Below are 219,916 nucleotides of genomic sequence, written 5' to 3'. Positions count from 1 at the left end.
CGGGTCGAGCCCGGCGTCGGCCAGGAGTTGGGCGAGCGCGGGGTCGAGCCCGCACTCCAGGTACTCCGCGTCGCCGTCCGCGCCGCAGGCACAGCCGTCGCCGCAGCCTCCGGAGGAGGCGAGGGGAAGGTCTTCGGTGCTCACTACTGTCACTGCTCCTGAAGGGGCTGCCGGGTCGGGGGGAAGTCTGCGGTATCGGTGGTGTGTACGGCGAGGGTCCGGTCGGGATTCAGCCGTACGACGATGTGGCGCCGCCACGCCGTGTCGTTCCGGTCGGGCTCGTCCTCGCGCCAGTGGCAGCCGCGCGTCTCCTCGCGCAGCTGGGCCGCGGCCACCAGGACGCGGGCCACGGACAGGAGGTTGGTGGCCTCCCAGGTGTCGACGCCGGGTTCGGCCGTCTTGCCGTTCTCCTCGAGGGCGTCGCGGGCGTCGGCGTCCAGCGCGTGCAGGGTGTCCGCCGCGCCGGCCAGGGACCGGGCGGAGCGCAGCACGCCCGCGCCCAGGGTCATGGTCCGCTGGATCGCGAACCGGGCCTCGGGTGCGAGCAGGGGATGCGCAGGCTTCGCGGGGTGCTCGACGGGTGCGGGCACGCGCGCGTGGAGGCCGTCGCCCGCATGGCTCGCCATGATGTCGGCGGCGATGCGCTCGGCGTAGACCAGGCCCTCCAGGAGGGAGTTGGAGGCGAGCCGGTTCGCGCCGTGCACGCCCGTGCAGGCCACTTCGCCGCACGCGTACAGACCGGGGACGGTCGTACGGCCCCGGGAGTCGGTGCGGACGCCCCCGGAGGCGTAGTGGGCGGCCGGTGCGATCGGGATGGGCTCGGTCACCGGGTCGATGCCGTGGGCGCGGCAGGCGGCGAGAATCGTCGGGAAGCGGTGCTCCCACATGTCCGCGCCGAAGTGCCGGGCGTCGAGGAACATGTGCTCGGCGTCCTGCTCCTGCATGCGGCGCGTGATGCCCTTGGCGACGATGTCCCTCGGCGCGAGTTCGGCCAGTTCGTGCTGTCCGACCATGAAGCGCACGCCGTCGGCGTCGACCAGGTGGGCTCCTTCGCCGCGCACGGCCTCGGAGACGAGGGGCTGCTGGCCCTCCGCGTCCGAGCCCAGGAACAGCACGGTGGGGTGGAACTGCACGAATTCCAGGTCGCTGACCTCGGCGCCCGCGCGCAGGGCGAGCGCCACGCCGTCGCCCGTCGACACGGAGGGGTTGGTGGTCGCGGAGAACACCTGGCCCATGCCGCCGGTCGCGAGGACGACCGTGGGGGCGTGGACGGCGCCCACGCCGTCGTGCTGGCCCTCGCCCATGACGTGCAGGGTGACGCCCGCCGTGCGGCCGTCGGCGTCCGTCAGCAGGTCCAGGACGAGCGCGTTCTCGATGGTGCGCAGCCCCCGCGCGCGGACGGCCTCGACGAGCGCCCGGGAGATCTCCGCGCCGGTCGCGTCGCCGCCCGCGTGGGCGATACGGCGGCGGTGGTGGCCGCCCTCGCGGGTCAGCTCCAGGTCGCCCGCTTCGGACTCGTCGAAGTGTGCTCCGGTCGCGATCAGGCGGCGTACGGCGTCCGGGCCCTCGGTGACGAGGATCCGGACGGCCTCCTCGTCGCACAGGCCCACGCCCGCGACCAGCGTGTCGTCCAGGTGCTGTTCGGGGGTGTCGCCCTCGCCGAGGGCCGCGGCGATGCCGCCCTGCGCCCAGCGGGTGGAGCCGTCGTCGAGGCGGGCCTTGGTGACGACGACGGTCCTGAGTCCCTCGGCCTCGCAGCGCAGGGCCGCGGTGAGGCCGGCGACACCGGAGCCGACGACCACGACGTCCGCGGTGATGGACCACCCAGGCGCGGGCGCGTGCAGGTGGAGGTGAGCGCGAGGCGCTCCCGTTCCAGGGTGGTCGGCGACGGGCGGGCGTATGCCTGTGCTGGTCACGAGGCGGCTCCGAAGGTCAGGGGGATGTTGTCGATCAGCCGGGTCGTCCCTACCCGGGCGGCGACGGCGAGGACGGCCTCGCCGGTGAAGTCGTCCTCGATGTCGCCGAAGTCGCGGGGGTCGACGAGCGCGAGGTAGTCCAGGGCGAGCGGGGGGTCCTGGCGCGCGGCGTCGTCCAGGACCAGGCGGGCGGCCGCGCGGACGGCCGTGGGGCCGCCCGGGGACGCCTGGGCGACCGCGTGGGTGTCGGCGGCCGCGCGGGACTCGCCGAGGGCGCTCAGGGCCTCGGCACGCGCGTGCGAGGCGGGCACTTCGCGGGCTCGCGCGCGCAGCGCCTCCTGCGCCGCGTGCCGGTCGCGGCCCGCGAACAGGGCGCGGGACAGGGCGAGCGCGGTGCGTCGCTCCTGTGGCTTCAGATAGCGGTTGCGGCTGGAGAGGGCCAGGCCGTCGTCCTCGCGCACGGTGGGCACGCCGACGATCTCGACGCCGAAGTTCAGGTCGCGTGCCATCCGGCGGATCAGGGCGAGCTGCTGGGCGTCCTTCTGGCCGTAGAGGGCGATGTCGGGGCGGGTGAGGTGCAGCAGCTTGGCGACGACGGTGAGCATGCCGTCGAAGTGGCCGGGGCGTGAGGCGCCCTCCAGTCGCTCCCCCATCGGGCCCGCGCTGACGCGGACCTGGGGTTCGCCGCCCGGGTAGACCTCGTCGACGGAGGGCGCGAAGACGGCGTCGGCGCCGGCGTCCTCGGCGATCTTGAGGTCGGCGTCCAGGGTGCGCGGGTAGCGGTCGAGGTCCTCGCCCGCGCCGAACTGGAGGGGGTTCACGAAGACGGTGACGACGACTTCGCCGTCCGGTCCCGCGATCTCGCGCGCGGTGCGGACGAGGGTGGCGTGGCCCTCGTGCAGGGCGCCCATGGTCATCACGACGGCCCGGCGGCCCGCACGCGTGCGTGCGTACAGTTCGTCGGCGGTGCGCAGCAGAGCGGTCGTCATCGGGCGTCTCCCTCGGAGCCGTGGATCCCGTCGGAACCGTCGGGGCCTTCGGCACCGCTCGCGAGCACTCCGAGGAGGTCCTCGGCGAGCTCCGGCTTCAGCAGTCCGTGGGCTAGCGCGCGGTCGGCGGTCGCGCGGGCCATGGCCAGATACCCGGAGACGGTCTGCGGTGCGTATTTGCGCAGCTCCGTGACGTGTGCGGCGACCGTGCCGGCGTCCCCGCGCGCAACGGGGCCGGTGAGGGCCGCGTCGCCGGAGCGCAGGGCGTTGTCGAGGGCGGCGCCGAGCAGGGGGCCGAGCATGTGGTCCGGGGCCTCGACGCCTGCCGTACGCAGCAGTTCCATGGCCTGGGCGACCAGGGTGACCAGGTGGTTGGCGCCGAGGGCGAGGGCCGCGTGGTAGAGCGGCCGCATCTCCTCGTCGATCCACTCGGGCTCGCCGCCCATCTCGATGACGAGGGCCTCGGCGGCGAGCCGCAGCTGGTCGGGGGCGGTGACGCCGAAGGAGCAGCCCGCGAGGCGCTGGACGTCCACGGGGGTGCCGGTGAAGGTCATCGCGGGGTGCAGCGCGAGCGGCAGCGCGCCGGCGCGCAGGGCGGGGTCCAGGACCTTCGTGCCGTACCGCCCGGAGGTGTGCACGAGCAGCTGGCCCGGCCGCACCGCCCCGGTCTCCGCGAGGCCCTCGACCAGCCCGGGCAGGGTGTCGTCGGGGACGGTCAGCAGCACCAGGTCGGCGCTCTGCAGGACGTCCGCGGGGCTGACGAGGGGAACGTCCGGGAGCATCAGCTCGGCCCGCCGCCGCGAGGCGTCGGAGACACCGGAGACGGCCACCGGACGGTGCCCGGCGAGCTGGAGGGACGCGGCGAGCGCGGGGCCCACCCGGCCGGCGCCGACGACGCCGACGGTGAGCCGCGCGGGGCGGTCCTTGCTGTCTGGCTGTTGGACTGTACTCACGCGACAACGGCCTTCCCGTTCCAGTCCGCATCTGGGTACCGGACGATTTCTCGTCATGTTAACGCGATCGGTTCGGGGGGCGTCCGGTTGTCCACAGGCTGTGGGAAAAGCGGGTGCACCCGCGAGCGGGCGCGAGGCATGATCCGGCCATGACGGATACGGCGGAGCAGGGCCCCGGACAGAGCGAGCACTTCACGGAGGAGGAGCGGCTCAAGCGCCGCTTCGCACGGCGCACACGCGTAGGCCGGAGTGCGGAACGTGTCCTCGCGCGCCCCGGTTCCCAGGGCACGCTCCGGGAGCGCCTGGCGGTGCTGGACGACGCGCACGAGCTGTACGACCTGGACGAGAACGCCGACCTGTACGGCAACGGCGTCGTCGAGGCGCTGGAGGAGCGGACGGCCGCCCTGCTCGGCATGGAGGCGGCCGCCTTCTTCCCGACCGGCACGATGGCCCAGCAGGTGGCCCTGCGCTGCTGGGCGGGCCGCACCGGCAATCCCACGGTCGCCCTGCACGCGCTCGCCCACCCCGAAGTGCACGAACGCCAGGCGTTCAGCCGGGTCAGCGGCCTGCGACCGGTTCGGATCACCAGCGAGCCGCGCCTGCCGACCGCCGACGAGGTGCGCGCGTTCCCCGAGCCCTTCGGGGCTCTGATGCTCGAACTCCCCCTCAGGGACGCCGGTTTCGTGCTGCCCACCTGGGAGGAGCTCGGCGAGGTCGTGGCGGCGGCACGCGAGCGCGACGCGGTGGTGCACTTCGACGGCGCGCGCCTGTGGGAGAGCACCGTCCACTTCGGCCGTTCCCTGGACGAGATCGCGGGCCTGGCGGACAGCGTCTACGTGTCGTACTACAAGTCCCTCGACGGCTACGGCGGCGCGGCCCTCGTCGGTCCGGGGACGCTCGTGGAGGAGGCCAAGGTCTGGCGGCACCGCTACGGCGGCACGGTGTTCCAGCAGTTCCCCACGGTGCTGTCGGCGCTCGCCGGGCTGGAGCGGGAGCTGCCCCGGCTGCCCTCGTACGTCGGCCACGCGCGCGTGGTCGCGGACGCGCTGCGCGAGGGGTTCGAGGCCGCCGGGCTGCCGTGGTCGCGGATCCACCCCGAGCGGCCGCACACCAACGAATTCCAGGTGTGGCTGCCGTACGGGGTCGACGTCCTCACGGAGGCCTCCCTGCGGCAGGGCGAGGAGACGAAGACGCTGCTGTTCGCTCGCCCCTGGGACGAGGTGGGCCCGGGCCTGTCGCGCACCGAGGTGGACGTCCGGGCCGCGGGGCTGGACTGGACGGCGCAGGAGGTGCGGGCCGCCGTGGCGGCCTTCGCGCTGCTCCTGGCCGAAGAAGCCGACGGTACGAGGACGGCCGCCGGGGGCAGCGCCGGGTGATGCTCACGCCCCGGGCGACGGCATCGCGCAGGGAGGGCTGTTGTAAGCAGGGGAGTGCGACACCGGCCGGGCCGGCACAGGCTCGCCGGTACGAGGAGGAGGCCTTCGCCCTGCGTCGCCGTCCGGCCCTCCCTGCGCTGTCGACCGTGACCCGCCCGGCAGCCTCGCCGAGCGAGACCGCGCGGGACACCGCGACCTGCATCCCGGCCGGGCCCCGCGACGGAGAGCGGCCGTGAGCGCCCGACCGGGACCGGTCTCACCCGCGAGGCGCTCCCCGGACGCTCATCCCTGGCCGCCCGCGCGGACCAGCCCCGTCTCGTAGGCGAGGACCACCACCTGCACCCGGTCCCGGAGGCCCAGCTTGGTCAGGATGCGGCCCACGTGGGTCTTCACGGTGGCCTCGGACAGGACCAGCCGGGCCGCGATCTCGCCGTTGGACAGCCCCTGGGCGACCAGCACCATGACCTCGCGCTCGCGGTCGGTGAGCCGCTCCAGTTCCTTGTACTGGGGTTCCTTGCCGGTGGTGGGCAGCATCGGCGCGAACCGGTCGAGCAGTCGCCGGGTCGTCGAGGGGGCGACCACGGCGTCGCCGCTGTGCACCGAGCGGATCGCGGTGAGCAGTTCGCCGGGCGGCACGTCCTTGAGCATGAAGCCGGAGGCGCCCGCCTTGAGCCCGGAGAAGGCGTACTCGTCGAGGTCGAAGGTGGTCAGGATCAGCACCTTCGGCGGGTCGGGCTCCGAGCAGATGCGGCGGGTGGTCTCCACGCCGTCGAGCTTCGGCATGCGGACGTCCATCAGGACGACGTCGACTGAGGTCGAGCGCAGCACCTGGAGGGCTTCCACCCCGTCCCCCGCCTCCGCGACGACGTCCATGTCCGGCTGGGCTGCGAGCACCATCCGGAACCCGGTGCGCAGCAGCACCTGGTCGTCGACGAGCATCACGCGGATCGTCATCGGTCCTCTTCCGTTTCCTCGGGGTCGTACGGGGTGGTCATCAGGGGGCGTGACAGGTGTCAACGAGGGGCGTGCGTCGGCGTCAATGCGCTGGTTTGAGCGGCAGCAGAGCACTGATGCGGAATCCTCCGCCGGGGCGGGGGCCCGCGTCCAGGGTGCCGCCGACCATACCGACCCGCTCGCGCATGCCGATCAGGCCGTGGCCCGCCCCGTCGGCGCCGCCCTCTTCGTACAGCTCGTGCGGGGCGCCCTTGCCGTCGTCCTCGACGAGCAGGCCCAGTCCGTCGTCGAAGTAGACCAGGCGCACGCTGGCGCCCGTGTTGGGGCCGCCGTGCTTGCGCGTGTTGGTGAGGGCCTCCTGCACGATGCGGTACGCGGTGAGCTCGACGCCGCTGGGCAGCTGACGCGGGGTGCCCTCGATCTTGAAGTCGACGGGGAGCCCGGAACCGCGGCACTGCTCGACGAGGTCCTCGATCTGCTCGACGTCCGGCTGCGGTACGTACTCGCCGCCCTCCTGGTGCTCGCCGGTGCGCAGCACGCCCAGCAGGCGGCGCATTTCGGCGAGGGCCTGACGGCCGGTGGAGGAGATGGTCTCCAGGGCCTTCCTCGCCTGGTCGGGCGCGGCGTCGAGGACGTAGGCGGCGCCGTCGGCCTGGACGACCATGACGGACACGTTGTGCGCGACGACGTCGTGCAGTTCGCGGGCGATCCGGGCGCGCTCGGCGGCGACCGCGACCTTCGACTGCGCCTCGCGCTCCTTCTCCAGACGCGCGGCCCGCTCCTCCAGCTGCGCGAAGTAGGCGCGGCGGGTGCGGATCGAGTCGCCGAGCACCCAGGCCAGGGCGAACGGAATCGTCAGGAAGATCACCTGGGCGAGGTTGCCCAGCGCGCTCGAGTGTTCGTTCGGCCACCGCAGCTGCGCCAGCGGAGCGGCGCAGAGACCGCTCGCCAGTGCCAGCCAGGAGGCCCAGCGGGTGCCTGTCGTCGCCACCGTGTAGACGATCACCAGGAAGGCGAAGTCGGCCGCCTTGACCTCGACGTCCAGCGCGAGCTGCGCCACGCCCAGCCCGATGGCCAGCAGCAGCATCTTCTCCGGCATGCGCCGGCGCAACGCGATCACCAGGCACAGCAGCAGGATCACCGGAATGATCACCGCCGGGGACCCGGTGCCCTGGGACTCCCCCTGGGCGGATTCGCTCGCGAGCGAGATCCCGAACAGGAAGACGGCCCAGAAGGCGTCGACCCCTGTCGGGTGTCTGCGGAGGAAGTCATAGAGGCGTTGCACGTAACCCAGCGTAGGGATGCGCGATGCGTGCAGGGGTCAACCGGAGGATCGATCCGTACCGCCCACGCGTACTCCCCAAGGTGGAGGCCCCGTTCCCCTGTACGCCTAGCCTGACGGCGTGACCGATGACACCCCGGACCGAGCGACGGGCGACTGGAGCGGGTGGCGGGCCGCCGCGGAGGCTGCCCTGTACGGGCCGGACGGCTTCTACCGCAGGCCGGAGGGGCCCGCCGGGCACTTCCGTACCTCCGTGCACGCCTCCCCGCTGTTCGCCGAGGCCGTGGCCCGCCTGCTGTGCCGGGTCGACGGGGCACTGGGCCGTCCCGCACGGCTCGACTTCGTCGACATGGCCGCGGGGCGCGGCGAGTTGGCCGCCGGCGTCCTCGCCGCCCTGCCGGACGACGTGGCCGCCCGCACACGCGTGTGCGCTGTCGAACTCGCCGCCCGGCCTCCCGGCCTCGATCACCGGATCGAGTGGCTGCCCGCCTCCCCGGAGGGCGTCACCGGGCTGCTGTTCGCCAACGAATGGCTGGACAACGTACCCGTGGACATCGCCGAGACGGACTCCTCGGGCGTCCCGCGACGGGTTCTCGTGCGACGGGACGGGCGGGAACGTCTCGGGGAACCGGTGGGCGGTGCGGAAGCCGAGTGGCTGAGCCGATGGTGGCCGCTGCCGGCCGAGGAGGGCCTGCGGGCCGAGATCGGCCTGCCCCGCGACCAGGCGTGGGCGTCGGCGGTCGCGCCCGTCGAACGGGGGCTCGCGGTCGCCGCCGACTACGCGCACACGGCATCCACGCGCCCCCTGTTCGGAACGCTCACCGCCTTCCGCGAGGGACGCGAGACGGCACCCGTACCGGACGGGTCGTGCGACCTCACGGCCCATGTGGCGCTGGACGCGTGCGCGCTGCCGGGAGGGCGGGTACTGCCCCAGCGCGACGCTCTGCGCGCCCTGGGCATCACGGGCGCACGCCCCGCGCTCGCACTCGCCTCCACCCACCCCGCCCAGTACGTACGCGCCCTCGCGCGCGCCGGAGAGGCCGCCGAGCTCACTGCGGCGGGCGGACTCGGCGACTTCGGCTGGCTGCTCCAGCCGGTCGGCGTGTCCGCCGAAGCCGTGGACGCACCCCTCGCCGGCCTACTTGTCGATGTCCCCGACCACGAAGAACAGTGACCCCAGGATCGCCACCATGTCCGCGACCAGCGTCCCCGGCAGCAGCTCGGCCAGGGCCTGGATGTTGTTGTACGAGGCCGAGCGCAGCTTCAGCCGGTACGGGGTTTTCTCGCCCTTGCTGACGAGGTAGTAGCCGTTGATGCCGAGCGGGTTCTCGGTCCACGCGTACGTGTGCCCCTCGGGCGCCTTCAGGACCTTCGGGAGCCGCTGGTTGATCGGCCCGGGCGGGAGTCCGGCGACCCGGTCGAGACAGGCGTCGGCCAGATCGAGGGCGTTGTGGGTCTGCTCCAGGAGGACCTCGAAGCGGGCGAGACAGTCGCCCTCCTCGCGGGTCACCACCCTCAGGGTGTCCTGGAGCTCGCCATAGGCCAGGTACGGCTCGTCGCGGCGCAGGTCGAAGTCGACGCCCGAGGCACGCGCGACGGGCCCGCTGACGCCGTACGCGTGCACGGTCTCCGGCGCGAGGACGCCCACGTCCCGGGTACGCCCCCGGAAGATCTCGTTGCCGAGCACCAGGTCGTCGAAGCGGTCCATGCGCGAGCGCACGGCGGACACAGCGGCACGCGCGCGTGCGGTCCAGCCGGCCGGCAGGTCCTCCTTGAGGCCGCCGACACGGTTGAACATGTAGTGCATCCGGCCGCCGGAGACCTCCTCCATGACGTTCTGGAGCACCTCCCGCTCCCGGAACGCGTAGAAGACCGGGGTGATGCCGCCGAGCTCCAGCGGGTACGAGCCGAGGAACATCAGGTGGTTCAGCACCCGGTTCAGCTCGGCGAGCAGCGTGCGCGTCCACACCGCCCGCTCCGGGACCTCCATGCCGAGCATGCGCTCCACGGCGAGGACCACACCCAGCTCGTTGGAGAAGGCCGACAGCCAGTCGTGGCGGTTGGCGAGCATGATGATCTGGCGGTAGTCGCGCGCCTCGAAGAGCTTCTCCGCGCCCCGGTGCATGTAGCCGATCACCGGCTCCGCGCTCACGATGCGCTCACCGTCCAGGACCAGCCTCAGACGCAGCACGCCATGGGTGGACGGGTGCTGCGGTCCGATGTTGAGCACCATGTCGGTGCTCTCCGCGGCGCCGCCGATGCCGACCGTGGTCTCCGTCGTGGGAGTCATGAACACAGTCTCCCCTACGTACGCTGGCTCCATGGAGACGGGGAGCGGGCAGGACACAGAGGTCACCGGCCACGAGCCGGTGTGGACCGGGCTGCCGCCCGGACTGCTTCGGATGCGGCGACTGTTGCTGGTGGTGTGGCTGGGGCTGCTCGCCGTGGGCGTGGGGCTGCTGCTCGGGCTGCTCTGCGGTCCGGCCTGGGCGGCCTTCGCCCTGCTGCCGCTCGCCCTCGCCGGGTGGGGCTGGGCGATGATCGGCCGCAACTGGCGTTCCTGGCGCTACGCCGAGCGCGCCGACGACCTGCTGATCAGCCGGGGCGTGCTGTGGCGCGAGGAGACCGTGGTGCCGTACGGCCGCATGCAGCTGGTGGAGGTCACCTCCGGGCCCGTGGAGCGCCACTTCGGGCTGGCCAGCGTGCAACTGCACACGGCGGCCGCGGCGACCGACGCGACCATCCCGGGCCTCGTCCCGGCCGAGGCGGAGCGGCTGCGCGACCGGCTCACCGAACTCGGCGAAGCCCGATCGGCGGGCCTGTGACGGCGCACGGCGTCGACGACGCCGTACAGGAGAAGCGGGTGAGGGAACCCGTCACCGAGCGGCGGCTGCATCCCATAACGCCGCTCAGGCGGGCCTGGGCGCCGGTCGCCGTCATCATCGGGTGGGCCGTGCACGACCCCGACCAGGCGCAGCGCCAGCTGACCCGGCTGACGACCACCACGCTGCTGATCGCACTCGCCGTCATCGTCCCGGCCGCCGCCCTGTACGGCTTTCTCACCTGGTGGTACACCCACTTCGCGGTGACCGACTCCGAACTGCGCATCCGGACCGGCCTGTTGTTCCGGCGCACCGCGCACATCCGGCTGGAGCGCATCCAGGCGATCGACGTCACACAGCCGCTCCTCGCGCGCGTGGCGGGCGTCGCGAAGCTGCGGCTCGACGTCGTCGGCACCGACAAGAAGGACGAGCTCGCCTTCCTCGGGGAGCGCGAGGCGCGTGCGCTGCGCGCGGAACTCCTCGCGCGCGCCGCCGGGTTCGCCCCCGAGACCGCGCACGAGGTCGGCGAGGCACCAGCGCGCGAACTGATGCGCACGCCCCCGCGCGACCTCGCGCTCTCCCTTGTGCTGACGGGCGCAACCTGGGGAACCCTGGTCGCCACCGCCGTCGTACCGACCCTGCTCTGGCTGGCCACCCACAGCGTGTGGACGGTCCTGGCGACCGCCCTGCCCCTGCTCGGCGCGGCGGGCGCGAGCAGCGTGGGACGGTTCGTCACCGAGTACGACTGGACGGTGGGCGAGTCCCCGGACGGGCTGCGCATCGACCACGGTCTCCTGGACCGCACGCACGAGACGGTGCCGCCGGGGCGGGTACAGACCGTGCGGATCGTGGAGCCGCTGCTGTGGCGGCGGCGCGGCTGGGTGCGGGTCGAGCTGGACGTGGCCGGGTCGTCCAACTCGGTGCTGGTGCCGGTCGCTCCGCGCGAGGTCGCCGAGGCGGTCGTCGCGCGCGTGCTGCCCGGAGTCGTCGTGCCGCCGCTGTCGGAGCTGTCACGGCCCCCGCGGCGGGCCGGACGATGTGTGCCGGTGTGGTGGCGCGGCCACGGACTCGCCGTCACCGACGCGGTGTTCGCGGCACGGCAGGGACTGCTGCGGCGCAGCCTGGCACTCGTCCCGCACGCGAAGGTCCAGAGCGTACGGCTCACCCAAGGGCCCTGGAAGCGGCTGTGGCGCCTCGCCGACGTGCACGTGGACACCGGAGCGAACAAGACCGTCACCGCCCGTCTGAGGGACGCTCAGGAGGCCGCGGCGCTGCTCGGGGCGCAGGCGGAGAGGTCACGGACGGGACGGAAAGGGGCACGGCCCGACCGTTGGATGGTCTGACCGTGCCCCTGGTGCGCCCTTGCCGGTGCGCGTGAGTGCCCGTGCGTCCGTCAGGAGACCGCGCTGCGCAGTCCCTGCAGGTTGATCTGTTCCGTCTCGTCGTGGGCCGTCAGGTCGATGACCTGGCCCACGCCCCGCGACTCCTCGTCGGCCGGCTTGAACGCCGCCTCCGACTCGGCCTTGTGCAGGGCCAGGGCCTCCTGGCCGACGACGTCGGCGAGGTCCTCGTTCTGCACGGCCTCCATGGCGTCCCGCGAGGCACCCGGCTTCGTACCGAAGAAGTCGAACCCGCCCTGGACCCGCGGGCGCCGCTCGGGAGCCGCGGGCACGACGGCCACCGCGGTCGGAGCGATGAAGTGCCCGGCGGGCTGCTGCGGCGGCTGGGCGGCTCTCACCGTGGTGGTGGCGGCCGCGCGCTCATGCCCGTCGGCCGCCTCGGACTTCCCCCGCGCCTCGTCCTCCTGTGCGGCCTCCGCCTCGGTGCCGCCCGCGTCCGCCGCGCCGGCACCCGCGTTCACCGGCTGCCCGTCGAGGTCGGCGGCGGCTCCTTCGGAGACGTCCGCGGAGCGTTCGGGGCCGGTCGCGGGCCCGCTCTTCGCGCCGCCCCCGGCATCGGCCCTCATGCCGGTCCGGGAAGCGGGCCCGGAGTCCGCCCGGGTCTCCGTGTCGGCCTCTTCCTCGGGTTCCGCCTCGGACTCCCCGGCTTCCGCCTCCGTGGGCTCCGCCTCCGTGGGCTCCGCCTCCGTCGCGGTGACCTCGTCGCCGTCCTCGTCGAGCCGCTTCAGCGCCGCGTTCGCCCGCAGGAACAGCTGCGAACCCTCCGGGGAGAAGATCGTGGGCCGCTCCGGCCCCTCCGCCCCGGCCGCCACATCGGCATCGGTCCCGTCCTCCGCCGGGGCAGCCACCGCCACGGCCTCCTCGTCGGCCTCCTCCGCCGACGGCAGCGCCCGCGCCGGGGCGGCCTCTATCTCCAGCAGCCGACGGCCCTCCAGGGCGCTCGCCCGCTCGGTCTCCGCCGTGGCGTACCGCCGCAGCAGCGCCGCGTGTTCGTTGCGCAGGGCCGCCAGCTCCGTGCGCTTGGCCCGCAGCCGCTGCTCCAGCTTGACGCGCAGCTCCCGCGACTCCTCGAGATCGGTCTCGAGTTCGGCGACCCGCTCCTCGTGCCGCCACTCGTCGCTGGCCCGCGCGCGCGTGAGATCGGCGACCTGCCTGCCCGCCTGCCCGTCCCAGCGGCGCATGACGGCCGCCCCCACGACCGCGACCGCCGCGGCGATGGCGGCTATCACACGCAGCACTGCCTGCTGCGAGAAAACCCAGGGGCCGAAGGCGCAGACGAGGGAGACGCCTGCGATCGCCGACGGAGGCAGCAGCCTGTGCAAGGGCGGGGAATGGCGGTGACGTCCACGTGGCATGGCCAGAAACTTACCGCGCGTAGGCGAATCTTGGTGCCCCGCCCCGTAAAAACACAGCCACCCCGCAGCCTTCACCCGACATCAGGAATCGGAAGGGCCGCCGAATTCGGCGTATTGATCACTCATCGATCACTCAACCGCCCACTGATCCACTCCAGCGTCGCCGGGATCTCCCGCCGCCAGGTGTTGAAGTTGTGCCCCCCGCTTTCCAGGATGATCGACGAGATCCGGGTCGTTCCCGTGTCCTTCACCCGCTCTATGAACCGCAGCGTGTCCTTGTAGTTCGTCTCGCCCACCTTGCTGCTGGTGACGAGCAGTGAGGTATCGGGCGCGGGCAGGTGTTTGAGGCACCACCACAGGTTGGCGCGGTTGCGCAGCGCCTTGTCGCCGTGGAAGAGATCGCCCGTGGTGGGGTCGACGGGCGCCTTGTAGTACGGGGACAGGCCCGCCCCCGCGGCGTACACCCCGGGATGGTGCATGGCGATCTTCAGCGCGCAGTAGCCGCCCGTGGAGTCCCCGATGATCCCCCAGCTCCCCGGCTCCCTGCCCACCCGGTAGTGCGCGGTCACCGCCTCCGGCAGGTCCTTCCCGAAGAACGACTCGGTCTGCGGACCGTGCGGAACGTCCGCGCACTCGGTGTCCCGCGGCGGCGCCACCGTCGGCCGCATCATCACCAGGATCATCGGCTGCATACGGCCGTCCTTGGTGAGTTCGAGCGCCGTGCGCGGGTAGTGGAGTTTGTCCACCAGCGCTCTCGCGGTACCCGGATATCCGGTCAGGACGACGGCCGCGGGGAACGTACGTCCGCGATAGCGGGCCTGGAAATACTCCGGCGGCAGATAGATGTACGCGGGCGAGACGATGTGTGACGTACGGCCGACGATGTCGACCTTCTGGACCTGCCCGGCCGACGACGGCCGAAAGCCGCCCCTGCCCGGCACGTCCCCTATCTCGGTCACCCGCAGCGGCCCGCCCGAACGGCCGCCCAGGGTGTGATCGACCACCACGCCCTGGTCCGTCTCCTGACCGAACAGGTCGGCCCAGGAGGCGTAGAACCCGTAAGCGTGGTTGGCGGCGAGCCCCAGCGACACGAACAGGAGGAGCTGCGTCGCGAACAGCAGCCCTATACGGCCGCTGACGGACCGCCAGCCCCGCCGCGCCAGCCGTGGCCAGAGCCACACCGTGCCGGCGAACAGCGCCACGGCGGCCAGCACCGCCACCACCAGCGTGTTGTTGCTCGTGAGACCCATTGCTTGCTTTCGCTTTCCTCGGCCTTTGAAACGGCTTTGAGAAGATGAGTGAACCTCTTCTCACCAGACACCGTCCTAGAGGGCGCAATGTCGCCGGATGCCCGAATCGGGGCTCCGGATCCAGAGTCACTCGCAGAACCATGGGATGCGATGTCTGTCAGGACAGATGAGGAAATGTCGGGCGGGGTTCCGATCCGATCAACACGGCTACCGCGTGCACTGCACGGACCGCGCCCCGAGGCCGTCCCCGTCGTCGTCGCCAGAGCCTGCGCACTCGTAGGCCTTCTGGACATCGCCGCCGGCGTCTTCCCACGCTTCCGGCACAGCCGTATGCACACCATGGCCGAGGTACTGCCCGGCGCGCTCGGCCCGTTCGCGGCCGCGCTCTCCCTCAGCACCGGCGTCCTCCTGCTGCTGCTCGCCCACGGCCTCAGGCGCCGCAAGCGCCGGGCCTGGCGAGCCGCCGTGGCACTGCTGCCCGCGGGCGCGCTGGCACAGTTCACCTACCGCCACTCGCTCCTCGGAGTGATCATCTCGTTCGCCCTGCTCGCCCCGCTGCTGCGCCACCGCGACCAGTTCAAGGCACTGCCCGACCCGCGCAGCCGCTGGCGGGCACTCGCCAACTTCGTGCTCATGGGCGCCGGTTCCCTCGTCCTCGGACTGGTCATCGTCAGCGTCCACCCGAACCGCATGGTCGGCGACCCGAGCCTGGCCGATCGCATCACGCACGTCCTGTACGGCCTCTTCGGCTTCGAGGGGCCCGTCGACTACCAGGGCGACACCTCATGGACCGTCGGCGTCTCCCTGGGCGCCCTGGGCCTGCTCACCGCCATCACGACGATCTACCTCGCCTTCCGCCCCGAACATCCCGCCGCCCGCCTCACCGAGGAGGACGAGTCCCGCCTCAGGGCCCTCCTGGTCAAGCACGGCGGGCGCGACTCCCTCGGCCACTTCGCGCTCCGCCGCGACAAGGCCGTCGTGTTCTCCCCCAGCGGCAAGGCAGCCGTCACCTACCGCGTCGTCTCCGGCGTGATGCTCGCCAGCGGCGACCCCATCGGTGATGTCGAGGCCTGGCCGGGCGCCATCGAACGCTTCATGGACGAGGCCACGGCACACTCCTGGACCCCCGCCGTCATGGGCTGCTCGGAGACCGGGGGCGAGGTGTGGACCCGGGAGACCGGACTGGACGCCCTCGAACTGGGCGACGAGGCGGTGGTGGACGTCGCGGATTTCTCCCTGGCCGGCCGCGCGATGCGCAACGTGCGCCAAATGGTCAAGCGCATCGAACGCGCCGGTTACGAGACCCGGGTCCGGCGCGTCCGTGACGTCGGAGAGACCGAACTGGAGCGCATCCGCCAGGCCGCCGACGACTGGCGCGGCACCGACACCGAACGCGGCTTCTCCATGGCCCTGGGCCGCATCGGCGACCTCTCCGACGGCGACTGCCTCATCGCCACCGCCCACAAGGCGGACGACCACCCCGGCCCCTACGGCGACCTCAAGGCGATCCTGCACTTCGTGCCCTGGGGCACCGACGGTGCCTCCCTCGACCTCATGCGACGCGACCGCTCGGCCGACCCCGGCATGAACGAACTGCTCATCGTGGCCGCCCTCCAGGCAGCCCCGAAGTTCGACATCACACGCGTCTCACTGAACTTCGCGATGTTCCGCTCGGCACTCGCCCGCGGCGAGAAGATCGGCGCGGGACCCGTGCTGCGCGCCTGGCGCGGCCTGCTGGTCTTCCTGTCCCGCTGGTTCCAGATCGAATCCCTGTACAAGTTCAACGCGAAGTTCCAGCCCCGCTGGGAACCCCGCTTCGTCGTCTACCGCGCCTCCGGGGACCTCCCGCGCATCGGCTTCGCCGCCATGCAGGCGGAGGGCTTCGTCACCCTCGCCCTGCCCCTGCCGCGCTTCCTGCGCCGCCGCACACGCATCGCACGCACGTGTGCCCACGCGGTCGCCGAGCGGGACGTACGAGCGGCTTGACCCGCCGGGCCCGGAGCCCCCGCGACCGGCCCGAACGGAAGCCCCGCCCCCTCCTCCGGCCCGGGGGCCTCCGTTCGGGCCACGCGGTCGCACGCCTCCACGCTGGGCCTAGGCTGAACGCATGAGCAAGCAGAGCGGACGCGGGCGCGTCGCCGGCCTTCCGGAATGGGACCGCTGCGCGGTGATGGGAGTCGTGAACGTCACCCCCGACTCCTTCTCGGACGGCGGCCGCTGGTTCGACACCACCGCCGCCGTCAAACACGGCCTCGCCCTCGTCGAGGAGGGCGCCGACCTCGTGGACGTCGGCGGCGAGTCCACCCGCCCCGGCGCCACCCGCGTCGACGAGGCCGAGGAACTCCGGCGCGTCGTCCCCGTCGTCCGCGGCCTCGCCGCCGAAGGCGTCACCGTCTCCGTCGACACCGTGCGGGCCTCCGTCGCCGAACAGGCGCTCGCCGCCGGCGCCGCCCTCGTCAACGACGTCAGCGGCGGCCTCGCCGACCCCGCGATGATCCCGGTCGTCGCCGCCGCCGGCGCCCCCTTCGTCGTCATGCACTGGCGCGGCTTCCTGACAGGCGGCAACACCAAGGGCGTCTACGCCGACGTCGTCGCCGAGGTCGTCGACGAACTCCACGCACGCGTGGACGCCGTCCTCGCGGGCGGCATCGCCCCCGACCGCGTGATCGTCGACCCCGGTCTCGGCTTCTCCAAGGACGCCGAACACGACCTGGTCCTCCTCTCCCACCTCGACCGCCTGCTCCGCCTCGGCCACCCCCTCCTCGTCGCCGCCTCCCGCAAACGCTTCCTCGGCCGCGTCCTCGCCGGCCCGGAGGCCGCCCCACCGCCCGCACGCGAGCGGGACGCCGCCACAGCCGCCGTGTCCGCCCTCGCGGCGCACGCCGGCGCATGGGCCGTACGCGTGCACGAGGTCCGCGCGACCGCGGACGCCGTACGGGTCGCCCGCGCCGTGGAAGGAGCCCGGTGAGCGCCCCCCACACCGACGTGGAACAGGTCGAAGCCGCCAATACGGCCTTCTACGAGGCACTGGAGCGCGGCGACTTCGACGAGCTGTCGTCGTTCTGGCTCACCCCGGCCGACCTGGGCGTCGACGAGGAGTACCACGACCCGGCCGACTCCGGCGTGGTCTCCTGCGTACACCCCGGCTGGCCCGTGCTGACCGGCCGCGGCGAGGTCCTCAGGTCGTACGCGCTGATCATGGCGAACGCCAAGACGCGGACATAGCGTACGTCTGGGCGGGTGGTTCCTCCGCCTCCTCGGCGCGGCTCGGACCCTCCTGCGACGCCCCGACTGACGCTGGTCCCAGGAGGGAAGCCATGGTCACGGACGTCGCCAACCGGCACAGGATCAGCACCAAGAACCAGATCAAAATTCGGGCCTGGAGCCGGGCACAGCTCGGCAAGGAGACGCTGCGCGGAGTCATTTATGTCCGTGTCAGCATGGGGCGCCAGAAAATGGAAAGCCCCGAAATTCAGGTGAGTACCGGCAAGGCCGCCGCGCAGATTCGCGGTGTCGAGCTGGTGGGCCCCGAGGTCATCTACGACGTGGATGAGTCCGGCCGCAGCTTCCATGAGCGCAAAGTCATGGAAATCATCGAGATGATCCGGCGCGGCGAGATCAACTGCATCATCGTGCTGGAGACTAGCCGGTGGGGCCGAAACCTCGAAGAGTCTCGCGCTCATGTTCGCGAGCTGTACTCGGCCGGCGGCGTCCTCATTTCCGCCACTCAGCCCATTGACCCGACGACCGCCGACGGTCTCATGATCATGAACCACTTCATGAACATGGACGAGCACGCGAGTATGAAAATCGGTGAGGGGTGGGCCAGAGCAGCACAGAACCGGCACGACCGAAACCGCCCCCACTTCGGCCGTCCCGTTCTCGGTTACGACCGATGCCCCGACTGTCGGCGGAGCGAAACGAACGAGCGCTCCTACGAGCACTGCAAAACGTGCGAAGGCATCCTCCAGCCCCACTCGAAGTTCGCCAAGCTGTACGCCGAGGCGTACAGGCTCTACGTCAAGGGCGTGAACTTCCCGACGCTTGCCAAGCAGCTCGCCGCCAAGGGCCTGCGCTCCATCTACGGGAACCGGATCACCGCTACGAGTCTGCGGCAGTCCATGGACTCCGGATTTGCTGCGGGACTTCTCCGGATCAACGCCTACGATGCCGACCAGCGTGGGCCCTGGGATTGGATGTCCTGGAAGCGCGGTGCCCACAAGCGAATCATCTCGCTGGGCACGTGGATGCGTTACGTCCAGCGTCGCCGGAAGCAGTCGAAGGCCGAAACTCGTACGACCACACCCAAGTGGTCCCTTTCGTCGCTCATGCGGTGCGGCCGGGACCGTGAGAAGCGGCAGAAGGACGGCTCCATGAAGATGGCGCGCTGTCTCGCGTCCATGGGGGCGATGGTGGGCGGTAACCCCCCTGCGGTCACTTTCCGCTGCCAGTGTGAGAACCAGACCCAAGAGTGCGAGGGCGTCACGATTCGGCTCTCCATGGCGGAGAAGCAAGTACTGAAGTGGGTGACTGCTCGGGCCAAGGGCGAAGAACAAGCGGCATTGGCGATGCAGCGGCAAGCGCGAGTGACCGTGGACGCTCAGACACTGGCCGATCTGGAGAAGCAGAAGAAGAAGCTCAAGTCTGACTTGGAGAAGCTGGCGGATGCACTCCTCGAAGGCGTGCTCACGAAGGAGGCAGTGAAGAAGAAGACTGAGGAGAAGCAGGGCGATCTCCGGATCATCGAGCAGCGGCTTCTCCTGCTGCAAGATTCCGTCGCCAGTAACAGCGTGCCCCCGAAGGAAGCGTTTCAGGGCTTCCTCAAGGTCTGGGGCAAGATGACTCACCAGGAGCGCCGTAAGGCACTCGGCGTCATCATCGACCACATCGTGGTTATCAAGACGCCGGGGAAGCAGCGCAACAAGCTGGAGATCGTCCCGAAGTGGGCGCCCGTCTCAGAGAAGCTCGTCCCCGGCCGGCGCGTCGACTGGGACCGGATCATCGAGGAGCAAGCCGCCGAGGCCGTCGCCGCGTGACTCCTCGCGCCAGATCCGGTACGCCGCCTCGCCGATGACTTCCCAGAACCCGGCCCAGCACTCCTCTTCCGTGGGGTGCTGGGCCGTCCGGCTTTGAAAGGCGTGTCCGCTGGGTGCCATACCGGCACATTAGGGGCGATATTTTCCGAGCAATTATACAAACGTGCGGCGTCAACCAAACAGACCCGCGTCACCCCTCGAATGGTGGAAGCAGCATTTTCCGTCCAAAATTGTTATGGCGTCACACGAATGGGCGATCGGCACGGGGGTGGGGGGCGCAGTTAGGGTCGCCCCATGCGTGACGAACCAGCTCTGACGAAACTGTACGAGTCGCTGCCCGCTATCAACTGCGCCGGTAAATGCTGGGGCTCGTGCGGCGGAAACGTGGGCGCGACCCCCGTCGATATCCGGCGCACCCAGAGGGCCGGCCTGCGCCTCCAGGAGGGGCATCTCGTCACGGGGCCGGACGGCCGACCGTACGGGACGGTGTGCAACGTGCTGGACCAGGAGACCAAGCGCTGCCGCGTCTACGACGCACGGCCGATTCTGTGTCGGCTGTGGGGGCTCTTCCCGGAGATGGCCTGCCCCTGGGGGTGCGAGCCCGAGGGCGGCCTGATGGACACCGTGGAGGCCCTACGGGCTCTGTCGCTCGCTCAGTGGTACGGCGGAGCACCCGGCGCCATGCCGCCGGCCCAAATCGACGAGGTGCTCTCCAGCCCGGAGCACGTTGCCCTGGTGCGGCTGCAACTGTCGGCCGGCACGCCGGTGCGGGAGGAGCCGCACATCGAGACGCGGCTGGGCACGCCCGTGATCCTCAGTCGGCCGTCTCGCTGACGCACGCGGAAGCCCCCGGCGGCAGTTCTGGGCTGGCCGGGGGCTTTCGTAAGGGGGACGGATTATGCGGCGGACTGGCGGCGCATTGCTGCTGCGTCCTTGGCTTCCGTGGTGGCCTGGGGCCAGTCCTTCGACTTGTTGATGTGGGCCCTGAGCCCCGCCTCGCTGGTGAAGCCGTAGCCGCCGTTTTCGGCACACACCTGGTGATCAGTGCAGAAGTGGGTGAAGACGGCTTCCTCCTGGAGCACGAAGGCGATGTCCGGGCCGTCGTAGGGATCGCCGTTCCCTTTCTTGTGGCTCTTGGCGTGGGCCGTCCGGTTGCGGATGTCGACCCAGTATTTGCGGGGGCTGCCGGCCCGGTGCGGGAGGGGGCAGCGGACTTGCACCTCCTCGTCCTTCCAGACCCCCCGCTTCGGCACCTTCCGCTTGCTGTCAGCGGCTTTCGCAGGAGCTGTGGCCGCTACGGGGGCTGTTTCCGCCAACGACTCCTCCTGGGCGAGGGAGAGTTGTGCGGGGGCGCGGCGGTTCGGCTGCTCTCTGCGCGCTGAGCGGTGGAAGGCGTCCAGAACCTCGGCCTGGAGCATGGGGAGGATCTCCGAGCGCCGGGTGTAGAACACGTCGAAGAACCAGGCGCATGGGTCGCACAGGTCGACCTTGCCGCCGCCTTCGAGAAGTCGTTCGTTCTGCGCTGCAACCTTGGGCTTCTCGGGGAGTGCGGCGTGCCAGTCGCAGGTGATGACGTCGAGGAGAGCCTTGGCCATCAGGCGGCGCCCCGGGCGGACTTGGTGCTCTTCACGCTGCGCAGGGGGATGGGTGCTTCGGCGATGCCCGCCCAGAGCTTGTTGATGCCCAGCTCGCGGCGGACGCTGATGCCGGTCTTGCTGATGCCCTGGGGGCTGACGAGCGCAGGGTGGCGGTTGCTGTAGCTCCACCCCGTCCGGTCGATGGGTCCGCGCCGGCCGATGGTCAGGGTGGCGTGTCGCAGCTCGTCGCACCGGTCGCAGCGCTGGGTGACGTTGATGGACACAGCGTTGTTCGGGTTGCGAACGGGCCGGCCGTTGGCGTTCTCGCCGTGCCAGTCGTATGCGACCCATGTGTGGCGGTCTGCGAGGCAGTCGACGAGTTCCTGCGGGATCGACTCGACGTGGGCGTAGACCTCTTCGTCACTCACGGGCTTGAGTTCCACCGGTCACTCCTTGTGGCGGGCCAATTTCGTTCCGAACAAACTAACCGGCAAAGTCTTCTGTCTGGAACGCCCTTGAAAGAAATGTTTAGGCACCACTCGAACGGGTGAATGTTCGTGCGATCCAGAAGTAGCCCGCAGTCGTCTGACTACGGGCTTCACTACTCATCCACATTCAGTCCGCACAGCACACACACGCCATGTGGTCTGCGAGCCACGCGCCTTGTGCGAGTTGCGGCCGAACTAAGTGATCTTGCAACCCAGTTCGCCTCCCCTGTTCCGCTCGATGAACTCGACGTTCTCCAACTGGGCCGCCGATGCGCCCAGTTGGCTGAGCTTCTTGCCGCTATTCGCCTCTCCAATGTCCGCGAGCTGTCCCGGGATGGTGCCGGTCCTGTCACTGCGGGCTACTCGCCCATGCTGTGCAGCTCGTGGGCGTACCTGCCGAAGTCGGTGATGGACCAGCCGTAGGGGGACTCGGGGTCCTGGACGATGACTTCGAGGTTCTCCAGTCGCTCGACGGAGGACTTCAGGTAGCTGATCTTGCCGGGCCCGTCGGGGGCGATGAGGCCGGCCAGCTTGGCGAGCAGGGTGACGTTCCTCGGGGTGAGGATCTCGATGCGTTCGACCAAGGTCATTTTCGCAACCTTGTCGGTGCGGTCCAGGCCGCCTGCCGTGCGTCGCTCCCAGTACCCCTCGGCCGAAGCGCGGTCGCTGAGCAGGCCGGCCTCCTTCAGGTCGGTGTAGTGCTCGCGAGCCTTGGCCTCGTCCCCGTCCTCGGCGGACGGGCCGCTGTCCTCACTCTCCTCCACAGCGGCAGGCTCCGGGACCCTCAGAGCCCTGCGCGGACGCGGTTCCGCCTCCCTGGTGACGACGGCGTTGGCTGCCCTCAGCGCGGGGTCGGAGGCAGGCCGGAGGGTACCGGGGGTGAAGTCGAGAGCCCGACGAAGGGCGCGAAGTTCGTTCAGGGGGGCGCTGTCGTGCGCCTGGAAGGCGTCGTATGCCTGAGTGACGGAGGTCGGGACCTTCCCACGCTGGCCCGCCTTCATCACGCCCTGCTCAACAGCCCAAGCGCGGATGGTAGTTGTGCGGGTGTCCTTGGTCTTGCTGGTGCCGGAGGTCGTGGTCACGGGCTGCGAAGCGTGCTTGCCGGAGGACTTGACGGCTCGACCGCACTGAATGAAATCCTTGAGCCTGGCTCGTAGGACGTGCGCGTTCTCGCTGCTGAGGTCGATCTCGTAGGCGACACCGTCGAGGGCGAAGGGCACGGTCTCGTCGGCCAGGGTTTGACCGGTGGAGTCGAGGTCGTCGATGAGGGTGATGACGGTCTTCTGCATGGTGGGCTCCTGTTTCTGGGCATGACGAAAACCCCACCGAGCGCGGTGGGGTCATGGCGGCTTTCGTTTGGGGAGTGGGGCCCGCATGGGGGGCGGATGCGGGCTCCGAGGTCAGGCGGTCAGTGCTGCTTCGTGGAGTCGTACCCAGGTGCGTCCTACCTCGGAGATGCTGTAGGTGTCCTGGGTCTCTCGGCGCATGCAGCCACGCCTGACGAGAGCGTCGTAGCTGCTGCGGTCGGCGGGGTTCGACGCTGCGGCCGTGCCGCTTCCTTCGCAGGCTGCGCGGAGGCGGGTCTCCTGCGGTTCGGACAGCTTGCCGACGGCACGTGCCATGCGTTCCAGGTGGTCTTCAACGGAGACCCGCCCCTTGGCGAAGGGGACGACTCTGTCGGGCTCCTGTTCTGCCGGCGCATCCGGATCGATGCCGGCCTTGGCCAGGAGCTGGTCGAGCAGGCTGCTGTCGCCGTGGCGGGTGTGCTGCTCCCAGGCTTTGCGCGTCATCGCTGGGATACGGCCGAGCTTGTTGACCGGCAGGTGGTTCTTCTCGCACCAGGCGCGGATGGCCACGCCCTCTTCGCGCTGCTGTGCCTGTGTCAACGTCGGAGCAGGGGCACCCTTCACCGCGATGTTGCCGGTCTTAGCTGGGCGGCTTGCCTCCATCCACGGCTGCATGATCTGCCGGAATTTCGCAGCATTTTCGTGAGACAGTTCGATTTCTCGGGGCTTGCCATCAAAAGTGAAGCTCACAGTCTCCTGAGCTTCACCCCCGTCGATGTCATCTACGAGGCGGACCCGGAAGGTCTGCGCCATGTCTCTTCCTCCAAGGCGGAACGACACTGTGCCTGGGGCCGCACTGTAGTGGGCAGCCCCAAGGAGGTCTTTAGCTTGATGCAATTTTGAGTAGTAGTTAACAGGTAGTGCGTAAACGGCAGCACAGGAGCACTAAACTGCATATGCCGCGCCCCCGCGTGCGCCGCCCCCCGCAGTGTGGCCTATTTCTTGCGGCAGCCTTCAACAGGCGCGATGCCAATGAACGCCCCCGTCACCCATTCGGATGACGGCATCACCATTCCTCCATCACTCAGAGCGATGTAAGCGGTTGCGGTGCTCAGCCTGACCAGCAGCTCTTGCGTCAGGACCGCTCGCGCCACTTTCGGAGGACATTCTTGCCAACGTCATTCAAGTGCAGAATGCGCCAGCCTCCCTCGTGGTCTTCGTCGCCGGGCTCCAGCCACTCGACGTCCCACAAACCCCGCTCTTCCAGCGTGCGGACCTCGTGACTGTCCCACAGCTCGCCCGTTTCCTTCTTGATCTGAAATCGGCCCCGGGGCGCATGCTCGGCGATGTACGCGAGCCGGGTGACGGAGCGCTCGCTGATCTTTTGCTCCTTCATCGCGCCATCGACGTACTTCATGCGGTAGCCCGTGGCGGCCACGTGTCCTCCTAGGGGTTCAGTGCTGCCGATGACCAGGTCCGACCTTGTCGGGTGGTGCTTTCGGCTGGACGTTGCTGCTGTGTCCGGGGGTTAGCCATCCTTCCATCGGCGGCGGACAGCGGGAACGCAAGTGGTCCGGCCCCTGGCTTTCGTAGCCAGGGACCGGACCGGAACGGGAGGCGTTACTGCGGTGGCGCCCCGGCGGGCTGGCGCCGCATGACGACACCCGTGGCGGGGACCGGAGTCACCTGGGCCGGCTGGTCGGCCGGCCGGTGCACCGCAGGGTCGCTCGTGGAGACCATGTCGGCCCTGGCCGGGTCGTAGTTCAGCCGCCACTCCACGCCCTCCCGACTGACCGCCCCTCCCACCACGTAGCCGTCGGCGTTGATGTGCGCGGCAGGCGCGAGCTTGCTCATGGCCTCGGCGAAGCTGGCCGCCTGCACCGTGCCGGAGATCCGCGCGACAAACGCCACCGTGTACGCGAACAGCTCGGGCCCCTCGGCACCCCCGCCCGACCGCGCCTCCTGAAGCGGCTGCACCTGCGGCGGCTGGCGGTGCGCCTTGAGGGCCTCCTTCCACTCCACCAGGGCACTGGCGTATTCGCGGACCCTGGTCTGCTGGTCGGCGTTGGTGATCAGGCCCACGGTGATCCACTCGTCGGGCCTCGACGGGTCGTCTGAGCGGGTCTTGTAGACCACATCCGGCGGGGCACCCTCGGCCTCGGCCTGCTTGCAGACCCTCTCGATGAAGTCGCGGCTGAGGCTGCCCCCGATGGCGTGAAAGGCCCACGCGTACGGGTGGCCGTGCCACTGCGCGGGACTCTGCGGCTGAGACATGGCGCCGCCCTCCGGCGTCTTGAGCTGGGGCGGTTCGGTACTGATGCTGGTCATGTCGGTGTCACTCTCCGTCGTGGATGGGGTGGATGTCGCAGACCGGAATGCCGGCCATCTCCCGCATGAGGGCCGCGTGGACGTCGACCAGGCCCTCCTCCCACGCGCCCTTGCGGTGGTCCCAGGTGTCCTGGTCCTTGATCGCACCGTCGGAGATACCGCCGCGCAGGGCGAGGTCGGTGGCCTCCCACTCCAGGTCGTAGGCGAGCGCGCGGGCGTAGGCCGGCCGGGGCGTCTTGTCCAGGGAGCGGATGAACGCGGTGCCCCCGATGTGGAACTGCTCGATGCCACGAAGGCGGGGCTGGAAGATCTCGGCGTAGTGACCCTCGACGCGCACGAGAATCCCGGCGTAGCCGTAGGTGCCGCGAATCGCCTGGAAGTAGTGACCGGCGTAACGGGACAGTTCCTTGGGTCCTACGCCGCGCATGATGTCGATGCGCAGATCCGGTTCACTCTTGCTGGGCATGGGGGTCTCCTTGTCCGGGTCGGAATGTTGTGGTTGCGTCCGGCGGTCCACCGCCGCGCCCCGCCGGGGCGCCACGGAAGCGGCCGGGTCAGCGCAGGGCGTTGAAGAAGTCGCCGTCGTTGATCAGGGGCGGATCGCCCTTGAAGACCGCGCTCACCCGCAGGAGCGGGTCGGTCTCGTTCAGGCCGAACCACCAGTCGCGCTCGATGTCCTCGGCGTAGAGCTGCTCGACGCTGGCGCCGAAGTGGGCCTGGAGCAGATCGGAGGCCGCTTCGATGGCTGCCTCGTGGGTGGTCGCCTTCACCGTGATCACGACGGGCCGTAGGTCGACGCAGGTGGTCTCACCGTCGTCGCCCACGGCGTTTTCCCAGTCGGCGACGATCGTCATGAACGTGTCCTGGGTGCCGCAGAAGCAGCCGTCGTTGACGGTGCAGTCCGCGCAGCGTCGCTTGGCGTAGCCGTCCTCGTCCGGGGTCTCGCCCTCGTCGGGCTCGATGCACCTGTCGTTGCAGCCCGCGCACTTCAGCAGTCCGTACATCACGTGCTCCTTCTCGAACATGCGAAGGGCCCCCTCGTCGTGGTCAACGAGCGGGCCCGGAATTGGAAAGGTCACCCATTCGAGTGACGGCATAACAGTTCTTTGGAAAGCGCTGTGCCTACTCCAGCGCTAAGTCGGCCTGAATTGCTGGATTTACGCCGCCTCGGCGTACAAGGTGTGGCCGTGGACCTGCGGGTACTGCTCCGCCAGGTACTGCCGCAGCAGGCTCGGCCAGTCGACGTCCAACAGCTCGCCCCACACGGCCGCCGACACGAGCGGGGAAAAGATGTCGCCGAGTTGGCGGCACTGGGAGGAGCGGGAGGTGGGGGCCGTACGCGTCCCCTGTACCGGGTAGTTGGGAGGCAAGCCGAGCAGCTTGCACACCTCTTCGATCGTGAAGCGGCGCTCCGGATCGTCCGCGTCGTACCAGCCTCGGATTTTTGACGTGATGCCCGGGATGGTGCGCCCCAGCTTGAACTCGTTCCCGCCGGACGTCTTCCTGACCCCACGCGTGTTGATCCAGGTCTCCGGGTCCCAGCCGATGGCGTCCGACGCCCAGGTGGTGATGCCGGGCGCCTTGACCGCGTCCAGCGGGTTCTCCCGCGACGCCATCATGATCGCCCTGCGCCTGGCGGACGGGCTTCCGAACTCTCCCGCGTCAAGAGTGTCCCAGCGAACGCCGTGCCACCCCGCGACGATGAACTCAATCCCGATCGCTGCTTTCACCTCTTCGGGGAGCGTCCATGCCTGCTCGACGATCACGGATTCAAGCGGGGCTCCTGCCGCGAGCAGGCCCATGCCGACCAGGACCGGCGAGAGCATGAGCCCGGCCGTCATCTTGTCCGCCGTGATCTCGTTCACCCACGACCACATCTCGGCCACAGTGGTTCCGTCGTGGGGGTTGCCGAACTCGGCCGTGGAAACGTCTCCGTGATGGCCACCGGAGCGCCACACGTTGCCGTACGCCTCGGCCACGTCGGAGATCGCGTCGAGCAGGATGAGGAGGTTCTCCGGCCGGCGACCGAGACGCTTGCCCGCAACGCTCCAGTCCGGGCACGGCATGGTGAACACCGCGCGCCGAGTACAGCGGAGCGCAGGATGGCGGGGGTCGACCTCGCGCACGTCCATGCAGATCGCGTTGCATCCGGCGGCCCGCGCTGTTGCGGTGGCGTCCTTGGAGGTGTCGACGCAGACCATGTCCAGCTCGATGCCCAGCACCAGCCGCAGCCCCGCGCAGCCTCCACCACAGCCACCGCACACGTTGATCCCGCGCTCCGGCTCCCCCTCTTTCCAGGGGTACAGCCACCTGACCGGCCACGGCCCGGCAGCCTCCTGCCGCTCGCTCTCGGTGAGGCTGTCGAGGTAGGCCACCAGGGCTTCCCCGTCCAGCTCCAGGCCCTCCAGCGGGCGTTCAATGCTTTCGGGCGACCAGCACTCACACGGGCCGCAGCACTCCTCGCACCATTGGTCAGGCATGCCGACCGCCTCCTTTCGGGCATGAAAAAAGCGGCCCATCACAGGCCGCGCGGAATTTCTGCGGTGTCCTCGGCTGGATTAGTCGTGTCAGCCGGTCATTTCGCGCATGAGGAATTCCCGGTCCCACTCCTTGGTCCGACCGCCGGCCACGGTGATCGCGGCGTACAGCTTGACCTCGTCCCGGCCGACCACGTCCTCGTGGAACATGACCGCGATTACGGCGGCCAGCTCCCCACCATGCTCGCGGGAGTCGATCTCGTCGAAATCGTTCTCCTCGGCGATCTCCAGCGCCTGGCGCCACTCCGCCTCGGTGTACTTCAGACGGTGGGTGGCGCATCGGTCGGTGCCCTCGACGGTCGTCTCGGTGCAGTAGCGGGGCTCGTCGGTGATGCCGATCGGATGGCCGCAGATGAACGAGCCCTTGGTGGGCTCCTCGGTGAGGTGTTCCACCGGCTCGATGTACTCGGTGCCCATCTCGCGGTACCAGCCATGCGGGCGCCTGTACCAGTCGCCCAGGTGCCGGGGGTCGAGGGTTTCCACGGCGGTGATCCCGACGGGCCGTCCCTTGTCGTTGCGGCGGTGGTACTTGATGCGGCCGTAGTAGTACTCGGGCTGGGTGGAGTCAGTCCACACACGGACGAACTGGCCGTCGGGGAGTGCGGAGTAGGGGTAGCGCTTGCGGTGTGTCATGTCTGACGTCCTTTCTGCTGAAGAAGCCGACCCTTCATGCGACGCTGCGCAGCGAGGGGCGGAGGTCGAGAGCGGCGCACAGGACTTGCTCGGCCATGCGCGGCGGGAAGGCGTTGCCGATCTGCGTCAGGATCTGGGTGGTCGAGCCGCGCCACGGGTGGCCGTCTTCGAATGACTGGAGGAGGGCTGCGTCTTGTGCGTATACGCGGATCTGGTCCTTGCGTCCGCCCTTGTATGCGGGAAGAGCGTCAGCGGACATCAGACGGTTGAACGCAACCCATCGTCCCGAGTCCCGCTCGCCGTAGAGCGTGGCACGGGCTCCGGACCCGCCGACGCATGAGGGGTCCGCTCCCCCGCTGCCGGTGCCCACCGTGACGGTCAGTCCGGGACGGTGGGTCATGCCCCACCCGATCCCCTCGGCCATGGACACCCACGGCCTGAGCGACTGGTCGCCGTCCTCCTGGGCCACGGCCTTGCGGTATTTGCGGTGGGTGGGCGCGGGCAGCTTGGCCTCACCGTGTAGACGCGCAACGAAAATCGCGCGGACGCGGGTCTGCGGAACGCCGTACTCCTCCGCGCTCAACTTACCGGTGGCGACGCTGTATCCCTCGGCACGCAGGATGATGGCCAGCGCCTCCCATACCGGCAGCACGGTAGGGACCTGCTCCAGCGTGATCGCCTCGTAGGGCCGCTTCTGGTCGATGGCCTGCAACGCCCAGCGCAGCGGTTCGAGCACCAGGCCGATCCGCTCGTCCTCGAACGCGGCCAGGTCGCGGGAGATGTCCTCCCGGTTGGCCATCCGCCTGGCGAGGGCCAAGACGTTGTCCAGTGCTGCGCGTCCCTTGCCCAGCCCGTTGATGGCGTACGGCTGGCACGGCGGCGAACCGATTTTGAGGTAGCGGGCCGCAGGGAAGTCGCCCGGCCCGTAGTCACGTACATCGCCTTCAACGGTGCCCAAGCCCGCTGCCCGGCGCGTCTCGCACGCGGCGTGGTCTTTTTCGATACCGGTCACGGTTATGCCGAGGCTCTGGGCGGCCCAGTCCCAGCCGCCGGGGCCGCCGAAAAGGTCAACGGCGTCCGCGTTGCTGACATCCATCGCGTGGTCTCCTGGCCCTGCCGGGCATGAAAAAGGCGGCCCTCGACAGGCCGCGCGGGTTTTTGTTGTGTCCCTGGCTCAGATCTCGACGCGCTCGCCGTCCACCAGCTCGAACGGCTTGGACAGGCCCGTCTCGCCGACCTCGGTCCAGAAGGTGGTGTAGCCCTCGGCGGCCCACAGCCGCATCGTGGCCTCACCGATTTCGACGGTGTCGCACCGCTTCTGTCGTCGGCTGCTGGAGCTGCCGCCGATACGGGCGATGACGAGCATGGATTCGGGGGCGATAGGTCGGGGCACTGTCAGTCCTTCCCGAGCACCTTGGAGACGTTGAACACGTAGCGGAACCCGGTCGAACCGTCGTCGGCGACCCGCTCGTACTCACGCAAGGCGTACTTGGTGCCGAAGGTGAACAGGTCGCCGATCTCCTCGATCGGGAACCCGGGCCACTTCGCGAGGATGTAGCCCGTGGCACGCTGCTCCATGCCCTCGTGATCCTGGTTGTGGCCGTTGAGGACGGTGCCGAGGAGATCCCGGTCGAATTCCTCAGCCAGGCTCCTGGCCACGGTGATCGCGGCGTACAGCAGGCCCTCGTCGTTGCCGGCCTCCGCCCCATGCAGCTCGGCGACCACGCCGGCCAGCTCGCCAGCACTCTCGCGGGAGTCGATTTCGCAGAATTCGGCGTCGTCGGCCTGGTTGAACGCGGCCTCCCAGTCCTCGCCGGTGTACTTCAGCAGCTCTGTCATTTCACGGTCTCCTCGTCCTTCGTCTGGCGGATTGGTGTCAGGATGCGTAGGCGCTCAGGACCGCGTACGCCTGCGCGACGGTGGCCCCCCGCAGCCACACACCGGCCCACGCTCGGCTGTGGTTCTGCTCGTCCACCCGGTTCACGACCATTGCGTGCCGAATGGTGAGTACGCCGTCCGGGTCGATCAGGTCGTCGTAACGGGGCATGCCGCTGACGACGTGCTTCGCGGTCATGCCCGGGAACGTCACGCCGAGCTGGTAGCGGTACTCCTCCGGCAGGTTCTCGATCCCCTCCATGGGAGTGGAAAGGCTCGGCCTGAGTGCCCTGGTGATGCGCGCGGCTTCATTCACGGGCAGGAAGGGGATGCGGATTTCCACGCGGGTGTCGTCGTTGCCGGTGGAAGTGATGATCACCCCGAGCGGGCGGCGCTCGCCCTCCTCGAACTCGGCCACCGAGGCGCCGAGCAGGTGCGGCTTGTACTCGATGTACGTCTTCGAGCTGCTGCCCTGAGCGACTGCCGGAATTCCGGCTGCCCGCAGGGGGAGGGAGAGCACGCGCAGGCCGGCCACGGCGTCCTCACGTGCGAAGTGAGGCAGGATCTGCGTGCGGATGGTCTCGACCGTCCGGCGCACGGTGACGGCCCGGTCCTCGTCGGTGGCGGCGTACGCCTGCACGGTCTCCAGCGACCGGGTCGGCTCCGGGCTGACCGACACGTGCGCGGTCAACTGGACCCCGTCGGTGCCGTCGTCCAGGCAAATGCGGAAGCCGATGGGGTGTACGACGATCGCGGAACTCAGCATGGCCTCAACTCGCCAGTCAGGGCCGAGAGTTGTGGCTGTGTCCTCTGCGATAAGGCGGAGCGGTTCCGCCACGTGTCGGAAGTCGGTGTACATCGAGTCGGGCACGGTGGCTCCTACTGGTAGATGCGGGTCTGGAGCTGCGGCTGAGTGTTCATGGCGCCGGAGCGCCTCCCAGTTGGAAGGCCGCCCCGGCACCATGACCGCTCAGACTCAGACACCGGCCAGCAGGCCCAGCGTGGCGTTGTCGGCCGTCTCCCACTTGCCGGTCAGGGTGTAGCCCATGTTCCGCTCGGCGCGGTTGTTGCCCCGGACCTTGCTCTCCTGCTGCTGGAAGGTGTTCACAGCCTGGTAGGCACCGAACTTGGTGCCCCGCCACGGCGCCACCCGCTCGTCGTGGCGCCACATGCGCAGGTACCCGCCCCGCTTCTCCCGGGCGTTGTTCTGTGTGCGGATGCTGTCGCTGCTCTCCACGGGCACGAGCTGCTCACGCACCAGGCGCTCGAACTCCCGGTCGGTGAACTGCTCGGCGCACAGCCTGGCCACCGCAGCGCTGAACTCGTCGCCGACCGTGTGGACGATCGCGAGCGCCTCCCGCGCCTTGGTGATGCGGCCCATCGACTTGGAGCTGTGCTTGACCTTGAACTGCTGGCCGTCCTCGCCCAGGCCCGCATTCATGGTGTTGTCGCACACCACGTTGGTCACGATCCGCTTATAGGTCGTGGCGAGACTGCCGTCGAAGGACGTTGCCGCGATCAGGTTGGGCCGGAACTCCACGCCCTCCGGCGTCTTGATGGTGTCCGGGACCTCGACCGACACCCACGCTTGCGCGCCGCCGCGCAGCAGACCGGCGGAGCCGATGGCCAGCTCGTCATCCAGGATCATGGACACGTTGTCGAGCAGCCACTGCTTCGGCTGGTGGGGCTGATAGCCGTCCTTGAAGATGCCCATGACCAGGCCGGTGTCGCTGCGCACGATGGCCTTACGGTCCTCGACGGACACCTTCCTCAGCTCCGGCTCGACCAGGCCCGCCGCGATCAGCTCGCGGTTGCCGGTCTCCAGCTCGACGAACAGCGGGCGCTCCTCGGCCGTCCAGGAGAACAGCCGGCGCTCCACCTCCTCGATCGGCACGGCGCCGGTGAAGTGGTTGTCATGGCCTGCGCGGTGGTGCCACGCCTTGCCTCGCTTGTCGGTGAAGCCGATCAGGGTGTTCTCGTTCAGCCACTTCAGCGTTTCCCGGCTCATGATTGAAATCCTTTCAGGCGCGAAAAATGCGACCCACCGCCGAATGGGCCGCATTAAATGGGCATGAAAAAAACGACCCGCAATGTGCGAGCCGTTCGGCGTTACTGCTGTGTACTTGCCTGCTGTGTTACCGGTTCTTGGGTCGGAATCCGACTCCGGCAAGGCGCTCCGTGTGCGCGACCCAAGTGACGGCCTGCACCACGCTGGGGATCTCTTTCAGTCGCAGAGCTGCCTCGCGGTAGCAGTGCGCGAGAAGCGCGTACCGCTGCTTCGATTCCAGGCCCCGCTCACTGTTGCCGAAGATCTCACCGACGGCGATGTCATGGGCGTGCCGGTCGATGCAGACCGGGTCCCAGTCTTCCGGGTCGAGGATGCACCGGAAGAAATGGCCGGTCTTCGCGGACATCGGCAAGACGTCTTCCGGGTCTTCGCCCAGCATGATCCGCTCGACCTTGCGGATGTTGTCCCGGGTATGCCCGGATGGCTCGCCGGTGTAGGCGCCGCGCGCCAGCCGCTCGTTCTCCCGCCAGGACTTGTTGGCCGACAACGCAGCGATCACGCCCGCGCCTTCCCGCACGTTCCCGTCCGAGATCATGTTCGCCAGGTCGTGGGCCGTCCGGTACCACACCCGGCCCCGCTGCTTCTGGTCTTCGGTCGCCCGGCCGAAGGCGTCAAGGACGTTGCGGACGTATCCCTCGCGCGTTTCCTCGTCCACCTTGAACGGGATCACCTTCCGACTCGACTTCGTGCCTTCGGGCACAGCCTAGTCACCTCCTCGTCATGTGCTGTGGCACTTGGTGCCGATGAATCCGGCGCGGTGTGTGGTCAGGCCGCACCGACGGCAGGCGTAGGCGAACGCCTTGCCCTTGTCGAAGTAGTCGACGACCTCACGGGTGTTGATCAGCCGGTGCTCGTTGAAGCAGAGCAAGCCGTCTTCACGTCTGGCGTACTCGTCCACGCGCGGCATGCGCACCGTGACGTGACCCGACTTCCAGAACTCGAAGTCGGCCAGCCACGCCTCGTACGTGCCCGGGTCGCGCTGTTGCAGCTCGGCCGCCAGGCGCTCGAAGTTGTGCCTGCGTTGGGCCGCCTCCTCCTCGGTGATCGGCCGCAGGAATTCACCGTGCGGTCCTTCACCGTTGGGCCCGTAGTCCTTGACCAGCGCCCCCGGCGTCGAGTCGTACGCCGCCGCCTGAAGGTTCAGCATCACGACCTGCAATGACTTGCGCATGTCAACCTTTCGCGGTGATCGGCGTCAACTCGTGCAGCGGAAGCCGTTGCGGATTGCGGATTGTCTGGCTCGGAGTTGGATCTGTTCGTCGGCACATGGCGTAGCCGGTGAGCCAGCCCTGTTCGGCGTGCTCCCGGTCGACGTCTTCCAGGTGCTCGATGATGTGGATGCGCCCGGCGTGCCGGACCGTCATGCCGGGGCGGAGCCCGAACTGGTGAGACCACATGTCCGCGCCGAGCTGCCGGGCGTAGGGGTGGTGGATGTGCTCGGGATGGGCGTAGACACCGGTCAGGTCCCGCTTGCCGACGAAGTTGTGAAGGACGTCGAGCGGTTCAGCCGGCCGGTTCTGCATCTTGCGGCGGACCGCGATTTCGAGGAGCACGGCTTTGCCCGCTCGAATTGCTGCTGCGTCCCTTTCGTCGAGATCGTCGAGCCGGTAGCGGTCGTCGTGATACGCGCCGGTCGTCGGCTGCTGCAAGGAGATACGGATGTCGAGTTTCATCGCAGCTTCCACACGTTGTCCACGCGCACCAACTTCGTGGCGCAGTTCTCGCACTCGATCTCCTGCACCCATCCGACCTTCTTGTCGGGCATCTCTCCGCAGCTCGGGCACAGGAACGGGTTCGGGCTGTGGATGCCGTCCTGTGCGTCGGGGCAGGTCGTCTCGATCTCGGTCACGACCTTGCGGCAGAAGTTGCACACGTTGGCCCTGGTCCGCTTCTCGTCGTCCTTCAGACCCCAGAACTCCCGCACGAAGTACCAGGCGTTGTACCCGCGCGGCGCCCAGTGCGCGGGTTTGAGGTGCTCCTCGTCCCGGGCCCGGACCTCCGCCTTGAACTCGTTGGCGTCCTCGTCCAGCCACAGAATGAGGCGGCCTTCCCAGCGCTCGTTGGTGATCTCGAACGCGGGACGATCGGCGGACACCTTGAACGGCACGTCGAAGTTCTTCAGCTCGTCGGCCAACTCGGCGAAGCTGTTCTTCGGACGCGGGGGGAAACGACGGGGCATTAAAAGCACCTCCGGAATTACGCGGTATGGATGAGTGAGTGACCGGCGCGGGACAGCATGATCACTGCGGTACCTCGAACACGGTCACGCCGTCGATCTCCTGTGGCGGCTTGCCCTCACGCATCAGGCAGCCGGGGCAGGTGAGCCGGTCCAACGAGTGGATCGTGATGTAGGAGCTGTGGCCCTGTTCCCACAGCTTCACGCCGCCGGTCGTCTCCAGCAGCACGCCGCACATCGTGGACTGCCACGTCCGGCGGTCGTCGTCGTGCTTCCCGTTGTCGAACCCGGTCGCGGACACCGAGTGCTTGGCGTCCTCCGGCATCTCCCACACCGCGAGCCGCTTCGAGCCGTTGGCCAGCTCGCACGCGCACAGGTTCGAGATGAAGCAGACGACGTCCTCGTGCATCCGCATGTAGATCCGGAAGTGATCCGGCCTGTTGCAGATCGGGTTGTAGGGGAGGTTCGGCTGCTCACCGTCCAGCACAAATTCCGCGTGCCACTTGTCCCGGTGGTTCACGGCGCGCGGGTCGAACAGCGACACCCGCTGGCCCGGCTTGATTCCCCGCAGGAAATCGGTCGCCTCCTCGATCGTCGGCATGTCAGCCCTCCTCCTGCTTGGTCTGGGTGGTGAAGGGGCGCCACTGCCCGGCCTTGAACGCCTTGTTCCACTCGTCGAACTCGACCCAGCCGCCCGTGCCGGCCACCTGGAAGCCTTTGTGCCGGACCACGCCGGCCTCGATGTCGACCAGGCGGCGGATGCCGATCACGTCGCCGAACCACTCCCGCCTCGCTACGTCCTCCAGGAACGCGGCCTCGTCGGGCTGGGGCAGCGCGGCCTCCAGGTGCTCGTTGAACACCTTGAACAGCGCGGTCATCGACTCCACCGGCTCGGACTCCCACTGCCCGCAGCCGCATTCGGCCTTGAAGCCCTCGTACGAGGGGAGCCGGAAGAACTCGTGGACCCCGTCCTCACCGATGGCGGCGCCCATGTTCTGCTGGTGCCGAAGCGCCTGCGAAACCTGCATGCTGGGCAGTCGGTCGTCCAGGCCCAGCTCCGGAATTCGCGTCATGCCTTTTCCCTCCTTGAATTACGGCTGACAGTCGGCAGCCCGGGGCGCGGCGTTGCTGCTGCGTCCTGGACTGCCGTTAGCTCAGTCGCTGGATTTCGCCGATGTAGTGAATCGAATAGGGCGCCCCATAGGAGACGGCTTCCAAGGCGAAGAGACGAGCAGCGGCCATCGCGCTGTCCTCGCTCGCACCCCAGACGACATGACGCAGCTCGTCGGGAAGCAGGATGTCGCAGTCAACCGTGACGTCGGTTTTCTCCGACTTTTCCCCGCACTTTTTATGGGCGTGGTCGGCGGTAACGCTGACTTCGTGCACGCCTTCCGCTTCCGGCGCCCACTGGACATAGGCCCAATGCACTATGTGTATCCCTTCCCACCTCGGCCGGACTCCCGGGGCCGTTTGGATGACGTCCCTACAGTTCATTTGGCAGCGAAAAGGGAGCCGACCGGCGCAACACGCACGCGCCGAGGCTCCCTCTTCACTCGCCTGCTTCAGTTGTCGTACCGGCCGATCACTTACCGCCGGATTCACCGGTGGGCGGCTCCCACTCCGGGGCTGCGAGCCGCTCCCAAATCGGCTCCCACACCTCCAGCGTCTTCCCCTCACACTGAGACTTCTTCAGCAACCAGTCTCCGTGCACGGGCCGATCCATCACGTCGCCGTGCTGCATACGGAAGTCGGCCCGCTGCTTGTACGCGCTGTTCGGTGTTTCCCGCACGGCCAGCACGATCGCGGGCCCCAGCACGGTGCCGGACGCTCCGCCGTTGTAGGTCAAGCCGACCTTTTCACCGATCCTGACGCGCATTCACGCTCCTCTTTCATTCGGGAAGTAACCGGGACGGGTGAGCGACAGTTCGGCGTTCCTGCCGTCGCCCCAAAACGTCGGGGAGAGCAGGTTGGGATGTGTTGTGGTGTGGGTCAGGCGTCCACCCGCGTCGTGGTGCTGAATGCGTACCTGCCCGACCGGCCTACGCGCCGCCGCCCTACAGTTCCTGATTTCCGGGTTGGTCACGCGGGCACCTCTCGGTCGATCATGCGGATGGACAGCTTGGCCGTGCGCGTGAAATCGGCACGCTTACGGCCGTGCTTTGTCTTGCCGTACAGGGGGCACAACAGGTTCAGCCGGGGCGTTTCCTGACCCGGAATGCGAACGGAGAGCGGAACGGAGGGGCACGAGCGCATTTGATGGTCTTCTCTTTCAGTCACGTAACCGGCGACGCAATTTCGGGCATGCAAAAGGCGCCACCCGTGACGACGTATCGCCCGAGTGGCGCCCTGCTGTGTTGCTCAGGTGGAGGTGATGGGGGTGGTGGAGTACCGGACCGTCGCGCCGTGCTTGCGCACCCAGACGCACACGCGCCCGGTCTCACGCTCCATCGCGGCGAACGGGCGCCATCCGCCGGTCGTGTCCGACTGCATGATCCGCTTGGCTTCGGCCTTCAACTCCTTGGCCAGCTCGGCCGCTTTGATCGGCTCGTGCACCACGGCCACCGGCTCCGCCACCGGCACCGGCGCGGCGTCACCCGTGGCGGCCTGCCAGATGGAGCGGCGCGGCATGTCGGACGGCTTGGGGGCCCGCTCCGCCGGAGTGTGGGGGAGTTCGGCCGGAGACAACTTGGCCGTGAACGCTGCGCTTACGGTCTCGCGTGCCTTGACGAGATTGTCAGCGGCGAGCATCCCCAGGGAGGAATGCGCACCCGTGGCGGAGAATTCTGCACCGCGCATGTGGTCGAGAAACGCCATGCTGCTACGGCGCTTGTTGGCGGTACGTGCGCGCCTACGGGCGCGGGTGGCGGAACGGCTCATGATCCCTTGTGCTCCTTTTCCAGAGTGCGAACGATCCGGCGGAGTTCCCGAACCTTTTGGGCGTACGTGTCCCGCGCGATTCCCGTTGCGGAGCGCTGCTGTGTCAGCGCGTAGTCACGGGCAGCGCGCATGTCTGCGATTGCACGGCGGTCGTACGTGGGCGAGTCAGCGTCAACGCGTACGAGGAATTCGTACCCGCTGTTTTCGTCATGGCCCATGCCACGTGCGTACGATCCGGGCGCGTAGGTAGGGGAGTTCCCCAATTCCTTGGGAGCGTCCGAAACGATGTGCCGCTTAGGCGTACGGAGGTTTTTACCCGTGTGCCGCTTGTGCGGAGCATTGACCGTTGCGCCCGTACGGTCACCGCGAAGATTAATCTTCCCCCGGTAGTCCACACGGTGAGTCTTGGCTTTGTGGCTACGCGTGTCGGGAGTGCTGGAAGAACGGGGAAGGGGAGGACCAAAAGAAACCGTGGGTGCGCCGTAGTAGCTACCGCTCATATTCGCCCCCTCCTTTCAGGTGAGTTCAGTTCGTTGTCAGTTGAGTACGCGCGCTAGGTCTTGCGCCTAGTCAGATCACCCGAGAGTTCCGAGCGTCAGAGCTAATATTCGCGCGTGTCCAATTTCCTTTTTGGTTTGTGTTCGCTTAGGCATCCACCCATGACCCCGCATCCACGGTCGACCATTGGGGGAGGGAATCCGAGCACGTGTGACACTCCCCCTGCCACAAGGGGTGTCTACGCGGTAGCGGTTCAATTCGGGGAGTTTCCGGCACCAGTCACCCTTTTACAGGCCACTGTTTTAACGGGCATTGACGTCATCCGGGGGAACCCAAATCATGCTCCCTGGAGACTTTGCCTCTAGGACAAAATCCCACATCCGAGTTAGCCGTAATCAGCCACCTACTAGCGCACGCGCTAGCGGTTTGGGTCTGCCATCCCGTGTTACCGGTCTCCCTGCCGTTGCACGTTTCCGCGCACGGCTCAAGATTCCGTTGTAAATGTCTCGCAATTCCGAAAGTTCATGGGCACGGCGAACCGTGCGAGCGAAATTGCGGGTGAGACACTCACGTCCCTACACAACTACCTCTCGTGTCAGGAAAACGCCGCTCAACTTCCAACCCCTTTCAGGGCTTAACCGAACCGTGGCCGGATACCCACGCTTCACAGCGTTAGTACGCGACTGACAGAACGGCCGTCCGGAGGAATCGCCCCCGCATGGGGAATGTGTGCACTGGCGTGCGCAGGGGCGAAACGATGGGACGGGAAATTGGCAACCGAGACCGTAAAGGCTTACATGAAGCCTCACGCACCTATGGGAGCGCTTGTGAAGCGTTAGCCACGGTCACGCATAGCGAGGAAATTCGCGCTATGGGTGCCAGGAACCGGGATAGAACCGGCGTCACACCCGCTAAGCACACGGGTGCCATAGGGCACGTGCGAGGGAATTTCCCCCGCCCCTCTCACCTCCTTTTCTCTGCCCCCGCCGCGCCCCCGGTTTTGGCGGCGTCTCCGTTGCGGTGACAAGGAAGACACTACGGGACACCCCCCGTGGGGGTAGCCCCTTTCCTGTAATCAACCGTGCGCATGGCGTAGTAATTGCAGGTCAAAGGGGGTTTTAGGGGGTCAAAAGATCTTGGAAATAGCTGGAAAATCTCAGCATATGGACAATCTTGGTGTCCAGATTGCACGGGAAAATAGGCTCATGACATGCCATGCCGCCTAGTTCCTTACGAGATACGCCGTATCCGTATCTAACCGGGCATAACGGGCGTCAAGATCACGACTTTACCTTTAGGTCAAGGATGGACAAAAAAGAGCCTCTGACCTGCACCAATAGGCTTTACCTGACATGCCGTCAGGAATGCCGGAGAGTGCCCACCACGGGCGCCGAAAACACGCAGCGTGACGAAATTCGCCGAAATTCGGGGAAGTTTGACGCTACGTAACCGCGCCCCTGTGTGCCTGCCTACGGGGCGCACTCGCCCCCGGGGTCCGATGCTCCGGCCACTCCCCACGGGGCCCGTACGCGTCCGGCCACGGTGCCGCACGGTGCCAGCATGACCGGGCACCCCCCGCGCAACGGCACCCCCCGGGGGTCCACGTGAGCGCGTGAGCGACTGTCACGCGTCGGGGGTCGCTCGGTACCGTCCGGGGGTCGGGCGCGTCAGAATGGCGCTCAGCGCTTCGCCTCTACATACCAGGGCATGACGGACACGCCCCATAAATGCGCGGGCGCGAAAATTCGGGGGGTCTAGGGCATCCGCCCTTGTGTCTCCCTGTATGAGTAGGGATGCCCCGGGATGTCCACTTGAGGCGGGCGGCGACGTGCGAGCAACTCGCCCATGCCCTGGAAATGGCTTATGCCAGGGGTGCCGGGTATGTGGCGATAAAATACATTTAGGCAGTACCTCGCGCTTGCCCCGCTACCTGCGCACTTGCGGCATACACACGCAATGCGCATTATGCCGGTATTCACTGAGCAAAGCGGAGCAAACGCTCCACTAATATCACGGTACGCGCCGGTAACGTCACGGTCCGCCTACCATTACTGCCCGTAAGGTATCTTACGCGCAGTAATCGCCTCGGGGGCCGGTCGGCACCCCCCGCCCCGGAGGGACAGAACGGGGCATGTCCCCCATCACGCCATTTACCCCAAATACCCTGTCATGTGCTACATATGGGGCATGGGTGCCGTATCCCTGCAAAGCGCGACATAGGCGGACCCCCCACCATTAAACGGCCAAAGCGGACAAATGGGTGCCTGGGCTTCCTGACGCATTTCGACGTTCAGCCCAGAGGCAGTGTCCCCGCCGCCGGCAGTGGCCGGAAGCCAATATTCCGTTTTATTGCCGACGGCCGTGGGCCCGGGGCCGGGGCGCCAGCGGCCTCAACGAGTCGTCACTGAAAGGCCGCCAGCGCAGGCGACTCTAGCAAAATGCGCGGGCAGAAAATGGCGGGGGTGCTAACTCCCCGGGCCGCCGGCCGGCAGCTCCTGCCCCATGCGGATCGCGTCCGCCGTCACGCCGCTGACGCCCTCGGGGAACTCCAGCGCCATCTTGAGGCCGGCCGCAGCAAGCGCCTGGGGCAGGAGCTGGTGCTGGGCGTAGTCGCTGAGACCCGAGTACCGGCTGTCGAGGTACCAGTCGGCCGGCAGCTCGGTGTCGTGGGCGTACTCCTGGGAGCCCGGGAAGGACAGCATCAGGCGTACGGGGGTGGGTTGCACGTCGCTCATGACGAGAGCGTACGACGTGGGGCGTCGTCGGCCGGAACGCAGCGATTTAGCTCGGAAAATAGCTGGGCGTCTAAGGCCCCGGCGTCAGGAATTCGCCTTTTCGTAGGCTTCCTTCACCTCGGCCGAGACTCGGCCTCGGTCGTTGACCTCGTAGCCGTTCTCCTTGGCCCAGGCGCGAATCTGCGCGGTGTCCCCGCTGCCGGCCGTTGCTGCACCTCGGCGCTTACCTCTCGAACCTGCCGCCGCGATGCCTCCGCGTACGCGGCGGGCACCCGCAGCGCTCAGGTAGGGGTGCAGGATCTCCAGCAGGCGATCGTGGCTCGCACCGGAGAGGTCGATTTCGACCCCGGCACCGTCAATGAGGATGGTGTGCGTGGTGATGTCTTCGGCTTCCTCACCGGTGACATCGTCTGTGTAGGTGATGACCTTCTTCTGAACCATGCGGGGATTGTAGGGCTGCGCCGAGTGGCCCGGTTCACGAAGCGGGCGTTGCGTGCAACTGCGCGAGGAGCGTGAACGATGTCTGGGCCATGCCGACGGCCAGCGCCGGGGTGATCGTGGCGTGGGTGAGGTCTCCGTGGGCGAACTTGTTTCGGATCGGGCGGCCGACGGTGTCGAGGAGGTCGTATTGCTCCTCGTTGAGCGTGCCGTCGGCGTGGGCCTTCTTGAGGTGGTCGGCGAGGCTGCCTTTGCCGTAGCGGGCGGTGAGCGCGGTCTCGATGGCGATGATGGACATCGCGACGCCGAGCATCATGAACTCGTACCGGTAGAAGGCCATACGGATTAGCTCGCGCGCCGTGGTCAGGACGCTAACGGCGGCCTGGGGCAGGCCGGGCGGGATGACGAGGTCGCGGACCACGTCGTGCATGTCGGCGAACTGGCTGGCCATCAAGAGTTGGGAACGTTCGTCGGGTACCGGCCACGGCAGCTCGGGGGTTTCGCTCATGCCCCGGATTCTGGCAGCTCAGCCCAGTGCGGGCAGCCAAATAACGGTCATGGGCTGAGCCGGCCGTCATTTGGCTGCGGACAGGCGCTCTCAACTCCCGGTCCTGCGGAGACGACGCTGGAACTCGGGGCGTGTCTGCCAAGTGGGCAGCTCGGGGCAGGTCTCGCGCAGCAGGGCGACGATTTCTTCGTGCTTGGCTTTCGCCTCGGCGTCGGTGCAGGGCCAGTGGGAGTGCCACACGGTGGTCCATTCGTTGGCCCAGCGGATGCCAGTGACGTACATGAAACCGATCTCGACGGTGTCGGCGACGCCTTCCCACTGGGTCTGGACGATGGTGTCGAGGTGCTCGGTCCTGTCGACGACACGGTATTCGCGGTCCTCGCGGTGGCAGGCCCACTCGATCGTCTTCAGGGTCTGCCCGTCGCGGCCGACGAAGGCCGTCTCACCGGGCGCTAGCTCCAGCGTGCTCAACTCGCCCTCCTGGCTCGGATTTTTGCGTCGCGTCGCCTGCGGGGGCAGGCTCCGCCGGCCGCTATGTTGCCGAACTTACTCGGGTCGGTGGCCGAGCTGTTTCAACTTCCGCCGGCCGGCCTCGATGTGTTGCCGGGCGGTCGCGAGGAAGCCGCGCGCCTGGTGCAGTGCTTCTCGCGTCTGCTTCGCTACCGCGTCCTCGGTGGGCGCCGGATACGTGGCCTGTACGAGTGGCAGTACCGCCGCGAGCAGGGCGTTGACCGCCGGACCCGTGGGAAATGCGCCTGGTCGGGCTTCCCAGGTCATGTGCAGGTCCAGGGCAGTTCGCGCGAGTCGTTCGTCGAGCATTCGCGTCCACGCTTCCTGGTACGCGCGCTCGGCGTCGGACTCCAGCATGGGGACGGCGCGTACGGCTGACCACACGCCGCCCATGTACCCAGCGCGCGTGAATTCCCTGCCGATCGGGTCGTTCTCGACGATCAGGGCGCCCTCGACGGTGAACAGCAGATGCCCGAGCGCCTGGGCCCGGTTCATCGGCTGGGGGTCATCGGCTAGTGCCGGCACACGCGTCCCGAGGGCCTGTAGGGCAGCGTAGACCTGTTCCAGGGTAATTCCCGGCTCGTCGGCGGGGGTTGGTGCGCTCATAGCAGCCAGAGTAGCCATGCGTACGCAGTTGCGTGCGTAGTTGCGTACGCAGAGATGTTCGGTAGTGTCCTGCCATCGCCGCGCCACGAGATCGGCGATGAGCATGTGCGAAGCCATGCGCCCAGAGGGATGCCCCGCCGTAGGAGCCCGCCGTGTAGGCACATGGGCGACCGCAAGGCGGGGCATCTTCGCGTTGAGGTCAGTTACCACTCACATCCGCAGTCTCCGCACCGATACCTCGCACCGTCCGGCGTCTCACCGGCCGGCACGTCTTGCACGTTGCTGCTCCCGCAGGAACAGGTGGTCGCGGTCGGGACACCCTCGGTCGGCGGCTTGCTCCAGTCGCGGTGGTAGTGCCAGGGCTCGCCAGCGTTCTCGCACTCGTCGGAGGGGTAGTAGTAGGGCTCCTCCGCGTCGGTGCGGGGACGCTCCTTATGGCACAGGCCGCATGCGACCGCGCCGTTGGCGTCGAGGCGGGTGCAGATGGCGGCGGCCAGGCGGTTGCGGGACTCCTGGTAGCGCTGGGCCTCCTCCTCGGGGGTGAGCTGCGGTAGGGAGGCGCGGTACGCCTTACCCCAATTCGTCAGCAACTCGTCGATGCTCAGGGTCTGTTGAGTCATGAGGGCACAGTAGTGCGTACGCAGTTGCGTGCGTAGTTGCGTACGCACGAATGTGCGCTAGATTCCTCTCCCGAAGGCCAGACCAACAGGTTTGGTGGGCTTCGAGATTGTGAGGGTGTCCCGCCGTAGGAGCCTGCCCGCCACAGGGCACAAGGTGACCGCAAGGCGGGGCACCCTCGGGCGTTTTCGCCGGTACCTGGGGCTCCTATCTCGTGTGGACACACCGGCAGTCGCGAGAGGGGTTTGATGAAGCAGTACGGCGAGGACGTGGTTCGGCTCGGGTTCTCGAACCTGGAGCATGACGGCGGTCCGGAGGAGCGGCCGGGGCAATTACCGGGGAAGTGGACGCGGGCTCATCACGAGATCCTGGCGCCACGGCAGTTCGACTGGCTCGGTCGGGCGGAGATGACGTACTCCCAGGTCCAGCCGCTGAATCCGGATGCGGGTGCGGAGGAGCTAGCCGCCTGGGAGATGGCGAAGGAGGCCGCTGACCGGCGTTTCGGCGCCGCTCAGACGCTGCTCGGCATGAAGGGCTTCCGGGCGCCTACGGGACAGGGCAGGAATCCCACGGGCATGTTCGTGCGGGAGAGCACATTCGAGGTCGTCTCACGGCACGACCAGCTCAGGGTGTGGCGTACGCCGCCGACGAACGTAGTTCTCCGGCTCCGGGGTGAAAACGCACCGCCAACGCCGATCGTGACGGTGGCCTGGCACAACTCCTTCTGCTCCCCGAGCGGGCGAGAGGCGGAGGCGGAAGAATTGTCCTCGCTGGTGGACAAGGTGCAGGCAAAGTACGGCAACGACCCGGAAAGGCGCTGGTCAGCGTTCTGGGGATTTGGTGACTGCAACGAGTACCCCGTGCCGGTCGGCGAGACGGTGCCGCCCATCGACTGGAATTCACCGGAGATCACAGATCTCGTGCACCGCCGACACCGCGCGCGCAGGCAGCCGGACGGCTCGTGGAAATCGTGCACCTACCTCGACGAGCTGCTGCTGGACTGCGGGATGTGGGACCCGGCCCGGTACGCCGCGCAGCAGCTCGGACAGATTCGGGCCCTGGACGCGACGGCCGGCCATGCCGCTGATGGGCAAGGCGGAGGCCGGCGGATCGACCGGGGCTCCTTTGACCCGTGGACTGTGCAAGCGGTCCTGGAGGTCAACGTCATCGACATGACCGGCGTTAGCGACCATCACGGCCTGGAGGTGATCCTGTCCCGCCGGAAGCTCGTCGAGGCCCTGCGCCGTGAGTTCGATCCGATGCCGGCGTGGTCGGCGCTCGCCTACAGCACGGTGGGGGGCCAGCCTGGATGAGGTGCAGAACGAGGGACAGGGCTGTGCTGGCTGCGGCACCACCAAGGGCGGGTGCCAGGACCCGAACCGGCACGGCCTGATGTAGGGGCCGCGTGAGCGGAGTTGGAGCGAAGGGCCCGTCTTTGGGGAGATGGGCCCTTCGTGTTGCTCGTAGTGCTACGGCGTTGCGTCACCTCTTGAAATGCTGGCGGGGGGCCGGGACGTAGCCAGTCCCGACCCCCCTGGGGGTTACTCGTTCCTAAAACGAGCCCTAAGTAGGGTTGTCCACCCATCAGCTCACGCCGGCACATTTAAGGCTCCGAGTCGTATTGAGATCGCCGCGCCCTGCCATTGGACCACCCCGGCATGAAGCGCCAGGGAAGGGACTCGAACCCTTATCTCGATGATGTTGCTCGGGCCGGTCGATCCGGCGTTTGGTGGCGTGTTGAAACTGGGAGCGAGAAATTGAGCTTTCGGGGCCGGCCTGCCTCTACCAATTGGGCTACTCCGGCATGAATGCCGGGGGAAGGGCTCGAACCTTCACTGGGGCCAACCCGTTGCCAAATTTCAGGCGTTGAGTTTCAGTTTGCGCTCCTGCGCGCCCGTCGCACGCCGGCGACGGGAGTCTGTGTTGTTGTCTGCGGGGTACCCCTCCCGCTCCCGAGCGCAGTCACGCAATCCTGACTGTTACCCATGTGCCTTACCGGCATACAGATGCTCGGCCCTCTGTGAGTTACGCGGCGAAGAGGTAATTCATCACTGCCGCACCGGGCCGCTGGTTGGTGACCTCGGTCGCGTTGGCCTCTTCGCGGGCGAACTTGACGGCGTCGCGGAGGGCCTGGAGGCGGTCCAGGATGGCCTGCCGTCGTGTGGCCGGCGCCGCTCCGGAGTACTTCACCGTGGTCCAGGTGCCTACCGGGACGTCTTCGAAGTACACCTCGACCTGGGCCGGGTGCCGTTCGGTGGCTTCGGCCTTGACGTGGTTGCGGGGGACCTTCTTGGAGCGGACGGTGTCGTAGGCACGCGTGCGCCAGATGCCAGTCGACTCGTCCCAGGTCCACTCCTCGGCGGGGTCGAGAACGGGGAGTTTCTCGACGAAGGTGTGGAGGCTGGTGAGCTGCTTTTCGAGGAAAAGCAGGTAGGTGACGGGCGCGTTGGCGACTAGTACGCGTTCGCCGACCTTGACGTCCGCGCGGGCGTTGCAGTTACCCCAGTCCTTGGTTGCCGTGACGTCGAAGAAAGGCACAAGCCCGTTGACCGCGTCTCGGATTGCTCCGTCAACGGTGAGCTGAACGCGGGTCGATTCTGCGGGGAGCTGTTCGCCCTCTTCGTCGCGGGGGCGGTATGTGCGGGAGATGCCGGTCAGCAGCGGGGATTTCTGGACCTGGTGGTGGGCGGCGGTCAGTGCGCCGTACGCCTCTGTTTTACGGGTCTTCTCCACTGCTACGACCTGGCTAAGTCGCGTCGTCATGGGTGAGACGTTATGCACCGGCGCCCGTTGAGGCAATTCGCGTGTGGGCCGTTTGGGTGAGGGTTCGACAGTTTCTTTTTCTTATTGCTGGTGGCGGGTTTGGCGGGTGGGCTGGCTTTGGGGCCGGTTCGGCGATGTTGCGTACGCAGTTGCGTACGCAGGCGTATGGTGCGGGCCGAAGGGGGCGCGGCGGGTGCGTCCGGGGAGGAGTGGGTGATGGATCTGCATCTTGAGACGTCGCAGCCGCGCGAGGACGTGCTGGTGATCAGCATCGAGGGCGAGGTGGATGTCTACACCGCGCCACAGCTCCGGGACTGTTTTCGGGAGCAGTTGCAGGTCGGCGGGACGTGGGGGCACGTGGTGCTGGAGTGCTCGAAGGTGAGCTTCTTCGATTCGACGGCTATCGGGGTGTCGGTCTTCATCCTCAAGTCGCTGCGGCGCCGCAGCCCGGACGGTCAACTCGCGGTCGTCGTGGCGGCTGGCGGGAAGATCGAAAAGATCATGCGGATCACGGGGCTGAGCAAGGTCTATCGAGTGTTTGAGTCGATGGACTCCTGCTTGGCAGGGCTCACTCCGGCGAGTGTGGAGACACCGGCCGCGTAACGGCATATGCCAAATCGCCGAGGTGCGTACGCAGTTGCGTGCGCAGCCAGTACCGTCGTGACCCACGGCATACCGCCCTCCACGGACTGTCACTCGTTCGGGTGAGTGGGTCGGTTGGAAGGTGCGGGAGCGGCTCTGCGGGTACGTGCGGGTCGTGGGATCGGCAGGAGGCGTCGGATGAATGCGGTGGCTCGGTTTCAGAAGCTGCTCGGCGTGATCAACCGCGCGGAGGGCTATGACCCGAGGGCGCAGAAACTGCCGCTCGTGGTGCCGTACTGCAAGGTCCACCGCCGGCACTTCGAGCAGGGGATGTTCAAGCTCCTGCTCTGCCCGGGGTGTGTGCGCGGTATCGACTGGGATCGAATCAAGGGGACGGAAGATGAGCGAGAGGGAGGCTCCGACGGCGATGTCCTGGGAGGACGCGCGTCGGCTGCTGAAGGAGAAGCCGGGCGCTGTGGTGTCGAGCCTCTCGTGGCAGCAGGCGGGGAAGTGCATCTTCCGGGCCAAGGTGTTCGTGTTCATGCCGGAGGCCACGTTGGCGGCCGACGTCCAGGAGGCGGAGCAGGAGAGCATCCCGGCGCTCTGGTTCCGTGACCATGAAGGGCGTGTGGGCCCGTATCTCGGGTCGGCGTTCGGTGACGAGCGTGACGACTGGATCGAAGGTCCCTCTGCCGGGAAGCCGGACGCGGCGTAGATCGCACCGGCCCGATAGCTGGCCCCGCAGGAGTGCTGCATTCCCCCGTCAGCACATCTGCGGGGCCTTTTCGTGCTCTTTTTCGTGATGCGACGATGGTGGAAATGCGTCCCGCGAAGGAGATTCCGATATGGCCGCGAAGCGTTCTGCGACAACCACGACTTTGGCGGCTGCGGAAAGCGTGGGTGCGCTCGCGGTGGAAGTGCCGGCGGATGTGTCGACCGAGGTTCTTTCGGACACGAGCGTTCGCGTGTCCTGGTCGAGTGCGGAAGATCCGCTGGCCTTCGTCGTGGCCTGGTCGGTCGCCGGCAGCGGCTCGTGGCCGGAGACGTCCGTAGCGGGGGGTGCGCGCAGTCTGATCGTGGCTGGCCTGCGGCCGGGGACGCAGTACGCGTTCAGGGTCCAGGCGGAGTCGGAGTGGAGTGCGGAGGCCGACGCGGAGACGACGGGCTCTGCGCTGGAGGCGCCGACGCTGGCGGTGACGGGCATCCTGGACCGCAATGCCACGGTGAACGTCCTTACGCCGGCCTTGGCCGGCCAGGCGCGGGTCATCGAGGCGCAGGTGAAGGACACGAGGACTGACAGCCCCTGGTATTCCATCTCGGACGTGCCGTGGAACCTGCCGGCGATGGGGTTGTACGACGGGTCGTTCGGGCTGAAGGGGCTGTCGACGGGGGCGCCGTACGCGGTGCGGGCCCGGGTGACTGCCGGCGAGGTGACGTCGGAGTGGTCTGCGGAGACGCGGTTCACCACGACGGGCACGAAGGGCGCGAAGCCGTCGGTCAGTGTGGTTTCGGACTCCGCAACGTACAGCTCGGTGAAGCTGGCGTGGGGAACCTCGGTGAAGGCCACGGTGCGGGTTTACCGGTGGACCAGGTCGACGTCGCCGGGTTCGCCGTTCCTGTCCCAGCAGGTGGCGTACTCCACGGATCTGACGGGCGTGTTCGAGGACACGGGGCTGTCGTCGGGTACGGAGTACTGGTACACGGTCGAGTGGGCGCGGGATTCTCGGACGGTTAGCGTCTCGAACCCTGTCGCGGCCAGGACGCGGGGGTAGCGGAGTTTCGTTACGTAAGTGCGGTCAACTTTGCCGGTTTCGCAGTGAGTAATTCCGAACTGGTTGTTTGTCGCTGGGTAGTTCGGCAGCGTCTCCGTCATGAGCGTTGTACTTGAGCTGAGTTGCTCCGGCTATCGCTGCGATGCGCAGGGTCGGTTCGTTGCACCGACGGCGCCGGCCGTGGTGGGCAGGTCTCGGGAAGCCGGATGGTGTGCGGCTCGTGGGGACGATCGTCAGATGACGACGTTCTGTCCGGCATGTGCTCAGGATTTCCTCCCGCAGCCGGAGCAAAAGTGCCACCAGAGGCCCCCGTGCCGACTGCCGGTGGCGGACCTGGTGGGACATGACGCGGTGGGGCACACCCTTTCCCGACGGCTTGCGCGTGAGGGATACGGGACGGTCCGGCAGGTGATGGACCTGGCCGACGAGGGAGCGCTGGACCTGTTCCTGGGCAAGAAGGCGTGCGAACGTGTCGAAGCGGTGCTTCGCTCCTGAGAAATTGTCGCTTCGCCACACTTCTTTGGGTCCCTCGGATGGGTGCTGGCGGTGGCAGTGGTGAGGACCCCGCCGCCGGGGTGTGCGTTACTCAGTGTGTGCGTACTCGCTGGTAGTCCCACGATGTGGGCGGATATAACGAGCATCTCGGACATCACCGCAGGCGGGCATATGCGCAGCGGGTAGTTGGCTCAACCGCAAGACCGCCGTCACCCATTAGAGTGACAGGCTCACAATTTTTCTTTTCTGCCGTGACTCCTGGGGCGGTCTGTGGGTTGATGGTTTTGCGGTGCACACGACGGGCCTCCGGGCCTCTTCCATTGCTCTCGGGGGTTCGTCGTCCACCCAAGTCCGGTCCGGTACAGAGGCCGCGCAGCAAACCCCCCCTTGCCTGCGCCCGCCTCTGTGCCGGGCCTTCCGCTTTGAAGGGAGAATTCGAAGTGTCAGTCAGCGAGTTGGCCTCCGTCGCGCTGGGACCTTCGGGGGTGCCTTTCTCTTACGGCCCTGATGGCAAACCCGTTTCCCCGTCCGAGGCGGCACATCTCATCGCCGACGTCGAGCGGCGCACGCTGTACAAGTCCGACCTCAAGCTGGCCACCGGTGAGATGGTCACGGTGCGCACGCTGTGCCTGGTCTTCGACCCCGACGCGCGGGCCGGTGAGTGGGTCACGGTGAATTTCCGGCCCCGGGTGTGGGGCACGGCCCTGTACACGCCGGCCCCGGAGAACGCGCTCCTGGAAGTGCTCGTCACCTACGACGATCCGGCCGAGGCGGTCGAGGAGCACAAGCAGGCCATGACCATGGTGGTGGTCGGCACCAACGAGCCGGCCAATGAACCGGGTTGGGCGGCCGAACTCTCGTGGACGGGGCCGGGACAGTGACCCTGCCCATGCTGTTTGTCCCGTCGGTACCGGCCGGCGACCAGGGCCTGGTCCTGCGTGTCAACGGCGTCACGCCTGAACCGCACGGCAGCCGCTGGTACGTCCTGACGACAGAAGGCGACGCCTACGGCCTGCCCCGCACGCTGTGGCCCTGGGCCATGGAGCTGGACGCCCAGACCAGGAGACGGGAGCTGCGGATGCCAGCGGCGTTCGCCTTCCGCCGCGTCGGCGAAACGGTGGCCGTGGAGAAGATCTCCGCCTGATCGCGAGAGGGAGACAGAGTGCAGACACCCTTCACCGGCGTGAACCTGACGCGGCAGCTCAACGAGGTGCGAGCGATGCGGGAGTTCCGCATCGACGAGGGATACACCCGTCGAAGAACCGAGCTGAAGTCGGTGTACGCCGACGAGAGCAGCGGGCTCGCGTGGGTCGAGGCCCACAACGGCCCCTGGCGCCTGCCCCGCGTATGTCTTCAGTGGGCTCTGGAGGTCGACGAGCGCGCCGAAGCCGTTCTCGGCCACGGCGAGGCGTTCCCCTGTGCCGCCATTTTCGAGCGGATGCCGGATGGCTCATGGGAAGTGGAGATATTCCCCGATGTTCTCGGAAGGACGTGACGCGAGAATGCCGCACCCCGGGACTCTGGAGTGCGGCATTCTCATGCGTGGACTTCCTCAATCCGTGGGTCAGTCTGGCATGCGCCGACAATTCGGCCATCCGCCGTTCGAGGGAGCGCGGTCTCGATGTCGGCCGGCTGGTTACTCCAGCGCCATCGGGCCCCGTCCCACACGACGAGCTGCGCGTGGGTCGGGCAGACGCAGCAGCTCCCCGGCCGGGTCTCGGGGTCCACGGCGAGGACGGCCAGGGCCTCGACGATGCAGCGGCACGCGGTGGGCCCGCTCATGCCGGCGGCTTCTCGTCGCAGGTCGCCTTCGCCCAGTGCCAGTAACCGCAGGGGCACAGACGCATCCCGTGCAGCTCGTTCCTGAGCTGGTACACGCAGGGCACGCTCTCGCCGGCCGTCCAGGGTGCCGGTTGGTACACGGCCCAGGCCCGCAAGGATGCGCCGCAGCAGCGCATCCACCCCCCGCCCATGATGCGCGGCGGCGTGAACGCGTCCGGGGCCTCGTCGAAGTCCGCCTGCGCGGCGTAGAAGTCGCGGCATTCCCCGCAGTACCCATACGCCATTTGGGTGGCACCCATTTCATTGTTGCACTCGGGACACACAGTCCGGCGTTCGCGCCTTGAATTCATACGGGGACAGTAATGGCTACGATGCGCAACATGCCGGAAGCAACGAGTGTCGGGACCGACTGGCGCCTACTCGGGTGTGCCTACGTCCAGTTCTTCGTCAACAACGACAGGACCAACCAACGGCTCCTGGAATCTCACCCCTTCGACCTTTCCGCCAGCCTCGGCCGACTGGCCTTCACCGTCACCGAAGAAGTCTTCTTCCCCAGTGTGTTCGGGGTGGAGACCCACAGTTCCTACCGGGTCGTCGACCAACTCCGCCGGCGTGACCCGGACTTTGGCGCGGCGTGGGTCCGACGGGTCCGCTACCGCCGTCAGGGCCTTGGCCTGACGGCACGGCCTATCCGCAGGTCACGGCATGTCGCGGCCGATATCGCCCGCATGCTCTGTGCCTCCTGGGCACACCAGCACAATGCCGACGAGCCTGCCGTGCAGGTGTGCGACATCGTCCCCGCGATGCTTGAAGACCTTCGCTCGGCGCTATGCCATCAGAGTGAGCACCCAACAGATCCGTAACCAAATTGGGGACCCCCCGTTTATGTCTCTGTACGGTATCTGTTTGGGTAGTCGGCCCTACCTCGTCGGCCGGTTTTCCCATCAGACGTCTGTGCACGGGAGCCCCCTGTTGCCTGATCCCGGCAGGGGGCTCTCCGCTTATGCACACCCAGCAGCACGAGCGAATGAGGTGTCATGACCGAGAAAATGCAGGCGCTGCGCGCACTGTCCGCCCACGGGGAGTGCACTGTCCTTCAGATCGCGGACGCCACAGGAATCCAATCCGGTCGCGTCTTCGCTGCGCTCCAAGCCCTTGTCCGCGAGCAGTGCGCCGTCAGCGCCAAGCGGGAAGGCGACGCCTTCTTCAGCGTCACCGACGCGGGCCGCCAGATGGTCGAGTCCTGGGAACTCGCCCCCAAGCAGGAGGAGATGGGCCGTGCCTGAAGCCACCGACATCGACATGCCTCTCAGCGAGGCCGCCAAGCTGCTGCACGGCCTGATGGAGGTGCTCTACCTCTCCACCGCCTGTGCCCTCGGACACCACACCATGTGCCGAGGCGTGGACGAGTTCCGCTCCCTGGTGTGCTGCTGCGTCGAGTGCGAGCACGCCGACGTACGGACGGTCGGGCCGACCTCTGCCGGCGTTCCCCTGCTGCACCTGGCGAACACGGAAGCCGACCGGCTCGACAGCCACGTCTACACCGACGGCGAAGCCCTGGGCGTCCGGGCCGACCTCGTACACGCCCTGGAGAAGACTCTCGACGAGACCGGCCGCAGAACGAGGGAGGCAAAGCGCCGACGGCTCGCCGTGCAGCTCGGCATCGCCGCCTGCCTCACGTTCGCCCCCAGGAGCCTGTGATGTTCGGGCTGCTCGCCTTCCCCCGCGATTTCGAACCCGAGGACCACGGCTGGGCCGTCGTCGAGCCGATGGTGCCCCACCAGCGGCTCCAGGCCGCCATGCAGGAGCTGCACCTGGTCGGGTTCGTGTCGACCCACTGGCAGCGCTGGGAGGTCCCCTACCGCTGGCCGGCCGGCCTCGTCCGCATGGGCTACGACAAGGACCGGGACTGCTTCTACGGGATGTACATGCCGCCATTCGAGCGAGACAGAAACAGTTTCACGGTCGCCGAGATTCACCGGGAAATGCGCTTCGGCGTAGGGGGCGGAGTCGTTTCACTCGGTCGGCCGTCCGTGTCGCTGACAACAGTTTCCACCGCGTAGTGAATATAGGCGTCAACCCAGATCAGAAAGGGCCACCCTGATGACTGAATTGACGCCCGTACGCCTGGCCGGCCCGACCCGAACCGTCGTGGCTGGCCTCCTCCTGAACCACACCCGGAACGTCGAAATGGTCCTGCGCATGGGGTGGGAGACCACGCGCGACGGCCAGGTGCTCCCCGTGCCCCTCGTGGCGGTGCGCCGTGCACAGTGAGCTGGAATCCGGGATGACGCTCTACCGCCAACGCGCCTACCTCCTGGGCGGCTACGTCGGAATGTTCGGCGGAGTGTTCTCCCACACCGACCTCCAGGCCCCGGAGTACCCGGTCCTGTACATCGAGACGCCCAAGGGCCAGATGTCGTGGCACATCCACCCCGATGACAAGGACTGCTTCGACGGCCTCAAGGTGCCGACCGTCGAGGACTACCCGTGGGACGGCCACACCACGGAAGAGAAGTACATGCGCGCTCAGGCGCTCAACCTGCTGATCCCGAAAATGACCTACGCGAAGCCGGAATACGGAAACCCCTGACCGGCCCACGAACAGAGGCCCGCGACCTGATTTCCCCGAGCCAGGTCGCGGGCCTCACCCCTGCCCACGATTACCGCGCACAATTTTCCGCCCGCCACCGTGGATTACGCCCCATCCGAGAAGAGGTGACCGTCATGCCCCTCGTCCGGCGGCCAAACCCGTCCTGGCAGGCATTCCAGGAGGTGCTCCCCGGCACTCCTACAGGCGGCCCTCGCAGCTCCCTCGCGGCCGGCTGGCCCACAGAGCTGCCCGACCCCCGACCCGGCGCTACGCCAGCGCTCCAGGCCGCGTCCCTGCCGCGCCTGACCGCGCAGCCGGGCACCGCACCCGTGCGCGGCCGGCCGACCCGCCCACAGCTCGGCCTCGGCGCCGCCCCCACGGGCGCCCCGTCGACCACCAACGGCCGCAGCAGCATCTTCTCCATGCCCACGTACTGACCCGGAGGTCCCCATGTCCAGCAGCCTCGACCTGTTCGTCTCCCTCACCGTCCAGCTCGGCCTTTTCCTCGGCCTCTAGGCCGGCATGACGAAGGCCCGCCCTCCCCGACCTGAACGGGGTGAGCGGGCCTTTGCCGTGGGCGCTGGGCTTACAGGCCGCTGGCGACGATGCTCTCCTGGCTGGCCTGGATTCCCTTGCAGTAAGCGACGTACTCGCCTTCAGTCAGCGGGATCACATGATCCGTGAGGATCGAGTGGCGCAGCAGGTAGCCCTTGCCCGGGACCTTGGCGACCTCAAGGCAGTCACCGGAACCGCCAGCGGACTCGTAGGACTTGTCGAACGTGAGCGTGGTCGGGTCGATGGCCAGCAGCTCCTCCAGCGTGGCCATCTTGGCGGTGCGGGCTTCTTCAGTCACTCGACATCTCTTTTCTGACCTTCCCGATACGGTCCAAGGACTTTTCCGGAGACAGGGACAAGTCCTTCAGGTCCCCGATGAAGTCCCGCAGCCCACGGACATCCTTGGGCGTGTCTTTGATGGCCATGCCCGTCATGACGTCAAACGCCGCGATGGGTTTTTCCCCTTCTCCGAACTCGAACAGGTGGAAGGGGTACGCAAGGGCAGCATTGGCCTCGAACGGAATGACGCGGAAGATGACACCGCGCTTCTTGGCGTCCTCAACCAGCGCGTCGAGCTGGCGTGCCATGACCAAGGCTCCGCCGACTCGTTGATGGAGAGCGCCCTCTCCGATGATGGCTTCCACGGTCGGCGGGTTCGGTCGCTCGAAGACCTTGCGTCGGTTCTGCCGCAGCTCGACTGACCGCTCCACGACCCGTTGCGTCATCGTGGATTTGCCGAGGTAGCTGGTGAGTGTGCGGCCGTAGTCGGGGGTCTGGAACAGCCCCGGGATGATGCTGCCGGCGCATGTGATGATCTTGTTGGCGATCTGCTCGTTGGTCACGAACTGGATGAGGCTGGGGTCTGTTTCGTCCGCGAACTCGTTCCACCATGCGCTCTCGACGATGGCCAGGCCCTCGGACCGCATGGTCTCCAGACGCACGCGAGTGACGTCGTCCATCTCCAGAAAATCGCAGATGACAGCCCACTCTTTGTCCTTGGGCCACGTCTCGCCCCGCTCGATGCGCGAGTACCGGTGGTAGGACTTGTGCCCCAGCGCACGGGCCACCTGGACCTGCTTCACCGGGGTGCCGTTTACCCGGGCGGCAAGGCGGACCTCCTGTAGCGCAGCGCCGAAGCGCTCCCGCGCTGAATTCGCGACTGGGTTGAGCGCCATGATCATCCTCCCCTCTCCGGCCGTGGTCTTTGCCCAGAGCGTAGCGCGTGACGCCATGTGGACGGCACTTCTGGGGGTAATTCCGGCGGTGGGGTTGCGTACGCAGTTGCGTACGCACCACACTCGTCCTTACGCACCGGACGGGCCACGTCGCGGTGTGTGATCGTTCTGCGTGGCTGGCCGCAGCCGCGCTGGAGGCTGCCATGAGCTTGACCGATCAAGTCCCGAGCCAGATCCAAGCGACGAGAACTTTCGACCGCGAGGCCGACACCGTCCCCACGGCGCGTAGTTGGACTACAGGAATTTACACGGAACTGGGTGCCACTGAAGACCTGTTAGACGCATGTGCACTACTGATCAGCGAGGTTGTCACCAACGCCGTCCTGCACGGCGCGGGCACCGAGTACACCGTGGTCATTAAGTCGGATCTGTGGATCTCGGTCTGGGACGCATCACCGGTGCTGCCCCGTCACCGGGAGCACGCGCTGACGTCGGAAGGAGGCCGGGGTCTTGAGCTGCTGGAGATGCTCGCCCCGGGCTACACGGTCGAGGAAGACGCGACCCGTGGCGGAAAGTGCGTGTGCTTCCAGCCGAAGGGGTGGACGTGATGCCCTTCCGACTCGTACCTCTGGCTGAACAAGCCCTGCAAGACGACGAGTTGCGTGACCTGCCCCTCCAACTGATGGTGCAGGGGCGGTACTTGACTCCGGTCGACGGCATCACTGAGGCCGAGGTGGAGGTGCGCTTCAGCTCCGCCGAGTTGGTCGATCTGCTGGAACAGGCCAGGGCAGCGCAACTGACGCTCGCCCAGCGCGCCACCCAGCGCGCCCGGCGGGACGCCGAAGCGATCACGGAGGCCACTCAGCTTGTGTCTGAGGGCGGAACGGTGGCGCGCAACGACCCCGGGACACTCCGACGCGTCGCCGGCGCTCTGCATGAGCTGGCGGTCACCGAGTCGGACACGGACTTGCCTGGGCGGGGCGGCCCCCGCCCCGGCGAGGACGCGAACGGGGGGCCCTTGGGGGGTACCGAAGTTCGCGAACACGGCTGGAGCGCTGATGAGGCTCAGCCGTTCAAGCCACCCTTGCCGAGCCGCCAGCGCGGCGAGGGTGGTTAAAAGCTGCGGCGGACGGGGTGAAGCGCGGCAAGAGCGTTTTCACTTCGACTTTCCGGGATGTGCGCCCTGGAGGAAGTCCCCGTCCGCCGCCCCTGACGACCCGGCCGGTGTTTTGCGCCGTGCCGGCCGGGTCTTTCCTTCGAGGAGATCCGCAGCGATGAGTAGGTCGACGTCCGTGAATTCCGGCACAGCGGTTTGCGCCCTCGCCCTGATTTTCGGCACGACGATACTCACCGGTCTTTTCTCGATGATGCTCGCGGTGGCCCGGCATCCGCAGTGGTGCCCCTGCCAGGCCGAGGCCGACGACTTCGACTATCTGGAGGCCGAGGACGGCCCCCTTCCTGGACGCACCGCGTCTTGAGCGCTGATGGCGCAAAGCCCGCAGATTTTCCGAATTCGCGACCTGAAAGGAAGGGCGACACATGACCTCCATGACTGCCGGCACCCCGGAGAAGATCTGGGAGCAGCTCGGCGACATCAAGCGGTGGATCGACCAGCAGAGCCCGGTCGACGAAGCGACGGCGCTGACCATGCGCGTCATGAAGATCGGCGAGGAGTACGGCGAAGCCTGTGAGGCCCTGCTCGCCCCGGGCCCCCAGAACAAGCCGGAGTTGGTGAAGGAGCTGTGCGACGTCATCCTGACCGCTGCGGTGGCTCTGTACACGGCCGATGACAAAGCGCGCAAGCAGCTCCTGGCGGCCCTCTCGCGGTTCGACGGCTTCAGCGAGGTGCCGATCAGCAAACTCATGCTGAAGATCGGCCAGGACTTCGGCGCCGCCTGCCAGGCCCTCATCGGTGTGCGTGCCTACAACCCGCGCAAGGGCGCCAGCCACACCCTCGAAGATCTCGTGGCCTGCCTGTGCGACGTCATCCGCAGCTCCATGATCGCGCTGGACGACGTGGAGCCGGAGCCGGAGAGGACCCTCGCAGCCAACCTGGAGCGCGTACACGACCGTTCCCTCGGGGTGACGCGGCTGCCGACCGAGGCTCCGCATTCCTGAACCTCTGCCCGCTTGCTCCTTGGCGGGCAGGCCGGGGGCGCCCTGCTTTCTGTGAGGGTGGGCGGGGCGCCCTCCTAGCACTGCATTTCCGTTCAGATCGTCTGGCGGAAGGAGGTGGTTACGGGAAAGAATTCAAATACTCATTTCGCACGTTCGAATCCCTGAGCTGATCTCACGTTCCGTCTCCCTGTAGAGGCCAGCTCGGGGTATTCACCTGCCCACTTTCCGGGTTGCCGGCATTGGCATCTCCGGCCTTTTGGCATGCCCGAATTCAGGGGCTAGATTCTGGCATATTCCATTTCCAAAGAATCATGTTTTTCCGTGTTTCCGAGCCCCCGGTTCGTAGGTAACTTTCTCCACGGCGAGAGCGTCGGAAATCCGGCGGCAAAGATCCCCTCGCTAACCCGTTTCTGGACCAACCAGGAGGCAGCAATGACGCAACCCCCCGGCCCCACCCCGCCGGCGATGTCGAACGAGCGGCTGACCGGCGTCGTGCTGGCGGTACAGGGCGACCCGCAGGGCCTGCCGGGCGCCATCCGGGCGCGTGTCACCAGCTCCCGCCAGGACGGCCACCAGCTCATGATGGGCGGCTGGACCGACTCCCAGTGACGCTCTGACGTCACGTCCCTCGTGTGCCCCGGGCCCTGGGCTGTTCCTCGGCCCGGGGCACACCCCGTCCGACCCCTGTGAAGGAGCTACCCGTGCACGTCCTCAACGTCGGCCATCTCTTCGAGATGACCGCTCGCTTCAGCCACGCCATCACCGGCACGTACCCCGAGGGGGCTGACGCTGTGCCGGCGGCCTATCGCGAGGCCATCACACCCCTACGCCCCATGTCGGCGGAGGGGACCGGCGTCTCTGTCTCCTACGAGGATGGTGCCTGGGCGCGGCACTGCCGCGAGGAGAGGATCTTCGAGCACATCGTGGGGCCCGCCACGGCCTCCGACGGGCCCACCCGCGAGCGCTGGGACGGCATGATCTCTGCCGCCCTCCAGCTCGTCCACGAGATCAACCCCGACCTGGGCAAGTGGGTGGACCTGTTCGTCACGGACATCGTGGTCTTCAACTCCGGTGCGGACGGCGGCGGAAGCGCCAACACGCTGCCCGGCGTGGTGCTGATGAGTCCCGGCAAGGAGTGGGACGTCGTGCAGTACGCGGAGTGCATCGTCCACGAGGGCCTGCACACCGGCCTGTTCATCCTCGACGTCGTGGAGCCGCTGTTCACCCTCCCGCCGGCCGAGCTGGAGAAGGACGAGTACCGGGCCCTGTCCGCCGTCAAGATCGGGCAGAAGCGGCCCCTGCACGCCGCCTTCCACGCCGCTGTGGTGGCGGTCCCGCTCATGTACATCGAGGACCGGTTGGGTACTGGCGACCTGGTCGAGAAGTACGGTGCCTCGCTGCGGGCAGCGTGTGCCGACATGCAGGTCCAGCGGGAGCAGTTCACGCGGTATGGGCGGATGCTGCTCGACGAGATGACGGAGTGGGCCGAGACCCTCGACTTCGCGCAGGTCGCCCGCAGCATCTCCGACCCGGACTACGCCGGCTATCAGCCGGCGGTCGCGGCCTGACGGCCTACTGCTCGATCGCGATCCCGGCGTCACGTGCGAGGCTCAGGGCCAGTTCCAAGGCTCCTGGGCCTCGTACTGTTGCGCCCTTCAGGCCGGCGGTCCCGCCGATGTCCAGCATCGTGCAGTTGTTGAACTCCACTCGCTTCATCGTGGCGTTGGCGAACTGGCCGCCGGTCACGTTGCAGCCGTCGAAGACGACGTGCGTCAGCTCGGCACCCTGGAAGTCGGCCTGCTGAAGGATGACGTTCTGGAAGACGACCCGCTTGAGCTTCGAGCCTCGGAAGAGGGCCATGTCGGCTCGTCCGCCCTCGAACGTGACGTCCGTGAATTGTCCGGACTGCCAGTGAGATCCGGTCAGCCGGCTCGTGCTGACGGTGCACCGCAGCAGAGAGACGTCCTGGGCGCGGAAGTTGGCGAAGTCGACGGTGTCGAATTCTGAATCGCTGAGCACGGACTGCCGCAGGGATGCTCCGATGAAACGCGCATTGCTGAGCCGGGAGTTCTCGATGTCGCAAAGCTCGACGTTCCCCGACAGCACGGTGCCGTTGAGCAGCACCGCGCGGAGGGTAGCGTCGTTCTCGAACTCCTCGGCCTCGGCCTGCCGGAGGTCGGGGTGCACCTTGGGCCTGGCAGGCTTTGTGATCGGGGGCTTGTAGACGTCGCGCTGGCTGCCGACCGGCGTCATCCGGTGCTCCTTAAAGAGTGGCGGGTGACGCAGCGTAGCAGCGCACTGACAGCGTCGCGGGGCTTGTCGTCAGGGGCCCGCGATGCGCTCGCGGATTGCCCGCAAGGCGGCGATGGCGGTGTCCAGCTCCCCCAGGTCGTCTTCCGGGTGCTGGGCCGCAGGGTGCTGCTCAAGGACGCGCATGATGTAGCCGGCCACCGCCACACCCCACTCCAGAGCGGCGATCTTAGTCAGCCCGGCGACCCGCTTTCGGGCCTTACCGAGGAGGACGTCTTCTGCGGGCTGGCGGGTGAACACGGGGCGCTCTCCGGGGAGTTGCGGCGGTAGTTGGGCAGGAGTTGGCCGTCGGAGCCCAGGAGTGTGGCTGGGCGGGCCCCCAGGGCGTCGGTGAGGGCCTGGTGCTCGTCCTTGGCGCGGGAGGTCCAGCGGCCGACGACGAGGCCGCGTGCGCCGAGGCGGTAGACCGTGGCGGGCTCGGAGCGGCGGAAGGGCGGCTCGGTCTCCTGGTAGTAGGTGCGGTAGCGCCGGGGCCAGGAGCGCTGGCAGCGGGTGGTGGTGATCAGCGGCATGAGGCTCACCAGGTAGCGGGGGTGTAGGGCTTGCCGTCCAGGGTGGAGTTGATATAGCGGCCCGGGGACCAGTTGTCGCGGAATTTCGCCCATTCCTGCGGGCTCACGTTGTAGTACTCGTAGCCCACGCCGTCGGCGTATTCCTCCGGCCCTGTGCGGCGCCCCCGGAATCGGACGAAGAGTGTCTGGGACTCGTCGTCGTAGCCGGCCGCGAGCGTGCGCGGCCGGGGCGGGTAGGACGTGTTCGTGGGCCGGGTGGACAGGAGCTGCTCGTCATCCCACAGCCACTGGGCGCGGCGGAGCGCTTCGCGCTTCTCGGGGCTGAGGTTCTGGGACGCCGCGTCGATCGCGTTGTTGATGTCGGCACGGGAGTAGCCGGGGCGGGAGTTGATGTCGGGAGTTCGCGGCTGCTGGCCGGCGCCGTAGAACTCCTGCTCGCGGATTGTCCTGAATGGCGTGACTCCGGCCTGGCCGCGATTCTGTGCGGCGCGGGGGTTCCGGGGTCCGATTCGCCTTCTCCTCGGCGGCATGAGAAAACCCTCCTTGCTGTCCGGTATCACGACCGTAGGCAGGGAGGGTTTTTCGGCGATATTCACCGGTGGGTCAGGCTGCGATAGTCCAGAAGCGGGGGCCTTGCATGGGGTTGATGATTTCGCGGACGAATACCTGGTTGGCGAATGCGTTGTAGCGGCGGTGGTCCTTGTCGGAGACGTGGCCGTAGAACTTCTTGATCCGGTCCTTGCTCACGTCCCGCAGGGTGCAGGCGTAGGTGATCGACGTGTGCCGCAGCAGGTGGCAGTGGAGGTCGTCCGGCCGCACGCCGCTGTACTCGCGGATCTGCTCGAAGACGTAGGTCAGGCCGCGCACGGAGAGGTGCTCCGGCTCCAGGAGGCCGGTGTCTGCGTTGCGGGTCATCTTGGTCTTGGCGGCCGTGACGATGGGGCCGCTGGTGCGCCCGTCCAGGCTCGCCATGATGACGTCGTGGACGGGCCTCGGCACGATCTCGGTCTGCCAGTAGCGGCCCTTGACGCGCCAGAACCGCAGTGTGTGTCCCTTCTCGTTCTGGCCGAGATTTTCAGCGCGGGCGAGGACGACTTCTTCGCGTCGCATGCCCATGCCGCCGGCCAGGCCGACGGCGGCGCCGTCGCGCCAGCGGTGGGCCCGGGTCGTGTTCCAGACCGTGAGGTTCTCGTCCTCGGTGAGGATGTCGACGGCGGTCTTCTCGGCCTGCTCGACGTGGAGCTGTTTGGCGGGGTTGTAGTTCGGCCGTGACGGGACGGCGGAGACGTACTCGTAGAAGGCGGAGATGACGTCTCGTCGGCGGGCGACGGATGCGGGCGCGTAGGGCAGCTCGCCGCACTCGCGTACGCACGGGCCGGGGTGCCCGGCCTGGTGCTCCATGAGGAGGTAGGCCAGGTAGCGGTCGACCTGCTGCCGGGAGGGCTCCTCGGGGTCCCCGCCGAAGCGCCGCAGGGTGTCGAAGAAGAAGGCCAGCTCGCGCCGGTAGCGCTTGCCAGTCTCCGCGTTCTTGCGTCCCTTCTCGTCACAGAAGCGGTCGGCGAGCTGGTCGATGGTGCTGTTGTCGATGGCGTCCCTGGAGATGGCGCCGAAGTCGAAGAATCCCGAGGTCATGGGGACACTCAACCGGTTACTGCCTACTTCGTTGGGCACTTCCGGGCAGTAGTGACGGGCATCACAGTCAGCTTGTGATTATCTGCCCATATTTGCCCGACTTTAGCTTCGGCGCATGGGGACCCCACTCGATGCCACGGAACACGAGCTGACCCTTGGCCTGCCCGAGGAGGCCGAGTCCGGACCCGAGACCGCCGGCATCGACCACGCCCTGGTCAGCGACATCATCGACAAGATCATCGTCGTCATCGACGAGCTGTCCGGGCACCCCCTGCGCCCGTACCAACTCCCCTTCGCGCGCCGCATCTTGGAGTCCCTGATCATCGAGGACTCCGCCAAGTTGACAGCCCTTTGGAGTCGCCAGTCCGGCAAGTCCGAAACCGTGGCCGACGTCGTCGCAGGCGCGGCCATCATGCTGCCGAGGCTCGCGAAGGTCTTCCCCACCCTGCTCGGCAAATTCAAAGAGGGACTCTGGGTCGGCGTATTCGCTCCGACCGACGAAATGAGCGAGACCCTTTTCTCCCGCATCGTCGGCAGGCTGACATCCGACCGCGCCCAGGACATCCTCGCGGACCCCGAGATCGACGAAAAGCTCGTCGCCCGGGGAAAGGTACTGCTCCTCAAGCGCTGCGGCAGCCTCATCCGGAAACAAACGGCGCACCCCAAGGCCATGATCGAAGGCCAGACCTACCACCTCGTCGTCATCGACGAGGCTCAGGCCGCCGACGACAAGGTGCTCAACAAGAGCATCGGCCCAATGCTGGCCTCCACCGCCGGCCTCATGGTGATGACGGGGACCCCGACCTACACGAAGTCCGGCTTCTACGAGCAGATCCAAAAGAACCGCCGGAACACCAACCGTAAGGGCCGCCGGCAGGACCACTTCCAGGTCGACTGGAAGACCGTCTCCAAGCACGTCCCGAGGTACAAGAAATTCGTCCAGAGCGAGATGGACCGGCTCGGCGAGGACTCCGACGAATTCAAGCTGTCCTACCGCCTGATCTGGCTCCTCGACAAGGGAATGCTCGTCACGAGCGACCGATTCGACGCCCTCGGCGACACCTCTATGCGCGCCGTCCAGGAATGGCATCGCTCGCCCGTCGTCGTCGGAATCGACCCTGCCCGGAAGACGGACTCAACGATCGTCACAGTGTGCTGGGTAAATTGGGACTACCCCGACGAGTACGGGAATTACGAACACCGCGTCCTGAACTGGCTCGATCTTCAAGGCATGGACTGGGAAACCCAGTACTACCGGATCATCGAGTTCCTCAACCACTACTCGGTGTTCGCGATAGGCATCGACGCCGGCGGCCTGGGCGACGTCGTAGCCAGCCGACTGCGGGTCCTCATGCCCTACGCGCAAATCGTCGACCTCAAAAGCGACCGGACCAACCAAACCAAGCGCTGGGCACACATGATGGACCTCATGTCCAAGGGCTTGGTCGTGTGGCCCGCACACGCCAAAACCCGGGCCACCAAGAACTGGCGCAATTTCCGCCAACAGATGGAAGACGCCGAGCTGAACTACCAGGGCCCTCACATCATCGTCGCCGCGCCAGAGGTGGACGCGGCCCACGACGACTACGTGGACTCACTCTCCAACGCGCTGTACCTGACAGCCGATCTCACGATGCCCGAGGTCGAAATGCACAACACTCCCTGGTAGCAATTATCGGGGCAGAAAACAGCGCCTTTAGCGTCCTGGTGAGACGTCTCAATCGCCGGGAGGCACACCATGGCGAACAGCCCGCTTGGCCCGGACCCCGAATTCCAGGAGTCCGCAGACCGCTTCTACGAGACGAAGCACGCCCAGAACACGAGCCGACGCGGCCCGCTGCGCTTTCAGGAAGGTGTCGCCACCGACACCGACATCCCGAATGAGTTCGGCAAGGGCATCAGCCAGGGCTACCAGACGCCGCCCGGCCGCATGAACCACAACGCGAACGTCTTCGAAAAGCCGCCGGAGGAGACGATGCGCGAGCGCGCCCACGTCGGAAGCGCGAGCTGGCCCGAGGCACCGACGTTCATTCAGGAAATGGCGCAGGGCGCCTCCGAGCCCGAGCAGTCCTACGCCCAGGTCGACCGGGGTGAGGGACGCCACCAGCGCCGGAACTACGCCCGGGTGGACTGAGCAGTGACCAACCCCGGACAGCTCACGCCCTGGGGAAAGATCCCGATCCCCACCGAGGGAAAGGTCCCGGACGTCCCCGTGGACCTGGCGGCCGTGGCCGACCCCATCGACACGCTTCTCAAAAACGTGATCGGCGGGGCGGTCGCGCCCACGGGTCCGCTCAGCCCCACCCTCATCGAGGCGTCGGCCTCCATCGGCAGCCTGAACGCGACGCAGTCCTCGCAGCAGAGCGCCATCACGACCATGCAGGGACAGATCACGGCCCTCAGCGCCGCGCCCTGGGCGGTGGGGACCGCGCGTACATCTCTGTTCAGCCTCGCCGGCAACGTCAAGACACCGACCCTCGTGCACAGCTACCAGGTGCCGTCCTTCACCCAGCGCCGACTCCTGATCGCGTGGGCCAACATCTGCGTCGGCTGGTCGGACACCACCACGGCAGCGGTCCGCGCCCGGCTCCAGCTCCGCGCCGACGGCGCCACCACCTACGTCGACCGCAACCAGCACATCTCGACGGGCACCGACCAGACCCACTCCATGTTCTTCATCGAGACCGTGGAGGCCGGCAAGTCCGTTCGCGTAGGTCTCGCGGTCGACATCTACGGCGCTGCCACTTCCGCCAAGTCCATCCAGACGCAGGAAATCGACCCCCGCATGTACCTCATCGCCCTGCCCTGGAGCGGAGGCACCGTGCCGTACATGCCGGTCATCTGACCTGCCCAGACCTTGTTACCCGACAAGGAAAAGGGCCCCGGCCGGCCGCTACCCCGGCCGGGGCACCCCTTGCAGATTCAGAAAGGAGGTGATGCCTGATGTCCATCGCTTTCGCTTCCCCGTCCATGCGAGCCGCCGCCAGCGACCTGACCATCTCCGTCAGCCCGCTCGGCCTGGTCGAGCTGGCTGACGAGGAGTTCGAAGTCCATGGCCCTCGATTACGCCTGACGCGCTACTCGAATCATTGGGCCTGGTATCTCGGCTACCACTGGGCCTACAAGCGTGAGGCCGGAGAGCCCAACGTCACCATCAACTACACCGGCGCGCTAAGCCGGTACATCACCAACTTCACTTTCGGCAGGGGCGTCCACTTCCAGTCGGAGAAGAAATACGAGCACATCGTTCCCGCGCTTCTGGAACGAGTCTGGACTGTCGACAACGACAAGAAATCGACGCTCTGGCAGATGGGCGAGAACGGGTCCGTTGCCGGGGACTGCTTCGTGAAGGTGGCATACGAGCCAGCGTGGATGGACTCGGCCGGCAACGCCCACCCCGGGCGGGTCCGGGTGCTGCCTCTCAACGCCGCACAGTGTTTTCCCGAATACCACCCACACGACCGGGACCGACTTCTCCGATTCAAGATCAAGTACAAGTTCTGGGGCACCTCCCTTGAGGGGACGCGCCAGGTCTACACGTACACCGAGATCATCACGGACGAGGTCATCGAGGAGTACGTCAACGACGAGCTGCTCGACGCCCGTGAGAACCCCCTCGGGGCCATCCCGATCGTACACATCCGGAACATCGAGATATCTGGCTCCCCGTGGGGCCTTTCTGACATCGTCGACCTGATCCCGCTGAACCGTGAGTACAACGAGAAGTGCACGGAAATCAGCGACATCGTCAACTACCACGCGGCACCCGTCACCATCATCACGGGGGCAAAAGCGAGCCACCTGGAGAAGGGGGCACGCAAGATCTGGGGCGGCCTACCCAAAGACGCCAACGTTTTCAATTTGGAGAACGGCGTCGACCTCAACGGCCCTCTGGCGTACCTGGAGCTGATCAAGCGCGCCATGCACGAGCTGACCGGCGTCCCAGAAACCGCGCTCGGCCAGGCCCAGGCGATCTCGAATACCAGCGGAGTAGCTCTCTCCATTCAGTTCTTCCCGCTGATGCAGCGGTACAGCCTCAAGCAGACGAACTACACCCACGGGTTGCGCAGGATCAACGAACTCGTCCTGCGCACCCTTTTCCTGTACGAGCCCGAGTGCCGCATCTACGACCCGACCACCCAGGGAATCCGGGTCTCTGACGAACAGCCCCTTGTCATCGACCCCCGGGACCCCGAGGTCTATGACACGACGGTGGATTGGCCGCCGCCCCTCCCAGTAGACGTCCTGGTCAAGTTGAACGAGGTCCAGGCCAAGCTCGCGCTCGGACTCGAATCCAAGCGCGGGGCCCTGCGCGATCTCGGGGAAGTTTTCCCCGGGGAGAAGATGCAGGAGATTTTCGACGAGCAGATCACCGAGGCGAAGGAAACGGGAGCGCTCGAATATATCAAGGCGCAAATCGCCTCAGCTATCTTGCGCTCAACGGGATTGCCGCCGGAAGGCGTGGAAAGCCCGCCCCCCGCACCTGCCGCTTCGGGCTCATCTGGGTCCGGAAACGCAGGAGCGACAAGCGCCGGCCCCCTTCCAGGAGTACCGGGAGTGGGCCAAGGCAAGGACACCGAATCGGTTTTGAGCGAACTCGTGACGCTGTCGAAGGGCACCAAATTGGCCCAGCGACGGAACCCAGAAAACGACTGAACTGCCCGCCACTCATTCCTACTCGTTCAGGCGGCTTCACCAGCCTGGAGTGAACCACCGTGGCACCAAACCCCGCGCCCAACGGTCCGCAGGACACGCCCCCCGGCACGCCGGGCGGCCCCGCGACGGGTACCGCCGTCACCCCCGAGGGGACGGTAACCGTCCAGGAGCCCCCCAAGCCGCAGCCCACCGGCCAGGAGGCCCGCTTCACGGCGGCCGACCTGGAGCGGGTGCGCCAGGAGGAGAAGGACAAGCTGTACTCCCGCCTCAACAAGGTCGACGAGCGCAGCACGGCCCTGGAGGCAGAGCTGACGCGACTCCGCGAGGAGCGCGAGACGCGCGAGGCCGAAGAGACTGCGCGCCAGAAGGCCGAGGAAGACGCGGCCAAGGCCAAGTCCGAATCCGAGATGAGCGCGAAGAAGTTGCTGGAGGAACGCTCCTCCGAGTGGGAGAAGCGCTTCGCTCAGATCGAGAAGGAGCGGGAGCAGGAGCGGGCCGCGCTCGCGAAGGAGTCGGAGTACAACAAGCTCCGGGCCTACATCCAGGAGCGTGCCGGCGCCGAGCGCGCCAACATCGCTCCGGAACTCGTCGACCTCATCGCCGGGAACACCCCGGAGGAAGTCGATGCGTCCATTCAGATGCTCAAGGACAAGACGTCGCAGATCTTCCAGTCGGTTCAGGCGGCTCAGGAAACTGCCCGCTCGCAGATGCGCGGCGTGGCTGCGACCGGCTACACCGGGAACGGCCCCACGGACGGCGAGGGCGGCTCTCGGCAGCTCTCGGCAGAAGACATCAAGAACATGCCGATGGCGGAGTTCGCGAAGTATCGTTCGCAGCTTCTCGGCGCCGCCGCCAAGCAGTCCAACAATCGCGGCATCTTCGACTGACCGCGTCCACCCAGAAAATTAGCCAGACCGCCTCTCATTTCCACTCATCTTGGCGGGCCCGTCACGGGATGAGAGGTACAACGTGGCAAGCGGAATCACGGGAACTCCGGTTCTCTCCCCCACTCCGACCGCCTACCAGGCGGCGAACTCCAGCATGCTGACTCCAGCGATCCAGCACATCTGGTCGAAGGAGATCCTTTTCCAGGCCATGCCTGTGCTCCGGTCTTGGGCCGCCTGACGCAGCAATGCGTCAGTGAAAATTCCGAGAATTGCTGGAACGCCCGAGCCACCTGACTGCACCACAACGTGAGGCGAAAGCCTGAGCGTGACGGTCCAAAAAGCAGTCAGCAGGGGTAATCAGCAGCCGAGCCCGCCTGGCGAAAGCCGACGGGAAGGTTCAGAGACTATGTACGGAAGGCCCCAAGCGGGTCAAGATATAGTCCGGTCTCACATGAGAGTGTGAGAGTCAGGCAGAAATGACCTGGCCCCGCAGCCAGCGGGTAACAAACGTCGAGCAATTCATGGTCAAGAAGACGGAACTCGGAACGGCTCCCGGCCTTTCGGTTTCGTTCATGCGCTACCGCTCTCTGGACGGTGCGCAGCAGCTCGTTGAGGGCGTCCGGATGGAAACCCACGCCCTTTCCGCCGAGCAGATCACCATCACCGTCGCGGAGCACGGATTCGCCATTGCGGTGACCGAGCTGCTCCTGAACGCGAGCTTCGACGACGTGATGGCGTCGGGTGCCCGGCTGCTGGGGCGGAATCTCGCGACCTACTTGGACAGCATGTGCCGCGACACCCTCCTCGGCGCCCCGTCCGTGCTGTACGGATACGACAAGCTCGCGTCCTGGTCGGCCGGCGCAGCACGCACTCCGCTTTCTCCGTATGACCGGGGAATGTTCGCGGACTCCGAGGCCACCATGGCCACAAACGGCGGCTTCCACTTCACGGCAGCGCTCGTGAAGGACGCCGTCGAGACGCTCGCGACGAAGAACGTGCCCCGCCTCGGCGAGACGTACGTGGCTTTTGTGCACCCGCATCAGAGCCGCCGCCTTCGGGATGACCCGGAATTCATCGAGGTCACGAAGTACGCCGCTCCGGGCAACTTCATGCTCGGTGAAATCGGCCGGCTGAACGACGTCGTGTTCATCGAGACCACGCAGGTCTTCCAGGGCAACACGACCCCTCCGCCCACCCCGCAGCTCGGCACCAACATCGCCCAGGGCGGCGCCCAGACGTGGGGTGGCCAGCCCGCCCGCACCGCCTCCGGATCGACCCCGGCCATTCCGGCGGTAAACGCTCAGCCGTCGAACCCGAACGCCCCCTCGAACCCCATCTACCGCGCCCTGGTAATTGGGGACAACGCGGCCGGCCACGCCATCTCCCTGCCCGTCGAACTTCGCGATGGCGGTGTACTCGACTTCGGCCGTGAGCACGCACTGGCCTGGTACTCGATCTGGGGCCTCGGACTCATCACGGACTACGCCGTCGTTCAGTGCGCCACGAACTGACCCACCCGCAGAAAAGGGCGGTGGCATCACGTTCGTCACCGTCCCGGATTCAGCACCCGATTCGCTAGGAGAACACTCATGCCCGCAAATCCGCGTACCAAGCGGAACCCGAAGGATCACACCGGCAACCAGAAGGCGATCCTCGCCGAGCAGCACGCCGAAGAACTGGCGAAGCGCAAGGACGAGATTGCCATGCACCAGGCGCAGCAGAAGGCCGGGCTGGACGATCCGATCGCCCTCGATGACAAGGGCCGGACGATCCAGAACGTGTCCGAGGAAGTCGCGGTGGAAGGTCCGGTGGACATCCCGCCGGAGAACGTGAACATCCGCATCGCCTGCGATCTGGAGAAGGTCACGATCGGGCAGGGCACCGAATTCGATTTCAAGGAAGGCCAGGTGTACACGGTGCCGCTCCATGTGGCGCAGCACCTGGACCGCCTCGGTTACGTGTGGCAGTGGCTCTGACGGAAGGGAAGTGCCTCTGATGGCGGCGCCCAGCAGTCTCAAGGACTCCGGCACTGCCCCTGAGAAGGGGAAGTGGTATTCGCTTCTTTCCGATCACGGTGACGGCGTCGGAATGCTCACGAAGTCGTACCGCTACACCAGTCCGACCGGTGAAGAGCACCCTGACAATGCGCGTCAGCTCTACGTCCTGGAGGTCGTCGAGCCCGCGACGTACGGCGTCGGTTTCAGCTCCGAGGAATCGGTGCTGTGCATGTGGCTGGACAGCCCTTCGCCGGGGCGTGTCGCGGTGCACCACATCTCCTTCCCCGTCTCCCAGTTCGTCGAGCTGGTCGCCGAGGGGGAGGAGCCGCCGGAGTTCGAGGATCTGAAGGCGCAGCAGGCGGGCGGTCCCGCCTGATGGCTGCCAATGGATTTGTTGCTGTCCAGGGCGCGGTCTCGGCGCTGGACCATCTCACCGGCCGCTCCACGGCGCTGGAAGCCGAATGGCTGGCCAAGACCCAGGGCGGTGACCCACTGCCGAGGGCGACGTACCTGATGCTGCTCACCCAGGTCGTCGTTGACGCTCAGACGGACATGACCACCCTCGTGGGCATCGAGGCCGCCGGCACCGGATACGCCCGCCAGCCCATCCCGTGGGCGGCTGCCGCGACCGGCACCCGGACCGCGACGACATCGGACTTGGTCCAGTTCGGTCCATTTTCTGATCCCACGGGCCTCGCGGCCCCAGTCACCGGCGCGGCCCTGGTGACCCGCATGACCAGTTCGGCCGGCCAGCCCACCGGCATCTGCGTCATGGCCTGGAACCTTGCCACCCCCATCACCACGAGCCAGAACCAGGCCCTCCAACTCGCCCCGGGCAGCCTCCAGATGACGTTGGCGGTGAGCTGACCATGGCTGACACGGCGGGGATTATCCAGCGTATCCGCAGCGAGATCGGGGACTTCGAGTCGCCGTTCCTCGACACCTACCTGGGTGCGGATGAGCTGGACTCCTACGACCTCTCGGAGACCGGCGTCCCCGAGGTCACGGCCAAGGTCACCACGGTGGACCCGCCGGCCACGGTCGACCTGGTGCCGGACGTCGACTACGTCCTGGACCCGTCCCAGGGACGCATCCTTCTGATCAACCCCGCGTACTCGCCCCTGCACCACGGCCAGACCCTCATCGTCCGGGGGGTGGCGCAGGGCCTGTTCACCGACGCGGACCTGGAGACGTACATCGGCGACGCGATGGAGCAGCACGCGTACGGCCGTAACGTGACGACTCGCTACCGGGACGCGCACGGCTTCATCCGCTACGACCACGCGCCCATCACCCTGGAGAACCTGCCGGCCGTCGAAGAGCCGCTGGTCGCCTATCTCGCGGCGATCAACTGCCTGTGGACGTTGGCGACCGACGCGGCGACGGACATCGACATCAGCACGGCCGAGGGCACGTTCGTGCCGAGGACTCAGCGCTACCGGCAGCTCATGCAGCACATCGGGGATGCCGGCACCGGTCTCCAGGGCCGGTACAACACCCTCGCGCAGCAGCTCAACGTCGGCCTGGGCCGCATCGAGATGTTCACCGCCCGCAGGGTTTCCCGCACGACGAACCGCCTGGTGCCCGTGTTCGTCGAGCGCGAGTACGACGACACCTCGAAGCCCCGTCGGCTGCTGCCGCCGATCGACGGCCAGGAGTACGACGACGAGAGCGGCCTGCCCTCGCCCGCCTACCCGGGCTTGTGGGGGTGAGGGGCGATGCGTGGACGGCTGGACTGGAAGCGTGGCCGGTGGAACATCAACGCGGAGACGACGTTGATTCATCGGGGTTTGCGCGGGTGGCAGCGCTCTACCGGTGACTCGTTCACGTACTTCCGGTGGCAGTACGGCGAATCGGAAATGCACCCGGTCTACGACGAGGCGACCGGGGTCGGCAAGCAGTTCTACGGCCGTTGGCAGCTTCCCGCGCTGCACGTGAACCACTCCGAGTCGGCCAATTCGGAGCCGCGTGACAGTGGCCTCTACATCGTCGACTCGCTGCATGTGACGTGTGAATTCGACCAGCTCGCCAAGACCGGGCTGACTGACATCAACATCAAGCACGGCGCGTATCAACGCGACCGGATTGCCTACGACAACGTCCTGTTCGCGGTGAAGCAGGTAGATATCCGAGGGCAGATCCGCCGGCGGGACATCATCGTCACGCTCGATGCCCAGCAGATTCGCGATGACGAGCTGGTCAACGACCCGATGTTCTCCGCGTATCTGCGCGACTTCAGCCGCAATCCCGAACCTGCGCAGCCACTTCTCGCTGCGGAAATGCCAGAGGAGGGCGGCGACGATGACCCCTACTCCTGAGTCGACCCTGTACGCGCTGCCGGTCGGCGTCCCCTCGGTGCACCTGACGGGGCGGTTCATCGCCCCCGACGGCACCCCGCTGACGGGGAGCCTCACGTTCGCCCCGCCGTCGGTCCTGACGATGCCGGACGCCGACACCATCGCCAACACCGTGGCGACCGTGGACATCACGAAGGAGGACCAGGGCCGCTTCGAGGTGAACCTGATCGCCACGGATGGCCCCGGCATGTCGCCGAGGAATTGGACCTACCTGGTCACGGAGAAGCTCAAGGGCGCGCAGATCAGGCAGTACCACATCATGCTGCCCGAGCGGCCCGGCGGAGACCCTGTCGACCTCGCGGACCTGGCGCCGGTCTCCCCCTACACCGGCCGCTACCTGCCTGTCGTCGGGCCCACCGGTGCCACCGGCGCCCAAGGTGCCCCCGGGGAGGTCTCGCAGGCCGAGCTGGACGCCCTGGAGGAGCGCGTCGCACCCCGGGCAGTGACGTGGACCCAGACGGCCGCGAGCGCCCAGTGGACCATCCCGCACTCCTTCCCGTACCCGCCGAGCGTGCGCACCTACGACACCAGCGGACGAGAGATCGGCGGGCTCGTCGAAAACCCCAGCCCCACCACCGTGTCCGTCCAATTCGCCTTCGCGGAAACCGGATCGGCGATATTGAGCTAGGAGTGCCCCGATGGCAGTTACCGACTTCCGCGAATCCCTCAAGCTGAACAAGCTCCCCGTGCGCGGCCTCGTCCCTGAGACGTCGTCCTCGGCACCGGCAACGCCGGTGGAGGGGCAGCTCTGGACTGACTCCGTCAACCACGTCCTCAAGTTCTGGAACTTGACGGCCTGGAAGAATCCGCTCGACCGGGCGGACCACACCGGTACGCAGACGGCGAGCACCATTTCCAATCTCGCCGCGACCGTCCAGGCGTACCGACTCGACCAATTCGCCGCGCCGACCGCAGCCGTTTCCCTGAATGGCCAGCGAGCTACGAACGGTGCCGATCCGACAGCGGCGACGGACCTGGTGACCAAGCAGTACGCGGACAATCTGAGGGCTGGCATTGCCGGCGTCAAGGACCCGGTCCGGGCAGTGGCCGCGAGCAACGTCGACCTCGCCGCACTGCCGGTGAGCGTCGGCGGGGTGACGCTGGGCAGTGGCGACAGTTTCCTCGCGACGGCGCAGACGACTGGCACCCAGAACGGCATCTACACGTACAGCGCCAGCGGCGGGGCGGCGACGCGGCGCTCGGACGCGGACGCGGCCGGGGAGATCCTCGACGGCACGATGGTGGCAGTGGCCGAAGGCACCGATGCGGGCGCTCAGTTCATTCAGACCGCCACGCCCTCCGGCGCCCCCGGTGCATGGACTCAGACCTGGACGAAGTTCTCCACCGGCGGCCAGACGTACACGGCGGACGGCCAGGGCCTGGAGCTGTCCAGCACTACGTTCTCCCTGGAGCTGGCCGACGCGACCCTCTCCAAGAGCGCGGCCGGCCTCACCGTGGGCCTGGTCTCGGTCGCCAAGGGCGGCACGGGCGCGACCACTGCGGCCGGGGCCCGCACTGCCCTCGGCACGTCCGGCAAGTTCGTGGCGAACGTCGGCGCCGTTACCGGCGGCACCCCGCTCAACATCACGCACAGCCTGAACACGCTGGACATCCTTGAACCGTCGCTGCGCGAGGTCTCCACGGGCGAGCTGGTCGGCGGGAAGTTCATCGTGGTCGACGCCAACACCGTCTCCCTCACCCTCGCCGCGAGCTACGCCGCCAACACCTTCAGTGTGACGGTGGTGGGCTAATGCCAGCCCGGCAGCTCGCGTCTCAGACCGTGCCCGCCACGGGGGGCAACGTCGTCTCCACGGACAAGGTCGGCGCCGCCAACGGGGTGGCCAGCCTGGACGCCACAGCCAAAGTCCCCCAGGCCCAGCTACCCACACCCAAGATCACCGTCGGTGTCACCGCGCCCGCGACCCCGGCCGTGGGTGACGTGTGGATAGACACGAACTGAGGATGCGCCGTGGCGACTCGATTCTGGCTCACCAGCTCTGCCGCGCCCTACACGCCGGCCACCAAGCGAGGCGCGTGGACGAATGCCACCTCCGCCGTCGCCGCACTGCTCGGACGGCAGCCCGCAGGCGCCTCGACGACGTCGGCCGTGGCGGAGACTTCGGCCTCGGAGAACAGCTCGTTGCTCGGCCGGTGGATCAGCCCGCCGGCCCGCAAGGCAGGCACTCTCTCGGGCACCGTGTCGTTCGCGATCGGACGCATGCAGTCCTCCGGCACCTCGGCCCTCGTGACCCGCGTGCACATGTACGTGACCACCGGGGACAGCGACACGGTGCGCGGCACTCTGCTCGACAACTGGCAAGGCAGTGGCGTGTGGCCGACGACTGCGGCGGGCGGCGAAGCCACGGGGCAGGCCCTCGGGTCCGTGGCGCTTCAAACCGGGGACCGCCTCGTCGTCGAGTTCGGGTTCCAGGCCACGAACACCGTGACCGCGTCCCACACGGGCACCTTGTACTACGGGGCGGCCGGTACGACGGACCTGGTGAACACCGCGACGGCCGTCACCACCAACCCGGGCTGGGTCGAATTCTCCGGCGCCGACGGGCTGTTCAACGCGCCTACAGCGGAGATCGTGGACAAGTTCTCCACGGGCATCGGCAGCCGCTTCGTGTACTGGGGCGGAACCTTCTGGAACGCGACGTGGAAGCGCGCGGCCGTCGCCGCGAATGACCAGTACCCGGGCCTGATGGCTACGGACGTCGGGTACGAAATGGTGAACTCGACCCACTATTTCGAGGTCGTGAATCTGCCGACAGGCGGCACCGGTACCAACTTCTCCGCCATCGTTCTCGGCCCCGTGGACGATGGAACATTCATCCGCACTAAGTACACGCTCGCCACGGGCAATCTGACCTTCGAGAACTGCGTCGGCTACTTCGACGCGACGCCCACAACGCTGGCGTTCAATCCGGTCACTCACAGGTGGTGGCGGTTCCGAGAGGCCGCCGGCACGTTCTACTGGGAGACATCTCCTGACGCGGTGACGTGGACTGTCCGCCGCAGTATGGCGACGACGCAGTGGCTCAAATTCGGGACGCTGCGCACCAATTTCGAGGGCTACGCGGACTCGGGGAGCGTCACTACCCCGGCCGAGGTCGACAACGTGAACACCATCCCCACCACTATCCCCAAGGTGTGGACAGGAAGTGCGTGGGTGCAGAAACCGGTGAAGGTGTGGTCAGGCAGTGCCTGGACCGCCAAGCCGGTCAAGGCGTGGTCCGGTACCGCGTGGTTCTGAATTATTCCTTCGTATAGGCCGCATGCGACGCTCAAATTCGAGTTCCGTTTTGTGCTCGCCCTTGCCCTTTCCTAGGAGGAACCGATGTCTACCTATGTCGCTGTCTCGAACGAGTCGTGGGACAAGGCGATCAAGGCCGGCCCGTTCGAGCTGGACGACCCGTCGCAGTACCCGGTGCAGGAGGGCACGCACCTGATGCTGGAGTCGGAGGCGCGAGCCGAGGGCTACTACTACGCGTCCGACGGGGCGTTCGCGCCGGAGCAGCCGGCCGACGGGGACGACGCCCAGGACGACCAGGACGAGGCGCAGGCCGGGCACGGTGGCCGGGGCCCGGAGGGCAACCAGGGCAAGCACGGCCACCAGGACCAGCAGTAGAGCTGCGGGGTCTGCGGCCGGCATTGGTCGCAGACCCCGCCTACCGAGAGGGAAAGCGTCATGACTATTGCGCAGATCGTCGGTGTGGTGTTGGTCATTCTCCTCGTCGTGGTCGTTCTGAAGATCACGGGCCTCTTCTGACCTGCATGCCCGGCGTCCAGAATTAACCACTCCCAAATAGCCGGACTCATTCTGGTGGGGCGATCCACATCTGCCCATACCGGAGAGTTCCGTGCCCTTTCTTCTGAACGAAGACGCGGCCCTGAAGCATAAGTTCCAGGGCCTGGTGGTGCATGACTCGACCTCCGGTACGGGCCGCAAAGTCACCGTCAGGTACAAGAGCCCCGAGTACGAACTGGCGGACTTGACCTATCCTCTGGCGCTGATATCTCACACGGCGATCTCGCGGGACCCCGAACGTGAGAGCCGGGGAGTAGTGAACCTGCATTACGCGCCAGAGGGCTACGAGCCGTGGGCCGACATGAGCGACCCGACGCAGTCGCCGTACATGGCTCAGATGCCGATTCCGATCAACATCGACTACCAGGTGGATGTGTACGCCCGGAAAGAGCTGCACATCATCGAGCTGACCGGCGCCTTGATGCAGTTCGACTTCCTTCCTCCCCGCTTCGGGTATCTGCCGATCGGCGAGGACGGAACTGTACGGCGGCTGGACCTTCTCGGTGGGCCCGATTACACCGAGAGCAAGGACGAGCAGGGAAAGCGGCTCTTCTGCGCTACCTGGGCCCTTCGCGTTTCCAGCGAGATATTCGCCGACGAGATCCGGGACCTTACCCCGGCTCAGCGCGTCCTGATCGACCTCCTCGACAAGCAGGCGTGGGACGAGGGCACCACCCGGCCCTGGTCTCCCACCTACGAGGTCACCAAGGCCCTGCTGTCGATCAGCACGGCGACCTTGCCAGCCGCGACCGCCGGCCACCCCTACCGCCAGGCCCTGGGCAGTACCGGGGGCCACGGCGAGGTGCATTGGTCGCTCCCCGAAGGCTCCCACCTCCCCGCCGGCCTGGCCCTGTCACACAGCGGTGTCGTCTTCGGCACGCCCCAGGCCCCCACCGGTTCGCCGGCGCAGTTCCTGGTCTCCGCCCGCGACTCCGATTTCGCCCCGCAGGTCGCCTCGGCCGCCCTGACGCTCACCGTCTCGCCCGCACCCCCTGGGAGCTGATGCTGATGACCACGCCCACGACTTTCGCCTACAAGCGGCCCGGTGTGTACATCACCGAATCGCTGAACCCCCTGCCGCAGCCCATCTCTCCACCGGGGCTCGCGGTCGCGACCTTCGTCGGCACTCACGACGCGGGGCCCTCGAACCCGGTGAAGGTGACGTCGTGGGAGCAGTTCATGTCGCTCTACGGCGGGTTCGGGAACGGCCTCAACTACCTCCCTTTCCAGGTCTACGAGTATTTTGCCAACGGCGGCCAGCAGGCGTGGATTTTGCGGGCCACTCCCACGGATTCCGTGGCCGCGCGGCTGCTCGTCAAGAACACGCCGCTTCCGCCGCCGGAGAACATCGTCGCCACCCCTGACGGCACTGCCCCGAGCGGCGCCGGCACGAAGCCGACGCCGAAGGTCACCAACGTGACCCTGACGGCGCCCGTCGCCCCAGTCACCGCGAACCCTGAGCAGACGGCCTTCCAGGTCGAGTGGGACGCGATCACGCCGTTGGCCGACGTGGATGCCTACCAGGTGGTCGTCACGCGACCGGACGAGGGCAGCTTCTCCAAGACGGTGTGGGTGGCCCAGCCCGCGAGCGGCAAGCCCACGGCCGCGTTCACCGATCTCGGGCCGGACATCACGTACTCGGTGCAGATCACCCCGTACAAGGGGGCCACGGCCGGCGACCCGATGACGACGGCCGCGACCTTCGACACGGCGCCCGGTTACACGGCGGTCGACGCGCTCCAGGTCACCGCCCGGGGACGCGGCGCCTACGGCAACAAGGTCTTCATCACGACCGCGCCCTCCTGGACGTCGGGCCGGTTCCATCTCTTCGTCAAGTACGGCTCCGCCGCGCAGTCCTCGCTCGTGGAGACCTGGCAGGACGTCTCCCTCAATCCCGGCGACCCGCGCTACATCGTCGGTCTGATCAACTCCAGCAAGGGCGGCTCGACGTACGTCTCCGTCCAGAACATGCTCCCGCCGACCTCGACGACGCCGGGCACCAGCGCCACCCCGGACGCTTCCTGGCAGCCCGAGTACGTCGCGGACGCCCCTCTGGAAGACGGCGCCGACGGTGTCTTGGCGGTCAACCTCGCCGAGCAGCTCGCCGCGCAGTTCGGGTCCATCTCCGACGTGCTGCTGCTCAACCTGTGCGGCAACACGTCCCTCACGGACCACATCCCGCCGCAGACCCAGATCAACTCCGTCCTCGCCTGGGTCGAGCAGAGGCGCGGCGCGTTTTTGGTGCTCGATGCCCCCCGCCAGCCGGCACCGATCGCTGCGGATGTCGCCGCGAACAAGTACGTGGAAACGGTGGGTGGTTACTCCCCCCAGTCCTCGTACGCGGCGTTCTACGGGCCGTGGGTTCAGGTGGCCGACCCGGCTGGCTCCTCCGTCTCCTCCACGCGCATGCTGCCGCCGGCCGGGGCCGTCATGGGGCAGTTCGCGCAGGCGGACGCGGCTGTGGGCCCCAACCGGTCCCCGGCCGGAGTCGCCTACAGCCTGATCGGCGCCGTCGGTGTCGAGAACAACTTCACGTTCGAGCAGCTCGACACGCTCAACCAGGTCGGCTGCAACATCATCCGGCCGGTGCCGCAGAGCGGTCTCTGCATCATGGGCGCCCGCACGCTGCGCCAGGGCATGCCGGACCGGTACATCTCCGTCCGGCGCATGCTGACCTACCTGGAGAACCTCCTGGAGGACGTCACCCGGTTCGCAGTCTTCGAACCCAACGGGCCCGAGCTGTGGCAGACGCTCAACGCGCTGGTGACGCAGCAGCTCCTCACGCTCACTCAGGCCGACCAGCTCCAGTCGAGCGTTCCGGATCAGGCTTTCTTCGTGGTCTGTGACGAGACCAACAACACGAGCCAGACCGTCGCCAACGGCGAAATCCACATTCAGGTCGGCGTCGCGCTCGCCAGCCCGGCGGAATTCATCGTGATCGAGATCTCGCAGTACCAGGGCGGAATCTCCACGACCACCACGTCCGTCGAGTCCACCGCCTGACCGACGCCACACCAGCCGTACCGCCTCTCATTGCAATTCATCTACGGCGGCCCTCCAACAGGGAATGAGAGGTGACCCGTGGGAGCCACTACCACCACACAGAAGCCGTCGCTCGCGCAGCTCCAGACGGACCCGCTAAGGAACTTCAAGTTCCAGGTGATGATTCACCTGGCGGGCTCCACGCTGGATTCCAGCAAGCGCTCCAATCAACTCGGATTCATGTCCGTCAGCGGACTTTCCATCACCACGGATGTGGTGGTGTACCGCCAGGGCGGAATGAACACGACAACGCAAAAGATGCCAGGGCAGAGCGACTTCGCTCCGATCACCCTTTCGCGCGGTCTCATCTGCGGCGACTCGGACATCTACGCCTGGCTGAAGCAGCTTTTCATGGTCATGCAGGGAACGGGCGGAAACAACGGCTCGTACAACTTCCGCGCGACGATGGACATTTTCCTGCTGGACCACCCGGTGACGACTTCGAGCGTCACCTACAAGGCGGGCTGGCGCGTCTACAACTGCTGGCCCACAAGCATTGCATTCGGGGATCTGGACTCGGGCGCAAATGGCGTGGAACTCCAGCAGATCACCCTCGCTCATGAGGGATGGGATTTCAAGATCGCCAGCAAGTACGGCCCCGGAACCGGCGTTTCCCTGCCGTAATTCGGACCCCACTCAAAGGACGAAACGATCATGCCCGAACCCGTCGTGCTCCCCGACTTCGCCTCCTTCGGCGACCAGGCCATCAAGGGCCTGGACAACCCCGAGGCGGCCACCGCAGCAACCCAGGCGCTCCTCAAGGAGGACCGGAACTCCGGCGAACCCGTCATCAGCACACCCGGCGAGAAGCACGTCACTCTCGAACGGGGAATCTGCCGCGACGGCACCTGGTACCGCGAAGCAGAAGTCAAGGAACTCACCGGGGCCGACGAAGAAGCAATCGCCGCAGCCGGCAGCAGCTCGTACAAGGTCTTCGACACCCTGCTGCTGCGCGGCGTACGCACCGTCGGCAACGAAACCATGAACCGCAAGCTCGCTGCCGAACTCCTCATTGGTGACCGCGAGTTGCTCGTTATGGCAGTACGACGCGCGACCTTCGGCGACACCGTCGAGTTCACAGAGCTTCCCTGCCCGTACTGCAAGGAACTCATCGACCTCACCGTCCCACTCGGCGCAATTCCCTTCACACACCTCGCCGACCCGGAGCAGACGGAATTCGAAGTCCCTCTGCGCCACGGCGCCATGGCATTCGTCCGGCTGCCCACCGGCGAGGACCAGACCGCCGTCTTCGCCATCAAGGACGGAAACCGCGCCAAGCAGGACTCAGAAATCCTCAACCGCTGCGTCCTGCGCGTCCGCCAGGGCGACGGGACGGTAATCAAGCGCCCGCCCGCCACGCACATGTGGATGGGCGACCGGCAGACCATCCTGAAATACCTCACCGACACCCAGCCGGGCCCTCGGTACAACGCATTCACCTTCACGCACGAGACGTGCGGCGAGGAGGTAAAGCTGCCAATCGACCTGGCCATGCTGTTTCGCGGAATGTGACTACCGCCGCGCGTTCAGCGAAATCGAAGTCCTCGCACAAGTCCACCCCCACTGGGGTCTGTCCGAGCTGAAGAACCTCGCCATCCGAGAACGGCGCCACTGGATTCGCCGCGCTGCCTGGGAAATTGAAAGGAGGGCGTAAGTGGCTACACCACCCCCGCCGCCCAATCCGCCCCCCAACCCCGGCGCCGGCCGGCTCTTCGGCACAAACAACCTCGGGAGCCAAATCGACGCCCTCACAAGGGCGTTCACCACCTTTACCAATCGGTTCGCCAGCCAGGCCGGCCTCGGCACAATGGGCATGGGGGCCTACGGCCCCATGGGCGGGCAGACGCGCCAGGATCACCAGCTAGGGAATCTCCAGCAGCAGAGCCTCCAGGCCCAGGCCGCGCACAACGTCGCCCGCCAGCGGATGCAAGACGAAGTCCAGCAACAGCAGATCCGCTGGGCGCAGTACCGGCGCACCCAGATGGGCATCATCAACAACCCTCGCTCGACGCTCGCCCAGGAGAACGAAGCCCGTCAGCGTCTGCGGGAGGGGTCGACGCTCTACCGGACGCGCACCGACAGCATCGACCGGGACTGGGATCTCCGCGAGAACAACTTCTCCGGGTCGATGGCGCGCATGAACGCGGACATGCGGCGTCTGCGCCAGCAGTCGGCGACGCAGACCACGATGAACCGCCTCGCGTTCGCGGGTCAGGTCACCGGCGCCGTGGTCGGGGCCGCGCGGTCGTACTACAGCGGAGGGTTCGAAGAGCAGCTCGGGCAGTACGAGCGCCGGATGAACCTGGCCGCGCCGGACTGGAGCGGCAGCGCCGGCACGCGGGCACGGTCCATGGGGCGCAATCTGAAGTCCAGCGGCGCCATGATGTGGGCCACCTCCAACGAGGATCTCTACAGCGGCGCGACCGACATCACGCTCCAGAGTGCTTCGTCTCAGGTCCAAAGGCAGCTCAGCCGCGCTTCTTCGGCCGCCTACATAACCCCCGGGCTCGGCGTGCAGGGCGGGGCTCAGCTCCAGAACGAACTCGGCACCGGGCAGGCGTTTTACGCCAGCCAGATGTTCGGCCTCACCCCGACGCGGCTCGCGGGTGGCAAGCAGAATTCCTCGGCGGCCATCGCCCTCAGTCTGGCGCAGCGGGTGAACGGCGGAGACTTCAGCAGCCTGTCGTCGAAGCAGCTCCATGACCAGCTCATGCAGGGCGGCTCGCTGTCGATGTCCCTGTCGAACTACGGCCGGGCTGCTGGGCTTTCGGGCCAGTCCCTGGAAGCAATGCGCAACCAGACGGAACTCCTGCGGAATCTCGTGAACCCGGAGAAGCAGGGGCTCAAGGGGCTCTCCTCGGAAAAGGCACTTCAGCTCATCGAAGACGCCGGCAAGCGCGGTGACTCGGGCGACACGGCGCGAGAGAAGATCAAGGACTACGCCCCGAGCGTCGGCGGCAGCTACCAGGACTCACAGCGCTACCTCCAGGGCCTCACCCGCGAAGGCCACCTGCCTGCAAGCGCGTCCTTCCTCGACGCGGCCCGCGCGAGCGCCGACACCCTCGCGGACATCAAGACGATCCTCCAGAAGGCGCTCGGCCCGTTCGCCGACTGGTTCGGCGGCCTCACCGGCGCCTACAAGGCCGGCGGGCCCGTCGGAGGCACCATCTCTCGCCTCAAGGACGCCGGGAAGGGCGGGGTATCCGGTTTCCAGAGCGGCTGGAATTCAGGACCCAACGTCTTCTTCGGCGACTCGGGCGAGGGAACCGACCAGTCGTCCTGGGCCAAATCCGCATGGAAGGGCATCTCAGGTCTGTTCGGCGGCGACTCCGGGACCCCCGAGTCCAAGCAGGGCGGGTCCGGGTCCAAGAAGTCCGACAAGGCCGGCGTCACTGGCGGCGGCGTCGCTGGCGCTATCAACTTCGCCCGCGCGCAAGTCGGTGACCGCTACGTCCTGGGCGCCGAAGGACCGAATGCGTGGGACTGCTCCAGCCTGATGCAGGCCGCCTTCGCGAAGGCCGGCGTGGGTCTGCCCCGCGTCACCTACGACCAGATCAAAAAGGGCGTCGAGGTCCCGATCGACGAAGTCCGGCCCGGCGACCTGGTGTTCTACAAAGACCTCTCACACGTGGGCCTTTACGCCGGAAACGGTCGGGTCATCGAGGCCGCGAATCCCGGCAAGGGCGTCGTCGAAGGCCCGATGTACAGCAAGTTCAAGCGGGCTCGGCGGGTCATGTCCGGCGGGATGGCGGCCACGGCGACCCTCTCGGGTGAGCAGAACGACCCCACAGCCAGCCAGAGTGGCAGCGGGGGCGGGGGCGGGCTCAACGTCTCCGGAGCGTACGGGTCGGTCGAGGAGGTTGACGCCCTCGCCGCTGCGCTTTCCGGCGGCGGTGGAGGCAGTGCCCAGAGCGTCAGCCGTACCCCCAGCGCGTCGCAGAACGAGGAGGCCGACACCGACACCGGCTCGGGAGGCAACGCGGGGCAGGACGCGCCGCACAACGTCCAGGCGAACGTGAAGCTGGGCAAGAAGATGGCCGCAGAGTACGGGTGGACCGGCGGCCAGTGGGACTCCCTGTACAAGCTGTGGATGGGTGAGTCCGGTTGGCGGCACTGGGCCGATAACCCGAACTCCGACGCCTACGGAATCCCGCAGGCCATGTCGAACATCCACAAGGAGACTGCCACCTCGGCCTGGCGCAACTCTCCGTCCAAGCAGATCTCTTGGGGCCTGAAGTACATCAAGGGCCGCTACGGGACTCCCAGCAAGGCGTGGTCCTTCTGGAACTCCAAGAATCCTCACTGGTACAAGGACGGCGCCTGGGAAGTCCCCGGGCAGCGCGGTGAGGGCGTGGACGCCAAACTGCACGGCGGCGAAATGGTGTTGGAGGCCAACGCGGCTCATACCGTCCGCCAGGCCCTGCTCAACCAGGGCCTCAACCCCAGCCCCGGCCAGGGCTCGAACTCCGCCGGCGGTACGGGCTCGGTGACTCTCTCCTTCGGCGCTGGTTCCGTCGTGGTGCAAATGCCCTCCGCCACTGCCGAGGGCGCCAAGTCCGCCGCGTCGTCCTTCGTCAGCTATGTGGCAGCCGACGACCGGATCAAGTCCCTGATGGGAGGCTGGTGATGGCGGACAAGAAGTCCGAAGGGGCGGTTAATCTCCCGGGCAAGGGAATCTGGGAGAACAACTTCGACCCCCGAATTCAAAGCATCCCCTCGTATCTCCCCGGGGAGGCCGGCTCCAACTTCGGGCTCCAACGCGGCTACATGGTGACCGCGTTCCCGAAGACCAACACGGCCAAAGAGAACCGCTTCTACATGCTGAACTTCCTGTACAACCCGTCCACGGTCAGCGTGAACCACAGCACCGATGCGGCGAACCAGGTCATGCCCCCGTACACACGCTCTGACCTGGACACCGGCGTTCCTCTGGTCGCGGCCGGCGGCACGCTTTCCTTCGCCTTGCTCTTCGATCGAACCTACGAGATGTCGGACCCGACCAAATTCGGCACGATCGAGGGCACGTACGGCGTGATGGCCGATATCCACGTGCTGTACAACCTGGTCGGAATCAACACCTCCCAGGAGGCACAGGCCACGGACGGGGAGGACGCGGCGACCTCCGGGAGCGTCATCGGCATCATGCAGATGAGCCCGGTGTGGTGTCGATTCGGGCAAGCCCGACACTCCTTCAAAGACAAACTGCCGGGCCTTTCCCGTATGGAGTACTTCGGGTACGTCAACAACATCGGGATTACCTACACGCATTTTTCGCAGCGTATGACGCCAGTGCGGTGCGCTGTCGATATCAGCATGACGCTCATGTCGTCGTACGGGTGGGTGTAAGGAGAGAGCAGTGGCCATTTCCCGAACCTCGCGCTACCAGCGCAACTCAACGGCGCTCGTGCCCGACCGCAACGGCCAGCTCCAACTCGCGGTCCTGCAACGCCCGCCGGCTGACCAGTCCCTGCGCGTGTCCGACTACCGGTGGCGCGCGGCCGAGCGGGTCGATGCGGTGGCGGCGCAGTACTACGGCAGCGAGACGTCCTGGTGGATGTACGCCGAGGCCAACCCCCGGGTTCTGGACTGGACGCAGCCGCCGGCCGGCCTTCAGATCATGGTGCCCCGTGGCGTGGCGTAACACCTACCGTCCCCACCTGACGGCGGCGGAGCCGACCCTGGAGCGCGGGGCGTGGGTGTCGAGCTTCGAGCTGTACCAGGCCGAGAACGCGCACCAGGTGGCGGAGCTGACGGTGATGCACACCTACAACCCGGCGATGCCCTCGCAGCAGTGGCGCACACCGGCAGGGTCAGTGTGGGCGGAGAACACCCCCGTCCGCCTGCGGTTCGGCTGGTGGTCGGACGACAGCGCAGATTGGTACGGCTACGTCGCCTCCTCCCGCGTCCTGGCCAGCGAGACCGACCCCCGCTTCGGACACGCCGTGCAAATTCCGGTGGTCTACACCCTCACCGGCACGTCCATGCTGACGCAGACCCGGCGCAACCGGACGTGGCGCGACACCAGCGCGAGCGCCATCGCCCGCACGGTGGCCGCCGAGTACAGCCTCCAGCCCCGCGTGGACGGCTCCTCCGTCATCTTCGCCCAGCAGATGCAGTCGATGAGCGACTGGCAGTTCCTGTGCGACGTGGCAGACCAGATCGGCTACCGCGTCTACGTGGACGGCACCGTGCTGTGGTTCGTCAACCGCGAGACGGTCATGCCGGCCTCCGACCGAAGCGTGCCGTTGGTTCGCATGACCAAGGCCCCGGGAGCCATCGACACCCTGCGCGAGTTCTCCGCCATCCTCGGCGACACAGACCCCGCAGGCGGTGTCCGCGCCCGGTACCGGGCAGTGGCCTACAACCGCACCTCTAGCGTCCTCACGCCGGCCTCCTACTCCCAGACCCGGACGACGCTGCACGGCCAGCAGGTGGCCGCCGTCCTGGACCGGCAGTACGCCGACCGGCCGGCCGCGTCCTACAACCAGGCGAGCCGACTACTGGCCGCCGAGTCGGACTGGCTGTGGGTCGAGGCCCGAGCCGTCACCAACGGCGACCCACGCCTGCGGCCCGGCTCCGTGGTCGACGTCCAGGGCGACGCGGTCGGGGAGAGCAACCTCGGCCTGTGGATGGTCCGCTCCGCCGTGCACAAGATCAACGTGAACCTGCTCTACCCGCAGAAGACGACCTACACCGCCACACTCGTGCTGGGCCGCAACGACGCCCGGAAGCTGGACCTGAAGGTGCAGCAGCCCCCTGTCAACCCGGCGCCGACCGTGCTCGTCAACGGGCGCTGGCGGGCCGCGTACACCGGAGGGCTCTCGTGATCCCTCTGTACGGCACCTACAGCGGCATCGTGGTCTCCACCCAGGACCCGCAAAATCGCGGCCGGGTACGCCTGCGAATCCCCCAGATCATGGGCACCGCCGTGAGCGGCTGGGCGGAGTCGGCCACTATCGGCGCGGCACTCCCGGGTGACCAGGTCTACGTCACCTTCGACGGCGGAGACCGCAACCACCCCATCTACTGGCCGCGCCTTCGGCCAGCAGTACCCGGCATCTGGACACCGCTGGCCCTGGAATCCGGGTGGGTGCCTTCCTCTGCCGGCTCGCCGGTCTACCGGGTCACGCAGGACGGCATGGTCGAGCTGTCCGGGTCCGTGGAAAACCCCAGCGCCATCGGCACCGGCGTGGTCGTGAAGTTCGCGAGTCTGCCTCTGGGCATACGCCCCGTCGAACCGCACCGCGCCACGACGGCCACGATCTACCGCACGGCGTACAACTCCAAGACGGTCTACGGCGAGTTCCGGACCACCTCGTCGACCACGAGCGCGGCCTACGTCACCGACGCCAACGGCCCGAGCATCACCTTCATCGCGTCGGCCTCGGGACAGGCCGTGGTCGTCTTCGGCGCCATGATGCAGAACACCACCGCAACGGGCCGCTGCCTGATGAGCGTCCGTTGCCTCCAAGGGGCGACGGTCCTGGCCGAGGGCGACGACAATCGCGCCGCAGAACTCCAAGGCACGAATAACACCTCCGCCTCGAACTCACGCCAACTCACCGGCTTGACCCCGGGGGCCACGTGCACCGTGACGGCCGTGTATCGAACAGAGGGCGCCAGTTCGTCTGCCGCGTTCGACAACAAATGGATTGTCGTCATTCCGGTCGGCCAGCACGATACTCCGGCAGCACGCATCACGATGGAAACCAACGGCGACCTCATGGCGCTTTTCCCCGGCGGAGCAGCGCCCACCTACGACATGTCACTGACCGGAATCCGCGCCCGAATAATCTGAGGAGAAGGCAGTGGCCTACCAGAACTTCCGCTACCTGGCTGCCGACAGAGTCCTCGGCATCGACTACGCCATCAAGAACCGCTACGGCAGCGGCACCTACCTGCTGCACGCGGCCATTCACGGCGGCGGCATTGAACCGCCCACGTCGCAGCTCGCCGCGTACGCTGCCGGTGACACTGGCGCCTGGTACTCGTTCGAGGGCTTGAACGACCTGACAGCCGAGAACCTCGCGCTGTCGGCAACCGCATTCGACGAGCCGTTCTGCGTCGTGAACACGGGCAACTCCAGCCGTACCGTGGTCTGGCACGGCGTGGGCGACCAGCGGGAAGCCGAGAAGGTCACCTACATCAGCGGCGCTGACCCTGTTCTGGCCTCGCTGATCGTGCAGGAACTCAACGCGTCCGGATTCGAGACCGACCGCGCCCCGGTGAGCTTCGCTGGCGACGACCCGCAGAACATCTGCAACCGCAACAGGCCGAGGGCTGGCGTCCAGCTCGACCTCTCTCTCACGCTGCGCAAGTCCTTCTACGCGGGCGGAGATCTGTCCGCCGCAGCCATCGCCCTGCCCGAGAACCGGCTGCCCGACTTCTTCGCGTACGGCGACGCCATCCGCCGGGCATGCGCCCTGGTGCCGCTCGACAGCGACACCGACGACGTCCTGCCGGTCATCACCCAGCCGCGCACCCCCGACGACCAGGCCGTGTCCATCGCCATGCGGACCCCATTCGCCATCGACCACTCCGGTGGCGTCTCAGCCACCACCGACGAGCGCGAGCAGCTCCTGGACCGCGTCCATGCCCTGGTCGGCACGCTGCCCGGGGAGCGGGCGATGCGGTCCACCTATGGCGTCCCCACCTCGGCTGCACTGTTCGCCGTCAACCCCGAGGTCGCCAACGACCAGCTCCAGCGCGCGGTCATCGACGCCGTCGCCCAGTTCGAGCCCTCGGCCGTGGTCTCCGCCATCGTGGCCGACGTCAACGAGGCCCTGGGCTCCGTCAACGTCAACGTCCAGGTGAGCCGCGCGGACGTCCCCGGGGCCGAGCGCGACAACACACGAACGGTCGGCGTCCTGGTCGGCGGCACGGTGATTTCCACGCCAGAGTAATTAACGGGCACCCTGCCCATCTCCGTAGAATCCCCGTATTAGACCAGCACTCATTTCTCATTCGGTTCCGCTGGAGGTACCGGAAGGGAAGTGTATGCCGTGGCAGTCGACAGCGGAGCCGTAACGCAGATCGACTACACCTCGCGTGATTTCACCGGCTACCGGGACTCGCTGCTTCAGTACGCGACGCAGATCCTGCCGGAATGGACGTCACGGTCTCCCGCCGATTTCGGCGTGGTGATGGTCGAGCTTTTCGCCTACATGGGTGACATCATTTCCTTCTACCAGGACCGGATCGCTGACGAGTCATTCCTGGCCACCGCTACCCAGCGCTCCAGCGTCGTGGCCATCGCGCAGCAGCTCGGCTACCAGCCGCACCCCGCGATCCCGGCCACCGGCCAGGTCGCCTTCTCCCCGGCGCCCGGCCTGGTGTCCCCGGTGACGCTGGACATCGGCACACAGGTGATCACCGAGTACATCCCGAGCCTGGACCGCCCGGTCACCTACGAGCTGGCCTCCGCCGTCACCGTGCCGGCCTACACCACCCCCGTGCCCCAGATCGTCGGCCTGGTCGTCGAAGGCGTGACCCAGGGCGACCGCAGCCTGGTGCTCTACCCCTCGACGTCCGGCGACCCGGGCTCGACTGTCCGCGTCGAGGACATCGGCACGAGCGACGGCACGAAGAGCCAGGTCTTCGCCCTCGCCCAGACACCGGTCCTCCTGGACACCGTGAGGATCTTCCTCGACGACGGCGTGGGCGGCACGGAGTGGACCCGCGTACGGGACTTCCTTCTCGTCCGCGACAGCGACCTCGTTTTCACCGCCGAGACCGACGACCAGGGCGTCACCCGTGTGACCTTCGGCGACGGAACCAATGGCGCGCTGCCGGCCACCGGCATCAAGCTCGCCGCCGCGTACCGCACGGGCGGCGGCTCCTACGGCAACGTGCCCCAGGGCTCCATCATCGACCTCGCCGACGCCCTGCCCGGCGTGGTTGTGGCCGGCTCGGCACCGATGGCCGGCGGAGCAGACGTTGAGCCAACCGACCAGATCCGCGAGAACGCGCCCAGGCTCTTCCGCACCCAGGGTCGCGCGGTCTCCGCCCAGGACTACGCCGACCTCGCCCTGGCCGTCGCCGGGGTCGCCGACGCCCGTGCCGTGGTCCGCTCGGCCAGCGCCGTAACGATCTATGTCATCGGCCCCAACAACATCCTCCCGTCGGAGGGGCAACGGGACGCGGTCGCTCAGTACGTGCAGGAGCGGGCTCTGTCCGGGGTCGTCGTCAACGTCGTCAACGGCTCCCTGATCCCGGTGAACATCGGCTCTACCGCGCTCCCGGTTCTGCTGTCCGTGCTGCCGCGCTACCGCCGCGACACCGTGAAGCTCGCCGTTCAGCGGGCGATTCAGGAAGCCTTCACGCCGCCCGAGACGACGTTCTCCTCCCGTATTTCCATCTCCCACCTCTACCGGGCCATTCAGGACGTCGCCGGCGTGGACTGGGTCGTCATTCAGCTCATGGCCCGCTCCGACCTCCCACAAAGCGGTACCGCTGACGTCATCTGCCGAGAAAACGAAATTCCCATCATCGGGAACATGGTCATTACCGCCAGCGGCGGAGTATAGGAGCGCACGCTATGCCTGCCGTCTACCCCATGTCGGTCAAGTCCTGGACTCCGAAAGTCGACCAAGTCGACACGATTTGGGCCGCGCATGTAAACGACATGCAGAACGAGTTGGCCGCCATTGAGAAGACGGTCGGCACCAACCCGCATGTCTGGACGGGATGGTCGCCGAGCGGCATCACTCCGTTGATCTGGCCGCCGCGTGCGGGCGCCATGACGCTCAAGACTCCGGCGCCCGTCTCGAACTTCGGCCAGAGCAAGACCTACGCGAGTGTCACCGACCGGCTCAAGGCACTTCAGCAGCAGACGACTTGGCTGACGCTGATGACACAGCTCCTCGTCGGGCAGTCCGGCACCAAGCCGAGCAAGCCGGCCGCCGCCGTAATCAGGGCCCCGGGAATGAAAGTCCCGGCCGGCGAGGGGAAATGGGTGCCCTTCAAATGGGGTGCTGCCGATTTCGACCCGAACCGGATGTACCAGGGCGGCTCGAACGTGGTGGCACCCATGACGGGATTCTGGGATGTCAGTGTCAACGTATGGGCTGACTCCACCGTTCGTCGCCCCAACGACCTGCATTTCGTGCACGTGCGGCTGATGCGCGGAAACGACGAGATCGCCGGCCAGGACTCGCTCATCGAGACCCAGACGTGGATCAGGCACCGAATCAACCTGTCGTGGCAGGGCCGCTGGAACGCCGGGATTCCCATGCAGGTCCAGGTCAGTCAACACGGCGCGTCCGACAACACCGTTGATGCCAACGCGACTATCAGCGTCTCCTTCGTCCGCGACCTGACGTGAGGTAACGCTATGGGTGTCTACCAGCTCGACATTTACGCCAAGACCCTTTACGGGGCACCACTTTTCGTGGCGTTCGACTCCAACATCACTGTGGAGCAACGCGGTTACGGTGCGCTGGAGGTGACGTGGGACACGCCGATTCAGGCTGCCGCGTCCCAGATCCTCGCCGGAGTGAAGGCGTGGACGAAGCTCCGTCTGGTGCGCAATAGCTACGGAATCCCGGACACGGAGGACGATGGGTGGGTTGTTCTGGAGACCCCCGCCGGCACGGACACCGGCACCTTTCTCGACGACACAACGGTGCCCGGTCAGGTCTACTACTACGGCGTTTTTGTTTCGACGGCTCCGGACACGTGGGATTCGACGGTCACCTACTACCCGGGTGATCTGGTCACCTACAACTCCAGTGTCTACATCGCCATCAAGGCTGGCCCCAGCAGTGCCCCCGACCTGAATCCGACGTACTGGAGCCTGTCCTCGATCAGCGAGCAGTGGATGCGCTGCGGCGGCGGAGTGGGCCTTGCGGTCCGGGAGTTCGGGAACAGTCTCCTGCTGTATGACAACATTCCTCGCCCCTACAAAGTAGAGACGGTCGAATCAACCGCGTCGAGCATTCCCGTCAATGAGCAACTCGCCCGTTTTTGCAGGCTGTTCGGGTACTTCTTCGATGTAATGAAGTGCGAGAACGACCAACTCTTGCGCCTCAACAACGTCCTGCGGTGCACCGACCGGCAAATCACCTTGCTGGCACAGCAGATGGGGATCGCCGACCGGCTGCCGACCCTGCCGGAACTTCGCCGCACCTACGTCCGTGACGCAGCCCTGATCCAGCGCGACCGGGGCAGCACCGCCTCAACTGCCGCGCTGGTGAAGGCGATTACCGGCTGGGACGCGGACGTGTCGATCGGGTACAACGAGCTGCACGACCTTGACGAATCCTCGTTCGCCAGCCCCACCTACCCGGCCTGGAAACGGGACACCGTCTACTCGACTACGGCCGGCTCCCAGCTCTACTCCGACATCGTCCAGTACAACGGCGAGCTGTACGCAGCGATCGGCACTCCGCGCCGTGAGTCGGCGTACCTCTCGTATACCGGCTCCAACCCGACGCGGACCGGTACGGGCACCATCGTGCGCGACCCCGACCGGGTGGCCGACCCCTACCCGGGCTACGTCCACCTCGACAACGCCGCCGTCGGCGACATCCTCACCTTCACCTTCAACGCCGCGAGCGGCGGAGCAGGGTTCTACAACGTGCTCCTGGTCGCGGTCGCCGACCCAGCCGGCGGCATCGTCACCGCCAAGGTCAACGGGGTCGCCGCGACGATGCCGGCGCTCGACCTCTACAGCCCCACCCGGCAGCTCATCCCGATTCAGCTCGTCGGAAACTTCAACCTGACGGCGACCGGCAACACCCTGGCCTTGACGGTGACCGGGAGAAACGCGCTCTCGACGGGCTACGGCATCACCGCGAGCTATTGGATGCTGCAAGGCGGCGGCATCAACCTCAACATCCCGCCCACGGGAGACGCGCTGTCCGCCACGTACTGGCAGGCCCTGACCCCCAACACCCTCCAGGACACCCTCACCGAGGCCAACCCGCTCACAGGTGGCTACGGGAGCTGGAACCTGACTACCAACGGCGCCATCAACCCGGACGTGTCGTCCGGGGTGAGCCCGGACTGGTGGGTCTCCCCCCAGGGGGCGCGCTCGGGAACCAGCAGCCCAGGGACGGGCAATGCGCTCAACTACACCGCCAAGACGACCGCTGGCACCCGCGAGGTCTACCTGTCAGGGCCGGTCAAGGCGTCCACATGGTCCTCCTCCGAGACGTACTTCCCCGGACAGGCGGTCATCTGGAACCCCCTGGGGTGGGCTAAGCCACCGGTCTACATGGCCAGGGCGCAGTCGGTCGGACGCCAGCCCGATCTCAACCCCGACAAGTGGACGTTCACGTCCTACACGGCGAACTCATCGCCTGAGCCGAGCCGGATCATCACGGACTCCGTCTACACACCGAAGGTGATCTCGTGGTCGGCCACCAAGGCGTACAAGCAGGGTGACCGCATTGCCTGGCGCGGGCACCTCTACGAAGCCGCTCTTCCCTCACTCGGCATTTTCCCGACGGGCTACAACACCGACAACCGGTGGTGGCGTTGGTGTGGCTTGAACTCGCAGCGGTATACCTTCTCGCTCTACCACAACCGGACGGCCACAGCCACGGGAGAAGACGTCCGGCTCTTTATCAACTTCTACAACTCCTACGGCGTCTTCGGCGGCACGGGCTTCCTTGGCTCGGACGCGCAACTCCTCTATGACCGCTTCGAGTTGCAGAACTACAGCTACCCGCAGTCCACCGGAAGCGCCCCGGCAGGGTACGTGACACCCGCCGCCGGCCAGATGGGCGTGCCTATCCCGTGGAACGTCTCCTACGGCACCTGGGAGAACGCGCGGGGGGTTGTCCGACCCACCGGTTGGAACGCGGGTGCCGGCGCGAACGAGAAGAAGGCCGGCCGGGTTCTGTGGTTCAACCGAGTCTGGGTCTACGACCCTGTGCCGGCGGGCCACCAGGGCGAGCAGGCGTACGTGACTTACATGTCGGCCCCGGACGACAGCGCCGGGACGATGGAGCACGGCGTCGTCTTCCGGTACAGCTCGACGGCGTACTGGCTCGCCTCCCGGGACCGGCTGACGTACACCACCCTCACGCTGTCCGGCTCCACGGTCACGGCTGTCACGGTCGCGGTGGTCGCCACCTGGACGCCCGTGCAATCCGGTGAGCGCTTTCGTGTGCGTAACCGCGCGGCGGACATTCTCGTCGAGTCGCGGATTCCCGGGCAGAGCTGGCGCACCCTCGCGACGGTCAGCGACACACGCAACAACACCGCCTTCGGCTGGGGTCTGCTGGAAAGGGTCCGCTCATGACTGTCCCCATTCCTGTGTCCTTCGCGGGGACGAGCGTCGGCAATGGCGTCTTCGACCCGGCATTGCGGCTAATCACCCAGATATCCCTCGCGGGCACGAGCGTGGGAAACGGCACCTGCGTTCTCACGCAGTCCGATGTACCGGGCGCCTTCGCGGACTTCGCGGTGGTGCCCTACGGGCCCTCGGTCTATCCGGACCCGGCGTTCACCCACGTCACCTCGGGCGTGTACCGGCCGGGCGGGACCGGCGACACCGTCGGCCTGTGGAAGCGTCTCTCCCTCTCCGTGACAGTGCCCAACTCCGATTATGTTCCAGGGCCGTTGGGACGCATCTACGGCGTATTCGATCAGGCACGGCTCGGCGTCACCTCCTCGAACATGGCCGTGAACGAGACTCAGCAGCTCGCCTACGTGCAGTTCGAGAAGACCCCGCCGGGTCTGGACACCGACACCAACCAGTTCGGGTCCAATCTGTTCACGCTGGAGCAGGCGTCCTACGAGGGACGCATGCTGTACGAGCCCGTCGGCGGTGGCGGCGAGACCAGCTACATGACCTTCAGCCGCACGACCGAGCGTGCCTCCTGCGGCGCCTTCTCCGGGAAATTCGTCTACCAGTCACCTCCCCCGACGAACTCCTACACCGCCGTGCAGAACTTTGGGACCTACCCCAACCTCCTGGCCCGCCGGCAGACCTACGCCGACGTGAAGTACCGCGCTTTCACCACCGACGACGCACTTCCCGGAACGACTCCGAGCACCGATGTCGGCGGTACTCCGGTGGCGGCGCCGGCCACGCTCACGCTGCGTCCGCTCCAGGCGGCCTTCGTCCGGGTCGAGCCCGGGGTGACCTATCAGGCCCAGATCTCCGCCGCGACGGAAGTGGCCGGCCAGCAGTTCCAGTGCGCCATCCTGCGCTACGACGCCAGCTTCAACCTGATCGGCACCTACGCCGTCGGCTCCGCCGTCACCACGGCCGGCGGCTTCAAGTGGCAGCAGGCCAGCGCCCAGCTCCTTATGGAGGACACGGCTGTGTGGGCGGCAGTCGTCCCGCGCATCACCAGCGGTGGCGCGTCGCGGTTCGTGTTCTACGCCGACGAGCACCGCATCTGGATTCCCTCGACCCTGTCGACGAAGAAGAACGGCGCGAGCCCGGCACGGACCTGGCAGGCCCCGCGCCAACTCGTGCTCAAGCTGCGGGCGACGCGGCTGAACTACGTCAAGAACCCGAGTTTCCAGAACAGCGTGTGGGGGTGGAACCAGGTCAAGGACGCCAGCCTGACCGCCGCGCTCACTCTGGTCTCAGGCGGCGGCATCGTGGGAAATGCCGCGTCCTTCAGTATCACCACGGCGCCGACCGCCACGTTGGTCAACGGCCTGTCCCCGCGCACTGGTGTGACGACCGTGACCGGCCAGAGCGCTCTCATCAGCCGTCTCAAGCCGTCCACGGTGTACACCGCGTCGCTGTACGTGAAGCCGGTCGCCTCCTCCGTGCCCATCACCATCTGGGCCCACAACGGCGACCAGCTCGTGCGCGGCACGAGCAGCCCGATTTTCGACCCGACCGGAAACGTCACCTGGTACCGGCTTGCGGTCACCTTCAAGACGAGCCCGACCTTCGGCGGCGACGGCGCGATCAGTCTCGGCTACGCGGCGGACGATGTCGCCTCGGTGTACAGCGCCGTTCAGCCCGGCACCAGCGACGCCGTGTGGGCCGAGGTCGACCAGGCCCCGGTCGCCGAGCCGAACTGGTCGCAGAGCATCCCGTACACCGCCAGCGCGCGAGTGCAGTACAACGGGCTGCTGTGGGAGTCGGTCGTAGCGAATGGCCCGTACGCGAACGTCGGCCCGCTCACCTTCTACTACGACCATTTCCTGCTGGAAGAAGCGGACAAGGTCGCCCCGTATTTCGACGGCAATAATCCGAGCGGCGATTACATGTGGGAGGGCACCCCCGGCGACTCCCGTTCTCACTATTACCGGGGAAAAAGAGTCAATCAGTACCGTCTCGATCAGATCATCCAGCGCCAACTCGGCGTGGGCGCCTCGTACCGGATTGTGTACGCGAGCGCCCCCTGATGCAGGGGCCCTCATGACACATCTGATCGTGCTCGCTCTAGCCACGTTCTTCGCCTGGGAATGCGTCCTGCTTCCCCTGGTCCGCCCGCTCTGCGACCTGCTACGTCTGCCCGACGTCGCCGCCGGATACCTGAAGTCCCTGACCGCCCTGGGCGCCGCACTGGCTCTCGACCATTGGGTGGACAGGGACTTCCTTCTGCCTATCGCGGCAGCTTCGCTCGCCGGAATGCTCACCATGCTGCGCCGTTCGAGTGAGACACAAAACATTTCAGCGATCGTCCGTGGCAGGGCCAGACGAGGTATGCCAATGCCGGGTCCTTAGAGGTCAGCGGGGGTGTCTCACTCTCTCGGGCCAATTTGCGCCGCCAGAGTGGATTCACCAGAAACGGTCACGACACCCCTATTTTCCGGCAGGTATGGAAGGCAACATCGCTGTCGTTCAGCACATCAACCCATGTGAGGAAAATATGCCTACTGGGAAGCGCCCGGTAACGCTCGGAATCTTCGGCTCCGGCGACGTATCCCCGGAGTTGGTCTGCGACTCCCTCAACGACCAGTTCGCCTTCGGGCCGGAGGACGGCGAGGGGTACTTCGCCCCCTCCGAGGAATATGACCTGACCGTGTTCCTGCCCGCCGGAGGTTCCGCCACTTCCGAGGGTGTCCACCGTGTGTGGGAGTGGGCCATCCGCTGCGAGCTGCCCTACAAGGTCATCTGGGACGAGACCGGCAACGGCCACACAGTCGACGTGCTGGGCAACGTCGAGTCCGCCGAGGACGACATCGCCATCGTCGACGACATCGGCGTGGCACTCGTCGAGCAGCTCAGCAAGGGCGAGAACCCGATGCTGTTGGTGCTCTCGGCGGAAGGGCAGCAGTTCGACGCAGCCACGGCCGACGTCGCCGCCGCCGCGCTGCGCGCCGAGATCCCCGTGCACGACCTCTCCCGCGCGCTGCTGGAGGTCACCTGGCACCACCTGCCGGACCACACACCGCCGGAGACGCCGGCCGTCGCGACCGAGGCCGGCGGGCAGATGGCGCTCGCGATCGTCTCCGACGCCCCGGCCGTGACGCTCAGCGCCCAGGAGGCCGCCGCCCTCAACGGAGCCCTCACCCAGGCCGAGGAGCTGCTGGACACGATCGGCGGGGACCTGCTGACGCGGATCTCCGAGACGCGCGACTCCCTGGTCCACGGACGTTCCCTGCTCGCCCCCCGGCCGGAGAAATCCGTCGAGGACGGCGAGCCGAAGAAGACCCGCCTGGAGATTTTCGACCCCGAGAAGAACGAGTGGGTCCCCGCCGGGCGGGGCCGCCCGCCAAAGGGCGTCCAGAAGCGCCGCGTTCCGGCGTAACACACAGAAAGGCCCCGGCGGACCTTGACCGGATTCCGCCGGGGCCTGGCTCCTGATGGCCGCCACGCCATAACAACTGCATTCCCCGGGAGAATAGCATGCGCGATCACCTCCTCGAAGGCTCGGAAAATGGCAGCGAATTGCCTATTTCCGTGGAAGACATCCTCTGCCGGGTTCCCGCCCGTGCGCGGCTGGCCTACACATTCCTGGTGACCAACGCGGCGTCCCGCTACGACGCGGACACCGGCTGGTCCTGCGCGTACATCACTCAGCAGGCTCTCGCCGACGAGATGTACGTCTGCCTGCGCACCGCCACCCGCGCCATCCGAGACCTGCGAACGCACGGGCTCGTACGGGTTCTTGCCTGGCCCGGCGCTCGCACCGAAACCCAGGTTCGTATCGACTCGGTCGACATCTCCTCGCCTTTCGGCCCGGTTCAGGCCGCGCTCTCGCGCGCACCCAAGCGGCAGCTCGTCGACAAGGCAATCGCCCAACTCGTTGCCCAGAACCACGAATTGGAAGCTCTGGCGGCAGGCATCTGACGGAGTAACTCCGGTGACGCAGCAACTGACGCATCGAGCGCACGTATACGCGCTGAAGCACAAGCCCTAGCTCAAGCAAATAGCTAGGCAAATAGAAACCTACGGTTTCTATTAGCTGCCCACGAACGTTCGTTCGGGGCAGTTCTGGCCCGCCACACAGCCAGGAGAAACACATGGCACGCAAAAGCATTCACGACCCCGACGCCGAACTCGACGCCACGGCCATCGTCCAGAGGATGCTCCACGGCGACGAGGAGGCTCCCTCGGCGTCACAGACCGGCTGGACCCCGCCGGAGCACGGCCAGCGCCGTGAACGGCGCCCCAGGGGCCGCCACTACGGCCCCGACTCCATCCCCGGCCTCGCGGACTACTTCGCCTCCGCCTGCCCACCCCTGAGCTGGTCCGGCGGCCTGGAGATCGGCAACCGCCAGGCCCTCGTGCAGGTCTTCTCCGAGCTGCGGCGCGAAGCCGGCCTGACCCCCGACGACTGCCGCGCCCTGGTCGACCTCTACATCAGCCGCCTGGCCGGCCGCACCCCCAGCAAGCCGTACGTCTGGGACTTCAAGTGGCGCCGCTACCAGCTCCTGCGGGACCTGCGAGGCACCGGCCTCACCGTCACCGCCGAGGAGTACAGCACCTGGGAGCAGCCCGCCAAGAACGACCCGGCCGCCGACGACAGCTTCACCGCCTCCTGGGGGAGCGTCTGATGATCACCGCGCGCATGGACCCCGAGAAGGCCCGGTGGGTCGGCACTGGAATTCCGCCCCGCTTGAGGGGCCTGACCCTGAACGACGTCGAAGAAATGGGCGGGCAGACCGACGCCGTCAAGAAGGCCCGGCACTTCGTCAACGGCTACCGCGCCCAGCAGTCCCGGAACTGGCGCGGCTTCCCGACCAGTCCCAACGTCTACGGCCGAGGTCTGCTGTTCGCCGGCCACCCCGGAACCGGCAAGACGACTTTGGCAGCGGCCATCCTGTGCGAGCTGCGGCGCCGCTACGGAATCACTGTCTACTGCTCCCGCTACAGCGACCACATCGAGCGCGAGCGAAAACTTGTTCGTGCGGATCAAAACGTAGATCCCGAGCAGGTCTCCCGCTGGCAGTACGCCGTCGAACGTGTCCAGTGGGCCGACGCGGTGCTGCTCGATGACGTCGGCCACGAGCACTCCACGGACTCGAAGTTCGCCGAGGACACCCTGGAGAAGCTGCTGCGGCAGCGGTACGACGAGGGCCGCGTCACGCTCATCACGACCAACCTGCCCGGCGACGACTGGGCCGCCCGGTATTCGAAGGCCCTGCGGTCCTTCATGGACCAGTGCACCCGCCGGGAGATCTTCACCGGGGAATCGTTCCGCCGGGGCGACCAGTGATCGGCCGAGACCTCGACGACGCGCCGCTGCCGGCCGAGGTCTACGTCCTGTGGGAGGGACTGCTCGCCACCCCCAGCTCCCGGTTCAGCGTGAAGCGCTTCCACCGGCGGCTGCGCTGGCGCGGGCCCCGAGCGGCCTTGGCCCTCTACGAGACGAACAAGGCGGCCGTCCAGACCCTGTGGGACCTGTGGGAGCAGGACCAGCCGGTCGCGGTCGTCACCTACCTGCCCGTCGGGGTCGTCGCCGCGCTCGCGGACCGCCTGGACCGGGAGAGCGTCCCCAACACCCGGCTGGTCGTCTCGCAGCCCCGCGACATGAGCCGGCTCATCGCCCTGCTCAACGACGTCGCGCGGATCTTCCACGGCTTCCCCGAACACAACCTGCTGTACGGCCCCAAGGGTTTCCTCGTCCCCCCGCAGTCACCCGAACTCATGCGAGAGGTCCTGTAATGGGCGTTGACGCCATCCCCCTCATTTTCCCCGAGACCAACAAGCGCGTGAGAGTGCTCATGGTCGAGGGCGCCCCTTGGTGGGTGGCCCGCGACGTGTGCAACGTCCTCGAAATGGAGCGCCCCGACGCCGCTCTGCGCGGCCTCGACGACGACGAAAAGGGTGCTCAGACTGTGAGCACCCCCGGTGGCGACCAGCGCATGTCGGTCATCAACGAGTCCGGTCTCTACTCCATGGTGCTCCGCAGTCGGAAGGCCGAGGCCAGGGCTTTCAAGAAATGGATCACCAGCGAAGTCCTGCCGGAAATCCGGCGCACTGGCGGCTACGGCGCCGACCGGCCCGCGTTCGACACCCCCAAGACGTTCGGCGACGCGCTGCTCCTGGCCGCGCAGCAGTGGGAAGAACTTGAAGCCACGAAAAAGGAACTCGCCGCTGCCGCGCCGAAGGTCGAGGCCGCCGATGCGTACTTCGCGAGCGACAAGTTCCTCTTGGTCCGGGAGGCCGCGAAGCTGCTCGGGCTGAAGGAAAAGGGCCTGCGCATCCTCCTCATGGAGAAGGGCTGGATTTTCCGGCACAGGAACGCCTACGGGGACAGCTACTACGACGTCACCGCGAAGATCGCGGATTCGGGGCTGCTCGCCACGCGGGTCTACACGCGGATGGGCGACGACGGCGGCGCGCGGACCACCTACACCGTCTACATCACCCCCAAGGGCGTGGAGGCCCTGCGCAAGATCCTCCGCGATCTCGCCGACAGGAGAAACGTTCCTTCGATTCAGCACGGGCCCCCGACGCGAGTGACTCGCCCCCTTACGAACGGCGGTCTCTCCTGATGACCGACTACCGGCCGCCGGGAGCCTTCCGCCGCGAGACCGTTCAGCTCGTGCCGGACAAGGTCGGCAAGACCGCCCGGTTTCGCTCAGAGCTGGGGCTTGAGGGTTACGACTGCTTGCCGCTCGTCGGCTGGGCCGTCGTCGTGACGTTCGCGGAAGACGAGCTGCCGCGCATCACCGTCGAGCCGGTCGTGGACGACGACTGCCACGGCGCCATCGCGCTCGGCGACCTCGAAGAAGAGGTCGGTCCGCTGACGCTGCTGGAGATCGTGTGAGTCACCGTCACTACTGCCCCGATCTGGAGACCTGCAAGGACCGCGTCCCTTGCTGCCTTTGGACGGAGGGCGACTGCTGCTGCGACTACGAGGACCAGTGCCGTAAGCCGCCCGCCGCGAGGGCGCTGCCCGAGGAGGGCTCGTGAGCAGCATCGAAGAGGAGGTCATCTCCTACATCGCGCTGACCGGCGACCTTGACACCGTCGTCGGTCAGGCCGGCGGCATCACGGCCGAGCACTTCCTGGACCCCGAGACCCGCAAGGTGTTCTCGTCCATCCTCGCGTTCAAGGCCGACTTTGGTGAGCCGCCCACGCCGGAGGTAATCGGCCGCGACCACCCCAACTTCCCTTTCACTGAGGAGAGTTCGGGGCCTATCGAGTACCTGTTGCGGGAGCTGCACGAGCAGCGGCGCAGGACGATCATCGACCTGGGCATGGGCGCCGTCGGTGAGGCTCTCGACAAGGGTGGCTCCGAGGCCGCCCTGCCTCTCCTGCGGATGATGCTCGCGCACGCCACCACGGCCACGGCCGGCTCCCGCGAAGTCGACTACGCGGCCACCGGCGCCCAGCGACTGGACGTCTACCGCCAGGCCCGCGACAACCCGGGCGAGTTGTTGGGCATCCCTACCGGGTTTGCCTTCCTTGACGCGGTCACCCTCGGCATTCAGCCCCAGCAGATGATCGTGCTCACGGGCCTCGCGAAATCGTGCAAAACCACGGTGATGCTCGGTATGACGCGCTCCGCCTACGACTACGGCGCGAAGCCGCTTCTGGTGTCTTTCGAAATGCCTTACCAGGAGATCTCCCGAAGGCTGGACGGTTTCCTCGCCAAGGTCAACCCGAAGAAGTTGCAGACCGGGCAGCTCTCCGCCAAGGAATGGCGTCAGCTCGAAGCGGCTCTTACCGACCCTCTCGGCGAGCAGCCGTACATCGTCACCGAGGACCGCGCCGGCGCCATGACCATCGCCGGTCTCCAGACGAAAATCGACCAACTCGCGCCCAGCGTCCTGTTTGTGGACGGCGCATATTTTTTGTTCGACGAGATCAGCCGGGAAGCACAGACACCTCTCGCCCTCACCAACATTTCCCGGGGCCTGAAAAAACTCGCTCTGAACAATGACCTTCCGGTGGTCGTCACCACCCAGAGCCTCTCGCACAAGGTCGGCGCCAAGGGACTCACCGCGAGCAGCCTCGGCTACACCTCTGCCTGGGTCCAGGACGCGGACCTCGTCGTCGGCATGGAGGCAACGGACGAGGAGACGTTCTATCGGCTCAAGGTGCTCGCGAGCCGGAATGCCGCGCCCCAGGAGCACCTCATTTCGATCTCGTGGGACCCGCCACAGTTCGAGGAGGCCGAAGTTGAAACCGACCTCCCCTACTGAGTTCTGGGACAACCTCGCGGCGTTCGCCAACCCCGTCCCGCACGACATCCCGGGAGCCATGCGGGCACTGGGCATCGAGGTGCTGCGCGAGTTGAGCAAGCCCGACTCAACGGAGTATCTCGCCCACTGCCCCGCCCACCTCACCCTCACCGGCAAGCAGGACCGCCGGCCGAGTTTTTCGGTGAACTCCTCCACCGGCCTGCATCACTGCTTCTCCTGCGGCTACGCCGGCCCCTTCATCCAGCTCGTGGAAGACGGCCTCGGCTACAACCGCGTCGAGGCGTTCCAGTGGATCGCCCGGCACGGCGTGTACCGCACGGTCGAGGACAACGGCCCGGCCCCCGAAGCCGAAGAGACCGTCCGCGTCAACGAGGCATCGCTGGCCCTGTTCGTCCCCCCGCCAGCCAGGGCGTGCGAGCGGCGCGGCGTCACCCCCGAGGCGTGCCAGGACTTCGGCGTTCTGTGGGACCCCGAGACGCGGCACTGGATTCTCCCCATCCGCGACCCATTCACCGGGGAACTGTGGGGCTGGCAGGAAAAGGGCAAGCGCTACTTCCGCAACTACCCCACGGGCATCCACAAGTCGCTCACTCTCTTCGGCGACCTGACCTGGAGCGGCGACACCGCCCTGCTCCTGGAATCCCCGCTCGACACCGTCCGGGCCCACGCTCTCGGGATACCCGGCGCCTTCTCCAGCTTCGGCGCCTACGTCTCCGAAGCACAGATGCGGCTCCTCAAGGCCCGCTGCCGAAATCTCATTCTCGGCCTCGACAACGACACGGCCGGCCGCACATCCCGGGACAAGATCCACGGCCGCTGGAGGCCGCGCGGACTCCCCATGAAATTCCTCGACTACAGCCACACCCCAGCGAAAGACCTCGGGGACATGAGCGACGCCGACGCGCTGACCGCGTACGAGAACGCCCACCACCCCTGGCGCAGGAGGCGTTGATGTTCACCGGAGAACTGTTCCCGTACCAATACGACGCCGTCGACCGCGTCCTGTCCGACCGGCGTCTTCTCGTCGCGTACTCCATGGGCACCGGGAAGACCGTGCTCACCATCGCAGCGCTCGAAGAACTCTTCGGCCGGGGAGACATCCGCCGCTGCGTGGTCATGGTGCCTTCCAGCCTGAAGTGGCAGTGGGCACAGGCCATTGCCGCGTTCACCGACGCGCCCACGCGCACCATCACGCTGCGCGGCATGGACCTGGTCGTCCCGGCCGAGGACGTCTGCACCGTCATCAACGGCACGCCCAAACAGCGCTGGCAGCAGTGGCAGGCCGCGCAGCACGCGGACTACGTGATCGTGTCCTACGGTGCGGTCCTGCACGACTGGAAAGAGCTGTGTGCCCTGCCGGCCGACGCTCTCGTGCTCGACGAAGCCAGCGCCATCAAGAACTTCTCGGCCCAGACCACCAAGCGCGTCAAGAAACTCAAGCCGCCTATCCGGATTGCCCTTACAGGCACGCCAGTTGAGAACAGGCCCGAAGAAGTCTTCAGCATCATGGAGTGGGTCAACGCGAAAATCCTGGGCCGCTGGGACCTGTTCGAGAAGTCCTACATCAACCGCAACTTCTTCGGTGGGGTCTCCTCCTACAAGAATCTCGGGCTGCTCCACCAGAACCTGAGCCGCGCGATGATCCGGAAGTCCAGACTGGACCCCGAGGTCGCGAAGTACCTGCCCGCCGTCGCGGAGACCACACGGCATGTGCAGCTCGACAAGACCACCCGCTCCATCTACAAGGCCATCCTCGCCGACGTCCAGGCCGCTATGGACGAGCTGGCCGAGGCCGGCGGCGACTTCGACCTGGCGGCTTACTACGCCGGCGTCAAGCCGGACGGGGCCTTCGGCGCCCAGGGCAAGCTGATGGCCCGCCTCCAGGCGGCCCGGCTCCTGCTGGACCACCCGCAGCTCCTGATGGACTCCGCCGTGGCGTTCCACGAGGGCACGGGCGGTTCGCAGTACGCCGCAGAGTTCGCCGCCAGCCGCTACGACCTGCCGGACCTCCACTCCTCGCCGAAGCTCGCCGTCCTGGACGAGCTGGTGAGCACCATGCTGGCCGAGCCCGGCACCAAAGCCGCGATCTTCACCGACTACCGGAAGATGCTGCCGTACCTTTCCGAGCGCCTCGAAAAATACGGCGACCTGGTGCTCTTCCACGGGCAGCTCAACTCCGACGAGAAGGCCGCCGTCCTGGCCCGCTTCAAGACCGACCCGGAATGCCGGCTGTTCATCTCCACCAACGCGGGCGGGTACGGCTTGGATTTGCCGGAGGCCCAGTACCTCGTGAATTACGACCTGCCCTACTCAAACGGTGTTCTCGCTCAGCGAAACACCCGGCATGTCCGAGCCTCGTCAAAATTTGACCGCGTCCACGTCACCAGTCTTGTGGTCGAGGAGACCATTGAGGAACGCGTGCAGGCCACGCTTGCATTGCGTCAGAAACTGTCTCAGGCCGTGGTCGACGGGACTGGCGTCGGCGCCCTGGACATGGACGTCGAGTCGCTCGCCGAGCACATCGAAAATGCTGGCTGAGGCACTCGTTTGGCCGATTGGCCGGGATTTTTCAGACTCGTAGGGTTTTCGGACCGGAGCATTCCGAGTAGCTCCTTCCCCCGAGCACCGCCCTGGGAGCAATACGTGCCCGAAGAGAACCTCGACAGCACGGCTTCACCAGAATCCGAATCGAAGCCCGTCCCGTTCGACCCGGTCATTCCGACCTTCCGGGAATGGGCCCTGCTCAAGGCGCAGCAGACAGAACTCACCTCGCGGATGAACAAACTCCGCGACAAGGTCGTAGCCGCCGTCCAGACGCGCGGGTACGCCGATCACAAGGGGTCGCAGTACATCGACCTGCCTTTCCCCATCCCCGTCGGCGACAGCGAGTACATCCGCATCAAGCGGGAGCGCCGGGTCTCCATCGTCGCCGACATCGAAGCGGCGGAGAGCATCACCAAGCAACGCGGCGAGAGCGTCTACCGACGCGCTTTCCCGCCGGTCCCCACCCTCGACGCGGACGAGCTGTACGTCCTGCTCCAGGAAGGCGTGCTGACCGAAGAGGACATGGACCGAATCATGGTCCAGAAGGAGAGCTTCGCCTTCCGGGGACTCACGACGTGACCGGCATCGTCCCGCCCCGCCGGCCGCTCGACGTCTACCCGGGCACCCACCGGCCCATCGGCACTGTCCACCCCACCGAGGGCTACCGGGGCGGCGACGAGAGCCGCTGGGACGAGGACCCCGTCTACAAGAAGATCTCGGGTTTCTACCGGGAATTCTTCGCTATCTCGCACCTGGCCAACGCGCTCGGCCGAGCCCCGAAGACGATCTACAAGTGGGAAGCCAACGGCCTTTTCCCCGGGGCGACTTGGATCTACAACAGCGACTCGAAGAACGGCCGTCGGCGTCTGTATACCAGGCGGCAGATCGAGGGCGTCGTTCTCATCGCCTTCGAAGAAGGCGTCCTTTCCGGAGCCCAGCGCTTCCTCTCTCAGACCCAATTCCCCGAGCGCTGCCGCGAACTCTTCGTCAAGACGCGCGCCGCACTTCCCGAACCCGTCCAGGACTGGAGCTAGACCATGCCCGAATCCCGCACCTACGGCCGCCGCCGTCGCGCGCTTCCCGCCACCACATCCGCGACCGAGAAGGCCGGGTTCGAGGTCGGCAAGCGCGAGGCGGTCACCGGCCGCGTCGTGTCCACCGGCGCCGGCGGTCCGACCCAGATGGCCGGCTGGGACGCCATGGACAAGACCGCGTCCGCCTCCGGCAGCGACATGTACCTCAAGGTCACCGAGGAGGCCACCGTCATCAAGATCATCGGTGACGGCCCCTTCGACGTTTACAACTCCCACTGGATCGAGGAGATCGAGGACGGCTCCAAGAGCGTGCGCTGCTGGGGTACGCCCGACTGCCCGCTCTGCGTGGTCGGTGACAAGGCCAAGCGCTTCTCCGCGTGCTTCGACGTCATCTCCCTGGAAGACCCCGACAGCCCGGTCCTGAAGATCTGGGAGGCCGGGATCAAGATCGCCCGCCAGCTCAAGGACATCGCGACCGACGGCAAGCGCGGCCCGCTGAACAGGGGCGATCTGTACTTCACGATCAAGAAGGAGCAGAAGAAGAAGAGCGTCGAGTACACCCTGGAGCGCGTCAAAGAGCGCGATCTGTACGAGGAGTACGACGTCGAGCCCCTCTCCGACGAGGCCCTGGCGGCGTTCCTGGCCGAGGCCCACCAGTGGGGCGACGTGGTGAAGGAGAAGTTGGACGAGGACGCCATGGAGGAGGTCGTCGACCTCGTCATGGAGAGCTGAGCCCAGCCCCCGCCGACCGCCCGCCCCGGGTGAAGCCCACACCCCGGGGCGGGCCGCTTCTCGACTCCAGGGGACGTTCCGTGCACCAGCTCGTCACCACGACCGACCAACTCCATGACGTCATCGAGTACTTCGAGGCGCGCGACGGGTTCGCATTCGACGTCGAAACCTCTGGGCCGCACCGGGGCGTGCCGGCCGTCAACGAAGTCACCTGGCTTTCCCTGTCCACCGACGGCGCATGCTCGGTCATTCCGCTCGGCCACCCCAACGGCTACAACCTCCTGCGGAAAGCCACACGCAGGAAAAACAAGCAGACCGGCGAGTGGGAGCACCTCCCGGCGCTGTTCGACGAGCCCCCCAAGCAGCTTCGCCCCAGCCAGGTCTTCGGCGCGCTGGAGAACCTCTTCTTCTCCGACCGCACCAAGGTCGCCCACAACGCCCCTTTCGACCTGTTGAGCGTCGCCAAGTACTTCCCGGACCGTGGATTTCCGCCCCCGCCCTATGGGGACACCATCGTCGCCGCGTGGATGCTCAACGAGAACAGGCTCATCGGGCTCAAGGCTCTCGACCGCGAGCGGTACAACCTCGACTACGACCACGACGACACCGGAAAGTGCGTCGAGAAACACCCCTTCGGCCAGGTCCAGGAGTACGCGTGGCTCGACGGCCGCACCACCTGGCTCCAGTGGAAGGACATGCGGCCGAAGATCACGGCCGAGGGCCTGGAGGACATGTGGGCCCTGGAGATGGACGTCTTGCACTGTCTGCTCCACATGGGCAAGGGCGTCCCCGTCGACATCAGCGCCCTCAAGGAACTGCGCACCCGCCTGCGCGGCGAGATGGAGCACGCCGAAGCCGAGGTCTACAGGGCCGCCGGCAAGGTTTTCAACATCAACTCCACACCGCAAAAGCAGAAGATCCTCTATGAGGAGCAGGGTCTCAAGCCTCGGAAGCTGACCAAGAAAGGCGCCCCGTCCACGGACGCCGAAGCCCTGGAACCCTACAAAGGCCGCAACGATTTCGTCAGCGCCCTTCTCGGCTACCAGGACGTCAGCAAAATTCTCTCCACCTACGTGGAGGGGTACTTGGGAAATCCGGAAGAGGATAAGCCCACCCAGATCTTCAACGGTCGCATCCACCCCATGCTCAAACAATACGGGACCGTTACCGGCCGCTTCTCATGCTCAACCCCCAATGTGCAGAACTGGCCGAGGGCCGAAACGGTGTGGGGAAAAGCCATCCGTGACCTGGTCGACCCGATCCCGGGCTTCAAGCTCCTCGTCGCGGACTACGCCCAGATCGAGCAGCGCATTTTGGCGCACTTCGCAGGCAAGGGCGCTTTGTGGCAAGGGTTTTGGGACAACATCGACGCCCACACGGCCACCGCGAGCGCGGTCTTCGGTGTCGCCCCCGAGGACGTCACTAAGCAAATGCGCCAGGTCGCCAAAGCTATTGCCTTCGCGATCAATTACGGCGCAGGACCCCAAAAGGTGGCGGACATGTCGCACACCTCGCTGCGCCGCGCCAAGCAAATCCTCTCGACCCACGAGAAGCAGTTCCCGGAGGTCTACGCCTACAAGCGCAAGCTCCTGCGAACGGTCCGCTCTCGTCGGCCGGATCCGTACCTGCGTACCCTCCTCGGCCGCAAGCGGCGCCTGCCCGACCTGCTCAGCTACGACAACGGCCGCCGCGCCAAGGCCGAACGGCAGGTCGTCAACAGCCACATCCAGGGCTCCAACGCCGACATGACCAAGCTCGCCTTGACACGCCTCCACAAAAATCTGCTGCCGGACATGCAGATCCTCCTCACCGTGCACGACGAAATCGCCGCGATGTGCCCGGCCGATATCGCCGAAGAAGGCGCCAAGGTTCTGCACGAGGCAATGGCCGGCGAAGGAATGCAGCTCCTCTCCGTACCCGTCACCACGGACGTAAAAATCTGTGATCGCTGGTCTGAAGCGAAATAATTCCCCGACCTAGGCTGGAACCATGCCCGACATCGAGACTTCAGCACCCGCGCTCTTCCGAGGAATGCTCCGCGACATTGTCGCGTGCAGCGATTTCGACGAGGTGTGCCTACTGCTCGGACTGGTCCCGGCCGGCCCCGATGTGGACGAGGTCGAACACATCCAGTCCCACAGGCGCATCGAACGGTTCCTGCCAGTGGCAGCCGAGGCTATTTCGCACGCCGATGTCGCGGCGGATGTCCTGCGCCGACTCACCCACCTGAGCGACGGCGGACAGGACATCGACGAACGCTCGAAGGCGATGTTCCTATTCGTCAGCCGTACCGCCTGTACCGCCGTTATCGCTCACCTTCTGGAAAACGGAACGCTGGAAATCGGAGACAACTCATGAGCAGTGACTTCTGGCTGAACAAGATCCGCGAGGCCCAGGGCGGCCAGCCTCAGCCCCGCCAGCAGGCCGGCCTCACCCCGGCCGGCACGCCGTGGTGGGCCCACCCCACCTACGTGCAGCCCGAGACCCCTCCGACCGTGCCCCAGAACGACCCCCAGCAGGTGCAGCGCGAGTACCAGACCGAGCGCGCCCAGTCCGCCAAGCAGTCGGAGCGGTGCCCCTCCTGCCAGGGCGAGCACTACTGGCGCCCCACACCCAACGCCATGGCCCAGTGCTTCGACTGCGGGTGGCCCGTCCAGAACTCCACGCAGGGCGTCGCCATCGCCAACAACAGCTCGGCGCCCCAGAGGGTCTCGCTGCACCAGGCCAAGGGCAGCGGCTACAACCCGCAGACCATCATCGGCCGGCTCTGACCCCCCACCAGGCACCAATTCGTCCAAGGAGATCCCATGCGTGCCGTACTTCTCATCGTCGGTGCCAGCCTTATCGCTGTCGGCCTGTACCTGATTGCTTTCGGAGACACTCCGGGCGATGCACCGAAGGAAACGCCGCGCATTCCTGCGGCCAGCATCGGTCCGGACGGTGCTGAACCCGCTTGGACGCACGTCTGTCCCGGCACCGACGATGAGCCAGCCGGGTGTAAGGACATCTAAAAATAGGCCACCCATTTGGCCCTGTGCGGTATTTTTTCCGTTTCATACGGTTTGGGGATGCCGCTCAGTGATGAGACCCGCGCTCTCATGGCGCGGATCAACAAGAAGTACGGCGCCGGATCGGTAGTTCTCGCATCGAAGATGCCTGCCGTTCCCCGATTCCCTTCCGGGTCACTCTCCCTCGACGTAATGCTCGGGGGAGGGTGGCCCGGAAATCAGTGGAACGAGATCCTCGGCGCCGAATCGTCAGGCAAGACAACCATCGTCCACAAAACCATCGCAGCGAATCAGCAGCAGAATCCCGACTTCACGACATTCTGGGTCGCCGCAGAAGGCTACGACCACGAGTGGGCCATGACTCTCGGGGTCGATGTTGACCGCGTCGTTGTTTTCGAGACGAACGCGATGGAAGACGCCTACACGGAAATGATCAAGGCGGCCGAGTCACGGGCCGTGGACGCGATCGTGCTCGACTCCTACCCGGCCCTGGTCGCAGACGACGAGGACGCCAAGGACATGGACGAGTCGACCATGGCGAGCGGGGCCCGGGTCACGGGGAAATTCTTCCGCAAGGTGGGGCAGGCCACCCGCCGCTCCCTCGTCGAGCAGGAACGGCCGCTCCTGGCGCTGATCGTCAACCAGTTCCGCGACCAGATCGGAGCCTGGGCACCGGCCGGCGGCACTCCCAAGACCTCTCCGGGCGGCAAGGCCAAGAACTACGCGTACTACACGCGCTTGGAGACCTCCCGCACGGAGTGGATCGACGAGAAGCGGCCCGCTGGCGGATCGGTACGCGTAGGTCAGGTCATCAAGGTCAAGACCCTCAAGTCCAAGGTCTCCGCCCCGCAGCAAGTCGCCACGCTCCGCTTCTACTTCGCCAACAGCTCGACGGGGATCTACGCGGGTGAATACGACCTCGCCTCCCAGCTCATCACGCAGGGCATCTACCACGGCCTCATTCGCCTCGACGGCAGTTGGTACAAGTACGGCGACTACCAGTGGCACGGCGACAAGAAAATGGCCGGCGCCATGCGGGAAGACCTCGACCTCCAACAGCAGCTCAGCGCCGACGTGATGGCCGCGATCCGCACGAGCGAGGGCTGATGGACCGCCGAATCAAAGCCTCCCGCACCCAGGAGAAGAAGCTCGCCAAGGACATCGGCGGTAGCACCGTAGCCGGTAGCGGAAATGGCTGGGCGGTCAAGAACGACGTCCGCAACAAGCAGTGGTCCATCGAATGCAAGACCACGGCCGCCGCCCGCTTCTCCCTCACCCACCGCGACCTGGTCAATGCCGAGAAGAACGCCCTCCTCGACCTGCGCGACATGGCTTTCGCCATCGAGATGCAAGGCCGCACCTGGGTCGTCCTCTCCAGAGAAACGTTCCTGCGCCTCATTGAACGCGAGGAGGACACGTGATGGGAATTCGCGCCGTCGTCAACGCACCCAACTGGAGCGAGACACACCACCGGGGGGAGGCGAAATGCCGTGACGGTTCCCTCACCCCGACCCGCAATCGCGACGTGTTCTTCGAGGACGAAGCCCTCGCCCTCGACATCTGCAACGGAACCTACGACGGCCGGATCTGCCCCCGCCGTACGGAATGCCTCCGCGTCGCCATGTTCAACAAGGAGAACTTCGGCATCTGGGGCGGCATGACCGCCAAGGACCGCCTGGATATGCGCATGCGCAACCCCGGAATGCCCGAGCGCTGGATATGGCACGCCCCGGGAGAACCAGAACCGCCGAGCAACGAGGAGACCCAGTGGCCAGCCGCGTCGTAAAGGGCGGACATGCGCTCACCGAGTACCTGAACGCGGCCAAGAGCGTGGAGCCTCTCTACGGGGACGTACAAAAGCACGTCCTGGAGAAAGCCCTCAAGCCCTCCGGCCGGCGCCAGGACGTCCTCCACCCGAGCGAGATGGTGAAGCCGGACTGGTGCCACCTCGCGGCGTTCCACCGCCTACGCCTGGAAGTCGAGCCGGCCGACCGCAGGAAGACCAGCTTCACCCGGGAGAACATCTTCCAGGAGGGGCACGAGACCCACACCAAGTGGCAGCGCTGGCTCACCGAGATGGGCCGCCTGGCAGGTGACTGGCACTGCCTGGCCTGCGACCAGGTGTTCTGGGACGACGAGACGCCCACCTGCTGCCAGCTCTGCTCCGCCTCCCGCCGGTGCATCGAGTACGCCGAAGTCCCCCTCAACGCCCACCCCCTCCGCATCGGAGGCAAGGCGGACGGCTACAGCCCCCACGACAACGCGCTCATCGAGATCAAGACCCTGGGGCTCGGCAGCTTGCGCTACGAGCGCCCTGAATTTCTTGAGCGCTACACGGTCGAAACCGACGAGTTCGGGAAGCTGCCCGACCTCACCCGCCTATGGCGCGATTTCCGCCGGCCGCTTCCCTCTGCCGTGCGCCAGGTCCAGCTCTACATGTACCTGAGCGTGCATTTCGAGGATCTCGAAGTCGACCGCACGATCTTCTTCTACGACTTCAAATCCACCCAGGAAACGAAGTCATTCATCGTCACCTTCGACGAGAAGTTCTCCGAGCCGCTCATCGAAGCTGCCGCTGCAATCGTCGACTGCGTTCACGCCGACGTCGCACCCCACTGCAACATCAACGGCCGTATCGGCTGCCCCTCGTGCCTGGAATTCAAGGAGCAGAAGTGACCACTGCCGCCGAACGCCTCTGGGACGAACTCGAAGCAATGGGCTTCGAAAAGGAAGAGCGCCCTGACGGCTACCTCCCTGCTCTGCCGCGCGACATCACCGAGCTGACCGACCAGCAACTCATGGCGCTCTACGGCCAGTTCGTTTCGTGGACCGCGTATGCGGCCATGCGCCTGGTCGAGGCCCGCGCGAACGAGAAGTCCCTCAAGCAGAACCTGAACCACTCCATGGCCACCGCCTCCCTGAACGCGTCCATGGAGAAGACCGTCGCCGGCCGCAAAGCCGCCGCAGCCGCCGACTCCCAGGTCCAGGCCGACGAGGAGAAGCACGTCGCAGCCCTCAGCCTGTGCGAGGCCCTGGAGATGGTCCACAAGAACGCGGAGTCCCGCGCCAGCTTCTGCTCCCGCGACCTCTCCCGCCGGCAGAACTCCCGCGACACCGAAACCCGCGCCCACCGCTGGGGGGTCTGATGTCGCGCATCTCCATCGGTATCGACCAGTCCTACTCCGGCTGCGCGATCGTGCGCTACGACGCCACCTCCGGCACCGCGACGGAAACCGTCTATGACTTCTCCCCCAAGGCGGCCGGCACCGGCATTGACCGTATCCAGTACGTGCACCACGTGTTGTACGTGCACTTCGAGCGGATCAGCGTCCTCGGACAGATCACACACATCTGCTACGAGGGCTACGCCTACGGCGCCCGGTACCGGCGCGAGGAGCTGGGCGAGCTGGGCGCCGCGATGAAGCTGGCTCTCGCCGAAGTCTTCCCCGACCACATCGACCGGCGCATCCACGCCGTCGCACCGACGACCGTGAAGAAGTTCGTGACCGGCTCCGGCCGCGCCGACAAGGACAAGATGCTGCTGGCGGTCTACATGCGCTGGAAGCACCAGGCCAGCAACCACGACGCGGCCGACGCCTACACGCTCGCCCGCATCGCCGAGGCCCTGGCCGATCCCCAGCCGCCCGAGCTGAAGTTCCAGCAGGAAGTCATCGACGGCATCCGCAATCCCAAGCCTTCCCGCAGCAAAAAAGGCTGAATAACCAGAAGTAATTGCTGCCGCTTACGTTCCCTGCATCGCATCAAAATGCAGGGAGCAATCATCGTGCAGACTCAGTCCGATGCTGTCTCCGAGAAGGAGTTCCGCGTCAAGTCGACAACGCCTCCGCCCGAACTCGGCTCCGCCATCGCCCACGCCATCAAGGCCGGCCATCAAGTCGTCCTGAAAGCCGTGGGCGCCGGTGCCATCAACCAGTCGGTGAAGGCAATTCCCATCGCCCAGAGCTTCGTCTCCTCGTTCGGAACGAGCCTCACCGAAGAGATCACCTTCTTCCGCAGCAAGTCCCCGGAAGGGGAACTCCTCGGCATCGCGATCCGCGTCATGGGCTCGTGAAATATTCGCCGCAAAAATCCGGGACCTAAACTCCCGAGAGCAGGCCCGCTCACCCCCAATTCGTACAGCACTCGTGTTCAGACTCTCCAGGGCCCCGACCGCCGCGCGGAGGAGAACATGAGCCAGCACTGGACCCCGCCCAACCGAGGCAAGACCAACGTCGTCAGCAGCCTGAGCACCGGCGAATTCCCGACGATGGGCAGCGAATCGCACCGCGTCACCTGGGCCCGCCCGACGAACGGCACCTCCCGGTCCCGCTCCGGCCTCGCCAAGGGCACCGACCCCACGGTGAAGAACAAGGCCAACCGCAGCCAGCGCACCACCTCGGCCTCCGAGACCTACGGCCCGACCGGTGTCGTCAGCGTCGCCCGCTCGTACCACGGTCCCGGCTGCCCCTGCTGCGCCACGACCAGCATCCGCCAGGTGCGCTCGGCCTTCGGCGAGCAGGAGAACTTCCGCAGCGGAGGTTCGACCGGCTACAAGGCGGGCTGACCCATGCTGCCGCTCATCGCTGGCCTGCTCGGCAGGGCAGCCGCGACCGAGGCCGTCGGCGCTGTCACCGGTACTGCTGCTCGCTCCGCCGTGACCTCGGCCGCCAGCTCGGGCGCCATCAGCGCGGGCACCAGCTCGGCCGCCGGCACCGGCAGCCGGGTGCTCTCCGGCATGCAGTTTGGCTCGGCTGCGGCCCGCGCCATGAACAACGGCAGCAACGCAGCCCCCGCCTCGGCACCGGCTCCGGCACCCGCCGATGACCTGGGGTGGGCCCGCTCATGAGCACTGGCGCCACCTCCCCCAGCAGCCCCCGCACCGCGTCCCTGCCGCTGACCGGCTCGGCCGCCAACGGCTCCCTCGCCGTGGCGCCCAGCCGCCCGGACATGGACCAGCAGGCCGATTCCTCGTTCGCGTTCAACGCCGGGCTCGACCGCCGCCCGGCCCTCACCGAGTTCGAGTACGGAGCCAATTCCACCTGGAGGTGACATGGCCGATCTCAACCCGCGCCAGTTCCGCCAGCCTGCCTTTCGCGGGTTCGGCGACCAGGCCATGCGCTCCTACCGCGTCGCCCCCGCACCGCAGCCGGACCCGGCCCCCGCACCGGCCCCCCGGCCGCAGGGCCAGCAGTTGTCCCTCTTCCAGGCCGACGAGGTCCGCAACCCCCAGGGGCCTGCCGCTCCCACCTTCAACGCCTCTCAGTTCCGCACCTCCCAGCACGCACTTCCCGGCATGAGCAACCCGGCCGTGCGCGGCCAGCGCGTTACTCCCGCCCCGGAGGCTGCGCAGCCCGCGTCGGGCCCGGCCCGGAGCAACTGGAGCCAGCCGGAAATCAGCATGCTCGGCCCCTCCCCGGCCAGCCCCTCCTCCCCTTCGGCCGCCGGGCCCAGCCCGACCCGCTGGCCCAGCCCCGCCGCCCCCGCCTCCTCTGCGCCGTCGTCGGCGCGGCCACCGGTGACCATCAACGGCGCCGCCTACAGGGCCGCCGGCCAGCGCTTCGGAGCGCCGCCGGGACCCACCCCGGCAGCGGCCCGCCCCGCACCGGCCAGCCCCGCACCTTCGTCCCCAGGTCCGTCCACGCCCAACCAGCCGCCTGCTCCCGCCGCACCGCCCAGCGCCCCGGCCGCCCAGGCGCCGGCCTGGGCCGGACGCACCGCGCGCTACGGCGGCCTGGCCATCGGCCTGGGCGCCCGCGCCTTCCAGTCCGTCAACAAGGTCGCCACCGACCCGGCTCGCTCCGGCAACCCCCTCTACAAGCCCAGTCAGGGGTGGAACAAGTCATGAGCTACCCCAACCGCGCAGGCGCGAACGCCAACCTCTCCTACAACCCGCCCTACCAGGCGCCGGTTGCCGGGGGAATGACGTACACCGGGGGCTCCGGCGGCTACCTGATGACCGGGGCCCGCGACATCCTCGACGCCCGCCGTCTCATGGAGACCGGCCACGTCCCGTCCGCCGAGTACCCCGACGGCTACCTCGGGACGATCGGCGCGGGCACCCGCCGCCAGGATCGCCTCCTGAACTCCATCGGCAACCGCGCCACCCAGCGCAGTTACCAAAGGGGCGTGCACAAGGGAGAGCGGATCGACCCGGCGGACTACTACTGGACCGACGACGTCAACCCCACCGCAGCCCTCGAAGCCCAGGCACGCGGCGAGAAGTGGACCCAGCGCGGCTCCTTCGTCGGCTCGCCCCTGGTCAACGACGGCAAGTCCGAGACCCTCGTCGCCACCCAGGCACGCTTCGCGACCGCACAAAGGGTCTACACACAGGAAGTCACCCCGCCATTCACGGCCGTCAACGAAGCCCGGCGAGCGCAGCTCATGCGCTTCAAGCCGGCCTGGAGGTGACGCCGTGCTTCAGCAGGACTCCCTCTACGCGCGCCGGCCGTGGTCGACGCTCCAGGAGCAGCAGGTCACCAACTACCTGCGCGAGTGGACCGACCTCCCGCCCGACGCCGTACGCCGCATGAAACCACCGATCCCCAACATCGGCCGGGTTCCGCCCCGTTTCGGATACCGGCAGCACATTCCCGGAATCGCCGACATCGCGCGCCTGGACGACATCTACCCCGGCAGCCGCGTCGATTACAGCCAGCGCCAGTCCGGCTATTCCGCGACCTCGTACCCCGCTCTGGGAGTGATGTGACATGCCCAAGGCCACCCGTTCCACCGACCGCCGCCGAACCGGCCGGGGCGACAACATCACCGGCGTCACCCACGGCAAGGCGAACCTTCAGGACCAGCGCACCAAGGGCGCGTACGCCCCGAGGGCGCCGTCCACCAACTCCGAATTCACTGCGGGAGTTTCCGTCGCCCGAACCATGGGCGCCGGCGTGACATCCGGCTCCTCGAAGAAGAGGGCCGCTCCCGCCGTCAGAAAGCTGGGGGACAAGTAATGCGGCTCCCCCGGATCAATTTCAAGTGGCTGCGCCGTAAGAAGACGCAACCCAAGCCCACGAAGAAGGCCGCGAAAAAGGTGGCCGCGAAGAAGAAGGCGGGTGGGACGAAGTGAGCTACGCAAACGAGCGCTCTCTCACCGGGGATCTCAACGAGGGCCTCACCGACGGCGCCTACAAGAAGGTCGTCACCGACCGGGGCGGCCTGGTCGAGGCCACCACCTACGCCGTGCGCCGTGACCTGGACGACCGCTGGTACGGCATCCACGAGGACCCCGTCAAGCACACGCCGGACGGCCGCGCCGTGACCACCCCCAACTACGTGGCCACCCCCGCGCCCCACTTCAACCTCGGGATCTGACGTGACACGACACATCAGCGGGTACATCTACCCGCCAGCAGTAACCAAGAAGCTCCTGGGCGTCGGGCTCAGCATCTTCACGGCTGCCGCTGCCCTGCAAAAGGCACTGGGGTCGACGCCCTTTAGCGTCGTGGATTCCCACGTCGACAGCACCGCGTACTGCATCGCGCTCGCCTACACCACCCTCGGCATCGTCCTCGGCCTCGCCTCGATGGTCTACTCCCTCAAGACATCGAGCCTGGGCCTGATGGGTTATCTCGGCGCGTACCTCTTGGCGTTCGCCTCGATCTCCCTGATCAACTCGCCGGCCACCCCGTGGATGCAGTTCGCCAACGTCGCCGCGTTCCTGGGCATTTCCATCGCCGCGCTCTCGGCATGGCTTCGTCACCTGCGGGAGCGCCCATGAACATGAGCGACGTTGCGGCGCAGATGCTGTCCATCTTCGTCAGTGCTATCGGCCTCGTCATTTTCCGGCTGATCGCCAAGTACCTTCCCGACGACCCGCCGCCGGTTCCCCGCGAAACCCTCATCCCGCCCGTTGCCGGCAAGGCACGCCCGGAAAGCGAAGAAGACCATGGCTAACGAAAAGTGGAACCTGGAGACCAACTCCGCGCTGACGGCCGAGCCCGGCAGCCCGGTCGCTCTCGTCGATCCACCGCGCACCGCCGAGGAGCGCGTGGCTGAGCGGCCTGCCGACTACGGCGACATGGTCGTCCCGCCCAAGCCCACCTGGTACAAGACCGCCGAGGGCGAGGACACCGGCGCCGGCCGCGTCCAGCCGCGCGAGATCCAGCTCTACTGGCACTCCAACATCGGTGAGATCGCGGCGCACTCCCAGATGCCGCCCATGCCGCCGCTGCCCGACGCCGGCGGGTACAACCTCGGCTCCCGGGGCCTGGACCACATCTACATCGCCGGCCACCGCGTCACGGTCGTCGGCGAAGGCGACGTCATCGTGCCCGGCGGAGACACCGACGCGCTGGTCACCGGCTACTGGGACCGCACCGACCCCGTACACCCGCAGTGGACGCGCATCGAGCCGGAGACCGAGTACACCATCACGGTCGAGGCGTACAACGACGACAACGTGTACGGCCCGGCCTCCGACGAGCTGACCGTCACCACTCCGGCCATCGGTTTCGATCAGCAGCACAACACCATCCCGCCCGGCCCCGTGAACGACCTCCAGTTCGGGGGCCCGCTGCCGGTCATCACCTCCAGCGGCGGCGGGGCCGTCACCCTGCGGTGGAACAAGCAGCTCAACGTCACCAAGTACGAGGTCTACAACAACGCGTCCCGCGAGACCGACGTCCCCATGGATCTGTCCCGTCCCGGCCTCAACGAGGGCGACGTCAAGCTCGGCGAGATCAACCAGCCCGGCGGCACGAGCCAGACCGTCACCTTCACCACCCCCAACTTCACCACCCCCGACCAGCGCCTGGCCCTCAAGGTGAGGGCGGTACGCACGGACGCCAACGGCACCGCCACCGGCCCGTTCTCCACGGTTCTGCGCAGCCAGATCCCCCCGGCCACCGCCGCCCCGGGCAAGGCGGGCACACCCACGCTCACCGTGTCCCCGATCGTCGGCGGCCAGGTCAAACTCACCCTGGTTGCGCCGTCCATCGGCTCCGTCAACGGCTCACCGACGTACTACGCGGTCTACGACGGCACCCGCAAGGTCGCCACGGTCGACGCCCCGCTCGGCACCGCCCCGCACGTCACGCTCTCCTACCAGGCGGCCCAGGCTTACTCGTTCACCGTCGTCGCCGGCAACTCCCTCGGTGTCGGCCCGGCCTCCAACGCGCTCGCAGGCACCGTCCCCGTGCCGGCCGCCCCAGTCGCACCCACCGGCCTGGCCCTCGACGGAGCCGTGTCCACCACGAGCGTTCCGGTGCACTGGAACGCGATCACCATGGACCCGCCGGTCACCAAGTACTCGCTCTACGAGGGCGCCACCAAGAAGGCAGACGTCTTCGCCCCCAACACGGAGGGCACGGTCACCGGCTACACCGCTGGCCAGAACTACTCCATCACCGTCAGCGCCACCAACAGCGTCGGCGAAAGCGTCAAGTCGACGGCTCTGACCGGCAAGACCAACGCCGTCCCCGGCGCCCCCACCGGCGTCGGCGTCACCAACGTGACCACCACCGGCATGGACGTCGCCTGGACCGCGCCTGCTGGCGCCCAGCCCGCCGTGACCAACTACAAGGTCTACGACGGTACGACCCTCAAGGCCACCGTCCCCGCCCCGGCCGCCGGTACGACCCTCACCGGCTTCACGCCCGACACCGCCTACTCCATCACCGTGGCCGCCGTGAACACCGTCGGCGAAGGCGTCAAGTCGAGCCCGGCTGTCACCGGCACCACCCCCGCCTCGTAAGGAAGTTGAGCACAGTGGCCTCACCCACCATCGGCCGGACCGTCCACTACCGCGTCACCGAATACGACGCGGAGCGGATCAACAAACGCCGCAAGGACGCCTACTCCAGCGGCGCCTACGCCGAGGAAAACGGCACCATCGCCCACGTCGGCAACACCGTCGCCGAAGGACAGATCTTCCCGGCCGACATCGTCCGCGTCTGGTCCGGCGACCTGGTCAACCTCCAGGTGAAGCTCGACGGCAACGACGTCTACTGGGCAACCAGCCGCGCCGAAGGCGAGGACCCGGGCCAGTGGGCCTGGCCGGAGGTGGTGCACTGATGGCCACCCCCCTCACCGCAGCCGCCTTCCTCGCCGCCCTACGCGCCGAAGGAGTCACGGTCGTAGAGGTCGGCTCCTGGCGCACCCACAACCGCAACAGCGTGGGCCTCTGGGGACCCGTCAACGGCATCACGGTCCACCACACCGTCACCAAGGGCACCCAGAGCACCGTCAGCATCTGCCGCGACGGCTACGCCGGTCTGCCCGGCCCTCTATGCCACGGCGTCATCGGCAAAGACGGGGTCGTCTACCTCGTCGGCATGGGACGCGCCAACCACGCGGGCGGCGGAGACAACGACGTCCTCAACGCGGTCATCAACGAGTCCTACGCCACCAAGCCCCCAGCCCCGCGCTACGGCCAGGGCGACGCCGGAGCGGTCGACGGCAACCGCCGTCTGTACGGCTTCGAGTGCGAAAACATGGGCGACGGCAAGGACCCGTGGCCGGCCAAGCAAATCGAGGCCATCGTCCGCGCCACGGCCGCCGTCTGCCGCGCCCACGGCTGGGGCTCCAAGAGCGTCATCGGCCACCTGGAGTGGTCCAACCAGAAGTCGGACCCCGTGGGCTTCACCATGCCCGCCATCCGCATGCGCGTCGCCGAGCGCCTCGCGCACGCGTCGAACTGGAGCCCCTCCACCCCGGCGCCCACCCCCACACCCACCATCGAGTCGAGGGTGGCAGCCCTTGAAAAGCTCGTCGCGGCGCAAGGCGTACGCATCGCCGCTCTGGAAAAGAAAGCGGCCTAACCATGACGTTCTACGACCTCGTCTGCTCCTGGTGGCGAACCGCCGTCCCGGTCATCGTCGGCTGGCTCGGCACGCTCCTGGCCGGCATCTACGTCGACATTGACGAACAGGCCCTCGCCGGCGGTCTCACCGCCGCCTTCGCTGTCGTCTACTACGGGCTCTTCCGGCTGCTGGAGACCAAGGCCAGCCCCGCCTTCGGATGGTTCCTCGGCCTGGCCCGCCCGCCCGCCTACCCCACCCCGCCCGAAAAGCCCACCAACCGGATGTACGGACCGCCCGTATAGCGGATACCTGAACCATTTTTCGGCCCTTTAGGGTGACGGACGCCGGAACGCCAAGCGGATGGCCGGGGTCCTGTCTCCGTTGAAAGGCCATCCCGTGTCCCGCCCGAAGCTCCCCGACATCCCCTGGCGCACATTCCGAATCGCTGCCGCCGTCGCCACCGCCGTGCTTCTGACGACCGCCTCCCTGGTCGCGCCGGCCGATGCCAAGCCCGACGGCCCCACCCCACAGCCCGTGCTCACCCCCTCGATGACCAACCTCGACCTCCTCCTGGTCGACGGCCACCTCAAGGTCACCGAGGCCCTTCAGCACCAGGCAGCCGCCCAGGCCGACGCGCACCGCCAGGCCGCCGCCGAGGCCGCCGCCAAGCGCCGCGCAGAGAAGGCCAAGGCCGCCGCCGAGCACCGAGCACAAGCGAAGGCCGCCGCAGAGCGCCGCGCAGCAGCGAAGGCCGCCGCAGAGGCCACGCGCCCCAGCACCCCGCCGCGCACCTCCCGCTCCCAGAGCCGCACACTGCCCGCCCAGACCGCCACCGTGTCCAGCGCCCAGTCCTTCGCGCGCTCACGGCTCTCCTCAGCCCAGTACTCCTGCCTGCGCAAGGTGGTCGACCACGAGAGCGGCTGGAATCACCTGGCCGTCAATTCAAGCTCCGGCGCCTACGGCCTTTTCCAGGCACTCCCCGGCTCCAAGATGGCATCCGCCGGCACCGACTGGCGCACCAACCCCCTCACCCAGATGCGGTGGGGGCTTTCTTATATGAGCAACCGCTACGGAAGCCCATGCGGAGCCTGGTATTTCTGGCAGAAAAATGGGTGGTATTAGCGTCAGCGCATGACGCAGATCCGCCTACTTCTTTGCAAGGATTGCCGCACAACCGAAGTGCTTCCGCACTACGAGGGTGACCCGCGCCAAGACACGGTCCTCGAATACGCAGCAGCCAAGCACCGGTACCCCAACGGGGAACGGCATTTCGGCCGTCTCTACCCGGTTGAGGGCGTAGACGAGGACCGCTGGCATTCCTCGGCAGAAGTCCGCGACGAAATCCTCAAGCGGGTCTGGCAGCAAGAAGGCGCCACCGGCATGGAGCCGTGGGTGTATCAGGCTGTCGACACCCTCAAGAGTGACGCCATGCAGTGCTGGCGCGGCCGAGGCCGACCGGAAACCTGCTCCGACTTCCACAGCGACAAGAAGCGCCTCACCCCGCCCACCGCAGGGGACCGCAAGGCGGAGGGCCTGCCCAAGTGGGACAAGTCCAACCCCGCCGGCCAGCGCTACCTCTGCGACTACTGCCCCATCCGGTCCGTCAACGAGCAGCGCGTGCGCGCCAAGCTCGGGCTGTACGAATGACCCCGCCGCGACGGCCCCCGTCCGGCGGGTGGGAGCGACGCTTCTTCGACAAGGTCGACAAGGGCACCGAATTCGACGACTGCCACATATGGCTCGGCGCCAAGGACGACTACGGCTACGGCAAATTCAGATTGCCAAACGGCCAGGTCAAGGGCACCCACATCATCGCCTGGGAAATGGCCAATCAGAAGACCGTTCCCCCCGGCTGGCATGTCGACCACCAGTGCCGGATCAGGGCCTGCTGCAACCCGGAGCACCTTGAGCCCGTGCCCGCCACAGAAAACGTCGCACGCGGCGAATCATTCTCCGCCAAGAACGCGCGCAAGACCCATTGCCCCAAGGGCCACGAATACAGCGAGGAAAACACCCGCTGGCATTCCGGCCGCCGGGAGTGCATCACGTGCATCCGGGCCCGCGACAAAGAACGCCGCCAGGCCCGCCGGCAGGAAAAAGAAGAAAGCACCTGGAGCACCACACGAAAGAGCTGGCAGTGACCTACACACGGACACACACCCGCATTGAGTTCGCCAACCCCTACCTCGTGTGCACCCAGTGCGAGCGCCCCGTGAGCGCCTGGCACAACCCCGAAGCCTGCGGGTGCTCCGCCGCAACCCGAAACCTGCCCTGCCAGCACACCGCCGGCGTCCGCGACACCTGCCCGTCCTGGAGCCCCGTAGACGGCTGCCTCTGTCCGGCCGGCGCCACCCCACACCGCATTCACCCTGCATTCGACTAGGAGCACCCATGCCCCTCGAAACCCCCACCCCGAACGGCCCCGACGGCACCCTCCAGGTCCGCACCGCCTTCATGGTCGTGCAGCACACCAACGGCGAGTGGGAAGCCCTCAGCGACTTCGGGAAGCCGATCACCGCCGAACGCTCGGCCACCGTCCTGGAGATGAAGTTCGGCGCATCCGAAGTCGTCTCAGACATCGAGGCCAGCAAGCAAGCCGCCATCACAGCCCACCAGTTGATGGCCATGACGGCGCAGATGCAGCAGGCCGCGCAGCACCAATCCCTCGCCGACAAGCTCAAGCTCTGAGGCCCTCGTGCTTGCCGCCGTCATGGTCGTCGAGGGAGTCCTACGCCTCCCCGCCAGCGAAGGCCACATAGACACCGGGTGGGGCCTCTACCAGGCCCTGAACAAGAACTGCCGGCTGCACCTGCTCTCCCACGCCTGGAGCGAGCAGGACATCGCTCTGTGGCTGCAAAAGCGGCAGCTCACCGGCCACCAGTCCTACCTCCACGCACCTGAGCCCGGACCGGCCGGCCGCCTCGAAGCTCTCCAGCGCGTCCGCGCCTGGCGCATCGGCGCCCTCGTCATCGAGTCCGACCCCGCGTGCGCCGCAGCCGAGCTGGCCGCCGGCTGGAACACCGCCCTGGTCACCTCCGCTTTCCAGGGCCCTCGCCAGCCCTCTGCCGGGCCGTCGGCCATCCGCCCCTGGGACGACCTCACCGGTGCCGTCGAGCGCCAGCACGAGATCCGCCTCACCCCCCACAGCCTGGAGCAGCCATGACCACCAAGCACACGACCCGCTTCGTCCGCAGCGACACCGATCTCGTGCGCTTCCACCTCGACCGCCACGAAGACATCACCGGCATCAGCGGCGAGGGCACAGTCGCCGGTGGCGTGATCTTCCCCGACGGCACCGTGGCGATGAGGTGGAACACCGGGACCAGCTCGACAGCCATCTACGACTCCATCGACGACGTCGTAGAAATCCACGGCCACAACGGCGCGACCGTCGTCACCCTGATCGACGTCCGCGAGGACGCCGGGTCATGAGCATGTCCCGCAAGCACTACCGGGCCTTCGCCGAAGTCCTCCGCCAGGCCCACGAGTACTACCCAGAGGCCCGCGACGTCGTCGACCAAATCACCCGAGGCATCGCCGGTATCTGCGGCGAAGACAACCGCGCCTTTCGCCGACAGCAGTTCTTCGACGCGGCCGAACCGGAGACCCCCTCATGATCTTCTACTTCGCCGGCGCGGAAATCCCCTCCCACCGCAGCCTCCTGGCCGCCGAGAAAGTCCCCCACGTCGGCATGTCCTACATGGGCCTACGCCGGCGCGTGAAATTCGCCAAGCCCTGGTCCATCGCGGAGCACTACACCCCCGAGCAGTCCGTCTTCCTGGACAGTGGCTGCCACACGCTGAACAGGCCCGGCGTCGAGGTCACCCCCGAGGAAATCCAGGACATCGCCAACCACTACGACGCGTTCGTGGAGCAGAACCTGGACCGCGTCCAGGCGTACGTCGAGTTCGACGCCCTCCCCATGGGCCACGAGTGGATCGCAGCTCGCCGGCAGCACCTCGACCCCGAGAAGTCGATCGTCGTCTGGCACGAGGAATGGGGCCTCGACGTCCTCAAGCGCATGGCCGACCAGTTCCCCTACATCGCCGTCGGCCAAGGCACCTGCGGGGACCGGGACATCATCCCCACCCTGCGCTCCCTCAGCCGGCGCATCAAGCTCCACGGCATGGGCTTCTCCAGCCCACCCCTCATGCTCTCCGCCGACTGGTACAGCGTCTCCTCCACCACGTGGTTGTCGGCCGCCCAGCATGGCGAAACGTTCGTATGGACCGGCTCAGAGATGAAGCGGTACCCGGCCCGATACAAAGGGCAGGCGCGCAAACGCCACCGCACCCTGATCACCGGCGCCGGCCTTGACGTCGACCTCATCGACGCCGACGACGCCACCGAGAACCTCCGACTCAGCCTGTGGTCCTGGCGGCACCAGATCGCCCACATTTCGCAGCGCCACGGCAAGGGAGTAACTGCCACCGCCCTACCCCCCGGTTCCGAAAACGCGGAAAGCAGTGCCCTGACAGTTGCGGCGACCTCTTCAGAAGAGGAGCACGAGGGGGTAACTGAACCGCCCGCCACACGGGTGAAGAAGCTCCTCCCCGGCATCGAGACCGAAGCCTTCACCCACCGCTACACCGACCCCGACAGCGGGGAACGCCAGACCCGCACCGAGCACCGCATCAACGCCGTCGACCCCGGGGTCCGGGTGTGTGACGGGTGCTTCCTGGCCAACAAATGTCCCGAGTACCAGCCCGGGGAATCCTGTGCGTACGAGATGCCTGTGCGCGTCCGCACGAAGGAGCAATACATCGCGCTCCTGGACAGCATGATCAGCATGCAGGCCATGCGCGTCTTCTCGATGCGCATGTCAGAGGAGGTCGAAGGCGGGTACGCCGACCCAAATCTCTCCTCCGAGATGGATCGCCTCGCCAAGTTCGTCAAGCTCAAGAGCGACATCGAAGAGGCCGGATTTACGTTTTCGATGAAGATGCAGTCGAAGGACCACGCAGAGGTCGGGCTGATCTCACGCCTCTTCGGCCCAAAGTCGGATGGCCCCCCCGCGTTGAGCCCCGCCGGGACAGTGTCAGCCGAGCAAGCCTTCAGCCAGATGGGCATCGTTGACGCGGAAGTCGTCGAGGAGCCCGTACCAAGGGAGTAACCCCCTCACCAGGCCCCTCGACCGGAACCGCGTCCTACGACAGCACCTCGTCGACCGGCTTCAGGCCGGCCAGATCCTGCATCTCCTGGTCCACCGGCTCACCGAGCTGCACCATCGCCTCGATCAGCAAAGAGAACGCCTCGGCGTCCACCCCGTGCAGCGCGCGGAGGTTGCCGGGCATCTCGCCTTCACACGCCTCTTCCAGCCGCTCCCACGCGGTCGCGAGCTGCTTCTGCACCTCCTCCGCCGACCGCATGATGACCATCCGCTGGTTCTTGCTCATTCCTGCACCCCTTCCAGCCCGGCCTCGGGCTGTGCGCCCAGACCATCCCGCAAAATCGCTTCCAAGACCGCGAACTTCTCATCGGTCACTTCGATGTTCACTCGCCCGAGGACGCCGGCCTTCGGGTGCTCCCTCGCGTCGAACCGGACCCCCAGGGACCTGCCCTCCCGCTCCTCACGCACCTGCTCCTCGAACCGCTCCAGCAGGCCGGCCAAGGCTGGGTAGTGCTTGGCGAATACCGCCCGCCCCTCCGCGTCTTCGGCCGCCCACTTCTCCTGGCGCTCCTGATCCTTGCGCGCCTTCTTGGCGGCCTCCGCCGCGTCCTCCGCTATGGCCTGGTCCATGAGCAGCTTCAGCCGCTCCGGCGTGAACACGAAACGGATCTTCGCCATGGCCGGACCGACTTCGCGGTAAGTCGTTATGCGGAAGGCGCCCCGCTTCACCTCACCTGTCGTCCAGCGCTCCGGCGTATTCGGGAGGCCATCGGGCCAGGGAAACAGCAGCTTGCGACCGACGTGACCGATCTCGGCGAGCTGTCCCGCCGCGATGGTCTCCTTCAGGTACCGCAGGGCCGTGGTCTCGGTCACTCCCAGCCGTCGAGCCAGGCTCCGGCTCGTTGCCCCCACCGCGAGCAGCGCACCGTCGGGCGCCGCTGCCTCCATGTCCCGAACCGCCTCGACGATCGCCGAGTGCCGAGCACTCATCTGCTCCACCATGAGCGTCTGTCTACCACCCGTCTCCGACAGCGCGGGAATTTTTCACTTGTCCCGCGAAACGTACATCGTGATTCCCAGACACATGCCCGCCGTGACCACGGCAGTCAGCACCGTCGACACGTCGCTCTGGAATAGGAACTGCAAAACCGACATGACAACCGACATGACACTCCTCCAGACATGACGAAGCCCCCGCTCCCAGACCAGGAACGGGGGCCGCCGGCCGACGCCAGCAAGTTACTTCGGGCACCCCTCATCCGGCTCCAGGCACCGGCCTCGGCCGAGAGCCGCCGCATCCCACCACTCGCGCATGAGGTCCGGGTTTTCCCGAACCGTCTTGCACTGCGAGCGCTGAGCAAGAAGGTCACCGCTCAGCGGCGTGAAGGCGTGCGGAACGGACTCGGTGAACAGGTCCGCGTAGCCCTTGCTGCCCAGGAAGATCACGTCCGCGTCAGCCAGATCAAGCGACGCGGTATGCCGGCGCATCTTCTCCGGGGTGATCGCCTTCGGGTCACCGAGCTTGACGTTGTACCGCCCCAGAGGACGCTTCAGCGGGATCAGGCCGTGCCAGGCCGACATGATCCATGTGAGGAACGGGTTGGTCAGCGCACTCGCGGTCAGGCGCAGCGACCGGTGATACGGCCCGATGTACAACTGCCCGGCCGGGATCACACCCCGGTAGTGGTACTTCTCCCAGCTCGGCTCGGCCTTCTTGTCACCGCATTGAAGGACTACGACCCTGCGCCGCTGGCACGGCACGCCGAATTGCCTGGCGTAGGCCCGGCCTGCCTGCGTCAGGAACAGCGACGCCGCCGAGTCCTCGTACGAACCCTGCCTGTCGAAGTAGGCACTCGGTCGCATGTCCCCAAAGCCAGCTCGATGAACCGAGACCAAGGTCCGCTTGTTGAAAATCACGTGCTTCGGCACGAACCCGTCCTCGATGCCTGGAATCAGGTGGTCGGGACGCTGCGCCGCTGCGAGCACGGCATTGTGCTGTTGCTCGGGTAGGCGTTTGAATTTCTCGGCCATGAGGCTCCTTTGGGCATGCAAAAGGCCCCCGCTCCGAAGAACGGGGGCCTGATGGAACGCAGGGGGTCTACTCCCAGGGGACGTGGGTCGGCGACTCAGGGTCCACAACCGACAGACACAGGTAGGTGCTGTACTCGTCCACTACGCACTGGCCGGACTCGTCGTACATCAACCCGTGGTGACACTGACGGCACATGCCGGCCGACGCACCAGGTACCCCAGCTCTCACCAGTGGGATGGGAAAGAGACCGGCCCGATCCCCCTCTTCCAGGGGACGCCAGCCGTTCGCATATAGCTCAGAGGCCATCACCAGAACCCGAGTTCCCGAGTCCTCTACCTCCGGGTCATCCACCTCGATTCGAATGCCTTCGCTCTCCACCTCGACCACGGTGAAGTCACCCGAGTAACCCGCCTCCGCCAGGACGCGCACGCACTGGCGCTCCAAGTCGGTGCCCGCCGCAGTCAGCGCCTCCGGTTGCTCTGCACCGATAGCCTCGCGGCCGGCAGGCGTGATGAACGAACTGATGGGCGTGTGCCGATGCCCCGGCCCGACTCGGTGACCGCAAGCATCGCGCCCAATAGCCAGACCCGCGTCCCGAAGCGAATTGGTCGTGGCCACCGACGTACCGGACGGGAAACGGCCGAGCCGGTCTGCCGCAGCCGCCCGCAGACCGCGCAACTTCGCTTTTGAGAGCCGACGCCCTTGCGTTTCAGCCACGGTTACCCCAGCTTCCGTCATGCCCGAATCTTCTCCTCAGCCACGGCCGTCCTGCCTCACCGTCTCCAGGTACCGGTCCTCAATTTGGAACGGCATCTCGCCCGAGATGACCCACAGGGAGTCCGGCACCTGGCCCTGCACAATTGCGCCGGCCTCCGACGGGTTCGGCCGCGTCTCGACATCCCACACGGCGAAAAGGTCACCGTTCCAGGCACCGATCCGGTTCACCGCGTCCTCGATTTTCGCGGCCACCTTGATCTCCTCCGAGACCACCAACTCATCCCCGCCGGACTTCTTCTCCAGCTTCGCCACGACGTAGCTCATGTCGTCCTTTCACCCCTCAACCGAAACGAGAGTCCTTGTTCTGCGCCACGTCGGCGCAGCCTTCTGTCCAGTCGCCGCGCACGACGTCCTGCTTACCGGAAGCCTCGACCCACGTGCGGAAGAGGTCGTCACAGCTCGTTCTTATCTCGTCGCGGCTGCGAGTGTCCGTCGGCATGTACGCGCCACCGAATGCCTCGTTGTAGCCGAGCTTGTAGCTGCGCTCGTCGAGGCCGTCACCCGCATCACTGCCCTGCGTTGCGAATATGGCGCCGGTCGCGGCAGCTACGCCGACAACAATTCCGATGATGATCTGACGGGACCGGTGGCTCATGTGACCTCCTCGTTGTCGCAGATTATGACTTCCCACTGACAGTGGGGGTGTGGTTCAGCAGGTGGGGCTGAGCATGCCCGAGCCCTCGCACGCCAACATCGTGAACGGGCGCAGGAGTTGCACGAACTTGGTACGCCCCAGAAGACCACTCGGGGTGGTGGAACGCTATGATCCAACTGCGTACGCAACTGCGTACGCAACTAGCGTCGGCCAGGGGAGGGCCCATGCGGCGGGAGAGCGCGGATGAGGCATTTCTGCGGCGGCAGGAAGAAATCCTGCGGGACTACAACGCCTCGATAGCGAACGTGACCTCCACGGGGGCGGAGGTACGTCTGACACCTCGTCTCATGGAGTACGTTCTGGGGCTCGTCGAGGGCCGCACGGACGAGGACGCGGAGGCCCTGCGGGAGCTGCTCCGGGGGCCGGAGGACGGGGGCGAGGGACCGGACGATGAGCCGCCGAGGGCGCCAGTTCCGGGCGATGAGCTGGCCGCCAGGCGGGCCGCCAGGGAAGAAGCCGCAGGTCAGGCGGGTGATCCGACGACGTACGCTTTTTGGTATTCTTCGTCAACACCGACTACATCCAGTTCTTCCTCACCGACGTCCATGTCTCCGTCACCGGCGACACCGCCCTGGTGACCTGCACGGAGAACATCCTCAGCGGCGGCCCCGCACCCGAGGGCGACGAGGAACTGGGCCCTCTCGTAGGCCAGCTGGTCGTCGCCACGAACGTGTTCCGCCGCACCCCCGAGGGCTGGAAGATGTGGGCCCACCACGCCTCCCCCGTACTGGCCGAGAACGACGAGGACGAGGAGGACGAGGAAGCCCCTTCCTGAAGCCGCCAGGACCCCGCCAGGACCCCGTCGGGACCAAGAAGTGGTTGGAATCACGAACCCCGGGTATGGGCCGCTACCAACCCGTGAGCCGCCGGGTTCCCCAGGGGAAACACTTGGTGAAACCTCCTGGCCCCGGCACGGCCCCGCGCCCCGTGGCCCGGTTCTGTCAGTGCTCGCAGGTAGATTCGATCGAGGCCGGTGTGCCGCCCGCACACGGCACGAACCGGCCGTCACCGACGATTGCAGGAGTGATTCGCGTGGATCGTGTCGCGCTGCGCGGCCTCAAGGCCCGCGGGCACCACGGCGTGTTCCCCAAGGAGCGCGAGGAGGGCCAGACCTTCATCGTGGACATCGTCCTGGGGCTGGACACCCGGCCCGCCGCCGCCACCGACGACCTGACGAAGACCGTGCACTACGGCATCGTCGCCGAAGAGGTCGTGGCCGTCGTCGAGGGCGAACCGGTCAACCTCATCGAGACGCTCGCCGAGCGCATCGCCCAAGCCTGTCTGAAACACCACGGGGTAGAGGAAGTCGAGGTCCGGGTCCACAAACCGGACGCACCGATCACCGTGCCGTTCGACGACGTGACCGTCACCATCACCCGGAGCCGAGTATGACCGCGTCCTTCACCGCGGGTCACAGCGACCCGACCGTACAGCCGGTACCCGCCTCCGTCGTGCAGCAGGTGGACGCCGCCGACACCACCCTCCACAACCCGCAGCGAGCCGTGATCTCCCTGGGCTCCAACCTCGGCAACCGCCTGGAGACCCTCCAGGGCGCCATCGACGCCCTGGAGGACACCCCCGGCGTCCGCATCAAAGCGGTCTCCCCCGTCTACGAGACGGAGCCGTGGGGCGTGGCGGCCGACAGTCAGCCCTCGTACTTCAACGCGGTCGTCGTCCTGAAGACCACACTTCCCCCCGCCTCCCTGCTGGAGCGGGCCCACGCCGTCGAAGAGGCCTTCAACCGGGTCCGGGACGAGCGCTGGGGCCCGCGCACCCTCGACGTCGACATCGTCACCTACGCCGACGTGGTCTCCGACGACCCGGTCCTCACCCTGCCCCACCCCCGCGCCCACGAGCGCGCCTTCGTCCTCGCGCCCTGGCGCGACCTGGAGCCCGAAGCCCAGCTGCCCGGCCGCGGCCCGGTCACCGAACTCCTCCACACCGTCACACAGGACGGCGTCGAACCACGCAAGGACCTGGAACTTCGGCTGCCCGAATAGCCGTTAAGGTCAAGACGGCCACAGTCCGTGGGCCGACGGGGGAGCTGAAGGGTCACCGTGAGAGAGCTGCGCATCAGGCTGCTGGCAGGCGTGTTCGCCGTGGCCGGAGCCCTGTCCTGGGCGGGCGCCCGCCTGTGGAACTCGATCGGGACGGTGCCCAGCGTCCCGCTGGCCGCCCCCGTCGTCCTCGCCCTGATCGCCGTGGTCCTCACGGCCACGGCGTTGTCCATCCGCGCCCGCCTCAAGGCGCAGCGCGAACGCGACCCCGGGGCGAAGGGCGTCGACCCCCTGATGGCGGCCCGCGCGGTCGTCTTCGGGCAGGCCAGCGCCCTGGTCGCCGCCCTCGTCTCCGGCATGTACGGCGGCACCGGCGTCTTCCTGCTGGAATCCCTCGACATCCCCGCCCGCCGCGACCAGGCCGTCTACGCCGGCTTCTCGGTCGTCGCCGGGATCGCGGTGATAGCGGCGGCCATCTTCCTGGAGCGCGTGTGCAAACTCCCGGAGGACGACGACCGGAACACCGGAGCCACGTCAACGGCCTGACGCCCACCCGTGCCGACGGGCCAGGTGGCTCTCGGCAGTCGGGTCAGCGCGCCAGTATCAGGCTCATCGCCTCAGCCCGGGTCGTGGCGTCCCGAAGCTGGCCCCGTACCGCCGACGTCGTGGTCTTGGCGCCGGGCTTGCGGATGCCCCGTACGGACATGCACATGTGCTCGGCCTCGATGACGACGATCGCGCCACGCGCCTCAAGGATCCGCATGAGGGAGTCCGCGATCTGCGTGGTGAGTCGTTCCTGCACCTGCGGCCGACGGGCGAACACGTCGACGAGACGCGCCAGCTTCGACAGGCCCGTGATCTTTCCGGTTTCAGCCGGAATGTACCCGACGTGAGCTACACCGTGAAACGGCAGCAGATGGTGCTCACAGAAGCTGACGATCTCGATGTCCTTCACCAGCACCATCTCGTCGTGCCCCAGATCGAACGTGGTGGTCAGCACATCCTCGGGCTGTTGCCAGAGCCCGGCCAGAATCTCCCGATACGCCCGCGCCACCCGGGCCGGTGTGTCCCTCAGCCCCTCGCGGTCCGGGTCCTCCCCGACCGCGATCAGCAGCTCGCGCACGGCGCTCTCGGCGCGCTTCTCGTCGAACTCGCCGATGGAGCCCTCGCCGTCAAGCGTCACGGGGTCGGTCATCTGGTGCCTCGTTCCTAGAAGTCCCTCACGGCCGAAAAACACCGCGCCCCCCAGGCTAAAACCTGGGGGGCGCGGCAACCATTCCGGGCTCGGTGGGGTCACCGGGGCGGGACGGGTGAGCGTCAGCTCTCAGGACGGTCCTCGGGGACCGCTTCGGTGACCGGCTCGGACGCGGTGGCCTTGGCGGTGGTGATCGCCGGGGTCGCGCCGTTGGCGCCGTTCGTCAGTGCGAGCTCCTTGGGGGAGAGCACCGGCGGACGGGTCGAGGGCGTGCGGCGGGAGGAGCCGGTCCAGGCCGGCCGCGGGGGACGCTTCACGATGGGAGCGAAGACCTCGGCGATCTGCTCCTTGTTCAGCGTCTCCTTCTCCAGCAGCTGGAGGACCATCTGGTCGAGGACGTCGCGGTTCTCGACCAGGATCTCCCAGGCCTCGTTGTGCGCGGTCTCGATCAGCTTCTTGACCTCTTCGTCGACCAGCGCGGCGACCTCTTCCGAGTAGTCACGCGGGTGCGACATCTCGCGGCCCAGGAACGGCTCGGTGTTGTCGCCACCGAACTTGATGGCGCCGAGACGCTCGGTCATGCCGTACTGGGTGACCATCGCGCGGGCCGTTGCCGTGGCCTTCTCGATGTCGTTCGCGGCGCCGGTGGTCGGGTCGTGGAAGACCAGTTCCTCGGCAGCGCGGCCGCCCAGCATGTAGGCGAGCTGGTCGAGCATCTCGTTGCGCGTGGTCGAGTACTTGTCCTCTTCGGGCAGGACCATCGTGTAGCCAAGGGCACGGCCTCTGGAGAGGATCGTGATCTTGTGGACCGGGTCGGAGTTCGGGGAGGCCGCGGCGACCAGGGCGTGTCCGCCCTCGTGGTACGCGGTGATCTTCTTTTCCTTGTCCGACATGATCCGGGTCCGCTTCTGCGGGCCCGCCACGACGCGGTCGATGGCCTCGTCCAGCATGTGGTTGTCGATGAGCTTCTGGTTGCTGCGCGCCGTGAGGAGCGCCGCTTCGTTCAGCACGTTCGACAGGTCCGCGCCGGTGAAGCCCGGGGTGCGGCGGGCGACGGCCGAGAGGTCGACGTCCGGAGCGACGGGCTTGCCCTTCTGGTGGACCTTGAGGATCTCCAGACGGCCCAGCATGTCCGGGCGGTCGACCGCGATCTGGCGGTCGAAGCGGCCGGGGCGCAGGAGTGCCGGGTCGAGGATGTCGGGCCGGTTCGTCGCGGCGATGAGGATCACGCCGCCCTTGACGTCGAACCCGTCCATCTCGACGAGCAGCTGGTTGAGCGTCTGCTCGCGCTCGTCGTGACCGCCGCCGAGGCCGGCGCCGCGATGGCGTCCGACCGCGTCGATCTCGTCGACGAAGACGATCGCCGGGGCGTTCGCCTTGGCCTGCTCGAAGAGGTCACGCACTCGGGAGGCACCGACACCGACGAACATCTCGACGAAGTCGGAACCCGAGATCGAGTAGAACGGAACGCCCGCCTCGCCCGCGACAGCACGTGCGAGGAGCGTCTTGCCCGTACCGGGAGGCCCGTAGAGGAGCACGCCCTTGGGGATCTTGGCGCCGACGGCCTGGAACTTGGCCGGCTCCTGGAGGAACTCCTTGATCTCCTGGAGCTCTTCGACTGCCTCGTCCGCACCCGCGACGTCCGAGAACGTCGTCTTCGGGGTGTCCTTGGTGATGAGCTTGGCCTTGGACTTCCCGAACTGCATGACCCGGGAGCCGCCGCCCTGCATCTGGTTCATCAGGAACAGGAAGACGACCACGATGAGGACGAAGGGGAGCAGGGAGAGCAGGATCCCGACGAAGGCGTTCTGCTTCGTCGGCGAGACGGTGTACCCGTCGGGGATCTGCTTGTCCTGGAACTTGTTCTGGAGAATGCCGGCGATGGTCACGCCTTGGTCGCCGATGTAGCTCGCCTGGATCTTCGAGCTGCCGTCGACCTTTTCGCCGTCCTTGAGCTCGACCTTGATGGTCTGCTCGTCGCCGGTGGTCAGCTTGGCTTGTTCGACCTTGTTGTCATTGATCGCCTGGACGACCTGGCCGGTGTCCACCGTCTTGTAGCCGCCGGACGAGCCGACGACCTGCATCAACACGACCACGGCAAGGACGGCCAGCACGATCCACATGACCGGCCCACGGAAGTATCGCTTCACGTCCATCCATACGGAGCGGAACCCGCCCCGTCCCTCCTGCCATAGTGAGTTTGATAAGACAGTTCTTCTGACGGTACCCCAGCATTGTTACCCGAAGCCGCATGGGAGGGCTGGCAGGCCCGTCTGCTTGCTCCAACGGCGCGAGGCCCGCTGGGGTTCCCGATCGTCGTACTAAGACGGCTCTGTTGGCTCAGCAGACGCTGCAGCCACGGTTCAACCGCCGTAGACGTGGGGCGCGAGCGTCCCGACGAACGGGAGGTTGCGGTACTTCTCGGCGTAGTCGAGGCCGTAGCCGACGACGAACTCGTTGGGGATGTCGAAGCCGACCCACTCGACGTCGATGGCGACCTTGGCGGCGTCGGGCTTGCGCAGCAGGGTGCACACCTTGAGCGTCTCGGGCTCGCGGGAGCCCAGGTTCGACAGCAGCCAGGACAGCGTCAGGCCGGAGTCGATGATGTCCTCGACGATCAGGACGTGCTTGCCCTTGATGTCGGTGTCGAGGTCCTTGAGGATCCGCACCACGCCGGAGGACTGGGTGCCCGCGCCGTAGGAGGACACGGCCATCCAGTCCATGGTGACGGGGGTGGACAGTGCCCGGGCGAGGTCCGCCATGACCATCACCGCGCCCTTGAGGACGCCGACGATCAGCAGGTCCTTGCCCGCGTACTCCGCGTCGATCTTCGCGGCGAGCTCGATGAGCTTCGCGTCGATCTCTTCTTTGGTGATGAGTACCTCTTTGAGGTCGGCACCCATGTCTTTCGCGTCCACCCGCATCACTTTCGGTCGTCCCACGCCGGCTGTCAGGCTCCCGTGGAGGGAGCCGAGGATTCAGCCCTGCCGAATCACCAGTCTGCCACCCTGCCGCTGGGCGACGACCTTGCCGGGGAGATTGATGGCTCCCTGGCCGCGCCAGCCGGTGATCAAGCGGTCGATCTCCTCGATGTGGCGGGCGAACAGCGAGCCGGCCGGGGCGCCCGCCTCGATGGCCGCCTGGCGCAGAATACGGCGGCGCACGGCGGGCGGCAGGGCGTAGAGCTTGGCGCACTCCAGGAGGCCGGCGGTGTCGCGTACGGAGGCCTCGGCCTGGCGGGCCCAGGTGTCGAGGGCGTCGGCGTCGTCGCGGGAGAGCTGGGCGGTGCGGGCGAGCGCTTCCACGACTCCTTTGCCGAGCGCCTTCTCCAGGGCGGGCAGGCCCTCTTGGCGCAGTCGGGAGCGGGTGTACGCCGGGTCGGCGTTGTGCGGGTCGTCCCAGACGGGCAGCGACTGGACCATGCAGGCCTTGCGGGCGGTCTGCCGGTCGAGTCCGAGGAAGGGGCGGCGGTAGCGGCGGGCGGCTCCGGGGCCGCCGGACACGGCGGCCATGCCGGACAGGGAGCGGATGCCGGAGCCGCGGGCGAGGCCGAGGAGGACGGTTTCGGCCTGGTCGTCGCGGGTGTGGCCGAGGAGGACGGCGCGCGCGCCGTGGCGTTCGGCGGCGGCGTCGAGCGCGGTGTAGCGGGCGTCGCGTGCGGCGGCTTCGGGGCCACCTTCGCGGCCGACGGTCACGGTGGCGGCTTCGACGGGGTCCAGGCCGAGTTCGCGCAGTCGGAGGACGACTTCCTGGGCGCGGAGGTCGGAGCCGGGCTGGAGACCGTGGTCGACGGTGATGCCGCCGGCGCGGATGCCGAGTTTGGGTGCCTCGAAGGCGAGGGCGGAGGCGAGGGCCATGGAGTCGGCACCGCCGGAGCAGGCCACGAGCACGAGCGGCGACGGCGGGCGCTCGTGCGGGATGCCGCCCGGGGCGGCGGGCTGTTCGGCTGTGCGGCCGCGTGCGGCGGTGCCGCTGCTCGCGTAACTGCCGGTGCGGCTGGCTTCGTTGAGGAGGTCGTGGAGGACGCGGCGGACCGCCAGGCGTATCGCCGCGACCGCAGGATGGGGACCCATGTCCGGTTCCCTTCATGAAGTTTTCGGGGGGGGGTGAATCCGAGCTCGGTCACTCAGAGTGTGTAGATGGTGACAGAGAAGGGCCGTTCCCCGAGCATCGCACGCCTACCCAGGGCTCACGGTCCCTCGGACGGGTGATTGAAGGGGCGTTCGCCTGCCGTCGGCCGGATTCCTCTCACGCCATTCCGCGCGGGGTTCACGACTCGGTCCTGCGATGCACCCGTGTGACCCAGTCCGCCGGTTTGGCGATCTCCGACTTGGTCGGGAGGGTGTTGGGCGAGGTCCACACGCGATTGAAGCCGTCCATGCCGACCTGGTCGACGACGGCTCGGACGAAGCGTTCGCCGTCGCGGTACTGCCGGAGTTTGGCATCCAGGCCGAGGAGTTTACGCAGGGCCATGTCGAGGCGGGAGGCGCCCTTGGCCCGGCGTTGCTGGAACTTCTCGCGGATCTCGGCGACGCTCGGGACGACGGCCGGGCCCACTCCGTCCATGACGAAGTCGGCGTGACCCTCCAGGAGGGACATCACGGCGGTGAGGCGGCCGAGGATCTCCCGCTGGGCGGGGGTCTGGACGATCTCGACGAGGGAGCGCCCGCCGTCATCCTCCTCGCCTTCGGGGCGTCCGCCGGCGAGCGACTGGGCGGCTTCCCTGATGCGTTCCAGGACGGTCATGGGGTCGACTTCGGTCTCCCCCAGGAACGACTGGATTTCACCCTCCAGGTGGTCGCGCAGCCAGGGCACGGCGGTGAACTGCGTGCGGTGGGTCTCTTCGTGGAGGCAGACCCAGAGGCGGAAGTCGTGGGGCTGGACGTCGAGTTCGCGTTCCACGTGGACGATGTTGGGGGCGACGAGGAGCAGCCGGCCGCCGCCGTTCTCGCCTGCCGGGAGTTCGCGGGTGGCGGGGGCGAAGGTCTCGTACTGGCCGAGGACGCGGGACGACAGGAACGACAGCAGCATCCCCAGTTCGACGCCGGTGACCTTGCCGCCGACGGCGCCGAGGACCGCGCCGCCGGGGGTGCTGCCGCGCCGTTCCTGCATCTTCTCCAGGAGTGGCTTGAGGATCTCCCGGAACCCGGCGACGTTCGCCCGGACCCAGCCGGGACGGTCGACGACGAGTACGGGAGTGTCGTGGATGTCTTCGGTTCCCATCCGGGTGAAGCCGCGGACGTGTCCCTCCGCGGCCTTCGCATGCCGACGCAGTTCCGCGACGATGGCCCGGGCCTCGTCGCGGCTCACGTCGGGGCCCGGCCGTGCGAGTCGGGTCGCGGTCGCCACCGCGAGATTCCAGTCGACCATCTCGGCACCACCGATGCTCGTCATGCGTCAACCGTACGTGAGCGGTCCCGCTTGGGGCAGGCCGCTCGGGTGGGCAAAGCCGGGGTCTGCTCGCACGGCTCGGGACGGGAGTCAGCCGCAGCCGCAGGCCGCCAGTGCCGTCGCGGTGCGGTCCAGGGCGCTCTGCGCGGCCCCGGGGTTCGTCGTGTCCGATGCGAGGAACGCGAAGGCGAGCAGCCGGCCGTCCTGGTCGACGACAGTTCCCGCAAGGGTGTTGACCCCGGTCAGGGTGCCGGTTTTGGCGCGTACGACACCTGCCGCGCCGTCGGTGTACCGGCTGGTGAGGGTGCCGGTGAAGCCGGCGACGGGGAGGCCGGTGAGGACGGGGCGGAGTTCGGGGTGGGCGGGGTCGCCGGCCTTCACGAGCAGGGATGTCAGCAGGTTCGCGGTGAGCCGGTCGGCGCGGTCGAGGCCGCTGCCGTCGTGGAAGTCGGCGCCGGACAGCGGGAGTCCGAGCTTTTTCAACTGGGCGCGGACGGCGTTGCCGCCGCCCTGGAAGTCGGCGCGCTGCCCGGCGGCGACGGCGGTCTGGCGGGCCAGGGCTTCGGCGATGTCGTTGTCGCTGTTGGTCAGCATGCGTTCGACCAGGGCGGACAGGGGCGGGGAGGAGACCTCGGCGAGGGTCTCGGCGCGGCCGGTGGCCTTGGAGGGCCCGGGGGCGGTCGTTCTGATGCCGTTGTCCGACAGGAGGCGGGCGAAGGTGCGGGTCGCGTCCTTGGCGGGGTCCGTCGTGCGCGGGGCCGGGCCACTGGCGGTGTCGTCGGTGCGGGCCTCGTCCGCCATCAGGGCACTGACGGGGGCGAGGTTGTCGTTGACCCCGATCGAGTGCATTTCGGCGCCCGCGTAGAGGGTCTTGTCGTACGAGAGCGTGACCGTCGTGATGTCCCGCTTCTTCAGGGCCGCGGCGGTGTCACGGGCGAGTTCGCGCAGGCTCGCCCAGCCGTCGGTGTCGTCGCGGGCGGTGAGTGTGGGGTCGCCACCGCCGACGAGGACGAGTTCCCTGGTGTCGGGTTCCAGGGCGGCGCGCGTGGTGAGGCGGTGGTCGGCGCCGAGGGCGGACAGGGCGGCCACGGCGGTGGCGATCTTCGTGGTGGAGGCGGGCGTGAGGGCGGTGCCGGCGCCTGTGCCGTAGAGCTGTCGGCCGGTGGCGACGTCGACGACGGCCGCGGTGCGGCGGGCGCCGAGGGCCGTGTTGCCGAGGAGCGGGCCGAGGACGTCGGCGAGGGCTTTTCCGGTGGGGGCGGACTTCACGGAGTTGCCGGCGGCGCCGAGTCCGATGAGTACGGATGCGGCGCTGGGGGCGGGGCGCGGCGTGTCGGCGGCCGTACCGGGATCATCTCCGTGATCTGCGCCACCCGTCCGCTCCAGTGCGGCGGCCCGGTCCCGCTCGGCCGTACGCTGACCCGAGGAGTCCCAGGGACCGGCGACGGTCGCCACGGTGGCGGCCAGTGCCAGTCCGGCGGTGGTGGCGCCCGCGGCGTAGCGCCAGGTCCTGACGGTCTTCGGTCCCGGGATCCTGGTGAGCCGTGTGACCTGCGGTTTCATGGCGGCGACGGTCCGTGCGAGCTGCGGTCGTACGGCGTCCTTGGCCCGGGTGAGTCCTGGACGTACGGCGCCCGCGGCACGTGCCAGACGCGGTCGTACGGCGTTCGCGGCCCGCACCACATGCGGTCTCGCAGCCCGCCAAGGCCTCAGTTCAGGCACGACCAACAGCCCCTTTCGCGATCACACTCCGGCGTGAGGGACACTTAACCACCAGAACTATGTGCTGATCATGGAGGAGTCACCGGTGGAGTTCGACGTCACGATCGAGATCCCGAAGGGTTCGCGGAACAAGTACGAGGTGGACCACGAGACCGGTCGTATCCGTCTGGACCGTCGACTCTTCACCTCGACCGCCTACCCGACCGACTACGGCTTCGTCGAGAACACCCTCGGCGAGGACGGCGACCCGCTGGACGCGCTGGTCATCCTTGACGAGCCGACGTTCCCGGGCTGTCTCATCAAGTGCCGTGCGATCGGCATGTTCCGGATGACGGACGAGGCGGGCGGCGACGACAAGCTGCTGTGCGTGCCGGCGACGGACCCGCGTCAGGAGCACCTGCGCGACATCCACCACGTCTCCGAGTTCGACCGCCTGGAGATCCAGCACTTCTTCGAGGTCTACAAGGACCTGGAGCCCGGCAAGTCCGTCGAGGGCGCCGACTGGGTCGGCCGTACCGAGGCCGAGGCCGAGATCGAGCGGTCCTACAAGCGCTTGAAGGACCAGGGCGGCCACTGAGCACCCTGCTCCTGACGGGCCGCACGCCCACGCGTGCGGCCCATTCGCATGCCCGCGCATACTGAGGCCTGTCGGAATGTGTCGTTCAGGGAGCGTTACGGAGTGACGGAGGCGGAGCACCGCAAGCCGCAGTCGGACGAGGCCAGGGGTTTCTACGACCCCGAGATCACGTCCGAGTTCGCCCTTCCCAACGGGCTCGCCGTGCCGAGAGCCGTCGGCGGTGAGCCGGAGACCACGTCCGAGTTCGCGGTGCCGAAGGGGCTGGGTGTCCCCCAGGCGCCGGCCGCCGAGCCGGAGGGGTCGGCGTTCACCGTGCCCCGCACCTACAGCGCGAAGGACGCGCCGCCCGCCTTCACCCCGCCGACCGGCATCCCCGTGGTGAGCCTCACCAAGGACCTGCCCTGGCAGGACCGGATGCGCACCATGCTGCGGATGCCGGTGGCCGAGCGGCCCGCGCCGGAGCCGGTCGCCAAGGCCGAGGACGAGACCGGTCCGGCCGTGCCACGTGTGCTCGACCTGACGCTGCGTATCGGCGAGTTGCTCCTGGCGGGCGGTGAGGGCGCCGAGGACGTGGAGGCGGCGATGTTCGCCGTGTGCCGGTCGTTCAGGCTCGACCGCTGCGAGCCCAACGTCACGTTCACGCTGTTGTCGATCTCGTACCAGCCGTCGCTGGTGGAGGACCCGGTAACGGCGTCCAGGACGGTGCGGCGGCGCGGCACCGACTACACGCGGCTGGCGGCCGTCTTCCGGCTGGTGGACGACCTCAGCGACCCCGAGGCGGACACCTCCCTGGAGGAGGCCTACCGGCGGCTCGCCGAGATCCGGCGCAACCGGCACCCGTATCCGACCTGGGTGCTGACCTCGGCGAGCGGGCTGCTGGCGGGCGCCGCGTCCGTGCTCGTCGGTGGTGACCTGGTGGTGTTCGTCGCGGCGATGCTGGGCGCGATGCTCGGTGACCGGCTGGCGTGGCTGTGCGCGGGGCGGGGGCTGCCGGAGTTCTACCAGTTCACGGTCGCCGCGATGCCGCCCGCCGCGATCGGGATCGCCCTGACACTGGCCCACGTCGATGTGAAGGCGTCCGCGGTCGTCACCGGTGGGCTGTTCGCGCTGCTGCCGGGGCGGGCGCTGGTGGCGGGCGTCCAGGACGGCCTGACCGGGTTCTACATCACCGCGTCGGCACGGCTCCTTGAGGTCATGTACTTCTTCGTGGGCATCGTCGTGGGCGTGCTGGTGATGCTTTACGTGGGGGTGCAGCTGGGGGCGCATCTCAACCCGGACGAGGCGCTGTCGACGGATTCGCGGCCGCTGTGGCAGATCGGGGCCTCGATGCTGCTGTCGCTGACGTTCGCGGTACTGCTCCAGCAGGAACGATCCACCGTGCTGGCCGTCACCATGAACGGTGGCGTCGCCTGGTGTGTGTACGGCGCGATGCGCTACACCGGCGAGTTCTCACCGGTTGCCTCCACGGCCGTCGCGGCGGGCCTGGTGGGGCTGTTCGGGCAGTTGCTGTCCCGGTACCGGTTCGCGTCCGCCCTGCCGTACACGACGGCGGCGATCGGGCCGCTGCTGCCCGGGTCCGCCACGTATTTCGGGCTGTTGGCGATCGCTCAGAGCCATGTCGACGAGGGGCTCGTGTCGCTGTCGAAGGCGGCGGCGACGGCCATGGCCATCGCCATCGGGGTCAACCTGGGCTCGGAGATCTCCCGGCTGTTCCTGAGGGTGGGTTCCGCGGGCAAGCGCCGCGCCGCCAAGCGGACGCGCGGGTTCTGAGCGTGGGTTTTCAGTACCCCTGATTGTTGTACGGGTTCTGCTGGTTCTGCTGGCCGTAGTTCTGCGGGTACTGCTGCGTGTACGGCTGCTGGGGCTGCTGTTGCTGCGGGTACGGCTGCTGTTGCTGGGGCTGCTGGCCGTAGTACTGGTCGTAGCCGTTCTGCTGCTGGGGGGGCTGCTGCTGGGGATACGGCTGCTGGTCGTCGGACGGGATGCGGCGGAGCTGCGTCGTCGCGTCGTCCATGGGCTGGTACTGCTGCTGGGGCGAGGCCGCCAGGCCCTGCGCCGCCGCCCGCTTCTTCTTTCCGCGCTCGCGGAGGTACTCGATGAGGATCGGGACCACCGAGACCAGGACGATCAGGACGAGGATGGCCTCGACGTTCTTCTTGATGGCGTCGATCTGGCCGAGCCAGTAGCCGGCCAGGGTGACGCCGCTGCCCCAGGCCACGCCGCCGATGAGGTTGTACGTGAGGAAGGTGCGGTACTTCATCCGGCCGGCGCCCGCCACGATGGGGGCGAAGGTGCGCACGATCGGGACGAAGCGGGCCAGGACGATGGCCTTGGGGCCGAACTTCTCCATGAACTCGTTGGCCTTCTCCAGGTTCTCCTGTTTGAAGAGCTTGGAGTTGGGGCGGCTGAAGAGCCTCGGGCCGAAGAACTTGCCGATCATGTAACCGACTTGGTCGCCGAGGACGGCGGCCAGCACGATGAGCGTGCACACGAGCCACAGGGGCTCGCTGATGTACTGCCCCTGCGCGACGAAGAGACCGGCCGTGAACAGCAGGGAGTCGCCCGGCAGGAACGCGAACAGCCCCGACTCGGCGAAGACGATCAGCAGGATGCCGGGCAGGCTGAAGGTCTGGATCAGATAGTCGGGACTGATCCACTCGGGGCCGAGCGCGAGCGTGGTCACGGGATTGTGGCTCCTGCGGGGTGGGTCGGGCGGGGCTGGCTGCCCAAAACTATCAACGCAGCCGTCGGGGCCCAGGTTCCATGGGGCTCCCCAGGATGCACTGTGGCCCCGCTGGGACAAAGCTGTGAGCCATGGGTATCGATGAATACGGCGGTGGACAGGGGCCTCAGCCCGACGTTCTCGTGGTGACCACGAACGACGTACCCGGCTACCGGGTCGACGAGGTGCTGGGTGAGGTCTTCGGGTTGACGGTGCGTTCCCGGCACCTCGGCAGCCAGATCGGTGCGGGGCTGAAGTCGATGATCGGCGGTGAACTCAAGGGGCTCACCAAGACGCTGGTGCAGACCCGCAACCAGGCGATGGAACGGCTCGTCGAGCAGGCACGCGCGCGTGGCGCGAACGCCGTGCTGATGTTCCGCTTCGACGTGACGGAGGCCGCGGACGTGGGCACGGAGGTGTGCGCCTACGGCACGGCGGTGGTGCTGACCCGGGAGTGACGGCCCGGGTCAGGACCGTCAGGAGGCGTGGCGGGCGGCGTTGGCCGTGATCGCCTCCCTGAGGTGCTCGGCCAGTCCTGGGCGCATGCCGTCGTAGAACGCCTTGAAGCGTTCGTCCGAGACGTACATCTCGCCCAGGGACCGGTGCATCTCGTACGGGCAGTCGTAGAACCAGGTGCAGATGTGCTGCCGATGTTCCTCGGCCAGGTCCATCGCGGCCTGGCCGGAGGGCGGCTCGCCGGCGGCCATCAGGGCGTCGTAGCGCTCGCTCCAGGCGTCGACCTCGGCCTGTAGTCGTTTCCAGTCGTCCTTGGTGTAGCGGGCGGCGCGGCGCTGTGACTCGGCGTAGGTCTCGGTGCCGCCCCAGCGCTGTTCGGCCTCCTCGGCGTACTGCTCGGGGTCTTTGTCGCCGAAGACCTCGAAACGTTCCTCGGGGGTGAGATCGATGCCCATCGTGCGTGCCTCCATGGCGTGTTCGACGGCCGCCGCCATCTTCTGCAGTCTCTCGATCCGGGCGGTCAGCAGTTCGTGCTGACGGCGCAGGTGCGCGCGGGGGTCCGCGGCCGGGTCGTCGAGCAGGGCGGCGACCTCGTCGAGCGGGAAGCCGAGCTCCCGGTAGAACAGGATCTGCTGCAGCCTGTCCAGGTCGGCGTCGTTGTAGCGCCGATGGCCCGCGTGGCTGCGTTCGCCGGGGGCGAGCAGGCCGATGTCGTCGTAGTGGTGCAGGGTGCGCACCGTCACGCCGGCGAAGCCCGCGACCTGTCCCACCGAGTAGCTCACTTCGTCCGCTCCCTTCTCGGTACGTGCTCCACGGTGCGTCCTCACGCCACGTGAGGTGCAAGCCCGGCATGAACACCTCCGGATGTCGAGCCCGTTTTGTCCGTTTATGGTGAGCCTGTGGCCCAGGACTCCGCCGTGGTTCCGGTGGCCCCCGCCCGCCGTCCTCGCACTGTGGTGCATCGCCTCCTGCCGAGGCGTCCGCGAAGGCAGTTGCGGGCACTCGGAACCCCGGTCCGCCGACCGACGTTGATCTCTTCAGGAGGCAAGCCCATGCCACTGCACCAAGGGCCCGAGAAGCCCGACGAGCGCCCGCTGTCCGTCAACCCCTTCTACGGCGTGGCCGATCCGGTCGGCGGGATGGCCGAGGCCCCACCCAAGCACCGGCTCCCCGACGCCCCCATGCCCCCGGACACCGCCCATCAGCTGGTCCACGACGAGTTGATGCTGGACGGCAACTCCCGGCTGAACCTCGCCACCTTCGTCACCACCTGGATGGAACCGCAGGCCGGGGTCCTGATGGCGGAGTGCCGGGACAAGAACATGATCGACAAGGACGAGTATCCGCGCACCGCCGAGCTGGAGCGGCGCTGTGTGGCGATCCTCGCCGACCTGTGGAACGCGCCGGATCCCTCGGCGGCCATGGGATGTTCGACGACCGGCTCCAGTGAGGCGTGCATGCTCGCCGGCATGGCGCTCAAGCGGCGCTGGGCCAAGCGCAACGCCGACCGGTACCCCGGGGCGCGGCCCAACCTCGTGATGGGCGTCAACGTCCAGGTCTGCTGGGAGAAGTTCTGCACCTTCTGGGAGGTGGAGGCCCGCCAGGTGCCCATGGAGGGCGACCGCTTCCACCTGGACCCGCAGGCTGCCGCCGACCTGTGCGACGAGAACACCATCGGGGTCGTGGGCATCCTCGGCTCCACCTTCGACGGCTCCTACGAGCCCGTCGCCGAGCTGTGCGCGGCCCTGGACCAGCTCCAGGAGCGGACGGGCCTGGACATCCCCGTGCACGTCGACGGGGCGTCCGGCGCCATGGTCGCGCCCTTCCTCGACGAGGACCTGCTGTGGGACTTCCGGCTGCCGAGGGTCGCCTCCATCAACACCTCCGGGCACAAGTACGGGCTGGTGTACCCCGGTGTCGGTTGGGCGCTGTGGCGGGACAAGGAGGCGCTGCCCGAGGAGCTCATCTTCCGCGTCAACTACCTGGGCGGCGACATGCCGACCTTCGCGCTCAACTTCTCCCGTCCCGGCGCCCAGGTCGTCGCGCAGTACTACACCTTCCTACGGCTGGGCCGTGAGGGTTACCGGGCCGTGCAGCAGTCCACGCGGGACGTGGCCCGGGGCGTCGCCGACCGCGTGGAGGCGCTCGGCGACTTCCGGCTGCTGACCCGGGGCGACGAACTCCCGGTGTTCGCGTTCACCACGGCCCCGGGCGTGGAGGCGTACGACGTCTTCGACGTGTCCCGGCGGCTGCGCGAGCGGGGCTGGCTGGTGCCGGCGTACACCTTCCCGCCGAACCGGGAGGACCTGTCGGTGCTGCGGGTGGTGTGCCGCAACGGCTTCTCGGCCGACCTCGCCGACCTGTTCGTGGAGGACCTGGAGCGCCTGCTGCCCGAACTGCGCCGCCAGCCACACCCGTTGACGAAGGACAAGGGCGCGGCGACGGGCTTCCACCACTGAGGCGCGCGGTGGCCGAGCCGCACGAGCCCGTTGGAGCGTGAGGGAGCCGACCGACGCCGGCGCCACTGAGCCGGCCTTAGCGGCTCAGCCGCCCGACTCTCGTCGAACTTGATTAGTGAGCATCTCCCGGATGCCGCTCCCCCGTCGCGTACGGGTTCTTCTCACCCTCCGCCAGGACGCCGACGAACGGCTCGCCCTCCCGCGCGAAGGTGTACGCCCCGCCCTCGATACGGGCGATGAGCCCTCGGGTCCACTCGGCCTCGGCGTCGGCCGTGTGCACCCAGAGGTTCATGATCTCGCCGATGTGGCCGAGTTGTTCCGGGCCGCCGTCGGGCACGTAGTGCTCGGTGACGGAGGAGCGCCACGCCTCGATCCCGCGGATCCGCTCCTTCAGGAGTGTCACGGCCTCGGCGCGCGGCAGCTCGACCATGAAGCCGATGGCCGCCGACTTGATGTCCATCTTCTGGTCGTAGGAGGTCAGCGCCTCGCGCACCAGCCTGAGGCACTCCTCGGTGCCGGCCGCGGTGATCTCGTACTCCGTGCGCGGCGGCCCGCCCGCGGTGGACGGCGCCGTCTCGTGCTCGATCAGCAGCCCCTGCTTCGCCATCTGCCGCAGGGCGTGGTAGATCGAGCCGGGCTTGGCGTTGGACCACTCGTGCGCGCCCCAGTACTCCAGGTCGTTGCGCACCTGGTAGCCATGGGCCCGCCCGTGCTGGCGCACCGCGCCGAGCACGAGGAGACGGATCGTTGACATGCGGTCCAGGTTATGGCCTCACTTTTCGGCGAGCGCCACCAGTTCGAACGCGGTCTTCCCGTCGAGGGACTCCCGGATGATGTCGGCGTGGCCGGCGTGCCGGGCCGTCTCGCGGATCAGATGCAGAAGCACCCAGCGGACGGAGACCCGGCCCTCGGGCGGGAACCAGGGCTGGTCCGGGAGGGCGAAGGTGTCGTCGAGGCTCGGCGCCGACCGGGCGAACGCCTCCGTCTCGGCGGCGACCTTCTCCCAGTACGCCAGCTGCGAGGCGACGGTCTCGTCGTCGACCAGGGCGAAGCATTCGTGCCAGTTCGACTGGTCCCGGCGCATGGCCGGCTCCTCGCCCTTGGCGCGGGCGACCCAGCTCTGTTCGACCTCGGCGACGTGCTTGACCAGCCCTGCCAGGGAGAGTTCGCTCGCGCTCGGCCGGCTCGCGGCCTGCTCGTCCGTCAGCCCGAGCACCGCCCGGCGGATCCCGCCGCGCTGCTCCTCCAGGAAGGAGAGGAGCGCTCCGCGCTCGTCGCCGTACTCCTCCGCGGGAACGTGAGTGACCATGAGCGCCGCCTTTCGTCGGTGTCCGGGGGCGTTCCCCCTGACACCGACGAAACTACGGGCCCTTGAGGACAGGTACGGTCCTCAAGGGCCCGGGGCGCGGACAGTCGTACGCGAGGGATCAGAACGGGAAGCCGCTACGGCCGTGCTGGACCGAGATCCACTTGGTGGTCGTGAAGGAGTCCAGCATGGTGTCGCCGTTCAGGCGGCCGATGCCGGAGTGCTTCTCGCCGCCGAAGGGGACGATCGGCTCGTCGTGGACGGTGCCGTCGTTGACGTGGAACATGCCGGTCTCGATCTGCTTGGCGAAGGCGACACCGCGCTCGATGTCCGCGGTGTGGACGGCACCGCTGAGGCCGTAGGGGGTGTCGTTGGCCAGGCGGACGGCCTCCTCCTCACCGTCGAAGGTGATGAGGAACGCCACCGGGCCGAAGACCTCCTGCCGGAGCAGGGCGGAGTCGGCGGGAACGCCGGTGAGGACCGAGGGTTCGACCAGGTTGTCGGTGGTGGTGCCGTGCACCAGCGCGGTGGCACCCTCGGCGAGCGCCTGCTCGACGACGCTCGAAAGGGCGTCCGCCTGCGAGGAGTTGATCACCGGGCCGATGACGGTCTCCGGGTCGCGCGGGTCGCCGACCTTCAGCGTGCGCACCTTGGCGACGAACTTCTCGGTGAACTCGTCGGCGACCGTGCGGTCGACCAGCACCCGGTTGGCGGCCATGCAGACCTGCCCCTGGTGGACGAACCGGCTGAAGACGGCGGCGTCGACGGCGTAGTCGATGTCCGCGTCGTCGAGGACCACGAGGGCGCTGTTGCCGCCGAGTTCGAGGACCGAGCGCTTGAAGTTGGCGGCACAGACGGTGGCGACGTGGCGGCCGACCTTGTCGGAGCCGGTGAAGGAGATGACCTTGGGGATCGGGTGCTCTATGAAGGCGTCGCCGATCTCGGCGATGTCGGTGATGACGACGTTGAGCAGACCGCCGGGCAGACCCGCGTCCTCGAAGATCTTCGCGACCAGGGAGCCGCCGACGATCGGGGTGTTCTGGTGCGGCTTGAGGACCACTGCGTTGCCGAGCGCGAGCGCCGGGGCGACCGACTTGATCGACAGCAGGAAGGGGAAGTTGAAGGGGCTGATCACGCCGACGACACCGACGGGCACTCGGTAGACGCGGTTCTCCTTGCCGTCCACCGGCGAGGGGATGATCCGGCCCTCGGGGCGCAGCGACAGGTGGATCGCCTCTCGCAGGAACTCCTTGGCGAGGTGCAGTTCGAAGCCGGCCTTCAGCCGGGTGCCGCCGAGCTCGGCGACGATCGCCTCGGCGATCTCGCCCTCGCGCTCCTCGATCAGCCTGAGGGCCTTCTCGAACACCGCGCGACGGGCGTAGGGGTTGGTCTTCGCCCATGCCTTCTGCGCGCGGGCGGCGGCCTGGTACGCGTCGTCGACCTCGTCGACCGTGGCTATCGTGATCGACGCCAGCTTCTCGTCGTCGTACGGGTTGAAGTCGATGATGTCCCAGGAGCCCGTGCCCGGGCGCCACTCACCGTCGATGTACTGCTGAGCCAGGTCGGTGAAGTACGACGACATGTGATCCCCAAATCACTCGCAGACACACGATCAACGCCACGGTCTGATCACACGTCATCGTACGTGCGGGACACGCGAGTTGGGCACGCTGCGCAATCTTCTGGGGAGAACCCTGCGTCGCCCTGTGGAGATCCCGTGCACTTCAGGACAGCTGAAGGAGACCGCGCAGCAGATCCCGGCTCTCGGCCGGGCCGGGGCTGTCCTGCTGGAGCTCCTTGAGCGCCTTCTCGTACTGCGTCACGTCCTCGCGCTTGTCCAGGTAGAGCGCGCTGGTGAGCTGCTCCAGGTAGACGACGTCGGTGAGGTCGGACTCGGTGAAGCTGAGGATCGTGAACGCGCCGCTCTCGCCGGAGTGGCCGCCGAAGCCGAACGGCATGATCTGCAGCCGTACGTTGGGGCGTTCGGAGATCTCGATGAGGTGCTGGAGCTGGCCGCGCATCACCTCGCGGTCGCCGTACGGGCGACGCAGGGACGCCTCGTCGAGCACCACGTGGAACTCGGGCCCGGCCTCGTCGGCGAGGTGCTTCTGACGCTCCAGACGCAGCGCCACACGCTTCTCCACATCCGCCGCGCTGGCGCCCTTCATGCCGCGCCGTACGACTGCACGTGCATACGCCTCGGTCTGCAGCAGACCGTGGATGAACTGGACCTCGTAGGCGCGGATGAGGGAGGCCGCACCCTCCAGACCCACATACGTGGGGAACCAGCTCGGCAGGACGTCGGAGTAACTGTGCCACCAACCCGCGACGTTGGCCTCACGGGCGAGGGAGAGGAGCGAGGCGCGCTCCTGCCCGTCCGTGATGCCGTAGAGGGTCAACAGGTCTTCCACGTCACGTGTCTTGAAGCTCACCCGGCCTAGTTCCATCCGGCTGATCTTCGACTCGGACGCGCGGATCGAGTAACCCGCCGCCTCGCGCGTGATGTTCCGTGCCTCACGCAGCCGCCTGAGTTGCGAGCCGAGCAGCATCCGCCGCACCACCGATCCGGGCTCTCCCGCGCTCACGTTCGTCAGCCTCCCCAACGTCTTCCAGGGGCCGAAGTCTGCCACTAAAACACTTCGAGCAGTACTCGTCCGATTACAGATATGGCAGGAAGCCAAAGATTCTGCATAGACCTGAGACAGAAAGAGGGGAGGAAGAGACAAGGAACGGGAGAGAAGATGGCGGAAAAAATGGCCAACAAGCGGTACGGGAGGGTCCAATTCGGTCAGCTGCACGTGCATCTGCACCTTGCATCTGCACCGCTCATCCGAAACCATGGTCCCGCGCAACCGCTGCATCGCAACGACCGCGAATTCCCGGGAGTGCCTCGCATGGGGACGAATGGATCGACCATGCTCGAGCCGTTACGGCAGGGCCTTCCGCCGCTGGATCCCGCGGCCGCGTCCGACGCCGCCTCCTGCTCCCTGCCCGCCCGCTACGAAGCGGTCGGTGACGCGCGGCGGTTCACCCGCAGAACGCTCGGCCAGTGGGAGCTGGACGACTGCTTCGACGACGTCTGTCTGGTGGTCTCCGAACTCGTCACCAACGCCCTGCGGCACGCGATGCCGACGAACGGGGTGCGCGCGGGCGAGCAGAATCCGCCCGTGCGGCTGCACTTGATGCGGTGGACCGAGCGGCTGGTGTGTGCGGTGCGCGACCCCAGCCGGGACAGTCCGGTCGCGCGCGACTCCGAGGACTTCTCGGCGGAGTCGGGACGCGGACTGTTCCTCGTCGACTCCTTCAGCGACAGCTGGGGTTGGCACCCGATGACGGAATCGCTGGGCGGCAAGATGGTCTGGGCGCTGTTCCGGCTCCAGCCGCACCCCAGCACGGCCCCGGCCTCGCCCGAGTGACGCACCGCGGCGTTTTGCGACGCCACGGTTCTACGCGCGTTACGCAGAGCGCGCTCGCGGTCACCCTCGGTCGCCCGTGGGTGACCGAGGATCAACCCGCTATCAGGTGGTCGAACTCGCCGTCCTTGATGCCCAGCAGCATCGCCTCGATCTCCGCGCGCGTGTAGACGAGCGCGGGACCGTCCGGGAAGCGGGAGTTGCGGACCGCGACTCCCCCGTCGGGCAGGCGCGCGAACTCCACGCAGGAGCCCTGCGAGTTGCTGTGCCGGCTCTTCTGCCAGGCCACCCCGTTCAGAGTCGTGGCCGTCATGCCGTTGTACACGTCGAGGTCCACAGGTCGCTCCCCGGTGGTGCGGTGGCCATGTGGCCAGTGATGCAGTGGTCAACTGGTCCGGATCATAGCTCTGTTCACGTGCAGATGCATGAGCAGATGCACGTGCACGAGGGGTGTTCCTGCGGTTACAGATGTGACGTGTGGGGCGCGTCATCCGTTCCCGTCCTCGGGACCGAACCCTCGTGCACTAGGAAGAGACGCGAACCGGGCCACCGGTGTTCCACCCTCCGGATAAGGATGCGCTCAGCGGCTGCTGTACGGCAGCAACGCCATCTCCCGCGCGTTCTTGATCGCTCGCGCCAGCAACCGTTGCTGCTGGGCCGACACCCTTGTGACCCGGCGGCTGCGGATCTTGCCGCGGTCGGAGATGAACTTTCGCAACAGGTCGGTGTCCTTGTAGTCGATGTATGTGATCTTCGCCTGGTCCAGCGGATTGGGCCGGTCCTTGGCGGGCTTGCGCTCGGGCTTGCGGGGCATACGGGTCAGACCTCCAGGAGGGTGTCGAAGGCGGGCGGGAGCCGCTTCCAGGCGGCGCGGCCCGCGGCGTACTCGGCGTCGGTCAACAGGCAGGACTCCAGCAGCCGTTCGAGTCCGTCGCGGTCGAGGCCGGGCGAGGTGAAGACGAGGTGCTGGCAGCAGTCGCCGTGCTCGGGGTGCCAGTCCATCGCGGCGGCCGCCCGGCGCACCGGCGGGACCATGTCCCACGCCGCGTCCGGGAGGGACGCGAGCCAGGGGCCCACGCTCTCCACGCACAGGGCACCGCCGGCCGCGTCCCAGTGCAGCAGCACGTCCGGCTTGTCGGCCAGCCAGAACCGGCCCCGGCTGCGGGCGGCCGCGCAGGTGATGTCCTCCAGGGCGTCGTAGAGCCGCTCGGGGTGGAACGGACGGCGGCGGTGCCACACGAGCGTGCAGACACCGTGCGCGTCGGCATCGGCGGGGAGCAGGGCGCACGCGGGGTGCTGGGCGGCCGCCGCGGACTCCACGTCGAAGCCGGCGAGGGCGGCCCGGGCGAGCGGGGACTGTGCGGACGGCTCTGCCGGCGGGCGGGTGTCTCCGATCGGGACCTGGCGGGCCGTCGGGTGCAGCTGGGCGAGGAGTTCGCGGTCCTCGTCGTCGGCCTCCGGGGAGTCGAGGACGGCGAGGACGGGGGCGTACTCCAGCTGGCGGGCGAAGGTGTCGGCGACCGTGCGCTCGTCGGTGGCCGCCGCGGCGAGGCCCCGCTCGGCGAGGTCGTCGCCGTTGCCGAGGTAGGGCAGTACGAGCGCCGGGTCGACAGCGGTGATCACGCCGGTGACCGAGAGGCCGCCGGCCGTGACCACCTCCGCCATGGCCTTGGGCTCGACGGAGTCCCACAGTTCGACGACCGCCAGACGCAGCGTCCCCGCCGAGTCCAGGCGGCGCAGCTCCGGGACCAGGTCCTCCCGGAGCGCGCAGCACGCGCAGTCGTTGACCAGGGGCGCCTCGCCTGCGTCGATGATGCCGGTGGCGTCGCGGATGGTCCGTACGACGGTGCCGGCCGCGGCCGTCGCCAGGTCGTGGTGGAGGACGACGCTGCCCGGCACGTCGGCCAGGAGCCGTTGGACGGCCGCCCTGCGGGCGTCGGCGTGCAGGCCGCCGACGATCACGACGGAGAGCATCAGCCGTTCTTTCCGTACCGGCGCTCGAAGCGCTCCACGCGCCCCGCGGTGTCCAGGACGCGGGCCGTGCCCGTGTAGAAGGGGTGGCTGACGTTCGAGATCTCGACGTCCACGACGGGGTAGGTGTTGCCGTCCTCCCAGTCGACCGTCCTCTCGCTCGTCATCGTCGAGCGGGTCAGGAAGGCGTAGTTCGCGGCACGGTCGCGGAAGACGACGGGGCCGTAGGAGGGGTGGATGCCCTCGCGCATGGTCAGCGCTCCTCTCGGAAGTCGACGTGGCGGGCGACGACCGGGTCGTACTTGCGCAGGGTCATACGGTCCGGGTCGTTGCGGCGGTTCTTGCGGGTCACATAGGTGAAGCCGGTCCCGGCAGTGGACCGGAACTTGATGACCGGGCGGAGTTCGTTGCGAGCCATGCTGCTATCTTACTGAAAATGAATTCCATTTGCACAACCGCTTCGAGAGAGGTGCATCACCCGTGTCCGCCCACTGCATGCTGACCGGCGCCCAGCCGGGCTTCGGCAACCGCATCTCCCGCTCCCACCGGCGCACTTCGCGCCGTTTCGACCCCAACATCCAGTCCAAGCGCTACTGGCTGCCCGCCGAGGGCCGGCATGTGCGGCTGCGGCTGAGCACGAAGGGGATCAAGACCGTCGACACGATCGGCGTCGACGCCGCCGTGGCGCGCATCCGCGCGCGCGGCGTACGGGTCTGAGGATTTCGAGGGAGAACCGGTATGGCGAAGAAGAGCAAGATCGCGAAGAACGAGAAGCGCCAGGAGATCGTCGCGCGGTACGCCGGGCGGCGCGCCGAGCTGAAGGAGATCATCCGGCGGCCGTCCTCCACCGATGCCGAACGGCTCGCCGCACAGAACGAGTTGCGGCGACAGCCTCGGGATGCGAGCGCCACGCGCGTGCGTAACCGCGACCAGGTGGACGGGCGGCCACGCGGCTACTTCCGGACCTTCGGACTGTCCCGGGTCGGTCTGCGCGAGCAGGCGCACGCGGGATATCTGCCAGGTGTGCGCAAATCATCCTGGTAACTCTCACGGGTGGTGCTGGTAGCTTGCTGCGGTCCGGCCGGGCCGACCGCTACAGCTTGGGAGCCTCCAGTGACTTCGGCGAACTTCACGCGCGCGGTGTCGCGTCGACGGGCCGGGCTCGTGGGCGCGGGACTCGTGGGCGTGCTCGTACTGACGGCGTGCAGCGGCGGGGGTTCGGACGACGAGCCGTCGCCCGGCACCAGCACGTCCGTCTCGTCCTCGGCGTCCGCCTCCGCATCCGGAGGGACCGGCGACACGTCGTCGTCCGCGTCCGGGAAAGTGGCGGGCAACTGGCTGGCCACCACCGGCGGCAAGGCCGTGGCGCTGCTGGTCAGCGGCGACCAGGCAGCACTCTTCACCACCGGCGGCACGGTGTGCAGCGGCTCCGCGAGCGCGGACAGGATCCGTCTGAAGTGCCCGGACGGCAACAAGGACCGGGCCGACGGGACGGTCGAGTCGGTCGGCAAGAGCACCCTCAAGGTCGACTGGAAGGGCGGTCTCGGCACCGAGACCTACACCCGGGCCGGGGACGGCCGGCTGCCGAGCGGACTGCCGACGGCGAGCCTCGGGTAGTAGCGGAGGGCGACGGCGGGGCGGGGCGGGAGGCGACCGCTGCACCGTGGCCGGGGTCGGGGCGAGGGCGGGCAACCGCGGGGTCCCGTGATGCGTGATGATCCATGCACCGGATCGTTCACACAGAGGACTTCACATGCGCGCCGCCCCCCTCACCGTCACCGCGCTCGCCGCGGCCCTGCTCCTGACCGGCTGCTCCAGCGGCGGCGACAGCGACAGCGACAAGGCCACCGGTGACAGCGCCGCCGCGAGCCCGAGCAACGGCACCACGTGCAAGATCGGCGCCATGGACGTGGAGGTCGGACCCGCCAACGTGGCCCCCACCGCCGGGGACACCGGCAACGTCCCCGTCACGCTCACCAACCAGAGCGCCGACTGCACGCTGGACGGCTTCCCCGGCATCGACCTGAACTCCGCGGACTCGTCGTCGAGCGTCACGCCCCTGAAGGGCACGGCGTCCGCGAAGCTGAACCTGGCCAAGGGCACGGCCGCCACCTTCACCCTGACGTACGTGCGGGGCAAGGCGGGCGACAAGGCGAGCCTCGACGTGAAGACGCTGAACATCGCCCTGCCCGGGTCCGGGACCGCGAAGAGCTACAAGTGGTCGTACGGCCCGGTCCAGGGCCAGAGCGACAACGCCGAGGTCCCGAACGCCTCGGTCGGCGCCTTCACTCCGGCCGGCGACTGAGCCGGGGCCGGTTGCCGACCTGCGCCCGGTCGGCCGCCTGGGCGCCCTCGGTCCAGCCCGCCTCGTCGGTGACACCGCGCAGCCGGGTCGTGCTGGTCTCCGGGAACATCTGGTCCATGCGGTCGGTGACGGCCACCGCGCGGGTGGCGAGAACCGGGAGCAGGTCGTCGGTGACCGGGGTCTCGGCGGCGGCGCGCAGCCGGTCGCCGACGCGGTGGGCGTAGGCCGCGAGGAAGGACTGCCGGAAGGTCTTGGTGCGCCTGCGGCCGCCCGCGCGCTGGGCCGCCTCCGCCTTCGCCATCGCGGACTGCGCCTGCACGAGCAGCGAGGTGTACAGGAGTTCGACCGATTCCAGGTCGGCCTCGAAGCCCACGACGGTGGAGAAGGCGAACGGTTCGTTCCACACGGCCCGGCAGTGGTTGGCGGTGGCGACCGCGTCCAGCAGCACCGCCTTGGCCTGCTCGTACGGCGGCTCCACTCCGATCCGGCAGGCGCCGGGGGCGTCCTTCGAGGGCGCCCGCGCGTCCAGCAGCGCCTCGTCGACGCTGTGCCGGGCCATCAGTTCCTGTGCCTTGGTGGTGAGCGCCTCCGCCTCCTCCGGATAGCCGGTCGCCTCCGCCTTGGCGAGCAGGGCACGGATACGGCCGAGCATGCGGCTGTCGCCCCTGGGCTCCCCCCTGGACTGCCCCTTGCGCTCCCGCTGCGGTTCCTCCAGCGGTTCCAGCGCGGGCAGGCGCAACAGCAGGCGGTACAGCTCCAGTACGGCGGTGGCGTGCGTGAAGCGGTCGGGGCGGGGCGTGTCCTCGTCGAGGTCTTCCAACTGGGCGAGCTGAGCGGCCCAGCGGCGACCGCGCGGGCGGTCGTCGGGAGCCTGCGCGCGGATCAGGGCCGTGGCGAGCCGTACGTGCAGGTCGTCCAGTTCGCGTCGGACGATCCGTACGACGTCGGCGGGCTGCCAGCCGCGCCGCCAGGCCTGCGCCACGAACTCGGCGCCCCGCCCGGCCAGTTCGGCGTCGGCGGCGGGGTCGGCAGCGAGGACGGAGGCGCCGGCGTCCAGGGCGGTGTCGTCCTCGGCGTAGAGGGCGGCCCGGAAGGCACGGTCGACGGTTCCGGGCGTATCGCTGTCCGTACCGCTGCCCGTATTACTGCTCGTACTACTGCTGGTGCCACGGCTCACGCGGTCGATCGTCTCACCCCTCCCACCGTCAACCAAGGGTTGACAGTGGGAGGGTGTCAACCTATGGTTGACACATGACAGCCAACTCCAACGTCACCTCATCCGTACGGCTCGACGACCTCATCACGGCCATCAAGAAGGTCCATGTCGAGCCCCTCGACCAGCTCCAGGACGCGGTGATCGCCGCCGACCACCTCGGCGAGGTGGCAGACCATCTGATCGGCCACTTCGTCGACCAGGCCCGTCGTTCCGGCGCCTCCTGGACGGACATCGGCAAGAGCATGGGGGTCACCCGGCAGGCGGCCCAGAAGCGGTTCGTGCCGAAGGAGTCGACGGATCTGGCGGCCGACCAGGGCTTCAGCCGCTACACCACACGGGCCCGCAACGTGGTGATGAGCGCCCACAACGCCGCCATCGCCGCCCGCAACCCCGAGGGCCGCCCCGAGCACCTCGTCCTCGGCCTGCTGGCGGAACCGGAGGGCCTCGCGGCCAAGGCGATCGTCGCCCGGGGCGTCACCCTCGACGCCGTACGCCAGGCCGCGACCGACGCCCTGCCGCCCGCCGCCGAGGAGGTCCCGGAGCTCGTCCCCTACGGCTCCGACGCCAAGAAGGTCCTGGAACTCACCTTCCGCGAGGCGCTCCGCCTGGGCCACAACTACATCGGCACCGAGCACATCCTGCTGGCCCTGCTGGAGTTCGAGAACGGCACGGGGGTCCTGTCCGGCCTGGGCGTCGAGAAGGGGGCGGTCGAGGGTGCTCTCGTCAAGGAGTTGGAGGGGTATCTGAAGGTGCAGGGGACGGAGGGCTGAGGGGCGCGGCAGGACTGAGGGGGCGGGAGGGCTGAGGGGACGGGTGCGGTCGAGGTGTTCCGCGGGAATGCTTTGTCACGGAAGGTCCGTTGTCAGACCCTCCTGGCACACTCGCAATCATGACCGACCGCTGGGCTCTCGCTCCGGCCGAGGACGGTGGCGTGGAGCTCACCGCCCTCGGTGCGGACGGGCTGCCCGCGGGGCCGGTGCGTCGGGAGGCGGACCTGGCGAAGGCCGTGCGGGGGCGGCCGGAGGTGACGCGGTGGGTGTGGCGGTCCACCACGGAGGTGTATCCGCGCCTGCTCGCCGCCGGGGTGCGGGTGGAGCGGTGCTACGACATCGAGGACGCCGAGACCCTCCTGCTCGGCCACGCCGGGCGGTCCGGCGAACCCCGCTCGGCCGCGGCCGCCCTGGCCCGGCTGCGCGGCGGCCCCGTACCGCCCGACCCGCCCCAGCGTTCCGCCGAACCGGGCGCGCAGTCACCCCTGTTCGAGCCGCAGAGCGTCCATGTACCGCTGACCGACCTCCTTGAGGTCTACGCCGACCAGCAGCGACGGCACGACGCCACCGCGCACCCCGACCGGATGCGGCTGCTGACCGCCGCCGAGTCGGCGGGGATGCTGGTGGCCGCCGAGATGAACCGCACCGGGCTGCCGTGGAGCGCGGAGAGGCACCGCCGGGTGCTGCACGAACTGCTCGGCGAGCGGTATGCCGGCGGTGGCGAGCCGCGCAGACTGGCCGAGCTCGCCGACGAGGTGTCCGCCGCCTTCGGGCGCCGGGTGCGGCCCGATCTGCCGGCCGATGTCATCAAGGCGTTCGCGCAGGCGGGCGTCAAGGTGAAGTCGACCCGCCGCTGGGAGATCGAGTCCGTCGACCACCCGGCCGTGAAACCACTGGTCGAGTACAAGAAGCTGTACCGCATCTGGGTCGCCCACGGCTGGTCCTGGCTGCAGGACTGGGTGCGGGACGGCCGCTTCAGGCCCGAGTTCCTGGCGGGCGGAACCGTCACCGGCCGCTGGGTCACCAACGGCGGGGGTGCGCTGCAGATCCCCAAGGTGATCCGGCGCGCCGTGGTCGCCGACCCCGGCTGGCGGCTCGTCGTCGCCGATGCCGACCAGATGGAACCGCGGGTGCTGGCGGCCATCTCCCGGGACCCTGGGCTCATGGAAGTGGCGGGACGCGAGACCGACCTCTACCAGGCCGTCTCCGACCGGGCCTTCTCCGGCGACCGCGGCCAGGCCAAGCTCGCCGTGCTCGGCGCGGTCTACGGCCAGACCTCGGGCGACGGACTCAAGAACCTCGCCGCGCTCAGACGCCGCTTCCCGAAGGCGGTGGCGTACGTCGACGACGCGGCCCGCGCGGGCGAGGAGGGCCGGCTGGTGCGGACCTGGCTGGGGCGGACGTGCCCGCCGGCGGTCGGGTCGGGTGACGCCGGGGAGGAGGCGGGCATGCCACAGGACGAACCGGACGCGCAGCCTGCCGAAGAGGGCTGGATGCCGGGCTACGCCTCCACCAACGCCCGTGCCCGGGGCCGGTTCGCCCGGAACTTCGTGGTGCAGGGCAGTGCCGCCGACTGGGCCCTGCTGCTGCTCGCCGCGTTGCGGCAGGCCTGTGCGGAGATGGCGGCCGAACTGGTCTTCTTCCAGCACGACGAGGTGATCGTGCACTGTCCCGAGGAGGAGACCGAGGCGGTCGTGGCGGCGATCAGGGCGGCGTCGGACCTGGCCGGGCGGCTGACGTTCGGCGAGACGCCGGTGCGGTTTCCGTTCACGACGGCGGTGGTGGAGTGCTATGCCGACGCCAAGTGATCTCCGGCGATGACCCGCGATGACCGGCGATCACCGCCAATCACCGTAAGCCCGAGTCGTCGAGCAGTGCGATGAGTTCCTGGAGCACCGTCTGCTCGTCCGTGCCGTCCAGCGCGTCCAGAGCGGCCCGCCACTGCTCGTACGCCTCCTCCGTCCTGCCCCGCTCACGCAGCAGGAGTCCGTGCTGGTGGCGGGCGAGGGCGCCGGTGTAGCGGTCGGCGCGGGCGTCCGCCCGGTGCAGCAGCTCCGCGCATTCGGCGGCGGCGCGCTCGCCGTCACCGATCAGGCGCAGGGCGCGGACCAGGCCGAGGCGGCTCTGGGACTCGCCGTGCCAGTCGCCGGGACTGCCGAGGATGCGCAGACTCTCCTCGAACTGCGCCATGGCGGCGGCCGGTTCGCCGAGGGTGAGATGGGCGTAGCCGATGTTGCAGTGCGCCGAGTGCCTTACGACCACGCTGCCGGTCTCCTCGCCGATGGCGAGCGAGCGGCGGTGCTGCTCGATGGCGGCGCGCGGGTCGGTGTGCTCGTACAGGTTGCCCAGGTTGCTGTGGGCCACGGCCTCGCCGAAGGGGTCGTTCAACTGCCGTGAACAGGCGAGGCTCTGCCGCAGTGCCTCGCCCGACTCGGCGTACCGGCCCAGGCCTTCGAGCAGCAGACCCCGGTTGTTGAGGCAGCGGCGGATCCAGGAGCCCGCGCCGAGCCGCCGCCAGATCTCCAGGGCTTGGTCGTTGAGGGTCAGGGCCTCGCCGTGCCGGCCGGTCAGGAAGTGCAGGCCGGCCAGATCGCCCAGGGCGCACGCCTCGGCCGCGTCGTCGCCGAGCCGCCGCGCCACCGTGAGGGCGGCCCGGCCGAGGATCTCCGCCTCGGCGACCCGGCCGCTGCGCTGCAGGGAGGGTGAGAGCAGACGCAACAGGGTGGAGACATGGGCGGCGGTGCGGTCGTCCGGGGTGCCCGTGTGCCGTTCGACCAGGGCGACGATGTTCCCCAGCTCCGACTCGACCCAGGCGAACGCCTTGTCCAAGGACGGGAACGGCGGGATCGCCAGCACGTGCGCCGCGTGCTCCGGGGGCTGCGCGGTGGTCGGGCGGCGGCGGTCGTCCAGGTCGAGACCGGGTTCGACGATCGCGGTCAGGGCGCGTTCGGCGACGGCGGCGTACCAGCGCAGGGCGGTGCGGGCGATGTCGGGGGCGTGCCCGGTGCCCGCGAGTTCCCTCGCGAAGTCGCGGACCAGGCCGTGCGGGGCGTAGCGGCCGTATGCCGTCTCCTCCAGGAGCGCTACGTCGACCAGGCGGTCGAGGGCGTCCTCGGCGCGGGCCTGGTCGGTGCCTTCGGTGCCGAGGAGGCGGGCGACGAGGGGGACGCCGTAGGTGGGCAGGTCGAGGGCGCCTATGCGGCACAGGGTGAGGGCGGCGTCGCGGTCGGACCTGCGGCCGGAGGCGGCGAGGGCGTCATGGGCGACGGCGAGGGAGCGGCGTACGGAGAGATCGTCGTACTCCAGGTGCCGCAACCGGTCCTCGGTGGCCGCGAGTTGGTCCGCGAGGACGTCGGGGGTGAGAGCGTGACGGGCGGCAAGGCGGGCGGCCACCACGCGGAGGGCCAGGGGGAGGCGGCCGGTGAGTTCTATCAGGGGGTGGGTGGCGTCGATGGGGGCGGTCGGGGGCGGGGTGCGGGCCGGGGTGCGAGAGGTGGCAGGGGCGTGGGAGGTGGCGTTGCCGCCGGAGGCCTCACCGTGCTGGTCGTCCCGGCCCGACAGCGCTCGCAGCAACTCCGCGCTCTCCTCCGCCGAGAGCGGGGTGAGCGGGAAGCGGTGGGCGTCGTCGAGGGCGGTCAGGGGGGAACGGCTGGTGACGATCACCGCGCAGCCGCCACCGGCCGGCAGCAACGGCCGTACCTGCGCGGCACTCGACGCGTCGTCCAGCACCATGAGGGTGCGGGTGGGCGCGAGGAGCGAGCGCAGCAACGCGGCTGCCGCGTCCGGGTGTTCGGGGATGCTGCGCGGCTCGGCGCCGAGGTCGCGGAGCAGGGCGGTGAGGGCCTGGGCCGGGGTGAGGGGGGTCATGCCCGGGGTGGCGCCCTGGAGGTTCACGTAGAACTGCCCGTCAGGGAAACGTGCCCGCAGCCCATGGGCGACGCTCAGCGCGAGTGCGCTCTTTCCGACGCCGGCCATGCCGCTGATGACCCCGACGGATGGACCGTCCTTGCGGGTGAGGGCGCGTCGAAGGTCCTCGCGGGTGGTGACGCGGCCGATGAAGTGGCCGGGGGGCGGGGGTAGTTGGGCGGGCCGGGGTGGTGACAGGGACGCCGGGGGTGATGCCTCGGTGTGGGCATGCGGCGGCCTGTGGGGGCGGGGCGCCTGGAGGGCGTGCGGGTGCGGGGGCTGGACGTCGGGGTCGGGTGGGGTGGAGTCGTGGGCCGACGGCTCGGCGTCGGGACGGGGCGCGGAGGCGGGGGTGACGGGCGGGGCATCTTCGCGCGTAGCGTCTGCGGGAGGCGCACCGGGAGAGGCCGCCCGGCCGGTGTGATGGGGCTGGCCGGGCCGGCGGGCCGCGTCCAGGTCGGCGCCCAGATCGCCAGCCATGTCGGCGGTCCTGTCGGCGGTCCGGCCTGTGCCGTCACCGGCCTTTCCTGCGCGGCCTGTTGCGCCCGGGCCACCGGTCCGGCCGCTTCCGTCAGCCCCACCCACTCCCCCGCGCAGCACCTCCACATGGGCCTCGCGGACGGCGGGGCCCGGCTCCACGCCGAGTTCCTCGACCAGGCGGCTGCGGAGGTCCCGGTGGACGGCGAGGGCCTCGGCCTGCCGGCCGGTGCGGTGGAGGGCGAGCATCAGCTGGCGGTGGTAGGCCTCGCGGAGGGGGTGTTCGGCGGCCAGCGCGGAGAGTTCGGGGACGAGGGCGTCCGGCCGGGTGGACGCGAGGGCGAGCTCGGCGTCGTAGCGCCACTCCAGCAGGAGCAGTCGCGCCTCCTCCAGGCGCTGCACCAGCGCGTATCCGGCGAGTTCGGAGGGGACTCCGCTGAGCGGCGTGCCGCGCCACAGCGCGAGGGCCGCTGCGCAGGAGTGGACGGTCGCGGTCCAGTTCCCGTCGGCGTGCGCGGCGCGGGCCCCGGCGGCGTGACTCTCGAAGACCTGGACGTCGAGTTCGCCCGGCTCCACGCGCAGTTGGTAGCCGGGGGCCACCGCCTGGAGCCGTTCGGGGTCGTCGAGCAGCCGCCGCAGCCGTGAGACGTGGTTGTGGAGGGAGGCCTTCGCCGAGGCCGGCGGGGTGCCGCCCCACAGCGCGTCCTTGAGGGACCCGGCGGAGACGACCCGGCCGGTCTCCAGGAGCAGCGCGGCCAGCAGGATCCGCTGCTTGCGGCTGCCGACGACCCGTACGCCGGCGCTGCCATCGCCGTCGTACAGGATCGGCGGTCCGAGCAGTCCGAACCGCAGCCCCGCCTGCGGTCCGCGCCCCATCACGTCGCCCACTTCTGGCGGATTCCCGCCCTCTTCACGGCGGTTTCCCGCCAGCCACCCGACGCCTGCCCCTACCGGAACCGGCTACCGTCCCGCGGTCCCACACCGTCCGTTCCCCGTCGTCACCATCAACTTCAGGCCAATGGACGAGCAGCGAAACGTACAGGCGTTGGCCACATGTTAGCGATTTGGCGTGATCGCGACAGCGAGAGGCCCCTGACCTGCGGCGGAGCCGCAAGCCAGGGGGGTCGTCATGCCGCCTGGGCCGTCTGTGGGCCGTGATCATGGGAAACGGCTGCTCGGAAGACGTTGTCCACTGCCTTCCGGGTGCGTCCCTCGCTGCTCGGCATGAGGTGCGTGTAGACCCGGAGCGTGAAACCGGGGTCGCTGTGTCCCAGGTAGGCGCTCAGGGCCTTGATGTTCTCTCCGGCATCCAGGAGGACGGACGCGTAGAAGTGCCTGAGGGCGTGCATGCCGTGTTCGCGTGCCGCCGCGTGCCGCTGCCCCTTCTCTGGCTCGGGGATGACGCCTGCGGCGGCCAGAGCGGGCTTCCAGGCGTAGGTGTTGAAGACATCGCGCCAGACCGCGTTGCCCCCGGGCGCAACGAACAACAGCTTCTTCGTGATCGGGTCGCCGTCCGGCGTCAGCCACGGCAAAGTGACGTCGGTCGGCGGGAATCGCCGGATGTGGTCGGCCAACTCGTTCGCGACCTCTGCGGGCAGCGGCACGTCACGAACCTTGCCGCGCTTCGGGGGCGCGAACACCAGCCTGCTGCGCACCTGCTTGACCTGGAAACCGACCTGCAACCAGCCTTTCAGGAAGTCGATTTCGTCGAGCGGGAGTCCGAAGATCTCGCCCTGTCGCAGTCCGCACCCCGCCCCGAGGTCCGCCATTGCGCGGTACCGCGCGGGGAGCGCGGCCCGCACCGCGAAGGTCCGTTCAGCGGTCCAGGGCTTGACGCGAATCGGCACGGGTTGAGGCGCCTTCACCGATGCCGCCCGGCACGGGTTGAGCCGCAGAATCCCGTCATCACGGGCCGCGTTCATCACTGATGACACGCTTTCGAAGATGAGGCGGCGGTGGGTCAAGTTCGGCACCGCTTGCTTCAGTTCACCCAGCCAATCCCTGATGTGCTCGGGCTTGAACGAACCGAGCGGGCGGGAGCCGATGTACGGGTAGGCGTACAGCCGGAGCCGGGTTTCAACGGCTGCTCCGCTGTTCTCATCCGAAGTCAGGCTCTTGGCCCACTTCGCTGCGTACTGCTGGAACGTCGTCTTGGACTGTCGCGGGTCGACGTAGTCGCCGCTGTTCATGTCGGTCTCGGTCTTCGACAGCCACCGTTCGGCGAGGCGCTTCTGACGGTCGGGGAAGCTCTTGGACTTCTCGGTGCCGTCGGGGCCGATGTACCGGGCGCGGTAGCGCAGGCCGGTGCCGTGGCGGTCGGACTTAAGGCGGACGGTCTTGCCGGCCGAGTTGGTTTCGGTCTTGAACCAGCGGTCTTGGATGTGGCCTGCCATCTGGGGCGTGGTCCTTTCGGAGCATGGGACGGGGAGGGCCACGGTGTGGCCCTCCCCGGGGAGTTGGGTGGTGCGGAGTGCGGCAGGCTCAGGCCGCGTCTTCGAGGGCGGTGCGTTCGGCCTCCCACGCTCGTACGGCGGCGGGGTTGAAGCGGAGGTAGCGGCCGACGCGGAAGCCGGGGGGTCCAATGCGTTTGCGTCGCCACTGGTAGACGGTCTCGACGCTCGGGAGGCTGAACATGGTGACCAGGTCTTCAGGGGTGAGGTAGCGGTCCGGGACGCCGCCGCGCAGGAGGGCGAGCAGGACGCCAAGCAGGTCGGTCGGATCTTCGGTGGCCATGGGTTCGGTGGCTCCTCATGTCCGTCGCGGGGTTGGGCGCAGGCGGTGCGGGGCCTGCGTGTGTGTCCGAGGTGGGGATTTCTGCGTCACCCGCGTCATCTGCGTCATTCAGGCCGATGACCTGCGGGTTTGGGGTGACGCAGCGGGGTGGGGGTGCGTCACCGGTGACGCAGGCTGTTCGTCATCGGTGACTCAGATGACGAACGGTGACGCAGCGATCGGCCGTCTGCGTCACCCCTGTCCGTGCAGGTCATCCGCTGTTTTGTGGGCTTGGGTGACGCAGGTGACGCAGAACTTCCTACTTAGGAAAAAAGAGGGGGGTGTCTGTGGTGGTGCCGTGCCGCTCAGGACGTGAAGAAGGAGCCGCTGCGCGGCCGTCCTGCGCAGGGCGGCGGTGCCGCCGAACAGCAAGAGGAGCACGCCTCCGCGCGGGTGGTGCTCCTCTTGCTGTTCGGTCTGTGCCCGTTGGTCAGAACGCCTGTTGCTCGTGTTCCGGTGGGGCGGGTGAGCGGGTCATTTCGATGTATCGGCCCTCTTTGGTGCGGCCGGAGTCGATGAGGACGCCGCGGGCCGCGAGGGTGGGCTGTAGGCGTTTGAGGCGGTCGGAGAGGACTTTGCCGGTGGTCGGCCAGCCCTTGGGCAGGGGACGGAAGTCCTCGCCGGTGTAGAGGCGGGTGAGGCAGTGCAGCCACTCCGTGGACGTCATCCGCTGCTCTGCGCCCGGTTCGAGGGTGTCAGCGTGCGCGAGGACGGCCTGTGCCAACAGGTCGCCCTCGATGACGTCGTCGTTGAGGTCGTCGAGACTGGCCCGGTAGGCGGCGAGCGCTCCGAGGCCGGTTGCGGCATCGAGTTGGGCGCACAGGTGCGCGAAGTCCGCCATCCGCAGATCCGTGGGCGTCTCCGCCTGGGCCGCACGGACCTTGACCGCCAGGTCCAGGAGCGAGCCGAGCACCACGGGCAGCACTTCCGCGTACTCCGCCCACAGTTCCGCCTCGGTGCGCCGCACCCGCGGGCGTTCCAGGCGCAGGGGAAGGAGGCGTTCGGCGAGGTCGGGCCGGATGACGCCGACGTCAATACCGGTCAGGAGCAGGGGGCGGCGGTAGCCGACGCGGAACACGTCGCCGTCGGTGAACAGCGCGCGCTTGACGCTTTCGGCACCAGTGACGATGCAGCACATGGCGTCGGAGAGGTCCGGCGTCATGTGGGAGAGGTTGTCCAGGGCGGTGACCCATCCGGCCGCCACCGCCGCGATCAGGTTCTCCTCATCCTTCGGGGCGCGGCGCAAATCCCCGCTCATGCCCTCAATGATCCGCACGAGCATCCGCCCGCCGGTGGACTTGCCCGCGCCCTGCGGTCCGGTGAGGAACGGCGCGGGCACCGGTACGGACGGTCCGAGGCAGCCGATCAGCCAGGCGATGGCCAGGCATTCGGTTTCCGCGGTGGCGAAGTTGCACAGCCGCATCAGGGCATCGATGCCCTTGCCGCCTGTGTCCTTGGCGGGCAGGGGGAGTTCGCCGGTGAGCTGGGTGCGCCGCCAGCACACCTCGCGCGGGTCGGGGGTGAGGATGTCCCATCCGGTGGGATGGATACGCACCGACTGTCCGTCGTTACGCCCGAGGTCCAGCCAGGTTGCCCCGTCGAATCCGGGGGCGACGCGGATGTTCACGGCGTGCGTGTCCTCGTACAGCGCGAGCGCTTCGATCAAGTCCAACGCCTCCTTGAGTGCGGTCCCGTTGAACACGCCGACCCCGTCCTTGAACAAGCCGACCATGAGTTCCTGGCGGTGGCTTCCGGTGGTGCCCTGAGAACGCATCGGGCGGGCCACAGGGTGGCCGTTCTTCTGCGCGTACACGGTGCCGTCGGCGGTGCGGAAGTACCGGAAATGCGACTGCGCATAGTCGGTGATGACCTTGCGGGCGGGGTTCTTCTCGTCGTCCTCGGACATGGTCACAGTCCCAACCTGGTGCGGGCGTTGGTCCACGCATCCGTGCAGTGCCGGGGTGATTCGCCCTTGGCCTGCGCCGCGGTGAACAGCCGCGCGACATGGGCATCGGTGAGGCATCCGCACCCGCCGTGCGTCGAGAGCACGGCAAGGAACGTGCGGTAGACGGTCGCGTGGACCGCGGTGCGGGCCTGGGTGATGCGCTGCTCCGCCATGGCGATGCCACGGTCCAAGTAGGCGGGTGTGCGGTGGCGGCACTCCCCCTGCCCGCCCCCCAGGGGCACTGTGAACGTCTGTGACGCCCTACGAGCGGGGGACGGCTCCTTTACCAGGGCGCGCACAGCGTCCGGGAGAGCGGACATGGCGCCGGTGCCGGAACCGAGCCAACGGGCGTACGCCACAAGGGACTTGATGTCCACGCCGGGCCGTACGGCATTGGCGGACTGCATAACGCCCTGGTAGATCCAGTGCTCACCCCGGGTCGTCGGAACGATCCGGGTAGTGGGCAGGATTGCACGGGCCCACGCGAGGGCTTCCGCGGTGTCGAGGTCGACCACGGTCAGACCGGCCCCGCCCGGGTGGTAGGCCACCGCCGCCGCTTCCCGCCACGCGCGCGCCCACTCCTGGGAGCGCAGGACGGTGGGGTCGGTGGTGGCGGCGGCCCATCCGTGGCAGGGCGCCGGGCAGGTGCAGGGGCCCGGGGTCTTCATGTTCGGCCGGCCGCCGCACGCGTTGCGGGCGCAGGCAAGGCAGTTCCCGAACGGCAGCTTGCCCGCCCGCAGCGGTAGCGGGGGAACGCCGGCCGCCGCAAGGTCAAGCGCGATGCTCAGTGGACTGTTGAGGGCGCCCGGTACTCGCCGGATGTCGGTGGGTTGGGTCATGCTGGTTGACCTCCACTTGTGGGTGGAAGCAGGCGCGTCCCGGTCTTGGCGGAAGGGGTCGCGCCTGCGCTGTTCAGCGGGATTCGGGGTGCCTGTGGAGTGGGTGGCATTGGTCAGCACCGTGGTGGGTGGCGGGATCGCCACGGTGTCGGCAGGGGCGTTGGAACGTCGGCGTTGGAAACGCGAGCGGGGCCAGCAGCGCACAGAGACGCGCCGGGCGTTGTACGGCTCGTACTTGGCGGCCCTGGCCAAGGCGCGGAGTGCGTGCGGCCTGCTGGCACGGGAGACGGAGGTTCCCGTGGATCGACGCAGACGGGGTGTGTGGGAGGCATTCGAGCCGTGCGTCAGTCTGCGATACGAATTGGCGATCTCCGCGCCGTCGTCGGTCGTGGAACCGGCGGCGGAGACGTACAGCAGGCTGCAAGATCTCCTGGAGATTGTTTCGGGCGGGGCTACGGCCGACAGCGACGAGTACGCCAGAGGCCGGACGCGCTATGCCGAGGCCTACAGGGCACTGATAACTGCGATGCGGTCCGACCTGGGGGCGGAGCCCTAGCCGTGGAAGTGGTTGCGCTTGAAGATCGCTTTGCGGATGTTGACCGTGCTCCCGCCCTGCCGGCCGTGGGGCTTGAAGACCTGCACGGCGATCCAGCCGCCGAAGATCACGGCCGCGAGCGTGATGAGCTGAGTGATCAGCGCGGTCAGCGCGGTGATGAACGTGGTGAGCAGCAGCAGGCCGCCGCACACCGCGAGGAACCCCACGCCTCCGAGGGCCACGTTCACCGCGGCGCGGGAGACGGGCGGCTTGGCGACCAGCGGTTCGGGCTGTGCGGGGTTGATGGCGTAGCCGGTGACGACACGGCCGTCGGGCAGGACGATGCTCGCCACCGACGGAACCGCGTGCGGCTGCACGGCGACCATCGGCGCCGGCTGGACGATGACGGCGGGCTGGATCGGGGTCGGCTGGTGGACTTCCACGGCCCGCTCAGCGGGCGCGTGGCGAATGTCTTCGGGGTACATGTGGAATCCCTTCCGAACGTGGTTCGGGGAGGCGGGGACACCCCCTTGAGGGGGCGCGGTGGAGGGGGGTTTCAGGGGGGTGACCTGGTGTGCCTCCCCGCCTCCCCAAATCGGTGTTTCCGCTGATCAAGGCGGGGGATGTGGGGCGGGGAGCCGGTTGGGGAGTCCTCCCCGCCTCCCCGCGTCGACAGGGTGTGCCTCCCCGGGATCAGGAGGCAGAAGCGGAACCGTCCGCGTCGCGCTCGGCAAGGGCGTCGGAGACGTCCTCGGCACGGACCACCATGCGGCCGTGCGACTTCTTCGCCTCGATGCCGGCACCGTCCAGGACGCGGGTGAGGTCACCGAACGACCAGCGGCCGTACGCATCCGCGTCGAGGACGCCGAGCTTCCTGATGACGTCCTGGGTGAGCATCCGCTTCTCCCCGGCGAGCACCGTGAGGATGTCGGCGAGCGCATCACGCTCGGTACCGCGCTCGATCACGGTCAGCGTGGTGATGCCGTCGCGAAGGGCGCGGGCCCGGTCGGCGATGGCCCTGGCGGGGTCGTCGTCGATGAAGTGGGTGCGGACCGTGATGGAGGACTGGCCCTTGGGCATGTGGATGCCGTCCGAGGCGACGACCAGCGTTCCCCTGTCCAGGCCCTGGCGCAGCATGTGCGGGGCGGCCCCGTCCTCGACGGCCTTGTCCCCCAGCGCCATCTTGGCCTGCGACTCGGAGCCCAGCACGAGGGAGGCCCGGGTGTGCGCGCCCTCGCGGACCAGCTTGGGAAGGTTCTGGTCGGTGGGGTCCTGGGTGCCCTGCCACAGCAGCACGTCGACCGCGCGGCCCTGGTTGTGGATGGTCCGGGCGGCCATGAAGTACCGGCTGGTGGCCTTGGAGCCGCCGTAGGGGCGCTTCTGGTCGTCGAGGGCCGGGCACATGAACGCCTTCTGCGCCTCGTCCACCAGCACAATCAGCGGCCGGAAGACCGTACCCGGCTCGTCCTTGAGGACCTCAAGACGACGGTTCATCTCGGTGACCGCGTCCTCAAGCATCTCGGTCGCCTGAATGCAGTGGTCATCGGCGGGGCCCTCGATCAGGACGTCCGCGATGCCGTGGAGCATGGACCAGTCGCCGGCGCCCTTGAGGTCGGCGACCCAGAACTGCACCGATCGGTCCAAAGCGAGCCACAGCACCAGGGACCGCAGGGCGACGGTCTTGCCCTGGTTGGAACGGCCGGTGATGAGCAGGTGGCGCTGATACACGCCCAGCTCGGCTCCGTCGCCGCGCAGGTCACGGCCCCACGGGGCCTTACCCGTCTTGTAGTTGGCGGTCATGCTCTCGTCGGTGACCAGCGGGGACGGGCCGATCGGCTCGTCCAGCGCGCCGGAATCGGCGATCCACAGCCGCACGGTGCGGGCCGCCTCGGGGATGGTGATGTACACCTCGTGCTCGTGGCGGGTCAGGTTCTCTGCCAGCTTGCGCCGCCTGTTCTGCACCTCGTTGGTGGCCACCCCTGAGGGCAGGGTGACGTCGACCTCGACGCCGCATCCGGCGATCGTGATCGGCCCGAGCATGGAGGCGCCGGCGTCGCCCATCTCCTTGATGGCGGTGCGCAGGGCGGAGATACCGAGGTCGCGCAGGGCCTTGACGACGATGGACGGGGTGATCGGCTCCCCCTCGCCGGAACGGACGTTGGCGGGCAACGCCCACTGGGGTGCGGCCTGCTGCTTGCTGCCGACCGCCCACATGCCCAGCAGCGCCAGCAGCGGGCCGATCACGAGGGCGGGGCCCCATACGACCTGCACGATCCGGATCAGCAGGCCGATGAACTCGACCGTCGCCGCGAGAGGCGTGATGACGTCTTTGGCGTCGTGGTTGTTGATGGCCATCACGACCCCGAGCGCGACCAGGACGCCGATGCTCATGCCGACGCCGACCCCGACGCCCTTGGCCACATCCAGCGGGGAGTGCAGCAGGTCCATCCGGCGGCGGTGCCTCGCTTCGCGGAAGCGCTGCAACCGCTCCTCCCACTCCTCCGCCACCTCATAGTTCCCGGCGGCCTCGGCTGCACGGAGCATGCGTTCGTAGCGGGCACCGGTCTTGCCGTCCCACGTCCGACGGGCCACGATCCGGGACCCGTTGACTGTGTAGATGCTGTGGCGCACGACCGCGCGGCCGGTGGCCCTGGTGCGCTCGTCGGTGGCGATCCGCTTGACGGCCCGTCCGGAGCGCATCCACAGCGGTATGGGCTTGGCCGGAGCGGGCTCGGGGACCACGGTCAGCGTGGTCACGCCGGCCAGGTCGGCGGGCGGTTCGGGGTCGGGGTTCTTGTGGAGGCTGATGACGTTCTCGGACATGCTGAACGTGCTCCAGACTGCCCTGAGCAGGGCGGAAGTTGAAGAAGGAGTGCCGGGGTGGCGGGGACGGCCACCCCGGTACAACAGGTGTGTCAACGGTTCTCGCGGGCGCGGTTCTCGGCACGGCTGAGCTGCGAGGGCCTGGTACGCGGGCCCTTCACCCAGCAGAACGGGCGGATCGTGTCGGCAGCCGTGAAGGTGCGGATGGCGGCGCCGGGCGGGGCGTCGGGCAGCGGGTACACGCGGCCCCCGTCGAGGGAGGCCAGCAGGCGGGCGCCGTGATGCTCGCACCCGTCAGCCCCGGCCCCCGTCGCGTCCAGCACGCTCACCGCGACTGGCCCGACACAGGCGGTGGGGTCTTGCGGGTGAGCGGCGGGGCAACGGTCGTTCATGCTCACCACCAGCGGGATTCCTTCTTGGGCACGCGGTGCGGGCAGCCGTTGTTCATGTGGTCCAGGCACGGCGTGCACTCCTGGCGCGGCTTCAGCGCGCGGTGGATGCGCTTGTTGTAGGCGTGCTCCCAGCACTGCGGGCACTGGCCCGGCGGGGTCTCGGTGGCGGCCATGCTCACCACATCCAGCCGGACGACTTCTTGGCGGCCTTGGCGGTGGCGGCCTCGGTCACGATCCGTTGCCGCTCGATCTGCAGCGCGGTGAGTTCGGCGATCAGCCGGGTCTCGGCGGACGTCGAAACGCTGTCCATCTGCCGTTCGGCGCGAGCAGCACTCTTGCCGCGGGCCACCTGGTAGGAACCGCCGACCAGACCCCGGAGCACCTGACGGCGCTCCTGGCCGGTCAGCGGCCACATCTCACCGTTGCGGACTGCTTCCAGCTTGCGCTCCGTCAGCCTGATCTCCTTGTCCAGGCGACGGGTGTCGGGCTTGCCCATGGCGGTCAGTCCTTCCTCGGGTAGGTGTGGCCGGCGGGCGGGTAGACCGCGACGGCGCGGTCGGTGAGCAGGCCTTCCAGGACGACCTGTTCGAAGTCGGCGCCCAGCTCGGTCGCGGACTCGTGGGCGAACGCGGTGTCGGTGGCGTCCAGCAGGCGCAGGGTGCGGGCGTTGTCGTCGCCCGGCGACTCGTGCAGCACGTTCTTCACGGCTGACCTCCCTGGTCAGACACGGAAACCGGAGTGGTGGGGTAGGCGCACAGCACGCACATGCCGAGCGAGCGTGGGATGCAGTAGCCCACGTCCAGACGGCAGCCGGGGCAGGTACGGCGGGCCAGCATCGCCAGGGCGAGAGCGCCCCACTTGCGCGACGTCATCGGCCGTACCGGCAGTGCGCAGTCGACGCGGTAGAGGTAGGCGACGCGCGGTGTGCCGGCACGGCGGTTGATGCGCATGGCCTGCGCCGCGACCGGCTGACCGCCCGGACGCAAACCCTGCGCCCTCAGCTGACGGCGCGTGGCGAGCCCGTCCGGGGCCAGGCGCCACGGGTAGGTGGGGACCCCGTAGCGGGCTCCGGCAGGGTCGTAGCACTTGCCCCACGCGGCGGTCATCAGGCGACTCGCTTCCAGGCCGCGCGGAGGCGGACCTCGGAGGCGGAGTGGCCGGCCGCGCGGAAGCGGACCGCCATCTCGCGATACGACAGGGCGGGGGTCTGGCTGGTGCGGATCGTGTCGACGAGCGTGTCCAACTCGCCGTCACTGAGCGCGGGCGCCACCGATTCCAGCGCGGCGACCGGCTCGACAGCGCCCCACACGGGCAACTCCCACCGGGCTGTGACGCCGGGCGTGACGCGGTTCGTCACGCTGGTCAGTGCCCTGCCGGTGTCCTCGCCCCGCCGCGCCGTCTCCAGCGTCGACCACGCCCCCGCCAGGGTCTTGGCGGTCCTGGCCTGCACCCGTGCGACGCGTGCCCCGGCCCCCGTCACAGCGGTCAGACGGGTCTCCTCCGAGGTGGCTTCCGCCCGCAGTCGGGCGCGGGCCACGGCCGCTTCGTCGCGGGCCTCCTGCTGAATACCGCGGATCGCGTCCAGGGCGAGCGGGGTCAGCGCGGTGCGCTCCCACAGGCCATGCACGAGCCACAGGGCCTTGGCCGCGATCGGCAGCCACGCCACCGCCAACCACGCGGCGGACGCCTGGGAGGTCAGCGCGTGAGCGACCAGGAAGCCGGTGGCGACCAGACCGAACAACCAGCCCACAGCCGTCACCGTGCGGCTGTGGTCGCCCTGGGCTGCGAGACGCCGCTCGTAGGCGAGGGTGGCCAGCCAACCGCCGTCTATACCCACACCGACGACCAGAGCGACCAGCCACGGCACCGCCGCACCCAGCCACATCAGGACCACCGCGAGGGTGAGCACCATGGACACGGCCGTCATCGCGACGGCCGGCAGCACGGTCTTGGTGTTCTTGGCGCTCATGCGGCACCCCCGGACGCCGTGGCGTCGGCGGTGCGGTTGACCAGGGCCAGCCCCTCTACCAGCACCCGACGCCGCGCACGGCGGATACGGCGGGTGTCCAGCTCGGTCGGGGTGCGGTCCAGGGTGATGATCTGTGCGTCGAGCAGGTCGACGCGCGCCAGGATCAGCGGCATCTCCCGTTCGATCGCGTCCAGCTCAGCGTTCGTCGGCTCCATGAAGTCGCTGAACGCGGTAACAGCGTCCTGAACAGTGACGATGTGGTTCATTGGGTCGTGGTCTCCCTAGCAGGTGAAACGGCCCGAACAGCACCCCCGGAGTTCCAGCTCCGGGGGTGCGCGCCGTTGTGGTGGGAGCCGCACCCCAGTGGTGCGGCGGGCCGCGAGGGATGCGGCCGGTGCCCCGGGCCGGATTTGATCCGGCGCCCTTCACGGCAGGCGGCCGGGGCTGCTAGTCAGAAGCGGCGGGAGATGGTGCCGTGGTTGTCGCCCTTGACGACGGTCATGCCGTTGCCGGAGAACGTGCGCCGGCCGGTGTCCTGGCGGTCCGTGCCGGTATCGCCCTCGTGGATGTCGCCGTTCATGGCCACCGGGCCCGTGCTGCCCGAGATGACCGTGCCGCCGATGTCGCCGGTGTGGTCGCCGTTGACGGTGACCGTGTTCTTGCGGGCCATGTCTGCTCCTTGAGTGAGGGCCGGCCGGTGGTGGCCGGAGTGCCCCGGGCCGGATTCGATCCGGCGCCGTCGCGGCCCCGCCGCTGCGCGGCGGGTCCGAGGCGAGAGCGGGCGGTCAGCGCTGGACCACGGGGCGGGCCATGTCCCGGTGCGTGACCGTGACCTGGTGGCCGTCCGTGCGCAGTCGCTCCGCCAGCGCGAGAGCGAAGGTGGGTGCCCGGTGCCGTCCGCCGGCGCATCCGTCGGCGACGGTCACGGTTCCGGCGCTGGGACCGGAGGCGAATGCGGCAACGGCGGTGGCGGTGGCCCCTACCAGGTCCGTGATGCCGGGCGTGCCCAGCACAGCGGCGCGTACCGGGGCGTCGGCGGCGGTCATGTACCGCAGCTCCGGCGACACGTGCGGGTCCCGGAAGTGGTGGCGCAGGTCGATGGTCAGATGCGCGGCCGGCGCCGCCGCGTGCAGGTAGCCGAACGAGACGATCTCTACAGCAGCCATGAGGACTCCAGGAAGACGAAGAGGGTTGTTCCGGCTCCCCTCAACGCCGCTCGTACGAGACGAGCAGCGGAGGCAACCGGCGCAGCTCTTGAGCTGCGGAACGGTGAGACATGCGCGGTCACAGCCGCGCGGCCGTCTTTTCGACTCGGGGAGACGGGGCCCACATGTTGAGTTGTCAACCAATGCGTACTCACTTCGTACTCACCCCTGCGGGCTTTCCTCCGGGCACATCCATAGACTGGACCGGTGGACCGGTGGACCGGTCCAGTCAAGCGGTACGGTTTCGGCTTTGTCGACATACAGAGCATCACTGCTGCTCAGGGAACCGAAAGAGCATCAAAAAAGCTGAACCGGTGGACCGGTCCAGCTTCTTTTTGGGTAACGCAGGCCTACATCGCATAGGTCTCCACCTGCTCATAGTGAGGGGATGGCGTGACTCCCTCTTCGCATACGAGCGGACGCCCCTGCTGGTCGTACGCGGTGTGCAGGATGACAGCAACCGCCGTTGCCTCGGGCAGCGCCAAGTGGTGGGCCTCGTGCTCTGTCGCGAGCCGCACCGTAGTCACATCCACTCCCTCCACCGGATAGCGACCGGTCTGGCGACGAACGTAGCGAGTCGTCCCTTCCGCGATGGGAGCGGTCTGCGCAAGCCCCGGGGAGGCTTCCGCGATATCCGGCGGGAACCAGGCTTCCGCGTAGCTGTGCGGACTCCCGTCCGGGAGCCGGTGGAGTCGGATGCGGCGCAGTGCGACGACTCCCGAATCCATGCGCAGCGCGGCTGCCACGCGCACCGGGGGTTCGGCCCAATCCGGCTCACCGACCCTCTCATAGGGCATGCCCCCAGAAATGCGGGCGGATCCCGCCCGTCGGGCACCCGCAGGCCGGGCAACAGGAGCGTTCGTTACGACGAACCCCGTTCCCTGCTTGGCCACCACAACACCGTCGCTGCGCAGCACGTCCATCGCCTTGATGGCCGTCGCACGCGACACCGACCACTGTTCAGCGAGGTCGCGCCCGGACGGCAACGGCTCATCCGGCTCGAACTCGCCGGCGGCGATCCGCGCGCGAAGCGACTCCGCGATCTCCTCGTACTTCAGTAGGGCCATGACTTCCCTTCCGACACTTCGGGGGTGGACTGGTCCACCGGTACACACGATACTGCTGTCATGTCGAATCGCGAACTGGCCCCTTCTGTCCTGCGCTTTTACGGTGAGACCGTGAACGAAGGCAGCCGCCTGCGCCGCTCGGCGGACGGTCGTCTCGAACTGGCCCGAACCAAGGAGCTTCTACGTCGCTTCCTCCCGCCGGCCCCCGCGCGCGTCCTGGACGTGGGGGGCGGTACCGGAGTGCACGCGGAGTGGCTGGTGGAGGACGGGTACGACGTGTCCTTGGTAGACCCTGTGCCCCGCCATGTTGAGCAGGCATCCGCTGTGTGCCCAGCGTCGCTCGGGGACGCCCGCGAGCTGGACGCGGCGGATGACAGCTACGACGTCGTGCAGCTACTCGGCCCGCTCTACCACTTGCCCGATGCCGACGACCGCCGGCGGGCACTCTCAGAGGCCCGACGCGTCGTGAAGCCGGGAGGGTTGGTAGCCGCAGCAGCGATCAATCGCTACGCCTCGCTCTTCGAGCACGTCACCTACGCCCACCTCCACACGGAGCGCATGCACGACGCAGTCTCTAAAATCCTCCGAACTGGGGTGCACGACGGCGATCACTTCACCCTGGCCTACTTCCACCGCGGCGAGGAACTTGCCGAGGAGCTTCGGGAATCAGGGCTCAGCGACGTGCAGGTGTTCGGCATCGAAGGCCCGGCATGGTCACTCGTGAAAGCGGTGGAACAGCAGCCTGGCGACGGCCCCACAGCCGATCTGATCACGTCCGCCATGACCGCCGCACGAATGGCTGAGCCGTACCCGGAACTACTCGCTGCCAGCTCACACTTGCTCGCGGTGGGCCGGGCTCCGACCTCCCGGCCTACCGAGGGCGTGAGCAGTTCGTGATCAGTGTGCCAACCAACAGCGTTTCCGGTTGGGTCGCACAGCGACCGGCACGGTTGAGTATCACGGATTCGTGGACCGCACGCCGCCCCTCTTTATGACTCCCCTTCGCAACAAGAGAAATTCCCTCATTCAGAGGAATCAGGATCCGCTCCCTGATTGTCGTCACGGCGCTCGATCCTCACCGTGCCGAGCGGCCAGGAGATCCCCGGATTCTTGCGCCGTCTCCAAAAGTTGAGCCTGTAGCGCCCAAAAATAAGGACAAATAGGCAAGAAAGAACTGCGGCGAGAAAAATGAGGTATCCAGCCCACGTTCCATTCTCGCCATGAGACGCTAGAGCCTGGAACGGCTTTAGCAGGACGCCAAGGAATCCAGTCGCCGTGACCCTATTTGCGATGTTCAACGTGTCATCAATCGCAGGCAGGCCCAGAAAAATAGCCACGATAAGCGCGATTCCAGCTAGCACGTTGGCACGCTTCGCGGACTTCTCCGATTCAGCGGCCGCTACAAGCTGCTGGAGTTGGTCAACACTTTCCAATACATGACCATAGAGCCTATCCGCCCGCCAATCTCTAAGCAGTCTATCTGCTAGATCCATCGCGGTGCCGTGAGAAATCGCCGAGTCCCGATATTCACGGAGCCCGAAAATTGCTTCACGCTGAATTTCGCGTACTTGACGGATACTGCCGTCTGCAACCCCCACCCGTCGGTCCAGCAAACGTATTTGCCGGTACTGAAGGAGGGCGCTTTCGAAAATCACTAGTCTCTGAAGGTGTTGAGCAAACTCCCCACCATTAGGACCCGGCCAGCGCACCTCAAGAGACGAGGACATGTTGCAGTAAAGAGAAGTGGCCCGGGTGAGGGAACAGTCTTCTGGAATCATACTTTGGACAGCTTCAGGCCGAACCTCACCTACGTCAATTGATCGGGAAATTGCGTTTTTTAGCTCCCGGTCATGATGCGATCTGAAGGATTCCTCTGAATTACAGCAACCCACCCTATCGATAAAAGCAGCGGGGTAACAGAACCAATCTCCCGTGGTCTTACTTTTGATTACATTGGTAATGGCTTGATGATATAGGTCAAAAAGGTCAGAGATCGACACCGGAGTGCCATGTTGAACCAATCTCCATCGCACGCCTTCCTCTGACTCTTCCTCCCAATCTCCCTCTAGGTAAGGTTCATAACGCCTTCCGTAGGCAGCCGCGAGGACCGGTTCTGCGACTCGCGAGGCGACTACGACCTCAGACGATCCGAAAGACATTTCGCGATACTGATCGACCGTGATATCGTCCGGCATCCTCAAAGCCACGGTCAATTGCATAACGCCTGAGCGATGAATCAAGAGAAGTACATCGACGCGAGTTCCTTCATCCATGTTCCCCGGCGACCTAGCTTGGCCACCGTTGAGGAGATGCAGCCATTGCCCTGCGCTGCGAAGGCGCAGACGCACGTAAGGTTCACTCACAAGGTACGGAATTCGCAAAAGGTCCTTCTCGATATGATGCTGAATCGCATTGATCGATTGATATTCAGCAACGGACCTTTCGATAAATGAAATGCTCTCCGCAAGTGTTTCCGCAACGGATGGATTTGAATCACCCGATGAACTATTTGAAGAACTAGAGTGGCGCCGAAAGAGAAGCCATCTCAACATTCTTACAGTCCAGATAGGATGCCTTGCCATCCATCGAAGCAAGCGATTCTCTCGTAGTGCTTCTGACAACTGGTGAAGTGCGTTGGAGTGATTCAGCAAACGCACTAGACGCCTATATCGGTGAGCGACACGCACCTCACCGTCCCGGGGCGATACGACCGTCTCAGCAATTCCGGATTTCAAAATTCTGTCAGCAGCCTTATGGATGTCGATAGGCCGGGCCGCATCAAACGAATAGATGAAGTAAATGACTCCCTCACCCCAGACCGCTTCATGGTCCGACTGTGTACTCATTAAAGAGACCCCCTATAGTCACCTTTAACTACCCTCACCTGGGGCACTATCACGCCCCGCCTGCTCTTTGCGTTTCGATCTCCACCTAAGGATGACGACGAGGAGGCAGAGTATCGAGAATCCGCCAAATAGATACACCCACGGGGATTCTGAATCCAACTGGAGCAAAACGGATGTCAATAGACACGCCGAAGAAATAACGGCAAGGCTTATATTCTCCCAGCCAAACGCGCCACTCTCTCTCGCTATTCTCTCGTCAAATTCTTCTTGCACCCTCTGCTGGATTTCCTCTCTAGCATCCAGAGCTCTCGCGATTTCCACATGGCTAAATCGGCGCGGCGGGGGTTCTGGCTCTGGTTCTGGCTCTGGTTCTGGCTCTGGTTCTGGCTCTGGTTCTGGTTCTGGCTCCGGCTCCGGTTCCGGCTCCGGTTCTGGCTCCGGCTCCGGCTCCGGCTCCGGCTCCGGCTCCGGCGTTGTCCCCCTTCTCGGAGGTGTGGAGGCATCAGGAATAGGGACCGGCCGTGGTTGAGGCTCTGGGTGCGGCACAGGATCCGGATTGGGTTCGGGATCTGGGACAGGCGGAATGGTGCGGCCGAACAGCCGTCGCCAAATCCGTAGAATCCAGCTATACATTTTTCACCTCTTCCAAGCGAGTTCTGCTAGGGCAGGGCCAGCGCTAGTGCGGTACCAAGAAGTCCGGCCAGAGACTGCATCAACTGGACATGAACGTCGGTTAGGTCCGTATCCTTGGGGGCATCAACCACAAGAACACCGAATTCTCTAGCTCCCGCCTTCACGGGAACCGCTATTACTGATCGATACCGCAAAGATAATTGATCGATCTTACTTACGAGCCCCGTAGCCTTACCTGCAAAATAAAAGGACTTTTCAAGAACATCGTGCAAAAAGTGGCTCCCGTCAGCTTCTTCAATAGAAATTCGAGGCTTAGGTGCTCTGCCAGCCCAATCATCGAGGGTGAACTTGTGATCGCCTCGATCCGTCAATCGGTAATAGGCAGAGCGTGCTCGCGGAAGGCTTGATGATGAATCAGGAGTGGCCGTTAGAATCGCGGCAGCCATGAGAACGGTCTTGATGATAGCCTTCGACTCAGATGCCTGAGTCGCTGTTAGCGATGCAGGGGGCAACAGTGCAGGGCTAGCCGTTGCGTACGCCGATGCCAAAATTCCGAGTGAATCAGCCAACGGATTCAGTACAGTTTGGTAGGCGAGCGCCAGGTCGCTAGCAGCGCGGGTCGCTTCCTTCCGCGCTTGCTCCTTTTCTCTCTCATTGAGTGCAGTTTCGATGGATGCCACTACGATGATAGCGACAGTCATTGCGGAACCAATGGTGATTAGAAACGTCTCATGTCTGCCATCTGCATTACCTCCCCAGATTGAAGTCATAAAGACTCCGGCAGCAAGGGCACTGGAGATAACAAATAGGAAGAGCTTCAACCAATTCCTACGCAGCCAGTCCATTTTCCCCCGATCTCACCATTTCCTTGTTTCGGTCCGCCGATCGGATCCTATGGCGGACGGCTGCTCTCTGTCAGTCAAATGACAAGTACTCTCGGCGCTTTCAGGAGGGAGCTCGTTCAAGGCCGTCTACGCCAAAGGATGCCTGGCACCAGCAGCGACGCACACAACTGCCGACCTCAACCGATGGAGAGAGTTCGCGGCGGCATTCCATCTGTGTGCATGAGCCACTACTCGCGGAAGCGTTCTCTGTCGCAGAAACAGCAGCAACCCATGCGTCCGTGTCTCATGTTTTGGCTGGTCAGTCGCCCCGGCCCGGGCCGTCTGTGGGCCGTCCGAGGGTGGCCGATGACGACAAAGGACGACCAGCAACGACAGGTGTCCGGTCGGGCCTCAGGTGTCCCGCCGCAGGTCGGGCCCCGTCGACCATGCGGGACTCCCTCGCGACGCAACCGCGCCACGAGATGTTAGCGATTTGTTGGCGCAACCTGATGTGATCACTACATCGGATCTGGCCCGAGGGCGCGCGCGTAGAACGCGCAGCTCGGGGGAGTGTCGCCGTCGCGGCCGGATCCGTGGGACGCGAGAGGGCTCCGGTCGGCGGAGGTGAACGACCGGGGCCCTCGTCCCCGTCTCGGGACCACGGGCTCTCAGATGACCGGCGGGCGTCCCAGCCGGGTGAGGTGCCACACCGTTCGCCAGCGCATCGGCCGCCGTTCACCGGCCGGCTCCCGTACGCCCTCGACGAACCCGCCGAACCAGGCGCGCAGTCCGCTCACCGACCGGGTCCGCAGCAGGGTGAGCGCCGTCCACACACCGAGGTGCACGGGGACCAGGAGCAGGGGCAGCCGGCGGCGTGCCAGCCAGACGCGGTTGCGGGCGTTGACCCGGTAGTAGATGGCGTGCCGGGCCGGTGAGGTCTTCGGGTGCTGGAGCAGCAGTTCGGGCGCGTACAGGATGCGCCAGCCGCGGTCGGCTGCCCGCCAGGCCAGGTCGGTCTCCTCGTGGGCGAAGAAGAACTCGGCGGGCCAGTCCCCGATTTCGGCGAGCATGGCCATGCGGAAGCCGTGGCCGCCGCCCAGGAACCCGGTGACGTACCCGCCGCGCAGCGGATCGGAGGCGCCGACACGGGGCACGTGCCGCTGCTGGGTCTCGCCGTTCTCGTCGGCGATACGGAAGCCGACGATGCCGAGGCGGTCGTCGGCCGCGAACAACTCCTGTACGCGGCGCAGCACATCGGCGTCCACGAGCAGTCCGTCGTCGTCGAGTTCCACTACGACGTCGACGTCGCCGAAGCCCCGCAGCCGGGCGAGCGCCACGTTCCGTCCACCGGGGCAGCCGAGGTTCTCGTCGACGTCGAGGGTGGTGACCTCGCCGGGCAGGGACAGCCGCTCGGCGAACTCCGGCAGTCGGCAGCCGTTGCCGACGATCACGATCCGGGCCGGGGCGAGGTCCTGCTTGGCCACGGACCGCAGCAACGCGTCGACCTCGTCGGGCCGGTTCCCCATGGTCACCACGGCGACGGCGATCCTCGGCGCGCGCATGTCCCCACCTCGTCCACTCATGCCGTCGTCCCGTCAGCCCGTCAGCCCGTCAGCCCGTCATCCCGACGGGCATCAACCGGCGCGATGCTAGCCGTTCACGGTAAGGACTTCTCAGGTACGGGGATGTGGGGGTGAGGTGGAGGGAGGCGGGGCGGGAGGGCGGACGGGGGTCGACGCCGGTTGTCCGCATCTCACCCTCGCCGCGGTTCACCCCCGCCGGTTTTCGCCTCGACGGTTCTCCCGTCGCCGCACGAACTTCAGCCCCGACCAGTCCTCCCCCAACGCCGCGACCTTCACGTCGACGACGCCGAGCGGGAGGAACACGTCCCGCAGCGCGTTCTCGGTGATGTCGCTGACGTGCCCGGCGGCCCTGCGCGGCCAGGCGATCCACAACGCGGCATCGTCCGCGAGGTCAGTGACAAGCCCGGTCGCCTCGGCCGCCAGCCGCGCGTACTCGCGATGGAAGGAGAGGGCGACATCCGCGCCGCCCGGCCCCCCGGCGGCGAGGTCGCAGTCGTCGGGCAGCCCGGGGATGTCCCACCCGTCGGGCGCACCGTCGAGCCGTACCCGGTGCCCTGCCTTGATCCCGAGCTTCTTGGCGAGGGGCGTACCGGAGTAACCGCTGCCGGAGTACCCACCGCTGCCTGCCGACCCGATTCCTGACATACGCACCTCCGCGCGCGCTGGTCCAGTCCCCCTGAGCGCATGATCTCAGGGCACCCCGGGCCGGCTACCGCCCCAGCCGCGCCAGGAACGCAGCAAGGTCCGCCAGGAGCGTGGCGAGGTACCTGAGTCGTTGAATCGCTGAATCGCTGAATCGCTGAATCGCCGTCGAATAATTGCGTCTGAGTAACTCATCAAGTCAGTTACTTGCACTTGATGTTAAGTGAGTGGCTCCCTAACGTTCTCGGCATGAACCTCACCGTCCTCGCGGCCTCCGGTCGGACCGGAATCGCCCTCACCCGACAGGCGCTGCGACGTGGTCACACCGTGACCGCCATCGCGCGTGATCCCGAGCGGATCGCCCTGGCCGACTCTCCGAACCTGCGCAAGGTGGCGGGCGACGTGAACGACGCGGCCGGCATCGCCGCCGTCGTGGACGGGGATTCCGTGGTCCTTTCGGCGCTCGGTACGGAGCGGGCCGGAGTTCTCCTGACCGGCGCCCGAGCCGTCGTCGCCGCCGGCCCACAGCGCGTCATCTGGCTCGGCGCCTACGGCACGGGCGAGTCGGCCGAAGTCGCGGGGGAGGGCGCGAGAGCACTCGCCGAGGTGCTGGGCGACCGGCTCGCGGACAAGGTCGAGGCCGACAACACCGTTCTCGCAGCCGGCGGCACCGTCTTCCACGCCGGGATGCTCGCTGACGGGCCAGAAAGCCCCCGTCGGCGCACGGTCGGCCTGGAGGCCGCGCCCCCCTTCGACCTCGGCGCCGAGGTCAGCCGGGAAACCGTCGCCGCGGCGATGCTCGACGAAGCCGAGGCTCCCGGATTTCCCGGTGCCGTGGCCCTGCCCCTGGCGGAGTAGGCGGAGTAGGCGGAGTAGGCACAGTAGGCAGAGCGGGCGGAATGGTCAGCCGACGGAGATCTCCTCGAACGACTCCCGGACCTGTTCGCGGAGCCAGGCGTGGGCGGGGTCGGAGTCGTAGCGCTGGTGCCAGTTGCAGTTGATCGTCGCCGCCGGGGTCTCGATCGGCAGCGGCCGGGCGAGGAGCCCGAACGCCTTGATGAGCGGGCGGCCGAAGATCGCCGTACAGGTGACCAGCGCGTCGCCACGGGCGGCGATCTGCAGGGCACAGGACACCGTCGCCACGGCCGCGACCACCCGGCGCCGCAGCCCTTCGGCGGCCAGCACTTCGTCGATCGGCGCGGAGAGACGGCCACGCCGGGAGATCACCACATGCGGCTGTGCCGCGTAGGAAGCCAAGTCGAGTCCGGCGGCGCAGGGGTGGTCCGCGCGCATCGCCACGACGAGCCGATCGACGCCGAGCGGCTCGGACCGAAACTCGGGCAGACCTGGCCTGTCGCCGCCGAGTTCCAGATCGACACGGCCGTGACGCAGGTCGTCGGTGTCGACGGCGTTCTCCGCCAGCACCCGCAACTGCACACCTGAAGCCCGCTGTTGGATCCTCTCGACCAGCACGGGTACCAGCGACGCGGCCACCGCGTCGTGGCACTGGATCGTGAACGTGCGATCCATCTCTGCAAGGTTCAACTCACGTATCGGCGAGAGCACTTCACGCGCTTGCCTGACCAACCGGTGCACGTCCTCCCGTACCGACACCGCATACGGGGTGGGAGTCATCGAGTGGCCGGTGCGCACCAGGATGTCGTCCCCCGTGACGGCGCGAAGTCGGCCGAGGGTGCGGCTGACCGCGGGCGAGGACAGGTGCAGCCGCTCGGCCGCGCCCATGACGCTGCCCTCTTCGAGCAGGGCGTCCAGCACGGTCAGCAGATTCAAGTCCAATTGCATACGAGTAAATCCTCACAAGACGCAGATCCACTTCGATCAATTTCAGGAGCATTCCATGAGCCAGGAACTTCTTGCCGCCGCCACCGTCGCCGCCGTCCGCCACGCCGGCGCCCTGATGATGACGCGCTATGCCACCGAGTCCCGTCCCCCCGGGCTCCCCGAACTGCTCGCGAACCTCCAGGCCAATGACGCGGCCGTGGTCGCCACGTTGCGCCCGGCGCTGACCGAGGCTCTGCCGAGCGCGGGCTGGCTCAACGACGAACACGGATCGGGACCTCTGGCCACGGGCGAGTGGTGGCTCATCGACCCGGTCGGCGGCAACGTCAACGCCGTGCACGGCATGCCCGACTGGAACATCGGTGTGAGCCTCGTCCGCGACGGCCGCCCGGTGCTGGCGGTGGTCTACTTCCCGGTCCTCGACGAGATGTTCACGGCGACCCAGGACGGCGGGGCGTTCCTCGACGGTGTACGGCTGCGGGTCTCGACCAAGACGTCACTGGACGGCGCACTCGCCGGGACCGGCCAGGCCCAGCCGGGTCACGACGCCGAGTTCGCGAAGCGGATGGGCTCCGCCTTCGCCGCGATGTCCAACGCCGCCCTCTATGTACGGGTCTCCGTACCGGTGACCCACCAGCTCGCCCAGGTCGCCGCGGGCCGGATGGACCTGCACTGGCAGTTCGACAACGTCCGGTCCCACACGGCGGGTGTGCTGCTGGTCCAGGAGGCCGGAGGCGTCGTGACCGACCTCGAGGGCAAACCGTGGGAACTGACCAGCGAGAGCTATGTCGCCGCCGCACCGGGCGTGCACGCCGCCGCACTGGAGGTCCTCACCGCCTGAGGGGTGGCCGTGACCACCGTAGGGAGCCACCCGCCCCCACCCGGTCCCATTGCCCGAAGAATCGCGCTGCACCCGCAGATACTCCGCCGCGTCCCGCGCCGGCAACTGGTCCGGTTGAAGGCCCTGGTTGGCTGTCCGATGGACCACAGACAACCCCGCACCCTGCGTACAACCCCTGTTGCTCACTGGTGCGGTGGGGTGAGAACGCCTCGGGAGAGAGCGACGGTGACGGCCGCGGTGCGGTCGTTCACGCCCAGCTTCACGAACGTACGCAGGAGGTGCGTCTTCACTGTCGCTTCGCCGATGTACAGCTGCCGGCCGATCTCTCCGTTGGACAGGCCGCGCGCGACGAGGTCGAGCACCTGAACCTCGCGGGGGGTCAACTGTTCCACGGCAGGCGCCTGCATGCGCGTCACGAGCCGGGCGGCGACCGGTGGGGCGAGGACCGTCTCGCCGCGGGCGGCCGCCCGGATCGCGTCGGTCAGGGTACCGATCGGGGTGTCCTTGAGCAGGTACCCGGTGGCGCCGGCCTCGATCGCCGACAGGATGTCGGCGTCACCTTCGTAGGTGGTCAGCACGAGCACGCGAATGCCGGGGTGCTCCTGGCGGATGCGCGCCGTCGCGGCGGTACCGTCGGTGCCCGGCATGCGCAGGTCCATCAGGACGACGTCCGGGAGCATCGCGGCGGCGAGGACGATCGCCTCGTCACCGGAGCCCGCCTCGCCGACGACCCGCAGGTCGTCGTAGGCCTCAAGCATGCCGCGGAGGCCGAAGCGTACGACGGGGTGATCGTCGACGATCAGGATGTCGACGGTCATCGGCCCGGCTCCGCCCGCTCGGCGGTCGGGGTGGTGCTGAGATCGAGCACGGGCCGCAGGGTACGGGCCACCTGCCCGGCCGGGGCCAGCGGGAGTTCGACCCGCACCGTGGCGCCCTGGCCGGGAGCCGAGCGCACCGTACAGGTTCCGCCGAGGCCGGCGGCGCGGGCACGAATGCCGAGCAGACCGTAACCACCGCGGACGGTGGCCGGGTCGAAGCCCTCGCCGTCATCGGTCACAGCCAGCGCCATGAGGTGGTCCTCGTGGCGCAGTTCGATGCGCACTGTCGTGGCGTCGGCATGCTTGCCCACATTGGCCAGGGCCTCCTGTGCGGTGCGCAGCAGAGCGACATCGGTGCCGGTGGGTGCACCGGGCCAGTCACCGACGGTCGACACTTCGACGCGCGTACCCGTGTCGCGGGTGTGCCGGGCGGCGAGCCGGTCCAGCGCGTCCGCGAGACTGCGACCGGTCAGGTCGACCGGGGCCGACGCGGCGATCAGTGAGCGGGCCTCCGCGAGGTTCTCCCGGGCGGTCTTCTCCAGAATGTCGAGCTGGCCGTCGGCGGCCGTCGGATCGCGCAGCAGGTTGGTCCGTACGACCTGGGCGAGCATGAGGATGCTGGTGAAGCCCTGCGCCAGGGTGTCGTGGATCTCGGCGGCCAGGCGTTCGCGTTCGGCATGGACGCCCGCCTCGTGGCCGGCGTGTTCCAGTGCGGCCCGGGTTCGCGTGAGTTCCTCGATCAGCGTGGCCCGCTTGCGGTTCTGCTCGCGGATGCCGGTCAGATAGGCGCCCACGAGGATCGTCACGGTCATGGGCACCAGAACGGTCACGCCCACCATCGCCAGCGTGTAGCGGCTGACTCCGGCCCGCGCGATCATGGCCCAGGCGAGTTCGGCGTAGAGGATCAGCAGGAGCGGCAGTCGTATCCGCCACCTCGCGACCATCACGAACAGCTGGGGACAGAGCGCGAACATCAGTGCGCCGCCGAGCGGGGCGATGGCGAGCAGGAGCGGGAACGCGACCACGAGGGCGGCGAAGTAGACCACCCCCCACCGCTCGTCGCCGTACTCCATCGCCTGCCGCGAGACCAGGGCGTACCAGGCGACGATGACGGCGAGCGTGCCGAGAGCGAGCAGCCGTTGCCCGAGCGCCACGGTGCCGTTCGCCGCTATGGCGACGGCGAGGGGAGTCGCCACGACGCCGACGAGGAGATGCCATCCGACGCGGTGGCGGTGTCCCAGGTCGACGGTGCCGCGCACTGCCACTTCCGGCCCACCTTCGCCCGCCGAGATCCGGCGGCCAGTCTACGGACGCCCACCTCCAGGGTCCCCGTCTCGACGCCGGGGAACGTCCACGCACCGGTGGAGCCGTGCGTACGTCGACCGGTTGACGACGGGGTCCAACCACTCGTTGTCGCCACTGCGGCCGCAGAACCGTCAGGCTCGTTGTCGAGTACCTCGCCCTTCCACCTGGAGACATCCCGTGAAGAAGAACTGGATCATCATCGCCCTCGGCGTACTGCTGGTCTTTGCCGGCGTGACCTGGACGTTGCAGGGAATCGACGTCATGAAGGGCTCGGCGATGAGCGGAACAACGCTGTGGGCGGTCGTCGGGCCGATCGTGGCGCTCGCCGGTCTGGTCCTGCTCGGTGTCGGCGTGGCCCGGCGACGCCGGGTCGGCCGATAAGGGCCTACCCGTTGTCCAGCAACGGCATCGAAGCTCAGAAAACAGGTCTGCCGACATCGGAAAGGCCGCTCAAGCAGTGGTACGGCGAGCTTGCCGGCGTCGCGGCCACCGCGCTCGCCCTGGGCGTCGGCGAGCTGGTGGCAGCCGCGACAGGCGGGCCCTCCGCGCCGCTCGTGGCGGTGGGGGGCGTCGCCGTGGACGCGGCGCCGACTCCGGTCAAGGAGTTCGCGGTCACGGTGTTCTACACCTACGACAAGCTGGCGCTGCAGGCGGGAATCGTGCTGGTGCTGGCGGCTTTCGCCGCGTTCGTCGGCGTGCTGGCCATGCGCCGGCTCCGGTACGGGCTGGCCGGTGTCGCCCTGTTCGGGATCGTCGGCGTACTCGCGTCGGCCACCCGTGCCGGCGCCACCTGGGCGTACCCCCTGCCGTCAGTGGTCGGTGCCCTGGCCGCTGCCGGCCTTCTGGTGCTGCTTCGTCGCACCCTGCCCCGCCCCGCGGCCGGATCGGCGCAGGGCATCGGGGCCGACACCGGCCCCCAGGCCCTGGACGCGGCGGCATACGGAGCCGACGCCCCCGTGCCCAGTGCCGCTACGCCTGGGGGGGCCGGCGCGGGACAGCCGGCGGGCCGGCGACGGTTTCTCGCGCTGGCGGTGGGGGCGATCGGTGCGGCCGCGGTGGCGGTACCGGGCGGACGCCGGCTCTGGGCCCAGCGGGTGGCGGCGGCAAGGGCCGCGGTGGTTCTTCCGCCCCCGGCGAGTCCGGCACCGCCCTTGCCCGCCAAGGTCTCCGCCGGTGTCCCCGGAGTGAAGCCGTTCGTGACCAGGAACGCGGACTTCTACCGGATCGACACCGCTCTGTCGGTGCCACAGATGGAACCGAAGGACTGGCAGCTGAGCATTCATGGCCGGGTGAAACGGCCGCTGACGTTGACGTACGACCAGTTGCTGGCGATGCCGATGGTGGAGCGGTACATCACGCTCACGTGTGTGTCGAATGAGGTCGGTGGCCAGTTGGTCGGCAACGCGCGGTGGCTGGGAGTACCGATCAGGGATCTGCTGGCCGAAGTCGAGCCGGACGACGGAGCGGACCAGCTGGTGAGCCGTTCTGTGGACGGGTACACGGCCGGTACGCCGATGGCCGCGCTGCGCGACGGGCGGGACGCACTGCTGGCGGTCGGGATGAACGGGGAGCCGCTGCCGGTCGAGCACGGGTTTCCGGTACGGATGGTGGTACCAGGGCTGTTCGGGTACGTGTCGGCGACGAAGTGGCTGACGGAGCTGGAGCTGAGCCGTTTCTCGGACTTCAGCGCCTATTGGGTACGCCGGGGTTACGCGGAACAGGCTCCGGTGAAGACACAGTCACGGATCGACACACCGACCGCGGGCAGGCGGCTCGCACGGGGGCCGGCGATGGTGGCCGGGGTCGCGTGGGCGCAGCATCGTGGGGTGTCCGCGGTGGAAGTCCGCGTGGACGACGGACCATGGCAGCGGGCACAGCTCGCCGCGGTGCCCTCGGCGGACACATGGCGGCAGTGGAGCTGGCCGTGGCAGGCGACGCCCGGCAAGCACCGGCTACAGGTACGCGCCACCGACAACACCGGCCGACCGCAATCAGGACGCGGACACAAGCCACTTCCCGACGGGGCGACCGGCTGGCACACGATCAGGGTCACGGTCACCTGAGCGCCCGCAACGGAAACCAGGACTGGGACCGGGGGCCGTCGCGTAGCCCGCGCACGGCGGTTACATCGCATCCAACAAAAGCAAAAGCCCCAGGTCACGGCGAGTGAGTCCTGAGGCTTCGGCAGAGCCGCCTTCGGGATTCAAACCCGAGACCTACGCATTACGAGACCGCGAGGGATCGTGTTTTCTGGTGCCACGCCCTGCTGCTGAGTGACGTTCAGCCTGATCAGAGCATGTACAGCCAGTTGTCCCGTGCCGCCTGGTGTGACGTCGTCCAAAGGCGTCCGGCCACCGTGAGCGCCACGGCCGCGAGCGCTGCCGTCTCAGGTGGCCGCCACACTGATTGTGGCAACCCCACAAGCTCCAGAGGAATTGCGCTGCGGCGCTGGGTCTACGAAACCTGCCGGGAGCGGCATCGGCAGTGACAGCAGCAGTCCACTCTCGCTTCCTCCTGCGAGGGAGTGCTCCCATGACCCTGCGACGGCGTGGCGGGCGCGAGTGCATCAGGATCGGTGAGTGCGGCACGAGGCGAAGGATCTCCGGCTCGTCCGGGGCGCGCCGCATCAGCGCGTTGAGGACGACGGTCGCCCTCGTGCAGGTGCGCACGGCGTGACACAGGTCCTGGTCGTCGGCCGTCTCGACGGTGCGCACCATGCCGGGAGATGCCCTGAGCCCAGGGGGACTGCGCCAGCAGGTCGGCACCGGCCGGGTTCGGCCTGCCGGTGTGTCTCACGAATGTGTTCGATCGCCTCGGTGTGGTCCGGCATGGCCCGTCCCAAATGCGTCCCGGACAGCCGTCTGTCGCGCGTCACGCTGAAACGCGCCGTGCAAGGTCCACACGCGCGGCGCGCAGAGCGCGAAGCCGAAGGTGTAGGGGGTTCCCTCATGCTTCGGCCGGTCCGACACGGAACGCTGATCCGGGCAACCGGCTGCCGTGGCGGCGAACAGAACAGAAGGACACCCATGAGACGTCTCTCCATAATCCGCAACGCAGGGCGCGCAGTGCTCGCGTCAGTCATCGTCGCGGCGCCGTTGTCAGGCAGCGTCGCGCATGCCACGAATGCCGAACCGGGGCCGGCAGGCACGGCACCGATCAGCAACTCCGCCAGCGGGCCGTCGATCTCCGCCGACGGCCGCTACGTGGCTTTCTCTTCGTGGGCAAGTGATCTGGTGGCAGGCGACACCAACCGAGCGGACGACATCTTCGTGCGCGACCGGCAGACCGGCGTCATCACCAGGGTCAGCGTCGACTCCGCGGGCAACCAGGTCAACAACGTGAGCCGGAATCCGTCGATCTCCGCCGACGGCCGCTACGTCGCGTTCGAATCCACCGCGTCGAACCTGGTGGCCGGTGACACCAACCGCTACCGCGACGTGTTCGTGCACGACCTGCAGACCGGTGAGACGACCAGGGTCAGCGTCGGCAGAAGGGGCGAGCAGAGCGACAGTGAGAGTTTCCATCCGTCGGTCTCCGCCGACGGCCGATTCGTCGCGTTCGACTCTTTCGCGTCGAACCTGGTGTTCGGCGACACCAACAACATCCACGACGTCTTCGTACGGGACCGGCAGACCGGTGAGACCAGCAGGGTCAGCGTCGACTCCAACGGTCGCCAGGGCGACGGCATCAGCCAACTGCCGTCGATCTCGGCGGACGGGCGTCAGGTCGCCTTCTCCTCCGGGGCGAAGACACTGTCCTTGTTCCCCGACAACAACCGCTCGGACGACGTGTTCGTGCACGATCGACTGACCGGGCGCACCGACCGGATCAGCGTCGGTCCCGGCGGCGACGAAGGCAACTCCGCCAGTCGCACGGCGAGCATCTCGGCCGACGGCCAGTACGTCGCGTTCGAATCCACCGCGTCGAATCTGGTGGCCGGCGACACCGGCGGTCCGATCGACACCGACATCTTCCTGTACGACCGGGTCACCCGGACGACGACGCAGGTGAACCTTGGCCCCGATGGCCTGGGCGACAGCAGGACCCCCGGCCAGGAGCGGACGACGCTCTCCGCCGACGGCCGCTACATCGCCTTCGTGTCCGGCGAGGACAAGCTGGTGACCGGCGACACCAACTCGAGCTGGGACGTGTTCGTGCGGGACCGGGTGACCGCCACCACGACCAGGGTCAGCGTCGCCGATGACGGCTCGCAGAGCGATGGCTACAGCTCCAGCCCCTCGATCTCGGCCGACGGCCACCACGTGGCTTTCACGACCAGCGCAACGAACCTGGGCGGTGACGGCACCAGCCGGAGGTTCAACCTGTACGTACGCGACCTCGGCAACTGAGTCGTCGGCCGCCGTGGAGGCCTCAATCACGCGCCGCGGCGGCCCACACGCCGGCCAGAGCGGTACGACCGGAGACGCCGACCTTTGTGTAGACCCGGCCCAGATGGACTTCGACGGTCTTGGGACTCAGGTTCAGCCGGAGGCCGATGTCCCGGTTGGTCAGGCCGTCCGAGGCCAGGTTGGCTATCTCGACCTCACGGGCGGTCAGATCGAATCGCTCGACGCCGCTCTCGGGCCGGGGGCCGCGCGCATTCAGGCGCCGCTCCTCGCGCGCGACCTGCGGCAGGAACAGTCGCGCGTCACACCGGGTGAACAACGCGCGGGCGGACATGAGGTGTGCACGGGCCTGGTCGATCGCCCCGCTGCCGCCGAACGCCGTCGCGGCGAGCAAGTGCGCCCGCCCGGCCTCCACGGCCACCCCGATCCGACCGAACGTGCACGCGGCGGCGACAGCGAGCGGTGCGGCCGCCGCCGGATCCGTCGGCAGCGTGGCGATCGCGCGGGCCTGCTGTGCCATGGCGGTACGCAGCGGAAGATCGAGCCGGCCGGCCGCGACCTCCGCCCGGTCCGCCCATGCCGTGGCCGCGGCGATCCGACCGGCCGCGACCTCCGCCTCCGTGAGCATCAGGTACACCAATGGCCTGGTACGGACACCCACCGCGGGCAGCTCGGCCCCACCGCCATGGGTGAGCAGCAGGTCTATGCAGGCGTGCGGATCACCCGAGTGCAACATCGCCTGCGCCAGCATCGCCTCGGCCTGGCCACTGCGCCAGGAACTCATGGCCGTCGCCTGGTCGTCGGCGACGATAGCCTCCTTGCCCAGGCGGATCGCCTCGGCAAGGTCGCCGCGCCAGGTGGTGATCCAGCACCCGAAGGTCAACGCCATGACGCGCAGTTCCTCGCTGCCGGTGAGTTCCGCCGACTCCAGGCTGTCGTCGAAGCAGGTCGTCGCCGCCGCCAGCTCACCGAGGTAGGCATGCACCATGCCGCGGATCGCGGTCAGCAGTGCGATCTTGTGGGACTGTCTGCTCTCGCGGGCCAGTCGCAGGCCACGGCTCACGTGCCGGCTCGCCGCCGTGAGCCGGTCGGCGGAGATCTCCGACCAGCTGAGCCAGAACGCCGCGTCGATGTCACAGACCAGGTCGCTGTCGGGCAGCGCGTCCAGGAGTGCGGCCGCCTCGTCCAGCCGGTCCGCCTGCCGGTCGATGAGCGTCGCGGCCGACAACGCCGTCGCCAGCAGCATCGGATCCCCGACTTCCCGCGCGGCGGCGATCGCCTCGGCCACCCGGTCCTGTCCGTGCTCGCGCTCGACACTCTCACCGGCGACGAGCGCGACGAGCAGGATGGCCGCCGAGCGGGCGTCCACGCCTTCGACGCGTTTCCACTCGCTGTGCAGCATCGCCCTGGCCTCGGTGTAGTGCCCGAGAATCTGCTCCACCGTCGCACAGGCCCGCGCTGTATGTGCCCGGATCTGGGTGAGTTCGGCGGGCAGGAGCCGCAGCACCTCGTACATGGTCTCCCTGGCCTGCCGCAGGTCGCCCGTGGCGCCGAGTGCCTGTGCCAGCCGGCCGAGCAGGATCAGGCGCTGTGGCGTGGCCGTCTCCGAGTCGGGAAGCAGCCGGATGGCCGCCCGCAGGAAGTGGCCGGCGGTCATCGGCGTGGTGTGCATCGTCGCCTCGGCCGCCTCGGTGAGCGCCGCGACCGCGTCGAGGTCACCGCGGACGGCGGATCGCTCCACGTGCCGGGCGAACTCGGCCGGCGGCGCGCCCCGGCTCCGGAGTGCCGACGCGGCCCGGCCGTGTGCCTGAAGCCGCCAGCCGGGACCGGCGTCCTGGTAGGCGATGCTGCGCACCAGCGGATGCCGGTACCGGAACCGGCCGGTCGCGCCGTCGAGCCGCACCAGGTCACGCTCGGCGAGCCGGTCGAGCACGGCGAGCACGGAACCTGGGTCCATTGCGGCCGTTTCAGCGAGCGAATCGGCCTCGAAGTCGTCGCCCACGACCGCGGCGGCGTGCGCGACGACTCGCTCCTGCGGGGTCAACGCGGCCAGCTCGGCGGCGAGCACCGCGCGGACCGCCACCGGGATCGCCCCGTCGGGGTGGAGCGCCGCGTCACCGACGGGTATCCCCCGCTCACCGGCCCGCACCAGGGCTTCCAGGTAGAACGGGTTTCCGCCACTGGCCTGGTAAAGCTCTTCCCGCCGGGAACGGCCCAGCCTTTCCGGCATGAGGCGGCCGGCATCGGCCTGGCTCAGCGGCGCGAGTTCCAGCAGCTCGGCCACCCCGTCGGTCGCGGCGCGGGACAGCGCGTGCCACAGCCGCAGCGACGTCTGCCGGGGCCTGCCCGCCAGTGCCAGGATCAGCCGCGCCTGGGGCGGGTGGCGCAGAAGGTGGTCGAGCAACTCGATCGAACCCTCGTCCGCCCAGTGCAGATCGTCGAAGACGAGCACCAGCCCGGACGGCTCGGCGAGCAGCTCCAGCAACGCCCGCACCGCCCGGTGCAGCCGGTACCGCTCCGCGTCGACCAGGTCGGTGGGACCGGAGGCGGGAAGCGCCGGAAACATGGTCGCGAGAAGGGCGAGCTGCTGTTGCCCGAGGGCGGCCAGACGCTCCGGGCCCAGCTCGGCGAGCTGGTCGTCGAGCGCGTTGACGAACACACCGAACGGGATGCGGGACTCGAACTCCGCCGCGCGCCCGCTGCGGACCGTCCATCCTGCTGTGTCCGCGAGCTTCCCGAGCTCCGCCAGCAGCCGGCTCTTGCCGATCCCTGGTTCGCCGGTGACCGCGACGCACCAGGTGTCACTCTCGCCCGCCAGCACCGCGCGCAGGATCGCGACTTCTCGCGCCCGGCCGGGTAGTCCGCCGACGGGCTTCCGTCTCGCTTCGTCAGTCATGCTGGCGTCGACTCTTTCCGTCCGCGACCGGTCGATCGTATCGACGCTCACGCGCCTTCGGCAGACGTCCGAGCCGATCACCTCGGTCCACGCATGGCGTCAAGAAGCCCTCAGCACACACATTCCAAGGTCAAGAAAACAAAGCATTACGAGACCGTGAGGGATCGTGTTGTGTGGTGCTACGTCGTGCTGCGTGGTGACGTTTTTCCTGATCAGAGCCTATGCAGCCGGTTGACCCGTGTCACCCCGTGATGCGCTGTCCAAAGGCGTCTGTCCACTGGCTGTCCACCGGCGGAATTGCTGAAGAGCCGACAGAAAGAGCGCCCCGAGCGCGCAAACCTAGCTACCCAGAGGGATAGCAGGACAATCAGGAGCGTTGTCGATCCCTACAAGGGCTTCTCCCTACCTCAGCTCGTTCATCCAGCAGCAGGTCGGCGTCACAGCGGTCGCCGGGAAGCTCGTCACACATGCTCCCCGGCGATCGCCGCTGTCCAGAAGGTCAGGAGGAGAGATCCCGCTGTTCCCTGATCCTGCCGCAGGCGTTCCGCGAGAGGCACCTGTCCCGGCGGCCTCAGGATGAGCTTGCGCTTCTGCTCGCCGAAGGCCCAGACAGCACCCGAGCAGGCGTACGACATGACCTTGTTCGGGCCGGTGACGGTGACCTCGTTCTCGATCACCGTGTCGACCACAAGGCGAACTACATCAAAGTCGGACACTCACGTAAGACGCATAACAGCCTTGACCTGTATACGCGTCCCTGAGTGACCATCGGGAAAGTGTGACGCAAGGCGCTTGACGGTCTGTTGGCCATGATCATCGTCACGCCGGCGCACGTTGACCATGGGTTCGCTACGCGCATAGCTTGGCGCGTGAGCGCCCCGCCGAGCACCCACAGGCAGCCCCACACCAGGCTTCCGTGTCGGTGGGGTGGCCGGTCGGGTCGTGAAACTCACCGGTCAGGGAAGACCAGTTCCCCGCTCGATGACGCCGCAGTGATCCTGCCCTGGCGTCATGAAGCAGGGGGATTGAAATGTACAGACCAATGCAGACCGATATGGATGGCGGCGGTGGGCGAGATGCCCGCTGTCGCGTTCGCCCCGGGTGCCCCGCAGGCTTCCGCCGCGCCAGACCAGCGCCGCGCAGACCTTTGCCGCACCGCCCGAGGGTTTCACCCGAGAGGGCTTCTCCGGCCCCGCCGCCACCTGTGTCCAGGGGCGTGCACGGCATCGCGGAGGGCAAGCGGAATGCCTACCTCCGCCATCGGGAACTCCCTCTGACTCCTTTCGTTTACCTCTATGTGAAAAAGCAACGGGGGATTCTATGACCACGAATCTGACCATCGGCGAGCAGATCGTGCTGCTCACGCTGGACGAAAAGACCGGCGAGCTGCGCGAGGCGCCGCTGCGGGTGTCCCTGGCGGCCTCGGCCGCCGCCCTGCTGGAGCTGGAGTTTCCCGGAACACCGGTGAGCCCTGTGGCTGCGGCCATGGACGAGCACAAGCGGAACCACCCCGAGGAGACGCCTCGGGAGTGGCTGCTGGCAGTGCGGGAGGCTGCGCTCGACGCGGCATACCAGGGGCTCCTGGAGAAGGGGCTCGTACGGGAGGAGGGGCGGCGGGTGCTCGGCGTGTTCGGATCGGTGAAACACCCGGTCACGGACCCCTCGGAGCTGGCAGCGCTGCGCGGACGGCTGACCTCCGTCCTCGCGGAGGGCCAGGACCCCGACGAGCGCACGGCCGCGCTGATCACCGTCCTCCACCACTCGGGCCTGAAGGCCGTCCTGCCGCAGGGTCCCGCTCTCGATGATCGACTGACCGCGATCACCGAAGGGCAGGGCCAGGCCGCGGCACTGGGGGACACCATCCGCACCACAATCGCCGCTCTCACTGCGGTCATCGCTGCGTCCGCTTTTTAGGACATTCACGGGGGGAAACAGCCTTGAGTGTCTCCGTGCACCAAACGCTTTTGCCAGAACATTCGGAACAACCGGAAACCGGCGAGGACATCGAAAGCGTCGGACGACTGCTGGACCAGCGGCTCAGGAAACTGCATGCGGAACAGCAGGAAATCCTGTCGTTCGGCTACTCGCTGATCCGCCAGTCCCTCCTGCGGCATCCCACCGGAGAGCCCCAGGAAGACGACAGGAGCATGTGCGACTGGGCCGTGGACCTCACGTCCCAGGCCCGGCGCGAAGTCCTGACGATGCAGCCGGAACGGACCCTGACACCGGAGGCGATCCTCACCGCGCGCCGCGTAGGCCTGACCTGCCTGCGGCGCGGGGTGGCGATGAAGGTCCTGCTCCAGAGACGGGCCCTGGAGAACGAGGCGACAGCCGCGCTCTTCGCCGAGCTGATCCGGTACGGCGCACAGGTCCGCCTCCTCGACGGCGAGTTCCAGCGGGTGCTGATCGCCGACCGGGAGACCGCCCTCGTCCAGGCGGAGCGGGACACCGCACCGGGCGGGGCGCTCGTGGAGCAGGGGGCGCGGGCCGAGGTCCTGTTGTCGTTCTTCGACCTCTGCTGGTCGAAGGCGCTGGACGCCTCGACGCTGCTCGATCCCGTCCTGCTGGACGGCACGCATCTGAAGGTGCTCCAAGCCATGTCGCGCGCCGACAAGGACGAGGTCGGCGCGCGTGAACTCGGCATCTCCGTCCGCACCTACCGGGGGCGGGTCGCGGAGCTGCTGAGACGCCTCCAGGCCACCACCCGCTTTCAAGCGGCTCTAAGGGCCAAGGAGTTGGGCCTGATCTGAACTCCCGGTTCGCCCGCCGGGCCCGTCCTCGGCCAGGTCCCTCACCAGCCGCAGCACACGCGGCTGGACCGAGGGCACCAACCGAGCGGCCCGGTGGGCGTGTTCGGTGCGGGAGCAGAGGAGGTTGCGGGCGAGGGCGTACCGGCCCCGGTCCGGGACCAGCACGAGTTCCTCGAAGAGCTTCACCTCGCCGGAGACCACGCGCCGGATCTCGTCGTCGAGGTCCCCGTTCCAGTCGAGGGGGCGGACCAGCGCGCCGGAGTCGTCCATCCGCCGGTACCAGTCCCTCATGTCCGCCGACACGGCCGCGCGGAACGACTCGTCGTGCCGGCCGGACCGGAGTTCACGCAGCAGCCCGTGGGCTGTTCGCGCGTCGTCGAGCACGACCAGGGGCAGACGGTGGGGGCGCGGCATCCGGTTCCTACGGGTGCCGACGTCCATCAGAAGGGCCGCGGTCGGTTCGACGACGGTCCGGAACGTGTACCCCGCGTCGGCCACCCGCAGCCACAGGTCCCAGTCCTCCAGGCCGACGCCGCCGCGCCAGCCCCCGACCCGCTCCACGACACCGCGCCGGTGTGCCGCCCTCGACGGCTCGAACATCGGCCCCAGCAACTGGAGTTGGGGGTGCCAGAAGGCAGACAGCGGGGCGAACTCGGCGGCTTCCGCGCCGTCCGCGTCGTGGTAGGTGCAGCCCGTCACCGCGAAGTCCGCGCCCGCCCGCAACATGCCGAGCAGGGCCTTGAGGTGGCCGGGGCGCCAGAGGTCGTCGTGGTCGAGGTAGGCGATGAACTCGCCTCGGGCCAGGGCGAGTCCGGCGTTGCGGGGGCCGCTGGGGTGGCCGCTGCGCTCGACGCGGTGGAGTCGGACGCGGGGGTCCTGGTGCGCAGCACGCAGTACCCAGTCGTCGGTGTCGTCGTCGGAACCGTCGGAGAGGACGAGCAGTTCCCAGGCCTGGAGGGTCTGGGCGCGGACGGAGTCGATGGTTTCGGTGATCTTCGCCGATCGGTTGTAGGTCGGGCAGATCACCGAAAACAGCGGCGCCACAACGTCGTTCACAGGAACGCCAGCCTGTCCGCATCAGCGTTTCGCGCCAGCAGCACGCCCGCCGCCCCCGTCGCCAGGTCCGTCGTCAGGCGGACGTTCTCCAGGCCCAGGTACGCGGGAGCACCCTCGTGCGGGACCTCGTAGAGGCGGGCCGTGGCGGCGTAGCGCTCGACTGCGGCGGCCTGCGCCGGTCCGGCCAGCCGGGTGGCCGTCAGGAGGACGCCCGCGAAGCCATGGAAGAGGCCCACGGTGTGAGGGACGCAGTCCAGGGCCGACCGCAGGACGGTCCCGCAGGCCGACTCGTACTGCGACTCGGGGCGCCGGCCGAGGTACTCCCGCAGGACCGTGGCGGTGCCGCCGCTGCCCGCCGCGAACGTGGGACGCGTGCCGGCGGAGCCCGCCGTCCAGCCGTCGTCCGTCCAGCCGAGGGCGCGCAGATCGGCGTCCAGGAGGTCGTGGGCGGCGTCGAGGAGGCCGGCGTCGGGGGTGTGGGCGTGCAGGCGCAGCAGGAGCAGCGCAGTGCCGGCCCTGCCGCGCAGCAGACCGGCCTCGCCTCGCCGGGGCGGACGGGTCGCCGCGCTCTCGACGAGTTGTTCCGCGAGGAGGGTGGCCTGCTTGAGGGCATTGTCGTCGCCGGTGGCGCGCGCGAAGTACAGGTGGGCGAGGGCGAGTCCGGCACGGCCGTCGAGGAGGGTGTCGTTCGCGGGTTCCGCCGCGGAAGCCTCCTTCAGGAGGGCCGCCGCGGTGTCGGTGCGGCCGAGGTGGTGGAGGACGCAGGCGACACCGGACGTGCCGGTGTAGAGGCCGGGGGACGGGTCGGTGGTCCGGCGCGCGGACTCCGCCAGCCAGTCGACGTGCTCGGCGGGAATCTCCGTCCCCGTCTCGGCGAGGGTCCAGAGGACTCCGGCAGCTCCGTATGCGAGGCAGGTGCCGCCCTCCCGGAGGATGAACTGGGCGGTGTCGCCGGGGTAGAGGCGGTCTTGGCGGGTGGGGGTGGCGGTGGAGAGGATGCCGACGGCCGTGGCGAGGGCATCGGTGCCGACGGCTGACGCGAGAGCGCCGGCGCCGGCGCCGGCGACCGTGGCGAGCCTGCCGGTGCCGACCGGGGCCGTGGGCCTCTCGCCGGGCGCCGGGTCCTGCGCGCCGACGCCGAGGTCGACGCGGGCCTTCGCACCGCCCCCCTCGGAAACCGCGCCCACCAGACCCGTCCCCGGATCCCCGTCGCCCCTCGCGGTCTCCCCCTCGGAAACCGCGCCCGCCACACCCGCGCCCAGATCCGCGCGCACCTTCTCCCCGAAGTCCCCCGGCACCGGATACCGCGACTCGATCAGCTCGATCAGCTGATCCAGCTTCTCGGGACCCCACGCCAACAGACTGGTCAGCGGTGTGAACAGGGCGATCCGGAGGCACCCCAGTGCGTACCGGTCGATCGCCGTGCCCCGGTACGTAGGGGGCGCGGCAAATCCCGGCGCCGCGTGGATCTGGCGGGCCGTGAAGTCCGTCGACGCCGTCTCCAGGTCGATGAACGCGACGGAGTCGTCAGGGCGGACCATGACGTTGCCGGGATGGAGGTCGCCGAAGACCACACCCCGTTCGTGCATGGCCCGCACGCCCTGGTCGATCTGGTCGAGGACGTCGACAGCCCACCGTGTGTACGCCGCCGTCCGCTCCACATCGGCCTCCGGAGACGCCGGGTTGTCCCGAGTCGTCCGCACCGCGAGCGTCTCCCCCTCCACGAACTCCCGGACGAGGAAGTGGTGTTCGTGCCCCACCCGAGCCTCGATCAGGCGAGGTGCCCAGGGAAGTCCGGCGAGCCGCTCCAGGCAGTCCCGCTCGCGCTGGAGCCGGGCGACGGCGTCCTCGCCATGCGTGTCGATGCCGGCGAGCGGTCGCGCCTCCCGCAGCAGGACGGGCGCACCGGTACGCGTGTCGGTCCCCCGGTACACGCCCCCACCGTTGGAGAAGTGCAGGGCACGCTCGGCGCGGTAGGGGAAGTCGTGCAGCGTCCCCGCGTTGCGCGCCTCCAGCGCCTCCGCCAGGCAGTCGGGAATCGTCGCCCACTCCGGGGGCCGGAAGGAAGGCCCGCGCACGTCCGGTACCGGCCGACCCTCGGGGTCCTCGATACAGGGAACGCTCTCCCCGTTCGCCGTCTTCATCATGCGCGCGACGAACCCGCCGTACCGCACGTAGAGCGGACCGGAACGCCACCGCAGGTCGCTGAGGATGTAGGGCCCGCGCTCGCCGTCGAGGATCTCGCCCAGTTCATCCAGAACGAGAGCCAGGCGCGTCTCGTCCTCGGGATAGACGGTGATGAACTTACCGCTGGCCCCCCGGTCCCCGTACTTGCCGTTGCGGCGCAACAGCACCTGCCTGCTGCGGATGAACTTGAACGCCATGCGCTGCTCGACCAGCCACTCCCAGGACCGGGCGAGGACGCTCCGCGCGTTCTCCGACGTCGCCGACACGTGGACTTTCCAGCCCTGCGCGGGCAGTTGACAGCCGTGCGGGGTGAGCATCGTCCAGTCGGTGCCGGTGTTGCAGGACCAGTCGGCGGGCGGCGCGGAAGCGAGGAAGTCGTCGTCCGGGTCGGAGGTGTCGGCCTCGGTCCGGTCGAAGAAGGGGGTGCCGGGCGCCAGGAACATCACACGCCGATACGCATCCATAACAGGTCAACCGCTTTCGGGAGTACGGGAGTTCAGAGGTCGGCGTCAGCGCCAGAACGGCGCCACGTACTTCAGGTACAGCCAGTCACCGAGGCTCCGCTCACCCGCGTCCACCACAGCCTGGCCAGTTGTCCCCGGCGCGAGCCGCCCACCGTCGAGGACGACCCCGGCGACCGGCACCTTCAGCGAGTCGAGCCCGGTCACGGGGACGAACGCGGAGAACGGCACCGACAGGTCCACGAAGTCGCCGGACGCGACCGCGGCCGTACCGAGCTGCTTCTGGAGAACAACCCCGCCACTCTGCAACTTCACATCGGCGCCGGGCTCAATGGCGTCCCGGTCGGTCGTCCCGGTCGCCACAAGGACCGTCCGCCCCCGCTCCTCCACGAACCCGCCGGTCACGGTGTACGGCACGGAGATCCCCAGCAGCGCCGCCGCCACCACCCCGACCGCCGCCACGGAGACGGTCACCCGCCGCCACCCGACCGCCTCCGCCGTCCGCGCCTCCGCAAGCAGCTTGAGGACGCCGACGTACACACGCAGCGACAGATACCCGAGCGCGACGGAGACGAGGACCGCACCCACCATCCCCGCGCTCTCCAGAACCGACCCCCACAGCGTGAAGGCCATGCTGACGACATACAGCGGGAACAGCATGCAGGCCAGCCCGAACAGGGGCGCCCACTCGACGCCGGGCAGCTCCCGCTCGTACCGCCCGCCGAACAGCAGCCGGGCGACGAGGCGGCGGGCGTCCGTGATGGACCGGTCCCGCAGGTGGGAGATGTCGAGGTGGCTCATCAGCGCCAGGTAGCCGTCGAGCTTGACGAACGGGATGGTGTTGAAGAGGCCGGAGGCGTAGTTGGTGACCGTGAGGAGCAGCAGGAAGTCACGCACGGCGGGGTTTCCCCCCGCCACCGCCACGACCACCGAACCGACGCCCGCGAGACCGGCGATGACCGTCTGGGTGGCGATCCCGGCAAGCGCGACCCTTACCCGCTGCCGGTTCCTCGGCAGCCGCCAGCCGTCGGAGACGTCGCAGAAGAACGCGGGCGTCAGGTAGAAGAGCATGAAGCCCATACGGCTGGGCCGGCCGCCGTAGTGGCTCAGGACCAGGCCGTGCGACAACTCGTGGAGCATGGTGCCGCAGTAGGTGACGACGAGCAGCGCGAGCAGCGCCGGCAGGGAGATCGGCTCGGACAGGGCGGCGATCGTCGTCTGTGCCTGGGCGACGAGCGACAGCAGCCCCGCCCCGGCGAGGGTCGCGGCCACGATCGCCCAACCCCGGTGCGCGAGGCGGGCGGTGAGCGGGCGGAACACGTTCAGCATGCGTTCCGGGCGGACCACGGTGAGCTGGACGGTGAGCGGCGGGACGAACGTGATCCGGCGCTCCTTGCGCGGCTTGTCGGCCGCGTCTTCGAGAAGCCCCGTGCGCTGAGCGCGCAGCAGCCCCTCGCCGACCAGCTCGACCGACCAGCCCAGCTCCTCCGCCAGGTCCTCGGCGTCACGGGTGCCGTCGGCCAGCCGCAGGAGGCTCGCCATCCCGGCGGCCACCCGCAGGTAGCGCTGCGCGCCGGACTGGACGAGCCAGGGGGCGCCGTCCTCGATCGGCTCGTGGACCCGGGCGTCCGGCGCCAGGCGGGGACGCTCGGGCAGCGGTGCCGGGGGCTTCTCCTCCTGGCGCCGCTTCAGGGCCGTTCTCACGGAAGGTCCCGGCGCAGGAACAGGGTCCGGGCGACGACCGTGCCCGCGCCGATCCACACCGCGAGCACCAGCAGGGCCCACGGGATCGGCAGCAGGTTCTCGTTGCCGCCCCGGTACACGGACGCCATGGCTTCGTCGATGGTGAGCCTGCCGATCGCCGGGACGAGCCGCAGCAGGCCCTCGCCGACCAGCCAGGTGCTGACCAGCAGGACGAGGATCGAGGCGACCTGCTGCCGGATCAGCAACCCGAGCAGCGCCCCCCACACGGCGCCGACCACGATGGTCAGCATCACCCCGAGCAGCGTCCACGTCGTGGTCGCCGTCCACTCCGGCTGCCGGTCGTGCCCGGCGAGGAACAGCCACGGGCTGACGGCGGCCAGCGCCCCGGCCGCGAGGGCGAACACCGCGCCGCTGCCGACGACGGCGAGCAGCTTGGCCGTGAGCAGCCGAGCCCGCCCGCCGCTCAGCAACACCGACCGGCTGATGGCGCCGTTCCCGAACTCCCGGGTCACCGCGAGCAACGCGACGACGGCGGCGGCGAGTTCGACCATGAACCAGCCCTGAACGAGGGTGGAGGTGATGTCCCCGGTGCTGCCGACGTCCTCCTTGTCCTGCTGGACGAACCCGGCGTCGGCCATCACACACATCAGGACGGCGGCTGCGGCGACCGCCCACCAGGCGCGCCCGGTCCAGATCTTGCGCCACTCGGCTCCGATCAGGTCACGCACGAGCGTCCTCCTTCACGGCGGGGTCGGCCAGGTCGAAGAAGCGGCTCTCCAGGCTGAGTTCGCCGTTCCTCGTGAGGTCGGCGACGGTGCCGCTGTAGCGCAGGGTCTTCTGGAGGATGACGATGTCGTCGGCCATCTGCTCGACCTCCGCCAGGATGTGGCTGGAGACCAGCACGGTGCGGCCCTCGTCTGCGAGGGAGCGCAGGAGTTCACGGAGCCAGCGGATGCCGTCGGGGTCGAGGCCGTTGGCGGGTTCGTCGAGGATGAGCAGTTCGGGGTCCGCGAGCAGCGCGGTGGCCAGGGCGTGCCGCTGCCGCATGCCCTGTGAGTAGTCGCGGAGTCTGCGGTGGGCGTCGGAGGCGAGTCCCACCTGTTCGAGGACATCGTCCACCCGCGTGCGGGGCAGGCCGCAGGTCCGGGCCCAGATCCGCAGGTCGGCGCGGCCGGAGGCGGCGGCGGAGGGGCCGATGCCGTCGATGCTGACGCCCACCCGGTGCGCCGCTTTGGGCAGTTGTGCGTAGGGATGGCCGAAGATCGTGGCGCTGCCCGCCGTCGGGCGCGCGAGCCCCAGCAGCATCCGCAGAGTCGTCGTCTTTCCGGCCCCGTTGCGCCCGAGGAGGCCCACCACCCGGCCCGAACGGACGGTGAACGACACGTCCTCGACGGCCGTCAGCTCGCCGTAGCGCTTGGTGAGTCCCGTGATGTCGATGGCGTCGGTCACGCCACGTCCTCCCCTGCGGCTTCGGGCCGCACGTATATTCGTCGGTGCGGCCCTGTTCCGGACGCCAATGGCCGGCGTCCGGAACAGGGCACTGTCCGTCAGGCATCGCACCGTCAGGTCGCGATGACCGAGGTGACGGCGATGGTGCTGTAGGCGGCGCTGACGCCGGCCGAGATGGCGGCGCTGGCGAGGAAGCTGTCCCACCAGTCAGGCGCCTCCATGCCCTCCAGCTCCTCCATGGACAGCTCCTGCATGGCCAGTTCGAGGGCGGGGTTGGTGTTCTCCTTCATTTCTTTCACCTCCTTCAAGGGGTCTCGGGTCTCTCTGATCCGGGGATCAGGTGCCTCAGGTGGCGAGCGTGACGATGGAGACGTACGAGATGACGCCTCCCGCGCTCAGGCCGCCGACTGCGCTGAGAGCGGCGCTCCAGCTGAAGTCGGGGGCGTCGAGCGCCTCCAGTTCCCGCATGTCCAGCTGCTGGTCCAGCTCCTGGAGAGCCAGCTCCAGGGGCGCGGACGTGGTGCTGTTCACGGTCTGCATGATGTTTCCCCCCTCCCGTGGTGTTTCGGGCCGTCCGCCGGCGATGGCCGGCGGAAGTCTGTGGTGGGCGGCTGACGGACCGCCTGGTCCATCACCCGCCGGATGTCGGCGAGTGTGAGCGCGCCCAGGGTGGGCAGTCCGTCACCCCATGCGCGCAGCGTGGACCGGGCGATCAGCTCCGTCCGCTCCGCGCTCGCGTCGATGCCGCGTTCGATCAGCCAGGTGTCCAGCAGGGACTCGATCCCCTCGACCGGGTCCGCCGGCAGGACCGGCAGGTGGACCGAGGTGACGGCCTGCCAGAGCCGGCGCAGCCGGGGTGCGGACCCCCAGCGGACATCGCCCTCCGCGATGCGCCGCCACAGGGGTGGCAGCACGGCGGCGGCGGCCGTCATCTTGCGCAGGCCGAGGCCGGTGGACAGCTCGTTGGCGAGGTACCAGCCCTTGCAGGCGCAGGGGTCGCGGCCCTGGTTGAACCACGGGCCGTGGCTCACGCCGCTGAGCTTGGCGATCTCCAGGCGCAGCGCGTCGCCGGGGGTTTCGCCGGCCCGCCGGACGGACGCCAGCTCGGCGCCGAGCGCGGTCAGCCGCTCGATCAGCGTCAGGGTGAAGGCGTCCTCCGAGGGAAGGTCCTGCGGGTCCCCCACGTACATCCCGGCGACCCGGAAGAACACCTCGAAGACCCCCTCGGCGAGGAGTTCCACGGGCAGGGTCCGGGTGGCGACCGGGTCGAGCACCGCCACGTCCGGCTGGAGCCCATTGCCGAGCACCAGGCGTTTGCCGCTCGGTCCCGCGAGGCAGGCGCCGCCGCTCAGCTCGCTGCCGGTGCCGACGGTCGTCGGGACGGTGACGACGGGCACCGCGGGCTCCGCCTCGGCCGGGAGCAGCACAAGACCGCTCCGGCCGCGCATCGTCAGCCGGTCCCGGACCACGGGAGCCGAGCTCATCAGGACGGCCAGCTTGGTCTGGTCGAGCAGGGTCCCGCCGCCGACGGCCACGACGAGTTCACTGTCGCGCAGCCGCTCGGCCAGCGCCGTCACGCTCTCCAGCGTGCCGGGGCCGTTCGGTACGAGCCGCTGCACCGGCCGTCCCGCCCAGGCCGCGCAGGCGAGGATCTGGTCCACCGTCTCCGACTCGGCGACGGCCGGGTCCGCGAGCAGGGTCAGCGTCCGCCCCTTCCGGTGGGGCAGCCACTTGGCCAGTCCGCCGATGCCGTGCACCACCTGGGTGGGGCGTCGGCCGCTCAGGTTCCACACCGTGTCCACTCAGACCGCCTCGGGCTGCCGGGCGTGCGCGGCCACCCCGGCCCGCACGCAGTCGAGGAGTTCGGTGACCTCGTCGTCGGTGTAGACCAGCGCGGGAAGGATCTGCACGCCGTTGACGCTGGGGTGGACGATCGCGCCGGCCTCGCGGATCGCGGCGACGACCTGCGGGACCTCCTGCTGCGGCAGCGGCTCTCCGCCGGGCGTGCTGAGCCGGATGGACCGGAAGCAGCCGATGCCCGTGGTGCCCGAGACCAGCGGTTCGGTGGCGACCAGGTCCGCCAGCCTCTCGTCGAGCACGGCCGACAGGCGCCGCGCGGAGGCGACCGCGTCGAGCCGACGCATCTCCTCCACGGTGGCGAGGATCGCCGCGCAGGTGACGGGCGTTCCGGCCTGGGTCTCGCCGTGGACGAACACGTCGCCGGCCGCGTCGAAGGGTTCGGCGAGCGCCCTGGGCAGCAGGACGGCCGCCGCGGCGTGGGTGCCGTTGGTCAGGCCCTTCGACGTGATCAGCAGATCCGGCGGGGCCGGCCAGCGCTGGGAGGCGAAGAAGTCGCCGGTGCGGCCGAAGCCCGTGGCGACCTCGTCGGCGACGAGGAGGAAGCCGTGCCGGTCCCGGAGTTCGAGCAGTGCCTGAACGTACTCCGGGGTGAGGGGCACCGCCCCGCTGCCGAGCACCGGCTCCACCACGACCGCCGCGATCCGGCTGCCCTGCTGGGCCGCCAACTGGGCGATCTCCTCGACGGAGTTGGGGGACACATGGCGGACGAGCCGCTGGTCGACGCCGTAGACGGACTGGCCGAGGTTCTCGCCGGTGAGCGCGAACCCGCCGAACGTCAGCCCGTGATAGCTGTCCCGCAGGCCCACGACGAGCTTGCGCGCACCGTCCCCGCGCAGGGCGTGGTAGTGCCGGGCCAGCTTCATCACGAGGTCGTTGGCGGCACCTCCGGAGGTCGAGAAGACGACCCGGCCGTAGTGGTCCGCGCCCGCCGCCTCGACCAGCGCCCGCGCCGCACGCCTCGCGTAGACGTTCTCGTAGCGGAACACCGACAGGTAGGAGGCCTCGCGCAGGGCGGCGGCGCAGGCTTCCGCGATGGCCTCGTTGCCGAAGCCGAGGTTCGCGTTCCACAGGCCGCTGGTGCCGCAGAGCAGTTCACGGCCGTCCAGGAAGCGGATGCGGACGCCGTCCGCCGAGACGGCGCACAGGTCGTCCGCTCCGTGCAGACGGGGTTCGAGCAGGGAGGGCCAGAGTTCGGTGGACATCAGGCGGCCTCGGCTTCCAGCAGCACATCGGTGTGGCGGGGGGAGGCGGCGGGCAGGGTGTGCCGCGCGACGACGCGCAGTCCCGCCGACGCCAGCTCCCGGGTGAGGTCGTCGGGGGGCAGGACCCGGATGGCCGTGGTGAACGCGGGTACCGGTCCGTCCTGCGGTGTCTCCCGCTCGGGAGGCAGGATGGTGACCTTGCGAACCTCCTGGCCGGACCGCCAGTGCTCGATCATCCGGTAACGCCGGCCACTGGCACCCGCGGCCTCCAGATCGAGGTCGTCCCCGTCGGCGCCGTCCACGTCGACCGTGGAGAGCAGGAACCTGCCGCCGGGCCGGAGGTGGGCGCGGACGGCCGCGTAGAGCCCGGCCCTGCCGTCGGCGTCGAGCAGCGAGATGGACGTCGTACCGAGGACGACGACGGCGAAGGTGGCGCCGCCGAGCGCGAACGCCGACATGTCTCCCTGGACCACGGTGCAGCGCCCCCCGATCCCCGCCGGGGCCTCGGCGAGCCGCTCCTTGAGGAGGGCGACCATGCTCTCCTTCAGCTCCAGGGCCGTGACCTCACGGCCCAGCGCGAGCAGGGGAAGCGTCAACCGGCCGGAACCAGCAGCGAGTTCGAGGACCGGGCCAGGTACGGCACGGACGGCCCGGGTCAGTTCCCTGATCTCGCTGGTGTCGGCGGCGGCGAGGTCGTGATAGACGGAGGCGCCTGCCTCGTCGTACAGGTCGTGCACGTGGACTCGGTCGCCGTACCCGGCGAGGATCTCGCCGGCGAGGCCCGGGACCGCCGCGGTCCGGGTCGTCGTCATGCGGTCGCCTCCAGCACACGTGCCAGGGAAACTCCCTTGTCGGCGAAGAACGCGAGGACCCGCTCGACCTCGGCCCGGTCCGCGTGCCGCGTCGCGGCTTCGTCGGCGCCGAGGACCAGCAGCAGTTCCGTGATCTCCGCCGCCCGGCGGCCGAGTTGGAAGGTCCGGTCGAGGCCCGGGACCCTGACGTACGCCCGCTCCGGCGTCCAGCACAGGATCGGCGCCTCGGGGTCGTCGGCGTCCAAAGCCCTCTCGGTGTACAAGGCACCTTCGGCCTCGGCGAGTTCGGGGACGAGCCGGTGGCCGAACCCTGAAACCCTGGGCTCCGTGATCCCCCGCGTCTGGAGGTCGCGCAGCACGTCCAGCGTCGTCAAGTAGCGTGCGAGCCAAGGGCGTTGGTGTACAGCTGGGCCGCGCACCTCCTCCGGGACGACCGCGCCGAGCGGCACCGTGCCGGGCACCTCGCTCGCCGCGTTCAGCCGCTCCCACTCAGCGCGCAGGACGGCCGCCGAGTCCCCGGCGGTCCCCAGCCGCAGCCCCTGCGGCGAGACCGAGACGCCGCCGTCCCGGCCCACGTAGAGCCTGGTGCCCGGACCGTCACCGGGGACCCGGGCGCCGAGCGCGGAGAGGTCCGCGAGCTGCACGGCCGGGCTGACCGCGAACGCGGCGAACCGGCCCTCCGTCCGCGCGGCGTCAGCGTCCGCGAGGAACAGGTCGAAGTCCGTGTCGCCGGACATCCGCACGAGCGTCGTGCCGAGCAGCGACATGTACGGGCTGACGCCGTAGTCCTGGATCTGGAGGAAGAGGACGTCGTCGACCGACGCGTCGCCTTCCGAGCCGCTCAGCGAGCCCTCGTAGCCGACGACGGTGGCACCGGACCGGTCGTCGCGACCCTGCTGCACCGCCGGAGCCTCCGGGACGAGGACGAGCGTCCCCGGTCCCACGGCGTCGGAGCCGAGCACAGCGTCCAGACCGGCCGCGTCCTCCAGGACGACAGTGGCTGCGGTACCCGGTGCTTCAGCGGTCAGCGGGCGCCCGGTGACCCAGGAACGCAGGTGGTGGCCCACACGGGTGATCAGTTCCTCATTCACCGGAGTCCCTCCTGTCCGCGCCCACGGCGGCCAGAATCTGCTTCAAGTCGTCCATTGCAGCGCTCGCTCCGTAGAGTCGGCACACGCCCGTGAGATTCAGCACGATTTCATCGACCCCGGCATCCCGATACTCGTCGAGCTGCTTCACGATCTGGTCGATATTCCCGAAGACGAACGCCCCGGATTCCGCCATGAGTCGCGCGGCCGATTTCGGATCGCGCTCGGTGAAATCGATGCCCGCCTTTCCGAGCATGTCGATATAGTGCGGCGCCTGCATATGTGCCGCATTGCTCGCCAGCACGAAATCGGAGACGTCCCGGTCGGGGCGTTCCAGCGCCACCGGCACCATCGTCGTGATCCTCGGCACGGCCCGGCCCGCCGCGTTCGCCCCCTCCCGCAGCGCGGGGTGGACGACGCCGTCGACGTAGGCCGCCGGCGTGAGCCAGGTGATCGCCACGTCCGCGACCTCGCCCGCGAGGCGGGCCATGCCGGGGCGCAGCACCCCGAGTCCGAGGTGCACGGGCGGCGACATCGCCGGGCCCATCCCCGCGTGGCAGGTGTAGTACTCGCCGTCGAAGTCGACCGGGTCACCGCTGAGCAGCCCTCGGACCACCGTCATGTACTCACGGACCGCCGTGAGCTGGCTGCGGTAAGGCGCGCCGAGCAGGCTCTGCTGGAACGTCTTCGCACCCGGCCCGAAGCCGGCCACGACCTCTTCACCGGTCGCCATCGCCAAGGTCTTGACCTTGTGCGCGGCCTCGAACGGATGCCGCAGCGGCATCAGGGTGACTCCGAGGCCGGTCGGCACCCGGAATCCGGAGCCGGCGAGAGCGGAAAACGTCTGGAAAGGCTCCATCAGCAGGCTCTGCCCCTGCCAGAGCCTGGCGGCTCCCGTCCATTCCACCAGCGCCGCGAAAGGAAGCACCTGTTCCGTCCGGCGCGGCAGAAATGGCACCAATACCGAGTAGTCCATTTATCCCCCCGGATCGCAACTTCTGGCGTCGACTTCCGACGTCGTGAATATTTCCAGAGGGATCAGTGAGCGCGCAATGACTTTCGCTGCAACTTGATGCAGGGGGAGCTTGCAGAAAAATGCACCCGGGTAATTCCTGCCGGGGGACCTGCCGGACCCCGACACCGTGGCACCCCCGCACGCTGCCGGTACCCACCCTCACTACGGCCCTCACCAGCGGCCGGTGCGTCCGTAGCGCCCAGAACGCACAGCACCTGCGGGAGCCCGTTTCAGGCCGAGCGGCAGGAGGGCGAGCACGTTGGGTACGGCCGCCACGCAGAGCGCCACCACGGTCAGAGAGGGCGCTTGGTCCAGGAAGACTGCCCCCTGTCTCCCAGTGAGTTCCTCTCCAGGTGTGGATGGTCCCGTCCGTTGTGCGCTTGGCGAGGTTGCCGATCGAGGCGATGTGGATCATGGCCGCGGAACTGGTGGTGAGGGCCTCGCAGTCGGGGTCTGTCACATGACAGACCCCCCACTGGGAACGGGCCGGCTGTCCGAGACGGTTGGCCCGGATTCCAAGGTCAACCAAAACAAGAAACCCCAGGTCACGGCGAGTGAGTCCTGGGGTTTCTCTGAGCCGCCTTCGGGATTCGAACCCGAGACCTACGCATTACGAGTTGTTCGATCTTGGTCCGGGGGCGTCCAGGCGCGTCTGCAATGCGAGTGAAACCGCTGCTCAGAGCGAGCGCGGCCCCTCACGGACGATCGTGGACAGCACCGGGCCGATGCGCCATTGAGACCACAAGTGAGACCGCCGGCACTGTCACCGTTAGGCTCACGCCCCCGTCGACTCATCACGCTGTCAAACCGTGTTGTTGAAAGAACCGCTCCCATGCGGACTTACAACGCTGAGCCAAGTCGAGGGCGTCTTCAGTGCCGGTCGAGCCGCTGGGGGTTGACCACTGAATCTCAGCTCGGACCCCTTGCCCCCCGTCCACCCGAGAGATCCTTGCCGTGATCGGGTCGCGCTTGCTACTGGGAGCCCGGGTGTGATGCTTCGTCGTCTGCGCCATACCGTCGCAAAGCTTTAGATACCGGTCGGCCTTGACGTAGTCCATGGCTTCGGGCTTGCCGACTTGCTCCCGTAACCAGTCTGCGAGCTCACAGCAGTCCTTGAAGAAGGTCTCGACCTGCCGACGCACAGCTTCGTTGTCAAGGTCACTTTGCCGGTAGGTCGCTTGAAGGGCGTCTAGGCCGCTGATGACGTCGCGCCACTTCTGTTGCCACGGTCGTCGCGGGTTGTATCCGATGCTCCCCGAGGCATTGAGGGCAGCAGTGGCCACCAAGGCTGCCTCTGCATACACAGTCGCGCTGCGTCGGTCGCCGCCGCAGCTTGGGCACGGCTGCTCAACGGGCGTCTGCTCCAGATTGGTGTCGCAGTCGGGACAGCTCATCACATCTGAACTGTATTGCTCCGAGGACAGAGGGCCCAGGCCTTTTCAACCCACGACCTCTTCGTCCCGAATTAGGTTCGAGCCAGACCCAGACTTGGTGCGGGTCATATGTGCGCAGGTCACGACCTTGGTATGCGTTGACCTAAGCGAGGACCCGGACACCGCCGGGAGAAGGTCTTCTCCCAGATTTCCCCCAGGTCCGCTGACCGTCCAGCAGCCCCTCGTCGAGGGGCTGCTGGACGGTCAGCCACCGTACCGGTTGGCCGTCTTCGGCTCTCCGCGGCAGGTGCGAGCGGCAGCCAGGGAATCGGCCTCAGCGGTTGAGGAGCCGAGTGGCCAGGACCTGGATGATGATGCCGCCGCCGGCGAAGGCGGCTCCCTTGAGGATCTGGATCACCAGAGTCCAGCGGAGGAAGCGGAGCCGGCGACGCGTCTTCTCCCACAGGGGACCGACGCGGCCCGCGCCAACGGCGGCAGCGCGGAGCCGCAGACAGGCAGCCTTGATCTTCCTGGCCAGCCGGGCCAGGAGGGCCTTACTATTCAAGATGGAACTCCTAGTTGGTCATCGATCTAACGGGCGTTCCGGCAGGGGAGGTCTCGGTCGTGGTTTGCAGACCCTTCAGGCCGAGCCTTCCCTGCACTGCCGTGGGGGGGTGCGCGGCAGTATCTATAAAGAGGGCGGAAGAACCCCTCGCGCCTGTCACTGGACACACGTGTTCCTCGTTCGCGATTCGAGCGGGAGTCAATCATTCAAGATGCTAGCGGAGTCTGCCGAGGATGATTGCAATTTCCGTCGAGTCTCTCCCAGCTGATTCCGCTGAACGGATCAAAACTTCCATTTCAGTCTTCATTCCTGCACGCGCAAGGATGTCGGCATATATACCAACATCCCCGTCGCTCATTGCCGCCGCTAGATCCCGCAGATGAGTCTTTCGATCGGCCTCAGCCATCGTCGCCAGGCGTGCCGGTAAATTCAGGTTCGACGGCGCCGCGCTGTTGCGCCGGTCCCCCTTGTCGGCAGGAGGAGTGCAGGAACTGTTGCGCCGGTCCCCCTCGCGTCCCGTCTCGTCGCAGGTACAGCCACCCGTGCATCGGCGGCAGATCGACCGCCGCGCGTCCTGGAGGAGTGCCGCGAGTGCTGTGAACTCGTGAGCCAGTGCGGCAATATCCCGATCGCCCGTCATCCCTCCCAGCGCCAACCCGGACAGCTCTTCTATGGCCGCCGGACGCGGAAGCCGCCGCCCGTTCAGCCAGTGAGAGAGGAGTGGCGGCGAGATATGCAGTGCCTTCGCCTTCAGCGCCATCGCGTCACCAGGGCGGACGTGGTGGATGAGGCGCTTGAGCGCGTTGGCGAATGCCTGGACCTCTTCCGTGGCCTCGGGCACGCAAGTGGGGCTAATCGATCCTAGTGATGGCATGCCAAACGAACCCTTCCGCTCGCCCGAGATTGCCCATGGGGAACCGGTGATCGCATGAAGCCTAGCCACTCACCGACCCAGCGGTGCACGGATCCGCGCTTCTCCCTGGCTACTTTCCGAGATGTGATTTGCCGCCTTTAATGCCGACAAATAGCGGCAAAACGGATCATTACAGAGTCGTTTCCTTTCCTTGTTCAAGTAAAGATTTATAACCGCTGGAATGAGGACGTGGGGTTGTGCTAGGAATGAATGCCCACAGCCCCCTGCTCACCAGTGCCACCCAGGGCCTCCCGCCGGGAGTCCCCGCGAATGGAGATGTCATGCCGTCCTGGCAGGATGCCGGCCTCGGAACGATGAAGCGCGTGGCCCTTTGGCTAGTCTCTGAAGTGGGGGAAGGCAGCACCTTTACTAAGGAGGAACTGCGAGCCGCCTTCCCCGGGGTGTCCCAAGTCGACCGCCGCATGCGAGACCTCCGGGATTTCGGGTGGCGCATCGACACCAGCAGGGAAGACGTGGGATTGGACTCTCACGAGCAGCGTTTCGTAAAGCCTGGTGACCCCGTTTGGGAGCCGGGTCGCGCGACCCGCAGGGCAGGCACTATCGCGATCGGCGCAGGGCGCCGGCGTGAGGTGCTGGCTAGAGACGGGTACATGTGTCGATCCTGCGGTATCGCCCCTGGTGAAACCTATGCCGGCACCTACGAGGCAGCCCAGCTCGACATCGCGCGCAGAGAAGTAGTGAAGCCGGACGGCACCAAAGCCACGGAGCTGGTCACCGAATGCAAGCGGTGCAGGGTGGGAGGCAGGTTGCTCGCGGCGGACCTGGGCAAGGTGCTCACGGCAGCCGCTGCCCTCGACTCAGCCGAGCGCGGCGTACTGTCCGACTGGGTGACGGCCAACCAGCGGGAGTTCACCCGTCTTGAGCAGATCTGGAGTGACTACCGCTCTCTGCCTGAGGAGTCACGGACGCAGTTCCGGGCGGAACTGGGACTCGACTGAGTATCCCGGTAGATCGGAACACCCCTCGTACGAACGAGCACGAAAGCAGGAGTAAGTACATGGCCAAGGGCTACGGTCTGCCGCCGGGGGCCGAAGAGAACCGCGCCCTCGTCCGGTCCCGGTTGGAGGAGATCGCAGTCGCCGGCGGCCCCCGCGAGACCTTCACTGTCGAGTGGAGGGGCGGCTCGGAGCACCTGGAGGTCATCCAGATGCCAGTGGGCAACCTCTACTACAACCCGGCAACCCACCGCATCCGGGCGCAGGCCGGCCACGACCCGAAGCAGGCGGAGGCACTCGCGGGCGACCCTTGGAGCAGTGACAGCCAGGCATACCTGGACCGCCTCCTGCAGGTGCTCCCGGCAGACCCTGCCCGGACAGATCCTGAGTTCGACGAGCTGACAGCGAGTTTGAAGGAGTACGGGCAGACGGATCCCGGCCTGATCACTCACGAAGGCATCCTCGTCAACGGAAACACCCGGCGTGCTGGACTGATGCAGCTTTATGGCCCTAACCACGCCATGCGTGTAGCCGTTCTGCCGCCTTCCTGCGACTGGCAAGACATCGCCGCAATCGAACTGTCGCTCCAGCTGCGCAAGGAGCACCGGCGGGATTACTCCTACATCAACCGGTTGCTCGCGGTTCAGGAGCTAGTGGATCAAGGCACGCCACTCGCCGTCATCGCGGCTACCTTCCGTACGACAGCAGAGCGCTGCCGACAGGACCAGTGGGTGCTGGCCTGCATCCAGTCACTCATCGAACGGAGCAAGACGGCAGGCGAGCAGCTGTCATTGGTTGCTTTCGAGGATCACGCTGAGAAGTTCCGCGAACTACAGCGTGCCTACGCCAAGCAGTATGCGGTGAACCCAGAGAAGGCCGAACTGCTGCTGGAGAACCGGCTGGCAGCCATTCTCCTGGGCTTCGCCAAGACTGACGTTCGCTTCATCGATCACGACTTCGCTGGCCTGTACCTCCCCAAGAAAATGTCAGCCAGCGAGGTTCCAGCTGAAACTTCGGCGACTGTGGCCATCCCCGGTCTAGGCCGTGCGGTGAAGGGTCCGTCTGCCCCCCTTAGCGCGGCTAAGGCGCTAACGGACTCCGTCTTGCACGCACGAGCTGTTAGCCAACCGGGCAGCGCGGCCTCGCCGGAAGCTGCGACGCAGGCCCAGATCGAGATCCGTCGGCTGGGTGCGGCGATGGATGAGGCCATCGCCAGCCTCGGCCGTGACGCGCGTATCAAGAAGCGCAAGCAGGCAGCACCTGCCCGCCTTGCTGACGCCAGCCGCGACATTGAGCAGTGCGTCACCGATTTGGTCATGTCCCGCGCGCAGCGAAGCCTAGATGAGGAGTCGTTCGACGATGCCGTTGCTGACCTGAGGCAGAAGCTGGAGAAGCTCGCTATCGAGGCCAGGCGAACTGTGCAGCACCCCGGAGATGGCGTGGCCTGGCTCCTTGAGACGTTTGGGAAGGCGCGTTAAGTGGCCGGAGAGCCCAGCCTGACGATCGGCTTCGACGTCACCCTTACGCAGACTGCGCTACGTACCGTGCCTGAGTGCCGCAGCGCGCTCGGGCAGTTGGTCACCAGGTTCCCCAGCGGCCGTATGACCGACAGGCTCTCTGCGATTGTCCCTATCGACAGCTTCCTCGCCAGCCTCAGCGCTCTCGGGACTTGGCCCCAGCCGGACAGCGTGACCTGGGAAGACGACTTCCGCCTCCTTGTCACCGAGATGCTCGACACGGCTGACACGGCTGAACGGCTCCTCAGCGGTTCACCCGACGAGGACACCGTCGAGCCGGACTCGGTTCCGGCCCTGCTGGGCGACGACTGGACTGGCCCGCTCACCTCGTTCCAGCTCCGCGACATCGCCCGACTCCTCTCGGTCGGTCACGGAGCCAACTTCAGTGTGCCGGGCGCCGGCAAGACCCGCGTCTCTCTCGCTGCCTTCTCTGCGCTCCGTCGGCGCGGAGCCGTGGCTCGTGTGCTCGTGGTGAGTCCCAAGTCTGCCTACGAGGCGTGGCAGGAGGAGGCCAAGCAGTGCTTCTCCACTCAGCTTGACGTGCAGGTGCTCGGCAAGTCGATGCCGCCCTCGGCGGACATCGTCCTCGTCAACTACGAGCGCTTGGACCGGGCTCTGGCCGGGTTGTCCCAATGGTTGAAGGCGGCTCCGGCAATGCTCATCCTCGATGAGGCACACCGCATGAAGCTTGGGGGCGCTGGAGTGTACGGCGCCGCATGCATGGCGCTGGGTCCCCTCAGCCGAGTGCGGATGATTCTTAGCGGCACACCTGCGCCCAATGGCGCCAAGGACTTGGAGAACTTGTTCTCCTTCGTCTGGCCGGGGCACGGACGGCGTGTGGTGACACAGGCTGTCGACGGCGGTGATCTCGCCCATGCCAGTCAGGTGCTGCGGCCCCTGTATACGCGGACGACTAAGGATGAGCTGGGGCTTCCTCCTGTGGAGACGCGAGTACGCCGCATCCCGATGCCGCCGCTGCACCGCGAAATCTATGACGCGCTTATCGGCAAGTTCTCGGCCAGGGCGGCGGCCGACAGGACTGACTTCGAGGGGCTCGGCAAGACGGCGCTGCGTCTGCTGATGGCAGCGACCAGTCCGGCTTTGCTCGTTGCGGGCTCAACACGCCACGAGCCGCTACAGTTCCGCGTCCCACCGCTGGAGGCGGCCGAAGGAGACTCGCTCGCTGTGCTCCTCCGGCAGCTCCCTGAGTACGAGCTGCCGCCCAAGTATCAAGAGGCTCTCTCCATCGTCTCCGCCAACGCCGCCGATGGACGCAAGACACTGGTGTGGACGAGCTTCGTTCGCAGCATCACTTCGCTCCAAGCTCTCCTGGCGCCGTTCCAGCCGGCGGCCGTGCACGGTGGAACACCCGATCGGGAAGCTGAGCTTCACCGCTTCCGGGAAGATCCGGACTGCATGGTCCTGATCTCTAATCCGGCGACCCTTGGCGAGGGCATCAGCCTTCACCAGGTGTGTCATGACGCGGTTTACGTCGACCGTGACTTCCAGGCGGGCCGGTTCCTGCAGAGCCTGGATCGCATCCACCGCCTCGGCCTCGGTCCGGACACGCAGACGCGGGTCACAGTGCTCGCGGCCGAAGGGAGTGTCGATGACGTGGTCGCCCTTCGGTTGGCGGAGAAGCTGGACTTCATGGGGCGAATTCTCGATGACCCGGAGGTGCAGCAGCTAGGTGATCCTGAAGAAGAAGCGCCGCTTGCCGCAGGCATGGACGCTGCCGACGTGCGAGCACTTCTGGAGTACCTTGAGGCAGGGGTCGCCTAGCCTCAACTGGACATCGACTCAGAGGGGCCCGTCTCGCAGCAGCGCCTTGGCAGCGTCCACTTCTGCTGGTGTCATGGCGCGCGTTGCGGTGACTCACTTGCGCAATGCCTCGTACTCGACGAGGCAAGCACGCTGCGGTCGACCTCATATCGAGCCGCTGCTGCAGCTCCACTGTCGAATCGAACGCGCTCGACCGCCAAGAAATTCGCGGGTACGTCCGCGTGCTGGATCGATCCACTGGAAGCCTGTGCTGACGCACCCTGTCGTGTTGAGAACCCGCCATGCGTTGGGGTACTGGTCGTGGGCGGTCACGTGGGTGCTGACAGGATCAGCGTGGCTGGCGACGGACGTCATATCGCCGTAGATCGTCTATCGTCCGGACGGGATGGCGCGCGACAAGCTGTGGAGGCTCGTAGCGTCGTCCCGGGTCGAACCGGATGATGCCACCGAATCTCGGTTCCGCTGATCCGATACGTGCGCCAGGGCTCATTCAATCCGGCAGGTCGCGCCTGGTGCGGGCGGAGCTGCGGCACGAGGCCAGTTTTCAGTAGTCGCTGATGTGCTCAAGCTCCTCTTCGAGCCCCTCAACCCATGTCGGTTGCGGCAGGGCGCCGAAGGCTTCTCGGCGCTCCAGGATCGACTTGTCCAGAGCGTGCAGAGCTGTCACGGACCTGGCGTACACATACCAGCGGCCCCACTCTTGGCCGACTCCACAGCCTGTGTGCTCCGCTAGTTCGACTATCAGGCTTTGCACGCTCTGTGTCAGGCACGACGCCTACCATCGGGTACTTGGCATGGTGGTGAGTGTCGAGCTCGCTGGAGCAGGAGTAGAAGGTGGCGGTCCGAGCTGCGCTGAGAGCGAGACTCACGCCGGCCACTCCGCCAGTGGAAGTCGGACATGAGCTCGGCGTACCCCACGTCGTTCTCTTCCTGGACCGCAGTGAGGATCTCCTCGATGCCATCTGGTGCGCTCGAACGCGCCGCCCGCTCCAGGATCCCTGCCTCGCACGGTGCCCGCTTCAGGCAGGGGCCACCCGGCTGAATCAGGGGAAGGCGTGAGCGTATCCCCGTGTGAGGATCCGTCGTTGAGCCGATGAGGATCATGATCTCTCGGTCGTCTAATATTGGTCGTCTCAGAGTCCGTCAGAGCGTCGGTTCGGATCCGGACCCCAGGGGGATCCCGAGGATCGCGATGCCGGGGGGAACCACGGCAGGTGAGCAGCAGGTTTTCCTGACGTCCACTTCGGCGGAATCCTTGCTTCCACCAGCGCGTCTGTGATCTCCTGGTGCTCGTTCATGTCATGCGTACGAAGGGTTGTGCTGTGAAGAAGGGGCACTACGGCGTACCTCTTGAACGCAGTGACTACCTCAAGCTGGATCCGGACGAGAACAGCTGCACCCCGGAGGAGTTCCAGGACTGGTTGGAGGGCTTCGGTAAGGGGAAGAGGCTGGCCGTAGACCTCTTCTCCGGCGCCGGCGGTCTCAGCGCCGGCGTCGAGCGGGCGGGATGGACCACTGCGGCAGCCGTGGACTTCGACGAGCGCGCGCGGGAAACCCACGAAGCGAACTTCCCCGGCCTCAGCCTGAAGATGGACCTCGGTGACCCCGCCGAGCGTGACCGGCTCGAAGAGATCCTCAAGCCCGCCAAGATCGATCTTGTGGCAGGAGGACCTCCCTGTCAGCCCTTCAGCAGGGCCGGTCGCAACAAGATCCGTGACCTCGTCAAGCACCATGGTCGCGACGCGGAGGACCGCCGCAAGGAACTGTGGAGCGCCTACCTGGACATGGTCAAGCGCATCAACCCGCGCGCAGTCCTCATGGAGAACGTCCCCGACATGGGGCTCCACGACGACTTCTTCGTCATCCGGACGATCGAGGAGGAGCTGGAGGAGCTCGGCTACGCGACGCAGGTGCGGCTCGTTGACGCGTGGCACTACGGCGTTCCGCAGCACCGGAAGCGTCTCATCCTCCTGGCCAGGAAAGACGTGGACGACTTCACCTGGCGGAAGCCGGACCCAGAACGCACCACCCTGCGCGACGCCATCGGCGACCTGCCCGAGCTGGAGGTCGTTCCCACGGAACGGGTTGGCGAGCGAAAGCTGACGTACCAGAAGCCTCGCAACCTGTCGCCCTTCGCCACGAAGATGCGTGAACAGGCGACTCGTGGGCTGATCTGGGACCACATGACCCGGAGGGTTCGGAAGGACGACTACCGGATCTTCGAGGTCATGGAGTCCGACACCAAGTACTCGGATCTCCACGAGAAGCTGGCCGAGGACGAGAAGGGCTACCAGCGATACAGCGCGGACAAGTACACGGACAAGTACAAGAAGCTGGCCTGGGGCGAACTCAGTCGTACGATCACCGCCCACATCGCCAAGGACGGCTACTGGTACATCCACCCGGAGCAGCTGCGGACGCTCACGGTGCGGGAGGCGGCACGCGTTCAGACGTTTCCGGACCGCTTCCGGTTCGCCGGCACCCGGAGTGACGCCTTCCGGCAGATTGGGAACGCCGTACCCCCTCTGCTGGGAGAGGCTGCTGCGGAGGCGCTGAAGCCTGTTGGTGACGGCTCTATCGAGCCTGCCGGGCTCCAGCCCCATTGGCGGGAGGTCAGGGGCGGTCTCACGGACTGGGCGAAGCAGAGGCTGCTCGGCGGGGACTGGCATCAGCTTCCGGGCGAGCAGCCGGTACCGCTTCACGCCGCGGTGGTGGCCATTGTCTCCGGCGCAAAGATCAAGCCAGCTGTGATGGCGGAGTTGATGGCCCCTGTCAGAAGGTCAAAGACGCTCACCGCGGCGCTGTTCAAGAAACTGGTCGACGCGGCGCCCACGGTGCCCGCCCGGTCCCGTGTGGACCGCTTGGCACCGCTGGTGGAAAAGCCCTATGACTGGCAGTGGAACAAGCGGCTCGACGTACCCGCCAAGTTGGCCATGAAGCCAGCAGAGGCGGCCCTCTACCGACTGCTGATCGGAGAGGACCTCATGCTGGTCGTCCAGGGGACGCTGCGGGTCGCGGCCCGCGTGAACGGTGTCGAAACGGATCACGCCAACCGCCTGAGCGAGGGCCGCGTCAATCTGGTCAAGCTCGTGGGCGCAGGCGAGGACGCGCCTCTGCGTATGGGGGCGATTCGGCTCATCGGTATGGACCTCTGCAGGGAGGACCAGCCCGTCTGTTCGGAGTGCCCGCTCGTCACTCACTGTGCCAGCCGGGAGAAGCTGTCCGACGACCTGCTGACTCTGGCCGTCACCCAGGAGTAGCCGATCGGCGTTGTCACTCCGCCGCGTTCGGGTCTGCAGTCTCCGCGACCCGCTGTGCGGCTCCTCCGACATCGCGACGGATCTCGCACTCCCAGATCCGAATCACGGTCCACCCGGCCGCTGTGGCCTGCACTGTGTTGCGTCGGTCCCGTTCCCTGTTGGTCTCGATCTTCTCGTGCCAGAGAACGGCATTGGGCCCTCGGAACTCCTTGGGAGTGTGGTCAGGGCAGCCGTGCCAGAAGCAACCATCGACGAAGACCGCAACGTGCTTTCGGGGAAGCACGAAGTCCGCTGTGCAGCGCGGTGCCACCTTCCGCTGAAGACGGAACCTGAGGCCCAGCCAGTGCACGGCCTTCCGGAGAGCGATCTCGGGATTGGTGTCCCTCATTCGTCGGCCACGGAGATGCTTCCCTTTGGCAGTGGAAACCCACTGCCGATCCGGGGCCCTGCCACCTCCGGCCACGATCACAGCCCCAGCCTGTCGACGTCCTCCGAGAGGGAGAGTGCCGCACTCCTCATGCTCTGGGAATCAGCCGAACTTCATGTCGATGACCAGGGTCGAGTCGAGCTGCCTATCGGCCTGTTGGCGGAGGTCGGTATCTCACCGGATACCGACCTTGTCGCGTTCAGCGACGGGGACGGGGACGGGGACGGGGACGGGGACGGGCGGAACGTCCTCCCGCGGCCCGAGGACGCGATCCGTGACCTTATAGAGAAGGGAATGCTCTGACGAGGTTGAGGGGTTCCTGTCCAAGGCTCGAACCCGCCGACTACGAACCAGGGTTGAATCCCAGCCGTAGCGCTTCGCTACGCGCGTGCAGGGCCTGAACGGCCTGTGTCTCGGGAACTTCCTGCTCCAGTTCGAGTCGACGTCCGACGAACTGGGCCAGTTGCCGCTGCCAGGGTTCGAGGTTCCGGGTCTCCTTGGCCCAGCGTTCGATCGCGTACCACTCGTCGGCCGGGATCAAAGCGGCCTCTTCACCTGCTCCTTCCTCAGCACCTGTACCGCCAGCGAGTGTCGCCTCGTCCAACGAATGGTCGAGCAACTCCGCCGTCAGGGCTCGGGGAGTCTGCCAGGGAACCCTGGACACGGCGTCCCAGCACGCCGCCTTCTTGGCCCACTCACCCACGTGGTTCCCCTCAAGAGGAGCGGTCACCGCCCGCATGACGCGGGGGCACAGGTCGTGGATCGCGGCCTCCAGCACTGGTGAGACGCCCTGCTCTCGCCAGATCCGGTCAAGATCGATCCGGCGGTCCGTTGCCAGTGCCAGGCGAGCCACGGTGTACGTGGTGATCATGCTCTTGTGGCTGCCTGCTCCGTGAATGCCGGCGACCCGGTCCACCGCCTTGAACAGGATGGCCATCGCGATCACCCTCTGGCAGTACTGAACGTCGACGCGGGGCGGCGCTTTCTCGACGTTGAACATGAACTCGACGAAGTTCTTCTGTGCTCCGCGGCTCACGTGGTAGGGCAGCTGGTTCCACGAGTGGACGAACTTGGCGAGGTCCGCCTTGGTGAACTTCTGCTTGGTCGGGTTCAGCTTCTTGAACTGCCGTTGCCTGGCCGGGGTACGGGCCTTGGCCAGCTCGTCCGTGTACTGGCCACGCGCACGCTCGTAGAACCAGTGGGTCTCCTGACCACTGCCGTCCGTCGCGGGGGCCCACAGGGAGCGGGTGATCCGCTGCATGTCCACGTGGTAGTCGTGGTTGGAACTGAAGTCGACCTGGGTCACCCGGTTCTGCGTGTTGGAGTACTCCGAGATCTTCGGAACGATCTCCGCGAGCCGCTCGGGCGCCACCTCCGTCAGCTTCATCTGTACCCGGACGTGGGACAGGTCCGCCTTGTCGCGGCTCAGCGCATAGTGGAGCGAGGCGGTCGTCTGGCCGCCGTTCACTATCTGCAGGCCGTGCACTCCGGAGATGTGGCTGGGCTCGCCGTCCGGGCCCCTCACGAAGTCGACCTCTGACGCGGTCGCGGTGATCCCGTTGTTGTAGGCCAGGAACCGGCCCGGCGCGTTCAACAAGGTTTCCCGGATCCCCCGGTTGACCGCACCGCGGGTCTGGAGGAAGGAGCGAACGTTGAGTTCGAGGAGCCGGGTGCCGTACTCGGCGTACAACTCGGCGAGCATCTCCCCGGGTATGACCGCCAGGACCACGGAGTGGTCCTCCTCCGAGCTCGGGGCGGAGACACAGGGCAGCGGAGGGGCGAAGGGCACCATGATGGGCTCCCCGAGGGCGCCCGACGTCGCGTGACGGTGCAGTCGCGCCAGGTCCCACACCTCGTGGGTCACCTGGAGGCCGTCGAAGTCCGAGGTCGGCACCTCGGTTGCAGTGCACACCCTGTTACTGAGCAGGAAGAGCCTGATCCGCTGCACCTCGGTCAGAGCCTTCTCGACCGCCGCGCACATGTCGTACACGTCGAACGACTCGTCGATGTGCTGCTGCAGCCCGTCCCGGCAACGCTGTACGAACGCCAGAAGCCGTCTGAAAGACGTCTCGGTCTGTGCCTTCGTGAGCTTGGTCTCCAACGGTGCCAGCTGGAAGTCCGTCACGAACAGGTCCAGGGACTCGCCCGACTCCCCGATGCCGTAGCCATGTACCTCGTGGCCATGCATCTTGTGGTAGGCGGTGAACGTGTTGGACACGACGCCCGCCTGCTCCAGGTCCTCGAAGACCCGGCGTGTGAACGCCTCCGGGGTGGTCGTTCCCTC

Annotated in this window: 250 protein-coding genes and 2 pseudogenes (2 of these 252 only partly in view); 135 read left to right on the top strand and 117 right to left on the bottom strand. The window is 67.7% G+C overall.

Annotation, left to right across the window (positions count from 1 at the left end; genetic code table 11):
• The 4 genes in view from nadC to OHT57_RS28550 are tightly spaced (at most 5 nt apart) and all read right to left on the bottom strand, a layout consistent with a single transcriptional unit that may run on beyond the window.
• Nucleotides 1-144 carry the 5' end (the start) of a carboxylating nicotinate-nucleotide diphosphorylase gene (gene nadC, locus OHT57_RS28565; protein ID WP_328749402.1) on the bottom strand. It extends 834 nt beyond the left edge of the window, so 144 of the gene's 978 nt are visible here — the first part of the coding sequence; the start codon lies at nucleotides 142-144; the stop codon falls past the left edge of the window.
• A gap of 5 nt (nucleotides 145-149) precedes the next feature.
• Nucleotides 150-1,916: an L-aspartate oxidase gene (locus tag OHT57_RS28560; RefSeq protein WP_443053494.1), complete on the bottom strand. Its 1,767-nt coding sequence runs from the start codon at nucleotides 1,914-1,916 to the stop codon at nucleotides 150-152.
• A complete protein-coding gene (gene panC, locus OHT57_RS28555; RefSeq protein ID WP_328749401.1) occupies nucleotides 1,913-2,905 on the bottom strand; it encodes a pantoate--beta-alanine ligase in 993 nt (330 codons plus the stop codon). Before panC ends, OHT57_RS28560 begins: the two co-directional genes overlap by 4 nt.
• Entirely contained in the window at nucleotides 2,902-3,858 is a 957-nt protein-coding gene (locus OHT57_RS28550) for a Rossmann-like and DUF2520 domain-containing protein (RefSeq protein WP_328749400.1), read from the bottom strand. The genes panC and OHT57_RS28550 overlap by 4 nt, the downstream gene beginning before the upstream one ends.
• 149 nt (nucleotides 3,859-4,007) lie before the next feature.
• Here OHT57_RS28550 and OHT57_RS28545 point away from each other — a divergent pair, with 149 nt between their 5' ends.
• Nucleotides 4,008-5,234, top strand: a complete 1,227-nt coding sequence (locus OHT57_RS28545; protein ID WP_328749399.1) for a threonine aldolase family protein — start codon at nucleotides 4,008-4,010, stop codon at nucleotides 5,232-5,234.
• Between the two features lie 282 nt (nucleotides 5,235-5,516).
• Here OHT57_RS28545 and OHT57_RS28540 read toward each other — a convergent pair whose 3' ends face one another.
• Both OHT57_RS28540 and OHT57_RS28535 read right to left on the bottom strand, forming a co-directional pair.
• Nucleotides 5,517-6,188: a response regulator transcription factor gene (locus OHT57_RS28540; protein ID WP_328749398.1), complete on the bottom strand. Its 672-nt coding sequence runs from the start codon at nucleotides 6,186-6,188 to the stop codon at nucleotides 5,517-5,519.
• A gap of 82 nt (nucleotides 6,189-6,270) precedes the next feature.
• Complete coding sequence (locus OHT57_RS28535) at nucleotides 6,271-7,473, bottom strand: sensor histidine kinase (RefSeq protein WP_328749397.1); 1,203 nt, start codon at nucleotides 7,471-7,473, stop codon at nucleotides 6,271-6,273.
• Nucleotides 7,474-7,591: 118 nt separating this feature from the next.
• Between OHT57_RS28535 and OHT57_RS28530 the strand changes: the two genes are divergently transcribed.
• Nucleotides 7,592-8,644: an SAM-dependent methyltransferase gene (locus OHT57_RS28530; protein ID WP_328749396.1), complete on the top strand. Its 1,053-nt coding sequence runs from the start codon at nucleotides 7,592-7,594 to the stop codon at nucleotides 8,642-8,644.
• On the opposite strand, the gene OHT57_RS28525 is transcribed toward OHT57_RS28530, so the two are convergent.
• Nucleotides 8,609-9,760, bottom strand: coding sequence for an NADH-quinone oxidoreductase subunit D (locus OHT57_RS28525; protein WP_328749395.1), 1,152 nt, complete (start codon nucleotides 9,758-9,760; stop codon nucleotides 8,609-8,611). The two genes, OHT57_RS28530 and OHT57_RS28525, sit on opposite strands and share 36 nt — an antisense overlap.
• A gap of 31 nt (nucleotides 9,761-9,791) precedes the next feature.
• Here OHT57_RS28525 and OHT57_RS28520 point away from each other — a divergent pair, with 31 nt between their 5' ends.
• On the top strand, nucleotides 9,792-10,295 hold the full coding sequence (locus OHT57_RS28520) for a PH domain-containing protein (protein WP_328749394.1): 504 nt from the start codon (nucleotides 9,792-9,794) through the stop codon (nucleotides 10,293-10,295).
• Nucleotides 10,292-11,635, top strand: a complete 1,344-nt coding sequence (locus tag OHT57_RS28515; RefSeq protein ID WP_328749393.1) for a PH domain-containing protein — start codon at nucleotides 10,292-10,294, stop codon at nucleotides 11,633-11,635. Before OHT57_RS28520 ends, OHT57_RS28515 begins: the two co-directional genes overlap by 4 nt.
• A gap of 50 nt (nucleotides 11,636-11,685) precedes the next feature.
• On the opposite strand, the gene OHT57_RS28510 is transcribed toward OHT57_RS28515, so the two are convergent.
• Nucleotides 11,686-13,047, bottom strand: coding sequence for a hypothetical protein (locus OHT57_RS28510; protein WP_328749392.1), 1,362 nt, complete (start codon nucleotides 13,045-13,047; stop codon nucleotides 11,686-11,688).
• Between the two features lie 122 nt (nucleotides 13,048-13,169).
• Entirely contained in the window at nucleotides 13,170-14,297 is a 1,128-nt protein-coding gene (locus OHT57_RS28505) for an alpha/beta hydrolase (RefSeq protein WP_328749391.1), read from the bottom strand.
• A 174-nt stretch (nucleotides 14,298-14,471) separates the two neighbouring features.
• On the opposite strand from OHT57_RS28505, the gene OHT57_RS28500 reads away from it, so the two are divergent.
• The 5 genes and pseudogenes from OHT57_RS28500 to OHT57_RS28480 all read left to right on the top strand — a co-directional run bounded on the left by OHT57_RS28500 (nucleotide 14,472) and on the right by OHT57_RS28480 (nucleotide 20,167).
• Complete coding sequence (locus tag OHT57_RS28500) at nucleotides 14,472-16,283, top strand: phosphatidylglycerol lysyltransferase domain-containing protein (protein ID WP_328753350.1); 1,812 nt, start codon at nucleotides 14,472-14,474, stop codon at nucleotides 16,281-16,283.
• A gap of 121 nt (nucleotides 16,284-16,404) precedes the next feature.
• Entirely contained in the window at nucleotides 16,405-17,265 is an 861-nt protein-coding gene (gene folP, locus OHT57_RS28495; protein WP_328749390.1) for a dihydropteroate synthase, read from the top strand.
• Nucleotides 17,262-17,504, top strand: a pseudogene (locus tag OHT57_RS28490) (nuclear transport factor 2 family protein); the annotation flags it as partial. The gene folP and the pseudogene OHT57_RS28490, both read left to right, overlap by 4 nt.
• A gap of 110 nt (nucleotides 17,505-17,614) precedes the next feature.
• Nucleotides 17,615-19,333, top strand: a complete 1,719-nt coding sequence (locus tag OHT57_RS28485; protein ID WP_328749389.1) for a recombinase family protein — start codon at nucleotides 17,615-17,617, stop codon at nucleotides 19,331-19,333.
• A gap of 294 nt (nucleotides 19,334-19,627) precedes the next feature.
• Complete coding sequence (locus OHT57_RS28480; protein ID WP_328749388.1) at nucleotides 19,628-20,167, top strand: YkgJ family cysteine cluster protein; 540 nt, start codon at nucleotides 19,628-19,630, stop codon at nucleotides 20,165-20,167.
• A 62-nt stretch (nucleotides 20,168-20,229) separates the two neighbouring features.
• Here the strand turns inward: OHT57_RS28480 and OHT57_RS28475 are convergent, their stop codons facing one another.
• The 30 genes from OHT57_RS28475 to OHT57_RS28330 form a co-directional block, all read right to left on the bottom strand.
• Nucleotides 20,230-20,928, bottom strand: a complete 699-nt coding sequence (locus OHT57_RS28475) for a hypothetical protein (protein WP_328749386.1) — start codon at nucleotides 20,926-20,928, stop codon at nucleotides 20,230-20,232.
• Nucleotides 20,928-21,353, bottom strand: a complete 426-nt coding sequence (locus OHT57_RS28470) for a hypothetical protein (RefSeq protein WP_328749385.1) — start codon at nucleotides 21,351-21,353, stop codon at nucleotides 20,928-20,930. The genes OHT57_RS28475 and OHT57_RS28470 overlap by 1 nt, the downstream gene beginning before the upstream one ends.
• Before the next feature lie 404 nt (nucleotides 21,354-21,757).
• A complete protein-coding gene (locus tag OHT57_RS28465) occupies nucleotides 21,758-22,687 on the bottom strand; it encodes a histone-like nucleoid-structuring protein Lsr2 (protein WP_328749384.1) in 930 nt (309 codons plus the stop codon).
• 111 nt (nucleotides 22,688-22,798) lie between these two features.
• On the bottom strand, nucleotides 22,799-23,497 hold the full coding sequence (locus OHT57_RS28460; RefSeq protein ID WP_328749382.1) for a histone-like nucleoid-structuring protein Lsr2: 699 nt from the start codon (nucleotides 23,495-23,497) through the stop codon (nucleotides 22,799-22,801).
• A 322-nt stretch (nucleotides 23,498-23,819) separates the two neighbouring features.
• Nucleotides 23,820-24,122 carry a hypothetical protein gene (locus OHT57_RS28455; RefSeq protein WP_328749381.1) on the bottom strand — a complete coding sequence of 101 codons (303 nt, stop codon included), beginning with the start codon at nucleotides 24,120-24,122 and terminating at the stop codon, nucleotides 23,820-23,822.
• Between the two features lie 182 nt (nucleotides 24,123-24,304).
• A complete protein-coding gene (locus OHT57_RS28450; RefSeq protein ID WP_328749380.1) occupies nucleotides 24,305-25,012 on the bottom strand; it encodes a hypothetical protein in 708 nt (235 codons plus the stop codon).
• A gap of 7 nt (nucleotides 25,013-25,019) precedes the next feature.
• A complete protein-coding gene (locus OHT57_RS28445) occupies nucleotides 25,020-25,478 on the bottom strand; it encodes a hypothetical protein (protein WP_328749379.1) in 459 nt (152 codons plus the stop codon).
• Nucleotides 25,479-25,566: 88 nt separating this feature from the next.
• Nucleotides 25,567-26,037 carry a hypothetical protein gene (locus OHT57_RS28440; RefSeq protein WP_328749378.1) on the bottom strand — a complete coding sequence of 157 codons (471 nt, stop codon included), beginning with the start codon at nucleotides 26,035-26,037 and terminating at the stop codon, nucleotides 25,567-25,569.
• Nucleotides 26,038-26,169: 132 nt separating this feature from the next.
• On the bottom strand, nucleotides 26,170-27,492 hold the full coding sequence (locus OHT57_RS28435) for a hypothetical protein (RefSeq protein ID WP_328749377.1): 1,323 nt from the start codon (nucleotides 27,490-27,492) through the stop codon (nucleotides 26,170-26,172).
• Between the two features lie 87 nt (nucleotides 27,493-27,579).
• On the bottom strand, nucleotides 27,580-28,182 hold the full coding sequence (locus OHT57_RS28430) for a hypothetical protein (RefSeq protein ID WP_328749376.1): 603 nt from the start codon (nucleotides 28,180-28,182) through the stop codon (nucleotides 27,580-27,582).
• A gap of 34 nt (nucleotides 28,183-28,216) precedes the next feature.
• Entirely contained in the window at nucleotides 28,217-29,278 is a 1,062-nt protein-coding gene (locus OHT57_RS28425; RefSeq protein ID WP_328749375.1) for a DNA cytosine methyltransferase, read from the bottom strand.
• A 78-nt stretch (nucleotides 29,279-29,356) separates the two neighbouring features.
• Nucleotides 29,357-29,575: a hypothetical protein gene (locus tag OHT57_RS28420; RefSeq protein WP_328749374.1), complete on the bottom strand. Its 219-nt coding sequence runs from the start codon at nucleotides 29,573-29,575 to the stop codon at nucleotides 29,357-29,359.
• Nucleotides 29,576-29,577: 2 nt separating this feature from the next.
• Nucleotides 29,578-30,021, bottom strand: coding sequence for a hypothetical protein (locus tag OHT57_RS28415; protein WP_328749373.1), 444 nt, complete (start codon nucleotides 30,019-30,021; stop codon nucleotides 29,578-29,580).
• A 37-nt stretch (nucleotides 30,022-30,058) separates the two neighbouring features.
• Entirely contained in the window at nucleotides 30,059-30,823 is a 765-nt protein-coding gene (locus OHT57_RS28410) for a hypothetical protein (protein WP_328749372.1), read from the bottom strand.
• Between the two features lie 210 nt (nucleotides 30,824-31,033).
• On the bottom strand, nucleotides 31,034-32,065 hold the full coding sequence (locus OHT57_RS28405) for a DUF932 domain-containing protein (RefSeq protein ID WP_328749371.1): 1,032 nt from the start codon (nucleotides 32,063-32,065) through the stop codon (nucleotides 31,034-31,036).
• Nucleotides 32,066-32,192: 127 nt separating this feature from the next.
• On the bottom strand, nucleotides 32,193-32,825 hold the full coding sequence (locus tag OHT57_RS28400; protein WP_328749370.1) for a DUF7178 family protein: 633 nt from the start codon (nucleotides 32,823-32,825) through the stop codon (nucleotides 32,193-32,195).
• 18 nt (nucleotides 32,826-32,843) lie between these two features.
• Nucleotides 32,844-33,296: a hypothetical protein gene (locus OHT57_RS28395; RefSeq protein ID WP_328749369.1), complete on the bottom strand. Its 453-nt coding sequence runs from the start codon at nucleotides 33,294-33,296 to the stop codon at nucleotides 32,844-32,846.
• A gap of 1 nt (nucleotide 33,297) precedes the next feature.
• On the bottom strand, nucleotides 33,298-33,852 hold the full coding sequence (locus tag OHT57_RS28390) for a hypothetical protein (protein WP_328749368.1): 555 nt from the start codon (nucleotides 33,850-33,852) through the stop codon (nucleotides 33,298-33,300).
• Entirely contained in the window at nucleotides 33,795-34,304 is a 510-nt protein-coding gene (locus tag OHT57_RS28385) for a hypothetical protein (RefSeq protein WP_328749367.1), read from the bottom strand. Before OHT57_RS28385 ends, OHT57_RS28390 begins: the two co-directional genes overlap by 58 nt.
• 61 nt (nucleotides 34,305-34,365) lie before the next feature.
• On the bottom strand, nucleotides 34,366-34,902 hold the full coding sequence (locus OHT57_RS28380) for a hypothetical protein (RefSeq protein ID WP_328749366.1): 537 nt from the start codon (nucleotides 34,900-34,902) through the stop codon (nucleotides 34,366-34,368).
• 1 nt (nucleotide 34,903) lies between these two features.
• Nucleotides 34,904-35,374 carry a hypothetical protein gene (locus OHT57_RS28375; RefSeq protein WP_328749365.1) on the bottom strand — a complete coding sequence of 157 codons (471 nt, stop codon included), beginning with the start codon at nucleotides 35,372-35,374 and terminating at the stop codon, nucleotides 34,904-34,906.
• A gap of 76 nt (nucleotides 35,375-35,450) precedes the next feature.
• On the bottom strand, nucleotides 35,451-35,729 hold the full coding sequence (locus tag OHT57_RS28370; protein ID WP_328749364.1) for a hypothetical protein: 279 nt from the start codon (nucleotides 35,727-35,729) through the stop codon (nucleotides 35,451-35,453).
• Nucleotides 35,730-35,883: 154 nt separating this feature from the next.
• Complete coding sequence (locus tag OHT57_RS28365) at nucleotides 35,884-36,177, bottom strand: hypothetical protein (protein WP_328749363.1); 294 nt, start codon at nucleotides 36,175-36,177, stop codon at nucleotides 35,884-35,886.
• Between the two features lie 482 nt (nucleotides 36,178-36,659).
• The gene (locus tag OHT57_RS28360; protein WP_328749361.1) at nucleotides 36,660-37,178 is read right to left on the bottom strand and encodes a hypothetical protein; all 519 of its coding nucleotides are present in this window, start codon (nucleotides 37,176-37,178) and stop codon (nucleotides 36,660-36,662) included.
• A 2,963-nt stretch (nucleotides 37,179-40,141) separates the two neighbouring features.
• Nucleotides 40,142-40,411, bottom strand: a complete 270-nt coding sequence (locus OHT57_RS28355) for a hypothetical protein (protein ID WP_328749360.1) — start codon at nucleotides 40,409-40,411, stop codon at nucleotides 40,142-40,144.
• 84 nt (nucleotides 40,412-40,495) lie between these two features.
• Complete coding sequence (locus OHT57_RS28350; protein ID WP_328749359.1) at nucleotides 40,496-40,852, bottom strand: histone-like nucleoid-structuring protein Lsr2; 357 nt, start codon at nucleotides 40,850-40,852, stop codon at nucleotides 40,496-40,498.
• 34 nt (nucleotides 40,853-40,886) lie between these two features.
• Nucleotides 40,887-41,357: a hypothetical protein gene (locus OHT57_RS28345; protein WP_328749358.1), complete on the bottom strand. Its 471-nt coding sequence runs from the start codon at nucleotides 41,355-41,357 to the stop codon at nucleotides 40,887-40,889.
• Between the two features lie 90 nt (nucleotides 41,358-41,447).
• Nucleotides 41,448-41,828: a hypothetical protein gene (locus OHT57_RS28340; protein WP_328749357.1), complete on the bottom strand. Its 381-nt coding sequence runs from the start codon at nucleotides 41,826-41,828 to the stop codon at nucleotides 41,448-41,450.
• A 75-nt stretch (nucleotides 41,829-41,903) separates the two neighbouring features.
• Entirely contained in the window at nucleotides 41,904-42,473 is a 570-nt protein-coding gene (locus OHT57_RS28335; protein ID WP_328749356.1) for a hypothetical protein, read from the bottom strand.
• A 203-nt stretch (nucleotides 42,474-42,676) separates the two neighbouring features.
• Entirely contained in the window at nucleotides 42,677-43,093 is a 417-nt protein-coding gene (locus tag OHT57_RS28330) for a hypothetical protein (RefSeq protein ID WP_328749354.1), read from the bottom strand.
• A 246-nt stretch (nucleotides 43,094-43,339) separates the two neighbouring features.
• Here OHT57_RS28330 and OHT57_RS28325 point away from each other — a divergent pair, with 246 nt between their 5' ends.
• A complete protein-coding gene (locus OHT57_RS28325) occupies nucleotides 43,340-44,404 on the top strand; it encodes an endonuclease/exonuclease/phosphatase family protein (protein ID WP_328749353.1) in 1,065 nt (354 codons plus the stop codon).
• Nucleotides 44,405-45,116: 712 nt separating this feature from the next.
• Here OHT57_RS28325 and OHT57_RS28320 read toward each other — a convergent pair.
• Nucleotides 45,117-45,854, bottom strand: coding sequence for a DUF7873 family protein (locus tag OHT57_RS28320; RefSeq protein WP_328749352.1), 738 nt, complete (start codon nucleotides 45,852-45,854; stop codon nucleotides 45,117-45,119).
• 216 nt (nucleotides 45,855-46,070) lie between these two features.
• Between OHT57_RS28320 and OHT57_RS28315 the strand changes: the two genes are divergently transcribed.
• From OHT57_RS28315 to OHT57_RS28285, 7 genes are all read left to right on the top strand, one after another.
• Nucleotides 46,071-46,457 carry an anti-sigma factor antagonist gene (locus tag OHT57_RS28315; RefSeq protein ID WP_328749351.1) on the top strand — a complete coding sequence of 129 codons (387 nt, stop codon included), beginning with the start codon at nucleotides 46,071-46,073 and terminating at the stop codon, nucleotides 46,455-46,457.
• Between the two features lie 379 nt (nucleotides 46,458-46,836).
• Nucleotides 46,837-47,151, top strand: coding sequence for a hypothetical protein (locus OHT57_RS28310; protein ID WP_328749350.1), 315 nt, complete (start codon nucleotides 46,837-46,839; stop codon nucleotides 47,149-47,151).
• A gap of 130 nt (nucleotides 47,152-47,281) precedes the next feature.
• On the top strand, nucleotides 47,282-48,208 hold the full coding sequence (locus tag OHT57_RS28305) for a fibronectin type III domain-containing protein (protein WP_328749349.1): 927 nt from the start codon (nucleotides 47,282-47,284) through the stop codon (nucleotides 48,206-48,208).
• Between the two features lie 324 nt (nucleotides 48,209-48,532).
• Entirely contained in the window at nucleotides 48,533-48,703 is a 171-nt protein-coding gene (locus tag OHT57_RS28300) for a hypothetical protein (protein ID WP_328749348.1), read from the top strand.
• Nucleotides 48,704-49,188: 485 nt separating this feature from the next.
• A complete protein-coding gene (locus tag OHT57_RS28295) occupies nucleotides 49,189-49,584 on the top strand; it encodes a hypothetical protein (RefSeq protein WP_328749347.1) in 396 nt (131 codons plus the stop codon).
• 8 nt (nucleotides 49,585-49,592) lie between these two features.
• Nucleotides 49,593-49,847 (top strand): hypothetical protein, encoded by a 255-nt coding sequence (locus OHT57_RS28290; RefSeq protein ID WP_328749346.1) that lies wholly within the window; start codon nucleotides 49,593-49,595, stop codon nucleotides 49,845-49,847.
• 18 nt (nucleotides 49,848-49,865) lie between these two features.
• A complete protein-coding gene (locus OHT57_RS28285; RefSeq protein WP_328749345.1) occupies nucleotides 49,866-50,198 on the top strand; it encodes a hypothetical protein in 333 nt (110 codons plus the stop codon).
• A 283-nt stretch (nucleotides 50,199-50,481) separates the two neighbouring features.
• Here OHT57_RS28285 and OHT57_RS28280 read toward each other — a convergent pair whose 3' ends face one another.
• Nucleotides 50,482-50,769: a hypothetical protein gene (locus OHT57_RS28280; protein ID WP_328749344.1), complete on the bottom strand. Its 288-nt coding sequence runs from the start codon at nucleotides 50,767-50,769 to the stop codon at nucleotides 50,482-50,484.
• Between the two features lie 96 nt (nucleotides 50,770-50,865).
• Here OHT57_RS28280 and OHT57_RS28275 point away from each other — a divergent pair, with 96 nt between their 5' ends.
• The 7 genes from OHT57_RS28275 to OHT57_RS28245 all read left to right on the top strand — a co-directional run bounded on the left by OHT57_RS28275 (nucleotide 50,866) and on the right by OHT57_RS28245 (nucleotide 53,515).
• Nucleotides 50,866-51,348, top strand: a complete 483-nt coding sequence (locus OHT57_RS28275) for a hypothetical protein (protein ID WP_328749343.1) — start codon at nucleotides 50,866-50,868, stop codon at nucleotides 51,346-51,348.
• A gap of 174 nt (nucleotides 51,349-51,522) precedes the next feature.
• Complete coding sequence (locus OHT57_RS28270; protein ID WP_328749342.1) at nucleotides 51,523-51,771, top strand: hypothetical protein; 249 nt, start codon at nucleotides 51,523-51,525, stop codon at nucleotides 51,769-51,771.
• Nucleotides 51,764-52,186, top strand: coding sequence for a hypothetical protein (locus OHT57_RS28265; RefSeq protein WP_328749341.1), 423 nt, complete (start codon nucleotides 51,764-51,766; stop codon nucleotides 52,184-52,186). Before OHT57_RS28270 ends, OHT57_RS28265 begins: the two co-directional genes overlap by 8 nt.
• Nucleotides 52,186-52,548 (top strand): hypothetical protein, encoded by a 363-nt coding sequence (locus OHT57_RS28260; protein ID WP_328749340.1) that lies wholly within the window; start codon nucleotides 52,186-52,188, stop codon nucleotides 52,546-52,548. Before OHT57_RS28265 ends, OHT57_RS28260 begins: the two co-directional genes overlap by 1 nt.
• 40 nt (nucleotides 52,549-52,588) lie before the next feature.
• The gene (locus OHT57_RS28255) at nucleotides 52,589-52,759 is read left to right on the top strand and encodes a hypothetical protein (RefSeq protein WP_328749339.1); all 171 of its coding nucleotides are present in this window, start codon (nucleotides 52,589-52,591) and stop codon (nucleotides 52,757-52,759) included.
• A 13-nt stretch (nucleotides 52,760-52,772) separates the two neighbouring features.
• Nucleotides 52,773-53,078 carry a hypothetical protein gene (locus OHT57_RS28250; protein ID WP_328749338.1) on the top strand — a complete coding sequence of 102 codons (306 nt, stop codon included), beginning with the start codon at nucleotides 52,773-52,775 and terminating at the stop codon, nucleotides 53,076-53,078.
• Nucleotides 53,079-53,212: 134 nt separating this feature from the next.
• On the top strand, nucleotides 53,213-53,515 hold the full coding sequence (locus OHT57_RS28245) for a hypothetical protein (protein WP_328749337.1): 303 nt from the start codon (nucleotides 53,213-53,215) through the stop codon (nucleotides 53,513-53,515).
• A gap of 149 nt (nucleotides 53,516-53,664) precedes the next feature.
• Here the strand turns inward: OHT57_RS28245 and OHT57_RS28240 are convergent, their stop codons facing one another.
• Nucleotides 53,665-53,931: a hypothetical protein gene (locus OHT57_RS28240; protein ID WP_328749336.1), complete on the bottom strand. Its 267-nt coding sequence runs from the start codon at nucleotides 53,929-53,931 to the stop codon at nucleotides 53,665-53,667.
• Nucleotides 53,924-54,808, bottom strand: a complete 885-nt coding sequence (locus OHT57_RS28235) for a helix-turn-helix domain-containing protein (RefSeq protein WP_328749335.1) — start codon at nucleotides 54,806-54,808, stop codon at nucleotides 53,924-53,926. The genes OHT57_RS28240 and OHT57_RS28235 overlap by 8 nt, the downstream gene beginning before the upstream one ends.
• Before the next feature lie 203 nt (nucleotides 54,809-55,011).
• On the opposite strand from OHT57_RS28235, the gene OHT57_RS28230 reads away from it, so the two are divergent.
• The 6 genes from OHT57_RS28230 (at nucleotide 55,012) to OHT57_RS28205 (ending at nucleotide 58,494) form a co-directional block, all read left to right on the top strand.
• Nucleotides 55,012-55,416: an ATP-binding protein gene (locus tag OHT57_RS28230; RefSeq protein ID WP_328749334.1), complete on the top strand. Its 405-nt coding sequence runs from the start codon at nucleotides 55,012-55,014 to the stop codon at nucleotides 55,414-55,416.
• Complete coding sequence (locus OHT57_RS28225) at nucleotides 55,416-55,925, top strand: hypothetical protein (RefSeq protein WP_328749333.1); 510 nt, start codon at nucleotides 55,416-55,418, stop codon at nucleotides 55,923-55,925. Before OHT57_RS28230 ends, OHT57_RS28225 begins: the two co-directional genes overlap by 1 nt.
• Before the next feature lie 157 nt (nucleotides 55,926-56,082).
• Nucleotides 56,083-56,286 (top strand): hypothetical protein, encoded by a 204-nt coding sequence (locus OHT57_RS28220; RefSeq protein WP_328749332.1) that lies wholly within the window; start codon nucleotides 56,083-56,085, stop codon nucleotides 56,284-56,286.
• 61 nt (nucleotides 56,287-56,347) lie between these two features.
• Entirely contained in the window at nucleotides 56,348-56,926 is a 579-nt protein-coding gene (locus OHT57_RS28215; protein ID WP_328749331.1) for a hypothetical protein, read from the top strand.
• 432 nt (nucleotides 56,927-57,358) lie between these two features.
• Nucleotides 57,359-57,535, top strand: a complete 177-nt coding sequence (locus tag OHT57_RS28210) for a hypothetical protein (RefSeq protein ID WP_328749330.1) — start codon at nucleotides 57,359-57,361, stop codon at nucleotides 57,533-57,535.
• Between the two features lie 92 nt (nucleotides 57,536-57,627).
• A complete protein-coding gene (locus OHT57_RS28205) occupies nucleotides 57,628-58,494 on the top strand; it encodes an aKG-HExxH-type peptide beta-hydroxylase (protein ID WP_328749329.1) in 867 nt (288 codons plus the stop codon).
• Nucleotides 58,495-58,498: 4 nt separating this feature from the next.
• On the opposite strand, the gene OHT57_RS28200 is transcribed toward OHT57_RS28205, so the two are convergent.
• From OHT57_RS28200 to OHT57_RS28180, 5 genes are all read right to left on the bottom strand, one after another.
• Nucleotides 58,499-59,179: a pentapeptide repeat-containing protein gene (locus OHT57_RS28200; protein WP_328749328.1), complete on the bottom strand. Its 681-nt coding sequence runs from the start codon at nucleotides 59,177-59,179 to the stop codon at nucleotides 58,499-58,501.
• 69 nt (nucleotides 59,180-59,248) lie between these two features.
• The gene (locus tag OHT57_RS28195; protein ID WP_328749327.1) at nucleotides 59,249-59,377 is read right to left on the bottom strand and encodes a hypothetical protein; all 129 of its coding nucleotides are present in this window, start codon (nucleotides 59,375-59,377) and stop codon (nucleotides 59,249-59,251) included.
• Between the two features lie 32 nt (nucleotides 59,378-59,409).
• Entirely contained in the window at nucleotides 59,410-59,748 is a 339-nt protein-coding gene (locus OHT57_RS28190) for a hypothetical protein (protein ID WP_328749326.1), read from the bottom strand.
• Nucleotides 59,749-59,753: 5 nt separating this feature from the next.
• Nucleotides 59,754-60,278, bottom strand: coding sequence for a KTSC domain-containing protein (locus OHT57_RS28185; RefSeq protein WP_328749325.1), 525 nt, complete (start codon nucleotides 60,276-60,278; stop codon nucleotides 59,754-59,756).
• 73 nt (nucleotides 60,279-60,351) lie between these two features.
• A complete protein-coding gene (locus OHT57_RS28180) occupies nucleotides 60,352-61,380 on the bottom strand; it encodes a tyrosine-type recombinase/integrase (protein WP_328749324.1) in 1,029 nt (342 codons plus the stop codon).
• Between the two features lie 115 nt (nucleotides 61,381-61,495).
• On the opposite strand from OHT57_RS28180, the gene OHT57_RS28175 reads away from it, so the two are divergent.
• From OHT57_RS28175 to OHT57_RS27895, 57 genes are all read left to right on the top strand, one after another.
• Entirely contained in the window at nucleotides 61,496-63,049 is a 1,554-nt protein-coding gene (locus OHT57_RS28175; protein WP_328749323.1) for a phage terminase large subunit family protein, read from the top strand.
• 69 nt (nucleotides 63,050-63,118) lie between these two features.
• On the top strand, nucleotides 63,119-63,514 hold the full coding sequence (locus OHT57_RS28170; protein WP_328749322.1) for a hypothetical protein: 396 nt from the start codon (nucleotides 63,119-63,121) through the stop codon (nucleotides 63,512-63,514).
• 3 nt (nucleotides 63,515-63,517) lie between these two features.
• Complete coding sequence (locus OHT57_RS28165; RefSeq protein WP_328749321.1) at nucleotides 63,518-64,225, top strand: hypothetical protein; 708 nt, start codon at nucleotides 63,518-63,520, stop codon at nucleotides 64,223-64,225.
• Between the two features lie 98 nt (nucleotides 64,226-64,323).
• The gene (locus OHT57_RS28160) at nucleotides 64,324-66,036 is read left to right on the top strand and encodes a phage portal protein (protein ID WP_328749319.1); all 1,713 of its coding nucleotides are present in this window, start codon (nucleotides 64,324-64,326) and stop codon (nucleotides 66,034-66,036) included.
• A 59-nt stretch (nucleotides 66,037-66,095) separates the two neighbouring features.
• Complete coding sequence (locus tag OHT57_RS28155; protein ID WP_328749318.1) at nucleotides 66,096-66,923, top strand: hypothetical protein; 828 nt, start codon at nucleotides 66,096-66,098, stop codon at nucleotides 66,921-66,923.
• Nucleotides 66,924-67,399: 476 nt separating this feature from the next.
• Entirely contained in the window at nucleotides 67,400-68,434 is a 1,035-nt protein-coding gene (locus OHT57_RS28150) for a N4-gp56 family major capsid protein (RefSeq protein ID WP_328749317.1), read from the top strand.
• A gap of 78 nt (nucleotides 68,435-68,512) precedes the next feature.
• Nucleotides 68,513-68,899 carry a hypothetical protein gene (locus OHT57_RS28145; protein ID WP_328749316.1) on the top strand — a complete coding sequence of 129 codons (387 nt, stop codon included), beginning with the start codon at nucleotides 68,513-68,515 and terminating at the stop codon, nucleotides 68,897-68,899.
• Between the two features lie 112 nt (nucleotides 68,900-69,011).
• Nucleotides 69,012-69,296, top strand: a complete 285-nt coding sequence (locus tag OHT57_RS28140; RefSeq protein ID WP_328749314.1) for a hypothetical protein — start codon at nucleotides 69,012-69,014, stop codon at nucleotides 69,294-69,296.
• Nucleotides 69,296-69,787: a hypothetical protein gene (locus OHT57_RS28135; RefSeq protein WP_328749313.1), complete on the top strand. Its 492-nt coding sequence runs from the start codon at nucleotides 69,296-69,298 to the stop codon at nucleotides 69,785-69,787. The genes OHT57_RS28140 and OHT57_RS28135 overlap by 1 nt, the downstream gene beginning before the upstream one ends.
• 2 nt (nucleotides 69,788-69,789) lie before the next feature.
• On the top strand, nucleotides 69,790-70,632 hold the full coding sequence (locus OHT57_RS28130; RefSeq protein ID WP_328749312.1) for a hypothetical protein: 843 nt from the start codon (nucleotides 69,790-69,792) through the stop codon (nucleotides 70,630-70,632).
• A gap of 6 nt (nucleotides 70,633-70,638) precedes the next feature.
• Nucleotides 70,639-71,238 carry a hypothetical protein gene (locus OHT57_RS28125; protein ID WP_328749311.1) on the top strand — a complete coding sequence of 200 codons (600 nt, stop codon included), beginning with the start codon at nucleotides 70,639-70,641 and terminating at the stop codon, nucleotides 71,236-71,238.
• Nucleotides 71,222-71,905, top strand: a complete 684-nt coding sequence (locus OHT57_RS28120) for a hypothetical protein (protein ID WP_328749309.1) — start codon at nucleotides 71,222-71,224, stop codon at nucleotides 71,903-71,905. The genes OHT57_RS28125 and OHT57_RS28120 overlap by 17 nt, the downstream gene beginning before the upstream one ends.
• Before the next feature lie 10 nt (nucleotides 71,906-71,915).
• Complete coding sequence (locus OHT57_RS28115) at nucleotides 71,916-73,028, top strand: hypothetical protein (protein ID WP_328749307.1); 1,113 nt, start codon at nucleotides 71,916-71,918, stop codon at nucleotides 73,026-73,028.
• Between the two features lie 29 nt (nucleotides 73,029-73,057).
• Nucleotides 73,058-73,237, top strand: a complete 180-nt coding sequence (locus tag OHT57_RS28110) for a hypothetical protein (RefSeq protein ID WP_328749306.1) — start codon at nucleotides 73,058-73,060, stop codon at nucleotides 73,235-73,237.
• Between the two features lie 9 nt (nucleotides 73,238-73,246).
• Nucleotides 73,247-74,533: a hypothetical protein gene (locus OHT57_RS28105; protein WP_328749305.1), complete on the top strand. Its 1,287-nt coding sequence runs from the start codon at nucleotides 73,247-73,249 to the stop codon at nucleotides 74,531-74,533.
• An 84-nt stretch (nucleotides 74,534-74,617) separates the two neighbouring features.
• Nucleotides 74,618-74,908 (top strand): hypothetical protein, encoded by a 291-nt coding sequence (locus OHT57_RS28100; protein ID WP_328749304.1) that lies wholly within the window; start codon nucleotides 74,618-74,620, stop codon nucleotides 74,906-74,908.
• A gap of 232 nt (nucleotides 74,909-75,140) precedes the next feature.
• Nucleotides 75,141-76,091 (top strand): Ig domain-containing protein, encoded by a 951-nt coding sequence (locus tag OHT57_RS28095; protein WP_328749303.1) that lies wholly within the window; start codon nucleotides 75,141-75,143, stop codon nucleotides 76,089-76,091.
• 5 nt (nucleotides 76,092-76,096) lie between these two features.
• A complete protein-coding gene (locus OHT57_RS28090) occupies nucleotides 76,097-78,091 on the top strand; it encodes a phage tail sheath subtilisin-like domain-containing protein (protein ID WP_328749302.1) in 1,995 nt (664 codons plus the stop codon).
• A gap of 78 nt (nucleotides 78,092-78,169) precedes the next feature.
• Nucleotides 78,170-78,754 carry a phage tail protein gene (locus OHT57_RS28085; RefSeq protein WP_328749301.1) on the top strand — a complete coding sequence of 195 codons (585 nt, stop codon included), beginning with the start codon at nucleotides 78,170-78,172 and terminating at the stop codon, nucleotides 78,752-78,754.
• 30 nt (nucleotides 78,755-78,784) lie between these two features.
• Complete coding sequence (locus tag OHT57_RS28080; RefSeq protein WP_328749299.1) at nucleotides 78,785-79,642, top strand: T4 family baseplate hub assembly chaperone; 858 nt, start codon at nucleotides 78,785-78,787, stop codon at nucleotides 79,640-79,642.
• Between the two features lie 301 nt (nucleotides 79,643-79,943).
• Nucleotides 79,944-82,757: a C40 family peptidase gene (locus OHT57_RS28075; RefSeq protein ID WP_328749298.1), complete on the top strand. Its 2,814-nt coding sequence runs from the start codon at nucleotides 79,944-79,946 to the stop codon at nucleotides 82,755-82,757.
• Entirely contained in the window at nucleotides 82,757-83,476 is a 720-nt protein-coding gene (locus tag OHT57_RS28070) for a hypothetical protein (RefSeq protein WP_328749297.1), read from the top strand. The genes OHT57_RS28075 and OHT57_RS28070 overlap by 1 nt, the downstream gene beginning before the upstream one ends.
• A gap of 10 nt (nucleotides 83,477-83,486) precedes the next feature.
• Nucleotides 83,487-83,771: a hypothetical protein gene (locus OHT57_RS28065; RefSeq protein ID WP_328749296.1), complete on the top strand. Its 285-nt coding sequence runs from the start codon at nucleotides 83,487-83,489 to the stop codon at nucleotides 83,769-83,771.
• Complete coding sequence (locus tag OHT57_RS28060; RefSeq protein WP_328749295.1) at nucleotides 83,758-84,957, top strand: phage late control D family protein; 1,200 nt, start codon at nucleotides 83,758-83,760, stop codon at nucleotides 84,955-84,957. Before OHT57_RS28065 ends, OHT57_RS28060 begins: the two co-directional genes overlap by 14 nt.
• Nucleotides 84,954-85,928, top strand: coding sequence for a phage baseplate assembly protein V (locus OHT57_RS28055; RefSeq protein ID WP_328749294.1), 975 nt, complete (start codon nucleotides 84,954-84,956; stop codon nucleotides 85,926-85,928). Before OHT57_RS28060 ends, OHT57_RS28055 begins: the two co-directional genes overlap by 4 nt.
• A 10-nt stretch (nucleotides 85,929-85,938) precedes the next feature.
• The gene (locus OHT57_RS28050) at nucleotides 85,939-87,033 is read left to right on the top strand and encodes a poly-gamma-glutamate hydrolase family protein (protein WP_328749293.1); all 1,095 of its coding nucleotides are present in this window, start codon (nucleotides 85,939-85,941) and stop codon (nucleotides 87,031-87,033) included.
• Between the two features lie 99 nt (nucleotides 87,034-87,132).
• Entirely contained in the window at nucleotides 87,133-88,656 is a 1,524-nt protein-coding gene (locus tag OHT57_RS28045; protein WP_328749292.1) for a baseplate J/gp47 family protein, read from the top strand.
• An 11-nt stretch (nucleotides 88,657-88,667) separates the two neighbouring features.
• A complete protein-coding gene (locus tag OHT57_RS28040; protein ID WP_328749291.1) occupies nucleotides 88,668-89,453 on the top strand; it encodes a hypothetical protein in 786 nt (261 codons plus the stop codon).
• 9 nt (nucleotides 89,454-89,462) lie between these two features.
• Nucleotides 89,463-92,378, top strand: a complete 2,916-nt coding sequence (locus OHT57_RS28035) for a hypothetical protein (protein ID WP_328749290.1) — start codon at nucleotides 89,463-89,465, stop codon at nucleotides 92,376-92,378.
• Entirely contained in the window at nucleotides 92,375-94,453 is a 2,079-nt protein-coding gene (locus tag OHT57_RS28030) for a hypothetical protein (RefSeq protein WP_328749289.1), read from the top strand. Before OHT57_RS28035 ends, OHT57_RS28030 begins: the two co-directional genes overlap by 4 nt.
• Nucleotides 94,454-94,466: 13 nt before the next feature.
• On the top strand, nucleotides 94,467-94,775 hold the full coding sequence (locus OHT57_RS28025) for a hypothetical protein (RefSeq protein ID WP_328749288.1): 309 nt from the start codon (nucleotides 94,467-94,469) through the stop codon (nucleotides 94,773-94,775).
• A 145-nt stretch (nucleotides 94,776-94,920) separates the two neighbouring features.
• Nucleotides 94,921-95,802: a hypothetical protein gene (locus tag OHT57_RS28020; RefSeq protein WP_328749287.1), complete on the top strand. Its 882-nt coding sequence runs from the start codon at nucleotides 94,921-94,923 to the stop codon at nucleotides 95,800-95,802.
• A gap of 98 nt (nucleotides 95,803-95,900) precedes the next feature.
• The gene (locus tag OHT57_RS28015; protein ID WP_328749286.1) at nucleotides 95,901-96,344 is read left to right on the top strand and encodes a hypothetical protein; all 444 of its coding nucleotides are present in this window, start codon (nucleotides 95,901-95,903) and stop codon (nucleotides 96,342-96,344) included.
• 173 nt (nucleotides 96,345-96,517) lie between these two features.
• A complete protein-coding gene (locus tag OHT57_RS28010) occupies nucleotides 96,518-97,051 on the top strand; it encodes a hypothetical protein (RefSeq protein ID WP_328749285.1) in 534 nt (177 codons plus the stop codon).
• A complete protein-coding gene (locus OHT57_RS28005) occupies nucleotides 97,051-97,713 on the top strand; it encodes an ATP-binding protein (protein ID WP_328749284.1) in 663 nt (220 codons plus the stop codon). The genes OHT57_RS28010 and OHT57_RS28005 overlap by 1 nt, the downstream gene beginning before the upstream one ends.
• Nucleotides 97,710-98,162 carry a hypothetical protein gene (locus OHT57_RS28000; RefSeq protein WP_328749283.1) on the top strand — a complete coding sequence of 151 codons (453 nt, stop codon included), beginning with the start codon at nucleotides 97,710-97,712 and terminating at the stop codon, nucleotides 98,160-98,162. The genes OHT57_RS28005 and OHT57_RS28000 overlap by 4 nt, the downstream gene beginning before the upstream one ends.
• Nucleotides 98,162-98,995: a BRO family protein gene (locus tag OHT57_RS27995; protein WP_328749282.1), complete on the top strand. Its 834-nt coding sequence runs from the start codon at nucleotides 98,162-98,164 to the stop codon at nucleotides 98,993-98,995. Before OHT57_RS28000 ends, OHT57_RS27995 begins: the two co-directional genes overlap by 1 nt.
• Nucleotides 98,995-99,270, top strand: coding sequence for a hypothetical protein (locus tag OHT57_RS27990; protein WP_328749281.1), 276 nt, complete (start codon nucleotides 98,995-98,997; stop codon nucleotides 99,268-99,270). The genes OHT57_RS27995 and OHT57_RS27990 overlap by 1 nt, the downstream gene beginning before the upstream one ends.
• Complete coding sequence (locus OHT57_RS27985) at nucleotides 99,267-99,416, top strand: hypothetical protein (RefSeq protein WP_328749280.1); 150 nt, start codon at nucleotides 99,267-99,269, stop codon at nucleotides 99,414-99,416. The genes OHT57_RS27990 and OHT57_RS27985 overlap by 4 nt, the downstream gene beginning before the upstream one ends.
• Nucleotides 99,413-100,651: a DnaB-like helicase C-terminal domain-containing protein gene (locus OHT57_RS27980; RefSeq protein ID WP_328749279.1), complete on the top strand. Its 1,239-nt coding sequence runs from the start codon at nucleotides 99,413-99,415 to the stop codon at nucleotides 100,649-100,651. The genes OHT57_RS27985 and OHT57_RS27980 overlap by 4 nt, the downstream gene beginning before the upstream one ends.
• Entirely contained in the window at nucleotides 100,629-101,603 is a 975-nt protein-coding gene (locus tag OHT57_RS27975) for a CHC2 zinc finger domain-containing protein (RefSeq protein WP_328749278.1), read from the top strand. The genes OHT57_RS27980 and OHT57_RS27975 overlap by 23 nt, the downstream gene beginning before the upstream one ends.
• Nucleotides 101,603-103,189 carry a DEAD/DEAH box helicase gene (locus OHT57_RS27970; protein ID WP_328749277.1) on the top strand — a complete coding sequence of 529 codons (1,587 nt, stop codon included), beginning with the start codon at nucleotides 101,603-101,605 and terminating at the stop codon, nucleotides 103,187-103,189. The genes OHT57_RS27975 and OHT57_RS27970 overlap by 1 nt, the downstream gene beginning before the upstream one ends.
• 105 nt (nucleotides 103,190-103,294) lie before the next feature.
• Nucleotides 103,295-103,774, top strand: coding sequence for a hypothetical protein (locus OHT57_RS27965; protein WP_328749276.1), 480 nt, complete (start codon nucleotides 103,295-103,297; stop codon nucleotides 103,772-103,774).
• Nucleotides 103,771-104,229: a hypothetical protein gene (locus OHT57_RS27960; protein ID WP_328749275.1), complete on the top strand. Its 459-nt coding sequence runs from the start codon at nucleotides 103,771-103,773 to the stop codon at nucleotides 104,227-104,229. The genes OHT57_RS27965 and OHT57_RS27960 overlap by 4 nt, the downstream gene beginning before the upstream one ends.
• 3 nt (nucleotides 104,230-104,232) lie before the next feature.
• On the top strand, nucleotides 104,233-104,961 hold the full coding sequence (locus tag OHT57_RS27955; RefSeq protein WP_328749274.1) for a hypothetical protein: 729 nt from the start codon (nucleotides 104,233-104,235) through the stop codon (nucleotides 104,959-104,961).
• Between the two features lie 80 nt (nucleotides 104,962-105,041).
• Nucleotides 105,042-106,928 (top strand): DNA polymerase, encoded by a 1,887-nt coding sequence (locus OHT57_RS27950; RefSeq protein WP_328749273.1) that lies wholly within the window; start codon nucleotides 105,042-105,044, stop codon nucleotides 106,926-106,928.
• Nucleotides 106,929-106,950: 22 nt separating this feature from the next.
• Nucleotides 106,951-107,319, top strand: coding sequence for a hypothetical protein (locus OHT57_RS27945; RefSeq protein WP_328749272.1), 369 nt, complete (start codon nucleotides 106,951-106,953; stop codon nucleotides 107,317-107,319).
• Complete coding sequence (locus OHT57_RS27940) at nucleotides 107,316-107,732, top strand: hypothetical protein (RefSeq protein WP_328749271.1); 417 nt, start codon at nucleotides 107,316-107,318, stop codon at nucleotides 107,730-107,732. The genes OHT57_RS27945 and OHT57_RS27940 overlap by 4 nt, the downstream gene beginning before the upstream one ends.
• A 36-nt stretch (nucleotides 107,733-107,768) precedes the next feature.
• Nucleotides 107,769-107,972 carry a hypothetical protein gene (locus tag OHT57_RS27935; protein WP_328749269.1) on the top strand — a complete coding sequence of 68 codons (204 nt, stop codon included), beginning with the start codon at nucleotides 107,769-107,771 and terminating at the stop codon, nucleotides 107,970-107,972.
• Nucleotides 107,973-108,029: 57 nt separating this feature from the next.
• Nucleotides 108,030-109,076, top strand: coding sequence for a hypothetical protein (locus OHT57_RS27930; RefSeq protein WP_328749268.1), 1,047 nt, complete (start codon nucleotides 108,030-108,032; stop codon nucleotides 109,074-109,076).
• The gene (locus OHT57_RS27925) at nucleotides 109,076-109,390 is read left to right on the top strand and encodes a hypothetical protein (RefSeq protein WP_328749267.1); all 315 of its coding nucleotides are present in this window, start codon (nucleotides 109,076-109,078) and stop codon (nucleotides 109,388-109,390) included. Before OHT57_RS27930 ends, OHT57_RS27925 begins: the two co-directional genes overlap by 1 nt.
• Nucleotides 109,390-109,755, top strand: a complete 366-nt coding sequence (locus OHT57_RS27920; RefSeq protein WP_328749266.1) for a WhiB family transcriptional regulator — start codon at nucleotides 109,390-109,392, stop codon at nucleotides 109,753-109,755. The genes OHT57_RS27925 and OHT57_RS27920 overlap by 1 nt, the downstream gene beginning before the upstream one ends.
• Nucleotides 109,737-110,645: a hypothetical protein gene (locus tag OHT57_RS27915; RefSeq protein WP_328749265.1), complete on the top strand. Its 909-nt coding sequence runs from the start codon at nucleotides 109,737-109,739 to the stop codon at nucleotides 110,643-110,645. The genes OHT57_RS27920 and OHT57_RS27915 overlap by 19 nt, the downstream gene beginning before the upstream one ends.
• Nucleotides 110,642-111,115 (top strand): hypothetical protein, encoded by a 474-nt coding sequence (locus tag OHT57_RS27910; protein WP_328749264.1) that lies wholly within the window; start codon nucleotides 110,642-110,644, stop codon nucleotides 111,113-111,115. Before OHT57_RS27915 ends, OHT57_RS27910 begins: the two co-directional genes overlap by 4 nt.
• Nucleotides 111,115-111,687 carry a hypothetical protein gene (locus OHT57_RS27905; protein ID WP_328749263.1) on the top strand — a complete coding sequence of 191 codons (573 nt, stop codon included), beginning with the start codon at nucleotides 111,115-111,117 and terminating at the stop codon, nucleotides 111,685-111,687. The genes OHT57_RS27910 and OHT57_RS27905 overlap by 1 nt, the downstream gene beginning before the upstream one ends.
• Nucleotides 111,688-111,753: 66 nt before the next feature.
• Nucleotides 111,754-112,041 carry a stage V sporulation protein S gene (locus OHT57_RS27900; RefSeq protein ID WP_328749262.1) on the top strand — a complete coding sequence of 96 codons (288 nt, stop codon included), beginning with the start codon at nucleotides 111,754-111,756 and terminating at the stop codon, nucleotides 112,039-112,041.
• Between the two features lie 117 nt (nucleotides 112,042-112,158).
• Nucleotides 112,159-112,533 (top strand): hypothetical protein, encoded by a 375-nt coding sequence (locus tag OHT57_RS27895; protein ID WP_328749261.1) that lies wholly within the window; start codon nucleotides 112,159-112,161, stop codon nucleotides 112,531-112,533.
• Here OHT57_RS27895 and OHT57_RS27890 read toward each other — a convergent pair.
• Nucleotides 112,518-112,706, bottom strand: a complete 189-nt coding sequence (locus OHT57_RS27890; RefSeq protein ID WP_328749260.1) for a hypothetical protein — start codon at nucleotides 112,704-112,706, stop codon at nucleotides 112,518-112,520. The genes OHT57_RS27895 and OHT57_RS27890 overlap by 16 nt on opposite strands.
• Nucleotides 112,707-112,811: 105 nt before the next feature.
• Between OHT57_RS27890 and OHT57_RS27885 the strand changes: the two genes are divergently transcribed.
• The 20 genes from OHT57_RS27885 (at nucleotide 112,812) to OHT57_RS27790 (ending at nucleotide 123,830) form a co-directional block, all read left to right on the top strand.
• Nucleotides 112,812-113,018 carry a hypothetical protein gene (locus OHT57_RS27885; protein WP_328749259.1) on the top strand — a complete coding sequence of 69 codons (207 nt, stop codon included), beginning with the start codon at nucleotides 112,812-112,814 and terminating at the stop codon, nucleotides 113,016-113,018.
• Nucleotide 113,019: 1 nt separating this feature from the next.
• Complete coding sequence (locus OHT57_RS27880; protein WP_328749258.1) at nucleotides 113,020-113,814, top strand: hypothetical protein; 795 nt, start codon at nucleotides 113,020-113,022, stop codon at nucleotides 113,812-113,814.
• Entirely contained in the window at nucleotides 113,811-114,380 is a 570-nt protein-coding gene (locus tag OHT57_RS27875) for a hypothetical protein (protein WP_328749257.1), read from the top strand. The genes OHT57_RS27880 and OHT57_RS27875 overlap by 4 nt, the downstream gene beginning before the upstream one ends.
• 4 nt (nucleotides 114,381-114,384) lie before the next feature.
• Nucleotides 114,385-114,678 carry a hypothetical protein gene (locus OHT57_RS27870; protein WP_328749256.1) on the top strand — a complete coding sequence of 98 codons (294 nt, stop codon included), beginning with the start codon at nucleotides 114,385-114,387 and terminating at the stop codon, nucleotides 114,676-114,678.
• A gap of 1 nt (nucleotide 114,679) precedes the next feature.
• The gene (locus OHT57_RS27865) at nucleotides 114,680-114,928 is read left to right on the top strand and encodes a hypothetical protein (protein WP_328749254.1); all 249 of its coding nucleotides are present in this window, start codon (nucleotides 114,680-114,682) and stop codon (nucleotides 114,926-114,928) included.
• Nucleotides 114,929-115,040: 112 nt separating this feature from the next.
• The gene (locus OHT57_RS27860; RefSeq protein WP_328749253.1) at nucleotides 115,041-115,289 is read left to right on the top strand and encodes a hypothetical protein; all 249 of its coding nucleotides are present in this window, start codon (nucleotides 115,041-115,043) and stop codon (nucleotides 115,287-115,289) included.
• A gap of 1 nt (nucleotide 115,290) precedes the next feature.
• Nucleotides 115,291-115,695, top strand: coding sequence for a hypothetical protein (locus OHT57_RS27855; RefSeq protein WP_328749252.1), 405 nt, complete (start codon nucleotides 115,291-115,293; stop codon nucleotides 115,693-115,695).
• Entirely contained in the window at nucleotides 115,692-115,871 is a 180-nt protein-coding gene (locus OHT57_RS27850; RefSeq protein WP_328749251.1) for a hypothetical protein, read from the top strand. Before OHT57_RS27855 ends, OHT57_RS27850 begins: the two co-directional genes overlap by 4 nt.
• Nucleotides 115,864-117,669 (top strand): fibronectin type III domain-containing protein, encoded by a 1,806-nt coding sequence (locus OHT57_RS27845; RefSeq protein WP_328749250.1) that lies wholly within the window; start codon nucleotides 115,864-115,866, stop codon nucleotides 117,667-117,669. Before OHT57_RS27850 ends, OHT57_RS27845 begins: the two co-directional genes overlap by 8 nt.
• Before the next feature lie 14 nt (nucleotides 117,670-117,683).
• Nucleotides 117,684-117,989, top strand: a complete 306-nt coding sequence (locus tag OHT57_RS27840; RefSeq protein ID WP_328749249.1) for a hypothetical protein — start codon at nucleotides 117,684-117,686, stop codon at nucleotides 117,987-117,989.
• On the top strand, nucleotides 117,989-118,735 hold the full coding sequence (locus OHT57_RS27835; RefSeq protein ID WP_328749248.1) for a peptidoglycan recognition protein family protein: 747 nt from the start codon (nucleotides 117,989-117,991) through the stop codon (nucleotides 118,733-118,735). Before OHT57_RS27840 ends, OHT57_RS27835 begins: the two co-directional genes overlap by 1 nt.
• A 2-nt stretch (nucleotides 118,736-118,737) precedes the next feature.
• Complete coding sequence (locus OHT57_RS27830) at nucleotides 118,738-119,019, top strand: hypothetical protein (protein ID WP_328749247.1); 282 nt, start codon at nucleotides 118,738-118,740, stop codon at nucleotides 119,017-119,019.
• A gap of 94 nt (nucleotides 119,020-119,113) precedes the next feature.
• The gene (locus tag OHT57_RS27825; protein WP_328749246.1) at nucleotides 119,114-119,839 is read left to right on the top strand and encodes a transglycosylase SLT domain-containing protein; all 726 of its coding nucleotides are present in this window, start codon (nucleotides 119,114-119,116) and stop codon (nucleotides 119,837-119,839) included.
• 9 nt (nucleotides 119,840-119,848) lie between these two features.
• Nucleotides 119,849-120,364, top strand: coding sequence for a hypothetical protein (locus OHT57_RS27820; protein WP_328749245.1), 516 nt, complete (start codon nucleotides 119,849-119,851; stop codon nucleotides 120,362-120,364).
• Nucleotides 120,361-120,858 carry an HNH endonuclease signature motif containing protein gene (locus OHT57_RS27815; protein WP_328749244.1) on the top strand — a complete coding sequence of 166 codons (498 nt, stop codon included), beginning with the start codon at nucleotides 120,361-120,363 and terminating at the stop codon, nucleotides 120,856-120,858. The genes OHT57_RS27820 and OHT57_RS27815 overlap by 4 nt, the downstream gene beginning before the upstream one ends.
• A 250-nt stretch (nucleotides 120,859-121,108) precedes the next feature.
• Nucleotides 121,109-121,405, top strand: a complete 297-nt coding sequence (locus OHT57_RS27810; protein ID WP_328749243.1) for a hypothetical protein — start codon at nucleotides 121,109-121,111, stop codon at nucleotides 121,403-121,405.
• Between the two features lie 7 nt (nucleotides 121,406-121,412).
• Nucleotides 121,413-121,880 carry a hypothetical protein gene (locus tag OHT57_RS27805; RefSeq protein ID WP_328749242.1) on the top strand — a complete coding sequence of 156 codons (468 nt, stop codon included), beginning with the start codon at nucleotides 121,413-121,415 and terminating at the stop codon, nucleotides 121,878-121,880.
• Nucleotides 121,877-122,149, top strand: coding sequence for a hypothetical protein (locus tag OHT57_RS27800; protein ID WP_328749241.1), 273 nt, complete (start codon nucleotides 121,877-121,879; stop codon nucleotides 122,147-122,149). Before OHT57_RS27805 ends, OHT57_RS27800 begins: the two co-directional genes overlap by 4 nt.
• Entirely contained in the window at nucleotides 122,146-122,334 is a 189-nt protein-coding gene (locus OHT57_RS27795) for a hypothetical protein (protein WP_328749240.1), read from the top strand. The genes OHT57_RS27800 and OHT57_RS27795 overlap by 4 nt, the downstream gene beginning before the upstream one ends.
• Entirely contained in the window at nucleotides 122,331-123,830 is a 1,500-nt protein-coding gene (locus tag OHT57_RS27790) for a hypothetical protein (RefSeq protein WP_328749239.1), read from the top strand. Before OHT57_RS27795 ends, OHT57_RS27790 begins: the two co-directional genes overlap by 4 nt.
• 34 nt (nucleotides 123,831-123,864) lie before the next feature.
• Here OHT57_RS27790 and OHT57_RS27785 read toward each other — a convergent pair whose 3' ends face one another.
• From OHT57_RS27785 to OHT57_RS27760, 6 genes are all read right to left on the bottom strand, one after another.
• On the bottom strand, nucleotides 123,865-124,113 hold the full coding sequence (locus OHT57_RS27785; protein WP_328749238.1) for a hypothetical protein: 249 nt from the start codon (nucleotides 124,111-124,113) through the stop codon (nucleotides 123,865-123,867).
• Complete coding sequence (locus tag OHT57_RS27780) at nucleotides 124,110-124,829, bottom strand: hypothetical protein (protein WP_328749237.1); 720 nt, start codon at nucleotides 124,827-124,829, stop codon at nucleotides 124,110-124,112. Before OHT57_RS27780 ends, OHT57_RS27785 begins: the two co-directional genes overlap by 4 nt.
• A gap of 237 nt (nucleotides 124,830-125,066) precedes the next feature.
• Nucleotides 125,067-125,858 carry a hypothetical protein gene (locus OHT57_RS27775; protein WP_328749236.1) on the bottom strand — a complete coding sequence of 264 codons (792 nt, stop codon included), beginning with the start codon at nucleotides 125,856-125,858 and terminating at the stop codon, nucleotides 125,067-125,069.
• A 67-nt stretch (nucleotides 125,859-125,925) separates the two neighbouring features.
• Entirely contained in the window at nucleotides 125,926-126,597 is a 672-nt protein-coding gene (locus tag OHT57_RS27770; protein ID WP_328749235.1) for a hypothetical protein, read from the bottom strand.
• 15 nt (nucleotides 126,598-126,612) lie between these two features.
• A complete protein-coding gene (locus tag OHT57_RS27765; RefSeq protein ID WP_328749234.1) occupies nucleotides 126,613-126,888 on the bottom strand; it encodes a hypothetical protein in 276 nt (91 codons plus the stop codon).
• 28 nt (nucleotides 126,889-126,916) lie between these two features.
• Entirely contained in the window at nucleotides 126,917-127,231 is a 315-nt protein-coding gene (locus tag OHT57_RS27760) for a hypothetical protein (RefSeq protein ID WP_328749233.1), read from the bottom strand.
• A 565-nt stretch (nucleotides 127,232-127,796) separates the two neighbouring features.
• Between OHT57_RS27760 and OHT57_RS27755 the strand changes: the two are divergent.
• The 4 genes and pseudogenes from OHT57_RS27755 to OHT57_RS27740 all read left to right on the top strand — a co-directional run.
• Nucleotides 127,797-128,066, top strand: a pseudogene (locus OHT57_RS27755) (nuclear transport factor 2 family protein); the annotation flags it as partial.
• A 257-nt stretch (nucleotides 128,067-128,323) separates the two neighbouring features.
• The gene (gene folB / locus OHT57_RS27750; RefSeq protein ID WP_328749232.1) at nucleotides 128,324-128,683 is read left to right on the top strand and encodes a dihydroneopterin aldolase; all 360 of its coding nucleotides are present in this window, start codon (nucleotides 128,324-128,326) and stop codon (nucleotides 128,681-128,683) included.
• Nucleotides 128,680-129,291 (top strand): 2-amino-4-hydroxy-6-hydroxymethyldihydropteridine diphosphokinase, encoded by a 612-nt coding sequence (gene folK / locus OHT57_RS27745; RefSeq protein ID WP_328749231.1) that lies wholly within the window; start codon nucleotides 128,680-128,682, stop codon nucleotides 129,289-129,291. The genes folB and folK overlap by 4 nt, the downstream gene beginning before the upstream one ends.
• Nucleotides 129,292-129,348: 57 nt before the next feature.
• Entirely contained in the window at nucleotides 129,349-129,834 is a 486-nt protein-coding gene (locus tag OHT57_RS27740; RefSeq protein ID WP_328749230.1) for a DUF3180 domain-containing protein, read from the top strand.
• A gap of 43 nt (nucleotides 129,835-129,877) precedes the next feature.
• Here OHT57_RS27740 and folE read toward each other — a convergent pair whose 3' ends face one another.
• The 6 genes from folE to dacB form a co-directional block, all read right to left on the bottom strand.
• Nucleotides 129,878-130,483: a GTP cyclohydrolase I FolE gene (gene folE / locus OHT57_RS27735; RefSeq protein WP_328749229.1), complete on the bottom strand. Its 606-nt coding sequence runs from the start codon at nucleotides 130,481-130,483 to the stop codon at nucleotides 129,878-129,880.
• 122 nt (nucleotides 130,484-130,605) lie between these two features.
• On the bottom strand, nucleotides 130,606-132,639 hold the full coding sequence (gene ftsH / locus OHT57_RS27730) for an ATP-dependent zinc metalloprotease FtsH (protein WP_328749228.1): 2,034 nt from the start codon (nucleotides 132,637-132,639) through the stop codon (nucleotides 130,606-130,608).
• A 207-nt stretch (nucleotides 132,640-132,846) separates the two neighbouring features.
• The gene (gene hpt, locus OHT57_RS27725) at nucleotides 132,847-133,407 is read right to left on the bottom strand and encodes a hypoxanthine phosphoribosyltransferase (RefSeq protein WP_328753349.1); all 561 of its coding nucleotides are present in this window, start codon (nucleotides 133,405-133,407) and stop codon (nucleotides 132,847-132,849) included.
• A 54-nt stretch (nucleotides 133,408-133,461) separates the two neighbouring features.
• A complete protein-coding gene (gene tilS / locus OHT57_RS27720; RefSeq protein WP_328749227.1) occupies nucleotides 133,462-134,556 on the bottom strand; it encodes a tRNA lysidine(34) synthetase TilS in 1,095 nt (364 codons plus the stop codon).
• Nucleotides 134,557-134,752: 196 nt separating this feature from the next.
• Nucleotides 134,753-135,877, bottom strand: a complete 1,125-nt coding sequence (locus OHT57_RS27715) for a zinc-dependent metalloprotease (protein ID WP_328749226.1) — start codon at nucleotides 135,875-135,877, stop codon at nucleotides 134,753-134,755.
• An 87-nt stretch (nucleotides 135,878-135,964) separates the two neighbouring features.
• Nucleotides 135,965-137,602 carry a D-alanyl-D-alanine carboxypeptidase/D-alanyl-D-alanine endopeptidase gene (gene dacB / locus OHT57_RS27710; RefSeq protein ID WP_328749225.1) on the bottom strand — a complete coding sequence of 546 codons (1,638 nt, stop codon included), beginning with the start codon at nucleotides 137,600-137,602 and terminating at the stop codon, nucleotides 135,965-135,967.
• Between the two features lie 79 nt (nucleotides 137,603-137,681).
• Between dacB and OHT57_RS27705 the strand changes: the two genes are divergently transcribed.
• On the top strand, nucleotides 137,682-138,173 hold the full coding sequence (locus tag OHT57_RS27705) for an inorganic diphosphatase (RefSeq protein ID WP_328749224.1): 492 nt from the start codon (nucleotides 137,682-137,684) through the stop codon (nucleotides 138,171-138,173).
• Between the two features lie 102 nt (nucleotides 138,174-138,275).
• Nucleotides 138,276-139,943, top strand: a complete 1,668-nt coding sequence (locus OHT57_RS27700; RefSeq protein WP_328749223.1) for a threonine/serine ThrE exporter family protein — start codon at nucleotides 138,276-138,278, stop codon at nucleotides 139,941-139,943.
• Nucleotides 139,944-139,953: 10 nt separating this feature from the next.
• On the opposite strand, the gene OHT57_RS27695 is transcribed toward OHT57_RS27700, so the two are convergent.
• A complete protein-coding gene (locus tag OHT57_RS27695; RefSeq protein WP_328749222.1) occupies nucleotides 139,954-140,856 on the bottom strand; it encodes a DedA family protein in 903 nt (300 codons plus the stop codon).
• A 131-nt stretch (nucleotides 140,857-140,987) separates the two neighbouring features.
• Between OHT57_RS27695 and OHT57_RS27690 the strand changes: the two genes are divergently transcribed.
• Nucleotides 140,988-141,353 carry a YbjQ family protein gene (locus tag OHT57_RS27690; RefSeq protein ID WP_328749221.1) on the top strand — a complete coding sequence of 122 codons (366 nt, stop codon included), beginning with the start codon at nucleotides 140,988-140,990 and terminating at the stop codon, nucleotides 141,351-141,353.
• Between the two features lie 18 nt (nucleotides 141,354-141,371).
• Here OHT57_RS27690 and OHT57_RS27685 read toward each other — a convergent pair whose 3' ends face one another.
• Nucleotides 141,372-142,133 (bottom strand): MerR family transcriptional regulator, encoded by a 762-nt coding sequence (locus tag OHT57_RS27685; protein WP_328749220.1) that lies wholly within the window; start codon nucleotides 142,131-142,133, stop codon nucleotides 141,372-141,374.
• 270 nt (nucleotides 142,134-142,403) lie between these two features.
• Between OHT57_RS27685 and OHT57_RS27680 the strand changes: the two genes are divergently transcribed.
• Nucleotides 142,404-143,810: a glutamate decarboxylase gene (locus tag OHT57_RS27680; protein WP_328749219.1), complete on the top strand. Its 1,407-nt coding sequence runs from the start codon at nucleotides 142,404-142,406 to the stop codon at nucleotides 143,808-143,810.
• Nucleotides 143,811-143,922: 112 nt separating this feature from the next.
• Here the strand turns inward: OHT57_RS27680 and OHT57_RS27675 are convergent, their stop codons facing one another.
• The 4 genes from OHT57_RS27675 to OHT57_RS27660 all read right to left on the bottom strand — a co-directional run bounded on the left by OHT57_RS27675 (nucleotide 143,923) and on the right by OHT57_RS27660 (nucleotide 147,665).
• On the bottom strand, nucleotides 143,923-144,564 hold the full coding sequence (locus OHT57_RS27675; protein ID WP_328749218.1) for a PadR family transcriptional regulator: 642 nt from the start codon (nucleotides 144,562-144,564) through the stop codon (nucleotides 143,923-143,925).
• A gap of 18 nt (nucleotides 144,565-144,582) precedes the next feature.
• Nucleotides 144,583-145,119 (bottom strand): DinB family protein, encoded by a 537-nt coding sequence (locus OHT57_RS27670; protein WP_328749217.1) that lies wholly within the window; start codon nucleotides 145,117-145,119, stop codon nucleotides 144,583-144,585.
• A gap of 118 nt (nucleotides 145,120-145,237) precedes the next feature.
• Entirely contained in the window at nucleotides 145,238-146,698 is a 1,461-nt protein-coding gene (locus OHT57_RS27665) for an aldehyde dehydrogenase family protein (RefSeq protein WP_328749216.1), read from the bottom strand.
• 142 nt (nucleotides 146,699-146,840) lie between these two features.
• On the bottom strand, nucleotides 146,841-147,665 hold the full coding sequence (locus OHT57_RS27660) for a helix-turn-helix domain-containing protein (protein WP_328753348.1): 825 nt from the start codon (nucleotides 147,663-147,665) through the stop codon (nucleotides 146,841-146,843).
• Nucleotides 147,666-148,031: 366 nt separating this feature from the next.
• On the opposite strand from OHT57_RS27660, the gene OHT57_RS27655 reads away from it, so the two are divergent.
• Nucleotides 148,032-148,532 (top strand): ATP-binding protein, encoded by a 501-nt coding sequence (locus OHT57_RS27655; RefSeq protein ID WP_328749215.1) that lies wholly within the window; start codon nucleotides 148,032-148,034, stop codon nucleotides 148,530-148,532.
• Between the two features lie 91 nt (nucleotides 148,533-148,623).
• Here OHT57_RS27655 and OHT57_RS27650 read toward each other — a convergent pair whose 3' ends face one another.
• The 5 genes from OHT57_RS27650 to rpmG all read right to left on the bottom strand — a co-directional run bounded on the left by OHT57_RS27650 (nucleotide 148,624) and on the right by rpmG (nucleotide 150,918).
• Nucleotides 148,624-148,866 carry a DUF397 domain-containing protein gene (locus OHT57_RS27650; protein WP_328749214.1) on the bottom strand — a complete coding sequence of 81 codons (243 nt, stop codon included), beginning with the start codon at nucleotides 148,864-148,866 and terminating at the stop codon, nucleotides 148,624-148,626.
• 243 nt (nucleotides 148,867-149,109) lie between these two features.
• On the bottom strand, nucleotides 149,110-149,343 hold the full coding sequence (gene rpsR / locus OHT57_RS27645; RefSeq protein ID WP_328749213.1) for a 30S ribosomal protein S18: 234 nt from the start codon (nucleotides 149,341-149,343) through the stop codon (nucleotides 149,110-149,112).
• 5 nt (nucleotides 149,344-149,348) lie between these two features.
• The gene (locus tag OHT57_RS27640; RefSeq protein WP_328749212.1) at nucleotides 149,349-150,503 is read right to left on the bottom strand and encodes a CobW family GTP-binding protein; all 1,155 of its coding nucleotides are present in this window, start codon (nucleotides 150,501-150,503) and stop codon (nucleotides 149,349-149,351) included.
• Nucleotides 150,503-150,751, bottom strand: a complete 249-nt coding sequence (locus OHT57_RS27635) for a type B 50S ribosomal protein L31 (protein WP_328749211.1) — start codon at nucleotides 150,749-150,751, stop codon at nucleotides 150,503-150,505. The genes OHT57_RS27640 and OHT57_RS27635 overlap by 1 nt, the downstream gene beginning before the upstream one ends.
• Nucleotides 150,752-150,753: 2 nt before the next feature.
• Nucleotides 150,754-150,918: a 50S ribosomal protein L33 gene (rpmG, locus tag OHT57_RS27630; RefSeq protein WP_328749210.1), complete on the bottom strand. Its 165-nt coding sequence runs from the start codon at nucleotides 150,916-150,918 to the stop codon at nucleotides 150,754-150,756.
• A gap of 62 nt (nucleotides 150,919-150,980) precedes the next feature.
• On the opposite strand from rpmG, the gene rpmB reads away from it, so the two are divergent.
• From rpmB to OHT57_RS27610, 4 genes are all read left to right on the top strand, one after another.
• Nucleotides 150,981-151,217 (top strand): 50S ribosomal protein L28, encoded by a 237-nt coding sequence (gene rpmB / locus OHT57_RS27625; RefSeq protein ID WP_328749209.1) that lies wholly within the window; start codon nucleotides 150,981-150,983, stop codon nucleotides 151,215-151,217.
• 21 nt (nucleotides 151,218-151,238) lie between these two features.
• A complete protein-coding gene (gene rpsN, locus OHT57_RS27620; protein WP_328749207.1) occupies nucleotides 151,239-151,544 on the top strand; it encodes a 30S ribosomal protein S14 in 306 nt (101 codons plus the stop codon).
• Between the two features lie 69 nt (nucleotides 151,545-151,613).
• On the top strand, nucleotides 151,614-152,117 hold the full coding sequence (locus tag OHT57_RS27615; RefSeq protein WP_328749206.1) for a hypothetical protein: 504 nt from the start codon (nucleotides 151,614-151,616) through the stop codon (nucleotides 152,115-152,117).
• Nucleotides 152,118-152,253: 136 nt separating this feature from the next.
• Nucleotides 152,254-152,805 carry a DUF4232 domain-containing protein gene (locus OHT57_RS27610; RefSeq protein ID WP_328749205.1) on the top strand — a complete coding sequence of 184 codons (552 nt, stop codon included), beginning with the start codon at nucleotides 152,254-152,256 and terminating at the stop codon, nucleotides 152,803-152,805.
• Here OHT57_RS27610 and OHT57_RS27605 read toward each other — a convergent pair.
• Nucleotides 152,786-153,982, bottom strand: coding sequence for a DUF2786 domain-containing protein (locus OHT57_RS27605; protein ID WP_443053493.1), 1,197 nt, complete (start codon nucleotides 153,980-153,982; stop codon nucleotides 152,786-152,788). The two genes, OHT57_RS27610 and OHT57_RS27605, sit on opposite strands and share 20 nt — an antisense overlap.
• 74 nt (nucleotides 153,983-154,056) lie before the next feature.
• Here OHT57_RS27605 and OHT57_RS27600 point away from each other — a divergent pair, with 74 nt between their 5' ends.
• The gene (locus OHT57_RS27600) at nucleotides 154,057-154,791 is read left to right on the top strand and encodes a Clp protease N-terminal domain-containing protein (RefSeq protein ID WP_328749204.1); all 735 of its coding nucleotides are present in this window, start codon (nucleotides 154,057-154,059) and stop codon (nucleotides 154,789-154,791) included.
• Between the two features lie 119 nt (nucleotides 154,792-154,910).
• Nucleotides 154,911-156,599: a bifunctional 3'-5' exonuclease/DNA polymerase gene (locus OHT57_RS27595; RefSeq protein ID WP_328749203.1), complete on the top strand. Its 1,689-nt coding sequence runs from the start codon at nucleotides 154,911-154,913 to the stop codon at nucleotides 156,597-156,599.
• A 40-nt stretch (nucleotides 156,600-156,639) separates the two neighbouring features.
• Here OHT57_RS27595 and OHT57_RS27590 read toward each other — a convergent pair whose 3' ends face one another.
• The 5 genes from OHT57_RS27590 to OHT57_RS27570 all read right to left on the bottom strand — a co-directional run bounded on the left by OHT57_RS27590 (nucleotide 156,640) and on the right by OHT57_RS27570 (nucleotide 164,730).
• Entirely contained in the window at nucleotides 156,640-160,050 is a 3,411-nt protein-coding gene (locus tag OHT57_RS27590) for an AfsR/SARP family transcriptional regulator (RefSeq protein ID WP_328753346.1), read from the bottom strand.
• 251 nt (nucleotides 160,051-160,301) lie between these two features.
• Nucleotides 160,302-161,567: a tyrosine-type recombinase/integrase gene (locus OHT57_RS27585; protein WP_328749202.1), complete on the bottom strand. Its 1,266-nt coding sequence runs from the start codon at nucleotides 161,565-161,567 to the stop codon at nucleotides 160,302-160,304.
• An 88-nt stretch (nucleotides 161,568-161,655) separates the two neighbouring features.
• The gene (locus OHT57_RS27580) at nucleotides 161,656-161,907 is read right to left on the bottom strand and encodes a helix-turn-helix transcriptional regulator (RefSeq protein ID WP_328749201.1); all 252 of its coding nucleotides are present in this window, start codon (nucleotides 161,905-161,907) and stop codon (nucleotides 161,656-161,658) included.
• Between the two features lie 469 nt (nucleotides 161,908-162,376).
• Nucleotides 162,377-163,852 carry an ATP-binding protein gene (locus tag OHT57_RS27575; RefSeq protein ID WP_328749200.1) on the bottom strand — a complete coding sequence of 492 codons (1,476 nt, stop codon included), beginning with the start codon at nucleotides 163,850-163,852 and terminating at the stop codon, nucleotides 162,377-162,379.
• 2 nt (nucleotides 163,853-163,854) lie between these two features.
• Nucleotides 163,855-164,730 (bottom strand): bifunctional DNA primase/polymerase, encoded by an 876-nt coding sequence (locus OHT57_RS27570; protein ID WP_328749199.1) that lies wholly within the window; start codon nucleotides 164,728-164,730, stop codon nucleotides 163,855-163,857.
• 103 nt (nucleotides 164,731-164,833) lie between these two features.
• On the opposite strand from OHT57_RS27570, the gene OHT57_RS27565 reads away from it, so the two are divergent.
• The gene (locus OHT57_RS27565) at nucleotides 164,834-165,286 is read left to right on the top strand and encodes a hypothetical protein (RefSeq protein ID WP_328749198.1); all 453 of its coding nucleotides are present in this window, start codon (nucleotides 164,834-164,836) and stop codon (nucleotides 165,284-165,286) included.
• On the opposite strand, the gene OHT57_RS27560 is transcribed toward OHT57_RS27565, so the two are convergent.
• The 12 genes from OHT57_RS27560 to OHT57_RS27505 all read right to left on the bottom strand — a co-directional run bounded on the left by OHT57_RS27560 (nucleotide 165,283) and on the right by OHT57_RS27505 (nucleotide 172,721).
• Nucleotides 165,283-165,750: a hypothetical protein gene (locus tag OHT57_RS27560; protein ID WP_328749197.1), complete on the bottom strand. Its 468-nt coding sequence runs from the start codon at nucleotides 165,748-165,750 to the stop codon at nucleotides 165,283-165,285. The genes OHT57_RS27565 and OHT57_RS27560 overlap by 4 nt on opposite strands.
• Before the next feature lie 208 nt (nucleotides 165,751-165,958).
• Nucleotides 165,959-168,088, bottom strand: coding sequence for an FtsK/SpoIIIE domain-containing protein (locus OHT57_RS27555; protein ID WP_328749196.1), 2,130 nt, complete (start codon nucleotides 168,086-168,088; stop codon nucleotides 165,959-165,961).
• Nucleotides 168,089-168,180: 92 nt separating this feature from the next.
• Complete coding sequence (locus OHT57_RS27550) at nucleotides 168,181-168,480, bottom strand: hypothetical protein (RefSeq protein WP_328753345.1); 300 nt, start codon at nucleotides 168,478-168,480, stop codon at nucleotides 168,181-168,183.
• A 2-nt stretch (nucleotides 168,481-168,482) separates the two neighbouring features.
• Nucleotides 168,483-168,653, bottom strand: coding sequence for a pRL2-8 (locus tag OHT57_RS27545; RefSeq protein WP_328749195.1), 171 nt, complete (start codon nucleotides 168,651-168,653; stop codon nucleotides 168,483-168,485).
• 2 nt (nucleotides 168,654-168,655) lie between these two features.
• Nucleotides 168,656-168,976, bottom strand: coding sequence for a hypothetical protein (locus OHT57_RS27540; RefSeq protein WP_328749194.1), 321 nt, complete (start codon nucleotides 168,974-168,976; stop codon nucleotides 168,656-168,658).
• A 5-nt stretch (nucleotides 168,977-168,981) separates the two neighbouring features.
• The gene (locus OHT57_RS27535) at nucleotides 168,982-169,185 is read right to left on the bottom strand and encodes a hypothetical protein (RefSeq protein ID WP_328749193.1); all 204 of its coding nucleotides are present in this window, start codon (nucleotides 169,183-169,185) and stop codon (nucleotides 168,982-168,984) included.
• Entirely contained in the window at nucleotides 169,182-169,586 is a 405-nt protein-coding gene (locus tag OHT57_RS27530) for an RRQRL motif-containing zinc-binding protein (RefSeq protein WP_328749192.1), read from the bottom strand. Before OHT57_RS27530 ends, OHT57_RS27535 begins: the two co-directional genes overlap by 4 nt.
• Nucleotides 169,586-170,449 (bottom strand): protein spdB, encoded by an 864-nt coding sequence (locus OHT57_RS27525; RefSeq protein WP_328749191.1) that lies wholly within the window; start codon nucleotides 170,447-170,449, stop codon nucleotides 169,586-169,588. The genes OHT57_RS27530 and OHT57_RS27525 overlap by 1 nt, the downstream gene beginning before the upstream one ends.
• On the bottom strand, nucleotides 170,446-170,715 hold the full coding sequence (locus tag OHT57_RS27520; protein ID WP_328749190.1) for a DUF6284 family protein: 270 nt from the start codon (nucleotides 170,713-170,715) through the stop codon (nucleotides 170,446-170,448). The genes OHT57_RS27525 and OHT57_RS27520 overlap by 4 nt, the downstream gene beginning before the upstream one ends.
• Nucleotides 170,716-170,900: 185 nt before the next feature.
• The gene (locus OHT57_RS27515; RefSeq protein WP_328749189.1) at nucleotides 170,901-171,119 is read right to left on the bottom strand and encodes a hypothetical protein; all 219 of its coding nucleotides are present in this window, start codon (nucleotides 171,117-171,119) and stop codon (nucleotides 170,901-170,903) included.
• Nucleotides 171,120-171,234: 115 nt separating this feature from the next.
• Nucleotides 171,235-171,615 (bottom strand): RapZ C-terminal domain-containing protein, encoded by a 381-nt coding sequence (locus OHT57_RS27510; RefSeq protein WP_328749188.1) that lies wholly within the window; start codon nucleotides 171,613-171,615, stop codon nucleotides 171,235-171,237.
• A gap of 389 nt (nucleotides 171,616-172,004) precedes the next feature.
• A complete protein-coding gene (locus OHT57_RS27505) occupies nucleotides 172,005-172,721 on the bottom strand; it encodes a GntR family transcriptional regulator (protein ID WP_328749187.1) in 717 nt (238 codons plus the stop codon).
• 60 nt (nucleotides 172,722-172,781) lie between these two features.
• Between OHT57_RS27505 and OHT57_RS27500 the strand changes: the two genes are divergently transcribed.
• On the top strand, nucleotides 172,782-173,618 hold the full coding sequence (locus OHT57_RS27500) for a class I SAM-dependent methyltransferase (RefSeq protein ID WP_328749186.1): 837 nt from the start codon (nucleotides 172,782-172,784) through the stop codon (nucleotides 173,616-173,618).
• 125 nt (nucleotides 173,619-173,743) lie between these two features.
• Here the strand turns inward: OHT57_RS27500 and OHT57_RS27495 are convergent, their stop codons facing one another.
• The 4 genes from OHT57_RS27495 to OHT57_RS27480 all read right to left on the bottom strand — a co-directional run bounded on the left by OHT57_RS27495 (nucleotide 173,744) and on the right by OHT57_RS27480 (nucleotide 179,252).
• Nucleotides 173,744-175,567 (bottom strand): hypothetical protein, encoded by a 1,824-nt coding sequence (locus tag OHT57_RS27495; RefSeq protein ID WP_328749184.1) that lies wholly within the window; start codon nucleotides 175,565-175,567, stop codon nucleotides 173,744-173,746.
• 659 nt (nucleotides 175,568-176,226) lie between these two features.
• Nucleotides 176,227-177,045 (bottom strand): GAF domain-containing protein, encoded by an 819-nt coding sequence (locus OHT57_RS27490; protein ID WP_328749183.1) that lies wholly within the window; start codon nucleotides 177,043-177,045, stop codon nucleotides 176,227-176,229.
• Nucleotides 177,046-177,692: 647 nt separating this feature from the next.
• A complete protein-coding gene (locus tag OHT57_RS27485; RefSeq protein ID WP_328749182.1) occupies nucleotides 177,693-178,586 on the bottom strand; it encodes a glycosyltransferase family 2 protein in 894 nt (297 codons plus the stop codon).
• Nucleotides 178,587-178,793: 207 nt separating this feature from the next.
• On the bottom strand, nucleotides 178,794-179,252 hold the full coding sequence (locus tag OHT57_RS27480) for a DUF3052 domain-containing protein (RefSeq protein ID WP_328749180.1): 459 nt from the start codon (nucleotides 179,250-179,252) through the stop codon (nucleotides 178,794-178,796).
• 246 nt (nucleotides 179,253-179,498) lie between these two features.
• Between OHT57_RS27480 and OHT57_RS27475 the strand changes: the two genes are divergently transcribed.
• Complete coding sequence (locus OHT57_RS27475) at nucleotides 179,499-180,107, top strand: NAD(P)-dependent oxidoreductase (RefSeq protein WP_328749179.1); 609 nt, start codon at nucleotides 179,499-179,501, stop codon at nucleotides 180,105-180,107.
• A 45-nt stretch (nucleotides 180,108-180,152) separates the two neighbouring features.
• On the opposite strand, the gene OHT57_RS27470 is transcribed toward OHT57_RS27475, so the two are convergent.
• Nucleotides 180,153-181,052 (bottom strand): LysR family transcriptional regulator, encoded by a 900-nt coding sequence (locus tag OHT57_RS27470; RefSeq protein WP_328749178.1) that lies wholly within the window; start codon nucleotides 181,050-181,052, stop codon nucleotides 180,153-180,155.
• 55 nt (nucleotides 181,053-181,107) lie between these two features.
• Between OHT57_RS27470 and OHT57_RS27465 the strand changes: the two genes are divergently transcribed.
• The gene (locus OHT57_RS27465) at nucleotides 181,108-181,890 is read left to right on the top strand and encodes an inositol monophosphatase family protein (RefSeq protein WP_328749177.1); all 783 of its coding nucleotides are present in this window, start codon (nucleotides 181,108-181,110) and stop codon (nucleotides 181,888-181,890) included.
• A gap of 182 nt (nucleotides 181,891-182,072) precedes the next feature.
• Here the strand turns inward: OHT57_RS27465 and OHT57_RS27460 are convergent, their stop codons facing one another.
• Nucleotides 182,073-182,708 (bottom strand): response regulator transcription factor, encoded by a 636-nt coding sequence (locus OHT57_RS27460; RefSeq protein ID WP_328749176.1) that lies wholly within the window; start codon nucleotides 182,706-182,708, stop codon nucleotides 182,073-182,075.
• Nucleotides 182,705-183,973 (bottom strand): sensor histidine kinase, encoded by a 1,269-nt coding sequence (locus OHT57_RS27455; protein ID WP_328749175.1) that lies wholly within the window; start codon nucleotides 183,971-183,973, stop codon nucleotides 182,705-182,707. Before OHT57_RS27455 ends, OHT57_RS27460 begins: the two co-directional genes overlap by 4 nt.
• A 217-nt stretch (nucleotides 183,974-184,190) precedes the next feature.
• Here OHT57_RS27455 and OHT57_RS27450 point away from each other — a divergent pair, with 217 nt between their 5' ends.
• The 3 genes from OHT57_RS27450 (at nucleotide 184,191) to OHT57_RS27440 (ending at nucleotide 188,362) form a co-directional block, all read left to right on the top strand.
• The gene (locus tag OHT57_RS27450; protein WP_328749174.1) at nucleotides 184,191-184,394 is read left to right on the top strand and encodes a hypothetical protein; all 204 of its coding nucleotides are present in this window, start codon (nucleotides 184,191-184,193) and stop codon (nucleotides 184,392-184,394) included.
• A gap of 11 nt (nucleotides 184,395-184,405) precedes the next feature.
• Nucleotides 184,406-186,076: a molybdopterin-dependent oxidoreductase gene (locus tag OHT57_RS27445; RefSeq protein WP_328749173.1), complete on the top strand. Its 1,671-nt coding sequence runs from the start codon at nucleotides 184,406-184,408 to the stop codon at nucleotides 186,074-186,076.
• 516 nt (nucleotides 186,077-186,592) lie between these two features.
• Nucleotides 186,593-188,362: a hypothetical protein gene (locus OHT57_RS27440; RefSeq protein ID WP_328749172.1), complete on the top strand. Its 1,770-nt coding sequence runs from the start codon at nucleotides 186,593-186,595 to the stop codon at nucleotides 188,360-188,362.
• Nucleotides 188,363-188,384: 22 nt separating this feature from the next.
• On the opposite strand, the gene OHT57_RS27435 is transcribed toward OHT57_RS27440, so the two are convergent.
• Together OHT57_RS27435 and OHT57_RS27430 are read right to left on the bottom strand one after the other, a co-directional pair.
• Nucleotides 188,385-191,255, bottom strand: coding sequence for an ATP-binding protein (locus tag OHT57_RS27435; protein WP_328749171.1), 2,871 nt, complete (start codon nucleotides 191,253-191,255; stop codon nucleotides 188,385-188,387).
• A 461-nt stretch (nucleotides 191,256-191,716) separates the two neighbouring features.
• Nucleotides 191,717-191,944, bottom strand: a complete 228-nt coding sequence (locus tag OHT57_RS27430; protein ID WP_328749170.1) for a hypothetical protein — start codon at nucleotides 191,942-191,944, stop codon at nucleotides 191,717-191,719.
• A 631-nt stretch (nucleotides 191,945-192,575) separates the two neighbouring features.
• Between OHT57_RS27430 and OHT57_RS27425 the strand changes: the two genes are divergently transcribed.
• Entirely contained in the window at nucleotides 192,576-193,169 is a 594-nt protein-coding gene (locus tag OHT57_RS27425) for a GOLPH3/VPS74 family protein (protein WP_328749169.1), read from the top strand.
• 50 nt (nucleotides 193,170-193,219) lie between these two features.
• Nucleotides 193,220-194,005: a hypothetical protein gene (locus tag OHT57_RS27420; RefSeq protein WP_328749168.1), complete on the top strand. Its 786-nt coding sequence runs from the start codon at nucleotides 193,220-193,222 to the stop codon at nucleotides 194,003-194,005.
• Here the strand turns inward: OHT57_RS27420 and OHT57_RS27415 are convergent.
• The 15 genes from OHT57_RS27415 to OHT57_RS27340 form a co-directional block, all read right to left on the bottom strand.
• Entirely contained in the window at nucleotides 193,976-195,061 is a 1,086-nt protein-coding gene (locus OHT57_RS27415) for a glycosyltransferase family 2 protein (protein WP_328749167.1), read from the bottom strand. The genes OHT57_RS27420 and OHT57_RS27415 overlap by 30 nt on opposite strands.
• Nucleotides 195,058-197,691: a class III lanthionine synthetase LanKC gene (lanKC, locus tag OHT57_RS27410; RefSeq protein ID WP_328749166.1), complete on the bottom strand. Its 2,634-nt coding sequence runs from the start codon at nucleotides 197,689-197,691 to the stop codon at nucleotides 195,058-195,060. Before lanKC ends, OHT57_RS27415 begins: the two co-directional genes overlap by 4 nt.
• A gap of 66 nt (nucleotides 197,692-197,757) precedes the next feature.
• Nucleotides 197,758-199,413, bottom strand: coding sequence for a daptide biosynthesis intramembrane metalloprotease (mpaP, locus tag OHT57_RS27405; protein ID WP_328749165.1), 1,656 nt, complete (start codon nucleotides 199,411-199,413; stop codon nucleotides 197,758-197,760).
• Nucleotides 199,410-200,141 (bottom strand): ABC transporter permease, encoded by a 732-nt coding sequence (locus OHT57_RS27400; protein ID WP_328749164.1) that lies wholly within the window; start codon nucleotides 200,139-200,141, stop codon nucleotides 199,410-199,412. The genes mpaP and OHT57_RS27400 overlap by 4 nt, the downstream gene beginning before the upstream one ends.
• Nucleotides 200,134-200,862 carry an ABC transporter ATP-binding protein gene (locus OHT57_RS27395; RefSeq protein WP_328749163.1) on the bottom strand — a complete coding sequence of 243 codons (729 nt, stop codon included), beginning with the start codon at nucleotides 200,860-200,862 and terminating at the stop codon, nucleotides 200,134-200,136. Before OHT57_RS27395 ends, OHT57_RS27400 begins: the two co-directional genes overlap by 8 nt.
• Nucleotides 200,863-200,975: 113 nt before the next feature.
• On the bottom strand, nucleotides 200,976-201,152 hold the full coding sequence (locus OHT57_RS27390; RefSeq protein WP_158002849.1) for a daptide-type RiPP: 177 nt from the start codon (nucleotides 201,150-201,152) through the stop codon (nucleotides 200,976-200,978).
• A 55-nt stretch (nucleotides 201,153-201,207) separates the two neighbouring features.
• Nucleotides 201,208-201,393: a daptide-type RiPP gene (locus OHT57_RS27385; protein WP_328749162.1), complete on the bottom strand. Its 186-nt coding sequence runs from the start codon at nucleotides 201,391-201,393 to the stop codon at nucleotides 201,208-201,210.
• Nucleotides 201,390-202,664 carry a daptide-type RiPP biosynthesis dehydogenase gene (gene mpaC / locus OHT57_RS27380; protein WP_328749161.1) on the bottom strand — a complete coding sequence of 425 codons (1,275 nt, stop codon included), beginning with the start codon at nucleotides 202,662-202,664 and terminating at the stop codon, nucleotides 201,390-201,392. The genes OHT57_RS27385 and mpaC overlap by 4 nt, the downstream gene beginning before the upstream one ends.
• Nucleotides 202,665-203,924, bottom strand: coding sequence for a daptide-type RiPP biosynthesis aminotransferase (gene mpaD / locus OHT57_RS27375; protein ID WP_328749160.1), 1,260 nt, complete (start codon nucleotides 203,922-203,924; stop codon nucleotides 202,665-202,667).
• Nucleotides 203,924-204,736 carry a daptide-type RiPP biosynthesis methyltransferase gene (mpaM, locus tag OHT57_RS27370; protein WP_328749159.1) on the bottom strand — a complete coding sequence of 271 codons (813 nt, stop codon included), beginning with the start codon at nucleotides 204,734-204,736 and terminating at the stop codon, nucleotides 203,924-203,926. The genes mpaD and mpaM overlap by 1 nt, the downstream gene beginning before the upstream one ends.
• A complete protein-coding gene (gene mpaB, locus OHT57_RS27365) occupies nucleotides 204,733-205,827 on the bottom strand; it encodes a daptide biosynthesis RiPP recognition protein (RefSeq protein ID WP_328749158.1) in 1,095 nt (364 codons plus the stop codon). Before mpaB ends, mpaM begins: the two co-directional genes overlap by 4 nt.
• Nucleotides 205,820-206,800 carry an LLM class flavin-dependent oxidoreductase gene (locus OHT57_RS27360; protein WP_328749157.1) on the bottom strand — a complete coding sequence of 327 codons (981 nt, stop codon included), beginning with the start codon at nucleotides 206,798-206,800 and terminating at the stop codon, nucleotides 205,820-205,822. The genes mpaB and OHT57_RS27360 overlap by 8 nt, the downstream gene beginning before the upstream one ends.
• A gap of 833 nt (nucleotides 206,801-207,633) precedes the next feature.
• Nucleotides 207,634-208,122 carry a hypothetical protein gene (locus OHT57_RS27350; RefSeq protein ID WP_328749156.1) on the bottom strand — a complete coding sequence of 163 codons (489 nt, stop codon included), beginning with the start codon at nucleotides 208,120-208,122 and terminating at the stop codon, nucleotides 207,634-207,636.
• A gap of 424 nt (nucleotides 208,123-208,546) precedes the next feature.
• Nucleotides 208,547-208,777 (bottom strand): hypothetical protein, encoded by a 231-nt coding sequence (locus OHT57_RS27345; RefSeq protein ID WP_328749155.1) that lies wholly within the window; start codon nucleotides 208,775-208,777, stop codon nucleotides 208,547-208,549.
• 214 nt (nucleotides 208,778-208,991) lie between these two features.
• A complete protein-coding gene (locus OHT57_RS27340; RefSeq protein WP_328749154.1) occupies nucleotides 208,992-209,618 on the bottom strand; it encodes a hypothetical protein in 627 nt (208 codons plus the stop codon).
• Nucleotides 209,619-209,971: 353 nt separating this feature from the next.
• Between OHT57_RS27340 and OHT57_RS27335 the strand changes: the two genes are divergently transcribed.
• From OHT57_RS27335 to OHT57_RS27325, 3 genes are read left to right on the top strand one after another with little or no spacing between them, the layout of a single operon-like run.
• On the top strand, nucleotides 209,972-210,649 hold the full coding sequence (locus OHT57_RS27335; protein ID WP_328749153.1) for a hypothetical protein: 678 nt from the start codon (nucleotides 209,972-209,974) through the stop codon (nucleotides 210,647-210,649).
• 59 nt (nucleotides 210,650-210,708) lie between these two features.
• Nucleotides 210,709-212,124 carry a transcriptional regulator gene (locus OHT57_RS27330; RefSeq protein ID WP_328749152.1) on the top strand — a complete coding sequence of 472 codons (1,416 nt, stop codon included), beginning with the start codon at nucleotides 210,709-210,711 and terminating at the stop codon, nucleotides 212,122-212,124.
• A complete protein-coding gene (locus tag OHT57_RS27325; RefSeq protein ID WP_328749151.1) occupies nucleotides 212,125-213,945 on the top strand; it encodes a DEAD/DEAH box helicase in 1,821 nt (606 codons plus the stop codon).
• Nucleotides 213,946-214,489: 544 nt separating this feature from the next.
• Here OHT57_RS27325 and OHT57_RS27320 read toward each other — a convergent pair.
• Nucleotides 214,490-214,612 carry a hypothetical protein gene (locus OHT57_RS27320; protein WP_328749150.1) on the bottom strand — a complete coding sequence of 41 codons (123 nt, stop codon included), beginning with the start codon at nucleotides 214,610-214,612 and terminating at the stop codon, nucleotides 214,490-214,492.
• A 655-nt stretch (nucleotides 214,613-215,267) separates the two neighbouring features.
• Here OHT57_RS27320 and OHT57_RS27315 point away from each other — a divergent pair.
• Entirely contained in the window at nucleotides 215,268-217,205 is a 1,938-nt protein-coding gene (locus OHT57_RS27315) for a DNA cytosine methyltransferase (protein ID WP_328749149.1), read from the top strand.
• Between the two features lie 13 nt (nucleotides 217,206-217,218).
• Here the strand turns inward: OHT57_RS27315 and OHT57_RS27310 are convergent, their stop codons facing one another.
• On the bottom strand, nucleotides 217,219-217,593 hold the full coding sequence (locus OHT57_RS27310) for a very short patch repair endonuclease (protein WP_328753344.1): 375 nt from the start codon (nucleotides 217,591-217,593) through the stop codon (nucleotides 217,219-217,221).
• Nucleotides 217,594-217,975: 382 nt separating this feature from the next.
• Nucleotides 217,976-219,916: the 3' portion of an AIPR family protein gene (locus OHT57_RS27305; RefSeq protein ID WP_328749148.1), read on the bottom strand. 69 nt of this gene lie beyond the right edge of the window; the window shows 1,941 of its 2,010 coding nt (coding positions 70-2,010); its start codon lies off the right edge, out of view — the gene reads right to left on this strand; its stop codon occupies nucleotides 217,976-217,978.

The organism is Streptomyces sp. NBC_00285 (genome assembly GCF_036174265.1).
In the GTDB taxonomy this organism is placed as follows: domain Bacteria; phylum Actinomycetota; class Actinomycetes; order Streptomycetales; family Streptomycetaceae; genus Streptomyces.
Note: the sequence above shows the minus strand (reverse complement) of the source record. Positions and strands in the feature narration are given on the sequence as shown.

Excerpts from the sequence above, each read along its gene's own strand:
- panC (WP_328749401.1), bottom strand. The coding sequence starts at position 2,905 with ATGACGACCGCTCTGCTGCGCACCGCCGACGAACTGTACGCACGCACG.
- OHT57_RS28545 (WP_328749399.1), top strand. The coding sequence starts at position 4,008 with ATGACGGATACGGCGGAGCAGGGCCCCGGACAGAGCGAGCACTTCACG.
- OHT57_RS28540 (WP_328749398.1), bottom strand. The coding sequence starts at position 6,188 with ATGACGATCCGCGTGATGCTCGTCGACGACCAGGTGCTGCTGCGCACC.
- OHT57_RS28525 (WP_328749395.1), bottom strand. The coding sequence starts at position 9,760 with ATGACTCCCACGACGGAGACCACGGTCGGCATCGGCGGCGCCGCGGAG.
- OHT57_RS28520 (WP_328749394.1), top strand. The coding sequence starts at position 9,792 with ATGGAGACGGGGAGCGGGCAGGACACAGAGGTCACCGGCCACGAGCCG.
- OHT57_RS28510 (WP_328749392.1), bottom strand. The coding sequence starts at position 13,047 with ATGCCACGTGGACGTCACCGCCATTCCCCGCCCTTGCACAGGCTGCTG.
- OHT57_RS28505 (WP_328749391.1), bottom strand. The coding sequence starts at position 14,297 with ATGGGTCTCACGAGCAACAACACGCTGGTGGTGGCGGTGCTGGCCGCC.
- OHT57_RS28500 (WP_328753350.1), top strand. The coding sequence starts at position 14,472 with ATGTCGGGCGGGGTTCCGATCCGATCAACACGGCTACCGCGTGCACTG.
- folP (WP_328749390.1), top strand. The coding sequence starts at position 16,405 with ATGAGCAAGCAGAGCGGACGCGGGCGCGTCGCCGGCCTTCCGGAATGG.
- OHT57_RS28485 (WP_328749389.1), top strand. The coding sequence starts at position 17,615 with ATGGTCACGGACGTCGCCAACCGGCACAGGATCAGCACCAAGAACCAG.
- OHT57_RS28480 (WP_328749388.1), top strand. The coding sequence starts at position 19,628 with ATGCGTGACGAACCAGCTCTGACGAAACTGTACGAGTCGCTGCCCGCT.
- OHT57_RS28475 (WP_328749386.1), bottom strand. The coding sequence starts at position 20,928 with ATGGCCAAGGCTCTCCTCGACGTCATCACCTGCGACTGGCACGCCGCA.
- OHT57_RS28465 (WP_328749384.1), bottom strand. The coding sequence starts at position 22,687 with ATGCAGAAGACCGTCATCACCCTCATCGACGACCTCGACTCCACCGGT.
- OHT57_RS28460 (WP_328749382.1), bottom strand. The coding sequence starts at position 23,497 with ATGGCGCAGACCTTCCGGGTCCGCCTCGTAGATGACATCGACGGGGGT.
- OHT57_RS28450 (WP_328749380.1), bottom strand. The coding sequence starts at position 25,012 with ATGACCAGCATCAGTACCGAACCGCCCCAGCTCAAGACGCCGGAGGGC.
- OHT57_RS28445 (WP_328749379.1), bottom strand. The coding sequence starts at position 25,478 with ATGCCCAGCAAGAGTGAACCGGATCTGCGCATCGACATCATGCGCGGC.
- OHT57_RS28440 (WP_328749378.1), bottom strand. The coding sequence starts at position 26,037 with ATGTTCGAGAAGGAGCACGTGATGTACGGACTGCTGAAGTGCGCGGGC.
- OHT57_RS28435 (WP_328749377.1), bottom strand. The coding sequence starts at position 27,492 with ATGCCTGACCAATGGTGCGAGGAGTGCTGCGGCCCGTGTGAGTGCTGG.
- OHT57_RS28430 (WP_328749376.1), bottom strand. The coding sequence starts at position 28,182 with ATGACACACCGCAAGCGCTACCCCTACTCCGCACTCCCCGACGGCCAG.
- OHT57_RS28425 (WP_328749375.1), bottom strand. The coding sequence starts at position 29,278 with ATGGATGTCAGCAACGCGGACGCCGTTGACCTTTTCGGCGGCCCCGGC.
- OHT57_RS28415 (WP_328749373.1), bottom strand. The coding sequence starts at position 30,021 with ATGACAGAGCTGCTGAAGTACACCGGCGAGGACTGGGAGGCCGCGTTC.
- OHT57_RS28410 (WP_328749372.1), bottom strand. The coding sequence starts at position 30,823 with ATGCTGAGTTCCGCGATCGTCGTACACCCCATCGGCTTCCGCATTTGC.
- OHT57_RS28405 (WP_328749371.1), bottom strand. The coding sequence starts at position 32,065 with ATGAGCCGGGAAACGCTGAAGTGGCTGAACGAGAACACCCTGATCGGC.
- OHT57_RS28395 (WP_328749369.1), bottom strand. The coding sequence starts at position 33,296 with ATGCGCAAGTCATTGCAGGTCGTGATGCTGAACCTTCAGGCGGCGGCG.
- OHT57_RS28385 (WP_328749367.1), bottom strand. The coding sequence starts at position 34,304 with ATGCCCCGTCGTTTCCCCCCGCGTCCGAAGAACAGCTTCGCCGAGTTG.
- OHT57_RS28380 (WP_328749366.1), bottom strand. The coding sequence starts at position 34,902 with ATGCCGACGATCGAGGAGGCGACCGATTTCCTGCGGGGAATCAAGCCG.
- OHT57_RS28375 (WP_328749365.1), bottom strand. The coding sequence starts at position 35,374 with ATGACGCGAATTCCGGAGCTGGGCCTGGACGACCGACTGCCCAGCATG.
- OHT57_RS28365 (WP_328749363.1), bottom strand. The coding sequence starts at position 36,177 with ATGCGCGTCAGGATCGGTGAAAAGGTCGGCTTGACCTACAACGGCGGA.
- OHT57_RS28360 (WP_328749361.1), bottom strand. The coding sequence starts at position 37,178 with ATGAGCCGTTCCGCCACCCGCGCCCGTAGGCGCGCACGTACCGCCAAC.
- OHT57_RS28355 (WP_328749360.1), bottom strand. The coding sequence starts at position 40,411 with ATGAGCGACGTGCAACCCACCCCCGTACGCCTGATGCTGTCCTTCCCG.
- OHT57_RS28350 (WP_328749359.1), bottom strand. The coding sequence starts at position 40,852 with ATGGTTCAGAAGAAGGTCATCACCTACACAGACGATGTCACCGGTGAG.
- OHT57_RS28345 (WP_328749358.1), bottom strand. The coding sequence starts at position 41,357 with ATGAGCGAAACCCCCGAGCTGCCGTGGCCGGTACCCGACGAACGTTCC.
- OHT57_RS28335 (WP_328749356.1), bottom strand. The coding sequence starts at position 42,473 with ATGAGCGCACCAACCCCCGCCGACGAGCCGGGAATTACCCTGGAACAG.
- OHT57_RS28330 (WP_328749354.1), bottom strand. The coding sequence starts at position 43,093 with ATGACTCAACAGACCCTGAGCATCGACGAGTTGCTGACGAATTGGGGT.
- OHT57_RS28325 (WP_328749353.1), top strand. The coding sequence starts at position 43,340 with ATGAAGCAGTACGGCGAGGACGTGGTTCGGCTCGGGTTCTCGAACCTG.
- OHT57_RS28320 (WP_328749352.1), bottom strand. The coding sequence starts at position 45,854 with ATGACGACGCGACTTAGCCAGGTCGTAGCAGTGGAGAAGACCCGTAAA.
- OHT57_RS28315 (WP_328749351.1), top strand. The coding sequence starts at position 46,071 with ATGGATCTGCATCTTGAGACGTCGCAGCCGCGCGAGGACGTGCTGGTG.
- OHT57_RS28310 (WP_328749350.1), top strand. The coding sequence starts at position 46,837 with ATGAGCGAGAGGGAGGCTCCGACGGCGATGTCCTGGGAGGACGCGCGT.
- OHT57_RS28305 (WP_328749349.1), top strand. The coding sequence starts at position 47,282 with ATGGCCGCGAAGCGTTCTGCGACAACCACGACTTTGGCGGCTGCGGAA.
- OHT57_RS28290 (WP_328749346.1), top strand. The coding sequence starts at position 49,593 with ATGCTGTTTGTCCCGTCGGTACCGGCCGGCGACCAGGGCCTGGTCCTG.
- OHT57_RS28280 (WP_328749344.1), bottom strand. The coding sequence starts at position 50,769 with ATGGCGTATGGGTACTGCGGGGAATGCCGCGACTTCTACGCCGCGCAG.
- OHT57_RS28275 (WP_328749343.1), top strand. The coding sequence starts at position 50,866 with ATGCCGGAAGCAACGAGTGTCGGGACCGACTGGCGCCTACTCGGGTGT.
- OHT57_RS28270 (WP_328749342.1), top strand. The coding sequence starts at position 51,523 with ATGACCGAGAAAATGCAGGCGCTGCGCGCACTGTCCGCCCACGGGGAG.
- OHT57_RS28260 (WP_328749340.1), top strand. The coding sequence starts at position 52,186 with ATGTTCGGGCTGCTCGCCTTCCCCCGCGATTTCGAACCCGAGGACCAC.
- OHT57_RS28255 (WP_328749339.1), top strand. The coding sequence starts at position 52,589 with ATGACTGAATTGACGCCCGTACGCCTGGCCGGCCCGACCCGAACCGTC.
- OHT57_RS28250 (WP_328749338.1), top strand. The coding sequence starts at position 52,773 with ATGACGCTCTACCGCCAACGCGCCTACCTCCTGGGCGGCTACGTCGGA.
- OHT57_RS28245 (WP_328749337.1), top strand. The coding sequence starts at position 53,213 with ATGCCCCTCGTCCGGCGGCCAAACCCGTCCTGGCAGGCATTCCAGGAG.
- OHT57_RS28235 (WP_328749335.1), bottom strand. The coding sequence starts at position 54,808 with ATGGCGCTCAACCCAGTCGCGAATTCAGCGCGGGAGCGCTTCGGCGCT.
- OHT57_RS28230 (WP_328749334.1), top strand. The coding sequence starts at position 55,012 with ATGAGCTTGACCGATCAAGTCCCGAGCCAGATCCAAGCGACGAGAACT.
- OHT57_RS28225 (WP_328749333.1), top strand. The coding sequence starts at position 55,416 with ATGCCCTTCCGACTCGTACCTCTGGCTGAACAAGCCCTGCAAGACGAC.
- OHT57_RS28220 (WP_328749332.1), top strand. The coding sequence starts at position 56,083 with ATGAGTAGGTCGACGTCCGTGAATTCCGGCACAGCGGTTTGCGCCCTC.
- OHT57_RS28215 (WP_328749331.1), top strand. The coding sequence starts at position 56,348 with ATGACCTCCATGACTGCCGGCACCCCGGAGAAGATCTGGGAGCAGCTC.
- OHT57_RS28210 (WP_328749330.1), top strand. The coding sequence starts at position 57,359 with ATGACGCAACCCCCCGGCCCCACCCCGCCGGCGATGTCGAACGAGCGG.
- OHT57_RS28200 (WP_328749328.1), bottom strand. The coding sequence starts at position 59,179 with ATGACGCCGGTCGGCAGCCAGCGCGACGTCTACAAGCCCCCGATCACA.
- OHT57_RS28190 (WP_328749326.1), bottom strand. The coding sequence starts at position 59,748 with ATGCCGCTGATCACCACCACCCGCTGCCAGCGCTCCTGGCCCCGGCGC.
- OHT57_RS28185 (WP_328749325.1), bottom strand. The coding sequence starts at position 60,278 with ATGCCGCCGAGGAGAAGGCGAATCGGACCCCGGAACCCCCGCGCCGCA.
- OHT57_RS28180 (WP_328749324.1), bottom strand. The coding sequence starts at position 61,380 with ATGACCTCGGGATTCTTCGACTTCGGCGCCATCTCCAGGGACGCCATC.
- OHT57_RS28175 (WP_328749323.1), top strand. The coding sequence starts at position 61,496 with ATGGGGACCCCACTCGATGCCACGGAACACGAGCTGACCCTTGGCCTG.
- OHT57_RS28170 (WP_328749322.1), top strand. The coding sequence starts at position 63,119 with ATGGCGAACAGCCCGCTTGGCCCGGACCCCGAATTCCAGGAGTCCGCA.
- OHT57_RS28160 (WP_328749319.1), top strand. The coding sequence starts at position 64,324 with ATGTCCATCGCTTTCGCTTCCCCGTCCATGCGAGCCGCCGCCAGCGAC.
- OHT57_RS28150 (WP_328749317.1), top strand. The coding sequence starts at position 67,400 with ATGACCTGGCCCCGCAGCCAGCGGGTAACAAACGTCGAGCAATTCATG.
- OHT57_RS28145 (WP_328749316.1), top strand. The coding sequence starts at position 68,513 with ATGCCCGCAAATCCGCGTACCAAGCGGAACCCGAAGGATCACACCGGC.
- OHT57_RS28140 (WP_328749314.1), top strand. The coding sequence starts at position 69,012 with ATGCTCACGAAGTCGTACCGCTACACCAGTCCGACCGGTGAAGAGCAC.
- OHT57_RS28135 (WP_328749313.1), top strand. The coding sequence starts at position 69,296 with ATGGCTGCCAATGGATTTGTTGCTGTCCAGGGCGCGGTCTCGGCGCTG.
- OHT57_RS28130 (WP_328749312.1), top strand. The coding sequence starts at position 69,790 with ATGGCTGACACGGCGGGGATTATCCAGCGTATCCGCAGCGAGATCGGG.
- OHT57_RS28125 (WP_328749311.1), top strand. The coding sequence starts at position 70,639 with ATGCGTGGACGGCTGGACTGGAAGCGTGGCCGGTGGAACATCAACGCG.
- OHT57_RS28120 (WP_328749309.1), top strand. The coding sequence starts at position 71,222 with ATGACCCCTACTCCTGAGTCGACCCTGTACGCGCTGCCGGTCGGCGTC.
- OHT57_RS28115 (WP_328749307.1), top strand. The coding sequence starts at position 71,916 with ATGGCAGTTACCGACTTCCGCGAATCCCTCAAGCTGAACAAGCTCCCC.
- OHT57_RS28100 (WP_328749304.1), top strand. The coding sequence starts at position 74,618 with ATGTCTACCTATGTCGCTGTCTCGAACGAGTCGTGGGACAAGGCGATC.
- OHT57_RS28090 (WP_328749302.1), top strand. The coding sequence starts at position 76,097 with ATGACCACGCCCACGACTTTCGCCTACAAGCGGCCCGGTGTGTACATC.
- OHT57_RS28080 (WP_328749299.1), top strand. The coding sequence starts at position 78,785 with ATGCCCGAACCCGTCGTGCTCCCCGACTTCGCCTCCTTCGGCGACCAG.
- OHT57_RS28075 (WP_328749298.1), top strand. The coding sequence starts at position 79,944 with ATGGGGGCCTACGGCCCCATGGGCGGGCAGACGCGCCAGGATCACCAG.
- OHT57_RS28070 (WP_328749297.1), top strand. The coding sequence starts at position 82,757 with ATGGCGGACAAGAAGTCCGAAGGGGCGGTTAATCTCCCGGGCAAGGGA.
- OHT57_RS28040 (WP_328749291.1), top strand. The coding sequence starts at position 88,668 with ATGCCTGCCGTCTACCCCATGTCGGTCAAGTCCTGGACTCCGAAAGTC.
- OHT57_RS28035 (WP_328749290.1), top strand. The coding sequence starts at position 89,463 with ATGGGTGTCTACCAGCTCGACATTTACGCCAAGACCCTTTACGGGGCA.
- OHT57_RS28030 (WP_328749289.1), top strand. The coding sequence starts at position 92,375 with ATGACTGTCCCCATTCCTGTGTCCTTCGCGGGGACGAGCGTCGGCAAT.
- OHT57_RS28025 (WP_328749288.1), top strand. The coding sequence starts at position 94,467 with ATGACACATCTGATCGTGCTCGCTCTAGCCACGTTCTTCGCCTGGGAA.
- OHT57_RS28020 (WP_328749287.1), top strand. The coding sequence starts at position 94,921 with ATGCCTACTGGGAAGCGCCCGGTAACGCTCGGAATCTTCGGCTCCGGC.
- OHT57_RS28015 (WP_328749286.1), top strand. The coding sequence starts at position 95,901 with ATGCGCGATCACCTCCTCGAAGGCTCGGAAAATGGCAGCGAATTGCCT.
- OHT57_RS28010 (WP_328749285.1), top strand. The coding sequence starts at position 96,518 with ATGGCACGCAAAAGCATTCACGACCCCGACGCCGAACTCGACGCCACG.
- OHT57_RS28005 (WP_328749284.1), top strand. The coding sequence starts at position 97,051 with ATGATCACCGCGCGCATGGACCCCGAGAAGGCCCGGTGGGTCGGCACT.
- OHT57_RS27995 (WP_328749282.1), top strand. The coding sequence starts at position 98,162 with ATGGGCGTTGACGCCATCCCCCTCATTTTCCCCGAGACCAACAAGCGC.
- OHT57_RS27990 (WP_328749281.1), top strand. The coding sequence starts at position 98,995 with ATGACCGACTACCGGCCGCCGGGAGCCTTCCGCCGCGAGACCGTTCAG.
- OHT57_RS27970 (WP_328749277.1), top strand. The coding sequence starts at position 101,603 with ATGTTCACCGGAGAACTGTTCCCGTACCAATACGACGCCGTCGACCGC.
- OHT57_RS27955 (WP_328749274.1), top strand. The coding sequence starts at position 104,233 with ATGCCCGAATCCCGCACCTACGGCCGCCGCCGTCGCGCGCTTCCCGCC.
- OHT57_RS27945 (WP_328749272.1), top strand. The coding sequence starts at position 106,951 with ATGCCCGACATCGAGACTTCAGCACCCGCGCTCTTCCGAGGAATGCTC.
- OHT57_RS27940 (WP_328749271.1), top strand. The coding sequence starts at position 107,316 with ATGAGCAGTGACTTCTGGCTGAACAAGATCCGCGAGGCCCAGGGCGGC.
- OHT57_RS27935 (WP_328749269.1), top strand. The coding sequence starts at position 107,769 with ATGCGTGCCGTACTTCTCATCGTCGGTGCCAGCCTTATCGCTGTCGGC.
- OHT57_RS27930 (WP_328749268.1), top strand. The coding sequence starts at position 108,030 with ATGCCGCTCAGTGATGAGACCCGCGCTCTCATGGCGCGGATCAACAAG.
- OHT57_RS27925 (WP_328749267.1), top strand. The coding sequence starts at position 109,076 with ATGGACCGCCGAATCAAAGCCTCCCGCACCCAGGAGAAGAAGCTCGCC.
- OHT57_RS27920 (WP_328749266.1), top strand. The coding sequence starts at position 109,390 with ATGGGAATTCGCGCCGTCGTCAACGCACCCAACTGGAGCGAGACACAC.
- OHT57_RS27905 (WP_328749263.1), top strand. The coding sequence starts at position 111,115 with ATGTCGCGCATCTCCATCGGTATCGACCAGTCCTACTCCGGCTGCGCG.
- OHT57_RS27895 (WP_328749261.1), top strand. The coding sequence starts at position 112,159 with ATGAGCCAGCACTGGACCCCGCCCAACCGAGGCAAGACCAACGTCGTC.
- OHT57_RS27890 (WP_328749260.1), bottom strand. The coding sequence starts at position 112,706 with ATGCCGGAGAGCACCCGGCTGCCGGTGCCGGCGGCCGAGCTGGTGCCC.
- OHT57_RS27885 (WP_328749259.1), top strand. The coding sequence starts at position 112,812 with ATGAGCACTGGCGCCACCTCCCCCAGCAGCCCCCGCACCGCGTCCCTG.
- OHT57_RS27880 (WP_328749258.1), top strand. The coding sequence starts at position 113,020 with ATGGCCGATCTCAACCCGCGCCAGTTCCGCCAGCCTGCCTTTCGCGGG.
- OHT57_RS27875 (WP_328749257.1), top strand. The coding sequence starts at position 113,811 with ATGAGCTACCCCAACCGCGCAGGCGCGAACGCCAACCTCTCCTACAAC.
- OHT57_RS27865 (WP_328749254.1), top strand. The coding sequence starts at position 114,680 with ATGCCCAAGGCCACCCGTTCCACCGACCGCCGCCGAACCGGCCGGGGC.
- OHT57_RS27850 (WP_328749251.1), top strand. The coding sequence starts at position 115,692 with ATGAACATGAGCGACGTTGCGGCGCAGATGCTGTCCATCTTCGTCAGT.
- OHT57_RS27845 (WP_328749250.1), top strand. The coding sequence starts at position 115,864 with ATGGCTAACGAAAAGTGGAACCTGGAGACCAACTCCGCGCTGACGGCC.
- OHT57_RS27835 (WP_328749248.1), top strand. The coding sequence starts at position 117,989 with ATGGCCACCCCCCTCACCGCAGCCGCCTTCCTCGCCGCCCTACGCGCC.
- OHT57_RS27830 (WP_328749247.1), top strand. The coding sequence starts at position 118,738 with ATGACGTTCTACGACCTCGTCTGCTCCTGGTGGCGAACCGCCGTCCCG.
- OHT57_RS27820 (WP_328749245.1), top strand. The coding sequence starts at position 119,849 with ATGACGCAGATCCGCCTACTTCTTTGCAAGGATTGCCGCACAACCGAA.
- OHT57_RS27815 (WP_328749244.1), top strand. The coding sequence starts at position 120,361 with ATGACCCCGCCGCGACGGCCCCCGTCCGGCGGGTGGGAGCGACGCTTC.
- OHT57_RS27810 (WP_328749243.1), top strand. The coding sequence starts at position 121,109 with ATGCCCCTCGAAACCCCCACCCCGAACGGCCCCGACGGCACCCTCCAG.
- OHT57_RS27800 (WP_328749241.1), top strand. The coding sequence starts at position 121,877 with ATGACCACCAAGCACACGACCCGCTTCGTCCGCAGCGACACCGATCTC.
- OHT57_RS27795 (WP_328749240.1), top strand. The coding sequence starts at position 122,146 with ATGAGCATGTCCCGCAAGCACTACCGGGCCTTCGCCGAAGTCCTCCGC.
- OHT57_RS27790 (WP_328749239.1), top strand. The coding sequence starts at position 122,331 with ATGATCTTCTACTTCGCCGGCGCGGAAATCCCCTCCCACCGCAGCCTC.
- OHT57_RS27785 (WP_328749238.1), bottom strand. The coding sequence starts at position 124,113 with ATGAGCAAGAACCAGCGGATGGTCATCATGCGGTCGGCGGAGGAGGTG.
- OHT57_RS27780 (WP_328749237.1), bottom strand. The coding sequence starts at position 124,829 with ATGGTGGAGCAGATGAGTGCTCGGCACTCGGCGATCGTCGAGGCGGTT.
- OHT57_RS27775 (WP_328749236.1), bottom strand. The coding sequence starts at position 125,858 with ATGGCCGAGAAATTCAAACGCCTACCCGAGCAACAGCACAATGCCGTG.
- OHT57_RS27770 (WP_328749235.1), bottom strand. The coding sequence starts at position 126,597 with ATGACGGAAGCTGGGGTAACCGTGGCTGAAACGCAAGGGCGTCGGCTC.
- OHT57_RS27760 (WP_328749233.1), bottom strand. The coding sequence starts at position 127,231 with ATGAGCCACCGGTCCCGTCAGATCATCATCGGAATTGTTGTCGGCGTA.
- folK (WP_328749231.1), top strand. The coding sequence starts at position 128,680 with ATGACCGCGTCCTTCACCGCGGGTCACAGCGACCCGACCGTACAGCCG.
- folE (WP_328749229.1), bottom strand. The coding sequence starts at position 130,483 with ATGACCGACCCCGTGACGCTTGACGGCGAGGGCTCCATCGGCGAGTTC.
- ftsH (WP_328749228.1), bottom strand. The coding sequence starts at position 132,639 with ATGGACGTGAAGCGATACTTCCGTGGGCCGGTCATGTGGATCGTGCTG.
- hpt (WP_328753349.1), bottom strand. The coding sequence starts at position 133,407 with ATGCGGGTGGACGCGAAAGACATGGGTGCCGACCTCAAAGAGGTACTC.
- tilS (WP_328749227.1), bottom strand. The coding sequence starts at position 134,556 with ATGGGTCCCCATCCTGCGGTCGCGGCGATACGCCTGGCGGTCCGCCGC.
- OHT57_RS27715 (WP_328749226.1), bottom strand. The coding sequence starts at position 135,877 with ATGACGAGCATCGGTGGTGCCGAGATGGTCGACTGGAATCTCGCGGTG.
- OHT57_RS27690 (WP_328749221.1), top strand. The coding sequence starts at position 140,988 with ATGGGTATCGATGAATACGGCGGTGGACAGGGGCCTCAGCCCGACGTT.
- OHT57_RS27680 (WP_328749219.1), top strand. The coding sequence starts at position 142,404 with ATGCCACTGCACCAAGGGCCCGAGAAGCCCGACGAGCGCCCGCTGTCC.
- OHT57_RS27675 (WP_328749218.1), bottom strand. The coding sequence starts at position 144,564 with ATGTCAACGATCCGTCTCCTCGTGCTCGGCGCGGTGCGCCAGCACGGG.
- OHT57_RS27670 (WP_328749217.1), bottom strand. The coding sequence starts at position 145,119 with ATGGTCACTCACGTTCCCGCGGAGGAGTACGGCGACGAGCGCGGAGCG.
- OHT57_RS27665 (WP_328749216.1), bottom strand. The coding sequence starts at position 146,698 with ATGTCGTCGTACTTCACCGACCTGGCTCAGCAGTACATCGACGGTGAG.
- OHT57_RS27660 (WP_328753348.1), bottom strand. The coding sequence starts at position 147,665 with ATGCTGCTCGGCTCGCAACTCAGGCGGCTGCGTGAGGCACGGAACATC.
- OHT57_RS27655 (WP_328749215.1), top strand. The coding sequence starts at position 148,032 with ATGCTCGAGCCGTTACGGCAGGGCCTTCCGCCGCTGGATCCCGCGGCC.
- rpsR (WP_328749213.1), bottom strand. The coding sequence starts at position 149,343 with ATGCCCCGCAAGCCCGAGCGCAAGCCCGCCAAGGACCGGCCCAATCCG.
- OHT57_RS27640 (WP_328749212.1), bottom strand. The coding sequence starts at position 150,503 with ATGCTCTCCGTCGTGATCGTCGGCGGCCTGCACGCCGACGCCCGCAGG.
- OHT57_RS27635 (WP_328749211.1), bottom strand. The coding sequence starts at position 150,751 with ATGCGCGAGGGCATCCACCCCTCCTACGGCCCCGTCGTCTTCCGCGAC.
- rpmG (WP_328749210.1), bottom strand. The coding sequence starts at position 150,918 with ATGGCTCGCAACGAACTCCGCCCGGTCATCAAGTTCCGGTCCACTGCC.
- rpsN (WP_328749207.1), top strand. The coding sequence starts at position 151,239 with ATGGCGAAGAAGAGCAAGATCGCGAAGAACGAGAAGCGCCAGGAGATC.
- OHT57_RS27610 (WP_328749205.1), top strand. The coding sequence starts at position 152,254 with ATGCGCGCCGCCCCCCTCACCGTCACCGCGCTCGCCGCGGCCCTGCTC.
- OHT57_RS27600 (WP_328749204.1), top strand. The coding sequence starts at position 154,057 with ATGACAGCCAACTCCAACGTCACCTCATCCGTACGGCTCGACGACCTC.
- OHT57_RS27595 (WP_328749203.1), top strand. The coding sequence starts at position 154,911 with ATGACCGACCGCTGGGCTCTCGCTCCGGCCGAGGACGGTGGCGTGGAG.
- OHT57_RS27590 (WP_328753346.1), bottom strand. The coding sequence starts at position 160,050 with ATGGGGCGCGGACCGCAGGCGGGGCTGCGGTTCGGACTGCTCGGACCG.
- OHT57_RS27585 (WP_328749202.1), bottom strand. The coding sequence starts at position 161,567 with ATGGCAGGCCACATCCAAGACCGCTGGTTCAAGACCGAAACCAACTCG.
- OHT57_RS27580 (WP_328749201.1), bottom strand. The coding sequence starts at position 161,907 with ATGGCCACCGAAGATCCGACCGACCTGCTTGGCGTCCTGCTCGCCCTC.
- OHT57_RS27575 (WP_328749200.1), bottom strand. The coding sequence starts at position 163,852 with ATGTCCGAGGACGACGAGAAGAACCCCGCCCGCAAGGTCATCACCGAC.
- OHT57_RS27570 (WP_328749199.1), bottom strand. The coding sequence starts at position 164,730 with ATGACCCAACCCACCGACATCCGGCGAGTACCGGGCGCCCTCAACAGT.
- OHT57_RS27560 (WP_328749197.1), bottom strand. The coding sequence starts at position 165,750 with ATGTACCCCGAAGACATTCGCCACGCGCCCGCTGAGCGGGCCGTGGAA.
- OHT57_RS27555 (WP_328749196.1), bottom strand. The coding sequence starts at position 168,088 with ATGTCCGAGAACGTCATCAGCCTCCACAAGAACCCCGACCCCGAACCG.
- OHT57_RS27550 (WP_328753345.1), bottom strand. The coding sequence starts at position 168,480 with ATGAACGACCGTTGCCCCGCCGCTCACCCGCAAGACCCCACCGCCTGT.
- OHT57_RS27545 (WP_328749195.1), bottom strand. The coding sequence starts at position 168,653 with ATGGCCGCCACCGAGACCCCGCCGGGCCAGTGCCCGCAGTGCTGGGAG.
- OHT57_RS27540 (WP_328749194.1), bottom strand. The coding sequence starts at position 168,976 with ATGGGCAAGCCCGACACCCGTCGCCTGGACAAGGAGATCAGGCTGACG.
- OHT57_RS27530 (WP_328749192.1), bottom strand. The coding sequence starts at position 169,586 with ATGACCGCCGCGTGGGGCAAGTGCTACGACCCTGCCGGAGCCCGCTAC.
- OHT57_RS27525 (WP_328749191.1), bottom strand. The coding sequence starts at position 170,449 with ATGAGCGCCAAGAACACCAAGACCGTGCTGCCGGCCGTCGCGATGACG.
- OHT57_RS27520 (WP_328749190.1), bottom strand. The coding sequence starts at position 170,715 with ATGAACCACATCGTCACTGTTCAGGACGCTGTTACCGCGTTCAGCGAC.
- OHT57_RS27515 (WP_328749189.1), bottom strand. The coding sequence starts at position 171,119 with ATGGCCCGCAAGAACACGGTCACCGTCAACGGCGACCACACCGGCGAC.
- OHT57_RS27510 (WP_328749188.1), bottom strand. The coding sequence starts at position 171,615 with ATGGCTGCTGTAGAGATCGTCTCGTTCGGCTACCTGCACGCGGCGGCG.
- OHT57_RS27505 (WP_328749187.1), bottom strand. The coding sequence starts at position 172,721 with ATGGCCCTACTGAAGTACGAGGAGATCGCGGAGTCGCTTCGCGCGCGG.
- OHT57_RS27500 (WP_328749186.1), top strand. The coding sequence starts at position 172,782 with ATGTCGAATCGCGAACTGGCCCCTTCTGTCCTGCGCTTTTACGGTGAG.
- OHT57_RS27495 (WP_328749184.1), bottom strand. The coding sequence starts at position 175,567 with ATGAGTACACAGTCGGACCATGAAGCGGTCTGGGGTGAGGGAGTCATT.
- OHT57_RS27490 (WP_328749183.1), bottom strand. The coding sequence starts at position 177,045 with ATGGACTGGCTGCGTAGGAATTGGTTGAAGCTCTTCCTATTTGTTATC.
- OHT57_RS27485 (WP_328749182.1), bottom strand. The coding sequence starts at position 178,586 with ATGCGCGCGCCGAGGATCGCCGTCGCCGTGGTGACCATGGGGAACCGG.
- OHT57_RS27480 (WP_328749180.1), bottom strand. The coding sequence starts at position 179,252 with ATGTCAGGAATCGGGTCGGCAGGCAGCGGTGGGTACTCCGGCAGCGGT.
- OHT57_RS27475 (WP_328749179.1), top strand. The coding sequence starts at position 179,499 with ATGAACCTCACCGTCCTCGCGGCCTCCGGTCGGACCGGAATCGCCCTC.
- OHT57_RS27470 (WP_328749178.1), bottom strand. The coding sequence starts at position 181,052 with ATGCAATTGGACTTGAATCTGCTGACCGTGCTGGACGCCCTGCTCGAA.
- OHT57_RS27465 (WP_328749177.1), top strand. The coding sequence starts at position 181,108 with ATGAGCCAGGAACTTCTTGCCGCCGCCACCGTCGCCGCCGTCCGCCAC.
- OHT57_RS27460 (WP_328749176.1), bottom strand. The coding sequence starts at position 182,708 with ATGACCGTCGACATCCTGATCGTCGACGATCACCCCGTCGTACGCTTC.
- OHT57_RS27435 (WP_328749171.1), bottom strand. The coding sequence starts at position 191,255 with ATGACTGACGAAGCGAGACGGAAGCCCGTCGGCGGACTACCCGGCCGG.
- OHT57_RS27425 (WP_328749169.1), top strand. The coding sequence starts at position 192,576 with ATGACCACGAATCTGACCATCGGCGAGCAGATCGTGCTGCTCACGCTG.
- lanKC (WP_328749166.1), bottom strand. The coding sequence starts at position 197,691 with ATGTTCCTGGCGCCCGGCACCCCCTTCTTCGACCGGACCGAGGCCGAC.
- OHT57_RS27390 (WP_158002849.1), bottom strand. The coding sequence starts at position 201,152 with ATGAAGGAGAACACCAACCCCGCCCTCGAACTGGCCATGCAGGAGCTG.
- mpaD (WP_328749160.1), bottom strand. The coding sequence starts at position 203,924 with ATGTCCACCGAACTCTGGCCCTCCCTGCTCGAACCCCGTCTGCACGGA.
- mpaM (WP_328749159.1), bottom strand. The coding sequence starts at position 204,736 with ATGACGACGACCCGGACCGCGGCGGTCCCGGGCCTCGCCGGCGAGATC.
- OHT57_RS27360 (WP_328749157.1), bottom strand. The coding sequence starts at position 206,800 with ATGGACTACTCGGTATTGGTGCCATTTCTGCCGCGCCGGACGGAACAG.
- OHT57_RS27335 (WP_328749153.1), top strand. The coding sequence starts at position 209,972 with ATGCCGTCCTGGCAGGATGCCGGCCTCGGAACGATGAAGCGCGTGGCC.
- OHT57_RS27330 (WP_328749152.1), top strand. The coding sequence starts at position 210,709 with ATGGCCAAGGGCTACGGTCTGCCGCCGGGGGCCGAAGAGAACCGCGCC.
- OHT57_RS27310 (WP_328753344.1), bottom strand. The coding sequence starts at position 217,593 with ATGAGGGACACCAATCCCGAGATCGCTCTCCGGAAGGCCGTGCACTGG.